This window comes from Flavobacterium maritimum, from assembly GCF_040049085.1.
GTDB lineage: Bacteria > Bacteroidota > Bacteroidia > Flavobacteriales > Flavobacteriaceae > Flavobacterium > Flavobacterium maritimum.
The window spans coordinates 115,343-346,028 of the sequence record NZ_JBDLZY010000001.1 but is presented as its reverse complement, the minus strand read 5'-3'; the positions used below and the strand labels follow the sequence as shown (position 1 = coordinate 346,028).

The 230,686-nt window shown below is 34.5% G+C and carries 220 protein-coding genes and 2 tRNA genes (2 of these 222 cut by a window edge); 71 read left to right on the top strand and 151 right to left on the bottom strand.

All coding sequences use genetic code 11. The features are described 5' to 3' along the window. Nucleotides 1–615 carry the 5' portion of a TonB-dependent receptor plug domain-containing protein gene (locus ABEB23_RS01500; RefSeq protein WP_348810606.1) on the bottom strand. It extends 60 nt beyond the left edge of the window, so 615 of the gene's 675 nt are visible here — the first part of the coding sequence; it begins with the start codon at nt 613–615; its stop codon lies off the left edge, out of view. Between the two features lie 628 nt (nt 616–1,243). On the opposite strand from ABEB23_RS01500, the gene ABEB23_RS01495 reads away from it, so the two are divergent. Then, on the top strand, nt 1,244–10,804 hold the full coding sequence (locus ABEB23_RS01495) for a DUF8693 domain-containing protein (RefSeq protein ID WP_348810605.1): 9,561 nt from the start codon (nt 1,244–1,246) through the stop codon (nt 10,802–10,804). 135 nt (nt 10,805–10,939) lie between these two features. Further along, entirely contained in the window at nt 10,940–11,164 is a 225-nt protein-coding gene (locus tag ABEB23_RS01490; protein ID WP_348810604.1) for a hypothetical protein, read from the top strand. A 101-nt stretch (nt 11,165–11,265) separates the two neighbouring features. On the opposite strand, the gene ABEB23_RS01485 is transcribed toward ABEB23_RS01490, so the two are convergent. Then, a complete protein-coding gene (locus tag ABEB23_RS01485; RefSeq protein ID WP_348810603.1) occupies nt 11,266–11,718 on the bottom strand; it encodes a DUF4442 domain-containing protein in 453 nt (150 codons plus the stop codon). A 152-nt stretch (nt 11,719–11,870) separates the two neighbouring features. Between ABEB23_RS01485 and ABEB23_RS01480 the strand changes: the two genes are divergently transcribed. From ABEB23_RS01480 to ABEB23_RS01455, 6 genes are all read left to right on the top strand, one after another. Continuing rightward, nucleotides 11,871–12,326, top strand: coding sequence for a DUF4870 domain-containing protein (locus ABEB23_RS01480; RefSeq protein ID WP_348810602.1), 456 nt, complete (start codon nt 11,871–11,873; stop codon nt 12,324–12,326). Nucleotides 12,327–12,532: 206 nt separating this feature from the next. Further along, nucleotides 12,533–12,862, top strand: a complete 330-nt coding sequence (locus ABEB23_RS01475; protein ID WP_348810601.1) for a PadR family transcriptional regulator — start codon at nt 12,533–12,535, stop codon at nt 12,860–12,862. Nucleotides 12,863–12,867: 5 nt separating this feature from the next. Beyond that, the gene (locus tag ABEB23_RS01470) at nt 12,868–14,592 is read left to right on the top strand and encodes a PspC domain-containing protein (protein ID WP_348810600.1); all 1,725 of its coding nucleotides are present in this window, start codon (nt 12,868–12,870) and stop codon (nt 14,590–14,592) included. 7 nt (nt 14,593–14,599) lie between these two features. Next, entirely contained in the window at nt 14,600–15,676 is a 1,077-nt protein-coding gene (locus tag ABEB23_RS01465; RefSeq protein ID WP_348810599.1) for a M23 family metallopeptidase, read from the top strand. A 10-nt stretch (nt 15,677–15,686) separates the two neighbouring features. Then, a complete protein-coding gene (locus ABEB23_RS01460; protein WP_348810598.1) occupies nt 15,687–16,427 on the top strand; it encodes a head GIN domain-containing protein in 741 nt (246 codons plus the stop codon). Nucleotides 16,428–16,515: 88 nt separating this feature from the next. Beyond that, a complete protein-coding gene (locus ABEB23_RS01455; RefSeq protein ID WP_348810597.1) occupies nt 16,516–17,349 on the top strand; it encodes a GIN domain-containing protein in 834 nt (277 codons plus the stop codon). Nucleotides 17,350–17,406: 57 nt separating this feature from the next. Here ABEB23_RS01455 and trxB read toward each other — a convergent pair whose 3' ends face one another. Then, nucleotides 17,407–18,354 carry a thioredoxin-disulfide reductase gene (gene trxB, locus ABEB23_RS01450; protein WP_348810596.1) on the bottom strand — a complete coding sequence of 316 codons (948 nt, stop codon included), beginning with the start codon at nt 18,352–18,354 and terminating at the stop codon, nt 17,407–17,409. 158 nt (nt 18,355–18,512) lie between these two features. Between trxB and ABEB23_RS01445 the strand changes: the two genes are divergently transcribed. The 8 genes from ABEB23_RS01445 to ABEB23_RS01410 all read left to right on the top strand — a co-directional run bounded on the left by ABEB23_RS01445 (nt 18,513) and on the right by ABEB23_RS01410 (nt 24,671). Beyond that, a tRNA-Pro gene (locus ABEB23_RS01445) sits at nt 18,513–18,587 on the top strand. A 406-nt stretch (nt 18,588–18,993) separates the two neighbouring features. After that, complete coding sequence (locus ABEB23_RS01440; protein WP_348810595.1) at nt 18,994–19,761, top strand: ParA family protein; 768 nt, start codon at nt 18,994–18,996, stop codon at nt 19,759–19,761. A gap of 4 nt (nt 19,762–19,765) precedes the next feature. Beyond that, nucleotides 19,766–20,665, top strand: coding sequence for a ParB/RepB/Spo0J family partition protein (locus tag ABEB23_RS01435; RefSeq protein WP_348810594.1), 900 nt, complete (start codon nt 19,766–19,768; stop codon nt 20,663–20,665). Next, nucleotides 20,665–21,225, top strand: coding sequence for a DUF5683 domain-containing protein (locus tag ABEB23_RS01430; RefSeq protein ID WP_348810593.1), 561 nt, complete (start codon nt 20,665–20,667; stop codon nt 21,223–21,225). The genes ABEB23_RS01435 and ABEB23_RS01430 overlap by 1 nt, the downstream gene beginning before the upstream one ends. Nucleotides 21,226–21,282: 57 nt before the next feature. Further along, entirely contained in the window at nt 21,283–21,984 is a 702-nt protein-coding gene (gene dapB / locus ABEB23_RS01425; protein WP_348810592.1) for a 4-hydroxy-tetrahydrodipicolinate reductase, read from the top strand. 65 nt (nt 21,985–22,049) lie between these two features. Beyond that, on the top strand, nt 22,050–23,600 hold the full coding sequence (gene lepB / locus ABEB23_RS01420; RefSeq protein ID WP_348810591.1) for a signal peptidase I: 1,551 nt from the start codon (nt 22,050–22,052) through the stop codon (nt 23,598–23,600). Nucleotides 23,601–23,640: 40 nt separating this feature from the next. Continuing rightward, nucleotides 23,641–24,027, top strand: a complete 387-nt coding sequence (locus ABEB23_RS01415; protein ID WP_348810590.1) for a four helix bundle protein — start codon at nt 23,641–23,643, stop codon at nt 24,025–24,027. A 20-nt stretch (nt 24,028–24,047) separates the two neighbouring features. Further along, nucleotides 24,048–24,671, top strand: a complete 624-nt coding sequence (locus tag ABEB23_RS01410) for a WbqC family protein (RefSeq protein WP_348810589.1) — start codon at nt 24,048–24,050, stop codon at nt 24,669–24,671. Nucleotides 24,672–24,768: 97 nt separating this feature from the next. On the opposite strand, the gene ABEB23_RS01405 is transcribed toward ABEB23_RS01410, so the two are convergent. The 7 genes from ABEB23_RS01405 to ABEB23_RS01375 all read right to left on the bottom strand — a co-directional run bounded on the left by ABEB23_RS01405 (nt 24,769) and on the right by ABEB23_RS01375 (nt 31,922). Next, a complete protein-coding gene (locus tag ABEB23_RS01405) occupies nt 24,769–25,815 on the bottom strand; it encodes an endonuclease/exonuclease/phosphatase family protein (RefSeq protein ID WP_348810588.1) in 1,047 nt (348 codons plus the stop codon). Between the two features lie 35 nt (nt 25,816–25,850). Then, a complete protein-coding gene (locus ABEB23_RS01400; protein ID WP_348810587.1) occupies nt 25,851–26,714 on the bottom strand; it encodes a rhomboid family intramembrane serine protease in 864 nt (287 codons plus the stop codon). Nucleotides 26,715–26,784: 70 nt separating this feature from the next. Beyond that, nucleotides 26,785–27,600, bottom strand: a complete 816-nt coding sequence (locus tag ABEB23_RS01395) for a rhomboid family intramembrane serine protease (protein WP_348810586.1) — start codon at nt 27,598–27,600, stop codon at nt 26,785–26,787. After that, nucleotides 27,597–29,447, bottom strand: coding sequence for a DNA mismatch repair endonuclease MutL (gene mutL / locus ABEB23_RS01390; protein ID WP_348810585.1), 1,851 nt, complete (start codon nt 29,445–29,447; stop codon nt 27,597–27,599). Before mutL ends, ABEB23_RS01395 begins: the two co-directional genes overlap by 4 nt. A gap of 174 nt (nt 29,448–29,621) precedes the next feature. Continuing rightward, complete coding sequence (locus ABEB23_RS01385) at nt 29,622–30,308, bottom strand: DUF6624 domain-containing protein (RefSeq protein ID WP_348810584.1); 687 nt, start codon at nt 30,306–30,308, stop codon at nt 29,622–29,624. A gap of 150 nt (nt 30,309–30,458) precedes the next feature. Then, a complete protein-coding gene (ribH, locus tag ABEB23_RS01380) occupies nt 30,459–31,031 on the bottom strand; it encodes a 6,7-dimethyl-8-ribityllumazine synthase (RefSeq protein ID WP_348810583.1) in 573 nt (190 codons plus the stop codon). Nucleotides 31,032–31,148: 117 nt separating this feature from the next. Further along, nucleotides 31,149–31,922, bottom strand: coding sequence for a tetratricopeptide repeat protein (locus ABEB23_RS01375; RefSeq protein ID WP_348810582.1), 774 nt, complete (start codon nt 31,920–31,922; stop codon nt 31,149–31,151). A 246-nt stretch (nt 31,923–32,168) separates the two neighbouring features. On the opposite strand from ABEB23_RS01375, the gene recF reads away from it, so the two are divergent. The 10 genes from recF to ABEB23_RS01325 all read left to right on the top strand — a co-directional run bounded on the left by recF (nt 32,169) and on the right by ABEB23_RS01325 (nt 40,790). Continuing rightward, nucleotides 32,169–33,248 (top strand): DNA replication/repair protein RecF, encoded by a 1,080-nt coding sequence (gene recF, locus ABEB23_RS01370; protein ID WP_348810581.1) that lies wholly within the window; start codon nt 32,169–32,171, stop codon nt 33,246–33,248. Between the two features lie 83 nt (nt 33,249–33,331). Continuing rightward, on the top strand, nt 33,332–34,030 hold the full coding sequence (locus ABEB23_RS01365) for a thioredoxin domain-containing protein (protein ID WP_348810580.1): 699 nt from the start codon (nt 33,332–33,334) through the stop codon (nt 34,028–34,030). 7 nt (nt 34,031–34,037) lie between these two features. Continuing rightward, the gene (locus tag ABEB23_RS01360) at nt 34,038–34,715 is read left to right on the top strand and encodes a DUF2461 domain-containing protein (RefSeq protein ID WP_348810579.1); all 678 of its coding nucleotides are present in this window, start codon (nt 34,038–34,040) and stop codon (nt 34,713–34,715) included. A 9-nt stretch (nt 34,716–34,724) separates the two neighbouring features. Then, nucleotides 34,725–35,792, top strand: coding sequence for a glycosyltransferase family 4 protein (locus ABEB23_RS01355; RefSeq protein WP_348810578.1), 1,068 nt, complete (start codon nt 34,725–34,727; stop codon nt 35,790–35,792). Nucleotides 35,793–35,903: 111 nt separating this feature from the next. Then, complete coding sequence (gene murB, locus ABEB23_RS01350) at nt 35,904–36,929, top strand: UDP-N-acetylmuramate dehydrogenase (RefSeq protein ID WP_348810577.1); 1,026 nt, start codon at nt 35,904–35,906, stop codon at nt 36,927–36,929. Between the two features lie 31 nt (nt 36,930–36,960). Then, nucleotides 36,961–37,407 carry a GNAT family N-acetyltransferase gene (locus ABEB23_RS01345; protein ID WP_348810576.1) on the top strand — a complete coding sequence of 149 codons (447 nt, stop codon included), beginning with the start codon at nt 36,961–36,963 and terminating at the stop codon, nt 37,405–37,407. An 11-nt stretch (nt 37,408–37,418) separates the two neighbouring features. Continuing rightward, entirely contained in the window at nt 37,419–38,033 is a 615-nt protein-coding gene (locus tag ABEB23_RS01340; RefSeq protein ID WP_348810575.1) for an FMN-binding negative transcriptional regulator, read from the top strand. Nucleotides 38,034–38,106: 73 nt separating this feature from the next. After that, on the top strand, nt 38,107–39,213 hold the full coding sequence (locus ABEB23_RS01335; protein WP_348810574.1) for a glycosyltransferase: 1,107 nt from the start codon (nt 38,107–38,109) through the stop codon (nt 39,211–39,213). Further along, nucleotides 39,204–39,755 (top strand): RNA polymerase sigma factor, encoded by a 552-nt coding sequence (locus tag ABEB23_RS01330; protein WP_348810573.1) that lies wholly within the window; start codon nt 39,204–39,206, stop codon nt 39,753–39,755. Before ABEB23_RS01335 ends, ABEB23_RS01330 begins: the two co-directional genes overlap by 10 nt. Nucleotides 39,756–39,959: 204 nt before the next feature. Continuing rightward, complete coding sequence (locus tag ABEB23_RS01325; protein WP_348810572.1) at nt 39,960–40,790, top strand: energy transducer TonB; 831 nt, start codon at nt 39,960–39,962, stop codon at nt 40,788–40,790. A 65-nt stretch (nt 40,791–40,855) separates the two neighbouring features. Here the strand turns inward: ABEB23_RS01325 and ABEB23_RS01320 are convergent, their stop codons facing one another. After that, the gene (locus tag ABEB23_RS01320; RefSeq protein ID WP_348810571.1) at nt 40,856–41,731 is read right to left on the bottom strand and encodes a M48 family metalloprotease; all 876 of its coding nucleotides are present in this window, start codon (nt 41,729–41,731) and stop codon (nt 40,856–40,858) included. Nucleotides 41,732–42,078: 347 nt separating this feature from the next. Between ABEB23_RS01320 and lipA the strand changes: the two genes are divergently transcribed. The 3 genes from lipA (at nt 42,079) to ABEB23_RS01305 (ending at nt 46,216) form a co-directional block, all read left to right on the top strand. After that, nucleotides 42,079–42,948, top strand: a complete 870-nt coding sequence (gene lipA / locus ABEB23_RS01315) for a lipoyl synthase (RefSeq protein WP_348810570.1) — start codon at nt 42,079–42,081, stop codon at nt 42,946–42,948. A 74-nt stretch (nt 42,949–43,022) separates the two neighbouring features. Next, nucleotides 43,023–44,015, top strand: coding sequence for a type I glyceraldehyde-3-phosphate dehydrogenase (gene gap / locus ABEB23_RS01310; RefSeq protein WP_348810569.1), 993 nt, complete (start codon nt 43,023–43,025; stop codon nt 44,013–44,015). A gap of 38 nt (nt 44,016–44,053) precedes the next feature. Beyond that, the gene (locus ABEB23_RS01305; protein WP_348810568.1) at nt 44,054–46,216 is read left to right on the top strand and encodes a tetratricopeptide repeat-containing hybrid sensor histidine kinase/response regulator; all 2,163 of its coding nucleotides are present in this window, start codon (nt 44,054–44,056) and stop codon (nt 46,214–46,216) included. Nucleotides 46,217–46,221: 5 nt separating this feature from the next. On the opposite strand, the gene ABEB23_RS01300 is transcribed toward ABEB23_RS01305, so the two are convergent. Further along, nucleotides 46,222–47,034 (bottom strand): purine-nucleoside phosphorylase, encoded by an 813-nt coding sequence (locus ABEB23_RS01300; RefSeq protein WP_348810567.1) that lies wholly within the window; start codon nt 47,032–47,034, stop codon nt 46,222–46,224. Beyond that, nucleotides 47,006–48,049 carry a tetraacyldisaccharide 4'-kinase gene (gene lpxK, locus ABEB23_RS01295; protein ID WP_348810566.1) on the bottom strand — a complete coding sequence of 348 codons (1,044 nt, stop codon included), beginning with the start codon at nt 48,047–48,049 and terminating at the stop codon, nt 47,006–47,008. Before lpxK ends, ABEB23_RS01300 begins: the two co-directional genes overlap by 29 nt. A 97-nt stretch (nt 48,050–48,146) precedes the next feature. Here lpxK and ABEB23_RS01290 point away from each other — a divergent pair, with 97 nt between their 5' ends. From ABEB23_RS01290 to rluF, 4 genes are all read left to right on the top strand, one after another. Continuing rightward, nucleotides 48,147–49,241: a Nif3-like dinuclear metal center hexameric protein gene (locus ABEB23_RS01290; RefSeq protein ID WP_348810565.1), complete on the top strand. Its 1,095-nt coding sequence runs from the start codon at nt 48,147–48,149 to the stop codon at nt 49,239–49,241. A gap of 3 nt (nt 49,242–49,244) precedes the next feature. Continuing rightward, nucleotides 49,245–50,024 (top strand): zinc ribbon domain-containing protein, encoded by a 780-nt coding sequence (locus ABEB23_RS01285; protein WP_348810564.1) that lies wholly within the window; start codon nt 49,245–49,247, stop codon nt 50,022–50,024. Nucleotides 50,025–50,061: 37 nt separating this feature from the next. Then, nucleotides 50,062–50,910 carry an alpha/beta fold hydrolase gene (locus tag ABEB23_RS01280; RefSeq protein ID WP_348810563.1) on the top strand — a complete coding sequence of 283 codons (849 nt, stop codon included), beginning with the start codon at nt 50,062–50,064 and terminating at the stop codon, nt 50,908–50,910. Between the two features lie 100 nt (nt 50,911–51,010). Continuing rightward, complete coding sequence (gene rluF / locus ABEB23_RS01275) at nt 51,011–51,823, top strand: 23S rRNA pseudouridine(2604) synthase RluF (protein ID WP_348810562.1); 813 nt, start codon at nt 51,011–51,013, stop codon at nt 51,821–51,823. Nucleotides 51,824–51,909: 86 nt separating this feature from the next. On the opposite strand, the gene ABEB23_RS01270 is transcribed toward rluF, so the two are convergent. The 8 genes from ABEB23_RS01270 to ABEB23_RS01235 all read right to left on the bottom strand — a co-directional run bounded on the left by ABEB23_RS01270 (nt 51,910) and on the right by ABEB23_RS01235 (nt 59,950). Further along, nucleotides 51,910–53,295, bottom strand: a complete 1,386-nt coding sequence (locus ABEB23_RS01270; protein WP_348810561.1) for a DUF4153 domain-containing protein — start codon at nt 53,293–53,295, stop codon at nt 51,910–51,912. Nucleotides 53,296–53,346: 51 nt separating this feature from the next. Further along, the gene (locus ABEB23_RS01265; RefSeq protein WP_348810560.1) at nt 53,347–53,643 is read right to left on the bottom strand and encodes a winged helix-turn-helix domain-containing protein; all 297 of its coding nucleotides are present in this window, start codon (nt 53,641–53,643) and stop codon (nt 53,347–53,349) included. An 8-nt stretch (nt 53,644–53,651) separates the two neighbouring features. Further along, a complete protein-coding gene (locus tag ABEB23_RS01260) occupies nt 53,652–54,266 on the bottom strand; it encodes a hypothetical protein (protein WP_348810559.1) in 615 nt (204 codons plus the stop codon). Nucleotides 54,267–54,389: 123 nt separating this feature from the next. Next, nucleotides 54,390–55,316: a magnesium transporter CorA family protein gene (locus ABEB23_RS01255; RefSeq protein ID WP_348810558.1), complete on the bottom strand. Its 927-nt coding sequence runs from the start codon at nt 55,314–55,316 to the stop codon at nt 54,390–54,392. A gap of 227 nt (nt 55,317–55,543) precedes the next feature. Next, entirely contained in the window at nt 55,544–56,425 is an 882-nt protein-coding gene (locus ABEB23_RS01250; protein WP_348810557.1) for a bifunctional 5,10-methylenetetrahydrofolate dehydrogenase/5,10-methenyltetrahydrofolate cyclohydrolase, read from the bottom strand. Nucleotides 56,426–56,584: 159 nt separating this feature from the next. Continuing rightward, nucleotides 56,585–57,934 carry a signal recognition particle protein gene (ffh, locus tag ABEB23_RS01245; protein ID WP_348810556.1) on the bottom strand — a complete coding sequence of 450 codons (1,350 nt, stop codon included), beginning with the start codon at nt 57,932–57,934 and terminating at the stop codon, nt 56,585–56,587. Between the two features lie 124 nt (nt 57,935–58,058). Next, nucleotides 58,059–58,775 carry a hypothetical protein gene (locus tag ABEB23_RS01240; RefSeq protein WP_348810555.1) on the bottom strand — a complete coding sequence of 239 codons (717 nt, stop codon included), beginning with the start codon at nt 58,773–58,775 and terminating at the stop codon, nt 58,059–58,061. A gap of 143 nt (nt 58,776–58,918) precedes the next feature. Then, a complete protein-coding gene (locus ABEB23_RS01235) occupies nt 58,919–59,950 on the bottom strand; it encodes a hypothetical protein (RefSeq protein WP_348810554.1) in 1,032 nt (343 codons plus the stop codon). A 104-nt stretch (nt 59,951–60,054) separates the two neighbouring features. On the opposite strand from ABEB23_RS01235, the gene ABEB23_RS01230 reads away from it, so the two are divergent. From ABEB23_RS01230 to ABEB23_RS01220, 3 genes are read left to right on the top strand one after another with little or no spacing between them, the layout of a single operon-like run. Continuing rightward, nucleotides 60,055–60,576, top strand: a complete 522-nt coding sequence (locus tag ABEB23_RS01230) for an RNA polymerase sigma factor (protein WP_348810553.1) — start codon at nt 60,055–60,057, stop codon at nt 60,574–60,576. Between the two features lie 17 nt (nt 60,577–60,593). After that, nucleotides 60,594–61,520, top strand: a complete 927-nt coding sequence (locus ABEB23_RS01225; protein ID WP_348810552.1) for a FecR family protein — start codon at nt 60,594–60,596, stop codon at nt 61,518–61,520. After that, nucleotides 61,521–64,058, top strand: a complete 2,538-nt coding sequence (locus ABEB23_RS01220) for a TonB-dependent receptor (protein ID WP_348810551.1) — start codon at nt 61,521–61,523, stop codon at nt 64,056–64,058. It begins immediately after the preceding gene. A gap of 2 nt (nt 64,059–64,060) precedes the next feature. Here ABEB23_RS01220 and argS read toward each other — a convergent pair whose 3' ends face one another. Continuing rightward, nucleotides 64,061–65,839 (bottom strand): arginine--tRNA ligase, encoded by a 1,779-nt coding sequence (gene argS, locus ABEB23_RS01215; protein ID WP_348810550.1) that lies wholly within the window; start codon nt 65,837–65,839, stop codon nt 64,061–64,063. A gap of 345 nt (nt 65,840–66,184) precedes the next feature. Continuing rightward, nucleotides 66,185–67,192: a 3-oxoacyl-ACP synthase III family protein gene (locus ABEB23_RS01210; protein ID WP_348810549.1), complete on the bottom strand. Its 1,008-nt coding sequence runs from the start codon at nt 67,190–67,192 to the stop codon at nt 66,185–66,187. A gap of 328 nt (nt 67,193–67,520) precedes the next feature. Here ABEB23_RS01210 and ABEB23_RS01205 point away from each other — a divergent pair, with 328 nt between their 5' ends. After that, nucleotides 67,521–69,932, top strand: a complete 2,412-nt coding sequence (locus tag ABEB23_RS01205) for an alpha/beta hydrolase family protein (protein WP_348810548.1) — start codon at nt 67,521–67,523, stop codon at nt 69,930–69,932. Between the two features lie 203 nt (nt 69,933–70,135). On the opposite strand, the gene ABEB23_RS01200 is transcribed toward ABEB23_RS01205, so the two are convergent. From ABEB23_RS01200 to ABEB23_RS01190, 3 genes are all read right to left on the bottom strand, one after another. Next, nucleotides 70,136–71,080 (bottom strand): ABC transporter ATP-binding protein, encoded by a 945-nt coding sequence (locus tag ABEB23_RS01200; RefSeq protein ID WP_348810547.1) that lies wholly within the window; start codon nt 71,078–71,080, stop codon nt 70,136–70,138. A gap of 103 nt (nt 71,081–71,183) precedes the next feature. Continuing rightward, a complete protein-coding gene (locus ABEB23_RS01195) occupies nt 71,184–71,882 on the bottom strand; it encodes a YiaD family glycine zipper/OmpA-like lipoprotein (protein ID WP_348810546.1) in 699 nt (232 codons plus the stop codon). A gap of 20 nt (nt 71,883–71,902) precedes the next feature. Beyond that, on the bottom strand, nt 71,903–72,394 hold the full coding sequence (locus ABEB23_RS01190; RefSeq protein WP_348810545.1) for a lipocalin family protein: 492 nt from the start codon (nt 72,392–72,394) through the stop codon (nt 71,903–71,905). Nucleotides 72,395–72,574: 180 nt separating this feature from the next. On the opposite strand from ABEB23_RS01190, the gene htpG reads away from it, so the two are divergent. The 11 genes from htpG to ABEB23_RS01135 all read left to right on the top strand — a co-directional run bounded on the left by htpG (nt 72,575) and on the right by ABEB23_RS01135 (nt 83,003). Further along, the gene (gene htpG, locus ABEB23_RS01185) at nt 72,575–74,461 is read left to right on the top strand and encodes a molecular chaperone HtpG (RefSeq protein ID WP_348810544.1); all 1,887 of its coding nucleotides are present in this window, start codon (nt 72,575–72,577) and stop codon (nt 74,459–74,461) included. 124 nt (nt 74,462–74,585) lie between these two features. Next, the gene (locus ABEB23_RS01180) at nt 74,586–75,419 is read left to right on the top strand and encodes a hypothetical protein (RefSeq protein ID WP_348810543.1); all 834 of its coding nucleotides are present in this window, start codon (nt 74,586–74,588) and stop codon (nt 75,417–75,419) included. Between the two features lie 158 nt (nt 75,420–75,577). After that, complete coding sequence (locus tag ABEB23_RS01175; RefSeq protein WP_348810542.1) at nt 75,578–75,982, top strand: DUF2721 domain-containing protein; 405 nt, start codon at nt 75,578–75,580, stop codon at nt 75,980–75,982. A 77-nt stretch (nt 75,983–76,059) separates the two neighbouring features. After that, nucleotides 76,060–76,968, top strand: coding sequence for an EamA family transporter (locus ABEB23_RS01170; RefSeq protein ID WP_348810541.1), 909 nt, complete (start codon nt 76,060–76,062; stop codon nt 76,966–76,968). A 73-nt stretch (nt 76,969–77,041) separates the two neighbouring features. Beyond that, nucleotides 77,042–77,398, top strand: a complete 357-nt coding sequence (locus ABEB23_RS01165) for a DoxX family protein (protein WP_348810540.1) — start codon at nt 77,042–77,044, stop codon at nt 77,396–77,398. A gap of 30 nt (nt 77,399–77,428) precedes the next feature. Beyond that, a complete protein-coding gene (gene aqpZ, locus ABEB23_RS01160; protein ID WP_348810539.1) occupies nt 77,429–78,136 on the top strand; it encodes an aquaporin Z in 708 nt (235 codons plus the stop codon). 72 nt (nt 78,137–78,208) lie between these two features. After that, the gene (locus tag ABEB23_RS01155) at nt 78,209–78,811 is read left to right on the top strand and encodes an alpha-ketoglutarate-dependent dioxygenase AlkB family protein (RefSeq protein WP_348810538.1); all 603 of its coding nucleotides are present in this window, start codon (nt 78,209–78,211) and stop codon (nt 78,809–78,811) included. Between the two features lie 47 nt (nt 78,812–78,858). Further along, complete coding sequence (locus tag ABEB23_RS01150) at nt 78,859–79,686, top strand: sterol desaturase family protein (RefSeq protein WP_348810537.1); 828 nt, start codon at nt 78,859–78,861, stop codon at nt 79,684–79,686. Between the two features lie 120 nt (nt 79,687–79,806). After that, entirely contained in the window at nt 79,807–80,085 is a 279-nt protein-coding gene (locus ABEB23_RS01145) for a TIGR03643 family protein (RefSeq protein WP_348810536.1), read from the top strand. A gap of 143 nt (nt 80,086–80,228) precedes the next feature. After that, nucleotides 80,229–82,088 carry a M61 family metallopeptidase gene (locus tag ABEB23_RS01140; protein ID WP_348810535.1) on the top strand — a complete coding sequence of 620 codons (1,860 nt, stop codon included), beginning with the start codon at nt 80,229–80,231 and terminating at the stop codon, nt 82,086–82,088. Nucleotides 82,089–82,292: 204 nt separating this feature from the next. Beyond that, nucleotides 82,293–83,003 (top strand): DUF4369 domain-containing protein, encoded by a 711-nt coding sequence (locus ABEB23_RS01135; RefSeq protein WP_348810534.1) that lies wholly within the window; start codon nt 82,293–82,295, stop codon nt 83,001–83,003. Nucleotides 83,004–83,096: 93 nt separating this feature from the next. On the opposite strand, the gene ABEB23_RS01130 is transcribed toward ABEB23_RS01135, so the two are convergent. The 7 genes from ABEB23_RS01130 to idi all read right to left on the bottom strand — a co-directional run bounded on the left by ABEB23_RS01130 (nt 83,097) and on the right by idi (nt 88,588). Continuing rightward, nucleotides 83,097–85,337: a tetratricopeptide repeat protein gene (locus ABEB23_RS01130; RefSeq protein WP_348810533.1), complete on the bottom strand. Its 2,241-nt coding sequence runs from the start codon at nt 85,335–85,337 to the stop codon at nt 83,097–83,099. A 232-nt stretch (nt 85,338–85,569) separates the two neighbouring features. Then, nucleotides 85,570–85,643, bottom strand: a tRNA-Thr gene (locus ABEB23_RS01125). Nucleotides 85,644–85,721: 78 nt separating this feature from the next. Beyond that, a complete protein-coding gene (locus ABEB23_RS01120; protein WP_348810532.1) occupies nt 85,722–85,988 on the bottom strand; it encodes a hypothetical protein in 267 nt (88 codons plus the stop codon). A 67-nt stretch (nt 85,989–86,055) separates the two neighbouring features. After that, nucleotides 86,056–87,018, bottom strand: coding sequence for a type I phosphomannose isomerase catalytic subunit (locus ABEB23_RS01115; RefSeq protein WP_348810531.1), 963 nt, complete (start codon nt 87,016–87,018; stop codon nt 86,056–86,058). Between the two features lie 113 nt (nt 87,019–87,131). Next, nucleotides 87,132–87,590, bottom strand: coding sequence for a peroxiredoxin (locus tag ABEB23_RS01110; RefSeq protein WP_348810530.1), 459 nt, complete (start codon nt 87,588–87,590; stop codon nt 87,132–87,134). Beyond that, nucleotides 87,590–88,000, bottom strand: a complete 411-nt coding sequence (locus ABEB23_RS01105; RefSeq protein ID WP_348810529.1) for a 6-pyruvoyl trahydropterin synthase family protein — start codon at nt 87,998–88,000, stop codon at nt 87,590–87,592. The genes ABEB23_RS01110 and ABEB23_RS01105 overlap by 1 nt, the downstream gene beginning before the upstream one ends. Nucleotides 88,001–88,060: 60 nt before the next feature. Beyond that, complete coding sequence (gene idi / locus ABEB23_RS01100; protein ID WP_348810528.1) at nt 88,061–88,588, bottom strand: isopentenyl-diphosphate Delta-isomerase; 528 nt, start codon at nt 88,586–88,588, stop codon at nt 88,061–88,063. Between the two features lie 287 nt (nt 88,589–88,875). Between idi and msrB the strand changes: the two genes are divergently transcribed. From msrB to ABEB23_RS01070, 6 genes are all read left to right on the top strand, one after another. Continuing rightward, the gene (gene msrB / locus ABEB23_RS01095; protein WP_348810527.1) at nt 88,876–89,436 is read left to right on the top strand and encodes a peptide-methionine (R)-S-oxide reductase MsrB; all 561 of its coding nucleotides are present in this window, start codon (nt 88,876–88,878) and stop codon (nt 89,434–89,436) included. 1 nt (nt 89,437) lies between these two features. Next, entirely contained in the window at nt 89,438–90,064 is a 627-nt protein-coding gene (gene msrA / locus ABEB23_RS01090) for a peptide-methionine (S)-S-oxide reductase MsrA (RefSeq protein WP_348810526.1), read from the top strand. 143 nt (nt 90,065–90,207) lie between these two features. Then, complete coding sequence (locus ABEB23_RS01085) at nt 90,208–90,420, top strand: SHOCT domain-containing protein (protein ID WP_348810525.1); 213 nt, start codon at nt 90,208–90,210, stop codon at nt 90,418–90,420. A gap of 239 nt (nt 90,421–90,659) precedes the next feature. Further along, nucleotides 90,660–91,145, top strand: coding sequence for a nuclear transport factor 2 family protein (locus tag ABEB23_RS01080; protein ID WP_348810524.1), 486 nt, complete (start codon nt 90,660–90,662; stop codon nt 91,143–91,145). 92 nt (nt 91,146–91,237) lie between these two features. Beyond that, entirely contained in the window at nt 91,238–92,197 is a 960-nt protein-coding gene (locus ABEB23_RS01075; RefSeq protein ID WP_348810523.1) for a quinone oxidoreductase family protein, read from the top strand. A gap of 417 nt (nt 92,198–92,614) precedes the next feature. Beyond that, complete coding sequence (locus tag ABEB23_RS01070) at nt 92,615–92,998, top strand: cupin domain-containing protein (protein WP_348810522.1); 384 nt, start codon at nt 92,615–92,617, stop codon at nt 92,996–92,998. Between the two features lie 86 nt (nt 92,999–93,084). Here ABEB23_RS01070 and ABEB23_RS01065 read toward each other — a convergent pair whose 3' ends face one another. Then, a complete protein-coding gene (locus ABEB23_RS01065; RefSeq protein ID WP_348810521.1) occupies nt 93,085–94,647 on the bottom strand; it encodes an NAD(P)/FAD-dependent oxidoreductase in 1,563 nt (520 codons plus the stop codon). A 241-nt stretch (nt 94,648–94,888) separates the two neighbouring features. Between ABEB23_RS01065 and ABEB23_RS01060 the strand changes: the two genes are divergently transcribed. Beyond that, nucleotides 94,889–95,134 carry a hypothetical protein gene (locus tag ABEB23_RS01060; RefSeq protein WP_348810520.1) on the top strand — a complete coding sequence of 82 codons (246 nt, stop codon included), beginning with the start codon at nt 94,889–94,891 and terminating at the stop codon, nt 95,132–95,134. Nucleotides 95,135–95,211: 77 nt separating this feature from the next. Here the strand turns inward: ABEB23_RS01060 and recQ are convergent, their stop codons facing one another. After that, nucleotides 95,212–97,407 carry a DNA helicase RecQ gene (gene recQ / locus ABEB23_RS01055; protein WP_348810519.1) on the bottom strand — a complete coding sequence of 732 codons (2,196 nt, stop codon included), beginning with the start codon at nt 97,405–97,407 and terminating at the stop codon, nt 95,212–95,214. An 85-nt stretch (nt 97,408–97,492) separates the two neighbouring features. Here recQ and ABEB23_RS01050 point away from each other — a divergent pair, with 85 nt between their 5' ends. The 5 genes from ABEB23_RS01050 (at nt 97,493) to ABEB23_RS01030 (ending at nt 100,717) form a co-directional block, all read left to right on the top strand. Next, complete coding sequence (locus ABEB23_RS01050) at nt 97,493–98,458, top strand: KpsF/GutQ family sugar-phosphate isomerase (RefSeq protein WP_348810518.1); 966 nt, start codon at nt 97,493–97,495, stop codon at nt 98,456–98,458. Further along, nucleotides 98,458–99,273: a twin-arginine translocase subunit TatC gene (gene tatC, locus ABEB23_RS01045; protein ID WP_348810517.1), complete on the top strand. Its 816-nt coding sequence runs from the start codon at nt 98,458–98,460 to the stop codon at nt 99,271–99,273. The genes ABEB23_RS01050 and tatC overlap by 1 nt, the downstream gene beginning before the upstream one ends. Continuing rightward, nucleotides 99,266–99,622, top strand: a complete 357-nt coding sequence (locus ABEB23_RS01040; protein ID WP_348810516.1) for a carboxymuconolactone decarboxylase family protein — start codon at nt 99,266–99,268, stop codon at nt 99,620–99,622. Before tatC ends, ABEB23_RS01040 begins: the two co-directional genes overlap by 8 nt. Before the next feature lie 109 nt (nt 99,623–99,731). Beyond that, complete coding sequence (lptB, locus tag ABEB23_RS01035) at nt 99,732–100,472, top strand: LPS export ABC transporter ATP-binding protein (RefSeq protein WP_348810515.1); 741 nt, start codon at nt 99,732–99,734, stop codon at nt 100,470–100,472. 17 nt (nt 100,473–100,489) lie between these two features. After that, complete coding sequence (locus tag ABEB23_RS01030; protein WP_348810514.1) at nt 100,490–100,717, top strand: DUF5808 domain-containing protein; 228 nt, start codon at nt 100,490–100,492, stop codon at nt 100,715–100,717. A 233-nt stretch (nt 100,718–100,950) separates the two neighbouring features. Here the strand turns inward: ABEB23_RS01030 and ABEB23_RS01025 are convergent, their stop codons facing one another. Beyond that, entirely contained in the window at nt 100,951–101,814 is an 864-nt protein-coding gene (locus tag ABEB23_RS01025; protein ID WP_348810513.1) for a glycoside hydrolase family 25 protein, read from the bottom strand. Nucleotides 101,815–101,824: 10 nt separating this feature from the next. Continuing rightward, a complete protein-coding gene (locus ABEB23_RS01020; RefSeq protein ID WP_348810512.1) occupies nt 101,825–102,535 on the bottom strand; it encodes a CDP-alcohol phosphatidyltransferase family protein in 711 nt (236 codons plus the stop codon). 189 nt (nt 102,536–102,724) lie between these two features. On the opposite strand from ABEB23_RS01020, the gene ABEB23_RS01015 reads away from it, so the two are divergent. Both ABEB23_RS01015 and ABEB23_RS01010 read left to right on the top strand, forming a co-directional pair. Then, nucleotides 102,725–103,810, top strand: coding sequence for a putative type IX sorting system protein PorV2 (locus tag ABEB23_RS01015; protein WP_498371351.1), 1,086 nt, complete (start codon nt 102,725–102,727; stop codon nt 103,808–103,810). A gap of 194 nt (nt 103,811–104,004) precedes the next feature. Then, the gene (locus ABEB23_RS01010; RefSeq protein WP_348810511.1) at nt 104,005–105,150 is read left to right on the top strand and encodes a lipoprotein N-acyltransferase Lnb domain-containing protein; all 1,146 of its coding nucleotides are present in this window, start codon (nt 104,005–104,007) and stop codon (nt 105,148–105,150) included. A gap of 43 nt (nt 105,151–105,193) precedes the next feature. Here the strand turns inward: ABEB23_RS01010 and ABEB23_RS01005 are convergent, their stop codons facing one another. From ABEB23_RS01005 to ABEB23_RS00870, 28 genes are all read right to left on the bottom strand, one after another. Continuing rightward, nucleotides 105,194–106,588 (bottom strand): exopolysaccharide biosynthesis polyprenyl glycosylphosphotransferase, encoded by a 1,395-nt coding sequence (locus ABEB23_RS01005; protein ID WP_348810510.1) that lies wholly within the window; start codon nt 106,586–106,588, stop codon nt 105,194–105,196. Nucleotides 106,589–106,727: 139 nt separating this feature from the next. Then, nucleotides 106,728–108,080, bottom strand: a complete 1,353-nt coding sequence (locus ABEB23_RS01000; protein WP_348810509.1) for an O-antigen ligase family protein — start codon at nt 108,078–108,080, stop codon at nt 106,728–106,730. Then, nucleotides 108,070–108,612 carry a serine acetyltransferase gene (locus tag ABEB23_RS00995; RefSeq protein ID WP_348810508.1) on the bottom strand — a complete coding sequence of 181 codons (543 nt, stop codon included), beginning with the start codon at nt 108,610–108,612 and terminating at the stop codon, nt 108,070–108,072. The genes ABEB23_RS01000 and ABEB23_RS00995 overlap by 11 nt, the downstream gene beginning before the upstream one ends. Next, nucleotides 108,609–109,754, bottom strand: a complete 1,146-nt coding sequence (locus ABEB23_RS00990; RefSeq protein WP_348810507.1) for a glycosyltransferase — start codon at nt 109,752–109,754, stop codon at nt 108,609–108,611. Before ABEB23_RS00990 ends, ABEB23_RS00995 begins: the two co-directional genes overlap by 4 nt. Then, nucleotides 109,751–110,860, bottom strand: a complete 1,110-nt coding sequence (locus ABEB23_RS00985; RefSeq protein WP_348810506.1) for a glycosyltransferase family 4 protein — start codon at nt 110,858–110,860, stop codon at nt 109,751–109,753. The genes ABEB23_RS00990 and ABEB23_RS00985 overlap by 4 nt, the downstream gene beginning before the upstream one ends. Continuing rightward, nucleotides 110,857–112,185, bottom strand: coding sequence for a glycosyltransferase family 2 protein (locus ABEB23_RS00980; RefSeq protein ID WP_348810505.1), 1,329 nt, complete (start codon nt 112,183–112,185; stop codon nt 110,857–110,859). Before ABEB23_RS00980 ends, ABEB23_RS00985 begins: the two co-directional genes overlap by 4 nt. Nucleotides 112,186–112,795: 610 nt before the next feature. Continuing rightward, nucleotides 112,796–113,890 carry an exostosin domain-containing protein gene (locus ABEB23_RS00975; RefSeq protein WP_348810504.1) on the bottom strand — a complete coding sequence of 365 codons (1,095 nt, stop codon included), beginning with the start codon at nt 113,888–113,890 and terminating at the stop codon, nt 112,796–112,798. Beyond that, on the bottom strand, nt 113,887–114,627 hold the full coding sequence (locus ABEB23_RS00970) for an FkbM family methyltransferase (RefSeq protein ID WP_348810503.1): 741 nt from the start codon (nt 114,625–114,627) through the stop codon (nt 113,887–113,889). The genes ABEB23_RS00975 and ABEB23_RS00970 overlap by 4 nt, the downstream gene beginning before the upstream one ends. Before the next feature lie 36 nt (nt 114,628–114,663). Next, on the bottom strand, nt 114,664–115,431 hold the full coding sequence (locus ABEB23_RS00965; protein WP_348810502.1) for an FkbM family methyltransferase: 768 nt from the start codon (nt 115,429–115,431) through the stop codon (nt 114,664–114,666). 9 nt (nt 115,432–115,440) lie between these two features. Further along, nucleotides 115,441–116,247: a hypothetical protein gene (locus ABEB23_RS00960; RefSeq protein ID WP_348810501.1), complete on the bottom strand. Its 807-nt coding sequence runs from the start codon at nt 116,245–116,247 to the stop codon at nt 115,441–115,443. 151 nt (nt 116,248–116,398) lie between these two features. Then, entirely contained in the window at nt 116,399–117,574 is a 1,176-nt protein-coding gene (locus ABEB23_RS00955) for a glycosyltransferase family 4 protein (protein WP_348810500.1), read from the bottom strand. Beyond that, nucleotides 117,571–118,746, bottom strand: a complete 1,176-nt coding sequence (locus tag ABEB23_RS00950) for a glycosyltransferase family 4 protein (protein WP_348810499.1) — start codon at nt 118,744–118,746, stop codon at nt 117,571–117,573. Before ABEB23_RS00950 ends, ABEB23_RS00955 begins: the two co-directional genes overlap by 4 nt. Continuing rightward, entirely contained in the window at nt 118,746–120,116 is a 1,371-nt protein-coding gene (locus tag ABEB23_RS00945; protein WP_348810498.1) for an asparagine synthase-related protein, read from the bottom strand. The genes ABEB23_RS00950 and ABEB23_RS00945 overlap by 1 nt, the downstream gene beginning before the upstream one ends. Nucleotides 120,117–120,451: 335 nt before the next feature. Then, the gene (locus tag ABEB23_RS00940; protein WP_348810497.1) at nt 120,452–121,546 is read right to left on the bottom strand and encodes a glycosyltransferase; all 1,095 of its coding nucleotides are present in this window, start codon (nt 121,544–121,546) and stop codon (nt 120,452–120,454) included. Nucleotides 121,547–121,599: 53 nt separating this feature from the next. Then, a complete protein-coding gene (locus ABEB23_RS00935) occupies nt 121,600–122,511 on the bottom strand; it encodes a glycosyltransferase family 2 protein (protein ID WP_348810496.1) in 912 nt (303 codons plus the stop codon). Between the two features lie 5 nt (nt 122,512–122,516). After that, nucleotides 122,517–123,542 carry a glycosyltransferase family 4 protein gene (locus ABEB23_RS00930; protein WP_348810495.1) on the bottom strand — a complete coding sequence of 342 codons (1,026 nt, stop codon included), beginning with the start codon at nt 123,540–123,542 and terminating at the stop codon, nt 122,517–122,519. Continuing rightward, nucleotides 123,542–124,669 (bottom strand): hypothetical protein, encoded by a 1,128-nt coding sequence (locus tag ABEB23_RS00925; RefSeq protein ID WP_348810494.1) that lies wholly within the window; start codon nt 124,667–124,669, stop codon nt 123,542–123,544. Before ABEB23_RS00925 ends, ABEB23_RS00930 begins: the two co-directional genes overlap by 1 nt. Further along, a complete protein-coding gene (locus ABEB23_RS00920; RefSeq protein WP_348810493.1) occupies nt 124,666–125,811 on the bottom strand; it encodes a glycosyltransferase family 4 protein in 1,146 nt (381 codons plus the stop codon). The genes ABEB23_RS00925 and ABEB23_RS00920 overlap by 4 nt, the downstream gene beginning before the upstream one ends. A 21-nt stretch (nt 125,812–125,832) precedes the next feature. Continuing rightward, a complete protein-coding gene (locus tag ABEB23_RS00915) occupies nt 125,833–126,765 on the bottom strand; it encodes a DUF6625 family protein (protein WP_348810492.1) in 933 nt (310 codons plus the stop codon). A 10-nt stretch (nt 126,766–126,775) separates the two neighbouring features. Beyond that, nucleotides 126,776–127,489, bottom strand: coding sequence for a class I SAM-dependent methyltransferase (locus tag ABEB23_RS00910; RefSeq protein WP_348810491.1), 714 nt, complete (start codon nt 127,487–127,489; stop codon nt 126,776–126,778). Between the two features lie 46 nt (nt 127,490–127,535). Continuing rightward, the gene (locus ABEB23_RS00905; RefSeq protein ID WP_348810490.1) at nt 127,536–128,438 is read right to left on the bottom strand and encodes a glycosyltransferase family A protein; all 903 of its coding nucleotides are present in this window, start codon (nt 128,436–128,438) and stop codon (nt 127,536–127,538) included. Nucleotide 128,439: 1 nt separating this feature from the next. Continuing rightward, complete coding sequence (locus tag ABEB23_RS00900; protein WP_348810489.1) at nt 128,440–129,351, bottom strand: glycosyltransferase family 2 protein; 912 nt, start codon at nt 129,349–129,351, stop codon at nt 128,440–128,442. After that, complete coding sequence (locus ABEB23_RS00895) at nt 129,351–129,998, bottom strand: acetyltransferase (RefSeq protein WP_348810488.1); 648 nt, start codon at nt 129,996–129,998, stop codon at nt 129,351–129,353. Before ABEB23_RS00895 ends, ABEB23_RS00900 begins: the two co-directional genes overlap by 1 nt. Further along, nucleotides 129,992–131,068, bottom strand: a complete 1,077-nt coding sequence (locus tag ABEB23_RS00890; RefSeq protein WP_348810487.1) for a DegT/DnrJ/EryC1/StrS family aminotransferase — start codon at nt 131,066–131,068, stop codon at nt 129,992–129,994. The genes ABEB23_RS00895 and ABEB23_RS00890 overlap by 7 nt, the downstream gene beginning before the upstream one ends. After that, the gene (locus tag ABEB23_RS00885) at nt 131,065–131,832 is read right to left on the bottom strand and encodes an FkbM family methyltransferase (protein ID WP_348810486.1); all 768 of its coding nucleotides are present in this window, start codon (nt 131,830–131,832) and stop codon (nt 131,065–131,067) included. The genes ABEB23_RS00890 and ABEB23_RS00885 overlap by 4 nt, the downstream gene beginning before the upstream one ends. A 32-nt stretch (nt 131,833–131,864) precedes the next feature. Then, nucleotides 131,865–132,722 carry a hypothetical protein gene (locus ABEB23_RS00880; protein ID WP_348810485.1) on the bottom strand — a complete coding sequence of 286 codons (858 nt, stop codon included), beginning with the start codon at nt 132,720–132,722 and terminating at the stop codon, nt 131,865–131,867. A 205-nt stretch (nt 132,723–132,927) separates the two neighbouring features. Then, on the bottom strand, nt 132,928–134,196 hold the full coding sequence (locus ABEB23_RS00875; RefSeq protein WP_348810484.1) for an ABC transporter ATP-binding protein: 1,269 nt from the start codon (nt 134,194–134,196) through the stop codon (nt 132,928–132,930). A 202-nt stretch (nt 134,197–134,398) separates the two neighbouring features. After that, nucleotides 134,399–135,256 (bottom strand): ABC transporter permease, encoded by an 858-nt coding sequence (locus ABEB23_RS00870; RefSeq protein WP_348810483.1) that lies wholly within the window; start codon nt 135,254–135,256, stop codon nt 134,399–134,401. A gap of 387 nt (nt 135,257–135,643) precedes the next feature. Between ABEB23_RS00870 and ABEB23_RS00865 the strand changes: the two genes are divergently transcribed. Beyond that, nucleotides 135,644–135,769, top strand: a complete 126-nt coding sequence (locus tag ABEB23_RS00865; protein WP_348810482.1) for a hypothetical protein — start codon at nt 135,644–135,646, stop codon at nt 135,767–135,769. A 203-nt stretch (nt 135,770–135,972) separates the two neighbouring features. Further along, entirely contained in the window at nt 135,973–136,713 is a 741-nt protein-coding gene (locus ABEB23_RS00860; RefSeq protein WP_348810481.1) for a tyrosine-protein phosphatase, read from the top strand. Between the two features lie 137 nt (nt 136,714–136,850). On the opposite strand, the gene ABEB23_RS00855 is transcribed toward ABEB23_RS00860, so the two are convergent. The 47 genes from ABEB23_RS00855 to ABEB23_RS00625 all read right to left on the bottom strand — a co-directional run bounded on the left by ABEB23_RS00855 (nt 136,851) and on the right by ABEB23_RS00625 (nt 193,077). Next, nucleotides 136,851–138,818 carry a polysaccharide biosynthesis protein gene (locus ABEB23_RS00855; protein ID WP_348810480.1) on the bottom strand — a complete coding sequence of 656 codons (1,968 nt, stop codon included), beginning with the start codon at nt 138,816–138,818 and terminating at the stop codon, nt 136,851–136,853. Between the two features lie 212 nt (nt 138,819–139,030). Beyond that, on the bottom strand, nt 139,031–139,900 hold the full coding sequence (rfbA, locus tag ABEB23_RS00850; protein ID WP_348810479.1) for a glucose-1-phosphate thymidylyltransferase RfbA: 870 nt from the start codon (nt 139,898–139,900) through the stop codon (nt 139,031–139,033). Between the two features lie 31 nt (nt 139,901–139,931). Beyond that, nucleotides 139,932–140,978: a dTDP-glucose 4,6-dehydratase gene (rfbB, locus tag ABEB23_RS00845; protein ID WP_348810478.1), complete on the bottom strand. Its 1,047-nt coding sequence runs from the start codon at nt 140,976–140,978 to the stop codon at nt 139,932–139,934. Nucleotides 140,979–141,116: 138 nt separating this feature from the next. Beyond that, a complete protein-coding gene (rfbD, locus tag ABEB23_RS00840) occupies nt 141,117–141,983 on the bottom strand; it encodes a dTDP-4-dehydrorhamnose reductase (protein WP_348810477.1) in 867 nt (288 codons plus the stop codon). 201 nt (nt 141,984–142,184) lie between these two features. Further along, nucleotides 142,185–142,733, bottom strand: coding sequence for a dTDP-4-dehydrorhamnose 3,5-epimerase (gene rfbC / locus ABEB23_RS00835; protein ID WP_348810476.1), 549 nt, complete (start codon nt 142,731–142,733; stop codon nt 142,185–142,187). 65 nt (nt 142,734–142,798) lie between these two features. Then, nucleotides 142,799–143,941 carry a DegT/DnrJ/EryC1/StrS family aminotransferase gene (locus ABEB23_RS00830; RefSeq protein ID WP_348810475.1) on the bottom strand — a complete coding sequence of 381 codons (1,143 nt, stop codon included), beginning with the start codon at nt 143,939–143,941 and terminating at the stop codon, nt 142,799–142,801. Between the two features lie 112 nt (nt 143,942–144,053). After that, nucleotides 144,054–144,668, bottom strand: a complete 615-nt coding sequence (locus tag ABEB23_RS00825) for a sugar transferase (protein WP_348810474.1) — start codon at nt 144,666–144,668, stop codon at nt 144,054–144,056. Next, the gene (locus tag ABEB23_RS00820) at nt 144,661–145,881 is read right to left on the bottom strand and encodes a DegT/DnrJ/EryC1/StrS family aminotransferase (protein ID WP_348810473.1); all 1,221 of its coding nucleotides are present in this window, start codon (nt 145,879–145,881) and stop codon (nt 144,661–144,663) included. The genes ABEB23_RS00825 and ABEB23_RS00820 overlap by 8 nt, the downstream gene beginning before the upstream one ends. Before the next feature lie 7 nt (nt 145,882–145,888). Continuing rightward, nucleotides 145,889–146,929 carry a glycosyltransferase family 2 protein gene (locus ABEB23_RS00815; protein WP_348810472.1) on the bottom strand — a complete coding sequence of 347 codons (1,041 nt, stop codon included), beginning with the start codon at nt 146,927–146,929 and terminating at the stop codon, nt 145,889–145,891. 381 nt (nt 146,930–147,310) lie between these two features. Continuing rightward, complete coding sequence (locus tag ABEB23_RS00810; protein WP_348810471.1) at nt 147,311–148,039, bottom strand: SDR family NAD(P)-dependent oxidoreductase; 729 nt, start codon at nt 148,037–148,039, stop codon at nt 147,311–147,313. Nucleotides 148,040–148,046: 7 nt separating this feature from the next. After that, on the bottom strand, nt 148,047–148,280 hold the full coding sequence (locus ABEB23_RS00805; protein ID WP_348810470.1) for a phosphopantetheine-binding protein: 234 nt from the start codon (nt 148,278–148,280) through the stop codon (nt 148,047–148,049). A 12-nt stretch (nt 148,281–148,292) separates the two neighbouring features. Then, a complete protein-coding gene (locus tag ABEB23_RS00800; RefSeq protein ID WP_348810469.1) occupies nt 148,293–149,297 on the bottom strand; it encodes a ketoacyl-ACP synthase III in 1,005 nt (334 codons plus the stop codon). Between the two features lie 62 nt (nt 149,298–149,359). After that, the gene (locus ABEB23_RS00795; RefSeq protein WP_348810468.1) at nt 149,360–150,331 is read right to left on the bottom strand and encodes a DapH/DapD/GlmU-related protein; all 972 of its coding nucleotides are present in this window, start codon (nt 150,329–150,331) and stop codon (nt 149,360–149,362) included. Further along, a complete protein-coding gene (locus ABEB23_RS00790) occupies nt 150,303–150,941 on the bottom strand; it encodes a PIG-L deacetylase family protein (RefSeq protein WP_348810467.1) in 639 nt (212 codons plus the stop codon). Before ABEB23_RS00790 ends, ABEB23_RS00795 begins: the two co-directional genes overlap by 29 nt. A 143-nt stretch (nt 150,942–151,084) precedes the next feature. Continuing rightward, nucleotides 151,085–152,071 (bottom strand): glycosyltransferase, encoded by a 987-nt coding sequence (locus ABEB23_RS00785; RefSeq protein ID WP_348810466.1) that lies wholly within the window; start codon nt 152,069–152,071, stop codon nt 151,085–151,087. Between the two features lie 116 nt (nt 152,072–152,187). Then, nucleotides 152,188–153,405: a DUF6337 family protein gene (locus ABEB23_RS00780; protein WP_348810465.1), complete on the bottom strand. Its 1,218-nt coding sequence runs from the start codon at nt 153,403–153,405 to the stop codon at nt 152,188–152,190. Then, a complete protein-coding gene (locus tag ABEB23_RS00775; protein WP_348810464.1) occupies nt 153,402–154,439 on the bottom strand; it encodes a glycosyltransferase family protein in 1,038 nt (345 codons plus the stop codon). The genes ABEB23_RS00780 and ABEB23_RS00775 overlap by 4 nt, the downstream gene beginning before the upstream one ends. After that, a complete protein-coding gene (locus ABEB23_RS00770; RefSeq protein ID WP_348810463.1) occupies nt 154,415–155,686 on the bottom strand; it encodes an oligosaccharide flippase family protein in 1,272 nt (423 codons plus the stop codon). Before ABEB23_RS00770 ends, ABEB23_RS00775 begins: the two co-directional genes overlap by 25 nt. A gap of 66 nt (nt 155,687–155,752) precedes the next feature. Then, nucleotides 155,753–156,793 (bottom strand): Gfo/Idh/MocA family protein, encoded by a 1,041-nt coding sequence (locus ABEB23_RS00765; protein WP_348810462.1) that lies wholly within the window; start codon nt 156,791–156,793, stop codon nt 155,753–155,755. A gap of 6 nt (nt 156,794–156,799) precedes the next feature. Beyond that, entirely contained in the window at nt 156,800–157,375 is a 576-nt protein-coding gene (locus ABEB23_RS00760) for an acyltransferase (protein ID WP_348811120.1), read from the bottom strand. 1 nt (nt 157,376) lies between these two features. Beyond that, nucleotides 157,377–158,510, bottom strand: coding sequence for a DegT/DnrJ/EryC1/StrS family aminotransferase (locus tag ABEB23_RS00755; RefSeq protein WP_348810461.1), 1,134 nt, complete (start codon nt 158,508–158,510; stop codon nt 157,377–157,379). A gap of 4 nt (nt 158,511–158,514) precedes the next feature. Beyond that, nucleotides 158,515–159,714 (bottom strand): L-2-hydroxyglutarate dehydrogenase, encoded by a 1,200-nt coding sequence (gene lhgD / locus ABEB23_RS00750; protein ID WP_348810460.1) that lies wholly within the window; start codon nt 159,712–159,714, stop codon nt 158,515–158,517. A 15-nt stretch (nt 159,715–159,729) separates the two neighbouring features. Beyond that, nucleotides 159,730–161,025 (bottom strand): nucleotide sugar dehydrogenase, encoded by a 1,296-nt coding sequence (locus tag ABEB23_RS00745; RefSeq protein WP_348810459.1) that lies wholly within the window; start codon nt 161,023–161,025, stop codon nt 159,730–159,732. An 85-nt stretch (nt 161,026–161,110) separates the two neighbouring features. After that, nucleotides 161,111–162,181, bottom strand: a complete 1,071-nt coding sequence (locus ABEB23_RS00740; RefSeq protein WP_348810458.1) for a Wzz/FepE/Etk N-terminal domain-containing protein — start codon at nt 162,179–162,181, stop codon at nt 161,111–161,113. Nucleotides 162,182–162,349: 168 nt separating this feature from the next. Beyond that, nucleotides 162,350–164,785, bottom strand: coding sequence for an SLBB domain-containing protein (locus ABEB23_RS00735; protein ID WP_348810457.1), 2,436 nt, complete (start codon nt 164,783–164,785; stop codon nt 162,350–162,352). Nucleotides 164,786–165,207: 422 nt separating this feature from the next. After that, nucleotides 165,208–166,215, bottom strand: coding sequence for a mannose-1-phosphate guanylyltransferase (locus ABEB23_RS00730; RefSeq protein ID WP_348810456.1), 1,008 nt, complete (start codon nt 166,213–166,215; stop codon nt 165,208–165,210). Between the two features lie 902 nt (nt 166,216–167,117). Continuing rightward, nucleotides 167,118–167,582: a UpxY family transcription antiterminator gene (locus ABEB23_RS00725; RefSeq protein WP_348811118.1), complete on the bottom strand. Its 465-nt coding sequence runs from the start codon at nt 167,580–167,582 to the stop codon at nt 167,118–167,120. A gap of 123 nt (nt 167,583–167,705) precedes the next feature. Further along, nucleotides 167,706–169,097, bottom strand: a complete 1,392-nt coding sequence (locus ABEB23_RS00720) for a UDP-glucose 6-dehydrogenase (protein ID WP_348810455.1) — start codon at nt 169,095–169,097, stop codon at nt 167,706–167,708. A 419-nt stretch (nt 169,098–169,516) separates the two neighbouring features. After that, nucleotides 169,517–171,964, bottom strand: a complete 2,448-nt coding sequence (locus tag ABEB23_RS00715; protein ID WP_348810454.1) for a polysaccharide biosynthesis tyrosine autokinase — start codon at nt 171,962–171,964, stop codon at nt 169,517–169,519. Between the two features lie 15 nt (nt 171,965–171,979). Continuing rightward, complete coding sequence (locus ABEB23_RS00710) at nt 171,980–172,771, bottom strand: polysaccharide biosynthesis/export family protein (RefSeq protein WP_348810453.1); 792 nt, start codon at nt 172,769–172,771, stop codon at nt 171,980–171,982. A gap of 70 nt (nt 172,772–172,841) precedes the next feature. Next, a complete protein-coding gene (gene recR / locus ABEB23_RS00705; protein WP_348810452.1) occupies nt 172,842–173,462 on the bottom strand; it encodes a recombination mediator RecR in 621 nt (206 codons plus the stop codon). A 261-nt stretch (nt 173,463–173,723) separates the two neighbouring features. Next, on the bottom strand, nt 173,724–176,117 hold the full coding sequence (locus tag ABEB23_RS00700; protein ID WP_348810451.1) for a GumC family protein: 2,394 nt from the start codon (nt 176,115–176,117) through the stop codon (nt 173,724–173,726). 8 nt (nt 176,118–176,125) lie between these two features. Beyond that, nucleotides 176,126–176,920: a polysaccharide biosynthesis/export family protein gene (locus tag ABEB23_RS00695; RefSeq protein ID WP_348810450.1), complete on the bottom strand. Its 795-nt coding sequence runs from the start codon at nt 176,918–176,920 to the stop codon at nt 176,126–176,128. 164 nt (nt 176,921–177,084) lie between these two features. Then, nucleotides 177,085–178,503 carry an undecaprenyl-phosphate glucose phosphotransferase gene (locus tag ABEB23_RS00690; RefSeq protein WP_348810449.1) on the bottom strand — a complete coding sequence of 473 codons (1,419 nt, stop codon included), beginning with the start codon at nt 178,501–178,503 and terminating at the stop codon, nt 177,085–177,087. Nucleotides 178,504–178,959: 456 nt separating this feature from the next. Further along, nucleotides 178,960–179,820, bottom strand: a complete 861-nt coding sequence (locus ABEB23_RS00685; RefSeq protein WP_348810448.1) for a hypothetical protein — start codon at nt 179,818–179,820, stop codon at nt 178,960–178,962. Nucleotides 179,821–179,829: 9 nt separating this feature from the next. Further along, on the bottom strand, nt 179,830–180,843 hold the full coding sequence (locus ABEB23_RS00680; protein ID WP_348810447.1) for a Gfo/Idh/MocA family protein: 1,014 nt from the start codon (nt 180,841–180,843) through the stop codon (nt 179,830–179,832). A 7-nt stretch (nt 180,844–180,850) separates the two neighbouring features. Next, the gene (locus ABEB23_RS00675) at nt 180,851–181,948 is read right to left on the bottom strand and encodes a DUF1972 domain-containing protein (RefSeq protein WP_348810446.1); all 1,098 of its coding nucleotides are present in this window, start codon (nt 181,946–181,948) and stop codon (nt 180,851–180,853) included. Nucleotides 181,949–182,028: 80 nt separating this feature from the next. Further along, complete coding sequence (locus ABEB23_RS00670) at nt 182,029–183,165, bottom strand: glycosyltransferase family 4 protein (protein ID WP_348810445.1); 1,137 nt, start codon at nt 183,163–183,165, stop codon at nt 182,029–182,031. A gap of 29 nt (nt 183,166–183,194) precedes the next feature. Next, a complete protein-coding gene (locus ABEB23_RS00665) occupies nt 183,195–184,181 on the bottom strand; it encodes a glycosyltransferase family protein (protein ID WP_348810444.1) in 987 nt (328 codons plus the stop codon). Between the two features lie 249 nt (nt 184,182–184,430). After that, nucleotides 184,431–185,102, bottom strand: a complete 672-nt coding sequence (locus tag ABEB23_RS00660; RefSeq protein ID WP_348810443.1) for an acyltransferase — start codon at nt 185,100–185,102, stop codon at nt 184,431–184,433. 14 nt (nt 185,103–185,116) lie between these two features. Then, nucleotides 185,117–185,893, bottom strand: coding sequence for a glycosyltransferase family 2 protein (locus ABEB23_RS00655; protein ID WP_348810442.1), 777 nt, complete (start codon nt 185,891–185,893; stop codon nt 185,117–185,119). Nucleotides 185,894–186,162: 269 nt separating this feature from the next. Continuing rightward, nucleotides 186,163–187,428, bottom strand: a complete 1,266-nt coding sequence (locus ABEB23_RS00650) for a glycosyltransferase (protein WP_348810441.1) — start codon at nt 187,426–187,428, stop codon at nt 186,163–186,165. 11 nt (nt 187,429–187,439) lie between these two features. Then, on the bottom strand, nt 187,440–188,675 hold the full coding sequence (locus tag ABEB23_RS00645) for a hypothetical protein (RefSeq protein ID WP_348810440.1): 1,236 nt from the start codon (nt 188,673–188,675) through the stop codon (nt 187,440–187,442). Between the two features lie 39 nt (nt 188,676–188,714). After that, complete coding sequence (locus ABEB23_RS00640; protein WP_348810439.1) at nt 188,715–190,079, bottom strand: lipopolysaccharide biosynthesis protein; 1,365 nt, start codon at nt 190,077–190,079, stop codon at nt 188,715–188,717. A 95-nt stretch (nt 190,080–190,174) separates the two neighbouring features. Further along, nucleotides 190,175–191,314 (bottom strand): GDP-mannose 4,6-dehydratase, encoded by a 1,140-nt coding sequence (gene gmd / locus ABEB23_RS00635; protein WP_348810438.1) that lies wholly within the window; start codon nt 191,312–191,314, stop codon nt 190,175–190,177. Nucleotides 191,315–191,439: 125 nt separating this feature from the next. Next, complete coding sequence (locus ABEB23_RS00630; RefSeq protein WP_348810437.1) at nt 191,440–192,390, bottom strand: GDP-L-fucose synthase family protein; 951 nt, start codon at nt 192,388–192,390, stop codon at nt 191,440–191,442. Between the two features lie 255 nt (nt 192,391–192,645). Beyond that, entirely contained in the window at nt 192,646–193,077 is a 432-nt protein-coding gene (locus ABEB23_RS00625; protein ID WP_348810436.1) for an adenylyltransferase/cytidyltransferase family protein, read from the bottom strand. Between the two features lie 1,399 nt (nt 193,078–194,476). Between ABEB23_RS00625 and ABEB23_RS00620 the strand changes: the two genes are divergently transcribed. Then, entirely contained in the window at nt 194,477–195,985 is a 1,509-nt protein-coding gene (locus ABEB23_RS00620) for a sodium:solute symporter (RefSeq protein WP_348810435.1), read from the top strand. A 113-nt stretch (nt 195,986–196,098) separates the two neighbouring features. On the opposite strand, the gene ABEB23_RS00615 is transcribed toward ABEB23_RS00620, so the two are convergent. Next, nucleotides 196,099–196,464 carry a CoA-binding protein gene (locus tag ABEB23_RS00615; protein WP_348811116.1) on the bottom strand — a complete coding sequence of 122 codons (366 nt, stop codon included), beginning with the start codon at nt 196,462–196,464 and terminating at the stop codon, nt 196,099–196,101. 147 nt (nt 196,465–196,611) lie between these two features. On the opposite strand from ABEB23_RS00615, the gene ABEB23_RS00610 reads away from it, so the two are divergent. Then, complete coding sequence (locus ABEB23_RS00610) at nt 196,612–197,238, top strand: MarC family NAAT transporter (protein ID WP_348810434.1); 627 nt, start codon at nt 196,612–196,614, stop codon at nt 197,236–197,238. Nucleotides 197,239–197,553: 315 nt separating this feature from the next. Here the strand turns inward: ABEB23_RS00610 and ctlX are convergent, their stop codons facing one another. The 4 genes from ctlX to eno form a co-directional block, all read right to left on the bottom strand. After that, entirely contained in the window at nt 197,554–198,489 is a 936-nt protein-coding gene (ctlX, locus tag ABEB23_RS00605; RefSeq protein WP_348810433.1) for a citrulline utilization hydrolase CtlX, read from the bottom strand. Between the two features lie 82 nt (nt 198,490–198,571). Beyond that, nucleotides 198,572–199,486 carry a dimethylarginine dimethylaminohydrolase family protein gene (locus tag ABEB23_RS00600; RefSeq protein ID WP_348810432.1) on the bottom strand — a complete coding sequence of 305 codons (915 nt, stop codon included), beginning with the start codon at nt 199,484–199,486 and terminating at the stop codon, nt 198,572–198,574. Nucleotides 199,487–199,569: 83 nt separating this feature from the next. Beyond that, nucleotides 199,570–200,844 (bottom strand): citrate synthase, encoded by a 1,275-nt coding sequence (locus tag ABEB23_RS00595; RefSeq protein WP_348810431.1) that lies wholly within the window; start codon nt 200,842–200,844, stop codon nt 199,570–199,572. Nucleotides 200,845–200,997: 153 nt separating this feature from the next. After that, complete coding sequence (gene eno / locus ABEB23_RS00590) at nt 200,998–202,290, bottom strand: phosphopyruvate hydratase (protein ID WP_348810430.1); 1,293 nt, start codon at nt 202,288–202,290, stop codon at nt 200,998–201,000. Nucleotides 202,291–202,682: 392 nt separating this feature from the next. Here eno and ABEB23_RS00585 point away from each other — a divergent pair, with 392 nt between their 5' ends. Then, nucleotides 202,683–204,020, top strand: coding sequence for an erythromycin esterase family protein (locus ABEB23_RS00585; RefSeq protein WP_348810429.1), 1,338 nt, complete (start codon nt 202,683–202,685; stop codon nt 204,018–204,020). A 118-nt stretch (nt 204,021–204,138) separates the two neighbouring features. Here the strand turns inward: ABEB23_RS00585 and carA are convergent, their stop codons facing one another. The 33 genes from carA to rpsL all read right to left on the bottom strand — a co-directional run bounded on the left by carA (nt 204,139) and on the right by rpsL (nt 222,717). Continuing rightward, nucleotides 204,139–205,239: a glutamine-hydrolyzing carbamoyl-phosphate synthase small subunit gene (gene carA / locus ABEB23_RS00580; RefSeq protein WP_348810428.1), complete on the bottom strand. Its 1,101-nt coding sequence runs from the start codon at nt 205,237–205,239 to the stop codon at nt 204,139–204,141. 303 nt (nt 205,240–205,542) lie between these two features. Then, nucleotides 205,543–206,031, bottom strand: a complete 489-nt coding sequence (gene rplQ / locus ABEB23_RS00575; RefSeq protein WP_348810427.1) for a 50S ribosomal protein L17 — start codon at nt 206,029–206,031, stop codon at nt 205,543–205,545. A 36-nt stretch (nt 206,032–206,067) separates the two neighbouring features. Beyond that, on the bottom strand, nt 206,068–207,060 hold the full coding sequence (locus ABEB23_RS00570; protein WP_039110214.1) for a DNA-directed RNA polymerase subunit alpha: 993 nt from the start codon (nt 207,058–207,060) through the stop codon (nt 206,068–206,070). Nucleotides 207,061–207,081: 21 nt separating this feature from the next. Then, a complete protein-coding gene (gene rpsD, locus ABEB23_RS00565) occupies nt 207,082–207,687 on the bottom strand; it encodes a 30S ribosomal protein S4 (protein WP_121337692.1) in 606 nt (201 codons plus the stop codon). Nucleotides 207,688–207,778: 91 nt separating this feature from the next. Then, nucleotides 207,779–208,162, bottom strand: coding sequence for a 30S ribosomal protein S11 (gene rpsK, locus ABEB23_RS00560; RefSeq protein ID WP_024981527.1), 384 nt, complete (start codon nt 208,160–208,162; stop codon nt 207,779–207,781). A gap of 8 nt (nt 208,163–208,170) precedes the next feature. After that, nucleotides 208,171–208,545, bottom strand: coding sequence for a 30S ribosomal protein S13 (rpsM, locus tag ABEB23_RS00555; protein WP_064716171.1), 375 nt, complete (start codon nt 208,543–208,545; stop codon nt 208,171–208,173). Nucleotides 208,546–208,547: 2 nt separating this feature from the next. Further along, nucleotides 208,548–208,664 (bottom strand): type B 50S ribosomal protein L36, encoded by a 117-nt coding sequence (gene ykgO, locus ABEB23_RS00550; protein ID WP_073370549.1) that lies wholly within the window; start codon nt 208,662–208,664, stop codon nt 208,548–208,550. A gap of 11 nt (nt 208,665–208,675) precedes the next feature. Continuing rightward, nucleotides 208,676–208,891 (bottom strand): translation initiation factor IF-1, encoded by a 216-nt coding sequence (infA, locus tag ABEB23_RS00545; protein ID WP_007136545.1) that lies wholly within the window; start codon nt 208,889–208,891, stop codon nt 208,676–208,678. Between the two features lie 3 nt (nt 208,892–208,894). Then, on the bottom strand, nt 208,895–210,241 hold the full coding sequence (gene secY / locus ABEB23_RS00540; protein WP_348810426.1) for a preprotein translocase subunit SecY: 1,347 nt from the start codon (nt 210,239–210,241) through the stop codon (nt 208,895–208,897). 13 nt (nt 210,242–210,254) lie between these two features. Beyond that, nucleotides 210,255–210,707, bottom strand: coding sequence for a 50S ribosomal protein L15 (rplO, locus tag ABEB23_RS00535; RefSeq protein WP_291101969.1), 453 nt, complete (start codon nt 210,705–210,707; stop codon nt 210,255–210,257). A gap of 11 nt (nt 210,708–210,718) precedes the next feature. Next, on the bottom strand, nt 210,719–210,901 hold the full coding sequence (gene rpmD, locus ABEB23_RS00530) for a 50S ribosomal protein L30 (RefSeq protein WP_026706255.1): 183 nt from the start codon (nt 210,899–210,901) through the stop codon (nt 210,719–210,721). Between the two features lie 12 nt (nt 210,902–210,913). Continuing rightward, the gene (rpsE, locus tag ABEB23_RS00525) at nt 210,914–211,441 is read right to left on the bottom strand and encodes a 30S ribosomal protein S5 (RefSeq protein ID WP_144256165.1); all 528 of its coding nucleotides are present in this window, start codon (nt 211,439–211,441) and stop codon (nt 210,914–210,916) included. A gap of 6 nt (nt 211,442–211,447) precedes the next feature. After that, entirely contained in the window at nt 211,448–211,798 is a 351-nt protein-coding gene (gene rplR / locus ABEB23_RS00520) for a 50S ribosomal protein L18 (protein WP_348810425.1), read from the bottom strand. Between the two features lie 11 nt (nt 211,799–211,809). Next, the gene (rplF, locus tag ABEB23_RS00515) at nt 211,810–212,352 is read right to left on the bottom strand and encodes a 50S ribosomal protein L6 (RefSeq protein WP_348810424.1); all 543 of its coding nucleotides are present in this window, start codon (nt 212,350–212,352) and stop codon (nt 211,810–211,812) included. Between the two features lie 17 nt (nt 212,353–212,369). Then, nucleotides 212,370–212,768: a 30S ribosomal protein S8 gene (gene rpsH, locus ABEB23_RS00510; RefSeq protein WP_035619634.1), complete on the bottom strand. Its 399-nt coding sequence runs from the start codon at nt 212,766–212,768 to the stop codon at nt 212,370–212,372. 78 nt (nt 212,769–212,846) lie between these two features. Next, a complete protein-coding gene (rpsN, locus tag ABEB23_RS00505) occupies nt 212,847–213,116 on the bottom strand; it encodes a 30S ribosomal protein S14 (RefSeq protein WP_121337687.1) in 270 nt (89 codons plus the stop codon). 3 nt (nt 213,117–213,119) lie between these two features. Beyond that, nucleotides 213,120–213,671 (bottom strand): 50S ribosomal protein L5, encoded by a 552-nt coding sequence (rplE, locus tag ABEB23_RS00500; protein WP_348810423.1) that lies wholly within the window; start codon nt 213,669–213,671, stop codon nt 213,120–213,122. Between the two features lie 2 nt (nt 213,672–213,673). After that, on the bottom strand, nt 213,674–213,988 hold the full coding sequence (gene rplX / locus ABEB23_RS00495; protein ID WP_121337685.1) for a 50S ribosomal protein L24: 315 nt from the start codon (nt 213,986–213,988) through the stop codon (nt 213,674–213,676). 11 nt (nt 213,989–213,999) lie between these two features. Next, a complete protein-coding gene (gene rplN, locus ABEB23_RS00490; protein ID WP_007803649.1) occupies nt 214,000–214,368 on the bottom strand; it encodes a 50S ribosomal protein L14 in 369 nt (122 codons plus the stop codon). A 2-nt stretch (nt 214,369–214,370) separates the two neighbouring features. Further along, nucleotides 214,371–214,631 carry a 30S ribosomal protein S17 gene (rpsQ, locus tag ABEB23_RS00485; RefSeq protein ID WP_026706247.1) on the bottom strand — a complete coding sequence of 87 codons (261 nt, stop codon included), beginning with the start codon at nt 214,629–214,631 and terminating at the stop codon, nt 214,371–214,373. 17 nt (nt 214,632–214,648) lie between these two features. Beyond that, nucleotides 214,649–214,840 carry a 50S ribosomal protein L29 gene (gene rpmC, locus ABEB23_RS00480; protein ID WP_121337684.1) on the bottom strand — a complete coding sequence of 64 codons (192 nt, stop codon included), beginning with the start codon at nt 214,838–214,840 and terminating at the stop codon, nt 214,649–214,651. Nucleotides 214,841–214,853: 13 nt separating this feature from the next. Continuing rightward, nucleotides 214,854–215,279, bottom strand: a complete 426-nt coding sequence (gene rplP / locus ABEB23_RS00475; RefSeq protein ID WP_017495016.1) for a 50S ribosomal protein L16 — start codon at nt 215,277–215,279, stop codon at nt 214,854–214,856. 19 nt (nt 215,280–215,298) lie between these two features. Then, nucleotides 215,299–216,057: a 30S ribosomal protein S3 gene (gene rpsC, locus ABEB23_RS00470; protein ID WP_348810422.1), complete on the bottom strand. Its 759-nt coding sequence runs from the start codon at nt 216,055–216,057 to the stop codon at nt 215,299–215,301. A gap of 5 nt (nt 216,058–216,062) precedes the next feature. Further along, nucleotides 216,063–216,476, bottom strand: a complete 414-nt coding sequence (gene rplV, locus ABEB23_RS00465; protein ID WP_348810421.1) for a 50S ribosomal protein L22 — start codon at nt 216,474–216,476, stop codon at nt 216,063–216,065. 6 nt (nt 216,477–216,482) lie between these two features. Next, entirely contained in the window at nt 216,483–216,761 is a 279-nt protein-coding gene (gene rpsS / locus ABEB23_RS00460) for a 30S ribosomal protein S19 (RefSeq protein WP_007803626.1), read from the bottom strand. A gap of 6 nt (nt 216,762–216,767) precedes the next feature. Beyond that, nucleotides 216,768–217,592: a 50S ribosomal protein L2 gene (rplB, locus tag ABEB23_RS00455; RefSeq protein ID WP_348810420.1), complete on the bottom strand. Its 825-nt coding sequence runs from the start codon at nt 217,590–217,592 to the stop codon at nt 216,768–216,770. Nucleotides 217,593–217,601: 9 nt separating this feature from the next. Further along, nucleotides 217,602–217,892 (bottom strand): 50S ribosomal protein L23, encoded by a 291-nt coding sequence (gene rplW, locus ABEB23_RS00450; RefSeq protein WP_348810419.1) that lies wholly within the window; start codon nt 217,890–217,892, stop codon nt 217,602–217,604. Between the two features lie 6 nt (nt 217,893–217,898). After that, nucleotides 217,899–218,528: a 50S ribosomal protein L4 gene (rplD, locus tag ABEB23_RS00445; RefSeq protein WP_348810418.1), complete on the bottom strand. Its 630-nt coding sequence runs from the start codon at nt 218,526–218,528 to the stop codon at nt 217,899–217,901. Next, on the bottom strand, nt 218,528–219,145 hold the full coding sequence (gene rplC, locus ABEB23_RS00440) for a 50S ribosomal protein L3 (RefSeq protein WP_348810417.1): 618 nt from the start codon (nt 219,143–219,145) through the stop codon (nt 218,528–218,530). Before rplC ends, rplD begins: the two co-directional genes overlap by 1 nt. Before the next feature lie 154 nt (nt 219,146–219,299). After that, nucleotides 219,300–219,605 carry a 30S ribosomal protein S10 gene (gene rpsJ / locus ABEB23_RS00435; RefSeq protein ID WP_011963470.1) on the bottom strand — a complete coding sequence of 102 codons (306 nt, stop codon included), beginning with the start codon at nt 219,603–219,605 and terminating at the stop codon, nt 219,300–219,302. A gap of 11 nt (nt 219,606–219,616) precedes the next feature. After that, nucleotides 219,617–221,773, bottom strand: coding sequence for an elongation factor G (gene fusA, locus ABEB23_RS00430; protein ID WP_348810416.1), 2,157 nt, complete (start codon nt 221,771–221,773; stop codon nt 219,617–219,619). Between the two features lie 10 nt (nt 221,774–221,783). Continuing rightward, the gene (gene rpsG / locus ABEB23_RS00425) at nt 221,784–222,260 is read right to left on the bottom strand and encodes a 30S ribosomal protein S7 (RefSeq protein WP_121337677.1); all 477 of its coding nucleotides are present in this window, start codon (nt 222,258–222,260) and stop codon (nt 221,784–221,786) included. A 73-nt stretch (nt 222,261–222,333) separates the two neighbouring features. After that, nucleotides 222,334–222,717 carry a 30S ribosomal protein S12 gene (rpsL, locus tag ABEB23_RS00420; RefSeq protein ID WP_007136570.1) on the bottom strand — a complete coding sequence of 128 codons (384 nt, stop codon included), beginning with the start codon at nt 222,715–222,717 and terminating at the stop codon, nt 222,334–222,336. A 179-nt stretch (nt 222,718–222,896) separates the two neighbouring features. Between rpsL and ABEB23_RS00415 the strand changes: the two genes are divergently transcribed. The 4 genes from ABEB23_RS00415 (at nt 222,897) to rlmB (ending at nt 230,154) form a co-directional block, all read left to right on the top strand. Beyond that, a complete protein-coding gene (locus ABEB23_RS00415; protein ID WP_348810415.1) occupies nt 222,897–224,606 on the top strand; it encodes a BamA/TamA family outer membrane protein in 1,710 nt (569 codons plus the stop codon). Nucleotides 224,607–224,690: 84 nt separating this feature from the next. Continuing rightward, nucleotides 224,691–227,918, top strand: coding sequence for a SusC/RagA family TonB-linked outer membrane protein (locus ABEB23_RS00410; protein ID WP_348810414.1), 3,228 nt, complete (start codon nt 224,691–224,693; stop codon nt 227,916–227,918). A gap of 12 nt (nt 227,919–227,930) precedes the next feature. Next, nucleotides 227,931–229,340, top strand: a complete 1,410-nt coding sequence (locus ABEB23_RS00405) for a SusD/RagB family nutrient-binding outer membrane lipoprotein (RefSeq protein ID WP_348810413.1) — start codon at nt 227,931–227,933, stop codon at nt 229,338–229,340. Between the two features lie 79 nt (nt 229,341–229,419). Next, nucleotides 229,420–230,154, top strand: a complete 735-nt coding sequence (gene rlmB / locus ABEB23_RS00400) for a 23S rRNA (guanosine(2251)-2'-O)-methyltransferase RlmB (RefSeq protein ID WP_348810412.1) — start codon at nt 229,420–229,422, stop codon at nt 230,152–230,154. A 46-nt stretch (nt 230,155–230,200) separates the two neighbouring features. Here rlmB and ABEB23_RS00395 read toward each other — a convergent pair whose 3' ends face one another. After that, nucleotides 230,201–230,686, bottom strand: the 3' portion of a protein-coding gene (locus ABEB23_RS00395; RefSeq protein WP_348810411.1) for a rhomboid family intramembrane serine protease. The gene runs 282 nt beyond the window's last position; 486 of the gene's 768 nt are visible here — the last part of the coding sequence; the start codon falls outside the window, past its right edge — the gene reads right to left on this strand; its stop codon occupies nt 230,201–230,203.

The window sequence follows — 230,686 nt, the reverse complement described above, 5'->3', positions numbered from 1 at the left end:
AGCACCCTTTAACACACTGATACTTTTTACATTATTAGGAGAAATATAATCAATACTCGAAACAATAAGTCCGTCTACAACAAATAAGGGTTCTGAAATATTACCAATAGAACTCACCCCTCGAATGGTTATTTTATTATCCCTTGAGACAGAAACTCCTGTTAAACGTCCCCTTATAAGATCATATATATCCCTATATATACCTGTGTTTTTATCATTTTGAACATCCAAACTTCGCATCGTTTTGACTTGATATTCCTGATTCGCTTCAGAATATCCAATTGAAATCTTATCTTCTTTTTTAGTTTGCTCTTCCTTTGATTTTTCAGGATCTAAAAACTTAAAATTCATTATGCTTTCATTATTGAATTTAGCAGACAACAAACCATATTCGTGAGAATAAACATTAATCGCACTAACCTTTTGCGGAAGCAAAATCTCAAAATCCCCGCTCCTATTAGTTTCGACATTAGAATAAATGGTATCCACATATATTTTCGCATTTGCTATTGGTTTATTCTCACTATTCACAACCTTCCCAATCAGCTTATTTTGAGCATAGCTAAAACTGACAAATAATGACACAACCAATAATAAAGCTTTAGAGATTTTCATGATACTAAATTTATAATTGTAATAAATATATAAAAAAGGAAGACTCAAACAACATTTTAAAAATTTTGATCCTTCTTCAAATTACATAGCATACTCAAAATTTTAAACAAGATAAATTACGAATCAATATCCGTTTAGTAAAAAGAAACTATTCTACATTAATTCCATCTATAAATTGAACTTCTAAAACCTTTCAATTTTAAAATTGAACGATTCTGAAAAACAATATTTAAATAAGCGAATTAAAAGTAAAAACTTACATAAATAGGTCTTTTTATTATTAAATATAAAAAACAACATTCTTTTCTTTTAAAACAAGCAGTTCATCGGCAGATAAAAACCTTTCATCGAAAAGAAGATTCATATTAAACAACATCACATATAAATACTTAATTTTGAGTTAAGTAGAATTTATATTACAAAGAGTTGTTGCCATAAATAGAAATTAAAATTTTTTTTTGCTAAATGCATTTTAAAGAGAAAAATGATTCCTAATAAATTAATCTCTTTTAATACAAATAATACTTCTAGGACAACCATTATTTATAAAATAAAATTTGTCTTAGTATTTCATAAGCATTACATATTTCAAAGATTTTAAATATTTGATTCTAAAGCGCCCCCGATTATGAAAAAAAATTACTTTAAATTCCACATAAAAGCATCCTCAATAGTAGAAGTATCAAAAACATATTATTTGCTTTTGATATTTTTAAGTTGCATTTTATTTAGCAGTAATGCGAACGCGCAGGTCTCTGGACCAAATAATGCAGCAACAGGAACAAATAATACAGCAACAGGAACAACTGCTTGGAGCAGTCCAACTAATATTTCTATTGATGACGCATTGTATTCTATATCTACTTTATCAACAGGACAAACCACTCAATATTTACAAGGAACTAATTATGGTTTTACCATTCCTTCTGGTGTAATAATAAATGGTATCTCCGTTTCAATTATGCGTCAAAGTAGCTCCATTAGTGGGGCCAAAGGTATAACTGATGCCTCAGTTTTATTAGTTAAAAACGGAACAATTATTGGCGCTAACCATGCTAACACTACAACTCTTTGGCCTACCGCAATGACCGTAGAGAATTATGGCGGACCAACAGATTTATGGGGAACAACTTGGACAGCAACTGATATCAATAATACTAATTTTGGTGTAGTCCTTTCTGCGTTGACAGATGCTAATAGAATTGCTTACGTTGATTATATACAAATCACAATATACTATACCCCTGCCCCGACAATAACTAGTTTCAGTCCAACCAATGCTTGTATAAGTTCAAGTAGTTCAGTTGTCATAACTGGAAACTATTTTAATGGTGCAACTGCTGTTAATTTTAATGGTATAGCAGCTACATATACTGTAAATAGCAATACTCAAATTACTGCTATATTACCTGGAACCGCAACAACTGGAACTATATCCGTTACTACGGCTTCAGGAACTTCCACTAGTGTATCTAGCTTTACTGTTAACCCAAATTTGCCGGCAAGTGTAGGCATCGTCGCATCTGCAAACCCAATTTGTAATGGCACTTCAGTGACATTTACAGCAACTCCTACAAACGGAGGAACAACTCCGTCTTATCAATGGAAATTGAACGGGACAAATGTTGGTTCAAATACCACTACATACACTAATGCATCTTTAGCAAACGGTGACAAAGTAACTTGCGTTTTAACTTCAAATGCTACTTGTGTAACCGGAAACCCAGCCACATCCAATGAATTGACAATGACTGTCAATCCCGTTTTACCGGCAAGTATAAGCGTTGCTGCATCTGCAAACCCAATTTGTGATGGCACTTCAGTTACATTTACTGCAACTCCCACAAACGGAGGAACATCTCCCTCCTATCAATGGAAATTGAACGGAACAAATGTTGGATCAAATGCTACTACATATACCAATGCTGCTTTAGCAAATGGAGACATTATTACCTGTGAATTGACATCTAATGCTTCACCATGTTTGACTGGAAGCCCAGCTACATCAAATGCGGTTACAATGATTGTGAATCCAAATTTACCGGCCAGCATAAGCATTTCTGAATCCGTAAATACGATTTGCGATGGAACTTCAGTTACTTTCACCGCCACGCCTGTAAATGGAGGAACAAGTCCGACTTACCAATGGAAATTGAATGGAGCAAATGTTGGATCAAATGCAGCAACATACACCAATACTACATTAGCAAATGGAGATGTCGTTACCTGCGTATTGACATCAAATGCTACTTGTGCAACCGGAAGCCCTGCTTTATCTAATGAAGTGACAATGATTGTCAATCCCATCTTACCAGCGAGCATAAGCATTTTAGAATCAGTAAATACGATTTGCAACGGAACTTCAGTAACTTTTACAGCAACTCCCACAAATGGAGGAACAACCCCTGCATATCAATGGAAATTGAACGGTACAAATGTTGGATCAAATGCAACAACATACACCAATGCTGCTTTAGCAAATGGAGACATTGTTACCTGCGTATTGACATCAAATGCTACACCTTGTTTAACCGGAAATCCTGCTACTTCTAATGCAATTACTATGACGGTAAATCCAAATTTGCCGGCAAGTGTAAACATTGGCGCATCTGCAAATCCTATTTGTATTGGGACTTCAGTTACATTCACTGCAACCCCTACAAATGGTGGTACAAGCCCGTCTTATCAATGGAAGTTGAACGGAACAAATGTTGGGTCAAATGCTACTACATATACCAATGCTGCATTAGCAAATGGAGACATCGTTACTTGTGAATTAACATCAAATGCAACACCCTGTTTAACGGGAAACCCTGCTACCTCTAATGCAATTGCTATGACCGTTAATCCGTTACCTGTCAACGCTGGAATTATCACAGGAACCTCTTCCGTATGTCAGGGTGAAGCTTCGGTATCATATTCAGTTCCAGCGATAACAAATGCAACAAGTTATGCCTGGTCATATTCTGGTACTGGAGCTACAATTACAGGGACAACAGATACTATTTCAATAACATTCGCGACCAACGCTACCTCAGGAAACCTTAGCGTCTATGGGATTAACGCATGTGGAAATGGTATTATATCTGCAAATTATCCTATCACTGTCAATCCTTTACCAATTGCCGCGGGAACTATTACAGGTACTTCTTCTGTTTGTCAAAGTCAGGCTTCTGTCTCATATACAGTTCCTGCAATTACAAATGCAAGCAGTTACTTTTGGACATATTCAGGAACTGGTGCTACAATTTCAGGAACAACAAATACAGTGACGATAACATTCGATGGTAATGCTACCTCAGGAAATCTAACCGTTTATGGTGTAAACTCTTGTGGCAATGGTATTGTTTCCTCTAATTATGCAATTGTGGTAAATTCGTTGCCAGTCATTACCAGTGAACCTGCAGCAGCTACTGTTTGTACAAATGGAACCACAACTTTTAGTGTTTCTGCAACAGGAACTACCACTTATCAATGGAGAAAAAACGGAATAAATCTAACAAATGCTGCTCCATACAGCGGTGTTAACACTGCTACGTTAACGATAACCAATCCTGCTAAGACAGAAAACAGCGCCACATTCGATGTCGTGCTTAATGGCGCAACCTGCCCCGTTACTTCTGAGTCCGCAAGTATAACTGTATACGAAAAAGTAGTCGTTAGCAGCCAACCTATCGCTTCTCAAATTTTCTGCGAAGGAAATACCGCTACAATAACTGTAGCCGCTACTGGTGATGGACTGGCGTATCAGTGGTACAAAGGAGCAACAGAGTTGGCAGACGGAGGTTCAATTTCAGGAGTAAATTCTGCGACATTAACTATTACTCCTTTAGTTTTAGCTGATGGAGCAACATATCATTGTGTAGTTAGTGGAACCAGCCCATGTAATCCTGTGGTTTCAAATAATTCGATTCTGAATGTTAATCAAGGTCCTATAATTATTACTCCTCCTGCGGTTACTCAAACTATATGTGAAGGAAATTCAGTTAGCTTTTCGGTAGGAGCTACAGTTGGATCTCTATCCTACCAGTGGTATAAAGGTGCCGTAGCCTTAGGTAATGGAGGAAATATTTCAGGAGTAAACACTGCTACTTTAACCATCAACCCTGTAAGTATTAGTGATGCAGATTCTGATTACAATTGTATTGTAAACAACGGCTGTTTTACTGAAACAAAATCATCAGAGTTAATTGTAAATCCAAAACCAAATGCTGTTGCCACAAATGCATCGCAAACGATATGCTCAGGCAGTACCATAACAACAATGGTGCTATCCGGAAATGTAGCTGGAACTATTTTCAATTGGACAAGAAACAATACCGGAACTGTAACTGGAATTGCCGACAACGGAAGCGGAGACATCAGCGGAAGTCTTACTAATACTACGAATGTGCCTGTAACTATAACTTTTACAATCACTCCAATAGCAAATAATTGTCCGGGAACTCCCATAACAGCAGCAATTCTCGTTAATCCAACAGCACAGGTAAACCAACCGACTCCTCAGGTGGTTTGCAACACCGGCCTAACATCTGCCGTAACTTTTGCCACTGCAAATTCAGGGGGAACAACATCCTATTCCTGGACTAATAATACTGCTTCAATCGGATTGGCTGCATCTGGAAATGGAAACATTCCCGCCTTTACAGCCATCAATACAGGAACAACTCCGATTGTTGCCACCATTATTGTTACACCAACTTTCAATAACGGAAGTGTCGATTGCAGCGGATCAACTAAAACTTTTACGATAACCGTTAATCCAACAGCACAGGTAAACCAGCCGACTCCTCAGGTGGTTTGCAACACCGGCCTAACATCTGCCGTAACTTTTGCCACTGCAAATTCTGGAGGAACAACATCCTATTCCTGGACTAATAATACTGCTTCAATCGGATTGGCTGCATCTGGAAACGGAAACATTCCTGCCTTTACAGCAATCAATACAGGAACAACTCCAATTGTCGCGACGATTGTTGTTACACCAACTTTCAATAACGGAAGTATCGATTGCAGCGGATCTACTAAAACTTTTACGATAACCGTTAATCCAACAGCACAGGTAAACCAACCGACTCCTCAGGTGGTTTGTAACGCAGGCCTAACCTCTGCCGTAACTTTTGGCACTGCAAATTCTGGAGGAACAACTTCCTATTCCTGGACGAACAATACTGCTTCAATCGGATTGGCTGCGTCTGGAAGCGGAAACATTCCCGCCTTTACAGCCATCAATACAGGAACAACTCCGATTGTCGCAACGATTATTGTTACACCAACTTTCAATAACGGAAGTGTCGATTGCAGCGGATCTACTAAAACTTTTACGATAACAGTTAATCCAACAGCACAGGTTAACCAACCGACTCCTCAGGTGGTTTGCAACGCAGGTCTGACATCGGCCGTAACTTTTGCCACTGCAAATTCTGGAGGAACAACCTCCTATTCCTGGACTAACAACACTGCTTCAATCGGACTGACTGCATCTGGAAATGGAAACATCCCTGCCTTTACAGCCATCAATACAGGAACAACTCCTGTTGTCGCAACGATTGTTGTTACACCAACTTTCAATAACGGAAGTGTCAATTGTAGCGGATTGACTAAAACTTTTACGATAACCGTCAATCCAACAGCACAGGTAAACCAGCCAACTCCTCAGGTGGTTTGTAACGCAGGCCTAACATCTGCCGTAACTTTTGCCACTGCAAATTCTGGAGGAATAACCTCCTATTCCTGGACGAACAATACTGCTTCAATCGGACTGGCTACATCTGGAAATGGAAACATTCCTGCCTTTACAGCCATCAATACAGGAACAACTCCTGTTGTCGCAACGATTGTTGTTACACCAACTTTCAATAACGGAAGTGTCGATTGCAGCGGATCTACTAAAACTTTTACGATAACCGTTAATCCAGCGCCTAATGCCATTCCAACTCCAGCAACACAGACAATATGTTCCACCAATGCCTTAACAATAGGACTTTCAGGAAATGTAGCTGGAACTACTTTCAATTGGACAAGAGACAATACCGGCACTGTAACTGGAATTGCAGCCAGCGGAAGTGGAAACATAGTCGGAAGTTTGACCAATACAACAAATGTCGCTATTACGGTAACTTTTACGATCACACCAACGGCAAATGGTTGTCCTGGAACACCGATAAACGCAACTGTTTTAGTTGAAGCGGCATCTGTAGGAGGCGCAGTTACTATTTCACAACCTAATGTATTGCCTGTTGAAAAAACGACCACAGTATGCCACAAAGCCACTGGCACTTTATATTTAAGCGGTTACACAGGTACAATAATCAGATGGGAATCCTCAACAACGGGAGGTGCTTCATGGGTTCCTATAGCCAACACTAATCCAACTTACCAATACCCTGAAATACTAGCTACAACGATATACAGAGCTGTTATACAAAATGGACCGAATTGCGTAGCAGTTTTCTCAACTTCATCAATGATTAATGTGATTCCGAACATTAAACCTAGTCCCGTTACGGCGACACCCGCAACCATATGTGCAGGAGAATCTTCTGTTCTTTTCTCACAAAGTGGTTATGCAACCAGCCAATATATTGAGCCTGGAGGTGATTTTGGAAACTCAAATCCGGCAAATTGGACTGTAGATAGCAGTTGTAAAACATGTTTGAGTGCAGGAGCCAGTAATACTTTCCCAGGACCATTCCAATTAAGTGCAACTAATGGGGGAACCTATTCCGGTGTAAACTATACTTCAAATAATAAATTTGCCATTGCAAATGGTAATTATAATTCTACTTTAGAGACTCCACTTTTTAATACCTTAGGACTCACAAATGCGAGCTTACAATTTAACCATTCTTATAATCTTTTGGCAGGTGCATATGCAACGGTTGAACTTTCAGTAGATGGTGGCAGCAGTTACAATATTGTTTTGGCGCAATATAATGGGCCTAGCACCCAACAACCATATAATCTGAGTACCGTTATAAATCTCGATTTAAATCAATATTTAGGACTTTCAAATTTAAGAGTTCGTTTTAATTATCATGGAACAGTAGGAAGCTCATGGGCTATTGATAACATTTTGATCCCGGATGTTCCTGTAAACTTAACAACAGAATGGGTCGATGCATCAACTAATCTCGTTATAAGCACTTCAGCAACTGTAACCGTAACACCAACAGTAACCACAACTTATGCCGTGACATCAAGACTTAATGGCTGTACCAGCTTTGGTCCCGAAGGAACAACCTATGTTACGGTAACGGTAAATCAAAAACCAGTCGTAACGGCAGCAGACACAACAATATGTTCCGGAGAAACCAGTAATGTTCCGCTCTCAAGTAGCGAAACAGGTACTACCTTTGCATGGACAGTGGTTCAAACAAATGTATCAGGAGCTATCGCAGGGAATGGTAATGCGATTGCTCAAACACTTACTGCAACAGGAACAGCACCAGGAACAGCAGTTTATACCATTACCCCAACAGCAAAAGGTTGCGTTGGACCTACAAAAACAGTAACTGTAACGGTAAATCCAAAACCAACTGTAAGCCTTACTACCGCCACAGTTTGCTCGGGTGAACCAATTATTGTTCCAACTACATTTAGCACCCTTGGAACAACATTTACATGGACCGTAGTACAAACGAATGTAACGGGGGCCAGTGCAGGAGCAGGTGCTACTATTGCTCATACTTTAACCGCTATTAATGGATTGTCAGGAACAGCAGTTTATACGGTTACACCAACTGCCAATGGATGTGTCGGAACACCACAAACAGTAACGATAAATGTTAATCCAAAACCTACCGCAGCAATAGGCCCGATACAAACAATATGCAGTGGCGGAACAGCTACTTTCAGCATAGCATTAACGGGGACACCGCCTTGGAATTTAACATATACCGATGGTACAACTCCAACAACTGTTACCACCAGTACTAATCCATATATATTCAGTGTTACTAATGTTACAGCAGACAAGACCTATACGCTTACTTCTATGGGTGATGCACAATGCTCTGCAAGTCCGACAGACATAACAGGATCAGCAACAGTAACAGTTCTAAACGGAATCCCGGGCTTATGGACTGGTCTGGTAAGCACCGATTGGTTTGATTGCCTTAACTGGGCAGGAGGATTACCTTCAAGTACTGTTAATGCTGTAATCGGTTCCTTAAGCCTTCGAATGCCTGTTATTGACCCCGCAAACTCTCCCTTTGCTGCAGCTTATGGAAACATTGCAAGTGCACAAGATTTAATCATTGCGACTGGTGCTTCTGTTACTATGACAGCCCTTTCTACTTCTGATTTACACATCAGCCGCAACTGGATAAACAGAGGTTCTTTTGTTCCCGGAATAGGAACAGTAACTTTTAATGGCGCAACCTTAGATCAGGTTCAAACCATAAATGCAGGAATTAAAACCAACGAAACATTTTATAATCTAGTTACAAATAATTCTAATGGAGCCAAAGGGATTAGCGTAGTAAATACCTTTGAATTAACAGTTTCAAATACATTATCGTTGCTAAGTGGTGATTTACGTTTAACTGGTGAAGCGCAATTAATTCAAAACGGCATTAATCCAAATCCTAGCAGCGGCTCAGGAAAACTTTTGATAGACCAGCAAGGTCAAAAAAGCAGTTTTAACTATAATTATTGGTCCTCCCCTGTTAGTACAAATGGTACTAATTATTCCATTAGTGGTGTTCTGAGAGACGGTACAGATGTTACGACAACTCCATTTGCCCCTCTCCAAATCACTTTTGGAGATGGTGGTACTTTTGCTGATGGAGGATTAACAATTCCAATAAGCATAAGTAATCGCTGGATACACAGTTATAATTCGCCAACACCCGAATCGAATACTGACTGGGATGATTATTACTTGTGGAAAAGAATTGGAAGTACCGGAGTTTTAAAAATTGGAGAAGGATATATCATGAAAGGAACAACAGGGATTATTGATTTTACTTCAACCCAAAATTATGTTTTCGTTGGAAAACCTAACTCTGGAACAATTCCATTATTTTTACCTTTAGAGCAAACCTATTTAATAGGAAACCCGTATCCTTCTGCACTTGATGCCGATGAGTTCATAAAAGATAATCTTAAAGATTGCTCTGGCTGCAGAGGAACGAGTAATGTATTTAATGGCGCTCTTTATTTTTGGGATCAATTTGGTGGAGGGTCACACTACCATGCCGAATATGTAGGTGGGTATGCAACATACACTTTAATGGGTGGTGTTGTAGCTGTAGCCAACAATTCTTTGAATATAAATGACGGTAGTAAGGGAACAAAAATACCAGAAAGATATATAGCCGTGGCACAAGGCTTTTTGATTGATGCTGGAACTGCCCCTTCTATTTTAGGAACAGTGGCTACTATAGATGGAGGAACTTTAAATTTCAAAAATAGCCAGCGAGCATTTGTACGAGAAAGTTCTGGAAATTCATTATTTATGAAAACAAATACTTCTTCAAAAAAGGAAAATTCACAGGAGGATACCCGGCCTAAAATAAGACTAAATCTTACCGCTACTTCTGGCACAAACAGACAAATATTAGTAGGAGCCGATAGTAACACCACCAATTTTTTTGATATTGGATACGATGCTCCGATGCTGGAAGTGGAAGGAAATAAAATATATTGGGAAATTAATAGTGGCAAATTTGTGATTCAGGCGATTCCAAATTTTGATATAGATCAGCAGATTCCTTTAGGGCTGACATTGGCAAAGGACGAGGAAATAACTATTAGAATTATTAGTTTAGAAAACATTTCCGGAACAATCGAAATCTATTTGTATGATAACGTAACCGGAATGTATCATGACATCAAAAACAGTGATTTCAAAACTACTCTTTCCACAGGTGAATACCGCAACCGTTTTTCATTGCGATTTACCGGTAAGACCCTTTCTATTAATGAGAATAATACAAATGATGGAATTATCGTTTTATACTCCAATAATTATAAAGTTTTAATTATCCAAAACAATATCCCTGATACAACAATAGAAGATGTAGGCCTGTATAATCTATTGGGACAAGCTATCTCAAATTGGGATATTGAAAATGAGGAACAAACCAGAATACAAATTCCGATCAAGAATGTAAGTTCCGGAGTTTATGTTGTGAAATTAAAAACTTCTAATGGAGATTTCAGTAAAAAAATAATTATCAAATAAACAATCTCTGATGAGAAAACTGATTCTCAATTAAGTAAATATTAACCCTAATTTTAAAATTGGTCTTAATTATTCTTTTTATATTTGATGAATTAATTCAACTTAAAAAGAAAAAACAATTTTAACTATACAAAAATGAAAAAAATACTTACCGTTCTAGCCTTGGTTTTGTTTACGATAAACATCAGTGCACAGGAAACAAAAACTGCTGCAAATAATCAAGAAAAGAAAGAAAGTTGCTGTAGCAAAAAGGAAGCTAAAAAAATGAGTGCTGCCGAAATTGAAAAATGCAAAGCAAAATGCAAGGCAGAAGGAAAAAAATGCGATAAAGAAACCAAAGCATCGGGAAAAAAGTGTTAAGCTAAATTGTTAACCGGTTCAATAAACAAACAAAAGACGCCCCTATAATAAGGGGCGTCTTTTTGTTTATATAATTTTAAAATAAATGCTTAAGCGTGTATTTATTTAACCCGAACACTCCATTCAAAATCCATTTCGGATACTTGTACTCCTTTTTCGTCTGTCCCGATAGATTTCATCCAAAATGTTTGTCCTTCTCCATTAGCAATAGTTCTTTGAATCGCTTCGGCTATCAAATGCCCATCATTACACACAAAAGTAATTCTGCCTGTAGCTTTTTTGGTAAAATTCCCTTTATTATTAGCCACCAACATGGATATTTTTCTGCCGCTTTTTTGAATTTGATACATTACTAAAGCCCCTGTTGATAACTCTGCTGCCATAGCCTGCACCGCAAAATACATGGAATTAAATGGATTCTGGTTAATCCAACGGTGTTTCACTGTTACCACACATTTGTTTTCGTCAATTTCTTTTACCCTAACACCACAAATAAATGCCGACGGTAATTTAAAGAACAAAAACTGATTGAGTTTAGAGACTGTAAGTTTCATTATTGCTGGTTTTTTTGCTAAAATACAAAAAAATACTATGCATACATATAAATAATTTTTGTTAATATTTTGTTAATATTTGGTACTATGTGATACAAGATACTGTCTTTTGGACATATATTTGCATAAGAAATTACTATATACTTTTAATCATGGAAACAACTACTGAAAAAAACACCGCCACATTCACTCATTTGAGTGCCTTAAGTCAATATATAATTCCGTTTGGAAATTATATTTTTCCAATAATAATTTGGAGTACCAATAAAGACAAATCTGAATTTGTGAATCATCATGGAAAACAAACATTGAATTTCCAATTGAGTCTGTTGGTGTATTCTTTAGTATTGGCCCTGATTGCAATTCCAATTTTAATTTTCACCATTTTTAAAAACATTCCTTTTCATGAATGGAATAATCATCATGATTTTGTTTTAAATGATTTTAGTTTTGGAGATAATGTAGGGATCATCACAGTAGGATTAATGGCCGTTTTTATGTTTTTCCTCCTGAAGATAGCAGAATTTTTCTTAATCATCTATGCTTCAATAAAAGCTTCTAATGGTGAAAAATATGAATATCCCTTAACAATTCCTTTTCTTAAATAGAAAAAAAGGGTAACAAAGAGACAAAAGTAGATAGAGTACACAAGAGTAGATAGAGTACACAAGCTAGCCCTGATTGCAACTGCATCCTTTACTTTCTTCCTTATAAGCAAGTAAAGATAAAGTGGAAAGCAGTAAATAGCTTCAAAAAAAAATCATCAATCAAAAAATGAATAGTTTAATCAACAAAAAAATCAAAAAAAAGAATTATGAACATTGAAAACACAAAAGCTCAGATGCGAAAAGGTGTTCTCGAGTTTTGCATCCTATCTGTTTTAAAAGAGAAAGATGCCTACACTTCGGAAATATTAGACACTTTGAAAAACGCTAAATTATTAGTCGTGGAGGGAACGATTTATCCGCTGCTTACCCGATTAAAAAACGACGGATTACTTAACTATCGCTGGGAAGAATCAACATCAGGACCACCTAGAAAGTATTATGGATTAACCGAAATAGGACAAACTTTTTTAAACGAACTTAATGGCACTTGGACTGAATTATCAAATGCCGTAAATCTAATAACCAACCAAAAATAAAAGTCATGAACAAAACTGTAAATATAAACTTAGGCGGTATGTTCTTTCATATAGATGAAGATGCATACCAAAAATTAACTCGTTATTTTGATGCAATAAAGCGCTCATTGTCAAATTCATCAGGACATGACGAAATCATCAAAGACATTGAAATGCGTGTTTCAGAACTATTGAATGAAAAGCAAAAAAGCGACAAACACGTCATTGGATTAAAAGATGTGGATGAAGTAATTGCTGTAATGGGACAACCTGAAGACTACATCATTGAAGACGATTTGAATGGTCCAAAAACCTATACTGACACTGGCGCAAGAAGAACTAAAAAACTGTACCGTGATAGAGAAAAAGGAATGATTGGTGGTGTTGCTGCCGGTTTAGGTCACTATTTTGGAATTGATGCAGTTTGGATCCGAATTACGCTTTTACTATTAGTTTTTGCTGGATTTGGAACTGGTATTCTAGCATACATCATTCTTTGGATTGTAACTCCGGAAGCTATTACAACATCCGAAAAACTAGAAATGACAGGAGAGCCTGTTAATATCTCGAACATCGAAAAAAAAGTTCGTGAGGAATTTGAAAATGTATCAGGAAAGATAAAAAATGCTGATTATGATAAATTTGGTAATCAGATAAAAACAGGTGCTGGAAAAATAGGAAGCTCTTTTGGAGACTTCATCATGACTGTTTTCAAAATTTTCGCTAAATTCCTTGGTGTGATTTTAATTATCTCCGGTTTCTTCGTGTTGATCTCATTATTGATTGGTGTTTTCACTCTAGGATCATCAGATTTTATTGATGTGCCATGGCAAAGTTTTATTGAAGCAGGAAATTTTACTGATTATCCTATTTGGTCTTTTGGTCTGTTGATGTTCTTTGCTGTTGGAATTCCGTTCTTTTTCCTAATCTTACTAGGCTTTAAATTATTGACGCCAAACTTAAAATCGATAGGAAACATTGCAAAATATACCTTACTAGCACTTTGGATTATCGCTATTGCAATCTTAATTTCAATTGGTGTAAAGCAAGCTTCAGAAGTGGCTTATGAGGGAAAAACTGTTCAAAAAGAAACCATCAATCTGAAGCCAAATGATACTTTGAAAATAAAATTCAGATACAATGAATATTACACCAAAGATATTGATGACAGAGAAAGTTTTAAATTTGTCCAAGATTCAGCCAACAACCAATTGATTTATTCAAATAATGTACGATTCCAAGTTTTGCATACAGATGAGAAAATGCCTTTTGTACAAATCGAAAAATTGGCTAGAGGAAAATCATTTCAGGATGCAAAACAAAGAGCTGAGAAAATAAAATATGCCATTAAAATTGAAGGAAATCAACTGATTTTAGACAATTACTTATTGACTGAAATGAGTAATAAATTTCGTGATCAAGAAGTGGAAATCTTTTTATACTTGCCTGAAGGGACTTTATTGAAACCAGATGCTTCTATCCAAAATTATGATGATTCAGACGATTCTTTTTTCAATTTACACTACAGTTCTGACAACTACATTTATAAAGTAGAAAGTTCTCAAATTAAATGTTTGAATTGCCCAGCTGATGAGAACGAATATGATGATGTTGAGAATGATGAAACTGAAACCTCAGTTACTATCAACGAAGACGGAGTTTCTGTAAAAAATGACACTATTATTTCTTCAAAAAACAACATTCAAGAATTAAAAATAAACAAAGACGGTATTATCATTAAAACTAAGTAACTAAAAAATGAAAGCTATTCATTTTATCAGAGAAACGTTTTTTGGAACCCTTTGCGGATTAGCAGGATTGATTGGAAATGCACAAAGTAACATTACAATTGAACACAGACCAGAAAATCCTTTAAAAGAAACCATCAATAATCAATACAGTTTGAATTTTGATTTTATTGTTGAAAACAACTCCAAGGACAGTTTAAAACTAACGCGTTTGGAAGTATCTCTTTTCGACAAAGACAACAGACTTATTCAACAAAAGTTCTTAGACAACAATGGCACTGCACCAAGCATCAACACCATTCCAACAATTAAATGGAATGGTGTTTCAAAAGAATTGCTGTTCAATCCATTTACTGAGGTGCATGCCGTAACAGAAAAACTGGAATATACATTCACTTTTAACGACAGCATTGAAGTTAAAAATGTAGTTATCCCAAAAAATTACAGCCAACTGCAAGATTTTAATTTACCATTAAAAAATAACTTTTTGGTTTATGACGGTCATGATTTTTATTCGCATCACAGACGGTTTAACTATGAATTCAGTTTCATTAAAGAGCTTGGATTTACAGGAAATTTTATGCGATATGCTTATGATTTTGTAGTTTTGGACTCAGAAGGGAACCGATATTCAAACAAAGGGGAAAACAACACCGATTGGTATGGTTTTGCAAACAAGGTTTTGGCTGTTGCCGATGGAGAAATTGTAGCTTTAGAAACGAATCAGAAAGATGATAAAACTTTTGACATTCCTTCTTTAAAGAACAATCCTTTAGTTTTGTATGGAAATTATATTGTAATCAAACATAATGAAAATGTCTATAGCCTCTATGGGCATTTAAAAAACAAAAGTTCAATCGCCCTTAAAGTTGGTGATAAAATAAAAAAAGGTCAGGAAATTGGTTTAATCGGAACATCGGGAAGTTCGTTTTTCCCGCATTTACATTTTGAAATCAGAAATGCCATAGGACATGAATCCGAGGGCTTACCTTCCTATTTCAATAATTATTATTTAATTCTTGGTTCCACTAAGAAGGAAATAAAAACGGGTACTATTACAACTGGAGATATTATTCAACCAAAATAAAAAAATAGCCATGATAAAAGTTATCACATTAATTACGAAGTTAATTGTTATTGCCTTGACGGCTTTGTTATTTGCCTCATGCAACCATTCCATAAACAGTCGATCAATCGAAGGAAGCGGTAATATCACCACCGAAAAAAGAATTGTTCAGGGTGATTTCAAAAGTGTTGAAGTAAATAATGCCATTGATTTGGTTATTGAACAATCTGACAAGATCGAGATTATTGTAGAAGCCGACGATAATTTGCAAAATGCAATCACAACAAAAGTTGAGAACGGAAAATTAATTATTGCTTGCGAATACAATTCTTTCAGAGATATAAGTTCAAAAAAAGTGACTGTAAAAATGCCTATTATTGAAGAATTGGAAGCTACTAGCGCTTCGACAATAAAAAGCATTGGAACCCTTAAAGGAAAAAATATCAGTTTGAATTCTTCCAGCGCTGCAGATATAGATGTAAACCTTGAAGCAGACGATATCAATTGTGATTCCAGCAGCGGAAGCAGCATTATCGCTAAAGGGATGGCACTAAAACTAACGACCAGCGCATCCAGCGGAAGCCATATCGAGGCAAAAGATTTATTAGCAAATGAAGTGATTGCCGATGCCTCCAGCGGAAGTACAATAGAAGTCCATCCTATAGTGAGTTTAGATGCCGATGCATCGAGCGGTGGAAACATCAATTACAATACGAACCCAAAATCAATCCGAAAAAACTCCAATTCAGGAGGAAATATTAATCACGAATAAAAAATCTGATTCTTCAAAAAACTAAATAAATCATTCATCAAAAGTGGATGATTTTTTTATATTTGTAGCTCTCCTAATCTATACAGAAATGAAAAAATACGCTATACTATTTTTATTCCTTTTATCAGCCACAGTAGTTGTATCCCAAAATAAAGAAAAAATAAAAGGTTCCAAAACCGTAACTATTGAGCCAAAAGAAATTGGCAATTTTAGTACTATCGAGGTGGAGGACAATATTGAAGTCTATTTGGAAAAAGGAGAGAAAAATGAAATAAAAATTGAAGCCGACGATAATCTCCATGACATAATTTCCCTTGAATTAAGAGACGGTATTCTTCGTGTATATACGTCAAAACTGGCAGTAAATTATAAAAAACTAATTGTAAGAATTACGTACACGAACAATTTGACTTTAGTAACATCTAAAAACGAATCTATTGTCAATGCCATTCAGGAAATTCAATTAAACGAGATAACGTTTAAACCCCTTGACTATTCTAAATTGTATTTGAATGTCAATTCAAAAAATTTCATATTGCAGGCGAATGACAAATCAAAAATTGAACTCAATTTAAAATCAGAGAATGCCACCATTGAATTGAGTAAAAATGCTATTCTAAAAACTTTGGTTACAACTACTGACCTAAAATGTGATTTATATCAAAAATCAAATGCTGCAATAGAAGGCAGTGCCACCAATGCTATTATTCGTCTGGATAATAATTCGGTTTTGGTCGGAAATAAATTAACCATAAAAAATGCTGATGTCACCGCTGAAGGCTATACCAGTTGTAGTATTTTTGCCGAAACAACTTTGGTTTTGCAAGCTGCAGACAAGTCAGAAATACAACTTTCCGGAGCGCCAAAAATAGAAATACGCAGTTTTAGTGGTGAAGCGAAATTGCTCAAAAAATTAAAATAATTATAAAGAAAAAGTCCCAAATTTGGGACTTTTTTATTGAAAAGAATTAACCTTCTATTATTCTTTAGCAGCCAAATATCTTTCGGCATCAAGAGCAGCCATACAACCTGTTCCTGCAGCCGTTATCGCCTGACGATACACATGGTCTGCAGCATCGCCGGCCACAAAAACACCATTCACATTTGTTTTAGAACTTCCAGGTACATTAACAATATATCCTGTTTCGTCTAATGCAAGGTACTCTTTAAAAATATCTGTATTAGGTTTGTGACCAATAGCCACGAAGAAACCGGTAGCTGGAATATCAAAGATCTCTCCTGTCGTTTTGTTTTTTGCTTTTACAGCAGAAACCACTTGCTCATCTCCAATAACTTCAACTGTATCGTGATTCATCAAAATAGTGATGTTTTCAGTTTTGCGCACGCGCTCTTCCATGATTTTTGAAGCTCTGAATTTTTCGCTTCGCACTAACATTGTCACTTTCTTGCACAGTTTCGATAAATAATGAGCTTCTTCACATGCTGAATCTCCGGCACCCACAATAACCACTTCCTGATTTCTGTAGAAAAAACCGTCGCAAACCGCACAAGCAGATACTCCACCACCCATTTTTAAATAATGTTGCTCTGAAGGCAGACCTAAATATTTAGCAGAGGCGCCTGTCGAAATAATAACGGTTTCACAATGCAATTCGATACTATCATTGATCCAAACTTTATGAACATCTCCGGAAAAATCAACTTTGGTAGCCCAACCATCACGCACATCTGCACCAAAACGTTGTGCTTGCGCTTGCAATTGAACCATCATTTCTGGTCCTGTAACACCATCAACATATCCTGGGAAATTTTCTACTTCATTCGTTGTTGTCAATTGACCACCTGGTTGCATCCCTTGGTACAAAACAGGATTCATGTTTGCTCTGGCAGCATAAATAGCAGCGGTATATCCCGCAGGACCAGACCCTATAATAAGGCATTTTATTTTTTCTATTGTATCAGACATAGTACTTTTTTATTTCATTTTTGAAGTTACAAATGTAGTTTTTTAATAAAAAAATACGCTTAAAAAAATATCATTTTTAGCTATTTGAAAATAATAGCATTCTATTTAAAAATATCACTTGCAAAACTCAAAATTAGTTTTATATTTGCACTCGCTTACGGGGTGTAGCGTAGCTCGGTTATCGCGCCTGCTTTGGGAGCAGGAGGCCGCAGGTTCGAATCCTGCCACCCCGACAAAAAATCCTTTTTGCTCTGCAAAAGGGATTTTTTTATTTAAACTACTCTCGAAGCCAATTGGAAATTCTGTTTTGGTAATCTGAATTGAATATTTAAACTAAATTTAATTGACTCCCCAACTCCCCTAGCCCGAATGGCAGTGGAAAGCTTCGCTGTCTTGCAACCTATTTTTTCCTGACATAAAAGAGCGACCATAGGAAGCTCCTTTTATGACAATAGAAAAAAAGGTTTAGGACAAGAACTTGAAACGGACAGTTGGAACAAGCTACTGAAAACAATACCTGAGTCAAAAAACACCAATCCATCAATTGGCAACTAATCAGTCTTTAACAAATGTTAACAAAATAGATTTTCAAAAACGATAATTAATTGTATTTTTACCGTTCAAAATTCAGAAAAATAAATGGGCAAAATCATAGCGATTGCGAATCAGAAAGGCGGCGTTGGAAAGACTACTACGTCTATAAATCTTGCGGCTTCCTTAGGTGTTTTAGAGAAAAAAGTATTACTAATAGACGCTGATCCTCAAGCAAATGCCACATCAGGACTAGGTATTGATGTAGAAACTGTTGAAATTGGCACTTATCAAATTCTGGAGCACAGTCACACTCCACAGGAAGCTACCATAGGGTGCACCTCTCCAAATGTTTCTGTAATTCCGGCACATATTGACCTTGTTGCGATAGAAATCGAATTGGTCGACAAAGAAAACAGAGAGTATATGCTTAAAAAAGCATTAGAAAGTGTCAAAGAAGAGTATGATTATATCATTATCGATTGCGCACCTTCTCTTGGTTTACTTACACTGAATGCTTTAACTGCTGCTGATTCAGTAGTGATTCCTATTCAATGCGAATATTTTGCATTGGAAGGTTTAGGTAAATTATTGAATACTATAAAAAGTATTCAAAAAATCCATAATCCGGAATTAGACATCGAAGGATTGTTATTAACCATGTTTGACTCCAGATTGCGTTTGTCAAACCAAGTGGTGGAAGAGGTTCAAAAACATTTTAACGACATGGTTTTTGAAACTATTATCCAAAGAAATGTAAAATTAAGTGAAGCGCCGAGTTTTGGCGAAAGTATTATAAATTTTGACGCTACAAGTAAAGGTGCTATCAATTACCTGCACTTAGCGCAAGAAATAATAAAGAAAAACAGCAAATAGTTGTATGGCAAAAGCAATAAAAAAACAAGCCTTAGGAAGGGGATTATCTGCATTATTAAAAGATCCGGAAAATGATATAAAATCGGTAAACGATAAAAATGCTGATAAAGTTGTAGGAAATATTATTGAGCTTGAAATTGATGCGATTGAAATAAATCCTTTTCAGCCCAGAACTAATTTCAATGAAGAGTCATTGAGAGAACTGGCTACTTCCATCAAAGAATTAGGTGTTATCCAACCTATTACTGTTCGAAAATTAGATTTCAATAAATACCAGTTGATTTCGGGAGAACGCCGTCTTCGTGCTTCTACCCTTGTAGGATTAACGACTATTCCTGCTTATATTCGAATCGCAAATGATAACGAATCATTGGTTATGGCCTTGGTTGAAAACATTCAACGTCATGATTTAGATCCGATAGAAATAGCACTTTCTTATCAACGATTGATTGATGAAATTCAATTAACGCAAGAACAAATGAGTGATCGTGTAGGAAAAAAACGTTCTACAATCGCCAATTATTTGAGACTTTTAAAATTAGACCCGATTATTCAAACCGGCATACGTGATGGTTTTATCAGTATGGGTCATGGTCGTGCTATCATAAATATTGAAGACCTTGATATTCAAACTAATATTTATCAAAAAATCGTAAGTCAGAATCTTTCTGTTCGTGATACCGAAGCCTTGGTAAAAAATTATCATGAGAGCTTAAAACCAAAACCGGAAGGTAAACCCAAAGCCGCTTCATTTGAAATTGAAGAAACTCAAAAAAACACCTTTACTAACTATTTTGGGACCAAAGTAGATGTAAAAGTGGCTGGCAACGGTAAAGGCAAAATCACAATTCCATTTCACTCCGAAGAGGATTTTAACAGAATCATCAAACTAATAAACGGGTAGTGAATAAAATCCTTTCCATAGGTCTATTCCTTTTTATCTTAGGAAACATATCCGTTTTTGCTCAAGCGAACACCGATGCTGTGCTGGTTTCAAAAGACACTGTGAAACTAAAAGAAATAGACCCCTTAAGTCCTTCAAAAGCAGCTTTTTATTCTGCTGTTTTACCAGGCTTAGGACAAGCCTACAATAAAAAATACTGGAAAATCCCCCTTGTTTACGGAGCAATAGGGACCAGTCTTTACTTTTACATTGACAACAATAAAAAATACAATCAGTATCGTGATGCCTACAAAAGAAGATTGGAAGGCTATACCGATGATGATTTTAGCTATTTGGACGAAGACAGGTTAATTGCAGGACAGAAATTTTACCAACGAAATAGAGATTTATCAGCTTTGATAACTTTGGGATTTTATGCCTTGAATATTATAGATGCTAACGTTGATGCCGCATTAATACAGTTTAATGTAGATGAACAATTGTCCGTAAGACCAGTTATATATCCCGATGATGTAACATTAAAAACAAATTTTGGACTAACACTTAATTATAATTTTTAACCGAAAGAAAACTACTTTCTTTTATGGTTATTGATTTAATTTTAAAAAATATAAAAAATGAAAATTGCGCTATTAGGATACGGAAAAATGGGTCAGGTAATTGAACGAATTGCAACTGAAAGAGGTCATGAAATTGTTTTGAGAAAAGACGAATTTAATACTTATGACGGGCTTTCAAATGCAGATGTTGCCATCGATTTCAGTGTACCAATGGCTGCGGTTGATAACATTTCAAGCTGTTTTCATGCCAAAGTACCAGTAGTTTCAGGAACTACGGGCTGGTTGGAGCATTATGATGAAATGGAAGCACTTTGCAAAGAATTGAATGGTGGTTTCATCTCGAGCTCTAATTTTAGTCTGGGAGTAAATATTTTCTTTGGACTCAATGAATATTTGGCTAAATTAATGGCTCCTTTTGATTCCTACAAAGTGGACATGGAAGAAATTCATCATACACAAAAATTGGATGCCCCTAGTGGTACTGCAATTTCATTAGCCAAAGGAGTGATTGAAAATAGTTCATATACAAATTGGACTTTAGAAGCCCCTAAACCAAACGAAATCCATATCGAAGCAAAAAGAATAGGAACGGTTCCTGGTACCCATACCGTAACTTATAATTCCGTTGTAGATACCATCGAAATAAAACACACTGCTCACAACAGAGAAGGTTTTGCACTTGGGGCCGTAATTGCTGCAGAATGGCTTGCCGGTAAACAAGGCATCTTCACAATGAAAGATGTATTAAATTTAAAATAAAATTATTTTCCGTTTGAGGCAGAATTCCCCAAAAACCTTAAACATTAAACCTTAAACAAAAGATTATGACACTATATCAATGGTTTGTGTTTTTCCTGATCGTACAAGTAATTCACTTTTTAGGGACATGGAAGCTATATGAAAGCGCCGGTAGAAAACGTTGGCAAGCTGCCATTCCTGTTTACAATGCGATCGTTTTAATGAAAATAATAGGCCGCCCTACATGGTGGACTGTATTGCTTTTTATTCCAATTATCAACCTGATAATGTTTCCTGTAATTTGGGTAGAAACCTTAAGAAGTTTTGGAAAAAGATCGACTTTAGATAGTATTTTGGGAATCTTTACTTTTGGATTTTATATTTTCTATGTTAATTATACGGAGAAATTAAATTACGTCACAGACAGAAGTTTACAACCTGATAACAAGGCGGCTGATACCGTAAGTTCTTTACTTTTTGCTGTTATTGTAGCCACTATCGTTCACACTTATTTTATTCAACCCTACACCATTCCTACCTCTTCATTGGAAAAATCATTATTAGTAGGTGACTTTTTGTTTGTGAGTAAAATGAATTATGGAGCCAGAGTTCCAATGACTACTGTAGCCTTACCAATGGTACACGATACCATACCATTTACAAAACAAAAATCTTATCTTACCTGGCCAGAACTACCTTATTTAAGACTTCCTGCCTTACAAAAAATTGAACGATCAGATATTGTTGTTTTCAATTGGCCTGTGGACACCGTTTATAAATTCAGGGACAAATCAGGAAAAAGAGTTGAAAAACCAATCGATAAGAAATCAAATTACGTAAAACGTTGTGTGGGTATTCCGGGAGATACCTTATCCATAAAAAAAGGAATAATTTTCATCAACGGAAAAGAATTAATTTTACCGGAAAGAGCAAAACCTCAATTCTCATACAAATTAGCTTTGGACGGGAAAACACCGGTAGATTTCGAATATCTTTTTAAAGATATGGACATCACTGATGGGGGCTATTTCACAGATAATGAAAAAAGAGACACCTTATATATAGCTGCTTTAACTGCTGCTAATGCCGAGAGATTTAAAAATATTCCAGGAATTACTTCTGTTCAAAGGGTAATCACAACAGGAGTTGACAATAGCATCTTTCCTCATATCAACAAATGGAATAATGATAATTTAGGCCCAATTTACATTCCACAAGAAGGAAAAACCGTAGCCTTAAACGTAGAAAACTTACCTTTTTACAAAACTATCATTACGGATTATGAGAAAAATGAATTGCAGGTAAATGGTTCTGAAATACGAATTAATGGAAAAATCGCGACGACTTATACCTTCAAGCAAAACTATTATTGGATGATGGGAGACAATCGTCACAATTCTGAAGACAGCCGTTACTGGGGTTATGTTCCTGAAAATCATATCGTAGGAAAACCAGTTTTCATATGGTTAAGTATTGATTCAAACGGAAAAGGATTCGATAAAATTCGTTGGGAACGTCTTTTTACTACTGTTAGTGGTGATGGACAGCCGCAATCTTATTTCAAATTTTTCTTATTTGCCTTAGTTGCCTTTTTTGTTGGAGAATATTTCTGGAAAAAGAGAAAAGAAAAAGGTTAATTAGTTGATCTGGTGATTTGTTTATTTGAAAATAGGAACCATGTACACTTATTCATTTGAAAAATTAGACGTTTGGAATGAAGCTAAAGATTTTACCAAATCACTTTATACCTTAACTTCAAAATTTCCTGATTCAGAAAAATTTGGATTAGTGTCACAATTAAGAAGAGCTTCCGTTTCCATATGTTCTAATATTGCAGAAGGTTCTGCAAGAAATTCATATAAGGACAAAGCTCATTTTACAACGATGGCATTTGGTTCTACTGTAGAAGTTTTAAACCAATTGATATTATCATATGAATTAAACTTCATTTCTGAAAATGACTATTTAAAATTACGACAAAATATTGAAAGTGTTACAAACAAATTAAATGGACTACGTAATTTTCAAATATCAAAATCAGCAGAACAAAATTCAGTCAAATAACCAAATCTTCAAATAAACGAATGAACATCTTAATTCATCCAACCTACTTCCCTTCTATAAGTCATTTTGTTGCTATGGCACAATCGGAGCAAATTACGTTCGAGATAGAGGATAATTTTCAAAAGCAAACCAACCGAAACCGTACCTATATTTACAGTCCAAACGGCATTCAGTTGTTAAACATCCCTGTTAAGCATTCAAAACTAAGCCATCAGAAAACAAAAGATATCCAAATCGAAAATGATTTTGATTGGCAAAAGCAACATTTCAAATCCTTGGAAGCGGCTTATCGAAGCTCTCCCTTCTTTGAATATTTTGAGGATGACATTCGTCCTATTTTCGAAAAAAAACACACTTTTTTATTGGATTTAAATTTTGAAACATTGGATTTTATTACAAAATCGATGCGAATGAAATTAGATTACAAAACCACAACCGAATACTTTCACGAAGTCGACACCAATTTGATTTCAGATTTTAGATTTTTGGCCAACGGCAAAAAAGACACTTCCCTATTTGAAAGTTATACCCAGGTTTTTGATGACAAACATGGTTTTATCAATAACCTAAGTGTTCTCGATTTACTGTTTAACGAAGGTAAATTTGCTATGGATTATTTAAAAAATCAAAAGATAGAGCGATAAAACAATTCTAAAGACTCTAAAAAAACCTATCAGTCATATCTTTTATATGAACTTTATTAGTTTAAAAAACCTTTAACTATTTTAAAGAACCACAAAACTATTCTAACGCCAATTTTGCCATGATAGGATAATGATCGGAATTGACAAACTCAGGAAAATTTTCGAATTTTTTGACTTTCATTTTTTCATCAGCAAAAATATAATCAATTCGGGCAGGGTAATATCTGAATTTATAAGTGGCGCCAAAGCCTTTACCAGCCTCTTCAAAACAATCCTTTAATTTTCCTTTTATGTTTCTGTAAACATAAGAAAAAGCACTGTTATTCATGTCTCCACAAATGATTATCGGATAAATGCAATCCTTTTTGTGATCTTTAAACATCTCAGCCTGCTGTTGCTGCTGTTTGAAGGCTTTACTTATTCGGCTATATAATTTTTGAGATTTGCTTTGATTAATAGCATCTATGTTCTCATTAATTTCGTTAACATCAGGAGATATTTTTATAGATTGCAAATGCATATTATAGACCCTGATAATATCTTTTCCCCTTTTGATATCCACGAAAATAACGTTGTTGCTGGAATTAGGAAAGACAATATTTCCTTCATCAATAATTGGAAACTTTGAAAAAATAGCCTGTCCGGTTTTAATTTGGTTACCGCCCATAAAAATATATTTATGCGGATAGACTTTCAAATCAATATTTGCAGAAGAAGAATATTCCTGTATACAAAGGATATCAGGATTCTTTTCGTTAATAAATGTCAAAATTTCTGTCGGAACATTTTCCCTGTCCAACCACTTAAATACATTGAATAAGCGCACATTGTAGCTCATTACGGTAAAATCTTTTTCATTCTCAGGAAATTCCTTAGTGGAAACCTTATAAAATTTATTGATAAAAGTAATCCCCATCAAAAGCACTAATCCTGATAAAATCATGCGCTTTTTGAATTGAACAGCCCAATAAAAAAAGAACAAACCATTCAACACAAAGAACAAAGGCATAAATAAAGTAAGGACAGACAACAAAGGAAATACCTGCGGCGCTAAAAAAGGCAGAAGATACGCACTGAAAGTCAATACAGTAAGCACTATATTCAAAAAAAACATGCCTTTATTAAACCAGGAAAGGTTATTCATTTCTTACTTTTTTCTACAGACAGAAAACTGTCAATTTACTTTCCTGCTTTAAACAGGAATTCTTTTTCTTCTTTGGTCAGACAATCGTATCCTGATTGGCTAATTTTATCTAAAATTTCATCAATTTGTTGCTGTGTTTTGTCTTTTGTCACTATTCGGGAAGTACTTCTTTCAACTGGTCGGTTATAATTTTTATGTACTTTTTTGAATGGTGTTGATGGCGATTTTTTAAACAGATTCGCAAAGAAATCTAAAAATCGGGATACTATTTTAGTTAAATCAATTCCATTTTGCAGCAATTTAATAAAAATAAATCCAAAAACCGCTCCCGATATGTGGGAAATATGACCTCCCGTATTTCCTAATCGGAACTGCATTAAGTCAAGTATAAGAATTACAGCGGTAATATGCCACAATTTTACATTGCCAATAATCAAGAGTCTCACCTCCATCAATGGCCTGTAAGTTGTTGTGGCGACTAAAATAGCCATAATCGCGGCAGAGGCTCCAACAATCCCAGAACTAAGATGTAAAACATAATAACCCAAAATAAAAGCAATTCCAGCAAATAATGCACTCAATACATACAAACCCAGATATTGTTTGGGAGTAAAAAATGTCAAAAACAAAGTACTTGCAAAATTTAAAACCAACATATTAAAGAACAAATGCCCAAATCCATCATGAAAAAAAGCATAGGTTAATAAAGTCCAGGGTTTAGTAATAAAAACAGAAGGCTCCGAAGATAAGGCGATCCAATTTGGAAAATTAAAAACACCACTCTTGAATTGATAGAAAAACACCAAGGATACCAAAAAGCAAAGCACATTCCAGAAGATTAGCCTAAAAACAATTCCTCCCAATTTGTACTGCAATTTCAAATCGTCAACTATATTCATATCTAATTAAGTATTTAAAATCAAAATTTAAGTCCTAAAATAACTTCTTACAGAAACACAATGTATCAACTTAGTTCCAACGGTTTCTATTGAATTGATTTTTCTTCCAATACCACATCATCAAAAACCCAAACAAAGCACCTCCGATGTGAGCAAAATGGGCAATTCCAGTGCTTCCTTCACCAAAAATCGAACTTCCCTTAAATCCTAAAAATAAATCCATTGCTAATAATCCTGGTACAAAATATTTTGCTTTTATCGGAATTGGAATAAACATTAAAGCCAATTCCGCATTAGGAAACATGAAAGCAAAAGCAGTTAACAAACCATAAATGGCTCCTGAAGCACCTACCATAGGGATTTGGTTATTCCTTGCCGCCAAAAAAAGTGCATCAAAACTTTCTTGATTTAACAACTTTAGTTTTCCAACATCTTCTAAAATGCTAACAATATCTTTCTCGAATAAATCAGGACGATAAACCTGATTATCAGAAATTGTTGCATTCAGAATTTTATTCAAAGTCTCATTAGAAAGGTGCAAATCAGAAGCGGCAGATAAGATGTTTTGAAGTTCATAATACCCAATACCTAAATGTAAAAAAGCAGCCCCTAATCCACACGAAATATAAAAAAACAAGAATTTTTTTCCTCCCCAAAAATGTTCCAATGTAGACCCAAAAGAATACAAAGCAAACATATTAAAGGCAATATGCATAATATTACCATGCATAAACATATGAGTGAAAAGTTGCCAAATTTTAAAATCATAATTTTGAAAAGAATGCAAAGAAAAGTAAACCTCTGCCTGAGGAACTAATTGACTACAAATAAAAAACAAAACATTTATTATCAATAATTGTTTAACAACTGGCGTAATATTCATCATAATGCAAATTTTTTATCTAAATCTTCCACACGCATCGTGATGAAAGTTGGTTTTTGAAATGGGGAAACATTTGGGTCTTTACAGGCAAAAAGGCCGTTTACTAAATTTTCCTGTTCTTTTTCTGTTAAATATGTACCGGTTTTAACAGCCAAACTTTTGGCCATTGATTTGGCAATCGTGTCGTTTTGACTGAAACTGCTTTCCGGAATGCCATCTTGTAAATCGCTTAATAATTGTTCCAACAAGATAGAGACTTCGCTTTCGGTTACATTCACCGGAATACCCGAAATGACAATATGGTCCTCGTCACTTTCTTCAAATACAAATCCTGTATTCATCAGGGAAAGTTGCAATTCTGTGATCAATTCCATTTCTGCATTCGAAAAAAACAAATTCAAAGGAAACAACAACTGCTGACTTGAGGCTTGATGAACAGTCATATTTGTCAAAAATTGTTCATACAAAACCCGTTGATGCGCCCGTTGTTGATCAATGATTACCATACCTGATTTTATAGGCGAAACAATATATTTTTTATGGATCTGATAGGTTTTATGTACAACTTGCTCTACCTCCTCATCATTAAATAAAGACGAAGTTACCTCTTCATTCTCAAATGAAAAATCACTGTTCACAGCAAATGATTCTGCGTCATGCTTTAATCCCACATACAAACTTTCCCAATTGGCCGCAGGTTCGGGTTTTCTGTAACTGGAAAATTGTTTACTGGGCTTATCCTCCGCAAAAGGATTAAAATTACTATCTACCTGAATCGTTGGTGTCTCTCCTTCCAAATCTTTGTAATGGTAAGGTGTGTCTAAATTAGCATCCCGGTCGAAATCCAAAACAGGGGCTACATTAAATTGTCCCAAACTATGTTTAATGGAAGCTCTCAAAATAGCATACAAGGCCTGCTCATCATCAAACTTAATTTCCGTTTTTGTTGGATGTATATTGATATCGATCGTATTGGGAGGCAATGTCAAATATAAAAAATAACTCGGTTGCGATCCGTCTTTCAAAATTCCGTCATAAGCAGCCATCACAGCATGATGCAAATAACCACTTTTAATGAATCGGTCATTCACAAAGAAAAACTGTTCTCCTCTATTTTTTTTCGCAAATTCCGGTTTGCTCACAAATCCCTGAATGCTTACAATCTCGGTTTCTTCCTGAACAGGAACCAATTTTTCATTGGTTTTACCCGAAAAGACATTTACAATTCGTTGTCTCAAAGTCGCAGAAGGCAAATTAAACATTTCGCTTCCATTATGGTAAAACGAAAAATGTATCTTAGGATGTGCCAAGGCCACTCGCTGGAATTCATCAATAACATGACGGTACTCCACGATATCCGACTTCAGGAAATTACGACGGGCCGGAATATTAAAAAACAAATTCTTCACCGCAAACGAAGTCCCCTTTGGCAAAACGGCTACTTCTTGCGATACAAACTTACTTCCTTCAATAATGATGTGTGTTCCCAGTTCCTCCTGGTCTTGTTTGGTTTTCATTTCGACATGGGCAATAGCTGCTATAGAAGCCAATGCCTCGCCACGAAAACCTTTAGTATGCAATGAAAATAAATCTTCCGCCTGACGGATTTTTGAAGTAGCGTGACGCTCAAAACACAAACGGGCATCAGTCACAGTCATCCCTAAACCATTATCAACCACTTGAACCAATGACTTTCCTGCGTCTTTGATAATTAATTTAATATCAGTTCCTCTCGCATCGACAGCATTTTCCAGTAATTCTTTTACTACTGAAGCGGGTCTTTGAACGACTTCTCCAGCCGCAATTTGATTGGCAACATGATCAGGAAGCAATTGAATAATACTCGACATTAATTTTATGTTTGGGGTTTGGGTTATAACTTTTGATTTAAAAACAAAGATTACAAATTTAATGAATTTCTATTGGCTTTTGTGATTTAGAAAACTATAAAAAAACAAAAAAACTTAACAGGCTGTATAAGAGATTCAGCCCTTTTCAAAATCAGTCCTGTTGTCCGAATTGAATTACTTCATATTGTTGATTTCTTCAAGAGTATAGACTTTATATTCAATTCCCATCCTCTTAGCATTCTCTTCAACAGTATTTGTAAAGCCAACTTTTTTTCTGAGTTCATTCACCAATTCTGGATTTTTGATTGGAGGAATATAATTAAAATACTCTTCCTTGCCCGTTTCCTTATTTATGATTTTTATCATCGCTCCTTGTGTACCATAAATTTGTTCCTTCCCCTGAGAAGTTAATAATCTGTCGTGCATCATTGCAAAGCGCGTAAATGGAATTTCATTTTTATTTGCTGCGTCTTGAATTAAAGGAAAGTACTTAGGGATTTGATTGGAGTGTTGAATCACATACCAAGCAGCTTCATTAGTGGGCTCTCCGACAAGTGTTTTTCCGGGATACCCATGTATTGAAATTATTTTTTCAACTTTTTTAATATTTAAACTATCTTGTTGCAGCATGATTCCCCAAATATTCCGTCTTAAATCGTCTTGGGAATAACCTGTCTCTTGCTGAATTTGAATCTTTCTTGATTCTGTCGTTTCCGAATCAATATATTCTCTAAGAATTTGATCCGATGTTAAAATCAAGTCCAATTCCTTTTTTAAACTTTGGTCTATTCCGTTTTGGGCCTGAGTACATCCAAAAATGAATATTAGAAAAATGTGAATAGAATATTTTTTCATTGACATAAATAATAGATTTAAACGACCAAAATGACAAACCAAATTTAATGAATTTAACAGGATGTACCTGACTTGACGTTTCACAATAAAATCATAAAAAAAACCTATACTATTTTAAGAAAAAGCATAGGTTTTAAAAAATCTATTTTGTCTTTATTATTCTTCTAATTCCAGAGGCAAATTTTCAATTCGTAATGCTCCTGCAGATAACAAATGTTGATTATCGATTTGGTGAGACAAAGAAGCCTGCTGACGAATGTAAGCCATTTTTATAGCTGCAATAGCTGCTTCAGTTCCTTTGTTACCATGAACTCCGCCGCTTCTGTCTATAGACTGCTGCATCGTATTATCGGTAAGAACACAAAATATAACCGGAATATCCGTTTGAACATTTAAGTCTTTTATTCCTTGCGTTACTCCTTCACAAACAAAATCAAAATGTTTGGTCTGACCTTGAATAACACAACCTATAGTAATCACCGCATCAACATTTTGCGTTTGCAACATTTTTTTGGCGCCATAAATAAGCTCAAAACTTCCCGGAACATTCCATCGGATAATATGTTGTGGCGGCACTTGATTCTCTATAAGCGTTTCGAATGCTCCATTAAAAAGACCTTCTGTTATAGTGTCATTCCATTCAGAAACAACGATTCCAAAACGAAATTCTCTCGCATCCGGAACGGTGTTTTTGTCGTAATCAGATAAATTTTTATTTTCAGTAGCCATCTTTAAAGTTATTTTTGATGTTAAAAGTAAAAGTAAAGGTTAGAAACTACAAGTTAATAGAAAAAATCCAAACTTTACGTAATTTCTAACCTTTATTTTAAGAACTCTAATCTTGTATTACTGCGCTAATCCGATCAAAACATCCACAGAAGCTGCTTCCGGAGTAGCGTCAAAATTTTCTTTTATGTCTGTAAAATATTTCAAAGCCTCTTCTTTATTTCCTAATGCCAAAGCTACTTTTCCTGCTTTCATTAAGAAACGTGGAGTAGTGAAATCATTTTTACTTGATTCAGCTGCTTTTATGTAATTTTCCAAAGCTTCTTTTGGTTGATTTTTTTGAGAATAAGCATCCCCTATTGCACCTTTTGCTAAAGCACTCAAAATAATATCCTCAGAACTGAATTTACCTAAATAATCAATAGCCTCATCATATTTACCTGTATTCAAATAAGCAATACCTGCATAATAATTAGCCAAGTTTCCTGCATCTGTTCCTGAATATTCGTCAGCAATTTTCACAAAACCAAATTTACCTTCAGAACCATTCAATGATAATTTATACAATGAGTCACTGGCAACTCCGTCTGTAGCTTTTTGGAAATTTTGTTGAGCAATAAACATTTCATTAGCTGCTTCATCTTCTTTTGGAGTAGCAACAAACTTTTGAAAAGCTAAATAACCAACAGTCACTAATGCAACACCGGCAACTAATCCAATAATTATTTTCTGGTTTTTAGCTACCCAATCCTCAGTTTTTGATGCAGTTTCATCTAATTTTGAAAATACTCCAGCAGTTGCGCTGTCTTTTTCATCAATCTTAACCTCTTCAACAACCTCTTTTACTTCTTTTTCTTTTGGTGCTTTATATCCTCTTTTACTATAAGTAGCCATTTACATTTTAATTTAGTGAGTGGCAAAAATAAAATTTTTATTCAAACCGACGTAAAAAAAATTGAATTTATATTCAAATAAAAAAAATATTTTTTCATGATGTCATTTCTTTTACTATAAAGACAAAATATTTATCATTGAAAACAGCTAAAAGTCTTATTTATCGATAATTTTCAATAATTTGCACCGGTTTTAGAACAGCCAATCAAAAACAAAAAGAATCCCATTTTTCACTATACTTTTTAAATGTATTTAAAAAAAATTTCATTATTTAACTACAAAAACTTTTCCGAAGCCAATTTTGAGTTTGACGGCAAGATCAATTGTTTTGTAGGCAGAAACGGCATTGGAAAAACCAACGTTTTGGACGCCATTTACCATTTATCGTACGGGAAAAGTTATTTTAACCCACTAGCTGTTCAGAATATTAAACACGGAGAAGAGTTTTTTGTAATTGATGCCGAGTTTGAAAAAAACGAAAGAAACGAACAAATCGTCTGCAGTCTGAAAAAAGGACAAAAGAAAATATTGAAACGCAACGGCAAAGCCTATGACAAGTTCTCGGATCATATTGGTTTTGTTCCATTAGTTATTATTTCTCCTGCCGACAGGGATTTGATCGTAGAAGGAAGCGAGACCAGAAGAAAATTCATGGACAGCGTTATCTCGCAATTGGACTCCCATTATTTACAACAACTTATTCAGTACCAAAAAGTAATGAGTCAACGTAATGCTTTACTGAAATATTTTGCCTTGAATCATGTTTTTGAAAAAGATACCTTATCTATATATAATGAACAACTAAACAGTTTTGCACATTATATTTTTGAAAAAAGAAAATCATTCATTGAGGAGTTCATTCCTATTTTCAATACCCATCATCAGGCCATAACCGGATCACAAGAGACCGTTCAACTGGTTTATGAAAGTCATTTGTACGAGAATGATCTGTTAACCCTTTTACAGGAAAACATCAATAAAGACAGAGCTTTGCAATATACCAGTGTGGGTACCCATAAAGACGATTTGTCTTTTGAAATCGACCACCATCCAATAAAGAAATTTGGATCACAAGGCCAACAAAAATCATTTCTGATTGCTTTAAAGCTGGCACAATTTGAATTTTTAAAAAAACAGAGTGGTGTTAAACCCATTTTGCTTTTTGATGATATCTTTGATAAATTAGACGAAAGCCGGGTAGCCAAAATCGTAGAGATGGTGAACAGCGACACTTTTGGACAACTCTTTATTTCCGATACTCATCCTGAACGAACAGAAACTATTGTAAAATCAACGCATCAGACGTATAAAATTTTCAATTTATAACTTTTATTTAATAATTTAAAAAGTTATGAAAACTGAAAAATCAATTACTTTTGCCTATCAATTCTTTTAAAAATTCAATCCAAATGAAATTTCAACCTATATTTTTAGTCCTAATATCTTTTTTGGTTTTATCCTGTAACGGACAGACTTCAAAAAACATCACTACCATTGACCCGGTGACCTTTTCGAAAAAAATACAAGAGACTCCAAACCCTCAAATTCTGGATGTACGTACTCCTGAAGAATATGCTTCAGAACATATTGATAAAGCCGAAAATGTAAATTGGCTTAGCGATGATTTTGTAGCAAACACTGCAAAATACGATAAAACAAAACCTGTTTTTGTCTACTGCAAAAGTGGAGGAAGAAGCCAGAAAGCTGCAGCAAAATTGGCTGAATTAGGCTTTACAACCATTTATGAATTAGACGGTGGAATCCTAAAATGGAGTGCTGCCGGGCTTTCTAAACCAAGTGATAAAATCGTAGGAATCACCAGTCAGGACTACGCCAAACTATTGAATACAGACAAAAAAGTACTGATTAACTTTTACGCGGAATGGTGTGCCCCTTGCAAAAAAATGTCCCCTTATGTTTTGCAAATGCAAAAAGACATGGCTGATACAGTCGTTATCGTTCGATTGGATGCCGATAAAAATAAAAGCATCGTTTCAGAAATGAAAATAAGTGAACTTCCTACCTTATTATTGTACGAAAACAAAGAAGTAAAGTGGAAACACTCTGGTTTTATAAGTGAAGTTGATTTAAAAAAACAATTACAATAGTTTCAAAATGCTTTCAAAAGAAACCCTACAATTTCTGGATGATCTAAAAGCCAATAACAATCGGGATTGGTTTCAAGACAATAAAAAAAGATACGAGGCCTTAAAAAAAGAGTATCAGCAACTTGTTTCTGATTTTCTGGATGCCATGAAACCTTTGGACCCTTCGTTAGAAATGCTTGAAGTAAAAAACTGCACTTTCAGAATTAACCGTGATATTCGTTTTTCAAAAGACAAATCACCTTACAAAACCCATTTGGGCGTTTGGATTTCTTCGGGACAAAAAGGCCTGAATCGATCCGGTTATTACGTTCACATTCAAAATGGAGGCAGCTTTATCGCTGGTGGTTTGTATTGCCCCGAATCTGAAGATCTAAAAAAAATGCGCAAGGAAATAGCCTTTTTCCATGAAGATCTGGAAGAAATCCTTGCTGAAAAAAAATTCAAAAAAGAATTTAACTCTTTTGACAGAAACGAAGCCAATACACTGAAAAACCCTCCGAGAGGGTATGAAAAAGACCATCCTGCCATCGAATTACTTAAACTAAAAAGTTTTGAATGCAGTCAAAAATTTGATATTTCAGAAGTTACAAAAAAGGATTTTGTTGCGACCATGAGCCAAAAACTAATCACCTTAAAGCCTTTGAACGAATTCATCAACAGAGCCTTAACTTCAGATGAATTCTAATTTACAGTAATGAAAAAAAGAAAGATACTTTTTCTTGGAGAATCCTACAGAGCTGACGCCATCACTTGGATGAATGGTTTGAAAGAGTTTGGTGATTTCGAAATCATTTGTTGGGAATTAAAAACTCCAAGTAAAAGCATGGTGGATCGAATGAAAAGATTTTTTGAGTTTGCATTCACGCTTTCTAAAATCAAAAAAATAATCAAACAGCATCAACCTGATATGGTTATTGCTGAAAGAACCACCAGTTATGGCTTTTTGGCCGCCTTATCTGGTGTACAACCGGCAGCTATTGCGCAACAAGGAAGAACCGATTTATGGCCAGACCACTCTATTTCATTACCCCTTAAAAAACGCATTCAGCGTTATGCCTTTAAAAAAGCAGATTTAATACATGCTTGGGGCCCTGTAATGACTGTTTCAATGAAAGCGGCACAAGTAGACATGTCTAAAGTTTTGGTGCTCCCAAAAGGAATTAATTTGGAAGTATTTAAAAGCAAAAACAGCATTAATCCCGAAAAAATAAATGCCATTGTAACCCGATCCTTGTCACCAGAATACCGCCACGATGTTATTTTGAATGCATTTTCTATCCTGCATCAAAAAGGACTGGATTTCAAATTAACGATTGTGGGCGACGGAACGCAGCTTCACATTTTAAAAGATTTGGCACAAAAATTAAATATTGAGGATAAAGTTACTTTTACGGGACGCATTCCAAATACTGAATTACCTGAATTGCTGCAAGAATCTGATTTTTATATCAGTATGCCCATAACCGAAGGAGTTTCAGCCTCATTGTTTGAAGCAATGGCCAGCGGCTGCTATCCTGTTGTAACCGATATTGCAGGAAATCAAAGTTGGGTAACCCATCGTGAAAACGGACAACTAATCTCTATGGATGATTCCAAAATGCTCGCGGAAGAATTACTATGGTCATTTAAAAACCCTGAACATCGTAACGAAGCCGTATTAAAAAACAGAAGATTCGTAGAAGAAAACGCTAATTATTCGACCAATATGAAAATCATTGCGGATAAATACCACGAATTAATCAACACATTTAAAACCAATTAAATCTGTTTGGTTTTAATTGAAACTTGTATCCTGATCTAAAAAAACAAACAACTAAATTTAAATTCCTATTTTTGGTCTGGAATTTAACACTTCAAAAAAGCCTTTTCTTGTATGGAAATACTAACTAATTTTTCTCTAAAAAACTTCAATACATTTGGCATAGAAGCCAAAGCAAAACAATTTGTTGCGGTTCATTCTTCAACAGAACTGAAAACTATTTTAGAACAAAACAAATCGCAGAAAAAATTTATTCTGGGCGGTGGCAGCAATATGCTTTTGACAAAAGATATCGATGCACTTGTCATTCATGTCGATTTGAAGGGCAAAAAAGTCAAAGAAGAAAATGATGATTTTGTTTGGGTAGAAAGTCAGGCAGGTGAAAACTGGCATGAATTCGTACTTTGGACAATTGACCAAAATTTTGGAGGATTAGAAAACATGTCTTTGATTCCAGGAAATGTCGGAACCACTCCGGTACAGAATATTGGCGCTTATGGCACCGAAATTAAAGACACTTTTGTTTCCTGTGAAGCAATGACGATAGAAAATCAGGAAGTAAAAACCTTCACAAATTCAGAATGTCATTTTGGATATAGAGAAAGTGTTTTCAAAAACGAAGTAAAAAATCAATATATAATCACTTCAGTTGTTTTCAAACTAACCAAACGCAACCATAAAATCAATACCTCGTACGGGGACATTAAAGCCGAATTAGCTAAAAACAATCCCGAAGCTTCAGGACAAACTCCGACTTTAAAGGACGTCAGTAATGCTGTAATCGCCATTCGAAAAAGCAAATTACCGGATCCCAAAGAATTAGGAAACAGTGGAAGTTTCTTCAAAAACCCAATACTTCTAAAAACTGATTTCGAAAAAATTCATCAAAAATTTCCAGAAATGAGATTCTTTGATATTTCAGAAACCGAAGTCAAAGTACCTGCAGGCTGGCTGATTGAACAGGCTGGTTTAAAAGGGAAACGCTTTGGAGATGCCGGAATTCACAAAAATCAAGCCCTTGTTTTAGTCAATTATGGAAATGCAACAGGCCAAGAAATTTTGAATGTTTCTAAAATCGTCCAAGAAACCGTCTTCGATACATTCGGCATCCAAATAGAAGCCGAAGTGAATATAATATAGACTTTGCAATAACTGTACATTTATAAAAAAAATGCTGGTAATAAAAATTTCAAATCCCAATAATCCCGGCACCTCTTCCATAATAGAAGAGTTATCCCAAAATCTTTTCGAACGATTTGGAAGCGATGGTAAAAACTCCTTTACAGATTGGGAAGAAAACAACCTTAAATATCTATTTGTTGTAGCGGAATTAAACGATGAAATTGTGGGATGTGGAGCAATCAGGCCACTTTCAAAAAAAACGGGAGAGGTAAAAAGGATGTTTGCCAAATACCCCAGAAAAAGTATTGGAAAATCCATTTTGTTATTTTTAGAAACAAAGGCAAAAGAACTGGATTATGAAGAACTTGTTTTAGAAACAAGAGTAAAAAACGAAGAAGCCTGCAAATTTTATCTGAATGCAAACTATATAAAAATTCCAAATTACGGCAAATATGCAAACCGTTTAGACGCGGTTTGTTTTCAAAAAACACTTTAAAACCACAAGCAATGTACACTCCCGATATTTATAAAAACGAAAATCAAGAAGAAATTGAACTTTTTCTGAAAGAAAACAGTTTTGGTATTCTTATCAATCAAACGGATGGAAAATTGTGCGCAACCCATATCCCGTTAGAACTGGACATCAATAAAGAAGGAAAACAAATTTTACACGGACATCTTTCCAAAGAGAATCCACAATGGAAAGGATTTGCAGAAAAGGACCAGATTTTAGCTGTTTTTTCCGGTCCACATGCCTATATTTCTTCCTCATGGTACGACCACGAAAACGTCCCAACCTGGAATTATATCGCTGTACATGTCTACGGAAAAATCAAAATCATTGAAGGAGAAGCTGTGATTGCATCCCTAAAAAAACTAACTGATAAATATGAGGCCAAATCTGAAAACCCGGTTCGCATAGAAGATTTATCAAAGAAAACAATGATGCAAACCAGAGGAATTGTCGGCTTTGAAATCGAAATAACAGCAATTCAGGCCACAAAAAAAATGTCCCAAAATCGCGATGATAAAAATTATCAAAATATCATTACAGAATTAGAAAAAACAGAAAACACACAAGCTGTTGCTGTTGCAAAAGAAATGTCAAAATGCCGAAAGTAATTAGCAATTGGCATTGAAATTTAACAATTCATAATTACCTTTGCACACGATTTAAAAAAGACATTCAACTCAGATGCTCACATTTACTTTATATTCATTCATTTCCGTCGTTGTCATCCAACTTGCTTATTATCTGGGCATTTTTGGAAAATTTGCTTTTGCCAAAGCGCAAAAGACTGTACCAAAAAAGCTTCCGATATCCGTAATTGTTTGCGCTAAAAATGAAGAAGAAAATGTAAAGAATTTCATTCCGTTGCTTGCGGAGCAAGATTATCCCGATTTTGAAATCGTACTGATTGATGATGCTTCAAGCGATGATACTCTGGAGGTTTTTGAAGCGTTTGAAAAACAATACCCAAATGTACGTTTGGTAAAAGTAAAAAATAACGAAGCTTTTTGGGGCAATAAAAAATATGCGCTGACATTGGGAATAAAAGCGGCAAAAAAAGAATATTTATTATTTACCGATGCTGACTGTTACCCTGCCTCAAAAGACTGGATTACAGCAATGAGTTCTCAATTCACCTTGCACAGAACCATTGTTTTGGGTTATGGAGGCTATGAAAAAATTGTCAATTCATTTTTGAATAAAATAATCCGTTTTGAAACACTATTAACAGCTATTCAATACTTTTCTTGGGCAAAATTAGGCCTTCCGTACATGGGAGTAGGAAGAAATATGGCTTACAAAAAAGAAGAATTTTTTAATGTAAATGGTTTTATAGAGCATATTCAGATTCGTTCAGGCGACGATGATTTATTTATTAATCAGGCCGCAAATGGCCAAAATGTAGCCATTGCCTACTCGCCGGAAAGTTTTACCTATTCCAAACCAAAAACTTCTTTCAAAGACTTTTTTACGCAAAAAAGAAGACATGTTGCTACTGCAAATTATTACAAACGAACCGATAAGTTTCAATTAGGACTTTTCTATTGTTCTCAATTGTTATTCCTAATACTGCCTATCCTATTATTGGCGTTTCAGTTTCAATGGATATTGGTAGTGAGTTTAATTGGGCTTAGATACCTTGCCGCTTGGATTGTTGTTGGATTTTCTGCAGGAAAATTAAAAGAAAATGATTTAAAATTTTGGTTTCCTATTGTCGAAATAGTACTTATATTCACACAAATTAATATCTTTATAACTAATATATTCTCAAAACCGGTACATTGGAAATAAATAAACAAATAGAAAAAGCAAAAAAAGGAGATCAAGCAGCCTTTACTTTTCTATTGGATTATTATTGGAATGAAGTGTATGGCTTTATGCTAAAACGCACCGAAAACGAAACTACCGCCGAGGATATCACCATTGAGACCTTCTCGAAAGCCTTTGACAAAATAGGAACCTACAATCCCGAATTTCAGTTTAACACCTGGCTTATCGCTATTGCAAAAAATGTCCACATCGATTTATTACGAAAAAAGAAAACAAATCTTTTTATCGAAATTACCGATGAAGAAGACCAACAAGCGTATAACATTGCCGACACTACTCCATCGGCAGAAGATGAATTAATTACAGAACAAAATCTTTCACAGTTACTGCAATTCATCAAAGAATTAAAACCCGCCTATCAAGAAGTAATTCAGATGCGCTATTTCCAGGAATTGAGTTATCAGGAAATTGCCAACAAAATTGACGAGCCTTTGAGCAATGTCAAAATCAAACTGCTGCGCGCCAAAAAATTATTAGCTGAAATCATTCAGCGCAGAAGATAATTACTGATTTTCAGTATGTAGGAATTACCTTTTACTCTTCAATTCATAACCCTTTCCAACTAAAATACATTGTTTCGCATTTTTATGTTAAAATTGTTAACTAATAATCGCAAATTTAAATACTAAACTAAATATTTCTAACGTTATATGTTAAAAATACCAGCTTATGATTTGATCGTTACCTAACCATTAAAACCATCAATTATGTCAAATTTAAGTATTTACGAGACCCGCTGGATTAACCTTGTTTTTGAAGGAAAGAACAAAGAGTATGGCGCCTACCAATTGCGCCAACAAAGTACACAAACATCTGTTTTGGCATTTTTCACCGGGCTGCTCTTTTTAGCTTCGGCTGTAGCTATTCCAGTACTTATTAATTATTTCAGTCCCGAAAGTAAAATCGAAATTGATCTTCCCGAATTTACAAGCAGGACAATTGAATTATCTGACATTGTTCCTATTGAGGTAAAAAAAACGGTACCACCGGTGCTTCCGGAAGTAAAAAGTCAGGCTCCGGATGTGCCCATCCAAAAGGACCAACTAATCAATCCAATTATAACCAAGTCTTCTGAAGACGTTCCTGATATTGCAAAAAATACGGAAAACTTTGATTCTACAACAATTCCCTCAGACGGAAAAGGAGTCGTTGCCGCAAATGCAAGCCCTGCCCCTTCCGGTAGCGGGACCGAGGCAATAAACACTGCCGACATCGGCAATGCAATTGTAGCTAGTGTTGCCCTGGATAAACTTCCTGAGTTTCCGGGAGGAATCAATAAATTCTACAATTATGTGGGTAATAACTTTGAAAGACCAGATATTGACGCAATCAATAGTATTAGAGTATTTGTGTCTTTTGTGATCGAAAAAGACGGTACGATGACTGATATTCAAGTAAAAAAAGATCCCGGTTATGGATTAGGTAAGGAAGCTGTTCGCGTTTTAAAATCCTTGAAAACAAAATGGTCTCCAGGAATGATACAGGGAAAAGCGGTACGAACTGCTTACAATCTCCCAATTACTATACAAATCAATTAGAATAAATCCTAAAAACAAAAAAGCAGAACTTTCAGTTCTGCTTTTTTGTTTAGCTTAAAAAATTACTATTTAGTGGTTTTTTTAGTCGTTTTTTTGGTAGATTTCTTAGTTGTCTTTTTTGTGGTTTTAACAACTGGTGGAGCTGCTTTTATCTGAACATATGGTTTGTACAGTCCATCTTTTTCAGCTCTTTGTTTTGCCAATTCCGCTCTTTCTTTGGAATCAGGATGTGAACTCATCATTTTTTCAAGAAAAGAAGCTTCGGTTCCTTCGCTCATTTTTGCCAAAATAGAAAAAGCCGAAGAAACTGCATTGACATTATAACCATTTTTTTTCATGAAGTTATACGAGAACTCATCCGCTTCTGCCTCTTGAGTTCTACTGTGTTTACTGTCAATCATAGCGCTACCCAATTTTGCTAATTGACTATCTGTTACACTTGCAATACTATTAGATTGTGAAGCTGCAGCATCTATCAAAGCTTCTTTTTTATAAGCCGCTTTCACTGCGTCGCGAGAATCATGATTCGCTACATGACCAATTTCATGCCCAATAACAGCCAGTAATTCATTATCATCCATGATATCCATCAAACCGGAGTAAACACGCACACTTCCGTCTGCCGTAGCAAAGGCATTCACCTCATTCAATTTATACACTTTGTAATTGAGCGTGTACCCTTCTCCTGTTGTATACTTTCCAAATACTTTATTAAGTCGAATTGTGTACGAATCATTTGGCCCTGTAACAATGTGCTCCGCATCCATTTTATCTACAGCTGCTTTAGACAAAGCGGCAGCATCAGCATCACTAAAAGTAAATCCTGTCACCCCTTTTTGAACGGCACCTAATGCCTTTTCGCCCAAATTAATTTGTGCATTAGCTTTTAAAAGCCCCATCATAACAAGAACTATGCACGATACTATCGATTTCTTTTTCATTTTTTTATCTATTTTGAGTGTCAAATATACTATTTTCTACTAAAATGCTTTCGCCATTTCTTACAAAAATCAATAGCAAAATTACATCTGTCGTTCCCTATATCCCAGCCCGGATAGCAGTGAAAACCCTTGTTTGCTGAAATGGTATTTTTTCTTGACCAAAAAGAGCGACCGACAGAAGCTCCTTTATGGTCTTAGAAAAAACCTGTTTCAGCAAACAAGGTTGAAACGTATAGCCGGAAATAGCTTCTGAAAATAATTACAATTTGGATCCATAATTTCCTATTTCTTAAACCCCATTTCTTAAATCAACTTTCCTTATCTTTGCGCATTGAAAAAATGATTTTATGGAAACGGTTTTAGAAAATACGATGCCAGTCGGAAAACCAAAATGGTTGAAGGTTAAACTTCCGATTGGTCAAAAATATACAGAACTTCGAGGCTTAGTTGACAAGTACAGTCTGAACACTATTTGTACCTCAGGAAGTTGCCCAAATATGGGTGAATGTTGGGGAGAAGGAACAGCAACATTTATGATTTTAGGAAATGTATGTACCCGTTCTTGTGGCTTTTGCGGTGTAAAAACCGGAAGACCGGAAACCGTAGATTGGGATGAGCCGGAAAAAGTGGCACGTTCCATCAAAATAATGAATATTAAGCATGCTGTAATCACCAGCGTTGACAGAGATGATTTGAAGGATGGCGGTTCTATTATTTGGATAGAAACTGTAAAAGCAATCCGAAGAATGAATCCTACGACTACTCTGGAGACTTTGATACCGGATTTTCAAGGAATTGAAAGAAATCTGGACCGAATCGTGGAAGCGAATCCCGAAGTAGTTTCCCATAATGTAGAAACAGTGCGCAGACTTACCCGTGAAGTCCGTATCCAGGCAAAATATGACCGAAGCCTTGAAGTTTTGAGATACCTGAAAGAAAAAGGAATCAACAGAACCAAATCTGGAATCATGCTTGGTCTTGGTGAAGAAGAAGAAGAAGTTTTTCAAACTATGAGAGATTTACGTGCCGCGAATGTTGATGTGGTTACCATTGGACAATACTTACAACCCAGCAAAAAACATTTGCCTGTGAAGGAATTCATCACTCCGGAACAGTTTGCTAAATATGAAAAATTCGGGTTGGAATTGGGTTTCCGTCATGTTGAAAGCGGACCATTAGTTCGTTCTTCTTATAAAGCACAAAAACATATATTATAGTCGAAAGTCGCAAAGTCAGAAAGTCGAAAGACCTTAACTGACTTTATACTTTAGATTTTAGGAACTTAAAACTTATGACAAGAATTGCCATTAATGGTTTTGGAAGAATTGGACGAAATTTATTCCGATTACTTTTGAATCATCCCAGTATAGAAGTAGTTGCCATCAATGATATTGCCGACAAGAAAACTATGGCTCACTTAGTGAAATACGATAGTATTCACGGTGTTTTACCTTTCGAAGTGGATCATGATGAAAAAGGAATTATTGTAGATGGAAACCATTTTTTGTTTTTTCATGAAAAAAGCATTTCAAATCTGGATTGGAAAAGCATCGATATTGATTTTGTAATTGAGTCCACTGGAAAATACAAAACTTTCGAAGAGTTAAATGCCCATATTTTGGCTGGAGCCAAAAAAGTAATTCTTTCAGCACCCTCTGAAGTAGACACGATAAAAACGGTTGTTTTGGGTGTAAATGAGCATATTCTGGACGGAACCGAAACCATCATATCAAACGCAAGCTGTACAACCAATAACGCAGCGCCAATGATAAAAATCATTGATGAACTTTGTGGTATTGAGCAGGCCTACATAACAACCATCCATTCCTTTACCACCGATCAGAGTTTACATGACCAGCCTCACAAAGACTTACGAAGAGCAAGAGGTGCCAGTCAGTCCATAGTGCCTACAACTACCGGAGCGGCAAAAGCTTTGACTAAAATATTCCCTGATTTGCAAAATAAAATAGGAGGTTGCGGTATTCGAGTTCCTGTTCCTGATGGTTCCCTGACTGATATTACCTGCAATGTGAAACGTGTTGTCTCCATTGATGAAATAAATAATGCTTTCAAAATTGCCTCCCAAACTAATCTAAAAGGCATTTTAGATTATACAGAAGATCCAATTGTGTCAGTTGATATTATTGGTAACAAAAAATCCTGTATATTTGATGCACAACTAACTTCGGTTATTGACAAAATGGTAAAAGTCGTGGGTTGGTATGATAATGAAATAGGATATTCTTCGAGAATAATTGATTTAATACTTTTGACAAGAAAATAAGAAATAAGGCCCCTAATTGAGAAATAAACATACTATTAATGAAATACATTTTCATTTTAATTCTTTTTTTAAATACTATACTGTATTCTCAAACAAAAAAGGAAACAGATAGTATAGCTTTTTATTCCAATTTGGCTACTTATAATACCCAAATAAACAATTCTAAAAACGCCATTTATTACACACAAAAAGCAATCGATTTTTGTGTGACCATTAATGATTTAAAAGCGCATACCTACCAAGTTTTTAAATTAGCCAAAATTTTTTATAATCAGAATTCTTATGAAAATGCGACTAGAAATTTTCACAAAAGCATCTTTTTATACAAAACCTTAGCTCCTACTTCAACCATTGCAGCCGCCTATCATTACCTTGGTTTAATTAATATTGAAAAGGAAAAATATACGCTCGCCCGGGTTTATTTCGACAAATCCAATTCCATTTACAAGAATCTTAAAATTCATGATACCTCGGAAGAATTAAATCTTCAAAAAGGAATGGCATACAAATTCAAAAAAAAGTATGACTCAGCCTCATTAATTTTCAAAGGAATTGTACAAAAACCGGACAATCAAAACAATCTGAAATCCAAAGCTGAAGCTTTTTATCAGTTGGGAACTATTGAGCTCAATAAAAAACGAACTGATTCTGCATTGTATTACCTGGAAAATGCTTTAGAATCGAATGCAAAAATTAATGATTTAGACCAAAAATCAAAAATCATATTGGCTTTTAGCAAAAGCTACAAGGAAAGGAAAGATTTTGACAGAGCCTACACCTACCTAGATGAACACTACCTGTTGAAAGACCGCATTTCTAAAATGAATAGTGCTAAACTAAGCATGGAAGATTTTACAAGATTCAAAAAAAATGAATCCGTAAACGCGGCAATACAAAGAGAAAAAGAATATCATGAACAGCAGAAAACATACAAATATTCTAAACTAATCAGTATTCTGGCAATCGCTTTAATTACCATTTTGTCCTTATTGAGTTTATCGCTTTATAAAAACAATATTATTCGTAATGAATCCAATTTACTGTTAAAAGAAAAAAACAATGAATTGATTATTGCGAAAAACAATGCCGAAAAAGCCTCAAAAGCAAGATCGGAATTCCTTTCGACGGTGAGTCATGAGCTTCGTACTCCTTTGAATGCCATAAACGGAATCACTCATTTGTTATTGGAAGAAAATCCAAAGAAATCCCAATTGAACTATTTGGCCTCATTACAATTTTCAGGAAATTATTTATCGAAATTCATTAATGAAATTCTGGAAATCAATAAGATTGAATCCAATAAAATCGAAATTGAGAATATCAGTTTCAATCTTAAAGAATTATTGGAAAACATCCAAAATTCGCTAAAAGAGTTAGCAGTCACAAACAACAATAATTTTGTTCTTGAAATTGACGATAGTATCCCTGATTATTTGACAGGAGATCCAACAAAGTTGTCACAAATATTCCTGAATTTAATCAATAATGCCCTAAAATTCACTAAAGACGGTGACGTAACCGTAATTGCCAGACTTCATTCATCTGAGGAAGAAAAAGCCGTTATTTATTTTGAAGTTGTCGATACAGGAATTGGAATTCCAAAAGAGAAACTCCAAACTGTTTTTGATAGTTTTTCACAAGGTTCTATAGAAGTAAATCGAAAATACGGGGGAACGGGCTTAGGATTAACCATCGTAAGAAAGCTGGTTAAAATTCTGGGAGGAAAAATCAAACTGGAAAGCACTGTTGGCGAAGGCTCCTCATTTTCATTCAAATTACAATTTAAAATCGATTCAAAACCAGTTGCTGTTGAACAAAAGACCGAAAAGTACAGCACATTACTGAACAACAAAAAAATCCTGTTGATTGAAGACAACAAGATCAATCAAATGATTACCAAAAGAATGCTCGAGAACAAGGGGATTTTTTGTGATATAATCGATAATGGTGAAGATGCCATTGAAGCCGCAAGACTCAATCAATACGACCTGATTCTAATGGATGTACACTTACCCGGAATAAACGGAACCTTGGCCACCAAACAAATACGGGAATTCGACACCAGCACACCTGTTATTGCGCTTACGGCCATCTCATTGGACGAAAACAGGGAAATGTTACTATCTTTTGGAATGAATGATGTGATAACAAAACCATTCTCTCCTGAAGATTTTTACATGATTATTTCCCAATACATTTAAAAAGGTTAATATCTTACAATCAACTCTTTTATTAAATTCCTAACATTTGGTTCTGCTTTTTTCGCGGCTTCCAAAACTTCATCATGCGAAACCGTATCGATATTTTCTTCATCACCCATGTCGGTAATTACCGAAACACCAAAAGTTTCCACATCCATATGACGAGCCACGATTACCTCGGGCACAGTTGACATTCCAACACAATCAGCTCCCAAAATCTTAACCATTCGGTATTCAGCCAAGGTTTCAAAAGTAGGCCCCTGCAGCCCCAAATAAATTCCATCGTGAACTTCAATATTCAAATCAATCGCAATTTCTTTTGCTTTAACAATCATTTTTCGCGAATAAGGTTCGCTCATGTTTACAAAACGAGGGCCAAAACGTTCGTCATTTTTTCCACGTAAAGGATGTTCAGGCGCCATATTAATATGATCTTTAATAATCACAATAGAACCCACCTTATAATTTGGATTCACACCTCCGGAGGCATTTGATACGATTAATTTTTCGACACCCAGATACTTCATAACCCGAACCGGAAAAGTAACCTCTTTCATAGAATAACCTTCATAGAAATGAAAACGACCTTGCATAGCCACCACTTTTTTATCTCCGATAGTTCCAAAAACCAACGCTCCCTTATGACCTAGAACTGTCGAAACCGGGAAATTCGGAATTTCATCATACGGTAAAGTGAACGCCACTTGCATATCATCTGTAAAACTTCCTAAACCAGAACCTAATATCACGCCATATTCCGGACTGAAATTGGTGCTGTTTTTTATATAACTAACTGTTTCCTGAACTTTTTCCCACATAATTTAAAATAGTTTTATCAAAATTATTTCCCGAAGTATCAGGACCGGAAATAAACAAACTCTTTATAGGCAGGTAGAATAACTGTGCCGCCAAATCAGAGTTTTTCAACCTGACATAATCTTTCTCGGTAGTAATAATGATTTTGTTTTGAGCTTTATTTTTAATGTCTAAAATATCTTTCTCCGTAAAATGATGGTGATCCGGATACGTCAAACAGTCCTGCTGATTCGCATTTGATTTCAAATAAGTAAAAAAGGGCTCTGGCTTTGCAATTCCAGCCAAAAGCAGTTGATTATCCTTTTGAATCTCACTGACAGGCATTTTTTTATTTTCCGAATAAATACAATCATCGTATGCTATAAAGGTAAAATATAATTCTTGATTTGAAGAAAGATTCAGTTTGCTTTTTATACTATTTTGCTCTTCAACAGAAAGATTCTCAGGACATTTCGTTACGATAACAACATCAGCTCTTTTCGCGCCACTCCTCCACTCTCGCAAATTTCCCGTAGGAAGCATAAAATCATCTGAATACAAATCTCCGTAAGAGGTGAGCAAAATATAAAAACCCGCTTTAACTTTACGATGTTGAAAAGCATCATCCAGCAAAATAACATCCGGTTTTATGGCTTGTGACAATAATTGTTCAATACCGTTTTTTCTATTGGCATCTACAGCAATCTGAATTGTTGGGAATTTTTCAAAAAATTGAAAAGGCTCGTCTCCAAGTATTTCAGCATTCGAACTTGAATCGGCCAAAACAAAACCTTTTGATTGTCTTTTATAACCACGGCTTAACGTCGCTGTTTTGTATTTATCCGAAAGCAACCGAATCAAATATTCTATTTGGGGGGTCTTTCCCGTACCGCCAACACTAAGATTTCCAACAGCGATAATGGGCAAATCGAAAGTATAGGATTTTAGAAATCCTTTATCAAATAGTAAATTCCGAATACTGGTGATGATCCCATATAAAATGGCAAATGGAAACAGTATTTTTCGTAGTAAATTCATTATACGAAAGTATAATATTTTATTTTAAAGTTGATTTCTTTATTCGTTAATTTGTTTATTCGAAAATCCAGAATTTAACAATCAAAAATCTGATGTTATGAAGATAAAAGAAATAATTTCCGTGCTCGAAGAAATGGCTCCACTCGCTTATGCCGAAGATTTTGACAATGTCGGTTTATTGGTTGGAGATCAAGACACAGAAGCAACTGGCGTTTTGGTATGTCACGATGCTTTAGAAAATGTGATTGATGAAGCGATTTCGAAAAAATGCAATTTAGTAGTGTGTTTCCATCCCATATTATTTTCCGGCTTAAAGAAAATAACGGGGAAAAACTATGTGGAACGTGCTGTTATCAAAGCCATCAAAAATGACATCGCAATTTATGCCGTTCACACCGCTTTAGACAATCATCAGGAAGGCGTAAATAAAATATTTTGTGATGCTCTGGGTTTGAAAAAAACGAAAGTTTTAGTTCCGAAACAACATTTCATTCGAAAATTAATCACCTACACCATTCCTGAAAATGCCGAAGAAGTACGAAATGCAATGTTTGATGCTGGAGCAGGAGCGATTGGAAATTACGAAAACTGCAGTTTCAACTCCAAAGGAATCGGAACCTACATGGGCAATGAACACAGTAATCCCCAGGTTGGTGAACGCTTCGAGTTTGTGCAGGGAGACGAAATCAAAATAGAAGTAACTTTCGAAAAACATTTGGAAAACAAAATTTTGAAAGCACTTTTTAGAAGCCATGCCTATGAAGAAGTGGCCTATGAAATTTACGACTTACAAAACGCACATCAAAATATTGGTCTGGGAATGGTTGGAGAACTCGAAACGCCAATGACTGAAAAAGATTTTCTTTTGTTTGTAAAAGAAAAAATGCAATCGGATGGCATCAGACATTCTAACTTTACAGGTTCAACAATAAAAAAAGTAGCCGTTCTTGGCGGAGCAGGAAGTTTTGCCATAAAAAATGCGATTCAGAGTGGCGCAGATGCTTTTTTAACCGCTGATTTAAAATACCATCAGTATTACGAAGCCGAAAACAAGTTACTTTTGGCCGATATTGGACATTTTGAAAGCGAACGGTATACAAAAAATTATATTGTTGACTTTCTTCGGAAAAAAATCCTTAATTTTGCATTCATTTTATCAGAAGAAAATACAAATCCAGTTAAGTACTTATAGAATATGGCGAATACGAAAGAATTAAGTGTTGAGGACAAGTTAAGAGCAATTTACGATTTACAACTTATTGACTCTAGAATTGACGAAATCAGAAACGTAAGAGGTGAACTTCCTCTTGAGGTAGAAGATTTGGAAGATGAAGTTGCTGGTTTAAGCACCCGTTCAGAAAAATTGAAAAGTGATCTCGAAGTTATCGAGGATCTTATCAAGGTAAAGAAAAATGCAATTGATGAGCACAAAGAGGCTATCAAAAAATATACAAAACAACAAGAAAGCGTTCGTAACAACAGAGAATTTAACTCATTGACTAAAGAAGTTGAATTTCAGGAATTGGAAATCCAATTAGCTGAAAAGCAAATCAAAGAAATGAAAGCTTCTATCGAACACAAAAAAGAGGTTATTGCTAACTCTAAAGAAAAATTAGAAGCAAAATCTTCTCACTTGAAACACAAAAAATCTGAATTAGATGCGATTATGGCTGAAACTCAGAAAGAAGAACAATTCTTATCTGAAAAATCAGCTGAATACGAAGCACTAATTGAAGACCGATTATTAGCCGCTTACAAAAGAATCAGAAGCAGTGTTCGTAACGGATTGGCAGTTGTATCTATCGAAAGAGGTGCTTCAGCAGGTTCATTCTTTACGATTCCACCACAAACACAGGTAGAAATTGCATCCAGAAAGAAAATCATCACTGATGAGCATTCCGGAAGAATATTAGTAGACAGCACTCTGGCTGAAGAAGAAAAAGAAAAAATGGAAAAATTATTTTCTAAATTTTAAGTACATTTAAGCCTCCCTTATCGGAGGCTTTTTTATTATGAAAAATATATTCTTTTTTTTCTTTACTAAATCTCTCGGACTATACATTAACGTATTGAGCTTTGTATTGCCCGAAAAAGCATCTCAATTGGCATATGCCTTTTTTAGTGAACCAAGAGTAGGAAAACTATCCAAAGACAATTTACCGGAAATCCTAAAAGAAGCACAGACAAACAGTTTTCAACAGGAAGAACACTCTTTTCATACGTATACCTGGGAAGGAAATGAGACGATAATTTTATTGGTTCATGGCTGGGAAAGCAACGCATCCCGTTGGGAAAACTTTCTGCCCTATTTAAAAAAATCAGGAAGCACCATCATCGCCATCGACGGACCGGCACATGGACTATCGAGCGGTAAAGAATTTAGTATTCCGAAATACGCCGAATTTATTCATATTGCCGTCGAAAAATTTAAACCCCAAGTCCTTATTGGTCATTCGATGGGAGGAAAAACCATTTTGTATTACCAATCTGTTTATCAAAATGCCACCGTAAAAAAAATGGTGATCCTCGGAGCTCCAAGTGATTTCAGTATTATCCTGAATAATTACATCACTTTGCTCAGTTTAAACCAAAAAATAGCAAAAGAATTAGAAGCGCATTATTTGAATAATTTCAAACTTAATCTAGAGAACTTCACCGGAAAATTATTCGCCTCCAAAATAAACACAAAAGGACTGATTGCTCACGATATTGATGATACAGTCGTTTTATTTGACGAAGGAAAAAAAATTGCCAGTTCCTGGAAAAATGCGGTTTTTATAGAAACTAAAGGTTTAGGACACAGCATGCATGATGACGATTTGTATCAAAAAATTTCACAGTTTATATTTGAATCTGAATAACTTACCTATTTCGAAAGAAAAGAATATCCATTTTCACTTCGTTTTCAAATAAACAAAGCCACTCTTTAACGATTAAACAATTTAGTATTACTTTTGCATTATGGAAGATAATCTAAAACGCCTTAATAAATTCATCGCAGAAACCGGATTTTGCTCCCGTCGTGAAGCCGATAAATTCATTGAAGAAGGCCGTGTTACTATTAATGGTGTAGTTCCTGAATTAGGGACAAAAGTTTCACCAGAAGATGAAGTACGCATTGATGGCAAGTTAATTCGTGAAAAAACCGAAAAACCAGTTTATCTGGCTTTTTATAAACCCGTAGGAATCGAATGCACCACTAACTTGGACGTTCGCAACAATATTGTAGACTATATTAATTACCCAAAGCGTATTTTCCCGATTGGCCGATTGGATAAAGCCAGTGAAGGCTTAATTTTCATGACCAATGATGGTGATATCGTTAATAAAATACTTCGAGCCAGAAACAATCACGAAAAGGAATATACTGTAACGGTAAACAAACCGATCACCGATCGATTCATTCAAAGAATGGGAAATGGAGTGCCAATTTTAGACACCGTTACCCGTAAATGTAAAGTGGAACAAATCAGTAAATACATCTTTAAAATCATATTGACACAAGGCTTGAACCGCCAAATTAGAAGAATGTGTGAATATCTGGGATACGAAGTTACTGCCTTAAAGCGTATCCGAATTATCAATATTTCACTCGATGTTCCTGTTGGCCGTTACCGTGATTTAACTGATGCCGAAATCAAAGAATTAAACGAACTTATAGAGCCTTCAAGCAAAACAGAAGAAGCCAGTTTACCTAAGACTGAAGTCCCAAAAAGGAGAACTGAATTCATCAAAAGAGATGATCCAAGATTTAAGAAAAGAGGCGATTATTAATATTTATTTTTTCTTTTATAATCGAATACAAACTAAGATATCAAAAAATCCCAAGAATTTAAATCTTGGGATTTTTAGTTTATACGCTACTCAAAACTGACCGTTTCATAATACAACGCTTTAGATAAAAAACTCTCATTTTGCCTTTCGGAGATTAGTTCTTCTCTTGAAATTTCAGTGGATTCCCCGTCTAAATTCCTTAACAAAAAATACTCTCTACGGGCTTCATCATTAAAATTCAAATCACTCAAGAACACTGGCTCTACTCCTTTGTTAACCGAAATATTATAAGCAGTAATTATATTTCCCCAATTGACAAAACTGCACAAAAGAATGGTTCCATAAAAATACCAGACCATTTGGTTAAAGAGATAGGCATTCGTTTTTTGCTTACTAATTTTCAAAAAGGCAAAAAACAAACCAATAATCGCTAAACATAAGAATGCATAAACGCCCAGCCTTTTGTAGGTTAATCCAAAGAAGGAAACGTATTCTGAGTTTTTAATAATCGCGCTAATGATTAAAATTCCATTTAAAACTATCCAAATTTTAGATAATTGCTTCATCTTTTTTGCTTTTTCATCAAAATTAAAACCTCCTTTAAAGTAAAATAAAATTACGCCAACTGCCATAACAATAGAGAAAATCACTGCGTTTACTCTCTCGTGGGTGGCGGAACTTAATTTTGATTTTTCGATAACTTCAAAAAATTGTTCATAATTATAAGTAGCGATAAAAACCAGGAGTAAAGCATTTAAAAGCAATAAAGTAATCTCTCCACTTCTTCTTTCGAAATCAATATCGAGAAACGGAAATGTCTTTTGATTGGAAACTCTAATTTCATTACTGAAATCATTATCCAACAATGAATTTTTATCATAACAAATCTCAGGCAACCAATAATTCCAAAAAGTAAATGAAATATAGAAGCCTAATAATGTAATCAGCACAAGTTGAAAAATATTTAAATCTAAAGTATAATCAGTGAATAGAGCCGAAAAATGGTCACTTCCAAAAGCATAAACCATAAAAAATAATGCAACAAATACAGTTGGAATAATGACATAAGCAATCAGTTTTTTGGCAAAATCATTTTTAATTTCTCTTTTTGGAAGCCATTGGCTAAACATCACTATACGACCTAATGAAGTAATTCCGTTTAAAAACACAAGTGGAAAAACCTGCATTATTTTCAGTTTTGCTTCCTGGGTTTTGAATTGTAAAAAAATAACCGACAGCGCTAAAGCCAAAAAAGAAACAAAATCACCATACCAGGCAAATGCCAAACAAGATAAAATCGACGTTATCATCAAAGCCCAATAGGAATAGTCTGTGAAACGGTTTCTGTAAAAAGAATAAATCAAGCCTGTCAGCAAGAGCCCAAAAATGGCCAGGTTTACGCCTACCGACTCATTGTAAAACAGCAATGTAAATATAGCACTGCAACCTAAAATTAAATGGTGTTTTTTCATGTTTATAAAATTAAAAGTACTTTGTTATTCAAAGTAATTAGACAAAAAAATTTATTTATTCGATTTCATTAATTTTTCGAGACTATTCAAATGTTCGTTAAAAGCAGCTCTGCCTCTGTTCGTAACTCTATAAGAAGTTTTGGGCTTTTTACCGACAAACTCTTTTTTAATTTCAATATATTCTGATTTTTCCAGAGCAGAGGAATGGCTGGCTAAATTACCATCGGTGATATTCAATAAAGTTTTCATCTCAGTAAAATCTATCCAATCATTTACCATCAGAATGGACATAATCCCCAATCTGACGCGGCTTTCAAAATCTTTATTTAACTTGTCAATGATTCCCATTGTTTGGATTATTTATATTTTTTGAACATCACTAATCCATACAAAACATGTAGTAGTCCAAATCCTATTATCCAAAAAACCAAACCATATTCAAGATAAAAAAGACTAACACATCCCAATATAAGCTCACAAAAACCTAAATATTTAATATCCGAAAAAGTATATTTCTCCGCATTAATTAATGCTAAACCATAAAATAATAAAGTGGTTGGAGCAATTAAAAAATAGATTTTATAACCTAAAAGAGCAATACAAAACACCCCGCCTACAAAAAGTGGAATTGCTAAATTAAAAAGCATCTTTTTGGTAGCCGTAGTCCAAATGGGTAAATTATACTTTCTACTTTTTCTCCATGTAAAGAATGTTGCAAAAGTTAAAGCCGAAAATAAAACAATACTTGCGGTAAAAAATAATTCCCGAACTAAATTACTATTCTCATCGTAAGAACTTCCATCCATATAAGATATTCCATTCGTTCCAAATAATTGGTATGCATACATTCCTCCAATGATGGCTGATATTCCAGCAAATACCCCTGAAAGGCCACTTAACGAAATAAATCTTGAAGAGCGCTCCATCATGGAACGGATATGAGATAAATCTTCTTGGTGCTTTTGATCCATAATTAAAGTACTTTGTACTACAAAGTTAAATTTAATTTCCACATGGCAAACGAATAAATCGATTTTATTTTACAAGTTCCGTAAAAGCATAACTTATGGGGCCTTATCAAATAATGGCTTAATCTAAAACCATCTTCTTCTTTTGAATAAAAACACTCCGAAGGAGGATAATACAACCGATATTAAAATAATAATCCAGATGCCAAAAGGGTTACTTTGCAAATCATTGGGCACATTCATCCCATATAAACTGGCAATCAGGGTTGGTATCATCAAGATGATTGAAATAGAAGTCATCTGTTTCATAATATTGTTCATATTATTAGAAATCACCGAAGCATAGGCATCCATAGTTCCTGTCAAGATATCACTGTAAATATTAGTGGTTTCCTGTGCCTGACGCAATTCAATTTCAACATCTTCCAACAGTTCGAGATCAAAATGTTCCTTCTGTGATTTTATGTTTTTTATTCGGTGCAAAAGGATGTCATTTCCCTTTAATGAAGTCATGAAGAACACCAAGCATTTTTCTATTTGAAGTAGAGCCTGTAACTCTTCATTTTTGATAGATTTTTCTAAATTATCTTCTGCCAATTTTATTTTTTGATTGACTTGTTTAAGGTATTTTAAATACCAAACACTGGAAGATAACAACAATTTCAATACTAAATCGAAATTGTCTTTTATGTAAATTTTCTTGCGTTGGGTGTAGGTAACAAAATCAGTGAGCATTTCAGTCTTATGAAAACTGATGGTAACCCGAACATCTTCTTTAAAAATAATCCCTACAGGAATGGTATGAAAAGGCAATTTCACATCATTACTTTTTACAGGAATTCGCATAATAATCAATGTCCATCCGTTTTCTACCTCTATACGGGGTCTTTCATCAATATCTTCGATATCATTATAAAATGCTTCGGGAATTTGAAGTTCTTCGAGTAAATATTTCTTTTCTGATTTGGTCGGACTTTCAATGTTAATCCAGCAGTTCGGTGTCCATTCTTCGATTTCAATTAATCCGTTATTGTTTTTGTAGAAAGCTCTCATTTCAAAATTCTATAGTTTATTATTAGCATTTTGAATGATTTATCAAATGCTATCTTAATTCAATATTTCCGAATAATAATCGTCCATTTTAAAGGGCTGTTTTTTTTAGGTGCTGCAAAAGTATTCTTTATATTTTGATACCATACCAATTGCAGGGATTTTAAGTGTTTTTTAAGATAAAAAAAGCCCTAAACTTTCGTTTAAGGCTTTATACAGGTATTCATTTTTTATTTTCTCATTCTCATTTTTCTTGCCAAAAGCGTGTTTTGCAATAACATGGCAATGGTCATAGGCCCTACTCCGCCTGGAACTGGAGTTATAAAAGAGGCCTTTTTACTAACACCATCAAAATCAACATCACCTGTGATTACATATCCTTTCGGATGTGAAGCATCATCCACTCTGGTAATACCAACGTCGATTACCACAACACCATCTTTTACCATATCGGCTTTCAGATAATTAGGAACACCAAGAGCAGTGATAATAATATCGGCATTTTTAGTGTACTCTTCAATATTTTTAGTTCTGCTGTGGGTAAGTGTTACTGTTGAATCTCCTGGATAACCTTTGCGACTCATCAAAATACTCATTGGTCTTCCCACAATATGGCTACGTCCAATAACCACGGTATGTTTTCCTGCAGTTTCTACTTTATATCGCTCTAATAATTGCATGATTCCGAATGGAGTTGCCGGCAAAAATGTTTCCATCTCCAATGCCATTTTTCCAAAATTCGTAGGATGAAAACCATCTACATCTTTATCAGGATCAATAGCCATTAGTATTTTTTGCTCATCAATATGTTTTGGTAAAGGCAACTGAACAATAAAACCGTCTAAATCATCATCTTCATTTAACTCTTTTATCTTAGCAAGCAATTCTTCTTCAGTAATAGTTTCAGCTAAACTCACTAAAGTGGATTCGAAACCAATTTGTTGACAAGAACGTACTTTACTTCCAACATAAGTTAAGCTGGCACCATTAGTACCAACGATTACAGCTGCTAAATGAGGTACTTTTTCCCCATTGTTTTTCATTTGTTGTACTTCGGCAGCTATTTCGTGTTTAATGTCTTCCGATGTTTTTTTTCCGTCTAGTAGTTGCATTTTAATTTAGTTTAAAGTTTAAAAGTTTAAGGTTTAAAGTTCTCTTTGGAACCGAACAACCAAAACTTTGTAACTGAATAATTATGTTCTTGTAATTGTATTTCAAAAAATTAAGGCTTAAAATTCCAATCAACTTGAAACTTTAAACCTTAAATAAATTTATCTCATTCCAGGCATTCCGCCTTTCATTCCACCCATCATTTTCATAAGGTTTTTTCCGCCTGGTCCTTGCATCATTTTCATCATTTTGCTCATTTGGTCAAACTGTTTCATCAATTGATTTACTTGTTCCACTTTAGTTCCGGAACCTTTTGCAATTCTGGCTTTTCTTTTCACATCAATGATAGCTGGTTTGCTTCTTTCTATAGGAGTCATAGAATGGATGATTGCTTCGATATGTTTGAAAGCATCATCTTCAATTTCGATATCTTTCATGGCTTTTGAAGCACCTGGTATCATTCCAACCAAATCTTTCATATTACCCATTTTCTTTACTTGCTGAATTTGAGAAAGGAAATCATCAAAACCAAATTCGTTTTTAGCAATTTTCTTTTGGATTTTTCTTGCTTCTTCTTCATCGAATTGCTCTTGTGCTCTTTCTACCAAAGACACAACATCCCCCATACCAAGGATACGTTCGGCCATACGAATAGGATAGAATACATCGATAGCATCCATTTTTTCTCCTGTACCAACAAATTTAATTGGTTTGTTTACAACCGATTTAATAGAAATAGCGGCTCCACCACGAGTATCACCATCTAATTTGGTAAGGATAACTCCATCAAAATTCAACCTGTCGTTGAACGTTTTAGCTGTATTTACGGCATCTTGACCTGTCATGGCGTCCACAACAAATAAAGTCTCCTGAGGTTGAATCGCTTTATGAACACGTTCAATTTCGTTCATCATCTCCTCATCAACAGCCAAACGACCGGCTGTATCGACAATCACCACATTAAAACCATTGGCTTTAGCATGTTTGATCGCATTTTGAGCAATCTCAACCGGATTCTTATTTTCTGGTTCTGAATACACCTCAACTCCTATGGAATCCCCAACAACATATAATTGTTGAATAGCCGCAGGACGATAGATATCACAGGCAACCAATAGAGGTTTTTTGTTCTTTTTAGTTTGCAGATAATTGGCTAATTTTCCAGAAAAGGTCGTTTTACCAGATCCTTGTAAACCTGACATTAGGATAACAGTTGGATTTCCTGAAAGATTAATTCCGGCAACGTCACCACCCATCAATTCCGTCAATTCATCTTTAACTAACTTCACTAACAATTGTCCTGGCTGAAGTGTCGTTAATACCTCTTGACCAATTGCTTTCTCTTTTACTTTAGTTGTAAAATCTTTGGCAATTTTAAAGTTAACATCGGCATCAAGTAAGGCTCTACGAACTTCTTTCAAAGTTTCGGCAACGTTTACTTCCGTAATTTTTCCGTGTCCTTTTAATATATGAAAGGCTTTATCTAACTTATCGCTTAAATTATCGAACATATTTTTTTATTTTATTGAGGTGCAAATTTAAGCATTTGATTTTGAAGTTTAAATAGGAATAGAAATAAAAAGAGGCTGTCTTTTTAAGATAGCCCCTTTTTAATAAAATAAAATGCGAATTTGATTAGTCTTTATCGTCTAAATCGGATTCATTTTCAAGTAATACTTTGATTTCCTCTCCAAAAGCATGGTGTCCATCATCATCATCAGTACTAATTTCTATCAGACCATCTCCATCAGTATCTAAAAGTAAATTTTGATTAGCTAATTCTGTTAGCTTCGCTTTTAGAGCATCTAAGTGTATTTTAATATTAAGAGTCAAGTCATTACTGTTCACTGTAAAGTCTTTGGTAGGATCACTAAAATCCATTTCAAGTTCAGCGTCTTTGCCACTCCAAACAACAAAGTTTTTACCATCCACAGTACCTTTAATTAAGAAAGTTTTCCCTTCCATTTCACCAGGCAGAACACTTTTCTCAAATTTAAATTTAATTTCCTCATATTTTGCATTTGGAACATTTACAGAAGTAATCACCTGTGACAAGGTATTATTTGGGTCAAGTAAATCCAATAAGAAAGGCCCCGCAAGTTTAACATCATCATAGATAGAATCTGTCTCATACATGTCATCCTCCATATCGGTTTCGAATTTAATATTTCCGATATTAATCTTAAAATCAGTAATAATTACGGAAGACGCGGCAGAACGCGCAGTAGTAGAAGACAAACCTGTTGTAGACACAGCAGACGCTTTCAATGTAACATTTCCATCTGTAGACGGATTATCCGTACAAGAACTCATCAAAATGACAAGTAAACCTAAAATTGATGTTTTTTTCATTTTTTTGTTTTTAAAAAGGGTTAAGTAATAAATAATTAAGGGCAGATAAATAGTGGTTTTATCAAACCATTTTTCTAGACAACAGTCATAAAAAATGGTTCAATAAAGTTCACAATGGTTAATCTAGTGGTATTTGGTTTTAATTAATTTTTAGTAAAATAGAGATACTCCGTTTCGCCTGCGCTACTACTTTCATTTTTTAGCCTAACATTACTAGTAGTATATTCCGCAATGATCCAATCCTCTTTTAATTCATCTAATCTATTGTCATCAAATTGTATTACAAATAGTTCTTTACCGCTATCTACAAAAGTTGACCAGGTACCAACAATGGAAGTTGTCCCATTTACTGCTACAACAGTTCCATTAGAATTGAAAGTAAAAGTGTAACCTTTGTAATTTGGCGTTTCATCAACATTATTAAAGAAGTAAGAAACAGACCATGTTCCATCTGTCAAGCTTGAAATAAAATCAGCACTTCCTCCTGTACCTGAATTATCATCACAATCCTTTATAGCGTCTTCAATACTATCTTCAAAATCAGAGTTATTTGTGATGACAACATTTTGCCCATTTGCATCAGTAACAGAAACAGGATAGTTGATAGAAATAAACGCATCGCTTTCTATATTCTCTAAAAAGTTATACAAATCAGTATCGTTTTGAATACTAATCGTATTTGCAATTTGATTATTTGAATCATAAATATCAATTTTAATTGGGTAATTCAAATTGATACAGTCAATTTCATCAAACCCATCATCCTCATCACAATTATTCATCACTTCTTCTAATTGGTCGGAATCAGCAATCAACTGTGTATTGAAATTTTGATACTGAATTGTTATTGGAAAAACAAAATTTACAATATCATCATCATCTGAAAAAGCATCTAATGCATCCTGAACAGTTATATAATCATTTTGATCCGAGACCGTCATTTGTGTTCCATTAACAATAACAACAACGGGTAACTGAACTGTAAAACAACTGGAATTATCCAAAACATTATCCTTAGAGGTAGGGTTTTGCGACACTCGAGAAATCAAATCCGTCAGAGGAGAGGCCGCTGTTAAGTTTTGAGTAGTGTCTTGAATAATCACTGTTTCCTCACTTTGACAAGAAATAAATAATATTGCCACGAAGCTCATCAATAAATATTTAATTGTTTTCATCGTAAAAAATTAGAGGTTTTGATAATGAAACAATTTAGAATAGCTATACCCTACCCAATTTAAAAAAAAATATACCTTTGCAAGGCCAAAAATCAACAACTAAAATGCCAAATACCTCTAAAACAAACATTTGCAACGAAATTATTTTTTCAAATTTTTTTAAAAAAGAAGCCAAATCACTTCGGAATTTTCTATTTTATAAATATGGTAATAAAGATCAGGCTGATGATTTAGCCCAAGAAGCATTTATTAAATTATGGCAAAATTGTAATGCAGTGCCTCTGGAAAAAGCTAAATCTTATATCTATACAATCGCCAACAACAGCTCCCTTAATATAATTGCACACCAAAAGGTAGTCTTGCAATATGAAAAGAATTTCTCTGGTTTTGATAAAACAAATGAAAACCCTGAATTCCTATTAGAAGAAAAGCAATTTGAAAACAAACTCTTGAAAGCAATCGAAAATTTGAATGAAACACAACGCATTGCTTTTTTGATGCATCGGATTGACGGCAAAAAATACAGCCAAATTGCAGAAGAATTAAACATAAGCATCAAAGCTGTTGAAAAACGAATTCACCTCGCATTAGTAGAACTGAGAAAAGAAATTGATAATTTAAAGTAGGGTAAAAAAGCTTCTACTTGTTATACCTAAATAATACAGATACCATGGATAAAAATTACATCTTAGCAAAATGGCTTAATGATGAGCTTACCGCATCAGAATTAGCCGATTTCAAAGCAAGTGATGATTTTGCTACATATGAAAAAATTAAAAACTATACTTCCCATTTGGAAGTAGCAGATTTTGATGAAGAAAAAACCCTGGAAAATATTCTTAAACATAAAAAAACAAATCCAAAAGTATTTCCGTTATACAGAAAATGGTTTATTAACATTGCTGCCTTATTGGTTATCGCCCTCGGAATCACATTTGTCATACAAAATTATTCTTCGAAAACACAATATGCTGAAAATGGAGAAAAAACAACTTTTTTGCTACCTGACCATTCAGAAGTAGTTTTGAATGCCGGTTCTGAAATCAAATATAAAAAATGGAATTGGGACAATAACAGAAATCTTAAACTACAAGGAGAAGCCTACTTTAAAGTGGCAAAAGGTAAAAAATTTGAAGTCAGCACAAACCTTGGCAAAGTAGCGGTTCTGGGAACCCAGTTTAATGTAAAAGCCCGAGAAAATAGGCTTGATGTAACTTGTTTTGAAGGAAGGGTGAAAGTAAATTACAAGGACTTCGAAATCATATTAACACACGGACAAAGTGTGACTTTTGAAAACGGAAAGCAGAGAAATATAATTATTGAAACCGAAAAACCGGAATGGCTTGAAAATAAAATGGCTTTTGACAAAGAAAACCTAAACCATATAACCGATGAAATCCAAAGACAATACAATGTTACCATCGAAATAAAAACCAACAACACCAATGCCTTGTTCACTGGAAAATTACCTACGGACAATCTGGATGATGCTCTTCAAATTATTGCTACTACCTATAATTTAAAATACAATAAACCGACAACGAATAAAATAATTTTTGAAGAGAAATAAATGTTTTTTTACAAACGGATTTTTGTTTTATTCTTTTGCTTTGCTTTTGTCCTGAACATTTTCGCTCAGAGCAAAAGTAAAGCAGTTGACTTAAAAGAAATTCTGGAAGCAATAGAAAAACAACATCATGTAAGTTTTAATTACACCGAAAACACAATTGTTGCAATTAAAATTAGCCCTCCATCACAATCACTTTCTTTAGGCGAAAAACTCCTTTATATCGAAAAAAAAACCAATTTATCTTTTGAAAATATAGATAATAGGTTTATCAACATCTTCATCAAAGATGCTTCTAAAGCAAAAATAATTTGTGGTTATGTTTTTTCTGATACAGATAATACCCCACTAGAAAACTCAAATATTCAGATTTCAGATGGCAATACTATTGCAACAAATCAAGAAGGTTATTTTGAATTTAAAAAAGAAAGAAACACTTCAATTACGATCAGTCACATTGGCTATGCGAGCAAAAAAATTTCAATTTTTGATTTAGAAAATAAAAACTGCACCAAAATTATTTTAAATCCTCAAGTAACAGAGCTGGAAGAAATCAGAGCCAACCAATTTCTAACTTCCGGAATTTCAAAAAAACTTGACGGCTCTTTTGAAATAAAACCGAAAAAATTCGGAATATTACCTGGCTTAATTGAACCCGATGTATTGCAAACAATGCAGCAAATTCCAGGCATTAATAGCATCGATGAAAGTGTTGCCAGCATTAATGTCAGAGGCGGTACTCACGATCAAAATTTATTTTTGTGGAATGGAATAAAAATGTATCAAACAGGACATTTCTTTGGTTTAATATCTGCCTTCAATCCAAATTTAGCGCATAAAATTTCTATTCATAAAAACGGAAGTTCTGCTTTCTACGGAGAAAGTGTCTCAAGCGTCGTATCCATTTCTTCCAATCCGACTGATTTTGAAAAAAACAGTTTTAGCGCCGGAATAAACATGATTAACGCAGATCTTTATTCCAAATTCAATATTTCTAAAAATGCTTTTTTAGAAATAGCAGGACGAAAATCCGTAACCGATTTTGTAAAAACACCCACTTATAAAGAATATTTTGATAAAGCTTTTCAAAACACCAGCATAACCGATTTCATAAACAATCAAGACATTAATTATTTTAGTAATGAGACGTTTAGTTTCTACGATATGACAATTAAATATTCGCAAAAGATAGGACTGAAAGACCATCTTATTGTAGATTTAATAACCATAAACGATCAGCTCAAAGTATTTCAAAATGCGACAATTAATAGCACAATTCGATCTGAAGATGATATTTTATATCAAACAAATTACGGTGGAAATCTTTTTTGGAAACGAAATTGGAATACCAAAAACACAACAAACATCAACATCTACACCTCTTCTTACGAACTCGATGCTGAAAGAAATCAAATTGAAGACGATCAAATTGTAAAACAGGAAAACAAAGTATTGGATAATGGTTTCAAATTGGAGAATAACCATACCATCAATTCAAAATTCACATTTAATAATGGATATCAGTTCAACGAAATTGGTGTTTCCAATTTAGACGAGGTAAACCGACCTCAATTTTACAGAAAAATAAAAAATGTTTTAAGAACACATGCCGTGATACTTGAAGGTCAATATAATGATACTGTATCAAAAGTACACCTGAATACGGGAGTACGATTCAACTACACTGAAAAATTTAAAAAGTACAGTGTAGAACCCCGCTTACAATTCAGTTACAGCATTAGCAGACATCTAAATTTGGAAGTGTTAGGAGAACTAAAAAGCCAAAATTGCCATCAAATAATTGATTTGCAAAATGACTATTTTGGAATTGAAAAAAGACGATGGATAGTAGCAAACGATACTACAGTTCCAATTCAAAAAAGTAGACAGGCATCCGTTGGTTTTACTTATACAAAAAACAACTGGCTGCTTACTTTAGAAAATTTTTATAAAAAAGTAACCGGAATTACCAGCTCCAGCCAAGGGTTCCAAAACCAATTAGAATTTTTGAGAATCAATGGAAATTATGAAATTATAGGCACAGAAATATTGGTACAGAAAAAAATAAATCATTTTCTAACTTGGTTAAGCTATGCATATAATGACAATAATTACACCTTCGACAGCTTTGTACCTCCTGTCTTTCCTAACAATTTCGAAATGGAACATATCGTTTCCTGGGCAGGAATGTATGAAAAAGGGAATCTAAAAATTGCATTGGGTTCCAAATGGTATTCAGGACGTTCCGTAACCACACCTATAAGCACTGAGATAGAACCATCCAATCCTGAAATAACCTATAACACCCCAAATAATAAGCACTTGGATCCATTTTTTCAAATCGATTTTTCAACAACTTATAAATGGGAAAGTTCAAAAGGAATTCAGTACAAATTAGGATTATCAGTATTGAATATCCTGAATCGAAAAAATGAAATTAATGAATACTACAGAATAAGTACACTGACTAATTCTATTGAAGAAGTCAAAACGTACGCATTGCAACGAACTCCAAATGTAAGTTTCAGAATAAACTTTTAAAATTACATTCTTTCCGGAACGTTTATTCCTAACAATCTAAATGAGGCAGCGATAGTATCTGCTACTTTTTTAGACAACTGAACTCTGAATATTTTTTTGTTCAAGTCTGTTTCTCCCAATATAGAAACGGCTTGATAAAAAGAATTGTATTCACGAACCAATTCATAGGTAAAGTTGGCTATTAAAGCCGGACTATGATTGTGAGCCGCATTCTGAATCACTTCTGGAAACAATTCAAGTTGTTTTACCAATTCTTTTTCCTTTTCGTGCATCTCGACTAGGCTTGATGCAGCATTAAGATCAAAATTCGCTTTTCTTAAGATGGATTGAATTCTGGCGTATGTATATTGGATAAAAGGGCCTGTGTTTCCAGCAAAATCAACAGATTCTTCCGGATTGAAAAGGATTCGTTTTTTCGGATCTACTTTTAGAATATAATATTTCAAGGCACCAAGACCAATCGTATTATATAACTTTGCTTTTTCTTCCACAGAATAACTCTCCAATTTACCTAAATCTTCAGCAATTTTTTGAGCGGTATCTGTCATTTCCTGCATTAAATCATCTGCGTCTACAACTGTTCCCTCACGACTTTTCATTTTTCCGGAAGGCAAATCAACCATTCCATACGACAAATGATACAGACTGGAAGCCCAATCAAAACCTAATTTTTTCAGGATTAAAAACAACACCTTAAAATGATAATCCTGCTCATTCCCTACGGTATAAACCATCCCTCCTACATCTGGAAAATCTTTTACACGCTGGATTGCTGTACCGATATCCTGTGTCATATAAACAGCAGTCCCGTCCGAACGCAATACAATTTTACGGTCCAAACCTTCATCAGTCAGATCAATCCAAACAGAACCATCAGGATCTTTTTCAAAAATTCCTTTTTCTAATCCAATCTGAACAACATCTTTCCCTAATAAATAGGTATTACTTTCATAATAGTAGCGGTCAAAATCAACCCCTAAATTTTTATAGGTAATTGCAAAACCATCATAAACCCATTGGTTCATCATTTTCCAAAGCGCAATCACTTCTTCATCTCCCGCTTCCCATTTCAATAACATTTCCTGCGCTTCGAGAATAATTGGCGCTTGCTTCTTTGCTTCTTCTTCTGTTTTGCCTTCACTAATTAATTGGTTTATTTCTTCTTTATACGCTTTATCGAAAGCCACATAAAAATTACCAACTAATTTATCTCCTTTTAAACCTGTAGATTCAGGTGTCTGTCCCTTACCAAATTTTTGCCAAGCCAACATTGACTTACAAATATGGATTCCTCTATCGTTAATGATTTGGGTTTTATACACTTTTTTTCCCGCTGCTTTAATGATTTCAGCAACAGAATATCCTAAAAGGTTATTACGAACATGACCTAAATGCAACGGTTTATTCGTGTTTGGCGAAGAATATTCAACCATAATGGCTTTGTCATTCGGATTGGGTTCTACAAAACCAAAACGCTCATTAGTTCTTATTCCGTTGAAGAAATTAAAATAATATTGATCTGAAATCACAATATTCAAAAATCCGGAAACCACATTAAAACGAGCTACTTCTGCTACATTTTCAACTAAATAATCACCAATCTTGTTTCCAAGTTCCACCGGATTGCTTTTAATAACTTTTAGTAACGGAAAAATAACCATTGTAATATCCCCTTCAAACTCCTTACGTGTTGCCTGAAATTCGATTTTATCAATGGATACATCAAACAAAGTTTGAATAGCTTTCTCTATGGATGGGGTAAGAATCTGTTGTAATGACATCTAAACTTAATTTTAAAAGTGTGCAAATATACTGCTTATTCATCAATTACAGAAAGGGTAAAGTACATATTATCTTACCCAAAAAACATTCAAGTTTAATTGTTTCAAAAATCACTCTTTAATGTTAAAAAAAACAGTAATTCAATTTTAAACTAAAAAAAGTGTAACAAAAAATTGTCGTCAACGTCTTAACAAAGTAAGCGGTTCAATTTTATTTATTCAACCGATTCAAAAAGAGGAATTCCTTTTAATAAAAATAGTTTTTAAATAATTTGTAGTAAAAATAAACCCCGGATCATGCCAGTCCGGGGTTTATTTATATAAGGAATCCTTCTTACGATCTCTTTACCATTTGATAATAGCACTGGCCCAAGTAAATCCGCTACCAAAAGCAGCCAAAACAACTGTATCACCCGATTTAATTTTCCCTTGTTCCCAGGCTTCAGTCAAAGCAATCGGAATAGAAGCCGCAGTAGTATTACCGTACTTCTGAATATTATTATACACCTGATCGTCTGTCAGATTAAATTTCTTCTGAATGAACTGGGCGATTCTCAAATTAGCCTGATGCGGAATTAACAGATCAATATCTGAAACTTCCAAATTATTGGCTTCCAAAGCCTCATTAATGACTTCAGAAAAACGAACGACCGCATTTTTAAAAACAAATTGTCCGTTCATATACGGGAAATAACTTTCGTCATCAGGATCATTATCGGCCAGGATATCTGTAACCCAACGACCTCCCATTCCTGGTGCTTTCACAATTAATTCCGCTGCATGTTCGCCTTCAGAATGTAAATGCGTGGACAAAATTCCTTTAGTTAAATCTTCTTCCCTGCTCAAAACAGCCGCTCCTGCACCATCGCCAAAAATCACCGAAACTCCTCTCCCTCGAGTCGTCATATCCAATCCTGTCGACTGTACTTCAGAACCAATCACCAAAACATTTTTATACATTCCCGTTTTGATATATTGATCCGCAACTGACAAAGCATAAACAAAACCAGAACACTGATTTCGCACATCTAAAGCTCCTACAGTTCTTAAACCTAAATCACGTTGCACCAAAACACCCGGCCCAGGAAAATAGTAATCAGGGCTTAAGGTAGCAAAAACCACAAAATCAATATCCTCTTTGGCAACTCCGGAGCGCTCAATAGCAATTTGAGCCGCTTTCACTCCCATCGTAGTCGTGGTATCTTCCCCTCGAATGATATGCCTTCTTTCCTGAATACCAGTTCGCTCCTGAATCCACTCGTCATTGGTATCTATAATTTTAGACAAATCGTCATTAGTGACAATATTGGAAGGAACATAAAATCCTAATCCTGATATTTTTGAATGATACATAGTTTTGTTATTTTATTAAAATCAAGGGTGCAAATTTAAATATACTTTAAAATAATAGCCCACAAATTACTACTTTTTTACTAATAAGCAATACTATTTTTAAGGAGCTGTTTACTTCGTCAGTTCACTTCGCTCGTGTCCTGCTGTACGCTATATCTTTTTTTTCGCAAAAAAGCGAGAAAGAAAAAGGATACCTCCCGAACCTTCGGGGCCATCAGGGCTAGGCATTCTAATTAAAACGACTTCTCGTTTTCAAATGTAACAAAATTGCACTATTTTAGACTAAACACAACAATTACGCTTTCTCTAATCTAATATCATTCAATCCATGAAATTAAAAGTTACCTTCTTATTATTTTTGGGCATCGGAATTTCGGCTTTTGCACAAGAAAACCTCAGCTATCAAAAACCATCCAAAACCATTTTGGATCTGGCAGATTACCAAAGAGCCCCTTCGGTTTCCATGGATACCAAAAAAGAATACATGCTGTTGTCTTACAGGAACACCTATAAAACATTAGATGATTTAAATCAGGAAGAATTGCGATTAGGTGGATTACGAATCAATCCTGTCACCAATATTTCAAGCACCGTCACGTATATCATCAACCTTAAATTACGAAAAATTAAAGGCAAAGATGAAGTTCAGGTGGCTGGTTTACCATCGAATCCACGAATCAGTAATATAACATGGTCTCCAAATGATAAGAAGATTTTATTTTCAAACACTATAAATACCGGTGTAGAACTTTGGGTTTTGGATGTAGCTACAGCACAAGCAACAAAATTAACCGAAGCTACCGTAAATGCAAATCTTGGAAATCCATTCAACTGGTTTGCTGATAACGAAACTATTTTGGTGAAAATGTTACCCAAAAACAGAGCTGCTTTACTCGATGCCAAAAAAGATTTACCAACAGGTCCCATTATCTCCAATGCTGATGGGGCTAAATCCCAAAACAGAACGTATCCGGATATGTTGAAAAACAAAAATGACGAAATCAATTTTGAAAACATCATCACATCCGAATTATATAAAGTAAACCTCAACGGAACGGCAACTTTATTTAAAAAAGCAGACATGTATGCAGGGGAAAGCTTTTCTCCCGATGGCAACTACCTGATGTTAAACACAATTCAAAAACCATTTTCATATATCGTTCCACTAAGCCGCTTTCCTTTTAAAACAGTCGTTTACGATAAAGACGGAAAAGAAGTAAAAGTCGTTAATGAAGTTCCCTTGAATGAAATCATGCCAAAGGGATTCATGGCAGTCCGCAAAGGAAAAAGAGAAATGGGCTGGAGAAATGATAAACCCGCTACATTATACTATGTGGTAGCTTTAGACGAAGGAGACCAAGCCAATAAAGTAGACTTTAGAGATGAAGTATTTCTTTGGGAAGCACCATTTACTGGCGAAGCAACTTCATTGGTAAAAACACCGCAACGTTATAGCGACATTATTTGGGGGAGTGAAACTGTAGCTGTAGTGTCAGATGAATGGTATGATACCCGCAACACAAAAACGTATTTAATCAATCCATCTGATTTATCCCAAAAACCAAAAGTAATTTCAGATAGAAACTCACAAGACATTTACTCTGATCCGGGATTTTTTGAAACCAGAAAAAATCAATACAATAAATATGTTTTAGCCATAGAAAAAGACATGGCATACCGTATTGGTGATGGGTACACCAAAGACGGACAATTTCCATTTATTGATGAATTCAATTTAAAAACTTTGCTGTCTAAACGATTGTATACTTCCACTTACAAAGACAAAAAAGAAGATTTATTAGAAATTGAAGATTTTAAAAAAGGAATAGTTTTAGTTCAGATTCAGTCCAAAAGCGAATACCCGAATTACTATTTTAGAAACATCCAAAAGGAAAATAGCCTAACTCCAATCACATCTTTTAAAAATCCATTTGAAAGTATTAAAAATGTAAGCAAAGAGGTCATCAAATACAAACGAAAAGACGGAGTGGAATTATCGGGCACTTTATATTTACCGGAAGGATATGATAAGGTAAAAAAAGAAAAATTGCCCTTATTGATTTGGGCCTACCCGTCTGAATTTAAAGACAAAAACAGTGCTGGACAAAGCAATCAAAACTCAAATGAATTCACATTTCCTTATTATGGTTCCTTTGTATATTGGGTAACCAAAGGCTATGTTGTACTTGACGATGCCTCGTTTCCAATTATTGGAGAAGGAACTACAGAACCTAATGACAATTTTATCACTCAATTAGTTGACAATGCCGAAGCAGCTATCAATGCTGTAGATGCTTTGGGTTATATCAACCGAAAAAAAGTTGCTGTTGGTGGGCATTCCTATGGTGCTTTTATGACTGCCAATTTATTAACGCATTCCAATCTTTTTGCTTGCGGAATTGCCCGAAGCGGTGCTTACAACAGAACCTTAACTCCTTTTGGTTTTCAAAGTGAACAACGCAATTATTGGGAAGTTCCTGAAGTATACAACACGATGTCTCCTTTTATGAATGCCGAAAAAATGAAAACACCATTACTTTTGGTACACGGTGAAGCGGATAACAATCCAGGCACTTTCACCTTGCAGACAGAACGTTATTTTCAGGCTCTAAAAGGTTTGGGAGCTCCTGCAAGAATGGTTATTTTACCTAAAGAAAGCCATGGTTATGCTGCAAAAGAAAACATCCTTCACCTGCTTTGGGAACAAGATCAGTTCTTAGAAAAATATTTGAAGAATTAATTCAAATAGTAGAAGACAGGTCAGTGTTTCGAAAGCAGAACATAAAAATAAAACCCCAAAATCGTATTGATTTTGGGGTTTTATTTTTTTACAAAAATTGTTATATAAATTAAAAGTGACTTCGCCTTCTGATAGTTATCAGAACCACAAACCACTGATGACTGAATTGGTTACTGATTACTGAACACTGTGTACCTCAAATACTAAGCTTTCATCAAGCTCACTTCCTGATTGGGTTCTAATTCCGAATCGTGTTCGAAGAAAATTACCTTTCGATCAAAAACAGCTTTTACTAAATAACGGCTCCCCTTAAAATAGGATTGCTTTACGATTACTTTTAGCGTTCCGTTAGCGTTAACTTTAAGCTGATGCGGATACACCAAAATGTTTTCCTCATCACTTTCATTTAAAGTTAACAAAGACAATTTCAAGTCATTTACTTCCCCAAAAAGAGATGCAATATATTTATCAGAAGGATTTTCATACAAGGCTTTTGGACTATTTTTCGTTACGATTTTCCCGTTTTGCATAACAATAGTTTCATCCGAAAAAGATAAAGCATCCGTACTATCGTGCGTAGCGATGATACAGGTGATTCCCTTTACTTTTAAGTAATGAAACAAATTTCTGCGTAGGGCATTTTTGCGAAACGAATCAATCTGACTAAACGGCTCGTCTAATAAAAGTATCTGAGGTTCTAACGCCAAAACCCTTGCCAGCGCTACTCTTTGTTGCTGTCCACCGCTGAGATATTTGGCTTTTACATTCGCAAAGGCAGCCATTTCAACCATTTCCAGAAGTTCCTGAACCCGAGCCTTCTTTTTATCTTTATAGATGTTAGACAAAAATTTACCCACATTTTCCTCAACGGTAATGTAAGGCATTAGGTCGAAATCCTGCGCCAGGTATTTGATATAATCTTCTCCCGGAATAAGATTGAATTTGGGTCCTAAAATGGGTGTATCATTATACCAAATTTCACCTTCATTGAGATCGTATAACCCATAAATCAATTTCAAAAGGGTGCTTTTTCCGCAACCACTTTCACCAATTACAGCTACATTAGACCCTTGGGAAATTGTAAAACTAACATTCTCAATAACTGTTGCATCTGTGTAGGCGAAGGAAATATTTTTTAATTCAAGCATGTTCCGTATTTGAAAAGCCAAATTTACAATGTTTAATTTAAATTGAAGAACAAAAAAAAACTGCTTCCTAAGAAACAGTTTTTTTTTGAATGTAATTTGGTGATTATTTTTTTTCCGCTTGCACCTTAGCTTCCTGTACCATTTTTTCATTGGCAGTAATAGCAAACTCAACACGACGGTTTTGGCTTCTGCCTTCCGGAGTATCGTTCGTTGCGATTGGATCAGCAATACCTAAACCAGATGTTTTAAATCTGCTTACTTTTAATCCTTTTGAAACCAAATAATCTTTAACTGACTCTGCTCTTCTTTGAGAAAGCGTCAAATTGTATTCCGGTTTTCCAGTACTGTCTGTATAACCAAAAATCTCTATATTAGTTTCTGCATATTCATTGAATACAGGAATAAGTTTATCCAAATTGGTTTTCGCCTGAGCGGTCAAAGTAGCTTTGTTAGTATCAAAACGAACAGCATCTTCTTTTAAAACCAAATGAATTCCTTCTCCTACTCTTTCTACATCCGCACCTGGTAAAGCCTGGTCAATTTCTCTGGCTTGTTTGTCCATATTACTTCCAATAAGGGCACCGGTTCCTCCACCTACAACAGCTCCAATTGCAGCTCCTAATGCGGCATTCCCGCCTTTTCCTAAATTATTACCAAGAATACCTCCAATTAATGCTCCTGAAGCTGCACCTATTGCAGTCCCTTTTTGTGTGTTATTCGCATTCTTTACAGACTCGCAACTTGTAAAAAAACCGCTTAAAACAAACAAAGTACTTAACCCTAAAATTGCTATTTTTTTCATTATATTATATTTTATTTTTATTAATTAACCTTTTGAAATCGGTAAACCACATCTGTAGCTTTCCCACCAACATCTATTTTATCTATCAGTTGGAATGAAGTTTCTGATTGACTTACAAATCCCAGAACAAATCCGGTTTTTACATTTTTAGATTTCAGACCTTCGTCCAAAATTTTCATCACAAACTTTCCTTCCTCATTTATATACCATGTAATGGAAGAACTAAAAGCCGGACAGCCTGATTGCGTAAGGGCCATCGTTCCTTTGTTGTTATTTGAAATAAAACTCCAAGTACTTCCTACAAAACATTTAGAATCAGCAACGCTAAAAGAAGTGACCTTAATATACTGTGATCCCGGATAGGTAACATCCGTTATTTGCCAATTTCCCTTAATCCCAACTTGAGCGCTTCTGTCCAATTTTGTAGTAGCTGCAGGTGCAGTTGTTTCAGATGCAGATTTACATGCAACAACCAAAATAGTTGCTATACATAATAAAATTACTTTTCTCATTGATTAAAATTTTATAAATTAATATTCCTACAAAGATACAATGCTTAGAAAAAAAATACTTTCAAAATTAAATTAATTTATTATAAAATTATCGCTTACGCCAATTTGTCACTTTGGTTCTAATTGGTATCTTATTTGAAAGCTAAAATAGCAGATTGTAAAACCCTTAAAATTTAAAATATGACAACAGGTAAAATTAATGTTTCGGTTGAAAACATCTTTCCCTTAATCAAGAAATTTTTATACAGTGATCACGAAATTTTCTTACGCGAATTAATTTCAAATGGAACAGATGCGACACTAAAATTAAAGCATTTAACAAGTATTGGCGAAGCCAAAGTAGAATATGGCAACCCAATTATTGAAGTAAAAATCGATAAAGAAGCTAAGAAATTACACATTATCGATCAAGGTTTAGGGATGACTGCAGAGGAAGTGGAGAAATACATCAACCAAGTCGCTTTTTCTGGAGCTGAAGAGTTTTTGGACAAATACAAAGATTCTGCAAAAGATTCTGGAATCATTGGCCATTTCGGTCTTGGTTTTTATTCCGCTTTTATGGTTGCCGAAAAAGTGGAAATCATCACTAAATCATTTAAAGACGAGCCTGCCGCCCACTGGACTTGTGACGGAAGCCCTGAGTTTACATTAGAACCGGCTGACAAAACAACTCGAGGAACGGAAATAATTTTACATATTGCCGAAGATTCATTAGAATTTTTGGAAGAGTTCAAAATAAGAGAACTGTTGAATAAATACAACAAGTTCATGCCTATTCCAATTAAATTTGGAACAAAAACGGAAACGCTTCCTAAACCGGAAGATGCTCCTGAAGATTATAAAGCAGAAACGGTTGAAGTTGATAACATTATCAACAATCCAAATCCAGCATGGACCAAACCTCCAACAGATTTATCTGATGAGGATTATAAAAACTTCTACCACGAATTGTATCCAATGCAATTTGAAGAGCCTTTGTTTCACATCCACTTAAATGTTGATTATCCGTTCAATCTGACCGGTATTTTATATTTCCCAAAATTAGGTTCCGACTTACAAATTCAGAAAGATAAAATACAGTTGTACCAAAATCAGGTGTATGTAACGGACAATGTAGAAGGAATTGTTCCTGAATTTTTAATGATGTTAAAAGGTGTTGTTGATTCGCCAGACATTCCTTTGAACGTATCTCGTTCAGGATTACAGGCCGATGCAGCTGTGAAGAAAATTTCGAATTACATCACCCGTAAAGTTGCCGATAAACTAAAAGCCTTATTCAACGAAAACCGTGAGGATTTTGAGAAAAAATGGAATGATATCAAAATCGTTTTAGAATACGGAATGCTTTCAGAAGACAAATTCTACGAAAAAGCAGGAGCTTTTGTATTGTACCCAACGGTAGATGATAAATACTTCACGCTGGATGAATTAAAAGAAAACCTGAAAGACAAACAAACCGACAAAGACGGAAAATTGGTTGTTTTATATGCTGGAAACAAAGAAGCTCAACACTCTTATATCGAAATTGCGAAAGATAAAGGATATGAAGTTTTATTACTTGACTCGCCAATTATCTCGCATTTAATCCAAAAAATAGAAAGCGACAACAGTGGTTTAACTTTTGTACGTGTCGATTCTGACCATATCGATAATTTAATTAAGAAAGAGGATACTGTCATTTCTAAATTATCTGAAGAAGAACAAAACAATCTAAAAACTGTTTTAGAAACTATTGTTCCAAAACAAAACTATTCAGTGCAGTTAGAAGCAATGGACAGTCAGGCAGCTCCTTTCATTATTACGCAACCTGAATTTATGCGTAGAATGAAAGAAATGAGTCAGTCTGGTGGCGGCGGAATGTTTGGCATGGGCAATATGCCGGAAATGTACAATTTGGTCGTAAATACCAATTCAGATTTGGCTACAACAATCCTTACAACCGAAGACAAATCAGCGCAGGAAAGTTTGGTAAAACAAGCTTTAGATTTGGCTAAATTATCCCAAAACTTATTGAAAGGAGAAGCATTAACTGCTTTTGTAAAAAGAAGTTTTGAGATGATCAAATAAATTTTAAAATACTCAAACAACAATCAAAAACCCTGTAAGTCAAGACTTACAGGGTTTTTCCTTTGATATAAACTTATTTTTACTATTTTTGGCAAGCCACATAATCTAATTTAAACCTAACCAAATGAAAAAAATTAAATTTTTATTCTCGTCCCTTGCCGTTGTTCTTTTAACAACCGTTTCATGTACCAAGGAAGAAGCCATAGAGGCTGCCGATACGAACGCTGTTGTTGCTTCTGTAGCAATTGATGCTTCAAACGAAATTGATTTTAAAACCGGAATGCAAGTCGCCTTAGACAACACAAGTGCTAAAAGCACCCTAAGCGCTAAGACCTCTTCACTGGTTGGTAATTGTGCCGTTGTAACCATGGAAACTCCTACGGCAAATGCTTTCCCTAAAATATTTTATGTCGATTTTGGAACAGGTTGCACAACTAACAATATCACCAGAAAAGGAAAATTAAAAATTACCCTTTCCAATTACATCAGTACTTATGGAAGTACTATGAAAATAGAAAGAGAGAACTATTATATCAATGGCTCAAAAATTGAAGGAATTGTAAATTATGTAAACGAAACGACATCAAGTGCTGTCCCACAATGGACCAGAACTGTAACTGATGGAAAACTTACTGATGCCAACGGACATATATTTCTACACTCCGGATCACATACCATGAAACAAACTGAAGGTGCTTTAACACCTCTTTTGTTAGATGATAATTTATATGAAATGACTCAAGGGAGTCACACAATCACAAAAGAGAATGGTTCAACATTAACTTTAACAGTCTTAGAACCTTTGGTGAAAAAATACTCCTGTGAATACATTTCAAAAGGAAAATTAGAATTAAAAGGAGAATTCCTGAACGGTGTTGTGGATTACGGAACCGGTGATTGCGATGCTAAATATACCTATACACACGAAAATGGTTTAGTATTTAGTCTAAATATGTAAGCTTCTTTTCCTTGATGAAACAAATCCTCGTTATTTTCGAATATCGAGGATTTTTTTTGTTTTCAAATAGCCATCTGTGTACTAAGTAATCAAAAGAATAGCGACCTTTGCAACAAGTCTTCAGGATTGAAGTAATTGTATTACTAATTAAAACAACAATGACCTTACACATTGAAACTCCAGCATTACTTTTCTCGGCCACCTCATTAATTCTATTGGCATATACGAACAGATTCCTAACCATTGCAACAATCGTTCGGGGATTAAAAAAAACCTATAAGGAGAAAGAAAACAAAATGATTTTATTGGAAATCAAAAATCTTAACCTGCGGCTTACTCTTATTCGTTACATGCAAATGGCAGGTGTTTTGAGTTTATTCCTTTCTGTTTTCACCATGTTATTATTGTTTCTGGATCAACAATTGGCTAGTATTTATCTCTTCGGATTTAGCTTGCTTTCGTTGTTAATCTCTTTAGGTTTATCTTTTTGGGAAATTAATATCTCTGTAGATGCGCTGCGGGTACATTTGAGTGATTTGGTAGGAAAAGAGATCAAAGAATAATCGTATAAAGTTTTAGATATAACAAAATTACAATTCGCAACTAAAGCCTATCTTTGCCCGCTTTTAAAATTTTACAAATGACAAAGAAGAATGTATTGAAAGGTGTTTTTTTGGTTGGACTTGGCGCCACTAGTTATGGTATGCTGGCTACTTTTGTAAAAATGGCTTATGACGAAGGATACACAACAGCCGAAGTGACAGTATCTCAATTTATATTGGGAATACTTGGAATACTCCTTATCAATACTTTTCAAAAAGCAAAAAAACGAGATACTGTTGTAAAAGCATCCCAAAAAAATATTTTTCATTTGATGCTTGCTGGAACTTCTTTGGGACTAACAAGTGTCTTTTATTATCTGACCGTAAAGTTCATCCCTGTTTCTATTGCTATTGTTTTGTTGATGCAAACCGTTTGGATTGGTGTTTTATTAGAAATGATTTTAGATAAAAAAATCCCTTCAATCAAAAAAATCATATCGGTACTAATTGTTTTAATTGGAACTGTTTTGGCTACAAATATTATAAAAACCGAAATCCAACTGGATTGGAGAGGAATAGTATTAGGTCTTTTATCTGCAACTTCCTTTACCACTACAATGTTTACCGCAAATCGTGTGGCCACAAATATTTCTTCGGCACAACGCAGTTTATACATGTTGCTTGGTGGTGCAATTATTGTTTTTGCTTTTGCTTTCGCAACGCAAACAACGGCGTTCAACTTTACTATTTTTACAAAATGGGGAATTATTCTTTCCCTGTTTGGAACTATAATCCCACCGCTTTTAATGAATGCCGGTTTTCCTCATACCGGAATTGGTCTTGGAAGCATCGTTTCTGCTTTAGAACTTCCTGTATCAGTATCTATGGCTTATTTTCTTTTGAATGAAAATGTAAACACCATACAGTGGCTTGGTATCATTTTAATCATTTTGGCCATAGTCCTGATGAATACAAATCATAAAAAAGCAAAATTTCATAATATATAGTGTGTTAAAAATTATTCGCGCAATTCTGCCAATTGTGTTAATTTTTTTATAAATTCGTAAGAAACAATCGATTATGAATTTACCTTGGCATCTATATGTAATGGCCTTTGTTTATATTCTAGCAGGAATTAATCATTTTAAAACCCCTCGTGTTTACCTAAAAATCATCCCCCCATATTTTCCAAATCCAAAATTATTAAATGGCATCAGTGGATTTGCAGAAATCTTTTTAGGAATCAGCCTTTGCATCCCCATGTTTTCCAGTTACGCTTCCTGGGGAATTATAGCTTTGCTAATTGTCGTTTTTCCAACACATCTATACATGCTTCAAAACGAAAAAGCAGGCATGGGCTTACCCAAATGGCTTTTACTTTTGCGAATGCCTTTACAATTTGTCTTGATCTATTGGGCATTTCAATATACAGTTTAAACACGTAACCTTTAATTTAAATAATCTATTATGAAAAAACTATTAGCAGAATTTTTCGGAACCTACTGGTTAGTATTTGGTGGTTGTGGTAGTGCTCTTTTTGCCGCTGGAATTCCTGATTTAGGAATTGGTTTTGCGGGAGTGTCATTGGCTTTTGGACTTACTGTTTTAACCATGGCTTATGCGGTAGGACATATCTCAGGCGGGCATTTTAATCCTGCCGTTTCTTTTGGTCTATGGGCAGGAGGAAGATTTTCAGCAAAAGAATTAGTCCCTTATATCATAGCGCAATGTATAGGAGCGATTGCTGCCGCAGGAACTTTATACACCATTGCCTCAGGTAAAGCCGGTTTCATGATAGATAATACCAAAGCGGGTGCTTTTGCTTCCAATGGTTTTGGCGCTTTTTCACCAGACGGATACTCCATGCAAGCAGCTTTTATAGCGGAGTTTGTCTTGACTCTATTCTTTTTATTGGTTATCCTTGGAGCTACTGATAAATTTGCAAACGGTAAATTCGCAGGAGTTGCTATCGGTCTAGCCTTGACTTTAATCCATTTAATTAGTATCCCGATTACCAATACTTCCGTAAATCCGGCAAGATCATTGTCTCAGGCGGTATTTGTTGGAGGAGAACCTTTATCACAAGTATGGTTGTTTTGGGTTGCACCAATATTAGGGGCTATTGTGGCTGGGTTTATTTATAAAAATTTATTGCAGGACAACTCAGAAGTATAACTTCATTTTTGATTTAAATTCAAAGAGAAAAATAGAATCTAAAAGTTTTATTTTTCTCTTTATTTTTACAAAATGAATTCACTTTTTCAACAGGAACCCATCGTTCTGGATTTACCGGATGCCGAAATTATCTACTATCCCCATTTTTTAGATACAAATGAAGCGGATAAAATCTTTACGGAATTAAAAAACACGATTCCTTGGCAACAGGATGAAATTCGGGTTTTTGGAAAAACACATGCCCAACCCAGACTAACAGCATTGTTTGGAAACGAAGGAAAACCCTATTCGTACTCGAATATCACGATGCAACCCCATCATTGGACACCTATTTTACAAAAAATCAAATTTTATGTCGAAAGTATTTGCGAAACAGAGTTCAGCACCGTTTTACTGAATTATTATCGCGACGGAAAAGACAGTAACGGCTGGCACGCTGACAATGAAAAAGAATTGGGTATCAATCCCATAATTGCTTCCTTGAGTTTCGGGGCGGCACGAACTTTTCAGCTGAAACACAATACTGATAAGGAAAAGAAAAAAAGTATCGTTTTGGAACACGGTAGTTTATTATTGATGAAGGGAACGACCCAGCATTTCTGGAAACACCAAATTCCAAAAACAGCAAAACCAACAGGCCCCAGAATTAACCTTACCTTTCGAATTATAAAATAACTTTTGAATCTAAATTTTATTAAATTTGGAATAAATACTCCAAATTTATGAATGATATTATTTCCTATTTTAGTTCTATCCCATCCTCCCACAGAAGCCTGATCCTGGTAGCCGGTATTACTATTTTTTGGCTCATAGAAAATGCGTTTCCTCTTTTTAATTTTAAATATAAAAAGTGGCATCATGCAGGCATCAATTTCTTTCTGACACTGACGACCATCATAGTCAATTTTGTATTGGCTTTTATTTTGATAAAATCTGCGGATTGGGCTGTGACTAATAACTTCGGAATTTTACAATGGCTTCCACAAATGCCGATCTGGCTTTATGCTTTAATCGGATTACTTTTATTGGATTTAATTGGTGCCTATCTAGTTCATTTAGTAGAACACCGAATTAAATTTTTATGGCGTTTCCACTTGATTCACCACACTGATACCTGGATAGACACCACTACTGCTAACAGACATCATCCGGGAGAAAGTGTCATTCGGTTTGTTTTCACAACTTTGGGTGTTTTAATCGTCGGAAGCCCTATGTGGATGGTGTTTTTATACCAAACCTTATCGGTAATTGCTACCCAATTTAACCATGCAAACATTTCATTACCTAAGAAAGTGGATGCCTTTTTGAGTTATTTTATCGTATCGCCTGATATGCATAAAGTCCACCATCATTATGTTTTACCCTATACGGACAGTAATTACGGGAATATTTTTTCAGTTTGGGACCGCTTATTTGGCACATTTATGACACTTCCAAGAGAGGAAATTATCTATGGTGTGGACACGCATATGAAGGAAGAGGATAACAATCAATTGAAAAATTTATTAAAAATACCGTTTCAAAAACAGCGTTCAGTCGAAAACAACTAAAAATCAGTATTTTTTTTACCCTTTGACAAAAAAGTAATTATTTTTTTTATTAATATTGGTATCTATTTAAAAATCAAATTTAATAATCGTTAACCCCCTATTTGAATTAATTTTCACGTGATGAAAAAGAGTAACCGCAAAGAATTGAACTGGGAACAAACAGAAAAACTTGTTACACTGGCCCTGGAAGAAAGAAACCCTTTTGAGATTATCAAAAAAGAATTTGGTTTAGCCGAAAAAGAGGTTTTAGAAATAATGAAAAAGAAGATGCCGGCAGAAAAATTTGAAATGTGGAAAAAGAAAGCTACAGCAAATAAACCGAAACCGAAACCTCTGAAAATTGATGATTTTGACGAAGACTTAGACGGTAAGTATTACATAAAAAACAAACTAGACTAAAAAAACCAAACTCCTGTTATGCAGGAGTTTTTTTTATGCAGTAATTCATTAAAAAATTAAATCGGTCCGAAACCGGATTTTATCAGTCCACAAATGTAACGTTTAGACGCATTTAATGACAAATAGCTAAAAATAAACAAATCATGAAAAAAATAATTTTTGCATTTGCATTTGCATCTATATTTTGGAGTTGTAAAACCACAAGTCCGGCAACTGTTCCAACAAAAGAAGAAATGCAAGTTTCTATCAACCTTAATGAAGTAAAGGATGATAAAGTTTTGGTTACCATTACGCCTCCAAAAATCAATGTTGACGAAATCACCTATAGTATTCCAAAAATTGTCCCTGGCACCTATTCCGAAGATAATTATGGTAAATATATTGACGACCTAAAAGCCTTTGACGCGAAAGGAAATCTCTTAAGTGTTAAAAAAACAGACGTTAATTCCTGGTCTATTACAAATGCAAAAACATTAAAAACAATCACCTATTTAGTGAACGACACTTTCGATACTGAAGTTGGCGGCGGTTTTGGCAAGGAAGATATTTTTTCACCTGCAGGTACAAATATCGATGCCGGTGTTAATTTCGTAATAAACATGCATGGTTTCGTAGGCTATTTTCAAAACCTTAAAGACATCCCTTATAAAGTTACCATAGCACATCCGGAAACACTTTGGGGGGCTACTTCCATGACTGATTTGGACGCCACAGCTACCACTGATGTATTTTTGACTCCTCGTTATGCAGAATTAGTTGAAAATCCGGTAATGTACTCAAAACCGGATTATACTACATTTACAGTTGACGGAATGGATATACTAATTGGTGTTTATTCTCCAACCGGTAAAGTAACTGCAGAAAGCATTACTCCAGAAATGAAAACGATGATGACCGCCCAAAAAACGTTCTTAGGCAAAATAAATGCTACCAAAAAATACAGTGTTTTATTATACCTGTCCAGCATGAAAGATAAAGATGCCAAGGGTTTTGGAGCTTTAGAACACCCAACAGCAACGACGGTAGTTTTACCTGAAATGCTACCAAAAGAAGAATTAGTCAAATCGATGAAAGACGTCGTTTCCCACGAATTTTTTCATATCCTGACTCCATTGACAATCCATTCTAAAGAAATTCAATATTTTGATTACAATTCGCCAAAAATGTCGGAGCATTTATGGATGTACGAAGGCGTAACAGAATATTTTGCTAATCTCTTTCAAATTAAACAAGAATTGATTGACGAAGATGAATTTTATTCTCGCATAGCAGAAAAAATTTCAACTGCCAACTCTATGAATGACACGATGCCTTTTACCACAATGAGTGCCAATGTGTTAACAAAACCATATAAAGACCAATATTTAAATGTATACAACAAAGGAGCACTTATCGGAATGTGTATTGACATTATCATTAGAGAAAAAAGTAATGGAGAAAGAGGCATTTTAGATTTAATGCAACAACTGTCAAAAGAATATGGTGTTACAAAACCATTTAATGACAATGAGCTTTTTGCAAAAATAACGGCACTAACCTATCCGGAAGTTGGCGAGTTTTTAACCACTTATGTTTCCGGACCAACACCTATTCCTTACGAAACCTATTTGGCAAAAGTAGGGGTATCGAAATCTGTAGAAAAATCGACCGGGAATGTATTCCTGAAAGGACAGTCTCCTTACATCACCGTAAATCCTCAAACCAAGGAAATTATTGTGATTCCAAATATAGAACTAATTGATTTTTATAAAAATTTAGACCTAAGAGGTGGCGATATTCTTTTGGCAATAAACGAAAAACCATATTCTTTGGACAATATTTACGACATGATTTCTGACAGCCAAAACTGGAAAGAAAACGATGCCATTTCGATAAAAATAAAACGTGATGGAAAAGAACAAACCATAACCGGAAAAGTAAAACTTCCTTATGAAGAAAAAGAAGGTTTAAAAGCTACAGACTTGTCAAAAAATAGCTTAAAACAGTCTTGGTTAAAAGGATAAATAAGAATTAACTGCATGAATCTCAATCTATAAATAGATTGAGATTTTTTTATGAAATTCATCAAGGCTAACCTCTTATCTTTTCAACAATTTTCTTTATTTTGCACCAAAATTAAAACACCAATGAAATCGCCTTGATTCAAAAACAAATCATAATAAAGAATGGCGATACCATGTTCCCAAAAAAATAAATATCAACTTCACATGAAAAAAACAATTATTGCATTTATTACTCTCGCTGTTTTGGCCTCTTGTAATGAAAAGGAATCAAAAGCAAATTTACATCTGACCGGAAATATCAAAGGCCTTAAAAACGGAACTTTATATATTCAGAGAGTCGTTGATACAACCTTGGTTGCCCTCGATACAATTACCATTGATGGAAATTCGAATTTTGAGAGTGATCTGGAATTGAAATCACCAGAAATGCTTTATTTATACTTAGACAGAGGTGTGAGTAATTCTTTAGACAATAACATCCTGTTTTTTGCTGAACCTGGAACGATTAACATCAATACCAATTTGGATGCTTATATTTCAGATGCAAAGGTTACCGGATCCAAAAATCATGATTTGTATGAAGAATACAAAAAAATAAACTCTCGTTTTAAAGATGAAAGCTTAACATTGATAGAACAAAAATTCAAAGCGATTAAAAGCAAAAATGCAAAAGCTATTGACAGTTTAAGCCTAAAACAAGACTCTAACATCAAGAGAAAGTATTTATACGCGACTAATTTTGCTTTAAACAATAGAGAACATGAAGTTGCACCATACATAGCCTTATCAGAGATTTACGATATCAATGTTAAATATTTGGACACTATCCAGAAAGCAATGTCCCCTAAGGTGGCACAATCGCTTTATGGAAAAAAACTGACTGAATATGTTGCTGCTGTTAAAAACCAGAAATAAGCAAACCGAAAGTTAAAAACAAAAAGACCGTCAAATTTAATTTGACGGTCTTTTTGTTTTTACAATACACTGATAAAATTAATCTGATTAATTTTAACTTCCTGTATTGATATAGTACTCTATTTGCTTTCTCTCAGGAATCTGAGGAAACTTCTGAAGCAATAGCAACGCTATATTTTTTGCCTTAGGGTAATTCTTTTGTTGGGTATAAAACTCGAACAGAGCCATATAATACTCTGAATTACTTGGATATTGACTTACCAAACTGACAAAATAGCGTTCTGCCTTTTCTTTCTCTCCTGTATACGCATAGATTTTAGCCAGGTTAAGTACGATCCTTTCATTTTGGGCAATACCACTTTTAGCCTTTTCTAAATAGACGGCTGCTTTTTTATAATCTCCCGACTCTCCCAATAATAAACCTACAGCCTGAAATACTTGAAAATCATTCGGGTTCTTTTTTAAATAATTATCAAAAACAAGTATAGCTTCCGGAATTCTATTCGTTGCATTATACAAATAAGCCAAATTGATTTGTGCAGTAAACAATTGATTGTCTTGCTTAATCGCTTTTTTATAAAACTCTTCGGCTTTTTTATACTCTTTTACACTATGATAATAATCCGCCATCGTCAACTTAGCATCCGGAAAATCAATATTATAATTGATAATAGAAAGGTATTCCTTCAGCGATCTATCGTAGTCCTTTTTATATTCTTCGGAAACATACGATGGATTCCTTGACAGTTTCATCGCTGCATCAGAACGAATCGCTTTTACGGGATCTTTTAACAAGACCAAAAATTGGTTGGCATTTTCAGGCTCTACATTTGAATTATAAACACTTTGAAAACGCAATGCAGGATTCTTGTGATTCAAAAGCGAATTCAAAATAGCCTGACTCTGATCCGGATAATTTCTTTGTAATAAATCAATAGCTGTGATTCTGACAATCATCGCTGTTTTATTGTCAAAGATTATTTTTTTCAAGCCCTGAAGGCCTTCAATACCCATTTGACTGGATTGATGAAAAACCACACCATAATGCGAATTTTTGGGTTTTCCATACCAGGCGGATGTTTTACTGACTGCCCAATCAACCGATTGGTCCGTATGACACTGATTACAGGCGTTAGGAGAACCAATCGCTTTGGAAACATCCGGACGTGGTACCCTAAAACTGTGATCCCTTCTAAAATCACGTCCCATATAAAACTGTCCCGGCATGTGGCAATTCACGCATAAAGCCCCCTTAGATTCGTTTTTATGATGATGATGACTTTCTGTATTGTATTTTGATGTTTGGTGGCACTGAAGACATAATTTATTGCCTTCAAATTTCTTTTTAGCACTGTGCACATTGTGGCAATCATTACATTTTATTCCTTTTTGATACATTTTACTTTGCAAAAAAGAACCATAAATATAATCTTCTTCTTTAATTTGTCCGTCGTCATGGTAATTCGGAGAGGCAACTGTTGATGGAATCATTTGATCATAAATACTCTCTCCCGAATAATGGTAGTCTTCAAAAACACTGCGTCTGGAATGACATCTGGCACAATTATCAACAAAAGCAGCATTACTTTTAGGATTCAGATTCTTAACAAAACCAAGATTTGCGACCTCCTCTTCTTTATCTTTAGTCCATTCCAGATGTTTTGATGCCGGACCATGACAAGCCTCACAACTTACATTAATCTCACTCCAGGTCGTTTTATACACATCTTTCTTAAAATCGTAGTTCTTTTTTAAATTCGTAGAATGGCATTCTGCACACATCCCATTCCAGTTTTGAGATTGATTGGTCCAATGCAACCAATTTTCATGATTCACACTTTGTCCTTTATAAACCTCATCAGACATATAAAACCACTCTTTTTTGATGTCGTCCCATGTGAGTGCCAATGTTTGGAGTTTCCCCTTACCGATAGAAACTAAATACTGCTGAATTGGAGTAAATCCAAAAGTATATTTTATTTGATATTCTTTCATTTCCCCGTCTTCCCCATCTGTAGACACAAAAAAAGCGTTTCCCTTTTTGTACATTCTATGGGTCTGGCCATTTCTGTGCAATTCTTTATTATTAAAATCTCCCACTACAGATTTAGAATTGGCCACCATCATGGCTTTGGCGTGATGTGAATTTTTCCAGTCATTGTATTCGGCTTTGTGGCAATTAACGCAGGTTTTATTCCCTACAAAGCGTGCATGTTCTGAACCGGCATTAATCCCCTCAAAAGAGATATAATCGCCGTCTTTGGACTGATTACAACTAACGAGAAATAAAAGGATAAAAAAGTAACAAATACTATTTGACTTCACGCTATTCATTATTTTAGTTTAACAAATATAAGTAATGTCCATTTATTTACTTTTCCTTTTTTAACAATAAAAACCACCTAAAAGAATTTAGATGGTTTTTTATTAAAAGGCCGATAATAGCACTTGGCAGATTATTTTAGTTGTGATTTTGAAATTGATCCCTTTTGAAATTGATCCTATTTCAGAATTGGATATTTTTCAAACAAAAAACCACCTAATAAATTAGGTGGTTTTATTAAAGAGCCGGCGGAGGGACTCGAACCCACGACCTGCTGATTACAAATCAGCTGCTCTAGCCAACTGAGCTACGCTGGCGACTCATTACGGGTGCAAATATAAGCCTGATTTTTAATTTTCCAAAAAAAAATTAAACTTTTTTTGCTTTTTTTTTGACTACAATTCGTTGATTTTAGCAATCAATTGATTAGCAGTTTGTTCCAATTCAACATTGATTTGTTTGAAATGAGCTTTTTTATCTTCTACCTTTTTTGCGTTTACTTTTGTGATCAAAGAATCAAAAGCAGCGATAGCCTCGTCAATTAAAGCATTAGTTTCTGTTGTTGGTTTTCCTGATGTAGAAATTTCGAACAAGTAAACTGCTTCAATAATATCTCCTAAAACGTAGTTGATGTCTTTTTTTAAATTCTTAACGTTTGCCATTTTTATTTTTTTAAAATTTTAATTTTAATTGCGTCTGCAAAAGTACACATAATCTTTCTATTACCGACTATGAAATGTAAATTTCTAAAATTGAAGCTTTTCCGTTGAGAATGAAGGTATTCATAGCGGCAGGAATCAAAACAGTATCCCCTTTTTTGTATTGCAATTTTGAATCATTGTATTCCAATTCAAAAGCTCCTTCCACACACATATAAACTGTAAATGTATTTCCGGTTTTATTTACCACAAGTTCTCCTTCTAACGGAAGAAAGTTAGTGGTAAAATAAGGACAGTCCACAACAACATTCGATTGATTGGATACTTTATCGTATTTTTTATAGGTATCAACCTTATTGTAATTAATTGCTTCCAAAGCCAAGTCAATGTGTAATTCTCTTGTATTTCCCTGAGCATCGACACGGTCAAAATCATACAGGCGATAAGTTATATCAGAAGTTTGCTGAATCTCGGCGATAACCAGTCCAGCTCCAATGGCATGTACCGTTCCTGTTTCGAGAAAGAAAACATCACCTTCTTTTACTTTTATACTATCTAGAATAGAAAGTAAACTCTTATTCTTTAAATTTTCTAAATAAGCTTCCGGATTCGATTTTTCTTTAAAACCAACAATTATTCTTGCATCAGCATCCGCTTGCATAACATACCACATTTCCGTTTTCCCAAAAGAATTGTGACGTTTCTTCGCTAATTCATCATTCGGATGTACTTGAATAGATAAATCATCTCGGGCATCTAAATATTTAAAAAGTAACGGAAACTGTTTCCCAAATCGGGCATAAACAGCAGTTCCCAAAATTTCATTTGGATATTCATTAATGAGTGCCGTCAGTGATTGTCCTTTTAGCTCCCCGTTGGCAATAACACTCACATCGCCTTCCACAGTTGACAATTCCCAACTCTCACCGGTAATCTTTGAGGTTATTGGCTTATTGAGAATCGTTTTTAGTTTTTCACCTCCCCATATTCTTTCTTTAAGTATCGGGTCAAATTGTAACGGATAAAATTTCATTTCTTTATACTAATTTTTGAATTATAAGTTGGTCTTTAAGTAAGACTTGCATGAGAAGCCCTTTTGCAAATTAAAAACAAAACAAAGCTTCATTCTGATACTATTTTGTTAATCTACGATACTAATCTTTTAATAGCATCAATTGCCTTCGAAATATGTTTTGTAGCCGACATACTGTCAAAGACCATTTGAACAATTCCTTCTTTGTCGATTACATAAGTAACTCTTCCTGGAAGAAGTCCAAGCATATCAGAAGGAACACCAAATAATTTTCTGATTTTTTTATCCCCATCAGACAAAAGGATAAAAGGTAAATGGTATTGTTTGGCGAAATTATGATGCGACGAAACACTATCACTGCTAATGCCTATAACCTCTGCGCCCAGATCCTTAAAATCTTCATATTGATCTCGAAAACTACAGGCTTCTGTTGTGCATCCTGGTGTATTGTCTTTGGGATAAAAATAAATAACAAGCGGTTTTATACCCGCAACATCTCTGCTGTCAAAATCGTTCCCGTTGGCATCTTTGGCTTTAAAATCAGGAATTTTATCCCCTACACGCAAGGCCATTACGCTCCTTTATAGGTTACAAAATTACGAGGAGTTTCATAAAGAACGACTTCCAACTCGAATTCAGGTTTCACTCTTTTTCTGATTTTATTCCAAATCACAACAACAATATTTTCCGCCGTTGGATTCAAGTCCTGAAATTCCGGCACATCCAAATTGAGGTTTTTATGGTCAAATTCATTTTCCACCTCTTCCTTTATAATATCCGTCAGGAACTTTACATCCATAACATAACCAGTTTCCGGATCAATTTCACCGGTTACACTTACAATCAATTCATAATTGTGACCGTGAAAATTCGGATTATTACATTTACCGAAAATAGCATCATTTTTTTCAAAAGACCAATCCTTTCGATACAAACGATGAGCAGCATTAAAATGGGCTTTTCTGGATATGGTTACTTTCATAAGATTTTTGATTGTTGATTAACGTTTCTTGATTACTGAATTATTCTGAAATATGGATTTCTAAATCGTATGATCTTCAAGATAGTGATAAAATTCATCAAATATAATCTTAAACCAGACCGTGTAGATTTCTGGATGAATTTCCATATCACTTTTCACATCTTCAATTCGCATCCATTTCCAAGCTTCAACTTCTTCTGTATTGATTATTGGATTCTCTTCATAATACCCTATCATCACATGATCGAGTTCGTGTTCCGTCAAACCATTATCAAAAGGAGCTTTGTAGATAAAATGAAAAAGCTCTTTAAGCTCCGTTTCAAAACCCATTTCTTCAAATAATCTTCTGCTTCCCGCTTGAATGTTTGACTCCCCTTCTCTCTGGTGACTGCAACAGGTGTTGGTCCATAATAAAGGAGAATGGTATTTATGATGAGCTCGTTGTTGCAGCATGATTTCGTTTTTTTCGTTTAAAACAAAAACAGAAAAGGCACGATGCAAAACCGCTTTTTCATGTGCTTCGAGCTTCGGCATCAAACCTATTTGCTCATCATTTTGATTAACTAATATTACATTTTCTTCTAACATAGCAGTGTATTACTCGTCAAAAATACGAAAAAAGAACTGGTATTAATACCCTTTTTGAATTTGTGAAAAGTTTAACGAGCGTTGAATTTAGGAATGTTATAACTTTATATATCCGTACAGACTAATTGATAACCATTCATTTATTATTTAAAATTTCAAAAACCAAAAGAGGTATTTTGTCGTAAATGGAAGTATGATAAAATAAAATTAAATAATTATTCATTTGTAAACTACACGACATTTTACACTTTTGAATGGATGTAAATTTGTAGAATAAAATAAAAAACATGAAAACAAAAAAACAATTATTGAGCGTATTGCTGCTGTTGCCCCTATTTGTTTTTACAGCCTGTGGCCAAACGACCAGTACACAAAACAACACTAAAAAACCTGCTGTCATGAAAAATATCATTAGCAAACCCGAAAACCCATACTATTCCAATACCGACACCACCAAGCTTAATCTAACGGATGCCGAATGGAAAAAAGTATTGCCCGAAGACCTGTATGAAGTATCCAGACATGCTGATACCGAAAGACCTTTTACCGGAAAATATTGGAATACGGATGAAAAGGGGACTTATTATTGTGCCGCCTGTGGCAATAAGTTATTCCGTTCCGGAGCTAAATTTGCCAGTAACTGCGGTTGGCCCAGTTTTTTTGAACAAGACAATAAAAACAGTGTTGTATACAAAAATGACAATTCCTTTGGAATGGAAAGAATCGAGGCCCTTTGTGGCAGATGTGGAGGTCATTTAGGACACCTTTTTGACGATGGCCCGCAACCAACCGGAAAAAGATATTGCATGAATTCTATCGCACTTGACTTTATCCCTGATGCCAAATAACATGAAGAAACTATTTTTAATCGGTTTATTGACAACATTGAGTATGTCTGCACAGAACAACACCAGCACTAAAACCACAAAACAACCCAATCTGGAAACTATTACTCTTGCTGGCGGGTGCTATTGGTGTGTAGAAGCTGTTTATGAAAATCTAATGGGAGTAAAATCAGCAGTATCCGGTTATGCAGGAGGTAAAAAACCTAACCCAACTTATGAAGAGGTTTCTTCTGGAGCAACCGGCTATGCCGAAGCGGTACAAATAACCTATGATAAAACGGTGACGAATCTGGATGAGATTTTCAAGGTTTTCTTTACCGTTCACGATCCCACCACTCTGAATCGTCAAGGGGCTGATGTAGGAACACAATACCGATCAGCAATATTCTATAAAAATGAAGAACAAAAAAAAGCAGCTCAAGCTATTATCAATGCAATGAGAAAAGCAAAAATTTATGACAGTCCCATAGTAACCACATTAGAACCGTTGACTCAATTTTATAAAGCCGAAACCTACCATCAGAATTACTACGAAAACAATAAAAACCAACCCTATTGTCAAATGGTCATTCAACCTAAAATAGAGAAATTTGAAAAGCTTTTTAAAGACAGACTAAAAAAGAAAAAATAATTATTAATTCCGAAAAAACCGCTTGTTGAAATAAGCGGTTTTTTTGTGTATTTCAAAATAATATAATTACATTCTACTGATTTAACTAATTGAAATTCACAACTTTACATTTATTTTAATTTTAATTTTTAAACACAATAATCATGCATCACGGATATCATTATTGGGGAATGCATTTGCTATGGTGGCTATTTTGGATTATCATGATAATATGGATATTTGTAACACCCTATGATATTCCGGGTCAACGTAGAAAAGAAGACAGTCCATTGGATATTCTTAAAAAAAGATTTGCCAAAGGAGAAATTACAAAAGAGGAATATGAAGAAAAGAAGAAATTTCTTGATGAAAATTAAGGAATCTACAAACGATTAAATACATCGTTTAGACTTCATATCCTTAAATAGTATTAACCTGAGTTCGATTATTTTTTAATCATCAATCAAATGATTTTCCTGCAAGGTTTTTTTTACCTTGCAGGTATTTAAATCTAAAAAGTCATAGCTGTCAGGTTTTGGAAACCATGTAAGATGATACACACCTATAAAAACCAACACTTTAATTATCGAACTCCCGTTATTAAAATAAATGCTACATGAAACACCAACCATCTAAATTACCGTATTTTGTAAATCTAATTATCGTTCTTATTTTTTTTAATATAGGAACCGCCCAAGAAAAGAAAATAGCACCAACCTCTGCCGAACTACATAATGAAATAGAGCACATGGATTACATTATGTTTGAAGCTTTCAACAATCAAGATTTTGCAAAATTCAAATCTTTATTTACGGAAGATCTGGAATGGTTTCAGGATAATGGCGGCTTACTCTCTTACGAAACTGTTTTTACCAATTTCGAAAACATGTTTAAAAACGAAAACAAACTCACTCGAAAATTGGTTAAAGGAAGTCTGGAAGTCCATCCGATAAAAGATTATGGAGCTATTGAAATTGGTGTACACGAATTCCGACATATGGAAAATGGCAAAGAAGAAATTGGGACATTCAAATTTTTAATGATTTGGAAGAAAAAAGACAATCAATGGAAAATTTCCAGAGTGATAAGTTACGATCATTAAATTGACACACTCGTTTTGTTTTTATTTTTACCTCATGAAAACCGTTTTTTTAGTTCATTTATTTTCTTTCTTTGCATTCCAAAAATAAAATCATGAAAGCACTGACTTTTTCAGCCTTTGGCAATTCAGACGTCCTTGAATATAGAGACATTCCTACTCCAATAATAAAAGAAGGTGAACTATTGGTCGAAATGAAAGCCATCGGACTAAACTTTGCCGATGTCTACCGCCGAAAAGGAAATTATCATCTCAAAGGAAATCCTCCTTTCATCGCAGGCTATGAAGGTGCTGGAGTAGTCGTAGAGACAAACAACAATCCCAATTTTAAAATTGGTGACCGAATTGCATTTGCCGATGTCCCATTTTCCAATGCAGAATTGGTAGCTGTACCAATTTCAAATGCTATTCCGCTGCCTGAAAATATCAGTTTTGAAACTGCTGCAACAATTCTTTTGCAAGGATTGACAGCACACTATTTGGCAACCGACAGTCACAAAACAACAAAAGGAGAAACGGTGCTTGTCCATGCTTCGGCTGGTGGTGTAGGGCAATTTCTAACACAAATCAGTAAACTTTTGGGTGCCAGAGTTATTGGTTTGACGTCTTCTGCAGAAAAAGCAGAGGTTTCCATGCAAAATGGAGCCGATGCTGTTTTCTTGTATTCAGAGGATTGGAAATCAAAAGTTTTATCCTTTTGTCCAAATGGAGTGGATGTGGTTTACGATAGTATTGGCAGCACTTTGAATGATAGTTTTGAAGTAACCAAAATGTGTGGACAAGTGGTCTTTTTTGGCATGGCGGGCGGAGATCCCGATTTTGTAAATCCAAGAATGCTGATGGACACTTCCAAAACATTAACCGGAGGTGATTTATGGAGCTATCTGACTTCTAAAGAAGAACGCATCAAAAGAGCCCATCAATTGTTCGATTGGATCAATAATGGCGCTATCACAATCGCAAGCCCAACAATTTTTAAATTATCAGAAGGTAAAAAAGCACATGATTATTTAGAAAGCCGAAAAAGTACCGGAAAGATTATATTGATTCCTTAAACCCAAATTCTTTTTACAAAGCATTCACAATTATTTTATTACAAATAACTGAATTACAGTATTTTACACAACAAAAAGTTTTCAATTTAGACAATTGAAAGCTTTTTTTTCGTAATTTAGCCCTTCCCTAATGAAGCCATCAGATTAGCCCGCTACAGTTGATGTTCCGACAAGCATTTAAAGAATAATGCAAACGACCAACGAAAACGGATTGTCAAGAAGACTAACACTTATTGGCTATACCGGATAAAATCTGGAAATACTATTTTGTAAACTGGCAACTGCTAAAAAAGCTTCAAAAATTCTTAATTCTAAGTTTTTCAACCCCATTTTAAACACAAACGCATCAACATTCTATTTAAAAGTGAATCCTGTTAAGACTGCAAACCTTATGTTTAATTTATAAAATAAAATGCCATGAAAACAATCAAAATGATTTCAATGCTAACACTCATTGGATTATTCCTGCTACTGAGCCCGAGTACGTATGCCCAGGATCCCATGAAAGTTGGACCAAAAGTTTATAAAAAAGTTCTTTTAAACAATGAGAAAGTAAGAGTTATGTCGGTTGAATTTGCACCAGGAGTCGTAATGCCAATGCATAGCCACCCCCATCACACCATATATGTTTTAACTGGTGGAAAATTACAAATTACCGAAAAAGGAAAAGCTCCATCCATTGCCGATCTCAAAGCGGGAGACGTACTTTATTTTCCTCCGGTAACTCATACGGGGAAAAATATCGGGACCACTACTGTAAAATTGGTAGTAACCGAAATAAAACCGGAACAAAAAAAGTGATTTTGCATCCTGCAGTCGAAAGCCAAGTGCAAAAAGAACAAAGCAGCCTAATGGGCTGCTTCGTTGTTAAATAGTAAAAAGGCAAATTACTTCCTTAAGCGCTCACCAATTTTCAAAGCACATTTCTCTCCATCAATGGCAGCAGAAATAATACCTCCTGCATAACCCGCCCCTTCCCCACAAGGATACAAACCTTTTATTTGAAGGTGTTCCAAAGTTTCACTGTCTCTGGGAATACGTACCGGTGAAGAAGTTCTTGATTCGGGTGCATGAAGTATCGCTTCGTTGGTCAGATACCCTTTCATCGATTTACCGAATTCAGAAAAGCCTTCACGTAATATTTGAGTTAAAAATCCAGGAAAAACCTGCCCCATTTCAACCGAAGTCGTACCGGGCACATAAGATGTTTTGGGAATTTCGGAGGACACTTTATTTTGGGTAAAATCAATCATCCTTTGCGCGGGCACTTTTTGGGTCCTTCCAGCCAAATGCCATGCTTTTTGCTCGATACTTTTTTGGAATTCCATTCCGGCCAAAGCACCAAACTTAGCAAAAGGTTTAAAATCTTCCAGTTTCAATTCGATTACAATTCCTGAATTAGCCGTTGCCTGATCCCTTTTTGAGGGTGACCAACCATTGGTAACCACTTCTCCGGGGCTGGTGGCGCACGGTGCAATTACACCTCCGGGACACATACAAAATGAATACATACCTCTACCTCCCACTTGCTTCACAATAGAATAAGGAGCTGGTGGTAAAAACTCTCCACGATAATCACAACTGTACTGAATACTGTCAATTAAAGATTGCGGGTGTTCGGCTCTTACGCCCAACGCAAATGATTTGGCTTCGATAAGAACTTTTTTCCTGTCCAATAATTCAAAAATATCACGGGCAGAATGTCCAGTCGCCAAGATGATGTTGTTGGCATGAATTGTATCTCCTTTTTGGGTAACAACTCCCTGCACTTCATTATTTTTTATGAGAATATCAGTTAATCGGGTTTCAAATAAAACCTGACCACCGAATTCAATTATTTTCTCTCTAATATCCTGAATAATCTGAGGCAACTTATTGGTCCCGATATGCGGATGTGCTTCAACTAAAATATCCTCAGAAGCACCGAAAGCAACAAATAACTCTAAAATACGGGTGACATCACCACGTTTTTTGGAACGCGTATACAACTTCCCGTCAGAATAAGTTCCGGCACCGCCTTCACCAAAACAATAATTTGAATCTTCATTAACAATATGATCGAGATTGATTGCTTTCAAATCTCTCCTTCTTCCACGAACGTCCTTCCCGCGCTCAATAACGATAGGTTTCAAACCCAGCTCAATCAATTGCAAAGCTGCAAAAAGTCCGGCTGGACCCGCCCCTACAACAATTACTTCTTGAGCAGAGGATACATTTTTATAATCCGGAAGCTGAATTTTACGCTCTTGAAAAGGCTCTCCAACCAAATAAATCATCACTTTCAAATTGATTTTTATGGCTTTTTGACGCGCATCAATCGACCGCTTCAAAATAGAAACATGCTGAATTTCTTTTACGGAAACCTTAATTTGTTTGGCCAAATATTCTTTCAGTAATTGCTCTTTAGCAGCTACTTCCGGAGATACTTGTAATAGGAGTTCTTTTGGCATTTTTTAGATTGTTCGATTTTTTAGATCATTTTATTTTTTGAAATTCACAAAAATAATCTGGCTACAAAAGTAGTATTTTGTAATGAATACATCATATGGAATAGTAAATCCATTTTCAAATTAGCAAAGGAACTTATTTTCAAATCAGACTTTGTACCTTTGTCGCTTCAAAACAGTTCAACAATTATCGATTTATCCGATTAAAGAATTAACCGGCTAAACAGTTAAACCACATAAAAAAATGTCCAGAAAAATAAAATTGATTTGGGATTTCCGTGGACCGGCCTCTGCTAAGACAGCAGAACACCACGAAATTCATTTGAAAGAATATATTACAATTGAGAAACTTTCGATAACCATTACCGGATTTGAAGTTTTTGACGAAATGTACGCGATTGCTTACATGGTGGTAACTGACGAAAATATGATTCAGGTACGTGATGCTTTGAAACCGCATCGAGGGGAGTTATTTGAGTCGAAAGTTTAAAAATCATAAAGTCGAAAGTCAATTACGTAACATTTTTACTTTATGACTTTCGACTTTATGACTTTAAGACTTATTTTTTAATTAGCTACTTCGCTAATGAATTTGATACGCATCAAACGCAATTCGTCGATATCATATTCACCATCAAATTCCTTAAGGGCGTCTTCAATTTTATCCGATTCTGATTCCATAAAATAATCATGAATCTCTTCTTGCTGTTCATCATCCAAAAGTTCGTCTACCCAATATTTGATATTTAACTTCGTTCCGGAATAAACGATTTGTTCCATTTCTTTGATCAAATCATCCATCTTCATCCCTTTTGCGGAAGCGATATCCTCGAGTGATAATTTTCTGTCTATATTTTGAATGATATATAACTTATTGGCCGAATTCACTCCAGTGGATTTTACGACCAAATCATCCGGACGAATAATATCGTTATCAGTCACATAACGACCGATTAACTCTAAGAATTCTTTTCCGTATTTTTTGGCTTTACCTTCTCCAACACCATGGATATTAATCAATTCTTCTTGAGACACTGGATATTTCAGAGCCATATCCTCAAGCGAAGGATCCTGAAAAACCACAAAAGGAGGAACTCCCAATTTCTTGGCTACTTTTTTACGCAATTCTCGCAACATTCCCATCAAAACTTCATCAGCAGTCCCGGATGATTTCGATGCTGTTACAATTGCTTCATCTTCACTTTCATTATACTCATGATCTTCTGACATCATAAAAGAAGTTGGTTTTTTGATAAAATCCAATCCTTTTTTAGTGACTTTAACAATACCATAGGTTTCAATATCTTTCGATAAAAAGCCCGCTACCAATACTTGACGAAGCAAAGCCATCCAATATTTTTCATCATGCTCAGCACCACATCCAAAAAAGGACTGTGTATCTGTTCTATGCGCTTTTATGACTGCATTAACTCGACCAATCAAGGTAAAAACAATCTCTTTTGATTTGTACAAATGCTTCGTATCTCTAACCACTTGCAATAGTTTTACCACTTCATCTTTGGCTTCCACTTTCGTTTTTGGATTACGAACATTATCATCCATATCAGCGCCCTCGCCATTCACCTCATCAAATTCTTCACCGAAATAATGCAGTAAAAACTTTCTCCTCGACATAGAAGTTTCGGCATACGCCACAACCTCCTGCAATAAGGCAAATCCAATTTCCTGCTCGGCTACTGGTTTGCCAGACATGAATTTCTCCAGTTTTTCCACATCTTTATACGAATAATAGGCCAAACAATGTCCTTCTCCTCCATCACGTCCAGCACGACCAGTCTCCTGATAATAGCTTTCCAATGACTTAGGAATATCGTGATGAATTACAAAACGAACATCCGGCTTATCGATTCCCATTCCAAAAGCAATGGTAGCCACCACTACATCCACATCTTCCATAAGAAACATATCCTGATGTTTGGCACGCGTTTTAGCATCTAATCCTGCATGATAAGGAACGGCACTGATTCCATTGACCTGTAAAACTTCGGCGATAGCCTCCACCTTTTTACGGCTCAGGCAATAGATGATTCCTGATTTACCTTTGTGCTGTTTTATAAAACGGATAATATCCGATTCGATATTCTTGGTTTTAGTACGTACTTCATAATACAGATTCGGCCTGTTAAAAGAAGCTTTAAAAGTTTTAGCATCAGACATATCCAAGTTTTTCAGGATATCTTCCTGCACTTTTGGAGTCGCTGTAGCGGTTAATCCTATAATGGGAACGCTCCCCAACTGTTTAATGATGTGTCTTAAGTTTCTGTATTCCGGTCTGAAATCATGCCCCCATTCGGAGATACAATGCGCCTCATCAATAGCCACAAAAGAAATGGGTACTGACTGCAGAAAAGCAACATATTCTTCTTTGGTTAACGATTCCGGAGCAACATAAAGCAATTTAGTCAAGCCGGAAGTAATATCCTTCTTCACTTGGGCAATCTCTGTTTTGGTAAGGGATGAGTTTAAAACGTGGGCTATGCCATTTTCAGAAGAAAGACTTCGAATAGCATCAACTTGATTTTTCATCAGGGCTATCAAAGGAGAAACAACAATTGCAGTTCCTTCCTGTACTAAAGCGGGTAATTGGTAACAAAGGGATTTACCGCCTCCTGTCGGCATAATCACAAACGTATTTTGTTTGCTAAGGATACTTTTAATTACTTCTTCCTGTAAACCCTTAAATTGGCTGAAACCAAAATACTTCTTTAATTCTTTGTGTATATCAATTTCGTTTGAATTCATTCTTTATTATATGGTATTTTGTATAAATTTGCATCACATAAAGATACAACTTTCTTTTACACTTACAAATTTTAACCATTCTGTTTTGATAACTAAAGAAAATATATTGGCCAGCGCCAAAAAAACTATTTTATCCGAAAGCAATGCTATTGCTAAACTCACAGATTTTCTGGATGAAAATTTCATAGAAGCAACACAGGCAATCTACAATTCAAAAGGCAGATTAGTGGTTACCGGAATAGGAAAAAGCGCCATCATTGCACAAAAAATGGTCGCCTCTTTTAATTCAACCGGAACACCTTCTCTGTTTCTTCATGCTTCTGAAGCCATTCATGGTGACCTGGGAATGATTCAAAACGAAGATGTAATTATTTGTATTTCAAAAAGCGGTAACAGTCCCGAAATAAAAGTTTTGGTTCCTCTTTTGAAACGTTTTGGAAATACATTAATCGGTATCACAGGAAACATGACCTCATTTTTGGCCAAAGGATCTGATTTTGTTTTGAATACTACTGTAGAAGCAGAAGCCTGTCCAAATAACCTTGCCCCAACAAACAGTACTACAGCTCAATTAGTTATGGGCGATGCCCTTGCTGTTTGCCTGATGGAAATGCGCGATTTTAAAGCAGAGGATTTTGCTGTATATCACCCGGGAGGTGCTTTAGGTAAAAAATTATTACTTCGTGTCAAAGACATGTTGGAACATTCCTTGAAACCAATGGTTGCTCCGGATGCTCCAATCAAAAAAGTAATTTTTGAAATTTCCGAAAAACGATTGGGAGTTACAGCTGTTGTAGAAGATAACAAAGTAGTTGGAATTATTACTGACGGTGACATTCGACGAATGCTCAACGACAGAGATACTTTTGCTGATTTAACCGCTAAAGACATTATGACTAAAAACCCAAAAATGACATCATCCAACGCTATGGTAGTAGATGCATTTAATATTATGGAGGATTTCTCCATCACACAATTAGTTGTTGTAGACGAGATGGAATACAAAGGCGTGCTACATTTACATGACATTCTAAAAGAAGGAATTGTATAATGGCTAAGAAAAACTTAAACGAAATGTCTTTTTTAGATCATCTTGAAGAATTAAGATGGTTATTGGTCCGTAGCACGATTGCTATTTTAATCATGGCTACAGTTACTTTTTTTATAAGTGATTACATATTTGACGTAATCATCTTTGGACCTACCAAAGCTGATTTTATTACCTACCGCTATTTTTGTGATTTGTCACATCAATTGGGTTTTGCTGACAGTATTTGCGTAACCGAAATGCCTTTTATTATCCAAAATACGGATATGGAAGGACAGGTGAACATCTTAATCTGGACCTGTATAACCGCAGGCTTCATACTCGGTTTTCCCATTATATTATGGGAAGTATGGAAATTCATCAGTCCGGCTTTGTATGAAAAAGAAAGAAAACATGCCAAACTTTTTATTTTTGTATCCTCACTATTATTCTTTTTTGGCGTTTTATTCGGTTATTTTGTAATCGTACCCATGTCGGTTAACTTTTTTGCCACTTTCAAAGTAAGTGATGTTGTCAAGAACCAATTCAGTATTGATTCTTACATCGGAATGGTAAAAACAAGTGTAATCGCTTGTGGATTGTTTTTCGAATTACCCATTATTATTTATTTCTTGACGAAATTAGGTTTGGTTACACCAACCTTTTTAAGAAAATATTGGAAATATGCTGTAATTATCATCCTTATTGTAGCCGCTATTGTCACACCTCCTGACGTAGTGAGCCAGATAATTGTTGCCTTACCTATGTTATTAATCTACGAAGCAAGTATCTTTATTTCGGTACTTGTCGTAAAAAACCAAAAGAAAGTAAATGGCTGATATCATTCAAGAATTCAATGAATACCGTTCTAAAATGAACGAAAAATTATTGGCAGACAATAATAAAATTGTAAAGCGAATTTTCAACTTAGACACCAATGCATATGCTGCGGGAGCACTTGACGTGAAAACCAAAGAACTCTTGGGCTTGGTAGCATCTGCCGTTTTACGCTGTGATGATTGCGTAAAATACCATCTGGAAACCAGTCACAAAGAAGGCGTGACCAAAGAAGAAATGATGGAAGCAATGGGAATTGCAACGCTTGTGGGAGGTACAATTGTTGTCCCTCATTTGCGCAGAGCCTATGAATTCTGGGAAGCACTGGAAGAAAACGCAGAAACTAAATAATTGTTAAGAAGTGGAATCGTTTAACTGTTTATTCGTTTATTTGCCGCGATTAAACAGTTAAACGATTCCACCTTTAAACGGTTAAACAATCAACGATAAATTACAAAAAATGAAATTAAGAGCCGATAATCTTATAAAAACCTATAAAGGACGAAGCGTTGTAAAAGGCATTTCGGTAGAAGTGAACCAAGGAGAAATCGTAGGACTTTTGGGTCCCAACGGTGCCGGAAAAACCACTTCTTTTTATATGATTGTTGGATTGGTAAAACCCAACGCAGGTAATATTTATCTGGATGATTTGGACATTACCGATTACCCAATGTACAAAAGAGCCCAACATGGTATTGGCTATTTGGCACAAGAAGCCTCTGTTTTCAGAAAACTTAGCATAGAAGACAACATCCTGAGTGTTCTTCAATTAACCAAACTATCCAAAGCCGAACAAGAAGCGAAAATGGAAAGTCTGATTGATGAATTCAGTTTACAGCACATTCGCACCAACCGTGGCGATTTGCTGTCGGGAGGAGAACGTCGTCGTACCGAAATTGCACGCTGTCTGGCTACCGACCCAAAATTTATTCTTCTGGACGAACCATTTGCAGGTGTTGACCCTGTTGCCGTTGAGGATATTCAACGCATTGTGGCGCAATTAAAAAATAAAAATATCGGAATTCTTATTACCGACCACAATGTACAAGAAACCTTAGCGATTACCGATAAAACCTACCTGATGTTTGAAGGAGGAATTCTAAAAGCTGGAATTCCCGAAGAATTGGTAGAAGATGAAATGGTACGTCGCGTTTACTTGGGACAAAACTTCGAATTGAGAAAGAAAAAATTAGAGTTTTAAACCTCTAAAAGTTTAAAATGGAACACCAGAAACCAAGCCCGGAAACATTAGAGAGATGGCGTAAGGATCCAAACAATTGGGTGTATGGCTTTTTTTATTACAACCCTGAAGACAAGCGGATTCTACCTCCAAAAAGAACGCCTTGGATGGGATGGACAGTAAACTTTGCCAATAGAAACTCTGTCTTGTTTTTTGTTTTCCTTACTCTTTTTTTGGCTATAATAACCTTCATTCTGAAAAAATAGTCAGTTTACAAAAACAGTCTGATTTCGGCTAAAGCCAATAAATTATTCCTTCAAAACACCTTTGGCTAAAGCCAAAAGAAATTCATTCAAAACCATAATAGACACTTTTTAAAACAGTATTTCCAAAGAGATTAAAAGGTTTAAATCTTGAAATCTCATGTTTTGTTTAGCTATCTAACACTGATTACTGAGACTGAAAACTACCACTAAAAACTGCGACTGAGACTGAAAACTTACTCCACAGTAATAAAACGCAACTGCTCCAAATCCCCATTATAAATATTAATATCTACCTTGGTTGTTATTCCCGGCACCTTCGCTTTTTCGGTAAATTGCCAAAACAGCCAATCCCCGTCAATTTCTTCCCTGTAAAAATTATAATTAGCGATCCAAAAAAGGTAATCACTAAATTCTTCTTTTAGAAAATCATCATAATATTTCTCACCGGTATAGATTATAGGCTTTACTTTATAATGCGCTTCCACTTTGTTGAGCCAGCGTTTCAATCCTACTTTAAGACTGTCTATAGATTGATTTCTCGGAAGTTTTTCAATATCTAAAACTGGAGGTAAATCGCCTTTCTGAAGTCGTACTGTTTGAATAAATAGTTCCGCTTGCTCGATGGAATTTTCATTAGGACGGTAATAATGATACGCTCCTCGTATCATCTTATTGTCTTTGGCGCCAAGCCAGTTCCTTTTAAATCGATGATCAACTCTATCTTTCCCCACTGTCGCGCGAATGAATACAAAATCCAAGGGGTATTTTTGTTCCAAAGTATCGACATAAGACCAGCTGATTTTTTCCTGGTATTCAGAAACATCCAAGCCAATTGATTTACCCTCATGCTTTTCTAAAACCTGAAAATTCCGAATATCCGAAAAACGTTTGGATTCGGCCGCATCACTCAATACCTTATCCGATTTAAAACTAAAATAATATGCTAAACCTTCACGATAATGGTAAAGCAATCCAAAAAAAAGGAGAACAAAAAAAATAACACTCAGATAACGAAGCAATTTCCCTGTAAAAAAAGAAGATTTCGTTTTGGACTTACGGGCATAAGTCGTTCTAGGTCGGGTACTTTTTCTTTTCATTCAACAAAAACTACTTTTTCAAAAAGGTATTGTTTACCACTGAAAGTAAGACATAAAAAATAATAACCATTGGAATTCCCAAATATTGAAAGAAAACCAAAAACAAAACAGATAGCGTGAGAAAGACAATCTGAAGAGCATTGTCCTTGAAATTAAATTTCTTGATTTTTAGTGAAAATAGCGGAATCTCAGCATTCAGAATATAAGCACTCAGTAAAGAGATTACCAATAAAACTCCATAATTAGTCAGGATTTCAAGAACAATTAATGAATCCGAATATTCCAAAACCAAAGGCAAACTCAAAATAAAAAGTGCATTCGCAGGCGTTGGCAAACCTATAAACGAATCGGTCTGACGGGTATCGATATTAAAATTCGCCAAACGATAGCAGGAACCCAAAGTAATCAGAAAACCCAGATAAGGTAAAATTTCTTTGGAAGATTCACTGATTTGACTATTTGACATTAAATAAAACATCCCTAATCCCGGCACCACGCCGCTGGTAACCATATCAGCCAATGAATCCAATTGCAAACCCAGAGGACTGGATACTTTAAACAATCTTGCAAAAAAACCATCAAAGAAATCTAAAAAAATACCGAGACTGACAAAATAGAAGGCCATTTCAAAATTCATCTTCACCACAAAAACCACTGCGATACAACCACAAAAAAGATTCAATAAAGTAATGATATTCGGAATGTGTTTTTTTATATTCATGTTAATTTGAATTTAGAGGTCATGGTGGGCAAATTTACTATAATAAGTTCAAGAGAACTGCGTTTTCAATAGAGATTTTTCACCAACACTGCTACTTTTACATTATTTACCCTAAGTAAGAAATAAGCTCGGTAAAAAATTATATTTTTGGTAAAAAATAAGCCCCTTTTGGTTTGCAAAATAATCCTTTTGAAAAAAACTTTCTTTTTCTTATTCCTTTTGACCGGCACCCTTTTTTATGGCCAGACCGTCAGAAAATACTCGAATGAGTTTATGAATATTGGTGTGGATGCCGCTGCATTGGGTATGGCCAATACGGTTGTTGCTTCAACAATGGATGTCAATTCGGGTTATTGGAATCCCGCGGGACTGACACAGCTCGAAGATCATCAGGTCGCTTTAATGCACGCCAACTATTTTGCCAATATTGCCCAATACGATTATTTAGCCTACGCCAGCCCCATAGACGACCAAAGCGCTTGGGGAATCTCGCTGATCCGTTTTGGTGTAGATGATATTTTAAATACGACCGAATTAATTGACAGCGAAGGGAATATCGATTACAACCGAATCAGTCTTTTTTCAACTGCCGATTATGGTTTTACTTTTTCCTATGCCCGAAAATTACCTGTTCCTGGATTTCAGTATGGTGTCAATGCCAAAGTGATTCGACGTATTATTGGAGACTTTGCCAATTCTTGGGGATTTGGTTTTGACGTCGGATTACAATTCGAAAGAAACGATTGGCAATTTGGGATAATGCTCCGGGATATAACCACCACCTATAATGTTTGGAGTATCGATGAAGAAGAATACCAAAAAATCGCCAATACCATTCCCGGAGAAAATCAGGAATTACCGGAGAGCATTGAGATTACCGCTCCAAAAGCACAACTGGGAATAGCTAAAAAATTTATCATTCATTATGATTACAGTCTTTTGGCTGCAGCCAATATGAACATGCGGTTCGCTGAAACTAATGATCTTATCTCGACCGATTTTGTGAGTATCGATCCCGCCTTAGGACTGGAATTCGGTTATACCGATTTGGTTTTCGTCCGAGCAGGGGTTGGTAATTTCCAGGATATTCGACAAATTGAAGGGTTTGATCTCGACATCGTAGGCAAAGTTTCATTCCAACCCAATATCGGATTGGGTTTTAAATACAAAGGCATTCAGATTGATTATGCCCTGACTGATTTGGGAAACCAAAGTACAGCCTTATATTCGAATATTTTTTCGGTAAAAGTAGATTTGGGACAGTTTAGAAATTAATGTAACAATCACGAATCTTTTTTATTTATCGTGAATTTTTTTATTGGTATCAAAAAACTTTGAAAGACTCTTTGTTCACTTTGAGTATCTTTGCAAAACAATATCGACAAAGAGTACTTGAAAACAAAAATTTCATTTTATAATGATAATGGATTTCAAAAAATGACACTCTTTATATTTTTAACAGCAAACGAATGAGCACTTCTTTAGCAAAAAAAATTTTCTTTTTTATAATTCTGTTTTCAACGATACAACACAGTTTCGGCCAAGACATTCAAAATATCCAATTATCAAAAAATGCCCGTATCAGTGTGATAACCTGCGGCACCGGAAATGAATCCTATTCCCTGTTCGGACATACAGCTGTTCGGGTAAACGATCCGGCTAATTACATAGATATAGTTTACAATTATGGTGCCTTTGATTTTGGTACCCCTAATTTTGTGTTGAAGTTTATAAAAGGAGACTTACAGTATTTTGCCGTAGCGCATTCTTATGCCGATTTTATAAATGATTACACCTACGACAGAAGATCGGTGTACGAACAGGAACTGCAAATTCCGGACACACTCAAGCAGAAATTGTTTGAGAATCTGAACAAAGCCTTACAATTGGAAAATCGCTATTACACCTATAAATTTATAGATAAAAACTGTACTTCAATGGTCGTTGATGTCATTAACAAAACATTGGATACGGTTGCCATAGTAAAAAACACTGATACCGAAATCACCTATCGCACCATTCTGTATCCTTATTTTGACAATCATTTTTATGAAAAGCTAGGAACCAGCATCATTTTTGGAACAAAAGTCGATGGTTTGGGCACGCAGATCTTTTTACCATTCGAATTGCAGAAAAGCTTAAAAACTGTTTCTTTTCAGAATCATCCGCTGGTCAAAGAAAACAAAACCATTATTGAATTCGAGAAAGAAATCCCTGTTTCCTGGTGGAACAATTGGTATACCTATATCCTTCTTCTTGGGGGCATCCTTGTCATCAATAAAAGAAGCATTGATGTGTTCTATCTTGGAACACTATCCCTTTTAGGTTTGTTTTTTATCTTCACTGGTTTTTACTCGTTCCATAAAGAACTGGCATACAATTATAATATTTTGTTATTCAATCCTACTTTACTGGCTTTACTCTATTTTCATTTTACAAAAAACAAAAAATGGATGAACAATCTGACGCTATTTAATCTGGCCTCTATATTCGTTTACCTGATTATTTTAATCAATAAAGCCCATTTGTTAGTGGTACTGCCTATGGTGGTAACTAGCGGTGTCGTTTTGACAAAAATACTAATGAAGCATCGACAAGTTCCAGTACAGTCCTAAAAGTTATGAAAAAATCTCTCTGCTGTCAGAAAAAGAAAATGACTTACTGCCCTCTATAAAACAAAACAGTGGTAATTGTTTTAAACATAATGTTTAAATCCAGATAAATGCTTCGATGTTTGATGTAATACAGGTCGTATTGCAGTTTTATAAGGCTGTCATCGATGGTTCCCCCATACGAATAATTGACCTGTGCCCAGCCGGTAAGTCCCGGTTTAATAACGTGTCGGGTTTCGTAAAAAGGCATTATTTTCGCAATTTCATCAACAAAAACAGGCCTTTCGGGACGTGGACCAATAATAGCCATTTCTCCCTTTAATACGTTTACAAATTGCGGAAATTCATCAATTCTGGTTTTCCTCAGAAACTTGCCAAATGCGGTAACTCTGGAATCATTATGTGTAGTGAAAACAGCTCCATTAGTTTCTGCATTGATGATCATAGTCCTTAATTTCAAAATTTCAAAAACCACTCCGTCTTTTCCCACCCGTTCCTGAGTATAGAACAAACTTCCTCTGTTTCCTATCGCATTACCAATCAGCAGAAAAGGAAGACTGACAATTCCAAGAGACAGCCCTAGTAATGAAGCACCAATTTCTAACAATCTTACGGTCAATAAATACAGCTTATTGTTATTGCTTCTGCTAAATGGAAAAAAACGATAAAAATCACGGGCTATGTACTGCACCGGAATTCGCTGGGTTTTGCTTTCATAGACCTGTGTGTATTCCCGAATAATGTTTCCCGATTCTAACAAATAAAGTAATTGATGGTACAAATCCACCGTTATTCCTTCAGTTTTCTGGGAAGCAACAACAATTTCAGCAATACTGTTTTCTTTCACAAAAGAAATCAGATCATCCCTTTTAATATGCTGCACATAATGGTATTCCGAATCTCCTGCACCATTAGAATCCGAGTTCACATAGGCTACAATTCTATAATGGGGGTCAATGTTTTCCAACCCTAAAATAAGTTCCTCTACCTGTTCTTTATCACAAATCAACACTGCGCTTTGTAAAAACCGATTGGATGCCAAAAACATTACATAGACCATCCTCCATAAAAGCAGTGCCAAAAATACCGCTAAATAAAAGTAGACTAATTGCAGTCTGTTAGAGGGCAACACAGGAGAATAAAAAGGGGTTAACAAATACACCAATACCGTCGTGGAAGCCGTGAGCAGAACACTCTTTACCGCCTGAAACTGATTGCTGGCCACTTGGAGATCATACATTTCAAAAATAGTCCCAAACGCATTCAGATACACTGCCAATACCAAGATCCAATAATAATTGGTAACTGAAAAAGAAAAATAAGTAAATCCTGAAAAACAGCCTAACAAGTACAAAGCAGTCAGAACAAAAACACCGTCAAAAAAACGCAGAATAAGTTTTCTTTCTGATATTTCAAAATGTATTTTGTTGGCAACAGACATTTGGCTATTTTATGTTTGGTGCTGCAATTTAGTAATTTAGTTTAGAATACAATACCGTACTTTTCCTAAAAAGAATTTAACCATTTGATACAGAAAGAATATCCTCACAATAGCACAAACGAACCGATTTTTCAATCCTCTATTTCCTGACTGAAACCGGTTTTTCAACGAGTATTACCTGTAATAAAGTAAGGGAATAAATAAAAGCAGGTGCGGCTATACGCATGGCGGCATGATTGATGGTCAAAAACCAAAAAACAAAAAACGACAATAAGAAAATATGCTGCCGGTTATCCAGATAAAAAACAAAGGGAGTAATTAGCAAAATCAGCAAATTAACAATCCCTAAAAATCCATGTTCGGCTAGCATTCGGGTTATTTCGTTATGAGTAGCCAAATTTATCCCCGTTAATTCTTTCCGGTATTCTTTATTTTTTCCCACACCGATACCGGTAATAGGATTGTCATAAAACATGGCTAGTTCTGTTTCCACCAACACTTCTCGACCAGAAAATTTACTAACTTTCTCTCTACCCAAAGCATCTTCTCCTTTATAACGGTTCAAAATAAGTCCCCCTGTTTGGGCAATACTATACCCAAAAACCGCAATTCCTGATACCACTAACAAAATAGAAACCACATTCACCTTAAACTTTCCCTTTAGGGAAACAACAGGATAAGTAGCCATCAACAATACTATAATCATGGCTATCCCGGTATACACTCCTCCTCTTGAAAAAGTGATCAGCCCTCGATAACCCAACGCCAACAAAAAAAAACTATTGAAAGCAAGTAGTACAAGACTCTTCGAAAAAAACAATAAACGTACAAAGACCACAAACATCCCCAAACCCAAAATGGTGGACACCTGATTGGGCCCAAATCCACCCGAGGTTGCCGAATTAGAATCAGTTCCCGTGACTACATCCCGAACACTGGGATTAAATAAAAACAAATAAATAAGCATAGCCGCTATGGGATACGTCATCCATCGGGTCATTTTTTCAATATCCGAAAAAGAAACCCTTCGATTGACTGTGTAAATACAGGAAATAGCCAAACAGATTGGGCCTGACACATTAAAAACAATCGCCTTTCGAATATCCGCATCAAAACTAAGATTCACAACACCAACAAGTATTCCAGGTATCAAAAACAGGAGATACATCCAATAAGGCAGCGTTCTTTTGGAGATTCCACTATAATAAATTCCCAATAACATGAAAATCATAACACCATATTTGGCATATTCATTCCCGATATTCCCCTTGGTCATTCGCAAAAAGACTTCAGCCGCAACGATATAGGCCGACCAAAACAAAACCTCATTATTGGCATTCCGGTTTTTAATAATAAAATAACAACCGCTAATAAGGATCAACGCAGCATACCCCATTGATAGGGGCCGAAATAGAAAAACGACAATCCCTAGCATAAAATGCAACAGTATAAATTGGATATAATGGCTATCTGTAGTGTCTCTATTTTGCATGCTCTTTATGAAGTGGTATCGCAGGAACGCCAGCTAAAATTAAATGATCCGTCATAAAACTCTTTACCACACAGGAGGAAGCCCCTATGGTAATACTATTCCCCAAAATCAATGGACCAATAACAGTGGCATTAGCGCCAAGAATACAGTCATCTCCAATGACAAAAACATCATTTTTTCGATTCCCATTAAAACCAATAATATTTCCTCCGGTCAAAGTCAAATTTTTACCTACAGTAGCTCTGGCCGATACCACCGCTCCTACTGAGGGGTGCAGGATTAATATCCCCCCTTTTATAGAAGATTTATAATGAATATCAATGTTCGAAAAGCTTTGTACAATCGTAAAAAAAGGAATAAATGGCAAACGCAGGACCCCATAGAACCTTCCAAAAACCAAATACCCAGCCCGTTCCATCCTGTATAGCAGCAGTCCCCAAAAAGTCCTTGTAAAAACAACAACTAACAGTCGATACTTTTTTTTCCCAATTATTCGAGAAATATCCTGAAAAAAATAGGAGAATTGATTCATCGTATGGATTGTAAAACAGACAATTTAAGTTTTGAAATATAATTGGTAAATGTAAACTTTTCTGCCAATTCTAAAACAACACCAGACATTTCTTTTAATAGAGAGGCATTACTATTCACGGTATTTAAAAGAACCTCATTATAGGAAATATCTGATGTAACATCCCAGACAAAACCATTTGTATTATCAATATAGTGACCAATACTTCCCACATTGGATACTATTGGAATAACTCCATAACAAGCGGCTTCGGCAATTACTTTTGGAAAACCCTCTGATGCTGTACTCGGTAATAATACAAAATGGGCTCTTTTAAGCAACTGATGGACATCACCACTATTTAAAAATCCATAAAATTGAACTTTATCTCCTAAAAATTTGGTTTCTCTTTTGTACTTTTCTTTAGAAATACCATCTCCAATAAAGTGCATTTTTTTGATTTGGGAAATTTCAATTTGAGATAAAGCTTCAATGATTCTATCAACTCCTTTTTCCTTTTCTAATCTACCAACAAATACAAATTCGAAAGGCCCTGTAAAAGTTTTATCGCTACCGATTAACTTTCCTTCCTCTATGTCTTCATTAGTTAAACACGGATTTTCAAATGACAAGCAGTGGGTTGGTTGGTCCCTCCAAAATCCATTAATTGTAACAGGGCATCGCGCAATGTTTTTTTGCAACCACCATCGTTGGATGGCATAACCAATCGGAGGATCCACTTGAGCCCAATTGCCGGCATATTTTAACCAAAAAGTAAAAGTTCTAGGAATGAAAAAAGAAAATAAGGGTAATAAAAACAACCCCATACTGGTAGGCAACCGCAATTGCACTTCCGAAGCTCCTCGGACGGTTCTGACTACCTGAAATATAATTTTAGGCAGTTTAACTAGGATTAAAAACTTATCCCAAAGTCGTTTCCCTCCGTAAGGAGGAATTGGCACAAAGTGAATATTATCTTTAGTATAAGCCAGGGAACTTGCTGGTGCGTCGGCAGAATACAAGCAACCTACATGATAAATCGTTTCCCAACTATCCGCCAGAAAATTAATTTCATTGACTGTGGATCCCCAACCTTTTACAATTCCATCCGCATCTGCATAATGCTCGGTATGCGATATAATGACTAACTTTTTCCGTTTCATTTTTCAATCAGTTTTAGATAGTCTTTAATTACAATAGGCCATTCGAATCGTTTCGACCAGGCTTTAGCATTAGCAGAATAAGAATCATAATCTTTCATAATGGTTTCCAAAGCAGCACTAACAGATTCAATAGCGTGAGGCAACACTAACTTTCCGGAATAATTCTCGGATATCGCATCAACAATACCGCTGTCCGAAGAACCGATGGCAGGTAATCCTAACGCATTGGCTTCCAAAACAGCAATCCCAAACCCCTCAACATCACCATTATCTAAACGCTCACTCAACATTACAAAAACATCACAAACAGCTACTATAGAAAATAAATCTTCATCAGACAGAACTCCATGAAAACTCACCGCATCCAAAACCCCCAAGGCTTCGGCCCGTCTTTTAAAATCTTCTTGCTCAGCTGACAATCCTATGACATGGTAATGAACCTCCGGAAACTTTTCCTTTATTTTCGGAAGCGCGGCAATCAAATTTTGCTGTCCTTTGCGGTAGCTTACATTGCCTACGGTAACCAATCGAGGATAACCTTTTAACCGAATTGTAGTCACATCTGGAGCAACTTTTGGAACCGAAAAACCATTGTTAATCACACTTATTTTTAATTTGGGGTTGATCGCCAAAGCCATATTTTTGGTAAAATGAGAAACCGCAACTAACGCATCAAACCGTTTCAAACTCCATTGGGTCATCCTTTGGCTGATACCATTTCCTGCAAACAATTCGGAACCATGCATAACTGCAACAAACTGTTTTTTAGAAAAAAACAACTTCAAAAAAGCCACTTGCCACAATGAAAATTTCCCCGAAGCGATGATGACATTCGGTTTATTGGAAAGAACCAATTGAAATCCCAACCAAATCCTCTGAAAATAAGTCAAAAATGAAAAAGAATAGCGCAGAATTCGGCAAACCTCAAACCGCAACTTTTGATCAAATTTCAAATCATCTGCTAAAACCAAAGAACGCTGATTCGTGCAAACCTTAATTTCATAACCGTTTTCAGCCAATTGATCCGCCAGATGATAGGCGTGATTGCCAATGCCTCCTGGAAGCGGTGGGAATTCAGAAGTTAATATAATTATTTTTTTTGTCATGAAATAAATCCTTTTTTCAATTTAAATGATGACAATCGCCACGATTTCGATACCTGAAAACAAACCAAAGGCAACAAAAACGGAATCAAAACAAACGAAAGTATTTTCAAAGCTCGATTGCTTTTAAACTGATAAGGCACTAGGGACGGTAAAATAGCATGCAAAACGTACCATCGCGACAATGAATTACCAAAATACTTTCGGGACAAATACAACACACTCGGAACAGGTCGGGATCCCAATAATTTTTTTGGGCGCCAGCCGTCCCAACTCCCCATCTGACGTAAACCACCTTCACTTACTTTCAAATGTATGCGTTTAGCCTTGTAATTGGAAATATTTTTATAACCGGCTAAATAGGCTCGCAATCCAAATTCCCCATCACCCATGCGCTGTTTTTCGAATTGGCGGTCAAAGAATCCAATTTCGTTGAAAACAGACTTTTTCAACAATACATTGCCAGTATCCAGTTGATCACTCCATCTGAAATAGCTGTAATGCTTCGGTACTTCGGCCCCAACTGTACTGATGGACACTCCCGAAGACAAATCGGCTTGAAAATAATCCAGCCCTTTTAAATGTGCTTCTATCCAATATTCATCAACCAAAGAATCGTCATCATACAACAAAATATAATCTCCTTTGGCGGATTGTATCGCTTCATTCCGGGCACGCCAAAGCGCTTTTTCTTCCTGAAACCGGTGCTTTAAATCCAATTGCCATCCTTGGTAAAATTCAGCCCGAAAAGCATCGGTTTGATCAACCACAATGACTTCGAAATTTTTATAGGTTTGCTTTTCCAAATCACGTAAAACATCTTTTAGATATATATATCGGTTAAGCGTGGGAATCACAACCGAAACCAAAGGCCTTGAAGCCACAAGTGGACTCTGAAAAGAATCATACTCCTGATATTCAAAAGCGTCTTTGGAATAATCAACTCGCTTTACTTTTCGGCTCCCAAGAAATCCTTTCCATTCTACAAAAGGATTTTTAAAACTCATCAGTCGCAACAGCAATACATACCAAACCCAGGCCTGATGAAAATTTTTACGCAAAAAAATATATTCGTCAAAAACCGGCAGGATCACTGGCTCCCACACATCAAATCCTGTTTCCCCTTTCGCACTAATAAAACCCTGCTGAAAAGCCGTCCAACCAAAATCCCGGTCTCTGGCCGCTTCACTTTGGTATCGAACATCTTTGGCAATAGCACAACCAACTTCTTTGAGTTGTCTCTCTGTTGGAAAATAACCAAAATCCGTCTGCGGTCTTAGATTAAAGTACCATATGGGTTTTAAGTATTGTAAAAAATTAAATATCATTTTGTTTTTTTTCAAACCATATTAAACACAACTCTCATAACAATCCACTCTGTCAGATCCAGCCCGTCATTTCGAGCAAAGTCGAGAAACGAGATGCACTTCCTAATCACAACAAAGATTTTAACAACACCTCCTTGTCATATCGAGCGGAGTCGAGATACAGGCGGGGTCGAGATGCTATCTTTACCTCTCAACAATCTTCATGATAAACACAACTACCCTAGCAATACACTCTGTCACATCGAGCGCATCATATCGAGCAGAGTCGAGATGCGAGCGAAGTCGAGAAACGAGATGCTATTTTTACCTAACACCAATCCTCATGATAATCACAACTACCCTAGCAAGCACACTGTCACATCGAGCCTGTCATTTCGAGCGAAGTCGAGAAACGAGATGCATTTCAATCGATGACTGTATCAGCTAAACAAGGGTCTCGACTCCGCTCGACCTGAAAATCGTCTTAACACCACCTTGCGGCCACATCGAGCGTGTCATATCGAGCGAAATCGAGAAATGAGATGCTATTTTTACCTAACACTAATCTTCGTAATAATCACAACTACCCTAGCAATACCTCTGTCACATCGAGCGCGTCATTTCGAGCGTGTCACATCGAGCGTGTCACATCGAGCGGAGTCGAGATGCGAGAAACAAGATGCTTTTCCATCATTTCCAGCATCCCTCTCACAGAAAGCGTTTCTTTCCATAATTTTCGGTTATTCAATTGCAACTGTATAAAAGCTTCATTAGATAAGTTTCGATGAAAATCGCTCACGATTTGGGCAATTTTTTTTCTATCTTTCCATTCCACCCAAACGACATGATCCTTCCAATTGACTTGATCTTCAAAAGGCAACAAACAATCGGTATTCACAAAAACGGGTATTTTACCCATCATCAGGGTTTCATAAAAACGTACCGAAAAATTACCGGCACCACGAACGCACAAGACATAATCCGAAGCGGAAATATTGTCGAAATAGGCTAATGTGGTTCGGTTTCTTTCAGCTTCCGATTGAGCTCCAGCCCTATACTGATTGCGATAGATGAAATTGGTTTTTAGCAAAGATGAATCTTCCAAATACCCCAGCAATTTGGCTCGCTCATAAGCCGATGCGAACAAAGGCTCCCAATCCTTTCGAAATGGATTTTGAAACAAGCGTCTCCCATTTTCTTTCATACATTTAGCCAATTCTTTCAACCGCTTTGATACTGATGTCGTCGCATGACCGCAAAACCCTACAACAGCCAACTCCCGTTTGGCAAGTGGACTGATGCTTTCTTGCTTATAAATCCCCTGAAAATGATCGGATAACCCCACAGGAAACCCCTTATTGTTTTCGGATAATTGCGATCGAAAACCTCCCATTCGAAAATAAGTAATATTGGAAAATTCGGGATATGCGATTCCGAAATCACCTTGTATATAAGTAAATGCTCTTTTAGATTTTTTTTGACACTTTTGATTAATAAGTAGTAAATCATTTACTTTCCCTTGACTTGCATAATAATTTACAGGAAACGGCAGTAAAATAACATCAGCTTCTTCTATTTCATTGACTCTATCAAAACAAGTATATACTCTATCCTGAAAAACAAAACCATTACCCCATCCTTTTTCATGAAAAAAAGGACGGGTTAAAATGAATAAATGGCGCTTATCCGAAATAGAAAAATGAGTATGTGGTATGTAGATTTTCACATTTTATTGAATTTGGGTAAAAATATTGCATCCCCATAAATTATCTGACCCATTTTATCAATACTCATATTATAAAAAGAAAACAAATCGTAATTTAAAGATCTTAAAAACAAACTAACATCATGAAAAAGGGGTTGATTTTCATACATTTCTATAAATTCAACTTCAACAAAAATCAAATCAATTTTTTGCTCCTTCAGCATATTTGTAGCACCTATTAAAACATTCAAATCGGCTCCTTGTACATCAATCTTTAATATATTAATTCTTTCGATTTTATTTTCAATACAAAATTGATCTATTGTATTAGTGTTCACTATTATTTTTTCTTTTGTCTCTATTACTTTAGATAGAGCATTTTCAACATCAGAAGACTTTAATAATGAATTAGTTAAAGAAGAGTTATTCAAATAAAATTCTGTTTGACCTATAAATGAGGTTAACGCAATATTGAAGACAAACGAATTACTGTATTTTTTGGCAGTTTTTTCTAATTGGAGATACGTTTTTGGTGTAGGTTCAAAAGAGAATATAGTACTAGCTGTAAAATGTTTTTTATATAGTGTAATACTTCTTCCATCATGAGCTCCAACATCAAAAATAACTATTGGTTTATTCCGAAATAATTTCTTTTTTACAAGAAATGGATCATTGAATTTATATGCATAATATATATAAGGTGTTATACCAATGTAACCTAGAAATTTTGTGACTTTTTGTCTTAATTTTTTTTTCATCAAAATAGAATTATTTTATTGCTTTTGCACTATATTTCATTTAGCATAAATATCCCCAAAGCCTGACTTTAGAAATGAATTACTAGAAATAATCTCAAGTAACTGGTTTGAATCTAACCATTTGCTTTCCATTTTCATAGACTCACCTATTGAATAAGTGAACGAATCATATCCTAAATCTTTTAATTTTTTGACACAAGCAACAAGCTCATTATGCAATTCAGGAACATTGTACTCGAATGAAATAATTCCAGATTTTTGACCAAAACCACTAAATACCTCTAATTCAAAACCTTCTACATCAATTTTAATAAATTTTGGTTCTCCGTATAAATTCACTAATTCTACCATCGTTTTGACTTGAATTAATTTAGATTTTTTCCAAATCGATGTTTTGTGTCTTGTATCTTTTACTTTGTTAATATAAGAATCTGAAAAAGTAGATAAAACACTATTATCTGCTTCAAAAAATTGCTTTATTTCATTTTTTGAACCCAATCCAATATTTTCTATTATTATCTTATTCCTATATTTTTTTGTTAAATATTTTACGCATTTTTCTTGAGGTTCAATGGCAATTACTTTTGCTCCAAGCCCTAAAAAAATCTCTACTCTATTTCCGAAATTTGCTCCAACATCAAATACTAAATCATCTTTTTCAATAAACTGACTATAAAATTGGATTCCCTCATCAAACAAATTTTTATTTAAAGGTTGTCCGATATCTTTTTTAGCAATTTTCTTTAGAAGATCCCATAACTTTAATTTTATCAAAATATTCTTTATATTTTTTTTACTTAACATATTATAAAACTAAATATTAATTGTTTTAAACTCTTTATCTCCAACAATCGCAGCGTATTTAGCAAAAGCACTATTATGCATTTCTTCCGTTTTTAATAAAAAAACCGTTTCGCTTTCTGCAATAACAAAGAAATCAGCAAACGTTTTTAAATGATTTTCGATACTAACTTTTGAATGTTTAGTATAATCAATATGCTTTGGATCTCCTTCAATTACTTTGCAAGAAGTCTGTCGTTTGATATAATTTAAAAAATTAATACTGTCGGAAAATACATAAATTACATCCCCTTGGTTTGCTTTCGAAATTTCCATAACAGTATTTTTTATTGTTTCTCTTATCTCTTCTTTTCTTTCATTAGAAACCACCTTGTGGCTGGAGTCTTTAAAATCCCCTAATATAGAAGTAAATCTCGTATGAATTGCAATTCTTTTATTTTCCAAGAAAAGTGATACTATTTTTGAATTTAAATAATCACTTTTTTTAAATAATTCATGAAATGATCTTCTCCATGCAGCATTTTGCTCATCTAAATTAAATCCTTCATTAATAGTAATGGAATAGTCAATATTGGAGTAAACAATAAACTTTTTTTTATTACTACTAATAATTAGTTCTTTTGGATTGGTATTAAAATCATCCATCAAGTAGAGAATTTCTGTACTAGCAGGATTCCATTGTAAGTCAGCTGCATTTGAATTCCAATTGTATAAATTGGACTCTAAAAAAAGATTTATCTCAAATGGATGCTTAAAATATATTTTAAAATCAGCATTCACCTTTTTAGCAATCTGATAAAAAGAAACAATTCCTTTCAATCTGTCTACTAAACCTCCATGTTGAAAATTTCCATCAAAAACGACTATTATTTGCTTTCTATCTGATTTGTGAAAGAACGAAATCTTATAAAAATAGTTAAGAAAAAATTTATATTTCACAAACCATAATTTAATCTTTTTTTTATTTCTCTTAATCACTCTCATAAAACGCTGTAAACTTTTTAATTTGTCTAGATAATTTAAATTCAGCAGCAGTCCTTGTTATTGCCCTTCCCATCATTGTCTTCTTTTCACTTTCAGACATTTTAACCACTTCCACAATTTTCTCGCATAAAGATACTGGATTTCTTTTTGGAACTACAAAACCGGTTTCTTTATCAATAATATTTTCAGACAATCCTTCTGCATCACTCACAATACAAATTTTCCCCATGGCTTGTGCCTCCAAAACAGCATTACAAAACCCTTCCTGAATACTGTATTGCAGATACACATCGGATTGTTCCAACGCTTTTTTAACTTCCGAAGGAGGCAATTTCCCTGCAAAAGTAACCTGATTAGCCAAGCCCAATTGATGGGCCGCAAATAGCAAACGTTCTTTTTCGGGTCCGTCACCGATAATTGTATACTGAAACATAATTCCTTGCTGCTGAAGTAAAGCCAAAGCTTCTAAGATATATTCCAAGCCTTTAATCCAATGCAAACGCGCAACAGTAACCATCTTCAATTCTCTTGGAAACAACAAATCAGCAGTCCCTGTGAATTGATCTGTAGCAATCGCAGGAGTGATTTTAAAGATAGCAGCTGCTGGAACACCTTGCTGTACAAGTCCCTTTTTCATGCTGTCAGAAAGGACATGGTACCTGACGTCTTTAGAAAAGAGTTTCGCATAACAATGCGGATGCTTCATCGGATACACATAATAGTCAAATCCCCTGAAACTCACCGCCATTTTAGCCCCTATAGCCTGAGCCAAATTTTCCCTTTCCAAAACCATGGTGCCAAATCCGAAATGAAGCCAGTCCAATCTTGCAACAAGCAGATGACGGTTAGTTACTATCTTCTTTACTATAGAAAAATGAGCACTGCCATCCTTTCGTTCCAAACGATACAATTGTAATACCGTTCCAAAATGAAACAGCAACAATACCAAAAAGGAATAGCCAAGGTGTAAAAAAACAAATACCGGATTTCCTGACAACTGTGGTGCCGCAACGACAGTTACTTTTTCAAAAGTTTTTTGTTTGTTGCCTGAATTGACAAAAAGAATCACTTCATGCCCATGTGATTGCAGCCCTTTTATTTTGTTGACAAAAAAGGTCTCAGAATACCCTGGAACAGCAGCTAAAACTAATCCTATCCTCATGATCGTTCATTTAAAACAGATTCGTACAAAGTTTTCATCCCGGCAATCATTTGGGCATGCGAATGTTGCTGCTCAATCGTTTTTCTGGCAGCATAACTTAATTTTTGATAGTCAGTTACCGTTAGAGCAGTGACTTTTTGTAATGCTTCGGCTAAAGCCAAGGGGTTTCGGACAGGAACCAAAAATCCGTTCGCACCATCAGTAAGCACTTCTTTCATACCACCGCAATCTGTTGCAATCACTACAGTTCCCAAAGCCATCGCTTCCAGAACCACATTGGCAATCCCTTCTTCCACACTGGGTAAGAGTAATACATCTGCTTCCCGAAGCGCAGCCAGAACCGCCTCAAAAGGCATTGGAGCAACAAAACGTACTTTTTCTTCCAGACCCAATTGCGAACGTTGTAGCAGCAATTCTTCATCGGTACCAATACCAATAATCGAATAGTCAAAATTAAATGATTGGCTTTGCAAAATCTTCAACCCATCTAAAGCATAGGAATAGCCTTTTTTCCAATGAGAACGACCAATCGAAACTACTTTTAATGGATTATTAATTATAGAATGATTTTCAAAATCCAAATTACTCATCGATAATCCACTATAAACAACTTTAATTTTAGCTAAAGAAGCATTATACTTTTCAGCTTCAAAAGCAATGGCTTTAGATACAGCATGAAAACCGTCCACTTGCGGAAAACAGTGCGCATATCTTTTTCGTAATTGCTCATCAGCAATTGGAGAATAATTAATGTGAGCACCTCTAAGACTGACAATAAATTTCATACCAAATTCCTGCACCCACATCCAATCTCCAACGCCTTTGGCCCATTGTAAATGAAAAATGTCCGGACGATAGTACAAAACAGGATAGTATTTCACTTTATACCTAAAGGAATCATTCCCGTGTTGGAGAAGTAGGCGGTCTAATTTTTTTTTGTCTTTATTTTGAAACAGCAACAATAAAACAGCAAAATACAAATACTGGACTAACTTTTGGAAACGATTGGCATAGCCTACTATTAGTACATTTTTTCCGTATTTCTTTTTCTTTTTTAAAGTTCCAAAAAGATAAATGCGATAACCGGTCTGCGCCATACCTGCCACCAACCTGTCAATAAAGGTCGTAGAAGGAATTTCCCCGGAATAGATGGCAATTTTTATTGGAACCATTATAATTTTTGTTTACTGAACAAGGATAGCGTTAACAACATACTGACCGAATGCGAATAATAAACCGCTTCTTCTTGGGTAAACTTAGTATAAAATTCAGAAACAACCGCCGGATCTATAAATTTTGTAAAGGCAGGATTCTCAAAAAGCCATTGTTTCAATTGTTTATCATTCTCTACCCCTAAAAACTGTAATTCCCAATTGCGTTGAATCAGGGGAGTAGACACCAAACTTCGTTTGATTTTATCCGTTATTTTATAGGGAAGATTCCAAGGTCGATGATCCCAATGGTACTGATACAAATTGAAAGGACGATGGTCCTGCCAAGTGATTTTGGCCAAAGCAGGCAGGCGCATTTTCAGGTATTCAATTTGAATCTGGCGTCCAGCCAAATATTTTTCGGGTACCGAACAAATAAAGGCACACATACGATTATCATAATAAGGAACTGAAACAGGTCGAACCGATTCAAAAACCGAAAGATTGGTACTGGTCCAGCGGGGCGCCCAATACAAACTTTTGAAGGCACGTATTTGTGCATTCGCATTCTGGGGAATATTAATTTTCGATACCAATACACGTATTCGTTCTTCTAAATAGCTCTCAAAATCCCCTTCTAATGCCCAAGACTTCCATAAAGACTCTGCCAATTCAATTCCGCCCTTTTTGACTATTTTTTTTACTAATACCCTCACCTTTTCCTCAAAAGACAAATCATCGGGCACACCCATGCCATCAAACAATACATCACCCCAATGGCCTAAGGAGAAAATTTCTCCCAAGCTGGCATATTGATCGACAAAAGCCATTTGCCTTGGATGGGTAAACTCCGAATAACAACCGTTAATTTGGGCTAATGACTCTATTGTATCCCACAAATACCCCTGAGGCACTTTCCAGTCGCGAAATGGGAAGCCACAAACCTGCGCTATTTTCCTGCTGTATTTTGTCTCGTCATGACCACCCTCAAATGCATAGCTATAGGCCTGAACTTCTTTACCCAAATAATGCAAAGCAGCAGCCTGAGTACGACTGTCTAATCCCCCAGACAAAGGCAGAATCACTTTTTGACTGCCTACTTGTTCCAAAATTATAGTCTCAAATAAAACGGCAAATTCTTGTACAATTTGAGATAGTGGTCGTTCCTTTGGTGTATAATGCCATCGAAAATAAGATTGTTGCGAGACGATTTGGTTCGCATCAATCTGGTATTCCTGAGCAGGCTGCAATACTTTCTGTTCCAGATAATAAGTATCCTGATCCAGAAAAAAACCGGTCGCTGCAAAAACACAAATAGCTTGATAGTCCAATGTTTTGGGGGCACCAACGAACGAAGGTTTATGAGGAATTATTGGATTTTTAATACTCATTATTTTATTACAATTGCGTCACGCCAAGATAATTTTTTTTTGATAAACTAAAAGCGGAAATACGGGATAAAATAGGCACCAATTTTACAAAATCTGCATAAAGAATTTATCATCCCACCCTGAATTTTTATTGAAGGCTCAAATCAAAAGAAGTCGAGATGATCTACTTTGTCACATCGAGCTCGTCATTTCGAGCGAAGTCGAGAAACGAGATGCGCTTTTTTACCCATAATAAACACAACTACCCTCGCAACGCACTCTGTCACATCGAGCGGAGTCGAGATGCGAGCGGAGTCGAGAAATGAGCGGAGTCGAGAAACGAGATACTTTTCCAATTACCGTTTTCTTTCTACAAGTGCCGTATACAATTCCTCATGAGCTTTGATAAACCGCTCCATTGAAAAATGTTCAATACAATACTTCCGAAGTTTCTGGCCCATTGCATGTCTTTCCTCTCCTGATTTTTGATAAAACAAAGCTATTTTCTCGCTCAAATCTGCTGCATTCGAAGCTTCAAACAACAATTCTGGAAAATCCTTTAATACAAAATTAATCCCGGATATATTCGACCCTAAAACTGGTATTCCCATCGTCATTGCCTCAACAAGTGCCATAGGCATCCCTTCTTTTCTTCCCTCATTTAAAGTTGGAATAACATACAAATCAGCTTGAACCAAAAACGGACGCACATCCGTATGTTTACCTAAAAAAAAGATCTGGTTTTCTAACTGGACCTCTTTCACCAATTGTTTTAATTCATTCCCGTAAGAATCCCTGTCATCACCAAAAACTTCTAAATGAATGTTGGTATTTCCTAGAAGTTGAATCGCTTGTATCAAAACCTCAATTCCCTTAACAGGAACCAAATTAGCAACGGTAATTATTCTAAAAATGGCAGCTTGATCTTTTTTAGGATATAAATTGGGGCTATAATAGTCTGTATCCAGTCCCAATGGAATGAGTTGTTGCTGTTTTTTATCAGGAAAATAATTCCGCATCTCTTCATTGATGGTAATAATAAAGTGGCTTAAATAACTCTTTATTTTCCAATGCACATTGCCCCAACTCATGGCTTTTTTAGTATAGACAAATTGAGCTCCTCCCAAACGACTGGCCAAAACTTCGGACCAATCACTGCTCCAATTCCAGGAATGAACGATGTCTAATTGATACTGTTTCACAAAGGTTTGAAAAGGTTTTATACGAAACAATAAACTAAAATACGGTCGCAATGGAACCGTTGTTTCTATAATATGAATAGGGAATCCTAATTGCTCTACTTCTTTAAAAAAGGCTCCTTTGGAATTTTTACAGGCAATTTCAACTTCAAATTTTTCTCCATCCAATCCCTTCGCTAAATCATACAACACTTTACCGCTTCCGGCAGTATCAAAATTGGGGATGGTGAAGAGGATTTTTATTTTTTTCATCAAGGCAATTATCGCTTTTAATTAATTTTAAATTTCAAAATTGTTTAACGATCTTATTTTTGGAGGAACCTATTTATCCTTTTGGCAACATACTTCAACCATCTTTTATCTGAAGGATTTTGAATAAAAAAAAGAATGAACGACGGTAAAAATTGGTATAAGGCAAAACTTGATAGTTCCATTAAATGTTGAGTAGTCAAGGCATACTTATAATCTTTCTTGCTTATCAAATGTGGATATTCATAATAAAAAGATCGTAAGAGCTCCCTTGCTGCTGCAAACTGCTTTTGTTTATTAGAAGTTACAGAATTTCTGTCATTTCTTCTATCCAACAAAACCAAAGATTGATTAATTCCATAAATATCGGAAACCATACAAAACCGCAAAAAATAAGCCCAATCGATTGGTACGTTCGGATAATGTTTTGAAAAATACAGTCCATTATCAATATGTACTTTCTTTCTAAACATCATACAACTATTCACAACTTTTGTTTGATGTAAATAATTTAACAAAAACATTTCTTTCCCCCTAGGATACTGTTCCCCATTGACTAAAATACCCGGAAATTGAAAAGTAATTTTATCTCCATCCCAAAAATCAGCTATACCGGATACTAAACCAACATTCGATTTAGAATCAAGAACACCAACTTGTAAAGTTAGCCTGTTTTCATAATAAAAATCATCTTGTTCAGCTACCGCAATATAATCACCATTAGCATGAGATACTAAACGATTCATGGTGGAACCTAATCCCAAATTTTCATCATTAATTAAAACAGAAACTTTTTTAAATTTGTCTTTAAAATCATTTAGTATCTGCAAGGAGCTATCCTTTGACCCATCAATACAGGCCACCAATTCAAAATCGTGAAAGCTTTGACTGACCAAACTTTCAAGCGTCCTAGCTAGAGTCTTTTCGCCATTGTAAATTGGAAGAATTACTGATACTTTTATATCCATAAAAATTACATTATTTCTTTATAAAAAGATTCAATCTCTAGCGCTACTTTCCCCCATTCAAAGTCCAACGAAGTGGCTTTTGCTTTTTTACTCATATCCAATTGTTTATCTATATCTTTAAGTAACGAAACTGTTTCATCAACCAAAGCTTTGTAATCATTGTGAGGTACTAATACTCCTGCTTCATTTTTCACGTAATCTGCATTACTACTTACATCTGTTGAGATTATTGGCAAACCACAAGCCATTGCTTCTAAAATAGAATTACAGGCTGTCGCATTCTTTAAAGGTAAAAACAAAAGCGTTGCTTCCTGATACAATGTTCTCAAACTATCGTCATCCAGCTCCGAAAAAACAGTTACAGCATCATTTGGCACTATTTTATTGGCAAAATCCTTTCGTAAAACCGCATTAATCTTTACTTTGGGATTTTGAGCTTTTAATCTGGGTATGGCATAGTTTAATGCATCAAAATCTCTAAGATGCTGACCAACAAACAACACTGTATTTTCTTTTCTTTTACTCGCATCTGGTTTAAAAAAAACGGTATCGACACCATGGGGAATGAATTTGACATTTTCTAAATCGAGCCAATTTTTTAAAAAATCAACTTGATTCTTACCCACTGCAATGGCTCCATTTAATTTTTTTAAATACTTAGTATGAGGAATAATTTCGCGTAAAATTTCGGGAGGCTTATGAAACGTAGCTATGAATTTATATTTTTTAAGATACGAATTTAAAGCGATACTGAGTCTAATGTCTCTTTCACCGTTTAAGTAATGAACGATTCCATTCTTCTTTTGGAAAGCAATTAATTGTTTTAAAAGTTCATACTCTTTAATAAAACTGATTGTATCATAATTTCCTGCTTTTTGATCAAATAGCTTTGCCATTTGTTTAGCCAATGCATAGGGGAACTTCGAATCAAGGTAAGGAAGAGTCCTCCCTTTTAAATAGTCTGCTAGTATTCCATATCCCGAATTTTGAGCATGATGAGCAGAACGATGATGTATGATGATTTTTTCCATTAGCTTTTTTGACTGAGCATAAAGTTAATGATTCTCTTTACATTTGCTTTAGGATTTACATGGTTATCAAAATAGTTCTTGCTGTTATAGGATAACTTTTCACACAGTAAATCATCTTGTAAAGCTTCTTCGATAAGCGAAATCATTTCCTGTTCATCCTCAAAAAACAATACTTCTTTTCTGTGCGTCAAAGGAAAAGGAAGTTCTGTGCTTAATTGCTCTGCAACAATAATTTTTGCTTGTGATAAATACTCCGCCATTTTCCAAGCTGGTGAATTGACCAATCCTCTGGTATAAACAACGATCTTAGCTTTTCTTACTAAATTCAGATACGATAGGGAATCTGTAGGCAAATTTGTAAGCGCTTCTTGATATTTCTCATTTGCTATTTCAGAAGGGACGAATCCTCCTTTGAATTTTTTTTTGAATTTTTCCTTAAGTACTTTGATTAGATGGTAACGTTGTTGATGAATTTGCTGAACATCTATTGCATTTTCATTAGAAAAACACCTAGTTTGAAACAATATCGAATTTTCAGAAGAATTTGTTTGATTTTCAAAAACTGTTAAATTATTGATATATTTGACTTGTTTCCAATGTTGAATTTGGTTTTTAATTATTCTGTTCAACCTACTAAAAAAATAATTGTCCCATTTTATACTAATCAATACATTGGTGATAAAAATTGCAGTACAGAATTTATAACCATTCTTTTTAAAAGAAGAATTTACTTTGAAAGTTAATCCCAATGGATATATTTTTTGTTGAAACTCCTTCGGTAGTTTACTTACATAATGAGTTTCAAAATTTCGTTTGAAAACATAATCACAATGTTCTAAAGCATATTTTGAAAAGGAATAGGAAGCATCATACAAATCAGTCGCAAAATTTATTGTTCTTCCAGATTTTGTATCAATCAACTGATAAAAAGAAGTTTTGGGATGAGGCTGATTGGTTTCTTCAATACTTGAATCTGTCACTCGGATAGTCCCTAATCGTTTGGCAAAGGAAAGAACAACATTGGTTTTTAGACTCGACTCCCCTTCCAACTCAAACAATCCTGTCTGAATATAAGAGGAATGATTCAGTTCCTGGGGAGTAAATATTTTGACTAGAATGGGACTCATAATGAATGTAATGCCGAATTTACTGAATCCATTAATACTCTGATCGTTTCTTCAATGCTATATTTTTCTACCACTTTTTTTCTGGCATTCAGTTTCATCTCCTGCAACAACTCCTTATGCTTAAATAAGTGAAGAATAGCTTCAGAGTAGTTTTCTGGAGAAGATAATAATCCATCTTCACTATTACTAATAACATCCGTCGGACCTCCCGGGCAATCAATTCCTGCAACCGGTGTTCCGCAAGCCATACTCTCAATCATCACCATACCAAATGTCTCTTTATCACTAGGTAACACAAACAAATCAGCTTCTTGGAAATACTGGGGCAATTCATTATGCTCTTTATGTCCAAGAAAAAAAACATTTTCTGAAAGCTGGTATTTTTTTACTAAATCTTTTAGTACTGACCAGTAATTTTCTGAACTTGTGGGACCTATAATTTTTAAAATCGCATTAGGGAAACCATTTTTAACCAACGTATTCAAAGCTTCAATGGCGAGATGCAATCTTTTCCATTCCACTATTCTGCCAACATATAATAATTTAGGACTATCTAATGTTATATCTTGTTGATGTTTAGGTTTAAAAACATCGCAATCCACGCCTAATGGAAAAACTCGAATGTCTAAGTTTTTAAACATTTCCATATCTTCCATAGCCATTTTTTGCATATTGGTATGTACCAAGATATGATGTGCCTTTTTGTAATACTCTCTCGCCCAAGCAATATCAGTATAATGTTGACCGCCAAGCATGGCTATATATTTCTTTCCTTTTTTTAATATAAGCTTAGATAATTCATAGGAAAAAGGGCTAGAATGACCTGACATATTAATGATTGTTACATCGGGAGTATCTTTTTCGTATTGCTTCAAACAAGATCTGGAAAACTGCTTTTTCCATTTTCTATGGTCGCCATTTCGGGTCAGATTCACAGGATAAAAAATCCATTTTAAAAGTGCATCACTAATCGCATAACGGAATAATTTGGGAGTAAAATATTCCATGACACAATCATAACCCGTTTGTTTAGCTAAAGCTGCCATTGCTTTTATATGTGGTTGACTGTGATAGGTGGGTACACTTTTTTCTACCACTCCCGCGGCCTTGGGTGTAAACGGATGCACTATCGTTATTTTCATTTATATTTTAATCAACATTTTTTATAGATTCAGCTTGTACAATCTTTTAAACTTCTTTTTTAATCTTTTAAAAAAAATCCTTTTTTTTTCTCTGACAAAATATCCATCAAATAAATTATTAAAAATGTTAAACCCTTTTTCAAAATTGGAATGTGAATGATAATGTATGGCAGAATAAGAAATATAAAAACTATCTGTTGAATCGGCAAATTTAACTTCGCAATTTTTCATGGTTTTTTTCCAGTTGATAAAGTGGAGATACATGTATTCTTTAACAGAGCTTTCGGTTAACTCATACACTTTACCTTTTTTATAAAGCCATTTATCTAATACATATTCTTGATGGGCTACAGATTCTATTCCTTTATCCAAAAGCTCATCTTCCCAATAAACAGAGATTGTGTTTTTTAATTTTAGCTCACCTATTATTAAAGCGAAAGCATTTTCATCAAACCATTTATAGCTCTGTTGCTCAAAAACATCTTTATAGATTCCATTATGTTTATATAACAGAATATTACTTTCATTATTTCGAATGATTGTAAAATGTCCAGATATTGTTCCTTTTAAAGAAGTAATAACATCATATTCATTCAATAAATTATCTGTAATAAATCCCCTTATATTTCCCCAAATTATATCAATATCACAAAAACCCCAAAAATCATATTCAGTAAGATATTCACCGAACAAATCTCCATAAGTAGGTTTTAAATCACATAATTTTCTGGGATTATCCAAAACCACCTCAAATCCCATTTTATCAGAAGCCAATTGCTGTATTTCTTTTAAATTTGATTTATGAAAATCTACATTCTTGGGTTTATCATTAGGTATTTCACAATCCGTAAAAAAAATCCATTGCACAGCCGGATTCTCCTTACAGGATTTAAGAAATGCAGGAAACCAGACTGGCCATTTTCCAAAATAAGGAACAACAAATGCAATTTTCATTTACTATGGTTTATCTTTTTAAAACTAATTTTAAACATTGAAAGGCCAATTTAAATAGCTCTTTTTTATTAGTAATGTATTTTGGATGCGTTATCTTTTTTCTATACAATTCTGGATGAACAATAGCATTAACAATTTCGGAAGATTGCAATTCGTTATCATTAAAAACACCTTTTTTAGCATAAAGAATAATATTTTGCCTATACCACCAAAAAATATTTTCATTATTCCAAAATGAATTTCTAAGAACATCATAAGCAAGATAACCTTTTGATTTAAACTTTTGATGCCAATACTCTGGCCATTGCTCGTTTACATGATACTGTCCCCCTTGTCCTGGTACTGCAGCAGAAAACAAAATACAATCACTATGAGTTGTTAAAGCATCAATAATATTGCTCGCTGCTGATTCTGGCAAATGTTCGGCAACTTCTAAACTGATTGCTAAATCAAATTTCTTATTAAGCCACAATTGTTTTGTTAAATCGTGTTGCAAAAAATTACTTTCAGGGATATTCAATTGGTTTCCATCAACTTTAACCCCATCTACCCCTTGAATACCCGCTACTCCTAATTCAGTTGCAGCTTTTAACCAGCTCCCATTACCACAGCCAATATCAATTATACTTTTAGGGTTAATTAGATTAAATACAAAGGGAAGAATTTCAAAAGCAGCTCTTGTATTATGTGTTTTTTCGGTATGATTATACTTGATTTGATTCATTTAATTATCTAATTTATTTGAGATTTTGAAACGTCACTTACAAAATTTATTTATGAAAAACTGTCTTTATAAATCTTTTAGTAAACTCAATAAAAGTCTTTTTTTCAAAATACATTATATAAAATAACAATAATTCGATTCTATCCTTAATATTTATTCTTCTCACCTTTTTAATCGCATTTTCATACTCTCTAAGAATTCTAATAATCTGAACCTTTTTGAATAAATGCAGTTTTTCTTTTATTAAAAATCTAAAAAAAGAATAAACAGCTTGATTTTTTATATCAATATTATCTTTTTTTCCTGAAATATTTAAATTAGAAATTCTAATCATTACAAGTGCATCGTTGATAGAAAAAATAGGTAAATCATCAGTAAATTCAAACCAAGCTCTATCGTCACTACACCAACCAATTGGATTGTTATAAAAACCATGTTCAAGATAACTTTTTTTTGAAAAAATATATTCCGATAGTGAACTTCGATTTTTCCCTTCAATTTTTCTGTAAAATGAATCTGAAACCTTCTCCCAAATCGGATGCTGATATACATTAGAATTTCCACCTATTTTTTCATTAATCACAGCATTAGCAAAACGAACAACATTTGACTTCTTTTCAAATAGTCTAAAATTAAAATAGAACATCTCTACCACACTTTCTCCCAACACATCATCGTCACCTAAAATCATCAACCAATCTTCATCTCCAGAAAGAGCAACGCAACGCTCCCATTGTTGGGTTAATGAATTGCCTCCCAAGTTACTTTCAAAACGATGGTAAATAAAATCAAATCGACCCCGATACTTTTCTAATAAATCGGAGGGATTTTCCGGACTGGCATCATCGCCTATATAGACTTTAAATCGTTTATCCGTTTGACTGGCTAAGGATTGTAAGGTAGCTTCAAAAAAAGTGAGTTTATAGAATGGAATTATGATAGCTAGCATACTAAGATTTTTTTAAAACTTTTTTCTTAATCTTCCATAGCAACTGCTTTGGCTGTTTCAAATACTTTAATGTTCTAAAAAAAAGATGGTTGGATACAAAATACTCTGCATACTCTTTACGGATTACTTTCTCAAAAGCATCAAGACTATTTAGTTGTCGCTCCAAAAATATTTTTTTTAATGTCTCATCGTTAGTAGCGGACAATAAAAGCGTAAACAACTTAAAATTACTTTTTCGCATCTTTATAACTGTATTAGTCGAATGTACCCCTACACCATATCGATAAACAGCCATTTTTTCATCTATAAATTTCAATTTACCATGCTCCGCTAATAATAGGTATAAGAAATAATCACCTATAGGCGTTAATGAAAACTCAAAAGGAAATTTTTTAATTATATTTCTAAATACTACAGAAGGTGTGTGAATATAGTTGCCTAATCGAGCTAATGTTTCTAGTTTTTCATAATTTTCTGGCACCTTAGTGATAAAATCATCCACTAAATCTCCATTGGTTTTTAAAATGGCAACTTTATGAAAGCATAGAACATAATCACTATTAGCCTCTAAAAAACAAACTTGTTTTTGCAATTTTAAAGGATCTGTCCAATAATCGTCACCTTCACAAAGAGCTATATATTTCCCTTTACACTGTTGCAATGCAAAAATAAAATTGGGCATCATCCCAAGATTTGTTGTATGTTTAACATAGTTGATCCAAGAGGCCCTCGGGTGATTTTGCATTATACCCTGAACCACAGTATCTGTTTGATCTGGTGAACAATCATTCACCAAAATCAACTCCACTTCAAAATCACATTCCTGTATCAAGACTCCTGCTATAGCTTCACGAATAAAATTCTCGTGAGCATAGGTAATCATACAGACGCTGACAGTAGGTTTTGTTTCCATTAAAAATCCAACGGTGCTAATTCTTTAATAATTTCTCCTGGAACACCAACGACTACACAATTGTCCGGAATATTTTTAGTGACTACTGTCCCGGCTCCTACAATTACATTTTTTCCTATTTTTATATCCGGTAATACCGTACAATTAGCCCCTAATTGTGTATAAGAACCTATTTCACATCTACCCAAAACAGTAACACTAGGAGAGATTTCAACAAAATCACCCACAACACAATCATGTGTAACAATTGAATTATAATAAATCAAACATCCTTTACCTAATTTTACACTATTAGAAAAGATTACACCTGGTAAAATCGTACTCCCTAAACTTATTTCAACATCATAACTCCCTATTTGGACATCAGGACTTATAATTGAAACAAAATCTCCTCCCAAAGCTGAAAAGACATCATACATCTTTTTCCTCAAAACAGGATTTCCGATACCTATGGTAAAACGATTATCGGTTCTTTTGAAATAATCGGAAGCAGCTTCCAACGTTTTTAAAACCGGAAACTGTCCAAATAAATTTTCAGGCGTATCATCATTCACATCATCATAAAAAACCAAATGATCCAATTGATTCAACTGATGTACAACTTCTAAAACTTCTTTAGCAAATCCCTTAGCTCCAACTATTAACATAAATTCATATTTATTAACGCAACAATTTTTTCCAACTGCGGAAATGCTAATCCGGAATATAAGGGCAAACACATAATCCTTGAAGCTACACTTTCTGAAACAGGCATTTTTTTGCCTTTAGTATATTCAATAGTATTCAAGGAAGGGTAAAAATAACGTCTTGGAAAAATGTGGTTATCATTAAGTTCTTTTTGTACTTTCAATAGCAATGCTTCGGTTTCAAAAACAACTGGATAATAACTGTAATTCCAAGAAGTATTTTCTCTTATTTTCAACTTTTGAAGTTTAGAAAAATCCAACTGTGAATTATAAAAATCCACTGCCCGTTTACGCTCCTCAAGTATGTGCGTCATATAAGGTAAAACCGCTAATCCCATGGCGCACTGCAATTCAGAAATTTTAGCATTAATGCCTAAACCATGAAAAGCCAAAGGACCATTATGTCCAAAATTATGACTGTAAAACAATTGCTTTTGTAAATCTGTATTGTTAGCAAACATTGCCCCGCCTTCTCCCGTATGAAAAAGTTTTGTAGCATGAAAACTACATGTACTTACATCACCATAATCAAATAATGCTTTTCCATTATGATTAACCCCAAAGGCATGTGCAGCATCATAAATCACTTTCAGATGGTGCTTTCTCGCAATAGCTTCAATAACTTCTACATGGCAAGGATTGCCAAACACATGAGTTGCTAAAATAGCTGTAGTTTTGTCGGTAATAGCCGCTTCAATCTGGGTTTCATCAATAGTTAGGTATTGCGGATGAATGTCTACAAAAACTGGCGTGCAGTTTTCCCAAACAATAACTGCTGTGGTAGCGACATAACTGAAAGGTGTGGTGATAATTTCACCACCGTTTCCCAATAATTTTAAAGCAATTTGCAAAGGAATAGTACCATTATTGGTAATAATGATATGATTAACCCCGAGATATTTCTTTAATTTTTCTTCCAGTTCCAAAGCCAACTCTCCGCGATTGGTTATCCATTGGTTATCCCAAGCTCGTTGCAGTTGTTGCTGATACTCCTCTAACGGGGGAAGAAAAGTTCTGGTTACATTTATCATAAATCAAAATCAATTTTAAAACTATCTATAATTCCCCCTTTTTTAATAAACGCAAGTTCTACTAGCCATAACACTTTGGGTTGAAACGGGCGATTCAAATCGGTTATATCGAATAATCTATACCCGTTCTCGTCCATAAAGCTGATAATATTGAAAAAACTATTATCAAATACTTTATTTACAACTCCAGCTTCTACCATAAAAACTTCAGTTTTACCAAATAAAGCACTGGCTCCTTTTAACACTTCAATATCCAGTCCCTCAGCATCAATTTTAACTAAATCGGGAAAAGGTAAAGAACTATTTTTACTCACAATTTCATTTAAGGTAATAATAGGAATTTCTACTTGTTTATATCCTCCCGCTTTAGCTTGCGCTTCGGTATAACGAAATGAACAACTGTCATCTCTACCTACAATTGTAAACAAAAAACAACCCGATTGTTCCCCCGCCCCAACAGCATTAAAAGTCACTTTGGGATTAACATCTAATAGATCTTGCAACGAAGGTTTTAACCATTCTTGAGGCTCTAATAAAGTATAATAAGCATCCGGAAAATGACGCATTGCTGCTCTTGTCCATGTACCGTGATTAGCTCCTACATCTATAATATGTTTTGGATAAAAAGACATTTGTTTTAAAATATCATAAAAGTTAAACAATAAATAATCTTTGTTAATCCTATTAGTAGTTGATTTCTTTTGATTTACCTTGTGAATAGTATAACCAAGTTTATTTAATATTTTTTTTAACAATTTTTTCATTTTTATAATATTAATATGTCTTAAAACCAATTTTAATTTTTTGATATATTTAATAATTCTTTTATATTCCTTTTCATTTGAAAAAACAAACCTTCAACTGTTCTCCTAACATCGATAAAAAAAAATTTCTCACCTAGATCTGAATTAAACTCCACCAAACTAAAATAATCTTTATGATTCCAAGTTCTATAAAAAGTTTTTTTTAGCTTTTCAATGGTATAAGGATGGCTCATATCATTATAACTATCCCAAGTTAAATGTAGTGCTTTAGAATTTTTAGTTCTAGCCCATTTTTTTTTAAGAAAACGGTAACAATAATTGGCCATTGATGAATCGGTTAAAGATATTCTATTTGCTTCTCTGAACTCCCAATATTTAGAAAAATAGGAGGTTCTTAACATCAATAAATGTGCTCCCGTTTTTGATTCGAAATGATCATTTTCTTCAGAAATGTCTTTAGGAATCCAATTTATTGATTCAGGAAAATTATTTAAAGGTAAGTTTTTATTATCCAAGGTTATACCGCAAGCAAATAAATTTTGATTAGAATCCATTATGCTTTTAATTTCATTACAAGAACTTTGACCATCCAAAATTAAATCGCCGTCAGAAATAAAAAAATATTCATTGGCCATCAACTTCTTTAATTCTCTTGAGATGATTATTTCTATTGAATTATTAGATAAGTTTCTATAAAAAAAATAAAGCGAATTAATATTTCCTTTTTTAAGCTCATCTCTTAAGTAATTCCTTATATCAATAGAATTAACACTTTGGTTTTCAATAACAATAATTTCTACAGAATCAGAAATACTATAAAAAGATTCTAAAGATCTTTTAATTACATCCAAATCAAAATATGCTAAAAACAGTAATGGTATTTTCTTCATCTATTTAGCCTTATATTTTTCTCTTTTCTTGTAAATCAAGTCGAATTTAAATTGCTTTCAAAATTTTCCAGTTTGAAACATGATTTACAACAATTTAAATTATTTTTTTAATCAGCTTATTTTTAAGAATAAAATATTTAAAACACGTTCACTAACTATAAAAAACTCTCTTTCATAACCAAATCTTAACTAAAAAATCAAACTTTTATATTAAAGTCCACTCAAATTGTGGCTTAATGTAACCCGGTTCTCTGCCCATAAACACCCCTAAATCCCTACTTCCATCCACTATAGTAAATCGGAATATATCCTTTTCTGAAAAAATAGAGACTCTGTTTTCTTCAACAACAAATAATGAAAGTGAATAGTTCCCAGACTGAAAAAAATGGGCAGGAATTGTACAAACTATTTTATTATTACCTAATTCTATTTTTATTGTCCTATATTTATCGTAAAACGAAAACATTGTCTCTCCTAATTCATTATATAGATGATATGTAATTGAATATGAATAATTTGTGTTTTTAATATCAATATCAGTAATGATTTCAATAGAACTATTTTCCAAAATAGGCTTATTAAAACTACTATTATTATTTCTGATTGCTATCGAATTTAATCTAAAAACTTCTTTATCATATCTATCATCAAAAGTAAAAACATTAGGACTAATTTCTCCACTTCCCTCTTTTAAATAGTAGCTAACACTTTCTTCAGATTTTCCAGAAAAAGATAAATTCCCATTCTCCAAGACAATTCCTCTACTGCACAAACTCTTCACCGCCGCCATATTATGACTCACAAACAACACGGTTCTTCCTTCTCCCTTGCTTACATCGTTCATCTTCCCCAAACACTTCTTTTGAAACTCGGCATCGCCTACCGCCAAAACCTCATCAACAATCAAAATCTCAGATTCTAAGTGTGCTGCAACAGCAAAAGCCAAACGTACATACATTCCTGAAGAATAGCGTTTCACTGGCGTATCAATATAGCGCTCCACACCAGAAAAAGCAATAATCTCATCTAACTTTCGGGTTATCTCCTGCTTGCGCATGCCCAAGATAGCACCATTCAGGTAAATATTTTCTCTACCCGTCATTTCAGGATGAAAACCGGTACCAACTTCCAATAAGGAAGCAATCCGTCCTTTGGTATAGATCTTACCCGTTGTAGGCTGGGTCACCTGGCTCAATATTTTTAGAAGTGTACTCTTTCCAGCACCATTACGACCAATAATCCCTACAGAGTCTCCTTGGTTAATCTCAAAATTAATATCCCTCAACGACCACACATAATCACTCTCGCCTTTGGTAGCACGATCATTCGTTTCCCCAATTTTCAAAAAAGGATCTTCCTTGCCGCGCACATTGTACCACCAACGTTTCAGATCGTCTTTTACGGTACCAGTACCTACAAGACCCAATCGGTATTGCTTGGAAATATCTTCTGCTTTTATAACTACTTTACTCAAAGGACTTTTTTATTTTAAATTTTAAATTTTGACTGACAGATAGGCAATTCAAAAATCAAATAACCGATTCTTTTCATTTTATTTTCTTTAACCGTTTTCATTCTATTAGCTCCGCTGAACCTAAAGGTTTCCCCAAGTTTGTGCGTTACAAAATGGATCAAGTTGAATTAAGAACCATGAAATTCATAATTCATAATTGATCCTAAACCGTATCCATAAACGTCTTTTGCGTTTTATTAAAAATCACCACTCCAACGGCTAGTATGAGTATCGCAAATAAACTGGGATACAACAGGGAGACAAACGAAAATTGTCCAATCCCTAAATAAGCGTAACGCATATAATCAAACAACCCTACCAAAGGGTTAAAATCCACTACCCAGGCGTAGTTCGCAGGAACAGAAGAACTGGGATAGATGACTGGTGTCGCATACATGAACAACTGAATTCCAAAAGAAATCAGTTGGTTCAAATCTTTGTATTTGGTAGTCATGGCCGAGAGAATCAAACCAATACCCATTGCGATTATAGCCATCAAAACAATAATATAAGGCGTCAGCAATATCCAGGCATTCGGATGAATTTGACCCAGGATGACAAAGTAAACCACAAAACAGATAAACAGTAAAAATTGCACTCCAAATTTCATCAAATTCGAAATAACAATAGTCAGTGGCATAATCAGTCTGGGGAAATAAACCTTCCCGAAAATTCCTGCATTGGCATTAAACACACCTGAAACACTGGTCAGACAGCTTGAAAAATAATTCCACAAGGTAACTCCAGCCATATAAAAAACTACTTTGGGAGCACCATCGGTGGACAATTGTGCAATAGTCCCAAAAATAATAGTAAAAGTAATCGTAGTCAGAATCGGTTGGATAAAAAACCATAACGGTCCCAAAATAGTTTGTTTATAAACCGTAACAAAATCACGACGTACAAAAAGAACTAGCAAATCCCTGTAATCCCAAACTTCTTTTAAACGAAGATCGAAAAGGGATGTTTTGGCAGTTATAACCTGATCCCAATTAGTGTCTTGATTTGGACTATGATTCATATAAAAGACGAATTAATTGATCTAATGCACAAAAGAAACAAACCGTTAAAAATAGCTAATAGCCTGGCATTTCTAAATCTTATTTCAAACAGCCAAGTGGTATTTGTATCTTCTAAAGCACTCATTTTTGTTTAGGTAAAAGGCATTATGTCGCACAAATATAATAATTTGACCTTTGGTATGACATCGCTGCGTCGAATTCATTTAAAAATCAGTTCTCTTTTATGGTTTTCTCAGGTCGAGCGGAGTCGAGACCACATTACAATAAAACAAGATTACTTATTCATCATCGAAAATAGCAATGGGAATAAAATTTTAAATTTCGAATATGCAAGAAATTAATTATATTTAAAACTTAAAAACAGATTTAATTAAAAATTACCTACTATGGTAAAAGTAATAGCGCCTTTTATAATCAAAGGAATTTTAGATGATATCAACTTTGTGGCAACTGCAGATGGTGATAATTATGCCCGGATAAAAGGAAAAACAAACCCTGACGCAAGCAACTGACAAACCGATTGGAAACCAGCTCCATTTGACTTATTTATTTATTTATTGGTTTTGCCAGACAAGAACGAAAAAATACAAAATGTTACACCGTAAAAACAATACAGTAACTATTATTGGCTTGCATGCTCGTTAATCCCTAAATCAATCCCCGAACACTAAAAACGGACTACTGAAAACTGCGCACTTTTTTCTACCTTTGTCCCATGTTAAAATTCTTTCAGCCAAAACCCGCATTAAAAGATCTAATTCCAGATAATCATATTGATATCCACTCCCATCTCTTACCAGGTATTGATGATGGCGCAAAAACTTTTGAAGACAGTTTGAGACTTATTCAGGCTCTTAACAATTTTGGGATTTCACGGTTTATAACAACTCCACACATTATTCAACATGTTTGGGATAATACGCACGAACAGATTCTGGATAAGAAAAACGAAACAGCCTTAGAACTGGAGAAGCATCATTTTACGGCTCCCCTGCGTACTGCTGCAGAATATTTGATGGATGATGCCTTTGTTCAACGATTTAAATCCGAGAAATTATTAACGCTCAAGGACAATTATGTTTTAGTAGAAATGTCCTATATCAACGCCCCGATGCAATTGTATTCGATTCTTTTTGACTTGCAGGTGGCAGGTTATATCCCGGTTTTGGCGCATCCGGAACGTTATTTATTTTATCATAGTAATTTTGATAACTACCTAAAACTTAAAAAAGCCGGCTGTTTGTTTCAACTGAATCTATTATCGGTAGTGGGGTACTACGGTGGTGCTATCGCTAAAATTGCGGAACAATTGCTTCAGAAAGGAATGTATACCTATGTCGGTACGGATGTGCATCATAATAAGCATATAAATGCTTTTAACGAAAAAGTAAAACTAAAAGACACAACAGCTTTAAAAGAAGTCATTGCTAATAATCAGTTTTTCAGCTTTGACTAGCCAAGACTTAAACAGACATGACTACTATCCCTCTATTTTCATCCATAAAAAAAGAGTTGCTTACACAACTCTTTTTTACATCTTATTTTTTAACTTCTTGAAATCAAATAACCATCTAAGAAAACCAAACGGTAACCTTATTTATCTAAAGTTTGAAAAGTAGAATTCATACTGATAAATTCCGGTACGATTTTTTTCATTTTAGAAACAATATCTTCATTATCGAAAAAATTAGCAATGCCAATCAATTCATCGATATCAATATGCAAGGTTTCAAATTCTTCCTGAATTTCCTCTGCAATCATAATTTTATCATTATGTGTCGGTATCGTTTTGGAGGTGTCATTCAATAATTCCTCATATAATTTCTCTCCAGGTCTTAATCCTACTATCGCAATTTTTATATCTTTATCCGGTATAAAACCAGCCAGTTTGATCATTTTTCGGGCCAAATCAATAATTTTAACGGGTTTTCCCATATCAAAAATATAGATTTCGCCTCCATTTCCCATTGCACCGGCTTCAAGTACCAATTGGCAAGCCTCCGGAATCGTCATGAAATATCGGATAATATCTTTATGGGTGATGGTAACAGGTCCTCCATCGGCAATTTGTTTGGTAAACAATGGCACAACCGAACCATTAGAGCCTAAAACATTTCCAAAACGGGTAGTTATAAATTTGGTACCATGGGACCCTTTCTCTTTTAAGCTTTTTAATTGTAGGGATTGTACATACTTCTCAGCAATTCTTTTACTGGCCCCCATAACATTACTGGGATTTACCGCTTTATCAGTAGACACCATTACAAACTTCTTAACATTGTACTGACAGGACAAATCCGCAAGATTCTTAGTGCCTTCGATGTTAGTGAGAATCGCTTGGGACGGATTTTCCTCCATTAAGGGAACATGTTTGTAGGCCGCTGCATGATAAACCACCTGTGGTTCGTACAATTTAAAAATCTTGTTCATCGCTTCCTTATTTCTAATATCTGCGATTACAGAGTGTATTTCGGAATCAGAACTTATACTTAACGTCTCTAAGCTCAAATGATGCAAAGGTGTTTCTGCCTGATCCAAAATAATCACTTTCTTCGGATTGAAACACAATACTTGTCTGACAATTTCACTCCCTATAGAACCGGCGGCTCCCGTGATTAAAATAGTTTTATCTTTCAACTGTTTTGAAATCGATTTATTATCCAAAACAATAGGTTGTCTTTCCAATAAATCCTCAATTTGTATGTTTTTTACTTTTTGGGAAATCTCTTTTTGATTTTCCCAGTCAGAAATCAAAGGAACCGTATAGACCCTGTAATTGTATTCCAAACATTGATCAACAATAACTAACTGTTCTTCTTTTGATAAACTTTTATCTGCTATAATAATTCCATCAGCATTCACTGTACGCATCAAGGTTGGTAGTTTTTTTCTTTTAACCAATATCGGTAAATCCAACATTCGTTTGGATGCATTCTGATTGTTTTTATCGACAAACCCAACAATTTTAAAACGGGAAGGTGTTTCAAATTTTAGCGCATTGGCTACTGAAATAGCATTAGCGTCTGTTCCATAAATTACCGTTCTTATTAATTTATTGCTCCCTTTTTCCGTAAAATAAAGCTCAAATGTTTGCTTTACCACGACACGGTACAAAAACAAACCGCAAAAAGAGAGTACCATATTTATGAAAAAAGCAGTATTTAAAAATGCTTTTTCTTTAAAAAAGACTTCGTAAGTAAAATTAAAAAACAGAAATAAAACCAGCACAGACATTTGTGAAAACAAAAGCTTCACAGCATCAATATAAGAGGAGTGTCTGATGATTCCGGAATAAGTCCTGAACAACCAAAAAAAGAAAACATTCACACCAAAAAGAGAACCTACCAATGCTAATTCATGAGGAGTGATAATGTAATCCAAACCGGTTCCTCTAAAAATCAGAAAAGTAAAAAGAAAGGATAAAATAAGAACCATTACATCCATTAAAACAATTATCCATCTTGGCAAATAACTCAAATTATGAATATTTAATCTGAGATTCGCTCTGGAAAAATATTTATGTAGAGAGGTTCTGTCCGCGTCGGTTGTATCGGTGCTCAAAATTGGTTGGTTTTAAATTGGTCTAGTGTCACGTGCAAAGGTAGGTCAAAAATAAGAAATAAAACATTTTTCAAGAAAAAACAAGTTGGTTTTTTAAAGAGAAAGTCGAAAAAATAAAATTTAAATTATCATAACTTACTAATAAAATTATAAAACATTTAGCTGAAGCACTATTTTTTTCAAAAGCTTTCTATAAATATTATTATTACCATTTAGAGTTTGTTCTTTATTAATCCCAAAAGATATTCTCCATAACCTGATTTTTTTAAAGGTTCTGCCAGTTCTTTCAATTGTTGATCCGAAATAAATCCTTGTCTCCAAGCCACCTCTTCAATACAACCCACTTTCAATCCCTGACGCTCTTCAATAACCTGAACAAATTGTCCAGCTTGCATCAAACTGTTAAAAGTTCCAGTATCTAGCCAGGCCGTGCCTCTGCCCAAAATCCCAACTTTCAGATTTCCTTTTTCAAGATAAGCTTTGTTTACATCAGTGATTTCATACTCTCCTCTGGCACTCGGCTGGATATTTTTAGCAATTCCCACTACTGAATTATCATAAAAATACAAACCGGGAACAGCATAATTGGATTTCGGCTCCAATGGTTTTTCTTCGATTGAAAGTGCTTTATAACTTGCGTCAAATTCTACTACACCATAACGTTCTGGATCAGAAACATGGTAAGCAAAAACAACACCTCCATTGGGATGTGTATTCGATTGTAATAGTTCTTCCATATTGGCTCCAAAGAAAATATTGTCTCCCAATACCAATGCTACACTATCTTTCCCTATGAACTCTTCTCCAATAACAAAAGCTTGCGCCAAGCCATTGGGAACTGCTTGCTCCGCATAACTGAATTTACAACCTATGTTCGATCCGTCACCCAATAACTTTTTAAAATTAGGCAAATCATGTGGAGTGGAAATAATTAATATTTCATTGATGCCCGCCATCATCAAAGTAGACAACGGATAATAAATCATAGGTTTATCATAGACCGGCATCATTTGTTTACTCATAGCTAATGTTAACGGGTGTAAACGGGTGCCAGATCCACCGGCCAATATAATTCCTTTCATATTTTTTTACTTTTTTACTTTTGGCTTTCGACTAATTATATTGCTTCTCGTAATACGACGCGTACGCCCCAGAAGTAACATTATCCAACCAGGTCTGGTTTTCCAAATACCAATTTACAGTTCTTTCCAATCCTTGCTCAAAAGTAACTGACGGTTTCCATCCCAATTCTCTGTTGATCTTAGTCGCATCAATCGCATATCGCAAATCATGTCCGGGACGGTCTTTTACATAGGAAATCAATTGTTCAGAAGTACCAACTGTTCTTCCTAATTTTTCATCCATTATTTTGCATAATAATTTTACCAAATCAATATTCTGCCATTCATTAAAACCACCAATATTGTAAGTATCATGATTAACCCCTTCGTGAAATACCAAATCGATAGCCACAGCATGATCTTCAACAAACAACCAGTCTCGGGTGTATTTCCCATCACCATAAACCGGCAAAGATTTGCTCTGGATAATATTATTGATAAACAACGGAATCAACTTTTCCGGAAAATGAAAAGGCCCGTAATTATTGGAACAATTAGTTAAAACAAAAGGCAGACCATAGGTTTCACCATAGGCTCTGACAAAATGGTCGGAACTGGCTTTAGAAGCAGAATAAGGAGAATTTGGATTATAGGCAGTTGTCTCTGTAAATAATCCTTCGGCTCCCAAACTTCCATAAACCTCATCGGTACTGATGTGGTAAAAACGTTTCCCTTCATAATTCCCTTGCCAAATAGCCTTAGCCGCATTTAATAAATTCACGGTTCCAATAACATTTGTTTTCACAAAGGATAATGGATCTGTTATGGAACGATCTACGTGCGATTCAGCAGCTAAATGCAAAACCCCATCAAATTGATGTTCTGCAAATAATTGATCTATAAATGCCGTATCTACAATATCGCCTTTGATAAAAGTATAATTAGGCTCATTTTCAATATCCGCAATATTTTCAAGATTACCGGCATAAGTCAGTGCATCCAGATTAAAAATTTGGTACTGAGGATATTTCTTTACAAAACGTCTGACTACATGGGACCCTATAAAACCAGCTCCACCGGTGATGACTATTTTTTTCATTTCTGTTTTTTTAATTCTATTTCAATTTACACATCAATTTGAATAGATTCTTTTAAAACGGAATTGACAAAACCCGTCTTCTTTCACTATTCTCTACTTATTTTCAGCAGTCAAAGTTTGTGAACTTATACCTCTCTTTTATTTACTCTTCACTTTCAACATCTCCATACACTTTTTCACACTTTCTTTGTAATCGGGAACAATAACGCCAAAAGTATTTTTAATTTTCGTTTTATCCAACAAAGAATACTGCGGACGTTTCGCCGGAGTTGGATAAGCCGATGATGGAATTCCATTTACCTCGCAGGAAAATCCTCCAATCTCCTTAATGGCTAAAGCAAATTCATACCAACTTATTTCCCCTTCATTAGAAAAATTATAAATTCCGGCCTGCCAGTTCTTGTGCGTAATTATCGTCATAATCGCTTCTGCTAAATCAGCAGCATAGGTAGGACTTCCTATTTGATCATTCACTACATTTAAACTGTCTCTTTCCTGCATCAGTCGCGACATCGTTTTTACGAAATTGTTTCCAAAACTGGAATATACCCAAGACGTTCTGATTATGATTGAATTGGGATTCTCTCGCAAACACGCTTTTTCACCTGTCAATTTGGTAACACCATAAACATTAATCGGATTAGGCAAAGCTGTTTCTGTTAAGGCTGTTGAAGCGGTTCCGTCAAAAACATAATCAGTAGAAATATGTATCAGTCTAGATGTGTTGGCATTGCACCATTTAGCTAATACAGCAACCGACTGATGATTTAACACATCCGATAATTCAAACTCAGACTCCGCACGGTCAACGGCAGTATGTGCCGCACAATTGATAATAATTTGAGGGTCAATTTTGGTTAATTCGGCTTCTAAGTGCTCCAAATCACACAAATCCAACTCCTCCCAATCGGTAAAAACCCATTCGAATTGTGTATATACTTTTGATAAAACTTGTAATTCAGATCCTAACTGTCCGTTACCCCCTGTTATTAATATTTTTTCCATTTCTATTTTTTTTACCGCTAAGGCATTATGGTACCGATATCTTTCTCTACTATATTGACAGTCTTACTTCAGAAACTAATTCTACTTTTCAGTAAAAGATTTTAATGGCCTTACTTCATCAGTCTGACTCTCAAACTTTGTAGTCAAAACCAACTCTCAATCTAACCGACAACTTTAAACCTTATACTTTAAACTCTTTTTTTAAAACTCCCAATCAATGTCTTTAAAACCAGGCAACACCAAATCCTTATCGGAAACAATAATTTCATCCGGACGTAACTGCCAATCAATAGCAAGGGTTGGATCATCAAAACGAATTCCTCGCTCACTTTCCTTGTGATACAATTGATCTACTTTGTACATCACAGAGGCTGTTTCACTCAAAACAGAAAAACCGTGAGCAAAACCGTGGGGTACCATCAATTGTTTTTTATTGGCTGCACTCAAAATCACACTCACATGCTGCCCATAGGTAGCAGAATTTTTACGTAAATCTACTGCTACATCAAGAATTTCTCCTTCCAAGACTCTTACCAATTTCGCTTGCGCAAAAGGATTAATTTGCAAATGCAAGCCACGAATCACCCCTCTTTTAGAGAAAGATTGATTATCTTGTATAAATTGATACTCGATCTCATTTTCATGGAATTTAGCTTGATTATAAGCTTCAAAAAAATACCCGCGTGAGTCTTCAAAAACGTTAGGGGTTACAATTACTAAATCATTAATAGCAGTTTTATATATCGTCATTTGGGTGAAAAATAATAGTGGAAACCCACCATAAAATTATTTATATTTTATTTACAATAATTATGTTAATGTTTTTGAAAAAAATTATTGACTACTCGTTTAATTCTCTCTCTTTCCACATCAGTAAGGTTAGATCCTGAAGGCAAACACAAACCATTCTCAAATAAGAATTCGCTTATCGTTCCTCCATAATACGGGTAGACTGAAAAAATAGGTTGTAAATGCATAGGCTTCCATAAAGGACGTGATTCAATATTGGCTGATTCAAAAGCCAAACGTAAGCCCTCTCGATCAATCCCTTTCTCTTGATTAGGTTGGATTATAATTGCGCTCAACCAATAATTAGCAAAATAATCATCGTTTGGCACTGTGAAAACGGTTAGGCCTTCTATATCATTAAATAAGTCAATATAAAAAGAATTCATCTTTCTGCGCAATGCAACATAACTATCTAATACTTTCATTTGCCCCCGACCTATTCCTGCACAAAAATTACTCATTCTATAATTATAACCTATTTCACTATGCTGGTAATGAGGCGCGTCATCTTTCGATTGAGTCGCCAAAAAAAACGCTCTTTTTTTTAATTCTTTCGTAGCTGAAATAATTGCACCTCCTCCGGAAGTTGTTATCACTTTATTGCTATTAAAAGACAAAATTCCTAAATCTCCAAAAGTGCCACACTTTTGCCCTTTATAACTACTGCCCAATGCTTCAGCACCATCTTCTAAAATTGGAATTCCGTATTTATTTGCAACAGCACGCACTTCATCAATTTTATAAGGCACTCCATATAAATGAACTGCAATTATAGCTTTAGGCATTTTACCTTTACTAATTCTGTCTACAATAGCTTCATCTAGAGCAATGGGACACAAATTCCATGTATCAAGTTCACTATCTACAAAAACAGGGGTGGCTCCTTGATACAAAATAGGATTGGCAGATGCAGAAAAAGTCATACTCTGACAAATCACTTCATCCCCTGCTTGCACACCCAGCAGTATAAGTCCTAGATGAATCGCCGCTGTCCCTGAATTTAACGCGCTTACATGAAATTTATTTCCAAAATAATTTGCTAAATCATTTTCAAAACCATTGACATCGTCACCAATAAGATCTAACCAATTAGTTTCAAGCGATTTCTGAACAAAATTTCGCTCAAAACCGCTCATATGGGGCGAAGAAAGCCATATTCTCGAATTCATCAAAATCAAATTAAAACTATATCGATTAACAATAAAACAATTCTAATGTTATATTAAAATTATAAGATGTCGAATTTGAAAATAATATTATAAAAAAAATTATATCTTGAAATTATAAATATTTCTCGACATTATAACTTGAGAAAATTATTTTTACAACTGTAAAATATATTATTTTAAAATACTCTGAAATCCCATAATTGTTAAGATATATAAAATTAAATCGAATCTTATCCGGCATAATTTTCTTTACATAATCCAGTTCCGGGTTCTGGGATTTTTCTAAAATCACATTTTCATCTCTATAAATTATAGAAGCCCAATCAGATATACCTGGACGAATTGCCAAAATTTTCTTCTGATTATCATCATATAGATTAACATATTTTCTTACTTCTGGACGAGGACCCACTAAACTCATTTCACCAAAAAAAACATTAATCAATTGAGGCAATTCATCTAATTTAGATTTACGCAAATAATATCCAACTTTGGTAATTCTTGAATCCTTTCCACCAACAGTTAACAACCCTTTTTTATCAGAATCAACTGCCATTGTACGAAACTTGAACACATTAAAATCGTTATTGTTAATTCCAACACGTTGTTGTTTATAAAAAACAGGACCGCTAGAGGTTAATTTTATCAAAACACTAATTACTATCAAAATTGGCAACAAAAATACTATACCAATCAATGAAAATAAAACATCAAAAAACCTAATCATTACCTACAATTGAATTATATGCCGATAAAATTGCATTACAAATATAGTCGATTTGCTCATTATTTAATTGCGGATAAATTGGCAGGGAAATCTCACGAGAATAATTATCATAAGCTACAGGATAATCTTCTATTTTATACCCCAAATCCTTAAATACTGTCAACATAGGCATTGGAATAAAATGGACATTCACAGAAACCCCTTGAGAGGTAACCGATTCAATAATTAAATCTCTTTGCAGTTCCGAAATATCTTTTATTCTTAAAGCATATAAATGAAAACAAGATTTACGACATTCGTCCAACAAAGTTGGCAGCTGAAAAAAATCATGTTGAGCAAAAAAATCATGATATCTTCTAGCTATCCGCTCTCTTTCCACTAACAAAACATCATTATATTTTCTGATTTGCGCTAAACCAACTGCCGCACATATATCTGGCAAATTCACCTTAAGACCTGCAAATAATATATCGTATTTCCAACCTCCGGCTTGCGACTTAGCAAATGCATCTTTATTCTGACCATTCAAAGAATATAATTTCATTAATTTATACTCGGCCTTGTTACTAAAAGATTCCGGAAGATTTAAACAAATTGCGCCCCCTTCGGCTGTTGTGATATTCTTAACCGCATGAAATGAAAAAATTGTAATATCAGATAATTTACCAACTTGCACTCCTTTATATTGAGCTCCAATCGAATGAGCAGCGTCAGAAATCACCAGTATTCTACCTAATTGACTTTGCTTTTTAGATTCTGGTCTAAACAAATGTTTAATAGATTCCTTATTGACAATCTTATTGATTTCATCATAGTCACAAGGCCAGCCAGCAATGTCCACAGGCATAATTACTTTAGTGTGCTTGGTGATTGCCTGTTCTATTTTTGAGGCATCTATAGTAAAATCTTCGTTGACATCAACCATGATTGGTTTTCCACCACAATGCAATACGGCCAAAGCAGTAGCACTATAGGTATAAGCAGGGATAATTACTTCATCGCCTTCTTTTATTCCAAACCACTTTAATGTTAATATTGCACCCGAAGTCCATGAGTTCACGCAGATGGAGCGTTCAACATTAGTTAACTTAGAAACCTCGTGTTCTAGGGCTATTACTTTAGGACCAGAAGTTATCCAGCCTGAGTTTAACGAATCCATTACCTCAACAATAACATCATTGTCAACAAATGGAGGAGAAAAGGGAATTTTCATATTTTATTTATCTTGAGAGAGTTTCGTTTTTTTTGTTAGGTTTTTTATTTAATATTAGGAAATCAAGTATTCCTTCCAGATAACCTAACCCATAACTGAAATGAAGTATAAAACAAGTATACATTTGTTTAAAAATGCAATTGAGATTGAACCCGTTTGCCTTAAGGGCAAAGATAAAATTTAATAATAAATAACTAAAAATTTCTAGTAAGAAAACATAAATAAATTTAATATTTATTAAAATAAATATGGTAAATAAAGGAAATGACAATAAAAACAACAAAGGGAATAATTGCCTTAATGTAGTTACTGTTTTATGCTTTTTATTCACAAAAACTTTCCAATAACCATACTGTTTATATTGCTTAAACAACTTGCTAAAACTTGATCGGACAGAATACTGAATTGAAATATTTGCCTTTAATAAAATTTTATAGCCTGCTTTATTTAATCTAAAACTAAAATCATCATCTTGATTTCTAGTTAAGTCTTCATCAAAATACCCTAATTCATCAAAAATAAATTTACGAAATGCTGGCGAACCAATTGTATCAACATATGTATCTTTACTAATGGCTCTAAAATTATTAAACCCTATGCCAAAGGGAGAAGCCATTGATTTACTAATTATTTCACTTGTCCTATTCTCATAAACATTATTTACGATTCCACCTACACAACCTATTTCTTTTTTTTTTGTTAAGACCTCTACAACTTCTGTAATATAATTAGATGAAATAATATGTCTAGCGCCTAAAACAACCACAATTTCTCCCAAAGATTCTTTTATTCCTAAATTAAAAGCATAAGGAGTTTTTTGCTTAGTATTTTCTATAATCTTAATATTACCATACTTTGATAAATACTTTTCATTTAATAGTTCTATTGTACCATCATCGCTCATTCCATCTACAATAAAAATTTCAATTAAATCTTTATTGTAGTCACTTCTTAAAATAGATTCTAGTAAGCCACTAATGTGGTTAACTTCATTCCGGCAAGGTATTGTTATTGAAACTAAAGGTTTCTTTTTTAAACTATTATCCAACTTAAAATTTTTTATTATTACATTATTAATTTTTCTATGTTATTATAGCCCAAGTTTATTAAAAATTGACTTTTTATATACATTGTAGTTTATTCATCTGTACAATTAACCTCTGAAATTTTGACTACAAAATTTAGAAGATCTAATAATTATGAAAGTTTAAGAAAGAAATACATCATCTCTTTTTAATGAATTTTCTTCGTAAATAAATCTCTTATCTATTTTCGGCAGCTTCTTTTATCTTATTCTTTAAACAAACCATAATTCTCCTTTTAATCAACGGTCTTATAAATATTTCTAAGAATAAAACTTTAAAATATATTTGTTCAAATTTTTCCTAACATCAAATTAAATTAGTTAAAAAAGTTTCTTAAAAACAATCTATTGGATGGAATAACCTCCATCAATAACAATATTCTGACCCGTAATCCATCTTGAGCCATTAGAAATTAAAAACAAAATTGTAGGCACAATATCACCCACATCGCCAATACCTAGAGGATGCATATTCATGATTCTATTGTTATTATCTGTTGATGTTTGATTAAATAAATTCTGGGTCATTGGTGTGTTCACAACACCTGGCAAAACAGCATTAATCCTAATTTTTCTTTTAGCAAACTCTAAAGCACTTGCCTTGACAATTCCTAAAACAGCAGCTTTTGAAGAACAATATCCTACTTTTCCTGGTTGCCCTAAAATCCCCATTACTGATGACAAAAAAACAACGCTACCTCCATCATTACTGTATTTCTTTTTTGTAAAAAGCCTCAATAATTCGATTCCTGAAAAAACATTAATATCATATATATCTTTTATTCTATTAGGGCTATAAAGGGTCAAAGGCACCGTTTCCTCAATTCCAGCACAATGAATTAAGGCATCAAATTTTTCATTATCCATTTCAAACTTTAAAAATAATTTTTCAATATCTTGAACGTTTCTAAAATCATATACAAAAGCTTTGATTTTATTTTTATTCTCCGAAATAAAAAAATTTATTTTTGAAAAATCTCGCCCAATTGCAAAAACAGTATCACCATTCTTAATTAATTGCTTGAGCGTTTCAAAACCAATTCCAGATGTCGCACCTGTTAAAAGAATATTCATTAAATAGCTATTTACTAAATTTATCCAATCCAATTTTTTGAATAAGTGAGTCAATTGAGCTCATTTCTTCAATATCCTCTAAATTAAGAATCACATCAAACTCATTTGAAACATAACCAATTAAAACTATGACTGCTATTGAGTCCCATTCATCTAAATCTTTAATGTTTGTATTCCCAGACAGGACGGTTCCTAATTCTAATTCTTCTTGCAATCCCAAAATAAATTCTTGCTTGGTCATAATTTTTTATATTTATAATTTACAATCAATTTTTATCACACCACCTGACCATGAAAGTCCGACTCCAAAACCAACAATGATAATATTCTCAGTATCACTAATTTGCTGACTATATTTTTTTAAAGCAATAGGAATAGTACAAGAGACTGTATTACCGCCATCCGCTAAATCAATAAAAAATCTATCCTTTGTGACTTTCAACCTTTTTCGCATAAAATCCAACATAAAAGCATTGGCTTGATGAAAAACAAATTGTTGCACCTCTTTAATCTCCAGATTATTTTTAATCAAAACCTCCTGGGTGAAATTTGGTATTACTTTGTTAGTAAAATTAAAAACCTCAGGTCCATTCATATACAAATGATTATCCGTAAAAACATTGTTTGTACCATATACAATTTCTTTTGATAAGGCATCATAAGGTGACTTACTAGCACCGTTCTTAACAATTAATTTATCAGAACCTGATCCATCTGTACCAAAAAGAAAATCACCAATGTATTCCTTATCAGAAAATGAAATCACAGTTGCCGTAGCCGCATCTCCAAAAATAGCTCTATTTGAACGATCTTTAGGATGCAAATACTTAGAATATGTTTCAGCAGTTACAAGTAAAACGTTCTTTGCTTGACCCGAATTTATCAATCCTTTCGCTAAACTGACACCATAAGCAAATCCTGAGCATCCGAGATTAAAATCGAGTGCACCAACATCCTTTCTTAATCCCAGACGATCTTGCAGAATACAGGCTGTTGTTGGCAAAAAATATTCGGGACTTTGGGTACAATATAATATATAATCAATTTCCTGACAATCAACCTTCTCGAATATCTTTTCGCAAGCCTCAATTGCCAAACTTAACGCTGTTTCACCTTCGCCAACCCAATATCTATTAGTAATACCTACTTTTTCCTGAAAATTAGCAAAATCATAATCTGGAAATTGCTTTGCCAGATCATCATTACTGATTTTTAATTTAGGATAAACATACTCAATGTTCTTTATAATTGATCCCATTTATGAATTTTAAGTTTTAAAAAAGCTTTATATTATTCTTTTGTACAAACAAGTTTTCATTCCTAGTTATCTTTGTAAACTTTATCTTCTAATAATTTTTTTTTCCTAATTACTTCTTTTAAATCTTCCGCTGGATTTCCCGTTACTATTAAATTATCACCTACATCCTTAAGGACCAAAGATGACATTCCAACCGTGACATTATTTCCAATCTTTTTCTTATTTAAAATTGAAGCAGAAGGTGCAATCCAACAATTTTCACCAATAGTTACACTTCCTGCTATCATAGCGTTTGCAATAATTAAACTATTTTCGCCTATAACTACACCATGGGCTATATGAACTAAATTATCAACTTTAACATTTCTCCCCAAAATAGTACTACCCATTACAGCTCTATCGATACATGTATTATTTCCAATGTCTACATTATCATGAATTATAACATTCCCTATATGTGGCATAAATACATATACCCCAAATTCATCTTTTTCATAACCAAAACCGACTCCACCGATTACACAGTTAGAACCGATTACTACATCATTACCTATTATTGTGTCTTTTTTTACAACAGTATTATGATTGATTATAGTATTATCACCCAAATGACAATTCTCTTCAATTACAACATTATGCCCTATAAAAATATTACTTCCAATAATTGAAGACTCATCTACAATAGCTGTTGAAGAAATGCCTACTTGACGTTTCGGCATAAAGAAACGTGCTAAAACTTTCTGAAAATTTAATCTAGGATTATCACATAATATATAAGTACAGTTTGGGTTAGCTTCACTTCTATTGATTTCAGAACATAAAATCAACCCTACTTTTACTTCAAGCATTTTAAGTTTATTTTTAGACGATGCCCACATAACTACATCTCTTCTTTCATTTGAAACATCGAGCTGTATTGCATTGCTAACAAATGATTCCTTGCTACCAATTACCTCAATTGGTTTTAAGAAAGTTATTATATCTTGAATACTTATCATAGCATAATTATTTAATTGCGTATCTAATAACTTCAAATGACTCTGCATATTTTACACCAAATTGCACTCCTCTTACAACTGCTAATGAATGAATAAACTCTTCACTCAAATAATCCCTAAAGCCTTGCGAAGCATACTGCTTTAGGGCTTGTATCTTTCTATTAACATGTCGCTCTTCTAACTCAACATAAGCTTGAGTATTAAAAGTTAAATTATTCCAAATTAATTCATAACTCATGATTGATTTAGTTTTGAATGCTCTTAATCCTTCATTTGCAATTGTCGAGTGGTCCTGATGAATATCATTCAAACTCGGCATCAATATCAAATCAAAATCAACTTTTCTCTTCAGTTTAATTAATTCTTCAAGTATTTCTTGCCTAACATAATTTAATTTTCTAACTGTATAATTAAAAATAAATAAGTTTTCTGGTAATATCCCAAGCTCTTTTGTCGCAGCCTTAACCTCAATTGTTAAAATATCTTTTGGAAAACCGACAGGAATCGATTCTGCAGCTGTCGAAAATGCAGCATAATATACATTTGCTCCTTCCTCAATTAATTTTGAAATAAAACCACCTGCTCCTAATTCACCATCATCTGTATGTGGTGCTAATATTAAAACATTATTAAATTTTGTTTTCATGATTTAGTTTTTATAATTACAATCCTTGCTTTCAGGCTTATTGACACTATGTAACAAGAATACTCTTCCAATTTCTAAAACTGTTAAATATAACAGAATTTTAATCCCTATGCGCGTTTTTTCATGCGTACCATAAAAAAACTCTAGAATAATGATGAGATAACATTTACAAGTCTTTCTTCTCTTGATTCATTTGGGAATTTTTTAAGATAATGCAACCGTATATCTTCTACATTTAAATTAGCATTTTCCAGCTCCCTAATTTTACATTGAACTAACTCGATATTTGGAAATTCTATTATTTCACCGCAGCCCTGCACTACCTCTCGCATCGCATATCTGTCAAATACGATTGGATAACATCCCATTAATGCAGCATCAACAATAGAACATCCAAACCCTTCATGATTTGAAAGTTGTAAATAAAACTTAGATTCATTAAGTACTTCATTGAACCTTTTCGTAGGCAAAAAACCCATCATTGAAAGGTTTTTACATTTGTGAAAATCAACCATATGCTGAAAGTCCTCAGTTACTTTTCCTATATGAATAAAATCCCAATCAGGCATAATTTGAGCAAGCTCAAAAAAATACTTATACCCTTTTCTAATATAGGTCTCATCATTAATAATTCCAACAGTCACAACTTGTTTTTTTCTTTCTTCAAAGGTTTGAACAGAAATCTTTGGATCCACAAATCCATGATAAATCATTACACTTCTTGAAATCGGCACGTTTGCATTCTCTAAAGCTTCCCTTTGATTTGAAAATGAGATACTGACAACTTTATCTGCAGCAATAAACATTAATTTTCTGATCATTCTCTTTGGCCAAGAATCACAAAACGCACCATATTTAGTATCTGAGACTTTAACTACATCATACCCACCTGCTATAATAATTATTTTTTTTCTCAATATCCATGAAAGAAATAAAATAGGAGAAAAAGACAAACTTGCAAACCAAAATATTACAACATCATGCTTTAAAATAAAAAATGGATTTAATGATTTTAAAATAGATTCAAATGAACCAATAAAATTGTTACTGACATTAAAATGCTTAGCTAAAATCTCATAATCATTATTAGTCCAAGTTGTTTTAGTATTCGTAATATATAAAATATTCATAGTATTCAATTAATAACTGTTTGATTATACTCTAAAATAATACAATCAAAATGATTCAAAAAACTCACTTTTTAATTTTAAATGCTAACACATATTTTTTTTGAATAAGTAAAAAATTATTTTTTCAGTTTAAACAAAAAAATCAACAAAAATACCCAAAATGGAATTTCGTAGAAAGTTAAATGAATAACATAAATTTCAAACCATCCCATAAATAATAAGCCAAGCATAAAGACATATAAGGATGTAACTAAGGGCGCATTTTGAGATTTTATGGAATAAGAAAAGAATAGCAAATAACAATAGAATATTATTCCAAATATAAAAGAAGTTAACACATAAGAGAGTCCTCCATATATATACAGTGTCCCGAAAAAAGTTTTAACATTAGGTTCAAAACCTGTAGCTATAGTAACATAATAATTAGAAATTGGACTCAAAGGGTCTTCTCCTATTAAAAATCGAAAAATATTGATTAACGGTGTAAAAGCATAACCAGGTTCTGTCCCTATTGGCAAATTTTGATTAAGGTGTTCTGAGAAAGCAATCGGACCTGACAATAGATAATCAATCATATGTTGAAAAATAAATTCATCATTTGATGATTCAAAACCAAGAGAAATTTTATAAATCAACCAAAAAATAAAAAAAGGGCTAATTAAAAAAAATAAATGTTTAATTTTAAGTTTTGTCTTTTGCAATAATAACCTACCGATAAAGGAAGATACAAGAGGAATTATAATCCATGATTTTACCCCATAAAGAACAGAAAATATTAATGTAATGACAATGATGAAAATTTGTTGTACTTTATAGTAACTTTTATTAAAAAAAATAATTAAAAATATAGATATTAAAGTCAGTAATAAAATTGAATGCGCAACAAATCCTTTACCTAGATTACTCTGAAAATCATCATCTCCAAAATTAAAACCGTAACTGGAAGATATAAGATAAATCTTACAAATACATATAAAAATTATAGGATAAGAAATATAAAATAAAAGGTGTAGATTGGACTTCGATGTAACAACATTACTACCAAAAAATTCCAACTGTACCTCATTTACTCTAATACTTCTAAAAGATAATTTAACCATAAGACCACCCATCCAAAAAGCAAGTATTCCAATAAACCAAATTAAGATCACATTTTGATTTAATCTAAAATAGGTGAAATTTGAATTTAAATAAAAAGAATCAATAATTAGCAGAATCAGAAAGGGCCACACCAATACAACAGCGGGGGTGTATATTGTACCCCATAATTTCTTATCCAAATAGGTTAATAAAACAACTAATGTTATAAAAGAAATAAAAAATAAAAATATCATAATTGATTATTAATAACCCTCAAAAATTCAATAGAATCAACTTTATTATTTCTATATATATAAGAATTTACACATTTTATCAGCTTTATACTTTTTCGCAGATTTATTTTATTCCTTATTAATAAAACAGGTAAATATAAATAGGCTAATAACCTAGTAACCTCCCACCTCGTTCTTGAATAATAATTGCGCGTATTAATTAATCTATTAATATAATACAAATAAATATTATTAATTGCATTATTGTTTTTCTTGATTGTTGCTCCTACTTTATGATAAATTATAGATTCAAAAACACATGCCATTTTGAATTTATTGTTTTTAAGTCTTAAAGAAAACTCGTAATCCTCTTCACCAAAAAAGAAATCTTCAGTTAACAATCCAGTTTTTTTATGTTGAAAAAGCAAAGCACAACCAGTAATAAATGTTATCAATGAAAAACCACGTTTAGGAACTACATTGATATTTTGATCCGCATACAAATATTTTCGACTTCCAAAATAAGTTAGTTGACCTCCACAATTCCAAATTTTATTCTTAGGATCAAACAATCGAATTTGAGGTGTTACTGCAACTATATCATTATTTTTTACAATAAAATCATCTAGAACTGTTAAAGTATTCTTTACTATTTCTGTATCATTATTTAACAACATTACCCAGTCAGAGTCTATAATCTGTCCTATTTTTACGCCAATATTATTTCCTTTGGCAAAACCATAATTTTCAAAATTTTGAATAAAAATAAGTAAATCATTAATTGGATTATTATATATGGACTCAACTATAACATCCTCGCAATAATCTATTTCATTTTCATTTAAATAAATAATTTTTTTGAAAAGTCTAGAGCAATCCTCCTTTAAAATATTTAGTGAGTCTAATTTTGACCCATTATCAACTACTATTGGTAAAAACCTTTCATTCTGACTATCTTTAAAAGATTTCAAGCAAGCAAATGTATCCTTTTCACCATTCCAATTCAAAATAATAACAGGTATAGTACTTTTTATTTTATCTGTTTTTTGATCCATGGATAAATTCTAATTAAAATTAATAATAATAACATTAATTCACTTAAAGTCATTGCAATTGCGGCACCTATTGAGCCTAAAAAACCGGAAAGAAAATAACACATTGATACACTAAATATCCCTGATATAAAAACTATTTTTAAAAAGTACTTATTCATTCCTAAATTAATTAACCCTATTATACCTAGATAATAATTAAGTCCTCCAAGGAATATAACGGGCAATAGAATTTGAAAAATCACTATAGCTGACATAAATGATTTACCTAAATACCAAATTAAAAGGTAAGGACCAATAATGTATAATATTATTGTAAGCAGTAACAGTAGCAAGCCATAGATCTTCCCAAATTTCCCAAAACCAGAATCAATTCCTGCAGAATTAAGCTTTCTTCCAAAAAAAGGAAATAATGCTTTTGACAGGGGCTCCATTAGCGATTGCATTGCTTTAATTACCTTTTCTATAGCGGCATATTGACCAACTATTACATAATTTGTAGTTAACCCCAATATAATAATATTTGCTTCTCTATAAAAGCTCATTGATAATGTTGATAAAAAAATATGCCAAGAATCTTCTAAATAAATTTTAATTTTGCTAAATGACGGTTTTGAAAATTTTATTTTTAAATATGAATGAATTAACAATAAACTAGCAGCACCGCTTATCAAAAAACCAATGGAATGAAAAAGATTGATTAAATAAAAATCTAATGGCTTTTCAATGAATAAAAATATTAAACCGGTTGAAATAATTCTTGTTAAAAGGTTAATAATTGTAATGTACCCCATTTTCTCCAACCCTTGAAAAAGCCATAAAGGTGTAACCGCTTGTCCCCAAAGTATACCAAACCCCAATAAATACAATAAATTATTACTTGATATACTGGGGAAAACAAAAAAAGTTAACCCCAATACCAAACTTACTAATAAAGCAAATACTAATCGTATTAAAGTAATATTTGTAAGAATATCTGAAACCTTAACTTTATCATCTCGATGTATTGAAATTAATTTAGTTGCTGAATAATCAAAACCAAAATTAACAAGTATCAAGCAATATTGGAAAATAGAAAACGAAAAAACATATTGTCCGTATAATTCCACACCAATATGATTAGTTAAAAATGGAATTAATATAAGCGGAAAAATAAAACTTAATAAGTTTAATGATGAAAGTGAAATAAAATTCTTAACAACTATTTTAATTTCATCATTTTTAATTTTACTTAAAAATGATGAAATCATATAAAATATTTTAATAAATTGCCCTTACAAATATCTTGCGCCATAACAACAAATACTATATAATTCCTAAGCATAATTATTTGCTTTGTAAATTCGCTCAATTATATCTACAACTTTCATACCCTCTAAAGCATTAGTTGTTATACTGTCTTTACCTCCTATCACATTGGAAATGTTTTCATATACATAATGATGATTTGCGGCAGATCCCTTGTATGGTCCGTAATCATTAGGGGGATTACTCTCGGCAAGAACTGGCATTATATAATCTTTAATATGACAATGCACAACTTCATTCATATACTGCCCTCCCACTTTAACAGATCCATTTTCTGCTACTATAGTTATTGAGCTTTCCAAATTTTTATCCCAAACAGCCGTAGAATAATTCAAACTTCCTATACCACCGTCTACAAAATCGTACGTTATGAAACCAGAATCTTCAAACTCCGTACTATTTTTATGCATAAAATCGTTCAATCTTGCATTAATATTTGTCACGTCTCCAAAATACCAATACATCAAATCAATAAAATGAGAAAATTGCGTAAATAAAGTACCTCCATCTAAGTCTTTTGTGCCATGCCAACAAGTGGGTTTCCCCGTTTTACTGTCCGGCTTATAATAACGATCATCACGATTCCAATAACAATTGGTTTGAACCATGAAAATCTTTCCTAAAATACCCGACTCCAATATCTCTTTCAACCAAACCGAAGGAGGTGAATACCTGTTTTGCATGACACAAAACACTTGTTTGTGTTTCTGTAGAGCCTTAAATATAATCTGCTCACAACCAGCTTTAGTCAATGCCATCGGTTTTTCAATTACTACATGACAATTGTTCTCCAAAGCTTGTAAAGCTTGTTGTTCATGATTCCCATTAGGAGTCGCGATTGCAATTGCATCAACTTTAATGCCCGATTGAAACAAAGTATCTAAAGAACTGAAAAACCTGGCCTCTGGATATTCCTCTAAACTTAATTCCTCTCTTTTTTTAATATCACATAAGGCTACTAATTCAAAATCTGCATTTCCAAGAATCATACTTGCGTGTCTTTTACCAATATATCCGCAACCTATAACGGCAAACTTAATTTTATTCATACTCTATTAACTTATCTTAGTTACTGTATTATTTTCTAACTTATATTCCTGTTTACTTTCATGGCAAACAGCAATCCCTATTTCATTAAAATTTAAACGATGACCATATTCACCAACCCATCCAATTTGTTTGGCTGGATTTCCAACCACTAGAGCAAATGAAGGCACATTCTTAGTCACAACCGCACCAGCTCCAATAAAAGCGTATTCACCAATATCATGACCGCAAACTATAGTCGCATTTGCACCTATACTAGCTCCTTTTCCAACATGAGTTCTAACATATTGTTCTCTTCTAATTATTGCACTACGAGGATTGATAACATTAGTAAAAACCATAGAAGGTCCTAAAAAAACATCATCATCACAGGTCACCCCTGTATAGATAGAAACATTATTTTGAACTTTTACATTATTACCTAATTTGACTCCCGGTGAAACTACTACATTTTGTCCAATATTACATCTTTCACCCACAGTACAATTAGACATAATGTGTGAAAAATGCCATATTTTAGTATCATCACCAATAATACAGCCTACATCGACTATGGCTGTCTCATGAACAAAAAAATTTTTCATATTAATCATTAAAAAATAATTTAACCTGGTTACAAACATACTCTATTGACTGCGATTCCATTTCAGTATGAATGGGTAACGAAATTACTTCATCACATAAAGATTCCGTAACAATCAATTTAAAATTTGAATCAACAAATTGTTGAAATGCTTCCTGTTTATATAAAGGAAGGGGATAATATATCATACTGGGAATTTCTTTTTCAGAAAGAAATTTTTGCAAGGCATCACGTTTTCCATTTTTTACTTTCATAGTATATTGATGAAAAACATGGGTACTGTTTAATTGTCTTTTTGGAATTTGAATTTCTTCTATATTAGCAAAAGATTCATCATAATACGATGCCATTTGATTACGAGCCTGACTATAAGCGTCTAAATGTTTCAGTTTTATATTAAGTATAGCCGCTTGCATTGTATCTAATCTAGAATTACACCCTAAAACTTTATGATAATACTTTTTCTCTTGCCCGTGATTAGCAATCATTCTCATCTTTCGAGCCAATTCATCATCATTAGTCATTAGTGCTCCACCATCTCCATAACACCCTAAATTTTTTGATGGAAAAAACGATGTACTTCCAATATGTCCAATAGTACCCGTTTTAGCAGTGCGCCCATCTGAAAATGTATAAGAAGCTCCAATCGCTTGTGCATTATCCTCAATTACATACAGCTTATATTTTTCAGCCAATATCATAATCGGTTCCATATCGCAAGATTGTCCATACAAATGAACCGGCACAATCGCCTTAGTTCTAGAGGTAATTGCTTTCTCAATAATTTCAGCCGTTACATTAAAAGTATTTTCATCAACTTCAACCATTACAGGTATCAAACCAAGTAGCCCAATAACTTCGGCTGTAGCGACATAAGTAAAGGAAGGACAAATTACCTCATCTCCTCTTTTAAGATCTAAGGCCATCATTGCTATCTGCAAAGAATCAGTACCATTAGCACAAGGTATAACATGCTTTACGGATAAATATTTTTCTAATGCAGACTGAAATTCTTTAACTGCCGGGCCATTAATAAAAGTTGAATTTTCAATACAATCGATTACAGCTTGGTCAATTTCTTTTTTTATATGATGGTATTGTGTTTTTAAATCCACCATTTGAATAGGTTGCTTCATAAAATTAATTATATTTATTTAATGCAAGAGAAGCGATGCTTTCCCCAATTGCTAAAGATGATGTTGCCGCTGGTGATGGAGCATTACAGACATTAATAACGTTATTGTGTTCGAAAATTAAAAAATCATCAGAAAGATTGCCTTTACTATCACAGGCCTGTGCTCGAACTCCTGCGCCACCCGCCACTAAATCTTCTTTCTGTATTTCAGGAATTAATCTTTGCAATGCTTTGGTAAATGCCACTTTAGAATAAGAACGATACATTTCATACATCCCATCCTTCCAATACTTCAAAGCTACTTTTTGAAAACCAGAATGTCCCAAAGTTTCAAAAAATTCTTTATAATTGATTACTTTATTGGAATATCCTTCACGTGCAAAAGCCAATACAGCATTTGGCCCTGCTTCAACACCTCCATGTACCATTCTAGTAAAGTGAACACCTAGAAAAGGAAAATTTGGGTTAGGTACCGGATAAATTAAATTTTTGACTAAATACTCCTTCTCCTTTTTTATATTAAAATATTCTCCTCTAAAAGGTAAAATCTGAACATCAATCCCTCTATTAATCATTTTAGCCACCTTATCAGAATACAGACCTGCACAATTAATTATGCACTTCGTTTCAAAACAATTATTCAGCGTTTGCACTTCAGAGCCATTTTCAGCAGAATTAATATCTTCGACTTTTTGTCCAAATAGGATTTCTCCTCCCAAGGCCACAAATAAATCAGCATATTTTCCTGAAACTTCTTTATAATTGATAATACCTGTCTGGGGCACCCAAATACCTTTTATTCCAACGCAGTGAGGCTCAATTTCCCTAATCTCTTCAGTACTAATTTCTTTAATACCTCTAAGCCCATTAGCAACACCCCTATTATAAATATTAGCCATAATTGGCAATTCTTCTTTATCAGTTGCTACAATTATTTTTCCACAAAGGTCATATTTAATTTCATTTTGATTACAAAATTGAATCAACTGCTCATATCCCTTTTTACAATTAATAGCTTTTAAACTCCCAGGTTTATAGTAAATTCCAGAATGAATCACACCACTATTATGACCAGTTTGATGCTCCGCAATTCCAGATTCTTTTTCTAAAACAAGAACTTTTAATCTTGGGTTTTTCTTTTTTAGATGATATGCTGTTGAAAGTCCAACTATACCACCTCCTATAATGATGAAATCTTTTTTCAATTCCCTTACTTTAAGTTATAACCTCCAATAATTTTTAAAATCAGCAGGGTTCATTACCCCTTTTATATCAAACAAAAAAATTTCATCTTTTGAGAGTTTTTGAAAATCATCTGTTGTCATTTTTATATAATTTTCGTGACCTACTGCCAATATAATAATATCATATAATCCCAGCGGCTCTTCAATTAATGTTATTCCATATTCATGTGCTAATTCATTTGGACATCCATGTGGATCGACGACATGAACATGTATCGAAAAATCCATTAATTCCCTTACTAAATCAACTACTTTTGAATTTCGGATATCAGCCACATCTTCCTTAAAGGTAACCCCCAATACCAGAACCTTAGACTTTCCTGGATTTTTATCCTGTTCAATCAAAGCCTGTACAATCCTTTTAGCAATAAAACTAGGAATAAAATCATTTACTCTTCTTCCTGCTGCTATAACCTGAGGATCTATACCTAGTTGCTTCGCTTTATGCATTAAATAAAATGGATCAACACTAATACAGTGACCCCCAACCAAACCAGGTTGATATTTGTGAAAATTCCATTTTGTTCCTGCCGCCTCAATTACCGCCTTGGTATCAATACCCATCTTATCGAATATAATCGCCAACTCATTCATAAGCGAAATATTAATATCCCGTTGGGTGTTTTCAATAACTTTTGCTGCTTCAGCAACCTTTATTGATTCTGCCTTATGTAATCCTGCTTTAATTATAGTGCCATATACTTCTGAAATCATTTCTAAAGCTTCATCATCGTTACCAGAAACTATCTTCAATATATTAGTCAAAGTTTTTATCTTGTCCCCTGGCACAATCCGTTCAGGACTATAACCAAACTTAAAATCTGTTCCTCCTTTCAATCCGGAAATTTTCTCTAAAATCGGTACACAATCCTCCTCTGTACAACCTGGATAAACAGTAGACTCATAAACTACATAATCATCTTTTTTTAATGCTGAAGCTACACTTTTTGTTGCTCCCAATAATGGATTTAAATTTGGCACTTTATTTTCATCTATGTCCGTTGGTACTCCTATGATATGAAAATGAGCTTTTTTTAAATCCTCCACATTTGAAGTAAAACTAATATCACATCCATCAAAAGCCATAGAATCTAATTCTTTAGATGGATCAATTCCTTTTTTCATTAATTCAATACGCTCTGAATTAATATCAAAACCAATAACTTTAAAATATTTAGCAAATTCTAAAGCAAGAGGTAAACCAACATAACCTAGCCCTGTAACAGAAATAATTTTCTCTTTATTTATAAATGAATTGAAACCTTTTGACATAATCTCTATTGTTAATTTTTATGCATTTATCTAAACTTGATTCTTTTATGAATCATATTATTTCATTCTTATGGAATAAAAAATTTTAGCTTAGGTTGATTATTCTAAATACCCTCCTAAAAACCAGTATTAGGACCGTTAGGAAAGTTAAAAGAAAACCACCTATCAAAAGTCCTTTAACTTTACCCAACTTTTCTTGATGTAAAGGCAAAATAGGTCTGTCGATTACTTGAATTAAAGGAGTTTCTTTACGCAGGGTCACTTTTGCCAATTCAGTTTGCTTTACCAACTCTGTTAAGATAGCCGTATTTGCCTGTACATCTACTTGCCGGCGCGCAGAAGGCGCACGGCGTATATTAAGTGCAGGGTTCAAATTAAAGGTATCATCATTAGCCGATGCTACTCCTGTAATTGCTCCATTGAGTTCTCCGCGTATTGAATCAGTTTGACGCTGCAAAATAGCCATATTCATGCGTGCTTTTTTACTTTTTGTCGAAACGTAAAATTGTCCTACCTGTCGGGCAAGTGACTCACAAAAATATTTCGCAAACAGTTCATTAGTAGACATTACGTCCATACTGATAATAGAAATTTTTTTATCTTTTTGGGCTACGATCAGTCCCCTTTCAGATAAATCCTTATATATAAGTCCTAAGATACTATCGTGTGCCCGAGTATAGTATTTTCTTTTTACGTTTGGCAAAAATTGAATATGTTTAATTTTAGGTTTATTAACCCATTTATCTCTCCATTCATTATTTTGGATATACATTTCTGCCAGAGTAATGACTTTTTCCTTGTAAACTACCTGAGTTAATAAGGTTTTTTCAACCATAGTTCGCGATTTGAATAATTCCGTTAAATTAGATCCCGAAAAAATGCTACCTCCACTACCACCGAGATCAAAGCCAAGGGAACTAGCCAATCCTAAAGCACTTCCTAAGCCGGCGCCAGCTTTTTCATCTTCTAAAGCAAAAGACAAAGTAGCAGTATAAATCGGTTTTTTAACAAAAGAATAAGTCAATCCAGCTGCTGAACCAATGAGCCCGGCCAATAGAATAATCTTCCATTGGGACAGCAAATAAGCACACCATGTTGCCATTTTTTCTAATAATTCTTTTAATGAAATTTCGTCCCTGGATATTTCTTCCTTCATATGATTATTAATCTGTTTTTAATCTGTTAATGTATATGGTTTTGGTTTTAATATTTTATCGATCCAGAAAAAAATAAAAGCTTTTCAATCCAACCAGAAATTAAATTTTATTAAGAATAAGCTCTTAAACATCCTTAATTTTTTAATGGTTTACTATATACAATCTTATTAGTTGAAAGCGGTTACAATCAATAAAGCTAAACTAGTGATAACACTTCCAATACTTACCCATTCCCCTGTTGTCATCTTTTTAGTTTCCGGTTTTTCCGGCACCACTATTTGAGACCCTGGAGTTACCTTGGGATACGATCGTATGAATAAGAAAGAATTGGACACCGCTGCTTCTCCATTAGGATAAATAATGTAGGCATTTTTCTTCCAACCTTTGGCATCAATCCCTCCAACAGCCCCTAAATAATACTTAAAATTTTTCCCTTTTCTAAACGGAATTTCAGATGTCAAGAGCACATTACCAGTTATTTTTACACTTTCGTTGAAAGAAGCCACTTCAATCTCATCTCCTGGGAATAATGTTACATTGGTATTACTGTCAGGACTTTTAACAATCGACTTCCAATCTACCGGTATAGTGGCAAATTTCAGTTCCTCTTTTAATTTTTTTTCAAGATTATCTTGAATACTGTCATTTTTTCCTAAATTTAAATCTATGTTCTCTATTGCCTCAATTTGTTTGGCTTTTATAGGACGTTTTATTTTTACCCCATCCAAATCCGCTTCGGGAGTCAATCCACCAGCCCTTTGGATAATATCATATACTTTTTCTTTTTTATTAACCAGTACATATTTCCCGATATAATTAACCGCTCCACTTACCGTTACCATTTCCGGTTTTTCATAAACAGCCATTCTACGAATATTCACCACATCATAAGGAGCTAAAACAAAATTTTGAGCCTGTTCATTGTTGTTTGGAGTAATTTCGATATTAAATAATTCCGCTTTGTTTGGATTATTAGGATCAATTTCTTCTGCTTTCATCATCCTGGCCACTTCTACTCTTTTGGAAGCTGAACCAGTTAACCCTCCTGCTTGAACCAACAAATCATTTAAAGTAAGATTCTCATGATAATCATATGTTCCCGGTTTTTTTATTTCTCCGTCTATAGTAATTTTAAATTCTTCTATGAAGTCTAAAATCGAATACACAGTTACCAAATCTTCTTTATTCAAAATAATATTCGACCCTAAGTCACCAGCTAAAGCTCTAGTAAGGTTCACATTAACTGCTTCAGTTGTTAAATCGGTCTTCATTCTTACGATGGTAGCCCTGTTGTAATAAGCATCTTCTTTCAAACCTCCAGCTTGTGCAATCAGATCAGAAATCCGCATTCCCTCATAAAAAGAATAGATATCAGGTCTAAAAACAGCACCTTCTATTTTAATACGGTTTTCGAATCGGTTCAGAATTTTAGACACTTTAAAAACATCTCCCGCCAAAGGGTTATAAGTACCAAATTCAGAAGACTTTATATCCTTAACTTTAAATTCCTTATCCGTTTTTTGTATCACACTCACTGATGCTGTGTAAGCGAACTCGTTAAATCCTGAAGCATAAGACAATAAATTAGTAAAAGTTTCCCCTAATTTCATTTCAAAAATACCAGGTCTTTTCACTTCTCCTTCTAGAGTTACCCGGTGCGTGTAAGAAGGAATCCTGATGACATCATTGTCTTTTAAACCTACATTATCCGATTGATTTCCATTTACCAAAAATCGGTAAATATCAATGTTTTTATATACTTTATTGTTTCTTATCAGTTCAATATTTCTATAAGTTCCATTTTTAGCTGGTCCTCCACCTAAAAATAAGGCATTGTAAACTGTGGCTAAAGAAGAAACAGAATAGTTTCCCGGCTGCTTACTGCCAATAATAGTCACCTTAATTGTTCTGATACGACTTAAACTCACCCCTACTTGGGATTGCCCTGATCGCACCGTACTGTATACCCCTGAAATGGCACTTTTTATTTTTTGAGTAGCAGCTTCTATGGTCATTCCTGAAACCGAAATTTGACCTACATACTGAATCGTAACTTTCCCTTCTAAACTGACAGGAACAGTGGCACTAAATTCCTGAATACCATAAACACTCACCTGCAATTCATCTCCAGGCCCCAAAATATAGTTAATAGGAGTAGCCAGCTTCAAATTGGGTTCAAAATTTAGAGTGGGATTATCAAAGAGCTCCGATCCAAATACCAGTGCATTCAACGAATCCTTAACTTTAGTATTAACAATTTTTTCCTGTTTCCTTCCAAAACCATCCTCTTTTCCATTTCCATCCTCATCCTCTTTGTTATCCTTTTTTATTACTTCAGATTTGACTGCAGGCATAGCTAAACGCTCCTTCAATTTAGCAAACTCGCTTGCTTGCATTCCTTTCCCTAGAGCCATCGGTTCAGCTTGTTCTATAGTAATATTATTACTCTGCAATTGTGCCTTTATCTTTGCAATATCATTATCCGACAAATAATCTACTTTCAAAGTACTCAAATCATTGCTTTTCAACAAATCTTGCGCGACTGCATTTGTAGATTGAAAAAAAATAAATAAAAGTAGCAAAGCAAAAATTATTTTTTTCATAAATAATTTACAATTTGGTATATACATTTTTATATTTTGAATTTTTATTATTCTTAATTATGAACCCCCTTTTATGTTTTATTTAAAAACTCATTTAAGAAGATACTATCTTACAGTTTCATTTAAACCAGTTCCGGCAAAAATCAACAAATTTAATTTTACTGCAAATTTAGATTAAAAGGATTAATCAGCAATTTAACAAACACTAAAATCAGCCATCCAACCGATCAGCACAACACATTAAAAAACAATTAATTAACATGTAATTCTTTTGTTATTTATTTTTTATTTAATAAACAGACATTTATTTCATTAAAAAAAACGTCATGATTACTTTTTAAGACGTTAATTTCTACTGGCAGGAATCAATAAAAATAAATCATCAATAAAAATTAGGATAAAAAATTAAAAGAAAACCAATTTTAATTCAGTAAGTCAGAATTTTGTTTTTCAAGTGCATTGTATATATTTTTTACTTCTTGAGAATGTTCTTTTTGAAGAATCAAATTGGCATTGTCTGTAGCAACAAAAATAGTATTTTTAAGTCCGATAAAAGTGGTAAAAATATCCGTCCCAATTACCATATTTCCGTTTTTATCAACATCATGTCCTTTGGAAACCAAATAATCGTAAACGGATTCAAAGGAACCCAAATCAGACCACAGAAAAGTAGATGGAACCACTTTTATTTTTTTACTTCTTTCCATAACAGCATAATCGATACTTATGGATGGAATTTCGAGTGAACGATCCAGATCTAAATAACCATTCACATTCGTATCCCATGCCACTTTTGATTTCTCATAGACTTCAGGATTAAATGTTTTCAATTCAGCCAATAAAACACTCGCTTTAAAACAAAACATACCACTATTCCAAAGAAAATTTCCTTTGGCAATAAAATCGGCAGCAGTGGTTTTATTTGGTTTTTCACGAAAAGAAACAACATCATCGTCTTTACGCTCAATATAACCGTACCCAGTTTCAGGTTTCGTCGGAATAATTCCAAACGTAACAATAAATCCTTTCGAAGCTTTATCAATTGCTTCATTAATCGCTTGAGCATATTGCTCTGTTCCATCAATAATATGATCCGATGGCGTCACTATTAATATTGCATCAGGATGGGATGCGAGTGCAGCAAAAGCAATAGCAGCGGCTGTATTTCTGGGAGTTGATTCGATTACATCAGTATAGGGGGTATTCAATTTCTCCATGATTCCCCTGCTTAAATGGCAATTATCCACATTTCCAACTACCATAACCTGATCTACTAACTCCCGATTACGCTCAACCGTCATTTCAAATAAAGACTTACCATCAAACAAATCAAGATACTGCTTGGGTTGACTTTTACGTGATAGTGGCCATAATCTGCTACCAACCCCTCCTGTTAAAATAACATGTGTTACCGAATGCTTTTTTTCCATATTTATTTTTAAAAATCTAATAACTTTATTTTACAACCTTCCATCAGTAATGGCTCTCAAAACTCCTTTCACATTGTACAGTAAACCGTTTTGATTTTGCAATTGAAACAAATCCATACCTAAAAATGTAGTATGTTCTACCCCAGTATTACTGCATCGTAGTTTTGCTCAGGAACAACTGCATTCGTTTCACTACTTGAGAATTACCTAAAGGGTTATATATCGTAACGGTAATTCCATTCTCCTTCAAAACAGCAATAACAACTACCTTTTTTATACTCCGCACATCAGGCAGTTTTCTTTAAAATTGATTCCAACAGCACAGCCACACCATTAACAGAAATCACCTTCATAATCATTCATACAGGCCATTAGAATTACCTGCTTCGTCTAGAAGTACTCTTTGCAAAATAATATCATCTACCTCTAGTGTAGCGCAGTCCCTGCTTGCAGGGAAGTAATTCTGGGTTTATTAATATCAAATCCAACAACAACATGTTTTTTTTGTAAATAGTCTTGCCAATGGCAAACCCACATATCCTAAACCAACTACTGATATTTTTAAATCTGAAATCATTTTTTACTTAATACAAATCGCCTTTGCTAATTTCAATCCACCGCTTCGCATTCCATACTCCCAAAATCGGGATGGAAAAATCATACATATTTTCGGCAAATATAGCTACAATAAACTGTTTTTTTAAACTTTAAATGATATAGAAGCTCAGAAATACCAGCTCCAAAAATAAAAAAACAAGTAATCAATTAACAACCAACAAAAAGGAAGAAAATTGCCCATCCTGCTTTTTAAAAAAATCACTAAATTTAGTGAGGTAAAAAAACGCAAAAAAACGAGACCCTTTGAGCAATAATTTTGTCTACAGTGAACTCGCTTTTATCTTCTATTTGTGTTTCATTTTCAATACACATCCCATTGATTCTAAAACCAATACATAATGCGTATTAGTAACCTCTTGAACAACCGCCTTTTGTGCAGAGAAAGGACCGGAATCCAATTCTACAGTCTCCCCTATTTGAAAATAATCAACAGAAATATCATACGTATCTGGAGTATAAAGCCAGTCTTTGATACAATTAATTTCTTCGTCTCGAACAATCGCCGGTTTTCCTAACCAAAACAAATACCGGACTACCCCAGGGGATTGAAAGACTGTATTCCTATCAGCTTCTTCCAATTGGACAAAAACATAGGAATTAAAAAGGGGTACTTCAATTTTTTTTTTCCTGTCCGACCATTGTCTTACCTCAGTAATCAACGGACAATAACACTCTATTCCTAATTTAGTTAATTGTTCCGATACTTTTTTCTCCCATTTCGGTTTTGTATACACTACATACCAATTCATCATTCACATTGTATTAAAATAAAAAAGCTGTTTATTCTTTTTTATTTGATTCGAAACTTCCTTTTTAAATTTTAAAAAATTAATGCACTCTATTTTAGATTCAAGACAATTATCTCTTTCAAACTAAGAACCGATAGCTTGATATACAAATCCTATAGTCTTTAATTCAGAAGCATTAAGCAAGTTCCGTCCATCAAAGATAAAAGCGGGTTTTTGCATAGAATCATAAATTTTTTGCCAGTCAAAACTTATGAACTCATCCCATTCGGTAAGTACTGCAATGGCATGTGCACCGGCACAAGCCTCATAGGCACTATCAAATGAAGTAATGCTATTTACATTCTTTTCTGTGGTTCTTGTATCTAAATAATCTAAATCGGCCAAAACTTTTCTTCCGGACACTTTAGGGTCGTACACTGCAATTTTTGCCTGTTCATTTATTAACTCATCGGCCACATAAATAGCCGCGGATTCTCGGGTGTCATTGGTATCTTTCTTAAAAGCCCAACCCAGAAATGCAATTTTCTTGTCAGCAACAGTATTGTAAAGTGTTTGGACAATTTTATTGGAAAAACGTCTTTTTTGATGATCATTCATTATAATCACTTGTTCCCAGTAATCTGCTACTTCAGTCAGACCATAGGATTTGGCAATATAGACCAAATTTAAAATATCTTTCTGAAAACAAGATCCACCAAAACCTACAGAGGCTTTAAGAAATTTTGGTCCTATTCTGCTATCCATACCAATGGCTTTTGCCACCTCGTTTACATCGGCACCTGTCTTTTCACAAAGCTCAGAAAGGGCGTTTATAGAAGATATTCTTTGTGCCAAAAAAGCATTGGCTGTTAATTTCGATAATTCCGATGACCAAACATTGGTAGTTAAAATTTTATCTGTTGGCACCCAATTGGAATAAACATCAACAAGCGCCTGAATAGCCTTTTGACCTTCTTCAGTGGTATCGCCTCCTATTAGTATCCTGTCCGGATTTAACAAATCAGTAACTGCTGTTCCTTCAGCAAGAAACTCAGGATTAGACAAAATTTGAAACTGAACACCATTACCTGTATTATCAAGAATGCTTTTGATTGCTTCAGCAGTCCTAACCGGAAGTGTAGATTTTTCAACTACAATTTTATTGTCTTTAGCGACTTTTGCAATTTGTCTGGAGCATAATTCAATATATTTCAAATCAGCTGCCATCCCTTTGCCTTTGCCATAAGTTTTTGTAGGCGTATTAACCGATATAAAAATGATCTGAGCTTCATCAATAGCCTTATCAACTTCTGTTGAAAAAAACAAGTTTCTTCCTCTTGCTTCAGCCACAATTTTATCTAAACCAGGCTCATAAATCGGAATATTATCGACATTCTCATCGTTCCAGGCCGCAATTCTTTCTTCATTCAAATCTACTACTGTAACTTTGATATGGGGACATTTTTGTGCAATAACAGCCATTGTAGGTCCTCCAACATATCCAGCTCCGATGCAACAAATTTTTGTGATTTTCATTAATACGAATTTTAATTTACAAATATACTTTATTTAACTCTCCTTGTTTTTAAAGACAAACAAGCATCTGTTTTTATTTAAGATCACTCCAATACTAGCGCACCACCTCTTTTAACCCTTCCTGCATGAAATATTGAGGCTGATACCCTAATAGCACTTTAGCTTTCAATACTAACCAACGAATATGGCATATCTCCAGCCCTATTAGCCCATAAAACACCTCGACAGAGACAATTCTGGGATCGTATTTTGATAAGTATTCCTTAAAATACTTATCAAACCATTTAAAGTGGTTCTGTCCCCAAAAGCCGCATTGAAAACCCTATTGTAAACCGTGTTCAGCACCTCCTGTAATCAATAGGGTAGTATTTGTATTTTCTTTCATCTCTTTTTAATTTAAAAATAACCCCTGGCCTAAATTATTTTTTACGCCATCTAGGAATGAATTTGTCAAACCAATTTCTTTTCACTTCTTCTTCATGGTAGCCGTTGGTATAATTTCCGTAACCATATCCGTACCCATAACCTCCTCCGTACTTGGCCTTGTTTTCAAAACCGTTTAAAATAATACTGGTATTGTTAAGCTCATCTCGCTTTACCCTGTTATTCAACAAAGTGATCATTTCCTTTTTGGTAAAATTTTGTCTCACAATATATAATGTTACGTCACAATATTGCGCTAATTCCAAGGCATCAGACACCAGGCCAACAGGAGGCGTATCCAAAATAATATAATCGTATTTCTGTTTTAATTCATCAATTAATTCCTTCATACCATCACTCAAAATCATCTCTGAAGGATTCGGCGGAATAGGACCTGAAAGAATGACATCCAAAAAAGGAATCTGGGTATGGTTTACAATTTCATCAACGGTTTTCTGTTTGATTAAATAATTCACAACCCCCACATTATTAGTCAAATTAAACTCTCCAAACAATTTTGGTTTTCTTAAATCCAAACCAACAATTACTGTTTTTTTCTCGCTTAACGCAAATACCGTAGCAATGTTTATAGAACAGAATGTTTTTCCTTCCCCACTGATCGATGAAGTGATCATCAGGGTTTTGGCTCCGCTTACCAATTGCTTTTTATACAAAAATTGCAGTGAAGATCGAATCGCTCTAAAGGACTCTGATAATGCTGATTTGGGTTTGTCAAAAACAGCCAGATCATTATGATCATTGTTAACCCCTACTACCCCAATCATTGGAATTTGGGTTAACTTACTCACGTCTTCTGCATTCTGAATAGAATTATTAATGAAGAAAATTCCAAAAACCAAAAGTAACGGAATCAGTATTCCAAGAAATAAGGCCAGCACATAATTGACGGATGTTTTGGGACCAATTAATCCGCCGCCAACATCTTTAGCCGGATCTATAAAATGAATGTCCGGCAAATTGGCAGCCTTAACAATATCTGCTTCGCTTCTTTTTTGAAGAAAGGTGCTATAAATATTGTCGCTTAGATCATATTTTCGTTTGATTTTAATTAACTCCTGCTGGTCTTCGGGAAGTTGCTTAATGGTACTTTCGGTTTCATTAATTTTACTGTTTACTTTTGCTAAATCATATTGCAAAGAAGCTTTGGCTGCCGAAATATTTTCCAGTAATACATTTTTAACAGCCACCATCTGATTGTCAAAATCCTTAAATATTTTATCACTTTTTACAGCATAGGCCATTTCTGATCTTTGCGTAGAAAGCGCAATTAATTTTGAAACATTGACCACAATATTAGGATCTTCAATTCCTGCTACTGAAGGCGCAGGCAGTTTAGAATAATCCACACTGCTATTCAAATAGGATTTTAATGAATTGTAATACGTTATTTTACGGGTTACCTCATCTCTTGCGACATCAAATTCAAGTATTTTATCTGAAAATTTAGCTCCACCCTCTTCAACGTCAAATATATTTTTATCTTTTCTGAAAGATTTTAACTCATCTCCTGTTTCCTTCAATTGTGATTCCATTGCAACTAAGGTACTATCTATAAAAGCAATGGTATTGGTGGCAAATTTATTTTTCCCGTCCAACTGTCTTTTGATAAGCATTTTCACGGTTGCATTCAAATACTCAACCATTCGGGCTTTGTTTGTCCCCTGCATTCCCAAAGTAATAATCGAACTTCCTTTGTCATCTGTTTTGACATTGATTCCCTTATAAGCAGATACCGTGGCATCAAAATCATTAAACTGGACAAAATATTCATTTCCTTTATAAAAACCAGGATTGTCCTTTATTTGTAATTTCCAATTTAAAAAAGGCAGCGAAACCAGTTCTCCTACTTTATATTTTTTCACAAAATCCCCTACCTCAACCGCTGTATTACTATACGAATTAGTGGCATAAGTCAGCAAGGAAACGGAATTGTTTTCGAATGGAATCCTAATTTCGTACTCAGATTCGTTTAAAAATTTAATTCCAATTTGATTTCCGACCAGTTGTCCTTTCGATTTATCAATAGTAACATAAAAAGGTACTGCGCCATAAGCATCAACCAGATTGTATTCGCCCTGAACCAAATAATCTATATAGTATTGTAATTTATCGACCACTAACTCATTATGAGATCTGGACTCCAAGGTGGTCGAAATAGTCTGAACCTGATCAGACGTACCTCCCCAATTGAAAACCAAACTGGTATTTGAGGTAAAAAGAGGGTTGCTTTCTTCCTTTACAACGATGACGGTTTCCATTCCATAAATTTTCTCTTTACGGATGTTTACTTGATAAGCAATGGTGAAAGTAATTAAGAGACTGAGCAAAAACCACTTCCAATAACTTCCGATTTTAATCAAAAAACCTTTAAAGTCAAAACTGCTTTGGTTTTCAAAAATCGAAAAATCTTTTATATCCAACATTTTTTGAAATAGGTTTTAATTTTTTAATAAAATAAAAGTAGTTGTGACCAAAGACAGCAACGTTATAATAGTGGTCAAAGACTCTAAACCAGTTTTACCCGTTCCCCAAGATTTTTGTTTAAGCGGTTTCACATAGACATAATCATTGGGTTGTAAATAATAATAAGGAGACTGTATCACATTGATATCGGTAAGATCTAGATCATGCATCTGAACCCCGGTTGGAGATTTTCTGATGACTGTTACCGCTTTTCGGTTTCCGGTCATGGTAATATCTCCTGAATTAGCAATTGCTTCCATGATAGTTACATGATCCTGAAATAAAGTCTTGGTTCCCGGAGCAGTAATTTCTCCATTTATGGTATATCTAAATCCGGCTAGTTTTACAGTAACAAAAATATTGGCTTCCGTTTTAAAGTACTCGTCTAATAACTGTTTTTCAAGTTTAATACGTACTTCTTCAGTCGTATAACCAATTACATTTATTTCTCCCAAAATCGGGACTCTTATGTTCCCATGATCATCAACCGTAAAACCGTCAAAATACAATTCCGATTCCGATTTGCCGGCAGCTTGAGAATCATTGGTAGGATTAAAAATAGCAACCAACTTAGGATCTATCGCTTTTAGTGTGATGCTCAAAACATCATTAGTTTGTATTCTGTAGGGTTTTGATTCCACTTCAGCAATGACAGCACCTGTTTCGGCACCCTCTTTTTTCTGAAGATAGGTCAAATCTTTCGTGGGAATGCAAGAGGAAAATAACACACTAATAGCAAGTAATAAATAGAGTCCGGATTTGCTCATTATAATATTTTTAACAACAAATATAGCTTTTCATTTATGATTTAAAAAGTATAGTTATTCTTTAAACGATTTAATTGTTTTTAATAGACTTTTCAAAAGGCACCCTTTGCAATATACTGCGCCCTAAGGTGACTTCATCGGCATATTCCAACTCATCTCCTACTGCTATTCCTCGGGCAATTGTCGAGATGACCACTTCACAATCCGCAATTTGTTTATAAATATAAAAATTAGTGGTATCGCCTTCCATAGTAGAACTTAAAGCAAAAATAATTTCGTTTACACTTCCCGATTTTACTTTCCCCACTAAGGTAGTTATATTCAACTGACTGGGACCTATTCCATCAATCGGGGAAATTTTCCCACCTAACACATGATAAATTCCTCTGAACTGTCCCGTGTTTTCAATGGCCATAACATCCCGAATATCTTCCACAACACAAATGATCTGATGATTCCTGCTGTTATTGGCACAAATTTCACAGAGATTACTGTCTGAAATATTGTGACAACTTTCGCAATACTTAATATCTTCACGCATATTCAATAATGCTTGCGAGAGAAAACCCGTTTGTTCTTTGGGCTGTTTCAGTAAATGCAGGACCAATCGCAAAGCCGTCCGTTTACCAATTCCTGGCAACTGAGACATTTCGTTGACTGCTTTTTCTATTAATTTCGATGAAAATTCCATGGATGCAAATGTAGTAATTTGTTTAATCGTTTAATCGATCTGGCAAATACTTCTCGCTACATTTTTAGCTTAATGAGTCCCTACTTATATTCCAATTCCTTCAAGCTAAAAAACACTCGAAGTGACGTGAACGGGACGATTATGCGTTTGGGTCTCGACTCCGCTCGACCTGACAAAACCTTTACAACAACAATCTCTGCCACATCGAACCAACAGCGCTTATATAAACAAAAAAAAGGCTTTCGCCTTTTTTTTAATCTATTATAAAAACTTTTTATACCAAGGTTTTTTCTCCTCTTTGACTCCGTAGCCATAGCCGTAACCATAGCCATAACCGTAACCATATCCTTTTTCTGATTGCGTACCGTTAAGAACGATACTCATATTAGTAAGTTTATTTTCTTTGTACAAAGTTTGCGGAACATGAAGCAAACGTTTGTCTAGATAGTGTGCGCGCACCACATATACAAAGGTATCTGCATATTTTGCCACAATTAAAGTATCTGTTACTAAACTTACCGGAGCCGTATCGACGATAATATAATCGTATTCTTTTTTTAATCGTTCAAAAAGCTGATCTACTTTACTATTCATTAATAATTCAGTAGGATTTGGAGGAATGATTCCTGACTGCAACACATAAAAATTGTCTAGCCCTTTTGGGTTTACAATATAATTATCAATTTCATCTTTGTGCGACAACAAGTAATTGGTCAAGCCTTTACCATTAGGCAAGTCAATGTATTCACTTAGCTTTGGACTTCTGATATCCATTCCGATCAAGAGTACCTTTTTTCCGGAGAGAGCGATTACCCTAGCTAAATTAACCGCCAAAAATGTTTTCCCTTCTCCCGGAATAGTTGAAGTCATTAAGATTGTTTTTGCCACCCCTTCCGGCACTTTATTCAACATAAAGTCTAAATTGGTTCGGACAATTCGAAGGGCTTCGGCTGAAGCCGAACGACTGTCTGCGCTTATAATTTGATTAGGGGTTATAGACTTTGGAATATCTCCCAAAAATGGAACCGCCCATTTATCTGTAATATCAAAACGAGATTTCACTTTGGTATCCAATAAATCCATCAGATAAATAATCCCGAAAGGAATCAACAACCCTAATAATAAAGCAGCTAAATAAATGATACTTTTCTTAGGAGAAACTGGGATTTTAGAAGCTCTGGCCGAATCAATCACTCTTGCATTGGGTTCCGTTGCTGATAAAGAGATGGCCGTTTCTTCTCTTTTTTGCAATAAATACAAATAAAGTTCTTCTTTCACTTTTTGTTGCCTGGCAATAACCCTGAATTGACGTTCCTGGACTGGTATTTTACCAATTTTACTATTCAACAGCCCTTCGTTGCTCTTTAAATCTCTTTTCTGAATCGCTAAAGTGGATTGCAGTCGTAAGAGACTCGCGGTCACATTCGCTTTTAAGGATGCAATCTGCTGATCCATTTTAACCACAGATGGATTGGTAACAGTAGCTGATTTCAAAATCCTGTTTCGGTCTAAAACCAATTTATTATAGGAATTAATCAATCCTGTAGGACCTCCTTCACCAGCGATGATATTAGTTGGTAACAAATCAGAATTGGTGCTTTTTTTCATAAAATCAAGCATGGAGGAAACCATGTTCAACTGGATTTCGGTCTCCACTCCTTTTTTATCGTATTCACTGGATCCTTCGATAAACAGTTTCGCTTCCGATTCGATATCGGTTAACTTATTGGCTTTTTTAAAGACTTCAACATCTTGCTCAACCCCTTCCAATTCCTGAGTGATTAAGGTTAATCGATCTGCAATGAATTTAGAAGTGTTCTCAGAAATAAAATTCTTATCGGCAGCGGCATCATCATTGTAAATTTGAATCAGATTATCTAAGAAATCCTCCGATTTCTTTTTCACAGCATCCTTTACAGAAAGTTCCACCACACTACTCGTTTTACTGATAGGGGTCACATTTAGCTGTTTTCTGAAATTTTCGACCACATCATCAAGAGGGCTGATGACTATTCGGATTGGTTTAAGATTGTCTTTAAAATGACTTTCCCCATATACTTTTGACTTACTGATAATCAAACGACCGTATTGAGTTGGAATGATTTCTCCGTATCGAAATTCTTTCTTATTATTTAAGATAAGCTTTAAGGTATCCTCAGCAATTTCATTTTCTAACGTAAAAGTATTGGTTGTTAGCTTATTAAACTTTAAATTGATTTTACTGTCATAAAATTGATTGGTTTTATCGACAAAATAAACCTCAATAGGCGTTTTCTCATACACCTCCCGATCAACCACCTTTCCTTCGACCAGTAAAAAAGTATTCAGATTTAACTTTTTCACGGTACTTTCGACTAATGTTCTTGATTTTAGAATTTCAATTTCATTATCCACATTATCTTTTAAGCCTCCACCCATTCCCAAATCAGCAAAAGCAGACAATTCAGAAAGCATACCGCCTTTTTTATCATCTTTCACCAAAATAGTTGTCGTCGCCTGATATTGCGGTATTGAGTATCGTAAATAGACAAATGCTGCAAATAAAGCAATACAAGCAGCCAGTAAAAACCATTTCCAATGGAACAAATATTTATCTAAAACTTCTTTTAATTGAAAATCATTTTCAAAATCTTCATCCAACATATTATTTTCCATGCAATAATTTAATTTGAGCTAGTAACAATTAGGGTAATTATAGTAATCATTAAAGAAGTAATCGAAATCAGTACTGATGTATTTGGGCCGACAGCGGCGCCATTTATTTTGTTTTTATTCGGCTCTACGTAGACCACATCATTTTGCGAGAGGTAATAAAAAGGCGAATTGATAAAATCTGCTTTGGTCAGATCGACTCTATTGTATGATTTAATACCATCAATTTCCCTGATAATCAAAATATTATCTCTTTTCCCGTAAATCGTCAAATCCTTGGCCATACTTAGGGCTTCAATCAAGGTAATTCGCTCGGAAGCCACAGTATAGGTTCCCGGTACCGTCACCTCTCCCTGAACAGAAATTTTAAAATTCATGATACGCAGGTTGATGATAGGATTTTTTATAAAGTCCGATATTTTGTCATTCAACATTTTAAGCACTTCTGTACGGGTTAACCCGCTTACTTTCAATTTTCCCAAGACCGGAAAATCAATCATACCGCTGGCATCCACTAGATAGGACTGTATTGTCTGTTGCCCGGATATCACACTTGGATTTGCAAGACTAGGGGTCGAAACTGTTGTCAAATTAAACGGAATTGCAATTTCAGGATCATCGGCAGAGACTATAATCATTAATAAATCATCCGGTTGAATTTTAATCTCGTATGAATTGGTCTTCTCTGAAGAGACAGCACCATCAATATTCTGATAGTAAACGACATCCTTTCTGGAAGCACAGGAAAAGAACAGCAAGGCCAAAAAAAATGGGGTTACTTTTTTTATAGCAAAGAAATATTTCATAAAACTTTATTTTTAAAGGGGGCAAATATAGGCATTAAACTTTTATTGGGATTCAAAAAAGATTTTCACTCTACAACAAATGACCAAAGAATAATTTTATTCGTTTCATCGTAAATCGCTGGACAAAATCTATTAAAAATTGTTTTTTTATGAGTTGGAAAAAACTAATAGGCATTCTTTTCTCCTTTAAATACATTTAACACAGTGCGGTAAATAATTTTTATATCCAGTAACAAACTCCAGTTTTCGATGAACCAAATATCATACTCTACCCGATTTTTCATATCGATAAGTTCCCTGGTTTCTCCTCTGTAACCATTCACCTGTGCCCAACCGGTTATTCCCGGTTTTGCATAATGACGAACGAGGTAATTGTTGATTAACTCAGAGTATTGCTCCGTATGCATCAACATGTGGGGACGTGGTCCCACAACAGACATATTCCCCCACAATACATTAAAAAATTGCGGCAATTCATCAATATTCGTTTTACGCATGAAGGCTCCAAAACGGGTCACACGACTATCTCCCTGCGTTGCCTGCAGCTGATCTGATAAACTATTGACCTGCATGGTTCTGAATTTCAGACAGGCAAAGGCCTGATTGTCTCGGCCGGAGCGTTCTTGCTTAAAGAAAACGGGGCCGGGAGAATCTATCTTAATCAAAATTATAATAATAGGAAACAGCCAAGGAAAAATGAATACGATAACCAATAGCGAAAAACAAAGATCGAATGCTTTTTTGACCAAAAGATTGAATGTCAACTCCAAGGGTTCCTTACGCAGCATCAGCACAGGAGTATGGCCGTAAAAACTAATCTCTACCTTACGGGACTTGGTGTATAATTGAAAATCAGGAATGAATTTAATACGCACCATATAGCGTTCGCAAAGCGTGGTCAGTTCGTTGATTATTTTAATACTATCAATATGCAAGGCAATATACATTTCGTCAACATTTTCTTTGATAATATAGTCCTCTATATCATCAAATCCGCCTAATATGGGCGAAGAGATGAAAGCATAAGGGTCTACTTTTTCGTCAAAAAAGCCCAATACCCGATACCCATAGGTAAGGTCAGAAGACAACACCTTGCAAATTCGTTGTCCCGCATCATTGGCTCCTACAATAACCACATTCCTGAAATTATATCCCTGGGCACGCACATATTTCAAAATCTTCATGAAAAATATACGGAATGCAAAAAGCAGCGCAAAGAAAATTAAATAGAAATACAACAAGCGCAAACGAGAAACCTCATGGTACTTTAAAGCATCCACGAAGAAAACGATAATGGCAATATGAATCAATAATTTTCTGAGTGTCCGTTTTAAAATGGGTTCAAATCCTTCAATACGAACCATGCGATACGCATCCTTGTACAACAATAAAATAATCCAGATGAGATTAGACAACAAGGAAATCGTTTGCACTTCTTTCAAATTCATTCGATCCATACTTTCATACTGAATTGTAAAAGAAAGAAAGATCGCTACATTCAACAAAAGAATATCCCATAAAAGAAAACACAGTTTAAAATAGCGTGAAAAGCGATAAGCGGCCAGGTTTTGTAATAGTGACATATAAAAATTAGCAGGTTTAATTTTCTATTATTAGTGTAGATTGGATTTCACAAAGAGTAAATCTGGATAAAAACGAATTGTATTTTCTATCTATGTATTACTCCTTCAATTTCAAGAAAGTGATTTGCATATTGATCCGTGATTAATTCCCAATCATAAATATTGGTAATTTTTTTTCTATTTTCATGTAACATCTATTGGTATTGCTCCTGATCATATATTGTATTCAACATATGATTGGCTACTTCATTTGCATCCTGAAAATAAATGGCATCTGTTCCCAAAATATACCGATTAAAAAAATATAATTAGCACAAATATTGGACTGATACCTTAAATTATTCAAAATACCCATATTATATATTCCTCCGATAAATTGACTTTGAATTTACCCTCTACTAATACTTAGATCCAACTTTAATAACAACATAACATCCTAAGCTATAAAGGTGAATTTTATAAATTCGCTTCTATCAAATTCATATTTTCCTGTATATGATTTTTAGAAGAAGCACCAAATAATACGGATTCGATCTTAGGAAATTTACTCAAATATTCAATCGCTTCTTTAGGTTTTAAGGCACCTGCAGCCATCACTTGCATTGCAATAGGGCGAAACTTCTTGTTAGGATCGGTCAAATAATTTTCATACGCCTCAAGGCTACCAGATACACGAAATCCTATTTTGTTGATTGAGGAACAGATAATAGGGTTGTCGATTCCAATCTGCTCACATATATCTACCATTTTACACATATTCATAGTGATAAATCCAGGTTCCGCCTTATATTTCTTTTTTATATGCTTAGCAAATGCCGTAAAGAAATCATACATTCCTAATCCAAGAATTAAATCGACTACTACATTTTGCAAAAAGATTACAGGGGTATTGATTCCTTTAAACATCTTCATCTCAGCATCTATAAGTAACTCCATCATTGCCATGTAGTCTTTTTGGATGAATGCTAACCCACCTTTTGTGGCTACCGAAAGCATGTTTCCAGGCATATAGGCTTTCATTGCTCCCAGAATACCTAAGTCAGTTACGGCATTAGCATACTTATGTGCATAAGGCATACAAGGAAAGATATTAAAATCTTTGTATTCCTTTTGATTTTCACGCATGTAGTCACATATTTCAGCAATACGGTCGTGGGTTGTACACATAAAAGTATTAATACCCACTTCTCTGGCAGAGTTTAACACATCAATGATGGCTTTGTTCTCCTTGAAGCGGATAGCTTGTGCGCGTGATTTTTCATCAGATATGTGGTTGACTGCAAAAAATTGGTTGTCCCCAAATAAAATTTTATCCATTTTTTATGTTTATTTCAAAGTGTCATTAATCAATATATCTATAATCTTATCCGTAACCAAAGCTTCTGCAAAAGAACTGATGTTTTCTTTTTTCTTATGTTTGATACAGTCGATAAAGTAATCTATCTGTGCAGAATATTCTTCGCCTCGGAGGTTGAAGTTAACAAGTGGTGTTAAATCGGTAATATATTTGATATTCCATCCTTTTTCCAAATTTTCAGCTTTGTTTTCCTCTTTCAGGTAGATTTTCAGTTCCGTGGCATCGGCTATCAGTTTACCTTTTTTACCTTCTATTTCAATGGAGGTACACATTTTTCGATGTGTTTCATCACTCCAATTGACCGCCAATTGACCGCTCAATCCATTTTCTAGGAACAGAGACGAGTAAACAGCATCTTCTACCTCGTTTGAATATATACTTTTGAGTAATGTTCCTTTGGCGTCTACTGGTTTACCCAACACGAAGTGAATCAAATTGAGGACGTGTGATGCATAATCGAACAAGCAACCCCCGCCTTCAGAACGTGCTGAACGCCATGTACTTCCTTTCTCTTTCAATACCACAGGTCCGTATGCCGAACCATTAAAATGATACAAATCACCTATCAGACCCGATTCAGCCAATCGCTTCATTTCTCGGAATGTCCCGATAAAGCGGTTGTGGTATCCTACCTGATTAATTACATCTTTTAATTCAGCAACAGTTACCATTTTGATACCCTCTTCTACTGTCAGCGCAAATGGTTTTTCACAAAATACGTGAATGCCTCTTTCGAGTGCATACAAAACCATATCAGCGTGAAATTTGGTAGGTGTAGCCACTATAATGCAATCGGGTTGAGTCTCAAGAATCATTTTCTTGTAGTCGGTATATGTCTTTTGCTTGGAATATTTGTTGAAGGCTTCCAGCAAAAAGGTTGATGAGTCGCATATGGCTACTAAATCTACATCTGGATGAGCATTAAGAATCGAACAATGAGACAATCCCATTTTTCCCAATCCGATGATGGCTGCTTTAATCATAATTTTATTATTTGCTATTAATTACGTTCTTATACTGATTACTAATTATTTCCCAACGATAATTTTTTTTTGCCACTTCCTGCAAATCTTCTCCTATTTTTTGTAAGTCAAAAGTTTGATATTGATTCAACAAATTAGTTAGTTCTTCTGTTGAATTGAAATATAATGCTTTGTTATGAGAGGTATGCTCATTATAACCGGAAGCATAGGCAAAAGTAGGCAGACCTAAATACATTGCCTCTGCAAAAGAAGGATTGGTTCCGCCGGCTGAATGTCCGTGTATATAAATAGTACAATTACTTCTTAAAATATCCAAAATTTCCCGATCATAAATGGCATCAAGTAAAACCAGGTTGTTCTTATTCAAATAGTTGTTTTTAGTTTCTATTCCATAGGGAGAATTATTCCAGTTACCTACCATAACAAAAGGCAATTGATTCTGATTCACAAAAGCATCAAGCATCATATCTATATTATTATCCTTTTGAATGCGAATGACACTAAAGGCATATTTTTGCTTCAGGAAAGAATATTTTTTAATAGCCTCTTCTGTAATAGGTTTTTTCATGGCTTGATCGCCTCCATAAGCAATAAGGGTGCTTGACAAACCATATTCGTTTTGAATATAGTTTTGGATTCCAATGTTATCCGAAATAATATGTCCACAATTCTTGACTAACAATGCTTCTGCCTTTTTTATAACCTTCCTGGCAGTTGGGGACCATTTATTTCTTTTCCAATCCAGTCCTCCTATATTTAGTATAATTTTTGAACGAAAAAGCTTGAGAAATGGCATGACAAATCCAGCTCCAAACCCTAAAAACAATATTTTGTCATTTCGAAATACAGCTTGAATTAATGAAAGACTATCATAAATTATTCCTAATCCTCCATGCGAAGTAATCGGAATATACTTCAACTTCGCTCCTTTGTATTCAGAAAGTTTAGTATCAATGTCTTTTGATGAACAATAAACGGTTATATCCATTTCTTTTGAAAGATGTTCCACCAAATACTCCGCAAGGGTTTCAAATCCCCCATAATTATTAGGCAATCCTCTGATTCCTACTATTGCTAATTTTGACACAAGTTTTTTTGCTTTCATTAAGTTTACTTTGTATTAAGAAAATTCAATATTCTACAGTTTAAAATTTTAAACAATTAATATAAAAAGTGTAAAAAAAATTAATTATTTTGAATTTCAATTATAAATTTCTCAATGTCTTTAGTGTATTTTTCATCTGAAAACAACTCTTTGACTTTGTTTCTTGAATTATTGCTGATTAAATCATAAGTTTTTTTGTCACTAATAAGTTTTTCAAATTTTGATGTAAAGTCATTTTTATCATCAAATAAAAAACCATCAACATTATCTACTATAAGTTCAGCTGTACCTGCATTATTATATCCTAAAACAGGAATACCATCTCTCATTGCTTCAATTGTTACTCTACCAAAAGCTTCATTTTTGGAAAAGTTTAATAAAATATCAATTGATTTATAAATATTATTAGTATCTGATATATACCCCATAAAAAATATTTTTTTTTCAATATTATTCTCTAAGGCATATTTTTTTATAGATTCAATGTATTTTTTTTCACCATCCCCATATATACTTAAAAAAACTGAATTATATTTCATAAGGAGATCTTTCATGAAATGAACAGCTTCTAGCTGACACTTTTCTTTATGAATATATCCGACAATACCAATGTTAATGGAATTGTTATCTCTATCTTTATTATTTGAATCTATTGACTCAATACCATTATAAATAGTTCTACATATGGTTTTTTGAAGATGAATTGGCAAAACATGTTCTTGCACAACATTTGAATTAAAAATTAAACCTGCACTTTCATTTAATGACCAAATCTTAAACCTTTTCCCATATAGTGGAATAAAACTATAATCTAAATCTCCAAATTCTCGTACATGAGTAATGTGTTTTACCTTAAGAAATTTCGAAACTATCCAACCCATATTTTCTATTGAGCTATTTGAATAAATAATATCCGGTTTGAATTTCCAAACTCGATATAACAATACAGGAAACATAAAAAAATTTAATATTTGCAATAAAGGGAATAACAGATACCTTATTTTTTTTCGAAAGAAAAAAATAATTGGAAAAAACGGTAATGATATTTGACTTATCTCATTTGCTTTATAATCTTCATTCAACGAATTTGCAAACGGAACCATTAATAAAACATCATAATTTGTGTTGAGATACTTAATTAAGGTAAATAATGACTTATTGGCACCATAAGGTTTCCCATTGTGACAAAAAAAAAGTATCTTAAGCTTATTTTTCATGCTTTTTTTATTTTAATAAAAGAAAAAAATTATTTTTCTAAAAGATTTTCAATAAAACCCTTAAAATTATACCAAGTATTTTGAATTAAATGCTCTGAAATTCGCGCATCATTGTGCTTAAATTGTTCAACTAGTGACTCAATCTCATCAAATTCATTGTATGTCTGAATAATATCTAAATCCTTGTATTCTTTAAATGCCCCTATATTAGGGCCTATAATTGGTTTTAAAAATGAAAGACTGTAAATTAATGCACCGGAAGATAGTATAGAAGTTGAAGAATGGCAAAAAAGCACAACTTTTGATTCTGATATGAATTTGGATAATTTATTATCATCAATATATTCATCTATGAAAATAATATTTGGTGTAATATGATTATTTATCTCTCTCAAGTAGTTTTCATCGTTACATTTACCACATATAAGAATTTTTTTATCAGTATAGTAATTTTTGTTTTTTATAAATATGAGAAATTCAGTAATATTTTTATAAGGCTCGATATTCCCCCAAAGAATAAAATCATAAATAAGAGGTATATTTAATATCGGTTTTACATTTTCATAAATTGGATGAGGAGTATATACAATGTTATCTTTTTTATAAGTATCACGATAAAAAGCCAAACCATCTTTAGCATGTGTTATTACAAAATTGGCAATTCGAGAATTATAGTTCATAATTGCACCTGAAAGATAATTTTTCTTATTATGAATTCGCTTATTGTGTAATATCCATATTATTTGCTTTGATTTAAAAGTTTTAATTATTAATGTTATAATTACATAATTTAGAGTCTGTAAAAATCCAAATTTTAACTTTGGTAGATTTTCGGTCCAATTAAAAATAAAAACATCACATCTTAAATACAGAATTAAATCAAAAATTCCGTAATTACGACCACAATTATTTGAGATTTCATTATTTAAACCTAAACTTTCAACTAAGTGATTTACATAAGGATTTAGAATAGATTTATTAGCTTTTATAGGGAATATGTATATTTTTTTTTTCATCTTGTTTCTATAATTTACAAATTATTAAATAGTAGATTAAATTTAAGACCTACAATACGTTAGATTTACACATAAATAGATAATCCAACTGTTTATTCTTTTTTACTTAATAATTCAACTTTCCAACAAGCTTTTCATTCTCTTATATTGTTTACCCTAACCCTTTTCGGCATAAAGCGATGATGAGGAAAACCATTTCTCTAAAAACTCATCTGCGTTTGCGCTTGACAAATCATCTATATTTCATAATTATAGTCGTTCTCTTGACCAATTGACATTTTTCTTCACAAGTTTTGAAGGTATTCCTGCGTATATAGAATTTTCTAAAATCTCTTTCGTAACAATTGTTCCTGTTGCAACAATAGAATTATTTCCAATTTTAGAACCTTTTAAAACCGATACTCCATATCCTAACCAAACATGATTACCAATATGAACCGGTTGAGCATTATTGATTCTGACAGAGGTTTCTGCATCAAAAATTGAATGGCTATCACCATTTCTAATTTGGATTTCATTTGAGAACATACAATCTTCTCCTATAATAATAACTTCTCCCTCAGTTGCTGCAAAATGACCACCTTCAATTGTCGTACGATAACCAATTTTTATTTGCCCCCTATCATCTTCTATCCAAAGTTCCAAATCTCTTAAATTACAATACTTCCCTATTTCAATTTTACAATTGCTTCCCTTTACGTATAACAAACAGTGTCTCAAACGAGCTTCGGGGGATATTTTAATCAAACTGTCCCTTCCATTTATTCTTATTTTTACATCGTTTAAAAAAGCTCCCTTCAAAATTATTCTGTTGCTGCGTTTTCCTTTTATAAAACAATATGATGGAAAACTGTAAATCATTGCAGCTACATTCATCAAAATCGGCAACCTCTTAAATAAATCAACAATAGTCTTCTTCATTTTAATAATTAATTTTAAAAAAGCTTAATAAATTTAATGATTTTATGTTTAATTCGAATCCGAAGACCTTCTACAGTGTTTCTTTTAAATTTATTTAATTCTTCATAGTCCTCAGCCATTGTTATAAATTGTGATTTAAAAACTGCTTCCTTTTCATGTTTGTGAATCTCAGCATACTCTTTGTTGCTGCTTATTCCGTAAGGATCATAAATTGCGATAACTTCTGGAAGTACTTTAATCTGTTTAAAAAACACATTGTAAGCAGTAAAAATAAACTTGTAATCAGCAGCAATTTTTAAAGAATCATCATATAATCCTAATTCGCTGAACAACTCTCTCTTTGTAAACGTTGACTGATGATATAACCCGTTATAAATGAAGTAATAGAGTGATATTTTTTTTGGAGGCAGCATCTTAAATTCCATCATTCTAAATTTGATACATATTCCACCATAAAGAAAGTCAGCAGTTTGTTTGATGTTAAAGATTTCAGCAATCACATTATTTTTGTAAAATATATCTCCAGAATTTAAAAAATAAACATATTCACCTTTTGCACGTTTAATACCTTTATTCATCGCGTTATAAATACCATTATCTGGTTCCGATACCCAATAATTTATACTAGCTTCATTCTCGCTAATGATTTCAATACTATTGTCCGTTGAAGCTCCATCTATTACAATATACTCATAATCATCAAAGATTTGATTTACCACGCTCTCAATTGTTTTCTTTAATCCTTGTGAATTATTTCTATTAATGGTAATTATTGAAAGAATTGGCTTCATAAATTTTTAAGTATTTCTATTGTTTGTATTTATTACTACTATATTTAAAATATAACTCTATTATTGTATGCGTATAAAAATATCAATTTAATTGTAAAATCTTATTTTGATTAGTAACAGATACAAAAATGCCAACTAAATTTTCTCCACCCGATCATGAGTTATGAGCGGAATTTATTATGAATGTTTTTGAACGACCACATTATGAATACTGAATAACCGTATTCAGTTATTAGTTATGAGACTCTTAACTCTTTGTTAAACAATAATTATTTACTTTCGATACATTTACTAATTGCAATTTTATAAATAGATAATAAATTATCTTTTACAATGCTTTTATTATGTCTTTTTTCTGCAACAGAAATAGCATTTGAACTTATTATCATTAAATTTTTTGGAACATTAATTAATTCTATGACTTTACTAGCTAAAATATGAGGCTCATTGCTTGGCACCAAAAAACCATCAATTCCATCCTGTATAAGTGTTGAAATACCGCCAACATTTGTAGAAATTACAGGCAGACCAATTAATTGTGCTTCACAAATGCTGTTAGGACTATTGTCTATATAGGAAGCATGAACAAAAATATTTGAATTTAATAATGCTTGTAACAGTTCTTCTTCCAGAGTAATGCCCTTCAATATCACATTATTATCATAAAATTTTTCCCCAATTAAATGTTCAATAAATTTCGCATATTCTGAATTCGGCCTAATCCCATAAATATTCCATTCAAAGTCGAAATTTGCATTCTGTTTCAAAAGGACAGCTGTTTTTAGAATTAAATCGAGTCCTTTATAAATGTTTTCATTTATAGTTGATGTAAGAATGAATTTGGTATTTTTGGGCATTTCCCATTTTGCTTTATAAAAACCATTTCTAATTATTTCATCACAATGATAATAATTAGCATGAGGAGCATATAGTTTTGTAATAGCCTTATCCCAATGAGTACGTCCAATAAAGTTAGAACAGGCTTTGAAAATTTCCAATTCACGTAGAGCCATTTTCTCAAAACGATAATAATCATGAAAAAGACCAACACCCTTAGCAAGAAAAACCGGATTTAAACTCTTAAATAAAGAAATTCCTTTGAAACCAGGGAAAAACCAAGCATTTAAATAAGGATTTATTATCCCTTGTAAATGAATAACCACTGGTACTTTTGTGTACTTAGTAATTTTACCAAACATTGTCTCTGTCCCAAAAACATGTATAATGTCAGGACTGAAATCTTTAATGGGGAATACAAGTTTTTCTAATTGTTGCTTGCTACCTATTTCATGTCGCCAATTATTGAAGTATTTTATAAGTTTTGAATTATTATTTTTGTGCAATTGATAATAAGTAGTTCCACTATCATCTTTAAAAACAAGATCGTTATCCCCCCAAAATACTATAGCAAGTTCAATATTTTCATCATGAAGAAATAATTTTTTAAGGGAACTAATCCAATTACCCCCAGGATAAAAGAATTTTCCGTTCACATCTTGCTTCATCGAAACATGCGAATACCAAAGTACTTTCATTTTAAATTATATTAAATTTTGGCAAGATAATATTTAACTTGCTCATTAGTCATTGAACGCCAACTTAATGATTCGCAAAGAGCAAATGCTATCCATACAAAAAGATATTCTAGACCAAAGCTGGGTAATCCATATGGTATTAAAAAAACAACATGAAAAAAAACATATAATGCCAGAGCTTTAGTAAGCCTATTTCTTGTTTTAAAAAACCCAACATAGAAAGCATGTAACAAAAGGAAAACATAAAATATCAAGTATATTATTCCGCCTTTTAGAATTAAATAAAGATAGCCGGTTTCATGTGTATACCTAGGCACATCGAATGCGGGATGTTTATAAGCTCCTTCAATCCCTTCACCAAAAAGCCAAGCATTTTCTGTAGTTAAATATTTAATTAACGTCTCATCTACATCGGACCTTGTATCTTCGTTAATTCTATTGAAAAGCAAAGAAAAAGTAGAATTTGAATACGTATTTACTGTTACAAAAATTATTGAAATGATTACACCAATAAATACAAATTTTAAAAATACATTCCTACTTTTTGATTGTTGTAGGTATAAATAAAACATCCCAAAAAAATATAAAGCAATTATAACAACTCCACCTCTTCTAGCAAGAAAAGCAAATAAAAACAAAATAAATAAAGAAGTAAAAATGGCAAACCATTTGTATTTCTTTGGAACAAACTCGTAACATAACATTGAAAAACAAGAAATAGTGAACCAAAAGTTGTATTGGTCAGCTAAGCTTGCTAACCCCATTTCTCCATCTGTACTCATTACTTCCCCCCTAAGCACCACGATTTGCATTGTACTGAAGTTTAACACAAAAAACACATAACCAATTATAGAGAATACAAAAATCATTTTAAATAATTTTGGCAATGAAATGATTCTTGTACCTAACAAAATGATAAGCGGTAGTAAATATGACGTTAAACCATAAATTTTATATGGATGTAAGCTATCTTCACTAAAATCTTGACCTAAAAGAAAAGGACGAGTAATTATTAAAAAGGTCCACAATAAATAAGCATTAAATACGATTCTTATTTTTCCTTTCAATGGATTATCTCTCTTATATCTAAAAAAAAATGGAGATACAAAAATAAATAGCAAGCCGATAAATGCAATAGTACTTTGTAATGGATGATATAATAGTTCTGCAAATTCTTTTAATCCAAAAAGAAGAAATCCGAATAAGATAATTGAAAAAACTCGATAATTGGCTTTAGAGAATTGCATTAAGATCTTTTATAAAAAATTTAAAATTATTAATCAGAATTATTTATTCCATATGCCTTTAGCGGTATTATTGATAACCTTATAATATTGCATTGGGGCTAAAATCATACTCGGAATAAAACAAATTATTGTTGCAAAAATGACCCCAGCAACTCCCATTTTTAAGTTACTTGCAAAATAAATTGATAGTGGAATATTGATTAAAGAACAAAATACGCTTTGTAAAGCTTGAATTTTTACTTTTCCTGTACCATTAATAAAAAAGGTATATGGTGTCACAAATATTGATGACATTATAAAAACCCCCATTAAAATGGTTAAAGATTCTGGAACATAGACTTTGGAACCAACCCAAAAATAATAAAAAATATTGGACAGAAACATCATAATCAAAACACAAAAAATAAAAGCAAAAGCCATTCTGTTAAAGTTTTTCATAGATTTTCTAATCCATTCAAAATCATTTTTTATATAAGCCTCCGTTATACTAGACCAATAAGGGTTTGCTATAATATTGAAAAGCATTGTAGCAATACTAAAATATTTATATGAAATGTTAAAGGGTACAACTTTAGCTGGAGAAAATAAATTAGAAATAATCATATTATCTGTAGAATATAAAACTATCCCTGAAATTTGAACTATAAAAAACAGGAATCCTAATCCAAAAATATCTTTTAAGTATTTTTTTTTCCATAGCGAAAGACTAGGTTTATACTGCTTGTATGTTTTTGAAAATGCAAATAGATTCAATCCCAGTAAAAGTAACATAGGTAAGGCAGAGAAAATAGTACCAAAAAATAAAAGTGAACTCTCTCCTGTTTGTATCATCAACCATATGGTCAACAAAGATCCGACGGATGTAAAAAAATTAATTTTCCCTTGCATGGAATGATGTTGGTCTGCCGTATAAATGGTAGTTATCAGTTTTACCACTAATTGTAAGCAAAAAAAAGAAAATACAATTGGCATGAGTATTCCAAGTTCTTTTTGCAAAGCAGGTTTAGTATTAAATACGCGCGTCCAATCTATAAAAAAATTAAAAAATAAAAAAATTACCATCAGCAGCATGCAAACACTACCAATAGTAAAATAAGCAGAACTAACATAGGCTCTGGCAAGGGTTAAATCTCCTTTAGCCTTAGCTTCAGCAAATTTATTACGCAATCCATTACCTAGTCCAATATCAAAGAAGGAAAACCATGCAATGAAAGAACTCAAAGTAAGCCATATTCCATAATTTTCGCTGTCTAAATAATTAATGGTTAATGGTACAACTAGAAAACTAGATACCATGCTTCCTCCTTTATAAATAAACGACAAAAGAACATGTTTTGTGATGTTCTTAGAGCGATTACTTTTAATTCCCAATTTATTGTAACCTTTATGAATTATTTGTTTCAATTTTTGTTATTTATTAACTTGGGGAAACATTGAAATCATGTAAAAGTTATCTCAATTATTCCTATTTGTAAAAAAATTAAATAAGCAATTATTACCTATTCCTTCTGTATATATACAGTATGTCCCCCATTCATCAAATGCAAATCCTTTTTGAACAAAGCTACATCAGCGGCCACCATTTCTTCCACCAGACCGGCTAAATCGTATTTCGGTGTCCATCCCAATTGCGTTTGGGCTTTAGTCGGATCCCCAATTAATAAATCCACCTCAGTAGGACGGAAATATCTTGGGTCTATGCGCACCAATACATCTCCTATTTTGGTTTTAATTTCCAAACCTTCTAAAGCATCATTCACCAATGCTTCATCAAAACTGTCTAAAATTCCAATTTCCTCCACTCCTTCTCCTTCAAAACGCAGGTTGAACCCTACTTCTGCAAAAGCCAATCTAATAAAATCACGTACTTTGGTCGTAACACCCGTAGCAATTACATAATCACTCGGTTGGTCTTGCTGCAAAATACGCCACATGGCTTCTACATAATCCTTGGCGTGTCCCCAGTCCCTTTTGGCATCCAGATTCCCCATATAAATGGCGTCTTGCATCCCTAAAGCAATTTTGGCTACGCCACGCGTAATTTTACGGGTAACAAAAGTTTCTCCTCGTAATGGGGATTCATGATTAAACAAAATCCCGTTACAGGCAAACATATTGTAGGCTTCACGGTAATTTACCGTAATCCAATAGGCATAAATTTTAGCAACTGCATACGGAGACCTTGGATAAAAAGGAGTCGTCTCTGATTGTGGAACCGCCTGAACCAAACCATATAACTCAGAAGTACTGGCTTGGTACACTTTTGTTTTCTTCTCCAATCCTAACAAACGAACTGCTTCCAAAATACGTAAAGTCCCTATCCCATCTGCGTTAGCTGTATATTCGGGAATATCAAAACTCACTTTCACATGACTCATTGCCGCCAGATTATAAATTTCATCCGGTTGTGTTTCCTGGATGATTCGCGTCAGGTTCATTGAATCGGTTAAATCACCATAATGCAGTTTGAATCGTTGGTTCTTTTCATGAGGGTCTTGGTACAAATGATCAATACGACTGGTATTGAAAGAGGACGATCTGCGTTTGATTCCATGAACCATATATCCTTTTTCTAATAATAATTCTGCTAAATATGCGCCGTCTTGTCCTGTTACCCCTGTTACTAATGCTACTTTCATTTTGTTCTTTTTCGTTTTTCGCTTGTTAATCGGTGAATTGGTTAATCGTGTAACTGATAATTGGTTAAATCTTTTATAAACAGTTAACCCTTTTTCTAACCAGTTAAACGGTTAATCGCAAAAATCTACATCTTCACTTGCTTAAATGCATCGATGTTTTCCAAAAACCAATCATAGGTTTTTTGAATGCCTTCCTCTAAGTTCACTTGGTGTTTCCATCCTAATGCATGCATTTTAGATACATCCATTAATTTTCTTGGTGTACCATCAGGTTTTGTGGCATCCCAGATAATTTCGCCTTTATGACCTGTAATCTGCTGAATCGTTTCAGCTAACTGTTTAATTGTCAAATCCTCGCCGGTTCCTATGTTATATAAATAGTCCGGAAGCCTGTTTTCTAAAGCAAAAACCACTGCTTGGGCCATATCTTCCACAAATAAAAATTCTCTCATAGGAGTTCCGCTACCCCAGAGCGTAACAGGAGCATGGTTGTTTTCTTTGGCTTCATGAAATTTTCTCATCATGGCCGGTAAAACATGTGAGGTATTCAAATCGAAATTATCATGAGTACCGTATAAATTGGTAGGCATCAGACTAACAAAATCTTTTCCAAATTGCTTTCTAATCGCCTCACAGGCTTTTACTCCAGTAATTTTTGCAATAGCATACCATTCGTTAGTAGGTTCCAAAGTTCCGGTTAGCAGGTATTCTTCTTTTAAAGGTTGTGGTGCTAATTTTGGATAGATACAAGAACTTCCCAAAAAAATAAATTTCTCCACACTGGCTTGTAATGCCGAATCAATCAAGTTATTCTGGATCTGCATGTTCTCCATAATAAATTGATACGGATAATTATTGTTGGCCAATATTCCTCCCACTCTGGCAGCCGCATCAATGATCACTTCTGGGTTTTCTTTGCCCATAAAATCTTTTACAGCCTGTTGGTTTCTCAAATCCAATTCACCGCTGGAAACTCCAATTAAATTTGTGTATCCTTTAGCAGATAAAGTTCTCCAAATAGCACTTCCAACCATTCCGTTGTGTCCGGCGATATATATTTTAGTATTCTTGTTCATCTGATTCATTTTAAATTCTGGGTGTAATTACTCCAAACGGTTCTCGATACATTAAGTGTTGGGTTGTAGGTTTCGGTTCCGTCAGTTCGAGTGATGGTATGAAATAGCGACAGCGGTTTTATACAATCGTATCGAGAACACTTAGGGAAACCAAACTTCTCGATCCATTTTAGCTAACAAGCCCCGTCCTTTATTTTAAATCCTTCAAGCTAAAAACACTCGAAGTGACAAGATGGGTGTGTTACGTGCCAAATTCTATTTTTGCAACTCTTTTTTTATCTCTTTTTCCATTACTTCTTTACGCAAGCTGCTGCTGGAGAAACGATGGTCGCGCACATTAAAATAAAGTGCTATTCCCTTTTCTTCACAGTAGGTTCTGCCTGTAAAATTTTTGTCTTTGTATTCATCCCCAATAATGCGGACATCCAGTTTGAACGACCTTAAAATATCCTCTAAATCCTGTTCCGTTGCATAAGGTACAATTTCATCCACAAAGCGACAGCCCTTAAGTTGGATGTACCGTTCCACTACCGATTGTGTCGGCCTGTTTTTTTCAGGACGGTCAATTGTGGGATCCGTTTGTAAAGCTGCGATTAAATAATCACATTGTCTTCTGGCTTCTTCCAACATCTTAATGTGTCCTGCATGCAGCAAATCAAATGCGCTAAATGTTATTCCAATTTTCATTGTTCATTATTTTAAATCGAAGTGAGTCTGGCTGACTTGTCAATACTGGCTAAAATGCTAAACCGCAAGCCCAAACTTATTACTTCCGTTTTTTATATTTTATTAAAGGATCCTATTGCACTGTTTTGGCTACCGCTTCGCGATTCATACTCACAGCAATGAGTTGAAATCAGATTTTTCTGGCAGCAAATATACCTACAATACCTCCGTATATTTTGAGGTTCCTCCCTGCTTTACAGTTATTAAATTGTAAAATTTACTTCAAAAAAGTAATTCATGAATAACGTTCAGTCGCAAGAGTTTCTCTTTTTTGTTTTTTTTAATTCCCCAATTTGAGGAAGCAAAAAAAGATACCGATAGTATTTATATTCCGTCCGCGAAAGTATAGTTTCCCAACTGCAGCTCCTTACGGTTTTCCTCAATCTGTCGTTTTTATTACCAACAATTAGAAACTTTAAGCTTTTTAAAACACTTAATTAATCTTTGCACTTGTTTTTTAATAACATAAAGCCTTTCCTTGTCCCAGACTTCATCATTAAAGCGCTTCAATCTTTTGATTTGGATCAATAGTGATTTACTATTGATGGAGTACGATTATTTTTTTAAGATAAAAAAAAATGATTTTAGACTTTAAATTAGCTATTTGCTAATTGGATGGCCATTCACTTTTTCCGCTATAAATGATCTTAAACAAATAAATCGAATGCGATGAGTGGTATTTCAGTTTTTATTTATTAGTACTAATTCGCTATTTATTCGAATGCTATCAAATAACTCATTATTCCCGACTTATAATTAAAAAACTGATCGCATTATTGAATTACAAAAATGGCTTCGCCGTTCACACTCACAAAATGTAAGTCGAAAAAAGCAGATTTGGGACCGCAAATATAAGTACATTATCCTAAGTATACTTTAACAAATTCTTACATTTTTTTAAAAAAAAGTCCTGCTATTTGAAAACAAAACATAACCCCTTAAGAATCAATATTAAAACTTTTTAAAAACTATAGCTGTCTCTCAAAAAAAAATCATTAAAGAATTATAAATCAGAAAAATAAATCATTTTAAAAACAAAACATAAGAAATTACAGGGTATTACTTTCAAAAACAGCGTAATAAAATTCAATAAGGGTTAACAAAAAGAGGCAAATTATCTTTTAATTCAATTTAATTGCATGTAAATAGCGTTCAAACTGACCGAGGTTTGGTCGTACGTTTGGGGTTCGACTTCGCTCGATGTGACAAAGTACATTTCTAGAGTTGGTTTGGTTATCACGATGATTAGTTTGAATCGAAAGACATCTCGACTCGACCCAACCTGGCGATTGGAATAATTACACCCCATAGGTTTCCTGATAAACATTTTTTTGTATTTTGGCTCCAATAAAAAACAACAATGAGCCCAAGCACTATCCTACTCCTCATCATCGTCTATTTCGGAATTCTATTTTATATCTCCCATTTTGTAAGTAAGAAAGACAGTGGAAATGAAGCTTTTTTTAGAGCCAATAAAAACTCCAAATGGTATTTAGTCGCTTTCGGGATGATTGGTACAGCACTTTCGGGAGTGACTTTTATTTCGGTTCCGGGAGAAGTGGGTGCCCCATCTGGGGAACAATTCAAGTATTTTCAGTTTGTATTGGGAAATGCCATTGGTTTTATCATCATCGCCAAAATACTACTGCCTTTGTATTATCGCATGAATTTGACTTCGATCTACGGCTATATCGAACAGCGATTAGGAACCTACTCTTATAAAACCGCAGCCAGCATTTTCTTAATCAGCAGAACTATTGGTTCCTCTTTCAGACTGTATCTGGTAGTGATTGTTTTACAACGTTTTGTTTTTGACTTTTATAAGGTTCCCTTTGCCGTTACAGTATTGATTTCACTGGGTTTGATATTTGCCTACACCTACCGCGGCGGATTGAAAACTATAATTATCACGGATACTTTACAAACGTTTTTCTTAGTTTCCTCAGTTTTCCTTACCATCTATTTTATTTGCGATAGTTTGCAACTCAATGTTTTCGAAGCTTTTGAAGAAGTAAAAAACAGCAACTACTCTAAAGTATTTTTCTTTGAAGACTTTGTCTCCAGCAAGTTTCATTTTATCAAACAGATTCTTGGAGGAATCTTTGTCACCATTGCCATGGTCGGACTCGATCAGGATTTAATGCAAAAAAACCTGAGCTGCGCAACCATAGGCGAGGCCCAAAAAAACATGTTCACCTTTACCGGGATATTTGTTCTGATTAACATCTTTTTTCTGAGTGTAGGTGCCTTGCTTTACATTTATGCCGATAAAAATGGCGTAGCTGTACCTCTTGATTTGGTAACCGGAAAACCAAGAACCGATTTGCTTTTTCCTGAAATAGCCTTTCATCATTTGGCCTTAATTCCTTCGGTGGTTTTTTTATTGGGATTAACAGCCGCTACCTTTGCCACTACTGATTCGGCCTTGACAGCACTGACCACTTCGTTTTGTGTTGACTTTTTAGGTATGGACAAAGTCGAAAACAGCAACAAGCCAAACATCGTTCGAACCAGACATTTTATTCATATCGGTTTTTCGTTTTTGATGTTTTTGGTTATCGTCTTTTTTAATTCGATTAACGACAGTTCAGTAGTTGGAATGATTTTCAGAGTAGCCTCCTATACGTACGGACCTCTTTTGGGATTGTATTGTTTTGGTTTGTTTCTAAAGTCGAAAACGGTAAAAGACAAATTGGTTCCGATAATCTGTTTACTGTCTCCTGCCATCACGTACTTTATAAGTGAAAATTCAAAAGTCCTTTTCTTTGGATATGTTTTTGACAATGAACTCATCATCATCAACGGGCTAATAACTTTTGCAGGACTTTTGTTGATCAGCAAACCAGCCATAGGAGAAACCAGATTCTAGCCCATCTCGAAATCGGGAGGGAGCGGCATCCTTTTCTTGCCTAAAGAAGGCAAGAAAAGATATAGCGGATCCTGAAGCTTCGGGAGAAAATGCTCCTTAAAAAAAATTGAAATTTAATACTGATTGGTTGCCAACATTACCAAGGTACAGGCCACTTCTACTTTGATGTTATTTAGTTGCAACAATTGATAGAATTCAGGATTCTCCGTTCCTGGGTTAAAAATCACACGTTTGGGTTTGGCCTCCACTATGTAATTATAGTAGTCACGTTGGTGTGAAGGGTTAAGATAAAGCGTTACTGTATCGATATTTTTTAATGGAATCGCCTTGGTGCGAATTTTCACTCCTGCCACTTCACCTAAATTATGACCTATAGCCAAAACCGAATGACCTTTTTCAACCAACTTTTCGATTGCCATAAAAGCATATCTTGATGGCTTTGTCGAAGCTCCGAGAACTAAGGTTTTTTTATTTTTTATCATTTTTTGTAATTATATTTTACAAAAGTAATCAAAAAGGTTCATGAGTTTAGCAATTATCAGGTTAAGTTGCAAAAGCAATAAAACAATATCCTAACATTAAAAATTTAAAAAAATATTACTTTTACATTCTAAAAACCAAACAACATGGATCTTTTCATCTATTTATTTGCTGCTTTATTTTCTGTATTGAACCCGATTGGAACTGTTCCAATTTTTGTTGGGCTAACCCATAACGACAGCGAAAAAGAGCGTTCCAGAATTTCTTTATGGACAGCGGTAAATGTTTTTCTTATTCTTATCATTTCTTTTTTCATAGGCCAGTATGTCCTGACTTTCTTTGGAATCAGCATTGACGCCCTCCGAATTGCAGGTGGAATCGTCATCGTAAGTTCCGGATTTTCTTTGCTTTCCGGAAAATTTAATAAAAAAAGAGGGATTAACAAAAAGATTGAAACCGATGCACAAAAAAGAAACGATGTTGCCCTGACTCCTTTAGCAATTCCTATGCTTGCCGGTCCTGGTTCCATATCTTTACTGATTGCTTTCTATCAGGAACATCATTCCACTACAGAAATCATCATTTCCTCCCTGGCTATTTTAGCTATAGCAATAGCCATTTTTGCAATCCTCAGAAGCGCCCATTATCTTGCAAAAATGCTAGGTGCCTCCGGTATTGTTGCGATTTCAAGAATTGTTGGGTTCATTGTAATCGCTATCGGTATCCAATACATCGTAAGTGCCATGATCAATATTATTAAAGGAAATTTTTAGTTCAAAAAATAAAAGCCCAAAAGAATTTTAAATTCTTTTGGGCTCTACAATTGATTTACAACTCTCAATGTTGTTTTATATACATTTTTTCGAAACAAATTTCTAACGAAAATCACTACCATCGACTCCTCTCTATGTGATAGATTGGTTATGCTATGACGATTTTGTCAAGTCAAGCGAAGTCGAGACTCATGTTTACCTGGTACGGGGATCGATAGAAGAGCATCTCGTTTCTCGACTTCGCTCGAAATGACGCACTCGATGTGACAAAGGAAGGATGTTACACGAGTCTCACGTTTATCATCATAAACTAATTTATTCTCTTGGCAAGAAAATTTCTGCCATCATACATCTGGCACTTCCACCTCCACAAGCCTCGATCGTATCCAAACTGGAACTCAAAATAGTGACATGCTCTTCGAGTTGGGCAATTTGCTTTTTGGTTAAACTTTGATGGGCCGAAGTACTCATGACCAGATACCTTCTGTCATCCGCCCCTTTTACTTCCAACATGTTCCCTGCAAAATTATTGACTTGGTCTTCGGTAATCAGAATTATTTCTTTTTCATCACCTCTAAGACTTTCTAACACCATTTTGCGCTCTTTTTTATCATCGATACAATCCGCACAAATTACTGCGAAAGTTTCCCCCAAGCACATCATTACATTGGTATGGTAAATTAATTTTCTTTCATTATTAACCGTTTGAAAGGCTTCAAATATGACAGGCGTAAATTCAAAATCCTCGCAAAACTCTATGAACAATTCTTCATCTGCTCTCGGAGACAAAGCACAATACGCCTTTCCATTTTCTCGGTCTAAAACCAAACTTCCTGTTCCTTCCAGAAAAAAACCATCCTCCTCAGCAGAAGTGTAATCCATAATATTATTGATCACAAATCCTTTCTCTTCCAGAATATCCAAGATATCTTCGCGACGCTCCAGACGACGATTTTCTGCAAACATAGGATACAAAGCCACATCGCCATTCTCGTGAAAAGAAATCCAGTTATTTGGAAAAATACTATCCGGTGTATCTGGATTTAGCACATCATCAACAACAGTAACATCAACGCCGACGGATTGTAGTTTTGCTACAAAAGCATCAAACTCCTGTTGCGCCTTAGCATTTACGGTTGACGGGAAAAGACCATCAAGCACTTTTTGATAATAATTATTTACGGCGGTTTGCTCATTCATTCGAAATGCAACCGGGCGAATCATCAATATTGAATTGGTAGTCTGTTTCATACTATTTGGTTATTCGTTTGTTTTTAGTTGTTTTTATCGTAGAGAAGCACTACTGTGCGTCTCTAAAATATATGTCTGGAAATTAATCTCTAATTAAAGGCAAAGTGGAACATCGCAACAGCCCTTCCTGTTTGGCAATTTCTGCATACGGAATTTCCTCTACTGTAAACCCATTGGCACGCAACCAATTATTCAGTCTGGTAAAATTTCTTTCAGAAACCACAACATTAGGAGCTATGGAAAAAACATTAGAATTCATATTATACATCTCATCTCTTGTGATATGAAATAAATTTTCTTTCCCAAAAAGATTTACCAGAAACAAGTAGTCTGCTTCTTCGCGAAAACCTCTTTTATAAATAATCCCTTTGTCTTCCCCAACCGGCTGAAAACAACAATCCAAATGCAAAGCATTGTCACGGGCTTCTATTTTTGATTTCACCAAATCAAATTCTTTGACAATTTTATTCGGGAATAATTGTCTGATATATTCAACACCTTGCCAATTCGTTCTCGCGGTAATGTAATCTTTATAGTCACTGCCTTTATACGTTCCAATAAAAATATAGTTCCCCCACAGCATCACGTCACCTCCTTCTATATGAACTTCTTCCGGTGGCCGAACCACTTTCGCAGGATCGATTTGATCAATCACATACTGAATGGCGTCTAACTCACGCTCTCTTTCCGGTAAAATATTCGATTTAATAAAAACATCATCAATCACAAAACCAATATCTCTGGTAAAAATCTGATTGTAATTTTCAATTAATTCAGGTCGAAAAACGGTAACATTATATTTTTCAAGAACTTTTTTAAATGCTTCCATTTCAGCCACCATATCCGATTCTTTTGGATAAGTCCCTGCCAAAATATGTTCTAATGATTTAGGATCATACGCTTCTTCCGCTTTAGGTGTTGGTCCGTTGCTTATTGCAGACCCTAAAACTACGGCACGCAGACGCGAAGTTTCATTCTTTATATTTAATCTCAGCATTTGTGTATTGAATTTTGTCAAAGATAAAAAAATAAAAAAAGCTTCACTGATTAGTGAAGCTTTTTAAGTTTAATTATTTTTTATTAAGATCTTTTGAAATCTCTCAAAGGATACCCAACATATATCTGTCTTGGTCTACCTATTGGCTCTTTGTTTTCACGCATTTCTTTCCATTGTGCGATCCACCCCGGTAATCTTCCAATAGCAAACATAACCGTAAACATATCGGTAGGAATTCCTAAAGCTCTGTAAATAATTCCAGAATAGAAATCCACATTTGGATATAAATTTCTTGATTTGAAATATTCGTCTTCCAAAGCAGATTCTTCCAGTTTTTTAGCGATTCCCAAAATTGGATCATCCACTCCTAACGTCCCTAAAACTTCGTCTGCTGCTTTTTTAATAATTTTTGCTCTAGGATCGAAATTTTTATAAACTCTATGACCAAATCCCATTAATCGGAAAGGATCGTTTTTATCTTTGGCTTTAGCCAAATATTTATCGGCATCACCACCTGTTCTGTGGATTTCTTCCAGCATTTCAAGAACTGCCTGATTAGCTCCACCGTGTAATGGTCCCCAAAGCGCAGAAACCCCTGCAGATATAGAAGCAAATAATCCCGCATGAGAAGAACCTACCATTCTAACCGTAGATGTAGAACAGTTTTGTTCGTGATCAGCATGAAGAATAAACAATTTATCTAATGCATTAATAATAACCGGATCTGGTGTATAAGGACCTGTAGGCAACTCAAACATCAAACGCATGAAGTTTTCTACATATCCTTTAGTGTTATCATAATAATTTAAAGGATACCCCATACTCTTTCTGTAAGTCCAGGTAGCAATCACCAAGAATTTCCCCATGGTTTTACAAACTGCATCATACATCTCCTTTTCATTTTCAACATTTACAGACTTTGGATTAAATGCTGTTAAAGCACTGGTCAAAGCTGACAAAACCCCCATTGGGTGAGCTGTTTTTGGAAAACCATCAATAATGGTCTTCATCTCTTCGTTTACTAAAGTATACTTTCTAATATCTGTTTCAAATTGTTCAAGCGTTTTAGAAGAAGGCAGGTCTCCGAAAATCACCAAATAAGACACCTCAAGAAAATGAGATTTCTCAGCTAATTCTTCTATTGAATACCCTCTGTAACGTAAAATACCTAACTCTCCATCAAGGAAAGTAATTTCACTTTTGCAAGAACCTGAATTTTTGTAACCTGGATCAAGTGTAATTACACCCGAGACGTCACGTAATTTACTAATATCGACAGCAGCTTCATTTTCACTTCCCACAATAACAGGAAGGTCAAATTTATTGCCGTCTATTTCTAATGTTGCTATTTTTGACATAATATAATTGGAAATAAACTTATTAAATAATAATTACCAAATCTAAGGAATTCCGCACTAATTAAAAAGTTAATATAGAAATGAAATTGTTAAAAATAAAAAAAGACCATTCACAAAACGTGAATGGTCTTCAAAATATACCGTCTGGTAAAATTATTTTATTTTAAATGCATTTTTACCTGGAAAATAAGCTGTGTTTCCTAGCTCTTCCTCAATTCTTATCAATTGATTGTATTTAGCCATACGATCAGAACGAGAAGCTGAACCAGTCTTAATTTGACCACAATTTAACGCTACAGCTAAGTCAGCGATAGTATTATCTTCAGTTTCACCTGAACGGTGTGACATCACAGAAGTATATCCTGCATTTTTAGCCATATTAACTGCTGCGATAGTCTCAGTCAAAGTACCAATTTGGTTCACTTTAACAAGGATTGAGTTAGCGATTCCTTTTTCAATTCCTGTTGACAAACGCTCTACATTAGTAACGAACAAATCATCCCCAACTAATTGTACTTTATCACCAATTTTCTCAGTAAGTAATTTCCAACCATCCCAGTCATTTTCATACATTCCGTCTTCAATAGAAATAATTGGATATTTAGCTGCTAATTCAGACAAATACTCTACTTGCTCAGCTGAAGTTCTGATTTTACCAGTTTCACCTTCAAATTTAGAGTAATCGTATTTACCATCAACATAAAACTCTGAAGCAGCACAGTCAAGAGCAATCATAATTTCGTCTCCAAAAGTATAACCTGCTTTTTCAACCGCTTTTTTAATAGTATCCAAAGCATCTTCAGTTCCTCCAGCCAAGTTTGGTGCAAAACCACCTTCATCACCAACTGCAGTTGAAAGCCCTCTGTCATGTAATACTTTTTTCAAGCTATGAAAAATCTCTGTTCCCATTTGCATTGCATGAGAAAAAGAAGTTGCTTTCACAGGGAAAATCATAAATTCTTGAAATGCAATAGGCGCATCAGAGTGAGAACCACCGTTGATAATGTTCATCATCGGAACTGGCAACGTATTTGCAGAAACACCACCCACATATCTGTATAAAGGCAATCCTAATTCATTAGCAGCCGCTTTTGCAACAGCAAGAGAAACACCAAGAATTGCATTAGCTCCTAAACTTGATTTATTAGACGTACCGTCTAAATCAATCATCATTTGATCAATCACATTTTGTTCGAAAACAGATGTACCTACCAACTCATCAGCGATAAGAGTATTAACATTTTTCACAGCATTCAAAACACCTTTTCCTAGAAAAGCTTTACCACCATCACGTAATTCAACTGCTTCATGTTCTCCAGTTGAAGCTCCAGAAGGAACAGCTGCTCTTCCTAAAATACCGTTTTCAGTAATTACATCAACCTCTATCGTAGGATTTCCTCTAGAATCAAAAATTTGTCTTGCGTGAATTTTAACAATAATACTCATATCAATTTATTTAAAATGTTGAACTATTTATTTTGTAATTACAAATATATTACATCTTTTCTAATGAAAACCCAAAAATTTATGAATCTTATTAACGAAAACGATGTAATTTTTCAAAGAAAAAACGGTCAGTTCTTTTTATAATAATTCCTATCCAATTTGTTAAATATTTCTCTTCCATCATCAAAATAAGCATGAAAAAGAGGTTCACTTCGTACTATTCAAAAAAGTAGAAATCAGACAATCAATTTCGCGGACTCAAGCAAATAAAAACAATTTAAAAACACTCATTATCAGGTAATTGACGTAATTTTGTGATATCCTTTTTTGACACAAAACCAAACTTTAACCGATTTTAATTTTTAGTTGGTAATTTTTAATAGAAAGCTATAATGGATGCGCGAAAAAACATAAACTCTCCCAATAATTCAAAAGAAATTATAGAGCTATTGGGAAATCTCTCTTCTCCTTTGGAAAATTCACAAGATCTAGATCCCTTAATGGATTACATAGGAAATGCAAAGTATGTCCTACTCGGTGAAGCTTCACACGGAACCCATGAATACTATACCTGGAGAGCAAAAATAACCCAACGTCTTATTCAGGAAAAAGGTTTCTCATTTATAGGCGTTGAAGGAGACTGGCCAGATTGCTATCGCTTAAATCGGTTTGCAAAGGGCTATTTGAATTCCGGAACAGACCTTTACGAACTCCTAAATGAATTCAATCGATGGCCAACATGGATGTGGGGAAATTGGGAAATTGCAGCCTTTATAGATTGGCTAAAATCCCATAACGAAAATTTATCTGCAGAAAAGAGAATTGGCTTTTACGGACTGGATGTCTACAGCTTCAGGGAATCTATGCATGCTATTATTGAATATCTAAAAAAAAATGATCCCGAAGCACTCAAGTCTGCCAAAAAAGCAATGGAATGCTTTGAACCCTTCGGCCAAGATGAAGGACAATCCTATGCCAGAGCTTCTGCCCTTGTACCCGAGTTATGCGAAAAGGAAGTGCTTCAAATGCTGAAAGACATAAGAAGCAATGCCGAAAAATATAATTCCGATGCCGAAAATGTAATGAGTACAGAACAGAATGCCTTTGTCGCAAGAAACGCAGAAAAATATTATCGGGCAATGATACGAAGAGGCGGAGCTTCCTGGAATATCCGTGATGAACACATGGTTTCTACAGTGGAACGTCTAATGAAATTTTATGGAAAAGAGGCTAAAGTAATTATTTGGGAACACAACACCCATATTGGAGATGCCCGAGCCACAGACATGGCAATGGAAGGAATGATTAATGTGGGACAATTACTGAGGGAACAATTTTTAGACGACGGCGTTATGGCTGTGGGATTCGGTTCCTATAAAGGAAGCGTTGTCGCAGGAAGAAGTTGGGGTGACACAATGAGAAAAATAAAAGTCCCTGAAGCAACTGAAGGAAGCTGGGAACATTTATTTCATTTGGCAAGCAAAGGAAAAGACAGATTACTATTAATGAACAAATTAAAAGACAAAAAAATTTTTGATTCTTACATAGGCCACCGTGCCATCGGTGTGGTTTACAATCCGGAGCACGAGCGATTCGGAAACTATGTACCGACAATTTTACCCAAAAGATATGATGCCTTCATTTTTTTAGACGAAACAACCGCATTACATCCAATCCATTTCCAACCTGACGGAACGGAAATACCTGACACCTACCCATTTGGAATGTAATCTTCGCGAAAGCATCAGCAAAACAATACCTATACCAAAAACAACTAAAAAGGGTTCCATTTTATCAAAAATGGAACCCTTAATTTATTAGAATATAAGTTTTACTTTGCTATCAAACTTATCCTTTCATGTTTTCAATAAACTGATCGAACAAATAAGAAGAATCATGTGGCCCTGGGCTCGCTTCCGGGTGGTACTGAACTGAAAAACAATTTTTATTTTTCAGACGCATTCCTGCTACAGTTCCATCATTTAGATGCAAATGAGTAATCTCTAAATCAGGATGATTATCCAATTCTTCTTTATTTACAGCAAAACCATGATTCTGCGAAGTAATTTCCCCTTTTCCCGTAATTATATTCTTCACAGGATGGTTGATCCCTCTATGACCATTAAACATTTTATAAGTAGATATTCCGTTAGCCAAACCAATTACCTGATGACCAAGACAAATACCAAATAAAGGCTTATTATTTTCAAGAATTTCTTTTGCCACCTGAATAGCACCAGAAAGAGGTTCCGGATCACCAGGACCATTCGATAAGAAATAGCCATCTGGATTAAATGAAGCTAAATCAGCATAAGTTGCATCGAAAGGAAAAACTTTAATATAACAATCTCTTTTCGCAAAATTGCGAAGTATATTAGTTTTGATACCCAAATCCAAAGCGGCAATTTTATACTTTGCCGTTTCTTCACCAAAAAAGTAAGGTTCTTTTGTGGATACTTTTGAAGCTAACTCCAAACCTTTCATATCTGGAACCTTAGCTAATGCAGCCTTAAGTTCTTCAATTGGTGTACCATCTGTACATATAACAGAATTCATAGCTCCATTGTCTCTAATATAGCTTACCAATGCTCTGGTATCAACATCCGAAATACAGATAAGATTTTGTTTGACAAAATAATCCTCTAAACTTCCTACAGCATTTTCACGAGAATAATTAAAACTAAAATTTTTACAAACTAATCCGGCTATTTTAATGCTTTTTGATTCCACTTCCTCATCATTCACACCGTAATTACCGATATGAGTATTAGTAGCCACCATAATCTGACCAAAATAGGAAGGATCTGTAAAAATTTCCTGGTATCCCGTCATTCCGGTATTAAAACAAACCTCTCCAAAAGTGGTACCACTGATTCCGATAGATTTTCCATGGAAAATAGTTCCATCACTTAATAGAAGAATTGCTTTTTGTCGTGTTGTATATTTCATTAGTTTATTTCTATTATTTTTAATCGGCGTTTGAAACTCGCAAAGCGGGATTCAATTGTAGTTAAATATTTTGCAAATTTAATTTTTTAAAACAATGGATGCAATGTTTTTTAAAGTTTATATTTTCATCCCGAAAATTCCGAACTAATTAATGGAAAGCTGTTATAAATTTGGTCAGCTATCATAAATGCTTTTGACAAAAAAAACAGAACTTCCTCACTCCAAAAATTAAAAAAAATCAAAAAAAAAGGATAAACTAAAATTAGTCTATCCTTGATTTTTATTGAAAGCTTATCTTCATAATTATTCAGCAGCGTCAGTAGTTGTTTCAGTTTCAGCAACTGGAGCTTCAGTAGCTTCATCAGCTTTCTTAGCTTTTCCACCACGACGGCTTTTTGCTTTCTTAACTTCTTTTTTACCACCATTGTAAAGTTCATTGAAATCTACTAATTCGATCATTGCCATATCAGCATTATCTCCTAAACGATTTCCAACTTTAATGATACGAGTGTATCCACCTGGACGGTCACCAACTTTAGCAGCTACATCTCTGAACAAGTCAGTAACAGCATATTTGCTACGTAAGTATGAAAAAACGATACGACGATTGTGAGTAGTATCAGCTTTAGATTTTGTTATAAGCGGCTCAACGAATTGTTTAAGCGCTTTTGCTTTAGCAACAGTAGTGTTAATACGTTTGTGCTCAATAAGAGAACAAGCCATATTAGCCAACATAGATCTTCTATGTGCAGTCTGTCTGCTTAAGTGATTGAATTTTTTTCCGTGTCTCATTGCTTTATGAAATTTAATCCGCCAAAGCGGATTAGATTATTCTTTATCTAGTTTGTATTTTGCTAAATCCATACCGAAGTTCAAATTTTTAACTGCAACAAGTTCATCAAGTTCAGTTAAAGATTTTTTACCAAAATTACGGAATTTCATTAGGTCATTTTTATTGAACGATACTAAATCACCAAGTGTATCAACTTCAGCCGCTTTCAAGCAATTTAATGCTCTTACAGAAAGATCCATATCAACAAGCTTAGTTTTAAGCAATTGTCTCATATGCAATGACTCTTCATCATAGGATTCTGTTTGTGCAATTTCGTCAGCCTCAAGTGTAATTCTTTCGTCAGAAAATAACATGAAATGGTGAATTAAAACTTTAGCAGCTTCAGTAAGTGCATCCTTCGGATTAATAGATCCATCAGTTTTTATCTCAAAAACTAATTTTTCGTAATCTGTTTTTTGCTCTACACGGAAGTTTTCAATAGCATATTTTACATTCTTTACCGGAGTAAAAATAGAATCTGTAAAAATAGTTCCAATTGCAGCATTCTGTTTTTTGTTCTCTTCAGCAGGAACATAACCTCTACCTTTTTCGATAGTTAAATCGAAATTCAGTTTGATTTTGCTATCTAAATTACAGATAACAAGTTCTGGGTTCAAAACTTGGAAACCTGAAATGAATTTTTGAAAATCTCCAGCTGTTAACTGATCTTTACCTGAAACAGAAATAGTAACTGATTCATTATCTATATCTTCAATCTGACGTTTGAAACGTACTTGTTTAAGATTAAGAATGATTTCGGTAACGTCTTCAACAACTCCTGAAATAGTAGAAAACTCATGATCTACACCTTCTATACGAACAGATGTAATTGCATAACCTTCTAATGCTGAAAGCAAAACTCTTCTAAGTGCATTACCAACAGTCAATCCGTATCCAGGTTCTAAAGGTCTAAATTCAAATTTACCTTCAAAATCGGTTGAATCGATCATGATAACTTTATCGGGCTTCTGAAAATTAAATATTGCCATAAATTTCGACTAAGTCAATTATTATTTGTTGTACAACTCTACGATTAATTGTTCTTTAATGTTTTCTGGAATTTGAAGTCTTGCAGGTACAGAAACAAAAGTTCCTTCTTTAAGATCGTTATTCCAAGTAATCCATTCATAAACATGACTTGAATTAGATAAAGAACGTTCGATAGCTTCTAATGATTTAGATTTTTCACGAACAGCAACTTTATCACCAGGTTTAAGGTGGTAAGAAGGAATATTAACCACTTCACCGTTTACGGTAACGTGTCTGTGAGATACGATTTGACGAGCACCTCTTCTAGAAGGAGCAATACCCATTCTGAAAACAACGTTATCTAATCTTGCTTCACACAATTGTAATAAAACTTCACCAGTAACACCTTTAGTAGCTGATGCTTTTTCGAATAAGTTTCTGAATTGTTTTTCTAAAATTCCATAAGAATATTTAGCTTTTTGCTTTTCCATTAACTGAACAGCATATTCAGACTTTTTTCCTCTTTTTTTAGCCATCCCGTGTTGACCAGGTGGGTAATTTCTTTTTTCGAAAGCTTTATCGTCTCCGAAAATTGCCTCGCCGAATTTACGAGCGATTCTTGTACTTGGACCAGTATATCTTGCCATTTTAAAATTTTTAAGATAGAGATTATGAATTCAGGTCTTATCCTTCGATAATCTACGTTCTATCTAGGTTATACTATAAATATTTTGAGTATTAAACTCTACGTCTTTTTGGAGGACGACATCCGTTGTGAGGCATAGGAGTAACATCGATAATCTCAGTCACTTCAATACCACCATTATGCAAAGAACGGATAGCAGACTCACGTCCGTTTCCTGGTCCTTTAACATACACTTTTACTTTTTTAAGTCCTGCCTCAAGAGCTACTTTACTACAATCTTCTGCTGCCATTTGAGCCGCGTACGGAGTGTTCTTTTTAGAACCTCTGAAACCCATTTTACCAGCTGATGACCAAGAAATAACTTCACCTTTTTTGTTAGTCAAAGAAATGATGATGTTGTTAAAAGTAGCAGAAATATGAGCTTCTCCCGTTGATTCAACGATAACTTTACGTTTTTTTGCAGTTGCTTTAGCCATATTACTTATTATTTAGTTGCTTTTTTCTTGTTAGCAACAGTTTTTCTTTTACCTTTTCTTGTTCTAGAGTTGTTTTTAGTTCTTTGCCCTCTTAAAGGAAGACCAGATCTATGACGGATACCTCTGTAACAACCAATATCCATTAAACGTTTGATGTTCAAAGAAACTTCAGAACGCAATTCACCTTCAATTTTAAATGCTGATACGGCTTCACGAATTGCTCCGATTTCGTCATCATTCCAATCTTGAACTTTTTTATCTTGGCTAACTTGAGCTTTCTCTAAAATCTCAATAGCTCTACTTTTTCCTAATCCGAAGATGTAGGTAAGTGCAATAACACCTCTCTTGTTTTTTGGGATATCTACCCCTGCTATTCTTGCCATAATTATCCTTGTCTTTGTTTAAATCTAGGATTCTTTTTGTTGATTACGTATAATCTGCCTTTTCTTCGTACAATCTTGCACTCGGCACTTCTCTTTTTTACTGATGCTCTTACTTTCATTGTGAATATCTTTAATATCTATAAGTAATTCTTGCTTTTGACAAATCGTAAGGACTCATTTCCAGTTTCACTTTATCACCAGGTAATAACTTGATATAATGCATACGCATTTTACCGGATATATGAGCGATTACAATATGTCCATTTTCTAACTCTACACGAAACATCGCATTTGACAATGCTTCAATGATCGATCCGTCTTGCTCTATTGCTGATTGTTTTGCCATAAGTTAAGCTACTGCTTTTCTATTTTTACCAGTCTTCATTAAACCATCATAATGTTTATTCAACAAATATGAATTGATTTGCTGCATCGTGTCAATGGCAACACCAACCATAATAATCAATGAGGTCCCTCCAAAAAACATTGCCCAAGATTGTTGAACATCCATAACACTTACAACAATTGCTGGGAACACAGCTATCAAAGCAAGAAATAAAGAACCTGGAAACGTTATTAAAGACATCACTTTATCAAGAAAATCTGAAGTTTCAACTCCCGGTCTAACACCAGGAATAAAACCACCGCTTCTTTTCAAATCGTCAGACATTTTATTAGTAGGAACAGTGATTGCAGTGTAAAAGAAAGTAAATACAACAATTAAAGTCGCAAAAACAAAATTATACCAAAAACCGAACATATTACTAAAAGCACCAACAATTGATTGTGAAGCATCTGATTTTGACAATCCTGCTACTGCAGCAGGTATGAACATAATTGCTTGAGCAAAAATAATTGGCATAACTCCAGAAGCATTAAGCTTTAAAGGAATCCATTGTCTATTACCCCCCATAACATCTTGCTCATAATCACCTGAAGAAGTACGACGAGCATACTGCACAGGAATTTTACGTACTGCCATCACTAACAATACACAAGAAATAATAACCAATAACCAAACGATGATTTCGATAACCAATAACATTGGTCCACCATTATTATTGGTAACTCTTGTAGTAAACTCTTGAATGAAAGCCTGAGGCAATCTAGCCAAAATACCAACCATAATTAACAGTGATATCCCGTTTCCGATTCCCTTATCAGTAATTTTTTCTCCTAACCACATGGCAAAAATTGTCCCTGTAACTAAAATTACTACTGACGAAAATAAGAATTCAAAAGAATTAAATCCTAATAAAAATGCATTACTAGGTAATGTTCTGTATAGATTATAGATATAAGTTGGTCCTTGAACTAAAGTAATACCTATTGTTAACCAACGAGTAATTTGGTTAATCTTTTTTCTACCACTTTCTCCATCACTTTGAAGTTTCTGCAAATAAGGAATTGCAATCCCCATTAACTGAACAACAATGGATGCAGAAATGTACGGCATGATCCCCAAAGCAAAAACTGAAGCTTTTGAGAAAGCACCTCCGGTAAACATGTCTAAAACAGAGCCAATACCTTCTTTGGTTTGTCCTGCCAAACTTGTTAGTTGAGTTGCATCAATACCTGGAAGCGTAACATGAGCTCCGAAACGATATACTAAAAGTAAACCTAATGTAATTAAGATTCTATTTTTTAGTTCTTCTATTTTCCAAACATTACTTATCGATTCAATAAATTTCTTCATCTTAATTGAAAAATTATATCGTTACAGCTTCTCCACCAGCAGCTTCAATAGCAGCTTTTGCAGTAGCAGTAAATTTGTGAGCGGTTACCTTTAATTTTGCTTTCAATTCACCTCTTCCTAAAATCTTAACGATTTCATTTTTGGTAGCCAAACGATTAGAAACATAAACTGTCATATCAACAGTATCTGTAATCAAACCATTATCAACTAGTAATTGAAGCGTATCAAGATTTACACCTTCGTACTCTTTACGATTGATGTTTGTAAAACCAAACTTAGGTACACGTCTTTGAAGTGGCATTTGCCCTCCTTCAAAACCAATCTTTTTAGAATATCCAGAACGAGATTTTGCCCCTTTGTGACCTCTTGCAGCAGTGCCACCTTTTCCAGAACCTTCTCCTCTACCTAATCTTTTATTTTGATTGTGTGTTGACCCTTCAGCTGGTTGTAAGTTACTTAAATTCATAACAGTATTTGTTATTTAGCTTCCTCAACAGAAACTAAGTGTTTAACTTTATTTATCATCCCAAGGATAGCAGGATTTGAATCATGCTCCACAACTTGTCCCATTTTACGTAGACCTAAAGCTTCCAAACCTCTTTTTTGAGTAAGAGGACAATTGATTTTGCTTCGTACTTGTTTTACTAATAATTTAGCCATAATTTCCTTGAATTAACCTTTAAAAACTTTTTCTAAAGAAACACCTCTCTGTTTTGCAACAGTATGAGCACTTCTCATTTGTAATAAAGCATCAAAAGTTGCTTTCACTACGTTGTGAGGATTTGATGATCCTTGAGATTTAGATAATACATCATGAATTCCTACTGATTCAAGAACTGAACGAACAGCTCCACCAGCAATAACTCCTGTACCATGAGATGCAGGAATTAAGAATACACGTGCACCACCAAATTTACCTTTTTGTTCGTGAGGAACTGATTGTCCATTCAAAGGAATTTTCACAAGATTTTTCTTTGCATCTTCTACTGCTTTCGCAATTGCTTCAGAAACGTCTTTAGATTTTCCTAATCCATGACCAACAACACCATTTTCATCACCTACAACTACAATAGCAGAAAAACCGAAAGCTCTACCACCTTTTGTAACCTTAGTAACACGATTAACACTCACCAAACGATCTTTTAATTCAAGACCACTTGGTTTTACTAACTCTACATTCTTGTATTTACTATTAGACATACTATATTAGAATTTAAGTCCAGCCGCTCTTGCGCCTTCTGCTAATGATTTAATACGACCGTGATATAAATAACCTCCTCTATCGAAAGTTACTGCATCAATCCCGGCTTTTAACGCTTTTTCAGCAACTAGTTTTCCAACTGCAGTTGCGATTTCCACGTTTGTACCTTTACCTATTTCTTTTTCTCTTGAAGAGGCAGCTAATAAAGTAACTCCGTTTACATCATCAATAAGTTGTGCGTAAATTTCTTTGTTACTTCTGAATACAGAAAGTCTTGGTTTAGCAGCAGTACCGCTAACGATTTTTCTAATTCTGAATTTAATTCTCTGTCTTCTATCAGATTTTGTTAATGACATAATCTTATTTTTTAAGCTGATTTACCTGCTTTTCTTCTTAATACTTCACCTACAAATTTAACACCTTTTCCTTTGTATGGTTCTGGTTTACGGAAACCTCTGATTTTCGCAGCTACCTGACCTAAAAGTTGTTTGTCAAATGATGTTAATTTCACAATTGGGTTTTTACCTTTTTCAGAGATAGTTTCCAAAGTTACTTCTGGAGCTATTTCTAAAACAATATTGTGAGAATATCCAAGAGCTAAATCTAATTTTTGTCCTTGATTTGAAGCTCTATAACCTACTCCTACCAATTCCAATGATTTAGTGAAACCTTCATTTACACCTGTAATCATGTTATTGATTAAAGATCTGTATAAACCGTGTTTTGCTCTTTGGTCTTTATGATCAGAAGATCTTTCTACTAGAACCTGATCTCCTTCAACTGTAACAGTTACGTCCGAAAACTCCTGTGTAAGTTGACCGTTTTTTCCTTTTACTGTAATAACACCGTCGGCAACTGAAACAGTCACTCCAGCTGGTATTGTTACTGGGCTTTTACCTATTCTTGACATCTTATATAGTCTTTATATTAGTATACGTAACAAATTACTTCACCACCTACATTCAATTGCTTAGCTTGTTTTCCAGTCATCAAACCTTTTGATGTAGAAACAATAGCAATTCCTAATCCGTTAAGGATTCTAGGTAAATTAGAAGCACCTGCATATTTACGCAAACCTGGTTTACTAATTCTTTGGATATCTTTAATTACTGACTCTTTAGTATCTTTATCATACTTCAAAGCGATTTTGATTGAACCCTGAACAGCGTTGTCTTCAAATTTGTAACTTAAGATATAACCTTGATCAAATAAGATCTTTGTTATTTCTTTTTTTAGATTAGAAGCCGGAATTTCGACAACTTTGTGGTTTGCAGCCACAGCGTTTCTAACTCTAGTCAAATAATCTGCAATAGGATCTGTATACATATGTATTAAATTGCGATTATGGTTTTCAGGAAGCACTCGCTTCCTGAACCTTTAATCAATTGATAAACTTATTTATAATTACCAGCTGGCTTTTTTAACACCTGGAATTAACCCGTTGTTAGCCATTTCACGGAATGTTACACGAGAAATTCCAAATTGACGAATATATCCTCTTGGTCTTCCAGTTAATTTACAACGGTTGTGCAAACGAACAGGTGAAGCGTTTTTAGGTAATTTTTGCAAACCTACGAAATCTCCAGCCTCTAACAAAGCTTTTCTTTTCTCAGCATACTTAGCTACCGTTTTTTCTCTTTTCACCTCGCGGGCTTTCATTGATTCTTTAGCCATATCTTAATTCTTTTTAAAAGGTAATCCTAATTCAGCCAATAATGACTTTGCTTCCTTATCTGTTTTGGCAGTGGTTACAAAAGAGATATCCATTCCTGAGATTTTGTTTACTTTGTCAATATCAATTTCAGGGAAAATGATTTGCTCCAAAATACCAAGATTGTAATTTCCTCTTCCATCAAATCCAGTAGCTTTGATACCGCTGAAATCTCTAACACGTGGTAAAGCAGAAGTAATAAGTCTATCTAAAAACTCATACATTCTTTCACCACGTAAGGTTACTTTTGCACCAATAGGCATCCCTTTTCTCAATTTGAAAGACGCAACGTCTTTCTTTGAAATTGTAGATACTGCTTTTTGTCCAGTGATCTTTGTCAATTCATCAACTGCATAGTCGATTAATTTTTTATCAGATACAGCTGCACCAACTCCACGGCTCAAAACGATTTTTTCCAATTTTGGAACTTGCATTACGTTTATATATCCGAATTCTTCTTTAAGAGCAGAGATCACTCTGTTCTTGTATTCCTCTTTTAGTCTAGGTGTATATGCCATCACTATAGTACTTGATTAGATTTTTTTGAAAATCTTACTTTCTTATCTCCTTCTACTCTGATACCTACTCTAGTTGTTTCCTTAGTTTTAGGATCAATTAAAGCAATATTAGAAATTTGTATAGAAGCTTCTTTTTTAACGATACCACCTTGAGGGCTTTTTGCACTTGGTTTAGTATGTTTCGAAACCATGTTTACACCTTCAACTATCGCTTTATTTTTCTCACGGTAAACACGCAAAACTTTACCTTCAGATCCTTTATGGTCTCCAGCGATAACTCTTACAATGTCACCTGATTTTATTTTTAGCTTTATCATCTTAAAACGAATTAAAGCACTTCTGGTGCTAATGATACAATTTTCATGAATTGTTTTTCACGAAGTTCTCTTGCTACCGGACCAAAAACACGAGTTCCTCTCATCTCACCAGCAGCATTCAATAACACACATGCGTTGTCATCAAATCTGATGTATGATCCATCGGCTCTTCTCACTTCTTTTTTGGTACGTACAACAACTGCAGTTGAAACAGCACCTTTTTTAACGTTTCCGTTAGGTGTTGCGTCTTTAATAGATACTACAATCTTGTCTCCAACAGAGGCATACCTTCTTTTGGTACCTCCTAAAACACGGATAGTTAAAACTTCTTTAGCTCCTGTGTTATCTGCTACTTTTAGTCTTGATTCTTGTTGTACCATAATTATTTAGCTCTTTCTAGGATTTCAACTAATCTCCAACATTTTGATTTACTCAAAGGACGCGTTTCGCTAATTCTTACAGTATCTCCAATGTTACAGTCGTTTGTTTCGTCATGTGCAACAAATTTCTTTGTTTTCAACACGAACTTACCGTATAATGGGTGTTTTACTTTAGTTACTTGCGCAACTACAATGGATTTATCCATTTTGTTTGAAGTAACAACCCCAATTCTCTCTTTTCTTAAATTTCTTTTTTCTTCCATCTTTCAGCAGAATACAATTATTGTAACTCTCTTTTTGTAAGCTCTGTAGCTAATCTTGCAACTGTTCTTCTTACAATTCTAATTTGAAGAGGATTTTCAATTGGAGAAATAGCATGAGCCATTTTTAGGTCAGCATATGTTTTCTTAGTCTGGCTAAGTTTTTCTTGCAACTCCGCTGCAGAAAGATCTTTTATTTCTGATTGTTTCATAATATAATATAGATTATGCTTCGAAATCTCTAGCAACGACGAACTTAGTTTTTACTGGAAGCTTTTGAGCTGCAAGACGTAACGCCTCTTTTGCAACTGACAAAGGTACTCCTCCAACTTCAAACATAATTCTTCCGGGTTTAACAACGGCAGCCCAATATTCAACTGCACCTTTACCTTTACCCATACGTACTTCAAGAGGTTTCTTTGTGATTGGTTTGTCTGGAAATATTTTGATCCATAATTGTCCTTCTCTCTTCATGTAACGAGTTGCAGCGATACGCGCAGCTTCGATTTGACGAGAGGTTAAGAACATTCCATCTTCATGTACAGATTTAATACCAAACATTCCATTTGAAAGTTCATGCCCTCTTTGAGAGTTACCTTTCATTTTACCTTTCTGTACCTTACGGTATTTTGTTCTTTTAGGCTGTAACATTTTTCTTTAGTTTAAAAATTTACTTTCTTTTACGAGCGTCTGGTTTTCCACCTTTATTAAAGTTAGATTTGCCACGAGGAGCATCTCCACCTTTACCACCACCAGTACCAGATTGTTTTTTATCCATTCCTGCAAGTGGAGAAAGATCTCTCTTTCCATAAACTTCCCCTTTCATGATCCATACTTTGATACCCATTCTACCATAAGTAGTGTGAGCTTCAGCCAAAGCATAGTCAATATCGGCTCTGAAAGTTGATAGAGGAATTCTACCTTCTTTGAAACCTTCTGAACGTGCCATCTCAGCTCCATTCAAACGACCAGAAATTAAAACTTTGATACCTTCAGCGTTCATACGCATAGAAGCAGCAATAGCCATTTTAATTGCACGTCTGTAAGAAATTCTGCTTTCAATTTGACGACAGATACTTGTAGCAACTAAAAAAGCATCAAGTTCAGGTCTTTTGATTTCAAAGATGTTAATTTGAACCTCTTTGTCAGTAATTTTCTTAAGTTCTTCTTTCAACTTGTCTACCTCTTGTCCACCTTTTCCGATAATGATACCAGGTCTAGCAGTAGTGATAGTAACGGTTACAAGTTTCAAAGTTCTCTCGATGATTACTTTTGATACACTAGCTTTTGATAAACGAGCGTGGATATACTTTCTGATTTTGTGATCTTCGGCAAGTTTATCACCGTAATCATTTCCACCATACCAGTTTGAGTCCCATCCTCTGATGATACCAAGTCTATTTCCAATTGGATTTGTCTTTTGTCCCATGCTGCTTAAGAATTGCTTTGTGTGTTATTGATAGCTCCAAGCACGATTGTTACGTGATTAGAACGTTTTCTTATTCTGTGTGCGCGACCTTGTGGAGCTGGACGAAGTCTTTTCAACATCATTCCACCATCTACTCTAATCTCCTTAACAAATAAACCTGCCTCTTCTAAACTAGCTTCACTATTTTTTTGCTCCCAGTTATTGATAGCAGATAATAATAATTTTTCTAATTTTCTTGAAGCTTCTTTAGAACTGAATCTTAATATGTTAAGTGCTCTTTCTACCTTCTGACCTCTTACTAGATCTGCTACTAAGCGCATTTTTCTAGGTGAAGTAGGGCAGTTATTTAACTTTGCAAAAGCTAGAGACTTATTAGCCTCTTTTCTTGCGTCTGCTGTTTCTCTTTTACGAACTCCCATTGCTTCTTATTTTTTACCTTTATTTTTTGCTCCAGCATGACCTCTAAAAGATCTAGTTGGTGAAAATTCTCCTAATTTATGTCCTACCATGTTTTCTGTTACGTAAACTGGTACAAACTGACGACCGTTATGAACTGCGATTGTTTGCCCAACAAAGTCTGGAGTAATCATAGAAGCTCTAGACCAAGTCTTTACTACTCCTTTATTTCCATTCTCAATGTTTTCTTGAACTTTCTTGTCTAACTTATAATGAACGAAAGGTCCTTTTTTTAATGAACGTGCCATATCTTATTATTTCTTTCTACGTTCTACGATATACTTGTTACTCGGGTTTTTCTTAGAACGAGTTCTATAACCTTTAGCTGGTATTCCATTTCTTGAACGTGGATGTCCACCAGAAGAACGACCTTCACCACCACCCATTGGGTGATCGACAGGGTTCATTGCAACAGGTCTTGTTCTAGGTCTTCTTCCTAACCATCTTGTTCTACCTGCTTTTCCAGATACAACTAATTGGTGGTCTGAATTAGAAACCGCTCCAATTGTAGCCGAACAAGTCAACAAGATCAATCTTGTCTCTCCAGAAGGCATTTTAATTGTAGCATATTTTCCATCTCTTGCCATTAATTGAGCAAATGTTCCAGCAGAACGAGCAATTACAGCTCCCTGACCCGGTCTCAATTCAATACAAGAAATAACAGTTCCTAAAGGAATTCTGCTTAATGGTAAAGTATTACCTATTTCAGGTTGAGATTCTGGACCAGAAACTAATTTCTGACCAACTTTCAATCCGTTTTGAGCAATAATATAAGTTTTCTCTCCATCAGCATAAGCTAACAAAGCGATAAACGCAGTACGATTTGGATCATATTCAATTGATTTCACTGTAGCAGGAATTCCTGTTTTAGTTCTTTTAAAATCAATAATACGATATCTCTGCTTGTGACCACCACCCGTATAACGCATGGTCATCTTTCCTTGACTATTTCTACCACCAGAGTTTTTTATCGGCGCTATCAAAGAGCGTTCCGGCTTATCAGTTGTAATGGCGTCATAACCATTCACAACTCTAAATCGCTGACCTGGGGTAATAGGTTTTAATTTTCTAACTGACATTTTTCTATCTTAGATATTGTTGTAAAAATCAATTGATTCTCCTTCTTGTACTTGTACAATTGCTTTTTTAATAGCATTTGTCTTTCCACTGATTAAACCACTTTTAGTGTATTTTGTAGTTCTGTCTGGTCTTACATTCATTGTATTAACACTAACAACAGTTACTCCATAAGCAGCCTCAACAGCTTTCTTAATCTCAACTTTATTTGCTTTTTTGTTAACAACGAATCCAAAGCGGTTCAAAACTTCACTTTCTTTGGTTACTTTTTCTGTTACTATAGGTTTAATTATGATGCTCATATCCTATTATTTGCTTAAATTTTCTTCAATTACTTCTAAAGAACCTTCTAAAAGCACTAAATTATTAGCGTTTAAAATGGCGTAAGTGCTTAATTCTGAGCTACTTACTACGTTAGAAGCCTTTAAATTACGTGACGACAAATATACATTTTTATTTGAATCACCCAATACAAATAAAGATTTTTTATTCTCTAACCCTAAAGCTTTCAAAACGTTAATGAAATTTTTAGTGTTTGGAGTTTCAAAATTAAAGTCCTCAAGAACGATTATATTTGACTCTTTTGCTTTGATTGAGAAAGCTGATTTTCTAGCCAAACGTTTCAAGCTTTTATTCAATTTAAATGAATAACTTCTTGGTCTTGGTCCAAAAACAGTTCCCCCACCTTTAAACAAAGGGTTTTTTGCACTACCCGCACGAGCAGTACCTGTTCCTTTTTGTTTTTTAATCTTACGTGTACTTCCCGCTACTTCAGCTCTTTCTTTTGCTTTGTGCGTTCCTTGTCTTTGATTAGCAAGATATTGCTTTACATCAAGGTATACTGCGTGATTGTTTGGTTCTATACCAAATACTGAATCAGAAAGTTGAACTTTTCTTCCAGTATCTTTTCCGTTGAAATCTAATACTTTTGCTTCCATTACTTCTGAATGATTACATAAGAGTTGTTATGACCAGGAACACATCCTTTAATAACAAGTAGGTTCTTATCAGCCACTACTTTTAAAACTCTAAGGTTTTGAACTTTTACATTTTCTCCTCCCATTCTTCCAGCCATACGCATTCCTTTGAATACTCTAGATGGATAAGAAGAAGCTCCTACAGAACCTGGCGCTCTCAAACGGTTGTGTTGACCGTGAGTTGCTTGACCAACACCACCAAAACCGTGACGTTTTACAACCCCTTGAAAACCTTTACCTTTAGACACACCTTGTACATCTACAAACTCTCCTTCTTCAAAAATAGAAACATCAATAAGATCTCCTAATTTTTGTTCAGTTGCAAAATCTTGGAATTCAACGACTTTTTTCTTAGCAACAGTTCCCGCTTTTTTAAAGTGACCTAAAGCCGCTTTTGTGGAATGTTTCTCGTTTTTGTCATCGAAACCAAGTTGCAACGCTTCGTACCCGTCAACACCTTTGGTTCTGACTTGGGTAACAACACATGGTCCAGCTTCGATTACTGTACAAGGAATATTCTTCCCGTTTTCGTCGAAAATGCTAGTCATGCCGATTTTTCTACCAATTAACCCAGACATAAATATTAATTATTAATTATTAAATATAAATATAGAACGCAGCTTTTAAGCAAATCCTATTTTTTTAGTGGTGCAAAAGTATAACTTTTTTACACACAAACCAAAAAAATATTTTTCGCTTAAAAACAGCGTCCTTTTCTTACTAGTAAGCTACTTAAACTTTGATCTCTACTTCAACTCCACTAGGCAATTCAAGTTTCATCAAGGCATCAATAGTTTTTGATGAAGATGAATAAATGTCAATTAATCTCTTGTATGACATTACTTCAAATTGTTCTCTCGCTTTTTTGTTAACGTGTGGAGAACGTAATACAGTGAAAAGTTTTTTGTGAGTTGGTAATGGAATTGGTCCTGTTACCACTGCTCCGGTACTCTTAACCGTTTTTACAATCTTTTCAGCAGACTTGTCTACCAACATGTGATCGTAAGATTTTAGTTTTATTCTGATTTTTTGACTCATTTTCTTAAAGATTAAGCGTTTCCTTTTGCTTTTTTGATAACTGCTTCTGAAATATTAGAAGGCGTTTCAGCGTAGTGTGAAAATTCCATAGTTGAAGTTGCACGACCTGAAGACAATGTTCTTAATGTTGTAACATAACCGAACATTTCAGATAATGGCACATCTGCCTTAATTGTTTTAGCACCTGCTCTGTCACCCATGTCATTCACCTGACCTCTACGACGGTTGATATCACCTACGATATCCCCCATGTTTTCTTCTGGTGTAATAACCTCCATTTTCATGATAGGCTCAAGAATAACAGCTCCAGCAGCTTTCGCAACTTCTCTATAACCCATTCTTGCAGCTAATTCAAAAGATAGCGCATCAGAATCCACCGGGTGGAAAGATCCATCCAATAAAGTTACTTTCAAACTATCAACTTGATAACCTGCTAAAGGTCCAGTTTTCATAGCTTCTCTAAATCCTTTTTCTACAGATGGAATATATTCTTTAGGAACGTTACCTCCTTTTACCGCATTTACAAATTGCAATCCTACAGGAACTTTACCGTCAACTTCATCTGCTGGCTCTAGTAAGAATACGATATCACCGAATTTACCACGACCACCTGATTGTTTTTTGTAAGTTTCTCTATGTTGTGCAGATTTTGTAAAAGCTTCTTTATATTCAACTTGAGGCTCACCTTGGTTTACTTCAACTTTGAATTCACGTTTCATTCTATCAACCAAGATATCTAAGTGTAACTCACCCATACCTGAGATAATAGTTTGCCCTGAAGCTTCATCAGTTCTAACTGTAAAAGTTGGATCTTCTTCAGCTAATTTAGCCAAAGCCATACCCATTTTATCAACGTCAGCTTTTGTTTTAGGCTCAATAGCAATACCAATTACCGGCGCAGGAAATTTCATTGACTCAAGAATAATTGGGTGTTTCTCATCACACAATGTATCTCCAGTTTTGATATCTTTAAATCCAACAGCAGCTCCAATATCTCCAGCCTCAATATATTCGATTGGATTTTGCTTGTTAGCGTGCATTTGGTAGATACGAGAAATTCTTTCTTTGTTACCAGAACGAGTATTCAATACATAAGAACCAGCATCAAGTCTTCCTGAATACGCACGGAAGAAAGCCAAACGACCTACGAACGGGTCAGTAGCAATCTTAAATGCCAAAGCTGCGAATGGTTCTTTTACATCTGGTTTACGTAAAATTTGAGTTTGATCTTCTTCAAGCAACTCAGCATCATCTGGATGAATTCCAGTAATACCTTCTTTATCCATTGGAGACGGCAAGTATTTACATACCGCATCTAACATGAATTGAACTCCTTTGTTTTTAAAAGATGAACCTGCAATCATAGGAATGATAGCCATATCCATAGTAGCAGCTCTTAACGCATTGTTGATTTCTTCTTCTGTGATAGAATCTGGATCTTCCATGTATTTATCAAGCAAATTCTCATCATAATCTGCAACCGCTTCGATAAGGATATCTCTATATTCTTTCACTTCATCAACCATATCCGCAGGAATATCGATGATATCAAAAGTAGCACCTTGAGTAGCATCATGCCAAACAATGGCTTGGTTTTTAACCAAATCAACAACACCTCTAAAATCATTCTCTTCACCAATTGGTAAAGTGATTGCGACAGCGTTCGATTTCAACATATCTCTAACTTGCTGACATACATTCAAAAAGTTAGAACCTTGTCTATCCATTTTATTTACGAATCCCATACGTGGCACTCTATACTGATCCGCTAGTCTCCAGTTAGTTTCTGATTGTGGCTCAACACCATCAACAGCACTAAACAAGAAAACCAAACCATCAAGTACACGCAAAGAACGATTCACCTCAACTGTAAAGTCAACGTGTCCCGGGGTATCGATAATATTAAAGTGGTAAGGTAATGTTTCAGGTAAAATTTTACCTTGTTCAGTTGGAAAATTCCACTCACAAGTTGTAGCAGCAGAAGTAATTGTAATACCTCTTTCTTGCTCTTGCGCCATCCAGTCCATAGTTGCAGCACCATCGTGCACCTCACCTATTTTATGTGATTTTCCTGTATAGAATAATATACGCTCCGTTGTTGTTGTTTTACCAGCATCAATGTGAGCAGCAATTCCAATATTTCTTGTATATTTTAGATCTCTAGCCATTTCTTATGAATTAAAATCTAAAGTGAGAGAATGCTTTATTTGCTTCAGCCATTTTATGAGTATCCATTCTCTTTTTAACAGCAGCACCTTCTTCTTTAGCAGCAGCTAAACATTCAGAAGCTAGTCTTTGAGCCATAGATTTTTCATTTCTTCTTCTAGAATAAAGTATCAACCACTTCATTGCCATAGAAATTTTTCTGTCTGGTCTGATTTGCATTGGAATTTGAAATGTTGCACCACCAACTCTACGACTACGTACTTCTACGTGAGGCATAACATTAGTTAAAGCATCTTTCCAAATTTCTAATGATGATTTTTCTGCATCTTGCTTTTTAGTCTCTATAATGTCAATTGCATCATAAAAAACTTTAAAAGCTGTCGATTTCTTACCATCCCACATCAAGTTATTCACAAAACGTGTTACCAATTGGTCGTTAAACCTTGGATCTGGTAAAAGTGGTCTTTTCTTTGCCGCTCTTTTTCTCATGTCTTTTTTTTAATTAAACGCCATACTTATCTAGTCGCGATGAATCGCGCCTCTACAAGAATAACTTTTTAAATTACTTTTTTGCTTCTTTTGGGCGTTTAGCACCATACTTAGATCTTCTTTGCGTTCTACCCGCTACACCTGATGTATCAAGTGCACCACGAACGATATGATATCTAACTCCTGGTAAATCTTTTACCCTTCCACCCCTAACTAATACTATCGAGTGCTCTTGTAAATTGTGTCCTTCTCCAGGGATGTAAGCATTTACCTCATTACCATTTGTCAAACGTACACGCGCAACTTTACGCATTGCAGAGTTTGGTTTTTTTGGTGTAGTAGTGTAAACACGCGTACAAACCCCTCTTCTTTGAGGACAAGAATCTAAAGCAACCGATTTACTCTTCTTAGTTATCTGAGTTCTTCCTGTTCTTACTAATTGTTGAATTGTTGGCATAATTAATACTAAAAATTTATTATGTATATTAAATTCCCGCTTTTTACGGGGTTGCAAATGTATAAAATATTTTTCAGTATACAAACGTTAATCCATTAATTTTCAACATCATTATTTTACACTATGATTTTTATCGTAAACAATTGATATTTGCATTACTTTTATTTAAAAACAACTATTTGAGAACTCTCCTCCTTTTTCTATTATTCACCAACCTTAACCTAAGTTGTCATGCTCAAAGTTTTCAGTTAAAACTAAGCGGAAATTCACCTGCAGAAAACAAAACAATCGACTCCTTACACTACAACTCAAAACACAGCGACCTAAAATCAGTCGATAATGAAACCCTACTAATGTCTGAAAAACTTTCAAAAATAGGATATATTGATAATGAAATAAAAGAAAAAAACAAGACAAGCGACTCGACATTTCAAGCTCAATTCAAGTTAGGAAAAAAGATTAAAAACATACATATATATATAGGTATAAATACATTAGGAAAAAACTCCATTTTATTATCAAAAACAAAAGACACTGCAACAATAGCTTATAGTGAAATCGAAGCGTTCCTAAGCCGAACATTAAACGAACTGGAACAAAACGGATATGCCTTAGCGAAACTAAAACTGATTAACATCAAAAAAGAAAACAACAATCTATACGCAGAATTAAATATCGAACTAAACAAACAAAGACAACTCAATTCAATTGTTATTAAATTCCCAGAAAGCAAACACAAAGAACACTTTCCAAACGGACCACTAAACCAAATTAATAGTAAATACAAAAACAAAACCTTCAATAAAGAAATAATCGATCAAATTCACACTGATTTTGAAAACTTTCGTTTTGTAAGTCAAATCAAATATCCAGAAATATTACTCACCCAAGACTCCACTAAAGTGTATGTTTATCTAGAAAAAAGAAAAGCTAATAGTTTCGATGGCTTTTTAGGCTTTTCAAATAACGAAAATAAAAAAATAACACTTAATGGATATTTAGATATAGTCCTCGAAAACATTTTGAAGTCAGGCGAAGAATTATCAATTTACTGGAAAAGTGATGGAAACAACCAAAAAACATTTAATGCGGCGCTAGACCTCCCTTACTTATTCAAAAGTCCGGCAAACCTAAAAGCACAAATTCAAATTTTCAAACAAGACAGCACTTACCAAAATACAAAAACAGCAATTGATCTAGGGTATATCCTCAATCACAATACCCGTGCTTATATAGGATACCAATCCACCGAATCCAGCGACATCCAAAACACAAACAACAATACAATAAGCGACTACAACAATTCATTCATCACAAGTAGTTTCAGATATACAAAATTTGACCAGAACAATTCTTTCTTCCCAAAAAAAACTACTATTGAATTCACAATAGGTCTTGGAAAAAGACGCACGAACGATTCGCCTGAAACAGTAGGAACCTCAAAACAGTCACAAATAAACCTACAAGTCATGTACAATTTCTACCTAAACAAGAAAAATTACATCAATTTACGAACTCAAAATTATTACCTGCAAAGCGACACCTTTATCACAAACGAATTATATCGTTTTGGAGGAATAAACTCCGTTCGTGGCTTTACAGAAAACAGCCTACAAGCACAATTTATGTCTTCAATCCTAACCGAATATCGCTACATAATTTCACCAAACTTATTCCTACATTCTATTGTAGACTACTGCATTTACAGGGACCCATTCACCACAGAGGACAAAAAAACAAATGAAAATCTAATTGGAATTGGCCTAGGAGCAGGAGTCCAAACAAAAAATGGACTGTTAAAAATCGCAATCGCCAATGGCACCTCAAAAAACACAGAAAAAGAGTTTTATAACACTATGATTAATATATGTTATAATGTTAAATTTTGACCGCAAAGGAAAAAAGGGATTCTTTTATTAGGAAAGTTAACAAATTATTAAGATTTTTGTCTCACTAATTCAAAATATTTAAAAATGAAACTAAAGTTCAATGGATTCTTAGTACTATTATTAGTACTTGTCGCGCAACTAACTTTTGCGCAAGAGAGATCTGTTTCAGGAATTGTTTCTGATAATGCAGGATTGCCTTTACCTGGCGTGAGTGTATTAGTCAAAGGGACGAAAAATGGAACACAAACTGATTTTGATGGAAAATATTCTATCAAAGCATCATCAAGCCAAGTCTTGATTTTTAGCTACATTGGGATGAGAACCCAAGAAATTGCGGCTAGTGCTTCAACTGTCAACGTGAAACTGAAAGATGATTCAGTTGAACTAGAAGGAGTTGTAGTAACTGCTTTAGGTATCAAAAAAGAGAAAAAATCTCTTGGTTATGCTACACAAGAATTAAAAGGAGACGCTATTTCCGATACTCCAGTTACAAACTTTGCTGAGGCATTGTCTGGTGAAGTAGCCGGTTTAGATATCCAATCTTATGGAACAATGGGTGGTTCTGCCAACATCATTGTAAGGGGTTACAAATCTTTGTTCGGAAGTAACCAAGCTTTGATTGTTGTCGATGGTACACCTATACTTAATGAAACAAACAACTCAACTGACCAAAAAACTGGTAGAGGTGGTTATGACTACGGAAATGCCGCATCTGACATCAACCCAGATGACATTGAGTCTTTGAACGTACTTAAAGGTGCTGCTGCAACAGCTCTTTACGGTTCTAGAGCTTCAAATGGTGCGTTAATCATTACAACTAAAAAAGGTAAAAAAGCTAAAGGAATTGGTGTTACTGTAAATTCATCTTTCACAGTTGGAACCGCTGATAAATCAACTTTACCAAAATACCAAGACAAATACGGAGCTGGTTATAGCCCTGATTATGAAGATTTCGACGGTGATACTGATTTATACTTTAACAATTTCGATATAAACGGTGACGGTATTAACGATCAAGTTGTTCCTTTCACGGAAGACGCTTCATATGGAGCTGCCTTTGATCCAAATTTAAATGTTTACCAATGGACTTCCATTTTTCCACAATTACCAGGCTACGGTGTAGCTACTCCTTGGGTTGCTGGAAAAAACACACCAAACAGCCTATTCATAGATGCTACTACACTTACGAATGCTGTATCTTTTGGAAAAAGTACTGAAACTTCCTCTTTCAGAATTGGTTTTACTAACAAAAACCAAACTGGTATTGTTCCAAATGGATCTATCAAAAGAAACACATTAACTTTTTCTGCTTCTCAAAAATTGAATGAATCATTAACTGTTTCTGGTGACTTTTCTTACACTAACAACAATGGTAAAGGAAGAAACGGAACTGGTTACAGCTCTGGAAACCCAATGCAGGCATTTAGACAATGGTGGCAAACAAACGTTGATCTTAAACAACAAAAAGATGCCTTCTTTAGCACAGGTCAAAACATAACTTGGAACGTTAATTCAGCTGATAATTTAAGTCCAATCTATACTGATAACGTTTACTGGAATTTGTATAAAAATTTCCAAAGTGACAGTAGAGATCGTTACACAGGAAACTTTGCGTTAAACCAAAAAGTTACAGACTGGTTTAGTATCGTAGGTAAATATGCATTTGACAGCTACTCTGAAATTAGAGAAGAAAGAACTGATATAGGTTCGTCAGATGTTTCTGACTACACTGTAACCAACAGAAAAGCTTCAGAAATGAACTATGATTTAATGGGTAACTTCAATTACGACATTTCAGAAGACTTAAACTTAAACGGTCTTATCGGTTATAACTTAAGAGTAAATAAACTGAATTCATTGGCAGCTTCTGCTAACGGTGGTTTAGTTACTCCTGGATTATTCACTTTAGCAAACTCTGTCAATCCATTAACTCCTTCTGATTATGCAAAAACAGATTACACTAAAAAAGTAGAAGGTGTTTTTGGTAAAATAGGTCTTGGATACAAAGGAACTTATTATTTAGATGCTACTTTAAGAAATGACAGATCATCTTCTTTACCAGTAGACAACAACTCATACTGGTACCCATCAGTATCTTCAAGTATAATCTTCTCAAATTTAGTTAAACAAGATTGGTTAACTTTTGGTAAAGTGAGAGCGAACTATGCTGAAGTAGGTAATGATACTTCACCTTACCAAGTGTTTAATACTTATGACATTGGAGCAGCTTATAATGGCAATGCGTCAGCAAGTAACCCATCAGCCTTTAATAATGCTAATCTAAAATCTGAAACAAGTAATGACTTTGAGGTTGGTTTGGAAATGCAATTCTTTTCAAACAGATTCGGATTTGATGTTTCTTATTATGAAAGAGAAACTGTAGATTTGATTACACCAATAGACGTTTCTACAGCGACAGGTGCCGCTAACCTATGGTTGAATGGTGGTGACATGAAAAACAAAGGATTAGAGTTTATCATCAACGGTACTCCTATCAAAACAAATGATTTTTCATGGGATATCAAAATTAACTACGGTCAAAACGAAAGTGAAATCACTCGTTTAGCTGAAGGAATTGAATTTATGCAATTAGCTAGTGTACAAGGTGGTGTTACATTAGGGGGAGCATTAGGCGAATCATTCGGATCAATTAGAGGTAGAGATTTTGTATACACTAATGGTCAAAAAACTGTTGGAACGACTGGTTATTATTTGAGAACAACATCGACTAGTGAGGTCATTGGTAACATCACTCCAGACTGGACAGGTGGAGTTAAAAATAATTTCAAATACAAAAATTACAGCTTAGGATTCCTTATCGATATCCAACAAGGTGGTGATGTATTCTCATTAGATACTTACTATGGTTATGCAACTGGTCTATACGACTTCACTGCTGGAACAAACCATTTAGGAAACCCTGTAAGAAACACAAAAGCAAATGGTGGAGGTGTAATTTTAGACGGTGTTCAAGCTGATGGTTCAGCTAATACTGTTGTTGCCGACGCTTCAACTTATGCTAACCCATGGGGATATGTAAGAACTCCTCAAGCAGCGCACGTTTATGATGCATCATTCGTTAAACTAAGAGAAGTGAACTTCACTTATGCTTTCCCTAAAGACATCGTAAGTAAATTCTCAATGGAAAATCTATCGTTCTCATTAATCGGAAGAAATCTTTGGATTATTGACAAAAACACACCTTACTCTGACCCAGAAGCTGGTCTAGGTTCTGGTAATATTCAAGGATACCAATCAGGAGCTTATCCTTCAGTAAGAGAAATCGGAGCTAGCTTAAAATTTGAATTTTAAAAAAACACAAAAATGAAAAAATATTTATTAATAATCTCTTCACTTTTTATTGCTAGCTGTACTAGTGATGAAAGCTTTGAAAACCTAAACAGAGATCCTAATAATCCAACTCAGGTATCTTCTGAAGCGCTTTTCACCTCAGCAACAAAAAGTTTGTTTAACCAAATGGAAAGTACCAACGTAAATACCAATGTATTTCGTCTATTTTCACAATATTGGACAGAAACAACTTATATTGATGAAAGTAATTACGATTTAAATACAAGAAAAATTGCTGACAATCACTGGAGCGAAATGTACAGAGACGTTTTGTACGATTTGCAAAATGCTAAAAGTTTAGCGACAACAGATACGCAAAAAGCAATGGTTTCTGTTCTAGAAGTTTATACTTGGCAACAAATGGTCGATACATATGGTGATATTCCATATTTCGACGCTCTGCAAGGTTCGGTTGAACCAAGTCCTGCTTATGACGATGATGCTCTTATTTATGCTGATTTATTAAAAAGAATAGATGATGCAACTGCAAAATTAAATTCAGGAACAGCTGGTTACACAGGAGCTGATATCATGTATAATGGAGATGTTACAAAATGGAAAAAATTTGCTAACTCTGTTAAATTAAAACTTGCAATGAGAATGGCTGATGCTGATAATGCAACAGCTCAAACCGCTGCTCAGCAAGCAGTAGCTGCAGGAGTATTAGCATCAAATGCAGATAACGCAACTCTAGCTTATTTACCTACAACTCCAAACACGAATCCATTATGGGTAGATCTTGTACAAACTGGAAGAAGTGATTTTGTTATAGCAAACACTATTGTAGACTACATGAATACTTTAGCTGACCCAAGAAGAGCAATCTATTTTGATGATAACTTAGGTGATGGTGTTTACAAAGGTGGTCCTTATGGAAAAATTAACACTTTTGGTAATTTCTCTCATATTGGCGATGTTATGCACGATCCTACATTCAGGGGAGTTTTATTAGATTTCTCTGAAGTACAGTTCTTATTAGCTGAAGCTGTAGAAAGAGGTTATTCTGTAGGTGGAACTGCTGCCAGTCATTACACAGAAGGTATTACTGCATCTATGACGGATTGGGGTGTTGCTGATACAGATATCACAGCTTACTTAGCTAAACCATCAGTTGCTTATGGAACAGCTACTGGAACTTGGAGACAAAAAATTGGCTTCCAATTTTGGTTAGCAATGTACAATAGAGGTTTTGAAGGATGGTGTATATACAGAAAATTCGATGCTCCAACTATGAATGTAGCTGATCAATCTAAATTACCTGTTCCTAACAGATACACTTACCCGTTAGCTGAACCTACATTAAATAAATCAAACTACGATATTGCTATTGTAGCTATAGGTGGAGATGAACTATCTACTAAAGTCTTCTGGGATAAATTCTAATTTATTTCGAATTTAAATTAAAACCATCAGCTTAGGCTGGTGGTTTTTTTTTTACGTACATTTTACTTAGCTTTGCGCCATGGAAAAAGAACATTTAATATTCGGGATAAGAGCTATTATAGAGGCTATACAATCAGGTAAGGAAGTAGACAAAGTCTTTATACAAAAAGAAATTTCAGGAGAGTTGATGAAGGACTTAATGAAAGTCATGAAACGCGCTAATGTAAATTTCTCTTATGTTCCGGTAGAAAAATTAAACCGTTTAACACCAAACAATCATCAAGGAGCGGTAGCGAGTATCTCGCCCATCGGCTTTATAGATCTGGAACACCTAGTAGATGCAACTATTGCCTCTGGAAAAGTACCTTTATTCCTGATTTTAGACCAAATCTCTGATGCACGAAATTTTGGAGCCATCATCAGAACAGCGGAATGTACAGGTGTAAATGGTATTATAGTTCAGAAAGCAGGATCAGCACCTGTTAATGGAGATACCGTAAAAACATCGGCAGGAGCGGTGTTTAATGTGCCAATTTGCAAAGTAGAACACATCAAAGATGCTATTTTCTATTTACAAGGTTCTGGTATAAAAACAGTAGCAGCAACAGAAAAAACAGATCAAACCATTTACGATATCACTCTTACTGAACCGGTAGCCATCATAATGGGTTCTGAAGACCGAGGAATAAATCCTTCAGTCCTTAAAATTGTGGACGAAAAAGCTAAATTACCAATGTTTGGAACAATTGGTTCTTTAAATGTTTCGGTTGCCTGTGGAGCGTTTTTATACGAAGCTGTGAGACAACGAAGTTAAAATCTATTCCGTTAAAAGGAAATTCAAATAATCAATTCTAAATGAATCAAGACTCGGGTTTTGATTCATTTTTTTTATGCTCAATAATTTCATAATTAATTGGATAACTCGAAGAAAAGTAAGTTGAGAATTCCTCTTCGATTTCTTCTTTAGGCTTATTTACAAAATTGCCGTTCTCATCGAAGCGCTGCATGAATTTATCTTCTAAAGTATTATAATCAGGACGTTCCCAATCGTATTTAATCATCTTTTTGTATTCTGGTGACTTGTATACAACTGATAATGCAAAACCAACTACTAAACCAGCCAAATGTCCTTCCCATGAAATAGATTCATCTACTTTTGGAAAAACATACCAAACCATTCCACCATAAACCACAATAACTGCAAGAGATAGAGCAACAAGCCTATAGTACTTTGTTATTATTCCTTTGAAAAAAATAAAACTCACTAAAACGTATACTAGCCCACTCGCACCTATATGGTAATTATCTCTCCCGATAATCCATGTTATCAGTCCTGAGAAAAAAAT

Excerpts from the sequence above, each read along its gene's own strand:
- ABEB23_RS01495 (WP_348810605.1), top strand. The coding sequence starts at position 1,244 with ATGAAAAAAAATTACTTTAAATTCCACATAAAAGCATCCTCAATAGTA.
- ABEB23_RS01490 (WP_348810604.1), top strand. The coding sequence starts at position 10,940 with ATGAAAAAAATACTTACCGTTCTAGCCTTGGTTTTGTTTACGATAAAC.
- ABEB23_RS01485 (WP_348810603.1), bottom strand. The coding sequence starts at position 11,718 with ATGAAACTTACAGTCTCTAAACTCAATCAGTTTTTGTTCTTTAAATTA.
- ABEB23_RS01480 (WP_348810602.1), top strand. The coding sequence starts at position 11,871 with ATGGAAACAACTACTGAAAAAAACACCGCCACATTCACTCATTTGAGT.
- ABEB23_RS01475 (WP_348810601.1), top strand. The coding sequence starts at position 12,533 with ATGAACATTGAAAACACAAAAGCTCAGATGCGAAAAGGTGTTCTCGAG.
- ABEB23_RS01470 (WP_348810600.1), top strand. The coding sequence starts at position 12,868 with ATGAACAAAACTGTAAATATAAACTTAGGCGGTATGTTCTTTCATATA.
- ABEB23_RS01465 (WP_348810599.1), top strand. The coding sequence starts at position 14,600 with ATGAAAGCTATTCATTTTATCAGAGAAACGTTTTTTGGAACCCTTTGC.
- ABEB23_RS01460 (WP_348810598.1), top strand. The coding sequence starts at position 15,687 with ATGATAAAAGTTATCACATTAATTACGAAGTTAATTGTTATTGCCTTG.
- ABEB23_RS01455 (WP_348810597.1), top strand. The coding sequence starts at position 16,516 with ATGAAAAAATACGCTATACTATTTTTATTCCTTTTATCAGCCACAGTA.
- trxB (WP_348810596.1), bottom strand. The coding sequence starts at position 18,354 with ATGTCTGATACAATAGAAAAAATAAAATGCCTTATTATAGGGTCTGGT.
- ABEB23_RS01440 (WP_348810595.1), top strand. The coding sequence starts at position 18,994 with ATGGGCAAAATCATAGCGATTGCGAATCAGAAAGGCGGCGTTGGAAAG.
- ABEB23_RS01435 (WP_348810594.1), top strand. The coding sequence starts at position 19,766 with ATGGCAAAAGCAATAAAAAAACAAGCCTTAGGAAGGGGATTATCTGCA.
- dapB (WP_348810592.1), top strand. The coding sequence starts at position 21,283 with ATGAAAATTGCGCTATTAGGATACGGAAAAATGGGTCAGGTAATTGAA.
- lepB (WP_348810591.1), top strand. The coding sequence starts at position 22,050 with ATGACACTATATCAATGGTTTGTGTTTTTCCTGATCGTACAAGTAATT.
- ABEB23_RS01415 (WP_348810590.1), top strand. The coding sequence starts at position 23,641 with ATGTACACTTATTCATTTGAAAAATTAGACGTTTGGAATGAAGCTAAA.
- ABEB23_RS01410 (WP_348810589.1), top strand. The coding sequence starts at position 24,048 with ATGAACATCTTAATTCATCCAACCTACTTCCCTTCTATAAGTCATTTT.
- ABEB23_RS01405 (WP_348810588.1), bottom strand. The coding sequence starts at position 25,815 with ATGAATAACCTTTCCTGGTTTAATAAAGGCATGTTTTTTTTGAATATA.
- ABEB23_RS01400 (WP_348810587.1), bottom strand. The coding sequence starts at position 26,714 with ATGAATATAGTTGACGATTTGAAATTGCAGTACAAATTGGGAGGAATT.
- ABEB23_RS01395 (WP_348810586.1), bottom strand. The coding sequence starts at position 27,600 with ATGATGAATATTACGCCAGTTGTTAAACAATTATTGATAATAAATGTT.
- mutL (WP_348810585.1), bottom strand. The coding sequence starts at position 29,447 with ATGTCGAGTATTATTCAATTGCTTCCTGATCATGTTGCCAATCAAATT.
- ABEB23_RS01385 (WP_348810584.1), bottom strand. The coding sequence starts at position 30,308 with ATGTCAATGAAAAAATATTCTATTCACATTTTTCTAATATTCATTTTT.
- ribH (WP_348810583.1), bottom strand. The coding sequence starts at position 31,031 with ATGGCTACTGAAAATAAAAATTTATCTGATTACGACAAAAACACCGTT.
- ABEB23_RS01375 (WP_348810582.1), bottom strand. The coding sequence starts at position 31,922 with ATGGCTACTTATAGTAAAAGAGGATATAAAGCACCAAAAGAAAAAGAA.
- recF (WP_348810581.1), top strand. The coding sequence starts at position 32,169 with ATGTATTTAAAAAAAATTTCATTATTTAACTACAAAAACTTTTCCGAA.
- ABEB23_RS01365 (WP_348810580.1), top strand. The coding sequence starts at position 33,332 with ATGAAATTTCAACCTATATTTTTAGTCCTAATATCTTTTTTGGTTTTA.
- ABEB23_RS01360 (WP_348810579.1), top strand. The coding sequence starts at position 34,038 with ATGCTTTCAAAAGAAACCCTACAATTTCTGGATGATCTAAAAGCCAAT.
- ABEB23_RS01355 (WP_348810578.1), top strand. The coding sequence starts at position 34,725 with ATGAAAAAAAGAAAGATACTTTTTCTTGGAGAATCCTACAGAGCTGAC.
- murB (WP_348810577.1), top strand. The coding sequence starts at position 35,904 with ATGGAAATACTAACTAATTTTTCTCTAAAAAACTTCAATACATTTGGC.
- ABEB23_RS01345 (WP_348810576.1), top strand. The coding sequence starts at position 36,961 with ATGCTGGTAATAAAAATTTCAAATCCCAATAATCCCGGCACCTCTTCC.
- ABEB23_RS01340 (WP_348810575.1), top strand. The coding sequence starts at position 37,419 with ATGTACACTCCCGATATTTATAAAAACGAAAATCAAGAAGAAATTGAA.
- ABEB23_RS01335 (WP_348810574.1), top strand. The coding sequence starts at position 38,107 with ATGCTCACATTTACTTTATATTCATTCATTTCCGTCGTTGTCATCCAA.
- ABEB23_RS01325 (WP_348810572.1), top strand. The coding sequence starts at position 39,960 with ATGTCAAATTTAAGTATTTACGAGACCCGCTGGATTAACCTTGTTTTT.
- ABEB23_RS01320 (WP_348810571.1), bottom strand. The coding sequence starts at position 41,731 with ATGAAAAAGAAATCGATAGTATCGTGCATAGTTCTTGTTATGATGGGG.
- lipA (WP_348810570.1), top strand. The coding sequence starts at position 42,079 with ATGGAAACGGTTTTAGAAAATACGATGCCAGTCGGAAAACCAAAATGG.
- gap (WP_348810569.1), top strand. The coding sequence starts at position 43,023 with ATGACAAGAATTGCCATTAATGGTTTTGGAAGAATTGGACGAAATTTA.
- ABEB23_RS01305 (WP_348810568.1), top strand. The coding sequence starts at position 44,054 with ATGAAATACATTTTCATTTTAATTCTTTTTTTAAATACTATACTGTAT.
- ABEB23_RS01300 (WP_348810567.1), bottom strand. The coding sequence starts at position 47,034 with ATGTGGGAAAAAGTTCAGGAAACAGTTAGTTATATAAAAAACAGCACC.
- lpxK (WP_348810566.1), bottom strand. The coding sequence starts at position 48,049 with ATGAATTTACTACGAAAAATACTGTTTCCATTTGCCATTTTATATGGG.
- ABEB23_RS01290 (WP_348810565.1), top strand. The coding sequence starts at position 48,147 with ATGAAGATAAAAGAAATAATTTCCGTGCTCGAAGAAATGGCTCCACTC.
- ABEB23_RS01285 (WP_348810564.1), top strand. The coding sequence starts at position 49,245 with ATGGCGAATACGAAAGAATTAAGTGTTGAGGACAAGTTAAGAGCAATT.
- ABEB23_RS01280 (WP_348810563.1), top strand. The coding sequence starts at position 50,062 with ATGAAAAATATATTCTTTTTTTTCTTTACTAAATCTCTCGGACTATAC.
- rluF (WP_348810562.1), top strand. The coding sequence starts at position 51,011 with ATGGAAGATAATCTAAAACGCCTTAATAAATTCATCGCAGAAACCGGA.
- ABEB23_RS01270 (WP_348810561.1), bottom strand. The coding sequence starts at position 53,295 with ATGAAAAAACACCATTTAATTTTAGGTTGCAGTGCTATATTTACATTG.
- ABEB23_RS01265 (WP_348810560.1), bottom strand. The coding sequence starts at position 53,643 with ATGGGAATCATTGACAAGTTAAATAAAGATTTTGAAAGCCGCGTCAGA.
- ABEB23_RS01260 (WP_348810559.1), bottom strand. The coding sequence starts at position 54,266 with ATGGATCAAAAGCACCAAGAAGATTTATCTCATATCCGTTCCATGATG.
- ABEB23_RS01255 (WP_348810558.1), bottom strand. The coding sequence starts at position 55,316 with ATGAGAGCTTTCTACAAAAACAATAACGGATTAATTGAAATCGAAGAA.
- ABEB23_RS01250 (WP_348810557.1), bottom strand. The coding sequence starts at position 56,425 with ATGCAACTACTAGACGGAAAAAAAACATCGGAAGACATTAAACACGAA.
- ffh (WP_348810556.1), bottom strand. The coding sequence starts at position 57,934 with ATGTTCGATAATTTAAGCGATAAGTTAGATAAAGCCTTTCATATATTA.
- ABEB23_RS01240 (WP_348810555.1), bottom strand. The coding sequence starts at position 58,775 with ATGAAAAAAACATCAATTTTAGGTTTACTTGTCATTTTGATGAGTTCT.
- ABEB23_RS01235 (WP_348810554.1), bottom strand. The coding sequence starts at position 59,950 with ATGAAAACAATTAAATATTTATTGATGAGCTTCGTGGCAATATTATTT.
- ABEB23_RS01230 (WP_348810553.1), top strand. The coding sequence starts at position 60,055 with ATGCCAAATACCTCTAAAACAAACATTTGCAACGAAATTATTTTTTCA.
- ABEB23_RS01220 (WP_348810551.1), top strand. The coding sequence starts at position 61,521 with ATGTTTTTTTACAAACGGATTTTTGTTTTATTCTTTTGCTTTGCTTTT.
- argS (WP_348810550.1), bottom strand. The coding sequence starts at position 65,839 with ATGTCATTACAACAGATTCTTACCCCATCCATAGAGAAAGCTATTCAA.
- ABEB23_RS01210 (WP_348810549.1), bottom strand. The coding sequence starts at position 67,192 with ATGTATCATTCAAAAATATCAGGATTAGGATTTTATGTTCCTTCCAAT.
- ABEB23_RS01205 (WP_348810548.1), top strand. The coding sequence starts at position 67,521 with ATGAAATTAAAAGTTACCTTCTTATTATTTTTGGGCATCGGAATTTCG.
- ABEB23_RS01200 (WP_348810547.1), bottom strand. The coding sequence starts at position 71,080 with ATGCTTGAATTAAAAAATATTTCCTTCGCCTACACAGATGCAACAGTT.
- ABEB23_RS01195 (WP_348810546.1), bottom strand. The coding sequence starts at position 71,882 with ATGAAAAAAATAGCAATTTTAGGGTTAAGTACTTTGTTTGTTTTAAGC.
- ABEB23_RS01190 (WP_348810545.1), bottom strand. The coding sequence starts at position 72,394 with ATGAGAAAAGTAATTTTATTATGTATAGCAACTATTTTGGTTGTTGCA.
- htpG (WP_348810544.1), top strand. The coding sequence starts at position 72,575 with ATGACAACAGGTAAAATTAATGTTTCGGTTGAAAACATCTTTCCCTTA.
- ABEB23_RS01180 (WP_348810543.1), top strand. The coding sequence starts at position 74,586 with ATGAAAAAAATTAAATTTTTATTCTCGTCCCTTGCCGTTGTTCTTTTA.
- ABEB23_RS01175 (WP_348810542.1), top strand. The coding sequence starts at position 75,578 with ATGACCTTACACATTGAAACTCCAGCATTACTTTTCTCGGCCACCTCA.
- ABEB23_RS01170 (WP_348810541.1), top strand. The coding sequence starts at position 76,060 with ATGACAAAGAAGAATGTATTGAAAGGTGTTTTTTTGGTTGGACTTGGC.
- ABEB23_RS01165 (WP_348810540.1), top strand. The coding sequence starts at position 77,042 with ATGAATTTACCTTGGCATCTATATGTAATGGCCTTTGTTTATATTCTA.
- aqpZ (WP_348810539.1), top strand. The coding sequence starts at position 77,429 with ATGAAAAAACTATTAGCAGAATTTTTCGGAACCTACTGGTTAGTATTT.
- ABEB23_RS01155 (WP_348810538.1), top strand. The coding sequence starts at position 78,209 with ATGAATTCACTTTTTCAACAGGAACCCATCGTTCTGGATTTACCGGAT.
- ABEB23_RS01150 (WP_348810537.1), top strand. The coding sequence starts at position 78,859 with ATGAATGATATTATTTCCTATTTTAGTTCTATCCCATCCTCCCACAGA.
- ABEB23_RS01145 (WP_348810536.1), top strand. The coding sequence starts at position 79,807 with ATGAAAAAGAGTAACCGCAAAGAATTGAACTGGGAACAAACAGAAAAA.
- ABEB23_RS01140 (WP_348810535.1), top strand. The coding sequence starts at position 80,229 with ATGAAAAAAATAATTTTTGCATTTGCATTTGCATCTATATTTTGGAGT.
- ABEB23_RS01135 (WP_348810534.1), top strand. The coding sequence starts at position 82,293 with ATGAAAAAAACAATTATTGCATTTATTACTCTCGCTGTTTTGGCCTCT.
- ABEB23_RS01130 (WP_348810533.1), bottom strand. The coding sequence starts at position 85,337 with ATGAATAGCGTGAAGTCAAATAGTATTTGTTACTTTTTTATCCTTTTA.
- ABEB23_RS01120 (WP_348810532.1), bottom strand. The coding sequence starts at position 85,988 with ATGGCAAACGTTAAGAATTTAAAAAAAGACATCAACTACGTTTTAGGA.
- ABEB23_RS01115 (WP_348810531.1), bottom strand. The coding sequence starts at position 87,018 with ATGAAATTTTATCCGTTACAATTTGACCCGATACTTAAAGAAAGAATA.
- ABEB23_RS01110 (WP_348810530.1), bottom strand. The coding sequence starts at position 87,590 with ATGGCCTTGCGTGTAGGGGATAAAATTCCTGATTTTAAAGCCAAAGAT.
- ABEB23_RS01105 (WP_348810529.1), bottom strand. The coding sequence starts at position 88,000 with ATGAAAGTAACCATATCCAGAAAAGCCCATTTTAATGCTGCTCATCGT.
- idi (WP_348810528.1), bottom strand. The coding sequence starts at position 88,588 with ATGTTAGAAGAAAATGTAATATTAGTTAATCAAAATGATGAGCAAATA.
- msrB (WP_348810527.1), top strand. The coding sequence starts at position 88,876 with ATGAAAACAAAAAAACAATTATTGAGCGTATTGCTGCTGTTGCCCCTA.
- msrA (WP_348810526.1), top strand. The coding sequence starts at position 89,438 with ATGAAGAAACTATTTTTAATCGGTTTATTGACAACATTGAGTATGTCT.
- ABEB23_RS01085 (WP_348810525.1), top strand. The coding sequence starts at position 90,208 with ATGCATCACGGATATCATTATTGGGGAATGCATTTGCTATGGTGGCTA.
- ABEB23_RS01080 (WP_348810524.1), top strand. The coding sequence starts at position 90,660 with ATGAAACACCAACCATCTAAATTACCGTATTTTGTAAATCTAATTATC.
- ABEB23_RS01075 (WP_348810523.1), top strand. The coding sequence starts at position 91,238 with ATGAAAGCACTGACTTTTTCAGCCTTTGGCAATTCAGACGTCCTTGAA.
- ABEB23_RS01070 (WP_348810522.1), top strand. The coding sequence starts at position 92,615 with ATGAAAACAATCAAAATGATTTCAATGCTAACACTCATTGGATTATTC.
- ABEB23_RS01065 (WP_348810521.1), bottom strand. The coding sequence starts at position 94,647 with ATGCCAAAAGAACTCCTATTACAAGTATCTCCGGAAGTAGCTGCTAAA.
- ABEB23_RS01060 (WP_348810520.1), top strand. The coding sequence starts at position 94,889 with ATGTCCAGAAAAATAAAATTGATTTGGGATTTCCGTGGACCGGCCTCT.
- recQ (WP_348810519.1), bottom strand. The coding sequence starts at position 97,407 with ATGAATTCAAACGAAATTGATATACACAAAGAATTAAAGAAGTATTTT.
- tatC (WP_348810517.1), top strand. The coding sequence starts at position 98,458 with ATGGCTAAGAAAAACTTAAACGAAATGTCTTTTTTAGATCATCTTGAA.
- ABEB23_RS01040 (WP_348810516.1), top strand. The coding sequence starts at position 99,266 with ATGGCTGATATCATTCAAGAATTCAATGAATACCGTTCTAAAATGAAC.
- lptB (WP_348810515.1), top strand. The coding sequence starts at position 99,732 with ATGAAATTAAGAGCCGATAATCTTATAAAAACCTATAAAGGACGAAGC.
- ABEB23_RS01030 (WP_348810514.1), top strand. The coding sequence starts at position 100,490 with ATGGAACACCAGAAACCAAGCCCGGAAACATTAGAGAGATGGCGTAAG.
- ABEB23_RS01025 (WP_348810513.1), bottom strand. The coding sequence starts at position 101,814 with ATGAAAAGAAAAAGTACCCGACCTAGAACGACTTATGCCCGTAAGTCC.
- ABEB23_RS01020 (WP_348810512.1), bottom strand. The coding sequence starts at position 102,535 with ATGAATATAAAAAAACACATTCCGAATATCATTACTTTATTGAATCTT.
- ABEB23_RS01010 (WP_348810511.1), top strand. The coding sequence starts at position 104,005 with ATGAGCACTTCTTTAGCAAAAAAAATTTTCTTTTTTATAATTCTGTTT.
- ABEB23_RS01005 (WP_348810510.1), bottom strand. The coding sequence starts at position 106,588 with ATGTCTGTTGCCAACAAAATACATTTTGAAATATCAGAAAGAAAACTT.
- ABEB23_RS01000 (WP_348810509.1), bottom strand. The coding sequence starts at position 108,080 with ATGCAAAATAGAGACACTACAGATAGCCATTATATCCAATTTATACTG.
- ABEB23_RS00995 (WP_348810508.1), bottom strand. The coding sequence starts at position 108,612 with ATGAATCAATTCTCCTATTTTTTTCAGGATATTTCTCGAATAATTGGG.
- ABEB23_RS00990 (WP_348810507.1), bottom strand. The coding sequence starts at position 109,754 with ATGAAACGGAAAAAGTTAGTCATTATATCGCATACCGAGCATTATGCA.
- ABEB23_RS00985 (WP_348810506.1), bottom strand. The coding sequence starts at position 110,860 with ATGACAAAAAAAATAATTATATTAACTTCTGAATTCCCACCGCTTCCA.
- ABEB23_RS00980 (WP_348810505.1), bottom strand. The coding sequence starts at position 112,185 with ATGATATTTAATTTTTTACAATACTTAAAACCCATATGGTACTTTAAT.
- ABEB23_RS00970 (WP_348810503.1), bottom strand. The coding sequence starts at position 114,627 with ATGAAAAAAAAATTAAGACAAAAAGTCACAAAATTTCTAGGTTACATT.
- ABEB23_RS00965 (WP_348810502.1), bottom strand. The coding sequence starts at position 115,431 with ATGTTAAGTAAAAAAAATATAAAGAATATTTTGATAAAATTAAAGTTA.
- ABEB23_RS00955 (WP_348810500.1), bottom strand. The coding sequence starts at position 117,574 with ATGAGGATAGGATTAGTTTTAGCTGCTGTTCCAGGGTATTCTGAGACC.
- ABEB23_RS00950 (WP_348810499.1), bottom strand. The coding sequence starts at position 118,746 with ATGGTTCCAATAAAAATTGCCATCTATTCCGGGGAAATTCCTTCTACG.
- ABEB23_RS00945 (WP_348810498.1), bottom strand. The coding sequence starts at position 120,116 with ATGAGTATTAAAAATCCAATAATTCCTCATAAACCTTCGTTCGTTGGT.
- ABEB23_RS00940 (WP_348810497.1), bottom strand. The coding sequence starts at position 121,546 with ATGAAAAAAATAAAAATCCTCTTCACCATCCCCAATTTTGATACTGCC.
- ABEB23_RS00935 (WP_348810496.1), bottom strand. The coding sequence starts at position 122,511 with ATGGATATAAAAGTATCAGTAATTCTTCCAATTTACAATGGCGAAAAG.
- ABEB23_RS00930 (WP_348810495.1), bottom strand. The coding sequence starts at position 123,542 with ATGGAAAAAATCATCATACATCATCGTTCTGCTCATCATGCTCAAAAT.
- ABEB23_RS00925 (WP_348810494.1), bottom strand. The coding sequence starts at position 124,669 with ATGAGTCCCATTCTAGTCAAAATATTTACTCCCCAGGAACTGAATCAT.
- ABEB23_RS00920 (WP_348810493.1), bottom strand. The coding sequence starts at position 125,811 with ATGAAAATAACGATAGTGCATCCGTTTACACCCAAGGCCGCGGGAGTG.
- ABEB23_RS00915 (WP_348810492.1), bottom strand. The coding sequence starts at position 126,765 with ATGAAAATTGCATTTGTTGTTCCTTATTTTGGAAAATGGCCAGTCTGG.
- ABEB23_RS00910 (WP_348810491.1), bottom strand. The coding sequence starts at position 127,489 with ATGAATCAAATCAAGTATAATCATACCGAAAAAACACATAATACAAGA.
- ABEB23_RS00905 (WP_348810490.1), bottom strand. The coding sequence starts at position 128,438 with ATGCTAGCTATCATAATTCCATTCTATAAACTCACTTTTTTTGAAGCT.
- ABEB23_RS00900 (WP_348810489.1), bottom strand. The coding sequence starts at position 129,351 with ATGGAAACAAAACCTACTGTCAGCGTCTGTATGATTACCTATGCTCAC.
- ABEB23_RS00895 (WP_348810488.1), bottom strand. The coding sequence starts at position 129,998 with ATGTTAATAGTTGGAGCTAAGGGATTTGCTAAAGAAGTTTTAGAAGTT.
- ABEB23_RS00890 (WP_348810487.1), bottom strand. The coding sequence starts at position 131,068 with ATGATAAATGTAACCAGAACTTTTCTTCCCCCGTTAGAGGAGTATCAG.
- ABEB23_RS00885 (WP_348810486.1), bottom strand. The coding sequence starts at position 131,832 with ATGAAAAAATTGTTAAAAAAAATATTAAATAAACTTGGTTATACTATT.
- ABEB23_RS00880 (WP_348810485.1), bottom strand. The coding sequence starts at position 132,722 with ATGAAGAAAATACCATTACTGTTTTTAGCATATTTTGATTTGGATGTA.
- ABEB23_RS00870 (WP_348810483.1), bottom strand. The coding sequence starts at position 135,256 with ATGAATCATAGTCCAAATCAAGACACTAATTGGGATCAGGTTATAACT.
- ABEB23_RS00865 (WP_348810482.1), top strand. The coding sequence starts at position 135,644 with ATGGTAAAAGTAATAGCGCCTTTTATAATCAAAGGAATTTTAGATGAT.
- ABEB23_RS00860 (WP_348810481.1), top strand. The coding sequence starts at position 135,973 with ATGTTAAAATTCTTTCAGCCAAAACCCGCATTAAAAGATCTAATTCCA.
- rfbA (WP_348810479.1), bottom strand. The coding sequence starts at position 139,900 with ATGAAAGGAATTATATTGGCCGGTGGATCTGGCACCCGTTTACACCCG.
- rfbB (WP_348810478.1), bottom strand. The coding sequence starts at position 140,978 with ATGAAAAAAATAGTCATCACCGGTGGAGCTGGTTTTATAGGGTCCCAT.
- rfbD (WP_348810477.1), bottom strand. The coding sequence starts at position 141,983 with ATGGAAAAAATATTAATAACAGGGGGTAACGGACAGTTAGGATCTGAA.
- rfbC (WP_348810476.1), bottom strand. The coding sequence starts at position 142,733 with ATGACGATATATAAAACTGCTATTAATGATTTAGTAATTGTAACCCCT.
- ABEB23_RS00830 (WP_348810475.1), bottom strand. The coding sequence starts at position 143,941 with ATGAATTCGAGAATATGGCTTTCTTCGCCCCATATGAGCGGTTTTGAG.
- ABEB23_RS00825 (WP_348810474.1), bottom strand. The coding sequence starts at position 144,668 with ATGATTAGGTTTTTTGATGTTTTATTTTCATTGATTGGTATAGTATTT.
- ABEB23_RS00820 (WP_348810473.1), bottom strand. The coding sequence starts at position 145,881 with ATGAAAATTCCCTTTTCTCCTCCATTTGTTGACAATGATGTTATTGTT.
- ABEB23_RS00810 (WP_348810471.1), bottom strand. The coding sequence starts at position 148,039 with ATGAATATTCTTTTAACAGGTGCGACATCTGGAATTGGTTTTGAAACG.
- ABEB23_RS00805 (WP_348810470.1), bottom strand. The coding sequence starts at position 148,280 with ATGACCAAGCAAGAATTTATTTTGGGATTGCAAGAAGAATTAGAATTA.
- ABEB23_RS00800 (WP_348810469.1), bottom strand. The coding sequence starts at position 149,297 with ATGGGATCAATTATAAAGAACATTGAGTATGTTTATCCTAAATTAAAA.
- ABEB23_RS00790 (WP_348810467.1), bottom strand. The coding sequence starts at position 150,941 with ATGAAAACAAAATTTAATAATGTTTTAATATTAGCACCACATACAGAT.
- ABEB23_RS00785 (WP_348810466.1), bottom strand. The coding sequence starts at position 152,071 with ATGAATATTTTATATATTACGAATACTAAAACAACTTGGACTAATAAT.
- ABEB23_RS00780 (WP_348810465.1), bottom strand. The coding sequence starts at position 153,405 with ATGATATTTTTATTTTTTATTTCTTTTATAACATTAGTTGTTTTATTA.
- ABEB23_RS00775 (WP_348810464.1), bottom strand. The coding sequence starts at position 154,439 with ATGGATCAAAAAACAGATAAAATAAAAAGTACTATACCTGTTATTATT.
- ABEB23_RS00770 (WP_348810463.1), bottom strand. The coding sequence starts at position 155,686 with ATGATTTCATCATTTTTAAGTAAAATTAAAAATGATGAAATTAAAATA.
- ABEB23_RS00765 (WP_348810462.1), bottom strand. The coding sequence starts at position 156,793 with ATGAATAAAATTAAGTTTGCCGTTATAGGTTGCGGATATATTGGTAAA.
- ABEB23_RS00760 (WP_348811120.1), bottom strand. The coding sequence starts at position 157,375 with ATGAAAAATTTTTTTGTTCATGAGACAGCCATAGTCGATGTAGGCTGT.
- ABEB23_RS00755 (WP_348810461.1), bottom strand. The coding sequence starts at position 158,510 with ATGAAGCAACCTATTCAAATGGTGGATTTAAAAACACAATACCATCAT.
- ABEB23_RS00745 (WP_348810459.1), bottom strand. The coding sequence starts at position 161,025 with ATGTCAAAAGGTTTCAATTCATTTATAAATAAAGAGAAAATTATTTCT.
- ABEB23_RS00740 (WP_348810458.1), bottom strand. The coding sequence starts at position 162,181 with ATGAAGGAAGAAATATCCAGGGACGAAATTTCATTAAAAGAATTATTA.
- ABEB23_RS00735 (WP_348810457.1), bottom strand. The coding sequence starts at position 164,785 with ATGAAAAAAATAATTTTTGCTTTGCTACTTTTATTTATTTTTTTTCAA.
- ABEB23_RS00730 (WP_348810456.1), bottom strand. The coding sequence starts at position 166,215 with ATGGAAAAAAAGCATTCGGTAACACATGTTATTTTAACAGGAGGGGTT.
- ABEB23_RS00725 (WP_348811118.1), bottom strand. The coding sequence starts at position 167,582 with ATGAATTGGTATGTAGTGTATACAAAACCGAAATGGGAGAAAAAAGTA.
- ABEB23_RS00720 (WP_348810455.1), bottom strand. The coding sequence starts at position 169,097 with ATGAAAATCACAAAAATTTGTTGCATCGGAGCTGGATATGTTGGAGGA.
- ABEB23_RS00715 (WP_348810454.1), bottom strand. The coding sequence starts at position 171,964 with ATGTTGGATATAAAAGATTTTTCGATTTTTGAAAACCAAAGCAGTTTT.
- ABEB23_RS00710 (WP_348810453.1), bottom strand. The coding sequence starts at position 172,771 with ATGAGCAAATCCGGACTCTATTTATTACTTGCTATTAGTGTGTTATTT.
- recR (WP_348810452.1), bottom strand. The coding sequence starts at position 173,462 with ATGGAATTTTCATCGAAATTAATAGAAAAAGCAGTCAACGAAATGTCT.
- ABEB23_RS00700 (WP_348810451.1), bottom strand. The coding sequence starts at position 176,117 with ATGGAAAATAATATGTTGGATGAAGATTTTGAAAATGATTTTCAATTA.
- ABEB23_RS00695 (WP_348810450.1), bottom strand. The coding sequence starts at position 176,920 with ATGAAATATTTCTTTGCTATAAAAAAAGTAACCCCATTTTTTTTGGCC.
- ABEB23_RS00690 (WP_348810449.1), bottom strand. The coding sequence starts at position 178,503 with ATGTCACTATTACAAAACCTGGCCGCTTATCGCTTTTCACGCTATTTT.
- ABEB23_RS00685 (WP_348810448.1), bottom strand. The coding sequence starts at position 179,820 with ATGGATAAAATTTTATTTGGGGACAACCAATTTTTTGCAGTCAACCAC.
- ABEB23_RS00680 (WP_348810447.1), bottom strand. The coding sequence starts at position 180,843 with ATGATTAAAGCAGCCATCATCGGATTGGGAAAAATGGGATTGTCTCAT.
- ABEB23_RS00675 (WP_348810446.1), bottom strand. The coding sequence starts at position 181,948 with ATGAAAGCAAAAAAACTTGTGTCAAAATTAGCAATAGTAGGAATCAGA.
- ABEB23_RS00670 (WP_348810445.1), bottom strand. The coding sequence starts at position 183,165 with ATGAAAAATAAGCTTAAGATACTTTTTTTTTGTCACAATGGGAAACCT.
- ABEB23_RS00665 (WP_348810444.1), bottom strand. The coding sequence starts at position 184,181 with ATGAAAAAAAAAATATACATATTCCCTATAAAAGCTAATAAATCTATT.
- ABEB23_RS00660 (WP_348810443.1), bottom strand. The coding sequence starts at position 185,102 with ATGAAGAAGACTATTGTTGATTTATTTAAGAGGTTGCCGATTTTGATG.
- ABEB23_RS00655 (WP_348810442.1), bottom strand. The coding sequence starts at position 185,893 with ATGAAGCCAATTCTTTCAATAATTACCATTAATAGAAATAATTCACAA.
- ABEB23_RS00650 (WP_348810441.1), bottom strand. The coding sequence starts at position 187,428 with ATGAAAGTACTTTGGTATTCGCATGTTTCGATGAAGCAAGATGTGAAC.
- ABEB23_RS00645 (WP_348810440.1), bottom strand. The coding sequence starts at position 188,675 with ATGCAATTCTCTAAAGCCAATTATCGAGTTTTTTCAATTATCTTATTC.
- gmd (WP_348810438.1), bottom strand. The coding sequence starts at position 191,314 with ATGAAAGTAGCATTAGTAACAGGGGTAACAGGACAAGACGGCGCATAT.
- ABEB23_RS00630 (WP_348810437.1), bottom strand. The coding sequence starts at position 192,390 with ATGAACAAGAATACTAAAATATATATCGCCGGACACAACGGAATGGTT.
- ABEB23_RS00625 (WP_348810436.1), bottom strand. The coding sequence starts at position 193,077 with ATGAAAATTGGAATAACATTTAGCGCATTTGATTTGCTGCATGCAGGA.
- ABEB23_RS00620 (WP_348810435.1), top strand. The coding sequence starts at position 194,477 with ATGAGCCCAAGCACTATCCTACTCCTCATCATCGTCTATTTCGGAATT.
- ABEB23_RS00610 (WP_348810434.1), top strand. The coding sequence starts at position 196,612 with ATGGATCTTTTCATCTATTTATTTGCTGCTTTATTTTCTGTATTGAAC.
- ctlX (WP_348810433.1), bottom strand. The coding sequence starts at position 198,489 with ATGAAACAGACTACCAATTCAATATTGATGATTCGCCCGGTTGCATTT.
- ABEB23_RS00600 (WP_348810432.1), bottom strand. The coding sequence starts at position 199,486 with ATGCTGAGATTAAATATAAAGAATGAAACTTCGCGTCTGCGTGCCGTA.
- ABEB23_RS00595 (WP_348810431.1), bottom strand. The coding sequence starts at position 200,844 with ATGTCAAAAATAGCAACATTAGAAATAGACGGCAATAAATTTGACCTT.
- eno (WP_348810430.1), bottom strand. The coding sequence starts at position 202,290 with ATGAGTATTATTGTTAAAATTCACGCAAGACAAATTTTTGATTCTAGA.
- ABEB23_RS00585 (WP_348810429.1), top strand. The coding sequence starts at position 202,683 with ATGGATGCGCGAAAAAACATAAACTCTCCCAATAATTCAAAAGAAATT.
- carA (WP_348810428.1), bottom strand. The coding sequence starts at position 205,239 with ATGAAATATACAACACGACAAAAAGCAATTCTTCTATTAAGTGATGGA.
- rplQ (WP_348810427.1), bottom strand. The coding sequence starts at position 206,031 with ATGAGACACGGAAAAAAATTCAATCACTTAAGCAGACAGACTGCACAT.
- ABEB23_RS00570 (WP_039110214.1), bottom strand. The coding sequence starts at position 207,060 with ATGGCAATATTTAATTTTCAGAAGCCCGATAAAGTTATCATGATCGAT.
- rpsD (WP_121337692.1), bottom strand. The coding sequence starts at position 207,687 with ATGGCAAGATATACTGGTCCAAGTACAAGAATCGCTCGTAAATTCGGC.
- rpsK (WP_024981527.1), bottom strand. The coding sequence starts at position 208,162 with ATGGCTAAAGCAACTGCAAAAAAACGTAAAGTTATCGTTGAATCAACG.
- rpsM (WP_064716171.1), bottom strand. The coding sequence starts at position 208,545 with ATGGCAAGAATAGCAGGGGTAGATATCCCAAAAAACAAGAGAGGTGTT.
- ykgO (WP_073370549.1), bottom strand. The coding sequence starts at position 208,664 with ATGAAAGTAAGAGCATCAGTAAAAAAGAGAAGTGCCGAGTGCAAGATT.
- infA (WP_007136545.1), bottom strand. The coding sequence starts at position 208,891 with ATGGCAAAACAATCAGCAATAGAGCAAGACGGATCGATCATTGAAGCA.
- secY (WP_348810426.1), bottom strand. The coding sequence starts at position 210,241 with ATGAAGAAATTTATTGAATCGATAAGTAATGTTTGGAAAATAGAAGAA.
- rplO (WP_291101969.1), bottom strand. The coding sequence starts at position 210,707 with ATGAATTTAAGTAACTTACAACCAGCTGAAGGGTCAACACACAATCAA.
- rpmD (WP_026706255.1), bottom strand. The coding sequence starts at position 210,901 with ATGGCTAAATTATTAGTAAAACAAGTACGAAGCAAAATCAATTGTCCT.
- rpsE (WP_144256165.1), bottom strand. The coding sequence starts at position 211,441 with ATGTCTAATAGTAAATACAAGAATGTAGAGTTAGTAAAACCAAGTGGT.
- rplR (WP_348810425.1), bottom strand. The coding sequence starts at position 211,798 with ATGTCATTAACAAAATCTGATAGAAGACAGAGAATTAAATTCAGAATT.
- rplF (WP_348810424.1), bottom strand. The coding sequence starts at position 212,352 with ATGTCAAGAATAGGTAAAAGCCCAGTAACAATACCAGCTGGAGTGACT.
- rpsH (WP_035619634.1), bottom strand. The coding sequence starts at position 212,768 with ATGTATACAGATCCTATTGCAGATTATTTGACTAGAGTTAGAAACGCT.
- rpsN (WP_121337687.1), bottom strand. The coding sequence starts at position 213,116 with ATGGCTAAAGAATCAATGAAAGCCCGCGAGGTGAAAAGAGAAAAAACG.
- rplE (WP_348810423.1), bottom strand. The coding sequence starts at position 213,671 with ATGGCATATACACCTAGACTAAAAGAGGAATACAAGAACAGAGTGATC.
- rplX (WP_121337685.1), bottom strand. The coding sequence starts at position 213,988 with ATGATAAAGCTAAAAATAAAATCAGGTGACATTGTAAGAGTTATCGCT.
- rplN (WP_007803649.1), bottom strand. The coding sequence starts at position 214,368 with ATGGTACAACAAGAATCAAGACTAAAAGTAGCAGATAACACAGGAGCT.
- rpsQ (WP_026706247.1), bottom strand. The coding sequence starts at position 214,631 with ATGGAAGAAAAAAGAAATTTAAGAAAAGAGAGAATTGGGGTTGTTACT.
- rpmC (WP_121337684.1), bottom strand. The coding sequence starts at position 214,840 with ATGAAACAATCAGAAATAAAAGATCTTTCTGCAGCGGAGTTGCAAGAA.
- rplP (WP_017495016.1), bottom strand. The coding sequence starts at position 215,279 with ATGTTACAGCCTAAAAGAACAAAATACCGTAAGGTACAGAAAGGTAAA.
- rpsC (WP_348810422.1), bottom strand. The coding sequence starts at position 216,057 with ATGGGACAAAAGACAAATCCAATTGGAAATAGACTTGGTATCATCAGA.
- rplV (WP_348810421.1), bottom strand. The coding sequence starts at position 216,476 with ATGGGAGTTCGTAAAAGAGAAACAGCAGACGCAAGAAAAGAGGCTAAT.
- rpsS (WP_007803626.1), bottom strand. The coding sequence starts at position 216,761 with ATGGCACGTTCATTAAAAAAAGGACCTTTCGTTCATTATAAGTTAGAC.
- rplB (WP_348810420.1), bottom strand. The coding sequence starts at position 217,592 with ATGTCAGTTAGAAAATTAAAACCTATTACCCCAGGTCAGCGATTTAGA.
- rplW (WP_348810419.1), bottom strand. The coding sequence starts at position 217,892 with ATGAGCATCATAATTAAACCTATAGTAACAGAAAAAGTAACCAAAGAA.
- rplD (WP_348810418.1), bottom strand. The coding sequence starts at position 218,528 with ATGGAAGCAAAAGTATTAGATTTCAACGGAAAAGATACTGGAAGAAAA.
- rplC (WP_348810417.1), bottom strand. The coding sequence starts at position 219,145 with ATGTCTGGGTTAATTGGTAGAAAAATCGGCATGACTAGCATTTTCGAC.
- rpsJ (WP_011963470.1), bottom strand. The coding sequence starts at position 219,605 with ATGAGTCAAAAAATCAGAATAAAACTAAAATCTTACGATCACATGTTG.
- fusA (WP_348810416.1), bottom strand. The coding sequence starts at position 221,773 with ATGGCTAGAGATCTAAAATATACAAGAAATATTGGAATTGCTGCTCAC.
- rpsG (WP_121337677.1), bottom strand. The coding sequence starts at position 222,260 with ATGAGAAAAAGAGCGGCAAAGAAAAGACCACTTTTACCAGATCCAAGG.
- rpsL (WP_007136570.1), bottom strand. The coding sequence starts at position 222,717 with ATGCCAACAATTCAACAATTAGTAAGAACAGGAAGAACTCAGATAACT.
- ABEB23_RS00410 (WP_348810414.1), top strand. The coding sequence starts at position 224,691 with ATGAAACTAAAGTTCAATGGATTCTTAGTACTATTATTAGTACTTGTC.
- ABEB23_RS00405 (WP_348810413.1), top strand. The coding sequence starts at position 227,931 with ATGAAAAAATATTTATTAATAATCTCTTCACTTTTTATTGCTAGCTGT.
- rlmB (WP_348810412.1), top strand. The coding sequence starts at position 229,420 with ATGGAAAAAGAACATTTAATATTCGGGATAAGAGCTATTATAGAGGCT.